The 227,095-nt window shown below is 68.9% G+C and carries 208 protein-coding genes, 5 tRNA genes and 3 pseudogenes (2 of these 216 cut by a window edge); 97 read left to right on the top strand and 119 right to left on the bottom strand.

Translation table 11 applies throughout. From position 1 onward, the window contains the following. The 3 genes in view from ACUZ2Y_RS01380 to ACUZ2Y_RS01370 are tightly spaced (at most 10 nt apart) and all read right to left on the bottom strand, a layout consistent with a single transcriptional unit that may run on beyond the window. A protein-coding gene (locus tag ACUZ2Y_RS01380) for an ornithine carbamoyltransferase (RefSeq protein WP_476326103.1) crosses the window boundary here: on the bottom strand, positions 1-500 show its 5' portion. It extends 418 nt beyond the left edge of the window; 500 of the gene's 918 nt are visible here — the first part of the coding sequence; its start codon is at positions 498-500; the stop codon falls past the left edge of the window. Between the two features lie 10 nt (positions 501-510). Then, complete coding sequence (ectB, locus tag ACUZ2Y_RS01375; RefSeq protein WP_476326101.1) at positions 511-1,800, bottom strand: diaminobutyrate--2-oxoglutarate transaminase; 1,290 nt, start codon at positions 1,798-1,800, stop codon at positions 511-513. Next, positions 1,797-5,018 carry an amino acid adenylation domain-containing protein gene (locus ACUZ2Y_RS01370; RefSeq protein WP_476326099.1) on the bottom strand — a complete coding sequence of 1,074 codons (3,222 nt, stop codon included), beginning with the start codon at positions 5,016-5,018 and terminating at the stop codon, positions 1,797-1,799. The genes ectB and ACUZ2Y_RS01370 overlap by 4 nt, the downstream gene beginning before the upstream one ends. A gap of 183 nt (positions 5,019-5,201) precedes the next feature. On the opposite strand from ACUZ2Y_RS01370, the gene ACUZ2Y_RS01365 reads away from it, so the two are divergent. The 3 genes from ACUZ2Y_RS01365 to sbnB are packed head-to-tail and all read left to right on the top strand — an operon-like array spanning position 5,202 to position 7,436. Continuing rightward, the gene (locus tag ACUZ2Y_RS01365) at positions 5,202-5,417 is read left to right on the top strand and encodes an MbtH family protein (protein WP_476326097.1); all 216 of its coding nucleotides are present in this window, start codon (positions 5,202-5,204) and stop codon (positions 5,415-5,417) included. A gap of 4 nt (positions 5,418-5,421) precedes the next feature. Beyond that, positions 5,422-6,426, top strand: a complete 1,005-nt coding sequence (gene sbnA, locus ACUZ2Y_RS01360; RefSeq protein ID WP_476326095.1) for a 2,3-diaminopropionate biosynthesis protein SbnA — start codon at positions 5,422-5,424, stop codon at positions 6,424-6,426. Continuing rightward, a complete protein-coding gene (gene sbnB, locus ACUZ2Y_RS01355) occupies positions 6,420-7,436 on the top strand; it encodes a 2,3-diaminopropionate biosynthesis protein SbnB (protein ID WP_476326093.1) in 1,017 nt (338 codons plus the stop codon). The genes sbnA and sbnB overlap by 7 nt, the downstream gene beginning before the upstream one ends. Before the next feature lie 55 nt (positions 7,437-7,491). Here sbnB and ACUZ2Y_RS01350 read toward each other — a convergent pair whose 3' ends face one another. Both ACUZ2Y_RS01350 and ACUZ2Y_RS01345 read right to left on the bottom strand, forming a co-directional pair. Then, entirely contained in the window at positions 7,492-8,076 is a 585-nt protein-coding gene (locus ACUZ2Y_RS01350) for a response regulator transcription factor (protein WP_476326091.1), read from the bottom strand. Continuing rightward, the gene (locus ACUZ2Y_RS01345; protein WP_476326089.1) at positions 8,073-8,696 is read right to left on the bottom strand and encodes a response regulator transcription factor; all 624 of its coding nucleotides are present in this window, start codon (positions 8,694-8,696) and stop codon (positions 8,073-8,075) included. The genes ACUZ2Y_RS01350 and ACUZ2Y_RS01345 overlap by 4 nt, the downstream gene beginning before the upstream one ends. 231 nt (positions 8,697-8,927) lie before the next feature. Here ACUZ2Y_RS01345 and ACUZ2Y_RS01340 point away from each other — a divergent pair, with 231 nt between their 5' ends. From ACUZ2Y_RS01340 to ACUZ2Y_RS01325, 4 genes are all read left to right on the top strand, one after another. Further along, on the top strand, positions 8,928-11,948 hold the full coding sequence (locus tag ACUZ2Y_RS01340; RefSeq protein ID WP_476326087.1) for a type 2 lanthipeptide synthetase LanM family protein: 3,021 nt from the start codon (positions 8,928-8,930) through the stop codon (positions 11,946-11,948). Then, complete coding sequence (locus ACUZ2Y_RS01335) at positions 11,911-12,144, top strand: hypothetical protein (RefSeq protein ID WP_476326085.1); 234 nt, start codon at positions 11,911-11,913, stop codon at positions 12,142-12,144. Before ACUZ2Y_RS01340 ends, ACUZ2Y_RS01335 begins: the two co-directional genes overlap by 38 nt. Before the next feature lie 87 nt (positions 12,145-12,231). Beyond that, positions 12,232-15,117 carry an ATP-binding protein gene (locus ACUZ2Y_RS01330; RefSeq protein ID WP_476326083.1) on the top strand — a complete coding sequence of 962 codons (2,886 nt, stop codon included), beginning with the start codon at positions 12,232-12,234 and terminating at the stop codon, positions 15,115-15,117. Between the two features lie 417 nt (positions 15,118-15,534). Next, the gene (locus tag ACUZ2Y_RS01325) at positions 15,535-18,759 is read left to right on the top strand and encodes a S8 family serine peptidase (protein WP_476326081.1); all 3,225 of its coding nucleotides are present in this window, start codon (positions 15,535-15,537) and stop codon (positions 18,757-18,759) included. Positions 18,760-18,786: 27 nt separating this feature from the next. Here ACUZ2Y_RS01325 and ACUZ2Y_RS01320 read toward each other — a convergent pair whose 3' ends face one another. Both ACUZ2Y_RS01320 and ACUZ2Y_RS01315 read right to left on the bottom strand, forming a co-directional pair. Further along, the gene (locus tag ACUZ2Y_RS01320) at positions 18,787-19,320 is read right to left on the bottom strand and encodes a DUF1990 family protein (protein ID WP_476326079.1); all 534 of its coding nucleotides are present in this window, start codon (positions 19,318-19,320) and stop codon (positions 18,787-18,789) included. A 37-nt stretch (positions 19,321-19,357) separates the two neighbouring features. Beyond that, a complete protein-coding gene (locus ACUZ2Y_RS01315) occupies positions 19,358-19,819 on the bottom strand; it encodes a DoxX family protein (RefSeq protein WP_476326077.1) in 462 nt (153 codons plus the stop codon). Between the two features lie 85 nt (positions 19,820-19,904). Here ACUZ2Y_RS01315 and ACUZ2Y_RS01310 point away from each other — a divergent pair, with 85 nt between their 5' ends. Beyond that, a complete protein-coding gene (locus ACUZ2Y_RS01310; RefSeq protein ID WP_476326075.1) occupies positions 19,905-20,474 on the top strand; it encodes a TetR/AcrR family transcriptional regulator in 570 nt (189 codons plus the stop codon). A 106-nt stretch (positions 20,475-20,580) separates the two neighbouring features. Here the strand turns inward: ACUZ2Y_RS01310 and ACUZ2Y_RS01305 are convergent, their stop codons facing one another. Then, on the bottom strand, positions 20,581-22,308 hold the full coding sequence (locus ACUZ2Y_RS01305) for a carbohydrate-binding module family 20 domain-containing protein (protein ID WP_476326073.1): 1,728 nt from the start codon (positions 22,306-22,308) through the stop codon (positions 20,581-20,583). 218 nt (positions 22,309-22,526) lie between these two features. Between ACUZ2Y_RS01305 and ACUZ2Y_RS01300 the strand changes: the two genes are divergently transcribed. Next, on the top strand, positions 22,527-24,146 hold the full coding sequence (locus ACUZ2Y_RS01300; protein ID WP_476326071.1) for a glycoside hydrolase family 13 protein: 1,620 nt from the start codon (positions 22,527-22,529) through the stop codon (positions 24,144-24,146). A gap of 1 nt (position 24,147) precedes the next feature. Then, positions 24,148-25,194, top strand: coding sequence for a LacI family DNA-binding transcriptional regulator (locus tag ACUZ2Y_RS01295; RefSeq protein WP_476326069.1), 1,047 nt, complete (start codon positions 24,148-24,150; stop codon positions 25,192-25,194). 37 nt (positions 25,195-25,231) lie between these two features. Here ACUZ2Y_RS01295 and ACUZ2Y_RS01290 read toward each other — a convergent pair whose 3' ends face one another. Continuing rightward, positions 25,232-26,329, bottom strand: a complete 1,098-nt coding sequence (locus tag ACUZ2Y_RS01290) for an ABC transporter ATP-binding protein (protein WP_476326067.1) — start codon at positions 26,327-26,329, stop codon at positions 25,232-25,234. A 238-nt stretch (positions 26,330-26,567) separates the two neighbouring features. Between ACUZ2Y_RS01290 and ACUZ2Y_RS01285 the strand changes: the two genes are divergently transcribed. The 4 genes from ACUZ2Y_RS01285 (at position 26,568) to pulA (ending at position 35,554) form a co-directional block, all read left to right on the top strand. Further along, complete coding sequence (locus ACUZ2Y_RS01285) at positions 26,568-27,869, top strand: ABC transporter substrate-binding protein (RefSeq protein ID WP_476326065.1); 1,302 nt, start codon at positions 26,568-26,570, stop codon at positions 27,867-27,869. A 107-nt stretch (positions 27,870-27,976) separates the two neighbouring features. Next, positions 27,977-28,948, top strand: a complete 972-nt coding sequence (locus ACUZ2Y_RS01280) for a carbohydrate ABC transporter permease (RefSeq protein WP_476326063.1) — start codon at positions 27,977-27,979, stop codon at positions 28,946-28,948. Then, a complete protein-coding gene (locus ACUZ2Y_RS01275) occupies positions 28,945-29,802 on the top strand; it encodes a carbohydrate ABC transporter permease (RefSeq protein WP_476326061.1) in 858 nt (285 codons plus the stop codon). The genes ACUZ2Y_RS01280 and ACUZ2Y_RS01275 overlap by 4 nt, the downstream gene beginning before the upstream one ends. Positions 29,803-29,839: 37 nt before the next feature. Then, entirely contained in the window at positions 29,840-35,554 is a 5,715-nt protein-coding gene (gene pulA / locus ACUZ2Y_RS01270; RefSeq protein WP_476326059.1) for a pullulanase-type alpha-1,6-glucosidase, read from the top strand. 175 nt (positions 35,555-35,729) lie between these two features. On the opposite strand, the gene ACUZ2Y_RS01265 is transcribed toward pulA, so the two are convergent. From ACUZ2Y_RS01265 to ACUZ2Y_RS01255, 3 genes are read right to left on the bottom strand one after another with little or no spacing between them, the layout of a single operon-like run. Beyond that, complete coding sequence (locus ACUZ2Y_RS01265; RefSeq protein ID WP_476326057.1) at positions 35,730-36,146, bottom strand: MmcQ/YjbR family DNA-binding protein; 417 nt, start codon at positions 36,144-36,146, stop codon at positions 35,730-35,732. A 52-nt stretch (positions 36,147-36,198) separates the two neighbouring features. Further along, on the bottom strand, positions 36,199-36,900 hold the full coding sequence (locus ACUZ2Y_RS01260; RefSeq protein WP_476326055.1) for a hypothetical protein: 702 nt from the start codon (positions 36,898-36,900) through the stop codon (positions 36,199-36,201). Continuing rightward, entirely contained in the window at positions 36,897-37,817 is a 921-nt protein-coding gene (locus tag ACUZ2Y_RS01255) for an ABC transporter ATP-binding protein (RefSeq protein WP_476326053.1), read from the bottom strand. The genes ACUZ2Y_RS01260 and ACUZ2Y_RS01255 overlap by 4 nt, the downstream gene beginning before the upstream one ends. Positions 37,818-37,962: 145 nt before the next feature. Here ACUZ2Y_RS01255 and ACUZ2Y_RS01250 point away from each other — a divergent pair, with 145 nt between their 5' ends. Further along, positions 37,963-39,087, top strand: coding sequence for a sensor histidine kinase (locus ACUZ2Y_RS01250; protein WP_476326051.1), 1,125 nt, complete (start codon positions 37,963-37,965; stop codon positions 39,085-39,087). Continuing rightward, entirely contained in the window at positions 39,084-39,680 is a 597-nt protein-coding gene (locus ACUZ2Y_RS01245; protein WP_476326049.1) for a response regulator transcription factor, read from the top strand. The genes ACUZ2Y_RS01250 and ACUZ2Y_RS01245 overlap by 4 nt, the downstream gene beginning before the upstream one ends. On the opposite strand, the pseudogene ACUZ2Y_RS01240 reads toward ACUZ2Y_RS01245, so the two are convergent. From ACUZ2Y_RS01240 to ACUZ2Y_RS01225, 4 genes and pseudogenes are all read right to left on the bottom strand, one after another. Then, positions 39,677-39,763: pseudogene (locus tag ACUZ2Y_RS01240) on the bottom strand (helix-turn-helix domain-containing protein); the annotation flags it as partial. The gene ACUZ2Y_RS01245 and the pseudogene ACUZ2Y_RS01240 overlap by 4 nt on opposite strands. Positions 39,764-39,954: 191 nt before the next feature. Next, on the bottom strand, positions 39,955-41,085 hold the full coding sequence (locus ACUZ2Y_RS01235; protein WP_476326047.1) for a lipase family protein: 1,131 nt from the start codon (positions 41,083-41,085) through the stop codon (positions 39,955-39,957). Between the two features lie 464 nt (positions 41,086-41,549). Continuing rightward, the gene (locus tag ACUZ2Y_RS01230; protein WP_476326046.1) at positions 41,550-42,224 is read right to left on the bottom strand and encodes an ABC transporter ATP-binding protein; all 675 of its coding nucleotides are present in this window, start codon (positions 42,222-42,224) and stop codon (positions 41,550-41,552) included. Then, entirely contained in the window at positions 42,221-43,243 is a 1,023-nt protein-coding gene (locus ACUZ2Y_RS01225) for an ABC transporter permease (RefSeq protein WP_476326044.1), read from the bottom strand. The genes ACUZ2Y_RS01230 and ACUZ2Y_RS01225 overlap by 4 nt, the downstream gene beginning before the upstream one ends. Before the next feature lie 134 nt (positions 43,244-43,377). On the opposite strand from ACUZ2Y_RS01225, the gene ACUZ2Y_RS01220 reads away from it, so the two are divergent. Then, positions 43,378-44,502: a sensor histidine kinase gene (locus ACUZ2Y_RS01220; RefSeq protein ID WP_476326042.1), complete on the top strand. Its 1,125-nt coding sequence runs from the start codon at positions 43,378-43,380 to the stop codon at positions 44,500-44,502. Positions 44,503-44,704: 202 nt separating this feature from the next. Beyond that, a complete protein-coding gene (locus tag ACUZ2Y_RS01215; protein ID WP_476326040.1) occupies positions 44,705-45,325 on the top strand; it encodes a response regulator in 621 nt (206 codons plus the stop codon). A gap of 163 nt (positions 45,326-45,488) precedes the next feature. Here ACUZ2Y_RS01215 and ACUZ2Y_RS01210 read toward each other — a convergent pair whose 3' ends face one another. Then, a complete protein-coding gene (locus tag ACUZ2Y_RS01210; protein ID WP_476326038.1) occupies positions 45,489-46,430 on the bottom strand; it encodes a LysR family transcriptional regulator in 942 nt (313 codons plus the stop codon). A gap of 171 nt (positions 46,431-46,601) precedes the next feature. Between ACUZ2Y_RS01210 and ACUZ2Y_RS01205 the strand changes: the two genes are divergently transcribed. After that, the gene (locus ACUZ2Y_RS01205; RefSeq protein ID WP_476326036.1) at positions 46,602-47,822 is read left to right on the top strand and encodes a M64 family metallopeptidase; all 1,221 of its coding nucleotides are present in this window, start codon (positions 46,602-46,604) and stop codon (positions 47,820-47,822) included. Positions 47,823-47,889: 67 nt separating this feature from the next. Here ACUZ2Y_RS01205 and ACUZ2Y_RS01200 read toward each other — a convergent pair whose 3' ends face one another. From ACUZ2Y_RS01200 to ACUZ2Y_RS01145, 12 genes are read right to left on the bottom strand one after another with little or no spacing between them, the layout of a single operon-like run. Beyond that, complete coding sequence (locus tag ACUZ2Y_RS01200) at positions 47,890-50,001, bottom strand: right-handed parallel beta-helix repeat-containing protein (RefSeq protein WP_476326034.1); 2,112 nt, start codon at positions 49,999-50,001, stop codon at positions 47,890-47,892. A 2-nt stretch (positions 50,002-50,003) separates the two neighbouring features. Then, positions 50,004-50,645, bottom strand: a complete 642-nt coding sequence (locus tag ACUZ2Y_RS01195; RefSeq protein WP_476326032.1) for a bifunctional 4-hydroxy-2-oxoglutarate aldolase/2-dehydro-3-deoxy-phosphogluconate aldolase — start codon at positions 50,643-50,645, stop codon at positions 50,004-50,006. Continuing rightward, a complete protein-coding gene (locus tag ACUZ2Y_RS01190; RefSeq protein ID WP_476326030.1) occupies positions 50,642-51,586 on the bottom strand; it encodes a sugar kinase in 945 nt (314 codons plus the stop codon). The genes ACUZ2Y_RS01195 and ACUZ2Y_RS01190 overlap by 4 nt, the downstream gene beginning before the upstream one ends. Positions 51,587-51,589: 3 nt before the next feature. Then, positions 51,590-52,423, bottom strand: a complete 834-nt coding sequence (locus ACUZ2Y_RS01185; protein WP_476326028.1) for an SMP-30/gluconolactonase/LRE family protein — start codon at positions 52,421-52,423, stop codon at positions 51,590-51,592. Next, positions 52,423-53,568, bottom strand: a complete 1,146-nt coding sequence (gene dgoD / locus ACUZ2Y_RS01180) for a galactonate dehydratase (RefSeq protein WP_476326026.1) — start codon at positions 53,566-53,568, stop codon at positions 52,423-52,425. Before dgoD ends, ACUZ2Y_RS01185 begins: the two co-directional genes overlap by 1 nt. A 13-nt stretch (positions 53,569-53,581) precedes the next feature. Further along, positions 53,582-54,298, bottom strand: coding sequence for an SDR family NAD(P)-dependent oxidoreductase (locus ACUZ2Y_RS01175; protein WP_476326024.1), 717 nt, complete (start codon positions 54,296-54,298; stop codon positions 53,582-53,584). Beyond that, entirely contained in the window at positions 54,295-55,143 is an 849-nt protein-coding gene (locus tag ACUZ2Y_RS01170; RefSeq protein WP_476326022.1) for a carbohydrate ABC transporter permease, read from the bottom strand. The genes ACUZ2Y_RS01175 and ACUZ2Y_RS01170 overlap by 4 nt, the downstream gene beginning before the upstream one ends. A gap of 14 nt (positions 55,144-55,157) precedes the next feature. Further along, entirely contained in the window at positions 55,158-56,129 is a 972-nt protein-coding gene (locus ACUZ2Y_RS01165) for a carbohydrate ABC transporter permease (protein ID WP_476326020.1), read from the bottom strand. Further along, positions 56,129-57,436: an ABC transporter substrate-binding protein gene (locus tag ACUZ2Y_RS01160; RefSeq protein WP_476326018.1), complete on the bottom strand. Its 1,308-nt coding sequence runs from the start codon at positions 57,434-57,436 to the stop codon at positions 56,129-56,131. The genes ACUZ2Y_RS01165 and ACUZ2Y_RS01160 overlap by 1 nt, the downstream gene beginning before the upstream one ends. Positions 57,437-57,439: 3 nt before the next feature. Then, a complete protein-coding gene (locus tag ACUZ2Y_RS01155) occupies positions 57,440-58,657 on the bottom strand; it encodes a hypothetical protein (protein WP_476326016.1) in 1,218 nt (405 codons plus the stop codon). 4 nt (positions 58,658-58,661) lie between these two features. Next, on the bottom strand, positions 58,662-59,924 hold the full coding sequence (locus tag ACUZ2Y_RS01150; RefSeq protein WP_476326014.1) for a glucarate dehydratase family protein: 1,263 nt from the start codon (positions 59,922-59,924) through the stop codon (positions 58,662-58,664). Further along, positions 59,921-60,868, bottom strand: a complete 948-nt coding sequence (locus ACUZ2Y_RS01145) for a 5-dehydro-4-deoxyglucarate dehydratase (RefSeq protein WP_476326012.1) — start codon at positions 60,866-60,868, stop codon at positions 59,921-59,923. The genes ACUZ2Y_RS01150 and ACUZ2Y_RS01145 overlap by 4 nt, the downstream gene beginning before the upstream one ends. Positions 60,869-60,986: 118 nt before the next feature. On the opposite strand from ACUZ2Y_RS01145, the gene ACUZ2Y_RS01140 reads away from it, so the two are divergent. From ACUZ2Y_RS01140 to ACUZ2Y_RS01125, 4 genes are read left to right on the top strand one after another with little or no spacing between them, the layout of a single operon-like run. Then, positions 60,987-61,775, top strand: a complete 789-nt coding sequence (locus tag ACUZ2Y_RS01140) for an IclR family transcriptional regulator (protein ID WP_476326010.1) — start codon at positions 60,987-60,989, stop codon at positions 61,773-61,775. Next, positions 61,772-62,554, top strand: coding sequence for an NAD-dependent epimerase/dehydratase family protein (locus ACUZ2Y_RS01135; RefSeq protein ID WP_476326008.1), 783 nt, complete (start codon positions 61,772-61,774; stop codon positions 62,552-62,554). The genes ACUZ2Y_RS01140 and ACUZ2Y_RS01135 overlap by 4 nt, the downstream gene beginning before the upstream one ends. Beyond that, complete coding sequence (locus ACUZ2Y_RS01130; RefSeq protein WP_476326006.1) at positions 62,551-63,993, top strand: aldehyde dehydrogenase (NADP(+)); 1,443 nt, start codon at positions 62,551-62,553, stop codon at positions 63,991-63,993. Before ACUZ2Y_RS01135 ends, ACUZ2Y_RS01130 begins: the two co-directional genes overlap by 4 nt. Before the next feature lie 10 nt (positions 63,994-64,003). Next, on the top strand, positions 64,004-65,083 hold the full coding sequence (locus ACUZ2Y_RS01125) for an ABC transporter ATP-binding protein (RefSeq protein ID WP_476326004.1): 1,080 nt from the start codon (positions 64,004-64,006) through the stop codon (positions 65,081-65,083). Between the two features lie 271 nt (positions 65,084-65,354). On the opposite strand, the gene ACUZ2Y_RS01120 is transcribed toward ACUZ2Y_RS01125, so the two are convergent. From ACUZ2Y_RS01120 to ACUZ2Y_RS01095, 6 genes are all read right to left on the bottom strand, one after another. Further along, positions 65,355-65,427, bottom strand: a tRNA-Gln gene (locus tag ACUZ2Y_RS01120). Positions 65,428-65,434: 7 nt separating this feature from the next. Continuing rightward, positions 65,435-65,505, bottom strand: a tRNA-Gln gene (locus ACUZ2Y_RS01115). Position 65,506: 1 nt separating this feature from the next. Then, a tRNA-Leu gene (locus tag ACUZ2Y_RS01110) sits at positions 65,507-65,582 on the bottom strand. A 22-nt stretch (positions 65,583-65,604) separates the two neighbouring features. Next, positions 65,605-65,681: transfer RNA gene (locus ACUZ2Y_RS01105), tRNA-Leu, on the bottom strand. A gap of 8 nt (positions 65,682-65,689) precedes the next feature. Beyond that, positions 65,690-65,761: transfer RNA gene (locus ACUZ2Y_RS01100), tRNA-Glu, on the bottom strand. 895 nt (positions 65,762-66,656) lie between these two features. Continuing rightward, positions 66,657-67,382: a DUF6923 family protein gene (locus ACUZ2Y_RS01095; protein WP_476326002.1), complete on the bottom strand. Its 726-nt coding sequence runs from the start codon at positions 67,380-67,382 to the stop codon at positions 66,657-66,659. Between the two features lie 161 nt (positions 67,383-67,543). Here ACUZ2Y_RS01095 and ACUZ2Y_RS01090 point away from each other — a divergent pair, with 161 nt between their 5' ends. Continuing rightward, positions 67,544-68,512: a DUF3048 domain-containing protein gene (locus tag ACUZ2Y_RS01090; protein WP_476326000.1), complete on the top strand. Its 969-nt coding sequence runs from the start codon at positions 67,544-67,546 to the stop codon at positions 68,510-68,512. On the opposite strand, the gene ACUZ2Y_RS01085 is transcribed toward ACUZ2Y_RS01090, so the two are convergent. The 4 genes from ACUZ2Y_RS01085 to ACUZ2Y_RS01070 form a co-directional block, all read right to left on the bottom strand. Continuing rightward, positions 68,476-69,531, bottom strand: coding sequence for an AI-2E family transporter (locus tag ACUZ2Y_RS01085; protein ID WP_476325998.1), 1,056 nt, complete (start codon positions 69,529-69,531; stop codon positions 68,476-68,478). The genes ACUZ2Y_RS01090 and ACUZ2Y_RS01085 overlap by 37 nt on opposite strands. 132 nt (positions 69,532-69,663) lie before the next feature. Next, positions 69,664-70,914 carry a hypothetical protein gene (locus ACUZ2Y_RS01080; protein ID WP_476325996.1) on the bottom strand — a complete coding sequence of 417 codons (1,251 nt, stop codon included), beginning with the start codon at positions 70,912-70,914 and terminating at the stop codon, positions 69,664-69,666. Between the two features lie 63 nt (positions 70,915-70,977). Then, positions 70,978-71,412, bottom strand: a complete 435-nt coding sequence (locus ACUZ2Y_RS01075) for a cupredoxin domain-containing protein (RefSeq protein WP_476325994.1) — start codon at positions 71,410-71,412, stop codon at positions 70,978-70,980. A gap of 100 nt (positions 71,413-71,512) precedes the next feature. Then, a complete protein-coding gene (locus ACUZ2Y_RS01070) occupies positions 71,513-72,067 on the bottom strand; it encodes a DUF6529 family protein (protein WP_476325992.1) in 555 nt (184 codons plus the stop codon). Between the two features lie 131 nt (positions 72,068-72,198). Here ACUZ2Y_RS01070 and ACUZ2Y_RS01065 point away from each other — a divergent pair, with 131 nt between their 5' ends. From ACUZ2Y_RS01065 to ACUZ2Y_RS01055, 3 genes are all read left to right on the top strand, one after another. Continuing rightward, positions 72,199-72,924, top strand: a complete 726-nt coding sequence (locus ACUZ2Y_RS01065) for an anti-sigma factor (RefSeq protein WP_476325990.1) — start codon at positions 72,199-72,201, stop codon at positions 72,922-72,924. Positions 72,925-73,280: 356 nt separating this feature from the next. Beyond that, complete coding sequence (locus ACUZ2Y_RS01060) at positions 73,281-73,415, top strand: hypothetical protein (protein ID WP_476325988.1); 135 nt, start codon at positions 73,281-73,283, stop codon at positions 73,413-73,415. After that, a complete protein-coding gene (locus ACUZ2Y_RS01055; protein ID WP_476325986.1) occupies positions 73,416-73,706 on the top strand; it encodes a DUF1761 domain-containing protein in 291 nt (96 codons plus the stop codon). It abuts the gene before it with no gap. 3 nt (positions 73,707-73,709) lie between these two features. Here ACUZ2Y_RS01055 and ACUZ2Y_RS01050 read toward each other — a convergent pair whose 3' ends face one another. The 4 genes from ACUZ2Y_RS01050 to ACUZ2Y_RS01035 are packed head-to-tail and all read right to left on the bottom strand — an operon-like array spanning position 73,710 to position 77,554. After that, positions 73,710-74,270: a GTP-binding protein gene (locus tag ACUZ2Y_RS01050; RefSeq protein ID WP_476325985.1), complete on the bottom strand. Its 561-nt coding sequence runs from the start codon at positions 74,268-74,270 to the stop codon at positions 73,710-73,712. Next, the gene (locus tag ACUZ2Y_RS01045; protein ID WP_476325983.1) at positions 74,251-74,619 is read right to left on the bottom strand and encodes a DUF742 domain-containing protein; all 369 of its coding nucleotides are present in this window, start codon (positions 74,617-74,619) and stop codon (positions 74,251-74,253) included. The genes ACUZ2Y_RS01050 and ACUZ2Y_RS01045 overlap by 20 nt, the downstream gene beginning before the upstream one ends. After that, complete coding sequence (locus ACUZ2Y_RS01040) at positions 74,616-75,044, bottom strand: roadblock/LC7 domain-containing protein (protein ID WP_476325982.1); 429 nt, start codon at positions 75,042-75,044, stop codon at positions 74,616-74,618. The genes ACUZ2Y_RS01045 and ACUZ2Y_RS01040 overlap by 4 nt, the downstream gene beginning before the upstream one ends. After that, positions 75,041-77,554 (bottom strand): sensor histidine kinase, encoded by a 2,514-nt coding sequence (locus ACUZ2Y_RS01035; protein ID WP_476325980.1) that lies wholly within the window; start codon positions 77,552-77,554, stop codon positions 75,041-75,043. The genes ACUZ2Y_RS01040 and ACUZ2Y_RS01035 overlap by 4 nt, the downstream gene beginning before the upstream one ends. A gap of 672 nt (positions 77,555-78,226) precedes the next feature. On the opposite strand from ACUZ2Y_RS01035, the gene ACUZ2Y_RS01030 reads away from it, so the two are divergent. From ACUZ2Y_RS01030 to ACUZ2Y_RS01015, 4 genes are all read left to right on the top strand, one after another. Beyond that, on the top strand, positions 78,227-80,428 hold the full coding sequence (locus ACUZ2Y_RS01030; RefSeq protein ID WP_476325978.1) for a xanthine dehydrogenase family protein molybdopterin-binding subunit: 2,202 nt from the start codon (positions 78,227-78,229) through the stop codon (positions 80,426-80,428). A gap of 11 nt (positions 80,429-80,439) precedes the next feature. Then, positions 80,440-80,895 carry a (2Fe-2S)-binding protein gene (locus ACUZ2Y_RS01025; protein ID WP_476325976.1) on the top strand — a complete coding sequence of 152 codons (456 nt, stop codon included), beginning with the start codon at positions 80,440-80,442 and terminating at the stop codon, positions 80,893-80,895. Between the two features lie 225 nt (positions 80,896-81,120). Further along, positions 81,121-81,717, top strand: coding sequence for a superoxide dismutase family protein (locus ACUZ2Y_RS01020; RefSeq protein WP_476325974.1), 597 nt, complete (start codon positions 81,121-81,123; stop codon positions 81,715-81,717). 142 nt (positions 81,718-81,859) lie between these two features. Next, entirely contained in the window at positions 81,860-82,201 is a 342-nt protein-coding gene (locus tag ACUZ2Y_RS01015; RefSeq protein ID WP_476325972.1) for an MmcQ/YjbR family DNA-binding protein, read from the top strand. A gap of 8 nt (positions 82,202-82,209) precedes the next feature. On the opposite strand, the gene ACUZ2Y_RS01010 is transcribed toward ACUZ2Y_RS01015, so the two are convergent. Further along, positions 82,210-82,671 (bottom strand): SRPBCC family protein, encoded by a 462-nt coding sequence (locus tag ACUZ2Y_RS01010; RefSeq protein WP_476325970.1) that lies wholly within the window; start codon positions 82,669-82,671, stop codon positions 82,210-82,212. 123 nt (positions 82,672-82,794) lie between these two features. Here ACUZ2Y_RS01010 and ACUZ2Y_RS01005 point away from each other — a divergent pair, with 123 nt between their 5' ends. Beyond that, on the top strand, positions 82,795-83,112 hold the full coding sequence (locus ACUZ2Y_RS01005) for a hypothetical protein (protein WP_476325969.1): 318 nt from the start codon (positions 82,795-82,797) through the stop codon (positions 83,110-83,112). Between the two features lie 60 nt (positions 83,113-83,172). Here the strand turns inward: ACUZ2Y_RS01005 and ACUZ2Y_RS01000 are convergent, their stop codons facing one another. Further along, positions 83,173-84,300, bottom strand: coding sequence for a serine hydrolase domain-containing protein (locus ACUZ2Y_RS01000; protein ID WP_476325967.1), 1,128 nt, complete (start codon positions 84,298-84,300; stop codon positions 83,173-83,175). A gap of 193 nt (positions 84,301-84,493) precedes the next feature. Here ACUZ2Y_RS01000 and ACUZ2Y_RS00995 point away from each other — a divergent pair, with 193 nt between their 5' ends. Continuing rightward, entirely contained in the window at positions 84,494-85,273 is a 780-nt protein-coding gene (locus ACUZ2Y_RS00995; protein ID WP_476325965.1) for a chymotrypsin family serine protease, read from the top strand. A gap of 42 nt (positions 85,274-85,315) precedes the next feature. Here ACUZ2Y_RS00995 and ACUZ2Y_RS00990 read toward each other — a convergent pair whose 3' ends face one another. Next, positions 85,316-86,272 (bottom strand): helix-turn-helix transcriptional regulator, encoded by a 957-nt coding sequence (locus ACUZ2Y_RS00990; RefSeq protein WP_476325963.1) that lies wholly within the window; start codon positions 86,270-86,272, stop codon positions 85,316-85,318. Positions 86,273-86,610: 338 nt separating this feature from the next. Beyond that, a complete protein-coding gene (locus tag ACUZ2Y_RS00985) occupies positions 86,611-87,723 on the bottom strand; it encodes a serine hydrolase domain-containing protein (RefSeq protein WP_476325961.1) in 1,113 nt (370 codons plus the stop codon). 169 nt (positions 87,724-87,892) lie between these two features. On the opposite strand from ACUZ2Y_RS00985, the gene ACUZ2Y_RS00980 reads away from it, so the two are divergent. Beyond that, positions 87,893-88,546 (top strand): TetR/AcrR family transcriptional regulator, encoded by a 654-nt coding sequence (locus ACUZ2Y_RS00980; protein ID WP_476325959.1) that lies wholly within the window; start codon positions 87,893-87,895, stop codon positions 88,544-88,546. On the opposite strand, the gene ACUZ2Y_RS00975 is transcribed toward ACUZ2Y_RS00980, so the two are convergent. The 6 genes from ACUZ2Y_RS00975 to ACUZ2Y_RS00950 form a co-directional block, all read right to left on the bottom strand. Beyond that, positions 88,481-88,822 (bottom strand): DoxX family protein, encoded by a 342-nt coding sequence (locus tag ACUZ2Y_RS00975; RefSeq protein ID WP_476325957.1) that lies wholly within the window; start codon positions 88,820-88,822, stop codon positions 88,481-88,483. The genes ACUZ2Y_RS00980 and ACUZ2Y_RS00975 overlap by 66 nt on opposite strands. An 11-nt stretch (positions 88,823-88,833) precedes the next feature. Further along, positions 88,834-89,049 carry a hypothetical protein gene (locus ACUZ2Y_RS00970; protein ID WP_476325956.1) on the bottom strand — a complete coding sequence of 72 codons (216 nt, stop codon included), beginning with the start codon at positions 89,047-89,049 and terminating at the stop codon, positions 88,834-88,836. 61 nt (positions 89,050-89,110) lie between these two features. Beyond that, the gene (locus ACUZ2Y_RS00965) at positions 89,111-89,695 is read right to left on the bottom strand and encodes a carboxymuconolactone decarboxylase family protein (RefSeq protein ID WP_476325954.1); all 585 of its coding nucleotides are present in this window, start codon (positions 89,693-89,695) and stop codon (positions 89,111-89,113) included. Next, positions 89,692-89,997 (bottom strand): carboxymuconolactone decarboxylase family protein, encoded by a 306-nt coding sequence (locus tag ACUZ2Y_RS00960; protein WP_476325952.1) that lies wholly within the window; start codon positions 89,995-89,997, stop codon positions 89,692-89,694. The genes ACUZ2Y_RS00965 and ACUZ2Y_RS00960 overlap by 4 nt, the downstream gene beginning before the upstream one ends. Before the next feature lie 150 nt (positions 89,998-90,147). Beyond that, a complete protein-coding gene (locus ACUZ2Y_RS00955; protein WP_476325950.1) occupies positions 90,148-90,813 on the bottom strand; it encodes a DUF4386 domain-containing protein in 666 nt (221 codons plus the stop codon). A gap of 146 nt (positions 90,814-90,959) precedes the next feature. After that, a complete protein-coding gene (locus ACUZ2Y_RS00950; protein WP_476325948.1) occupies positions 90,960-92,483 on the bottom strand; it encodes an ArnT family glycosyltransferase in 1,524 nt (507 codons plus the stop codon). 204 nt (positions 92,484-92,687) lie between these two features. Here ACUZ2Y_RS00950 and ACUZ2Y_RS00945 point away from each other — a divergent pair, with 204 nt between their 5' ends. Next, positions 92,688-93,536 (top strand): ABC transporter ATP-binding protein, encoded by an 849-nt coding sequence (locus ACUZ2Y_RS00945; RefSeq protein WP_476325946.1) that lies wholly within the window; start codon positions 92,688-92,690, stop codon positions 93,534-93,536. A 52-nt stretch (positions 93,537-93,588) separates the two neighbouring features. Continuing rightward, a complete protein-coding gene (locus ACUZ2Y_RS00940; protein ID WP_476325944.1) occupies positions 93,589-95,013 on the top strand; it encodes an acyl-CoA dehydrogenase family protein in 1,425 nt (474 codons plus the stop codon). 21 nt (positions 95,014-95,034) lie between these two features. Here ACUZ2Y_RS00940 and ACUZ2Y_RS00935 read toward each other — a convergent pair whose 3' ends face one another. Next, entirely contained in the window at positions 95,035-95,157 is a 123-nt protein-coding gene (locus tag ACUZ2Y_RS00935; protein ID WP_476325942.1) for a DUF397 domain-containing protein, read from the bottom strand. Positions 95,158-95,185: 28 nt separating this feature from the next. Further along, positions 95,186-96,085, bottom strand: a complete 900-nt coding sequence (locus ACUZ2Y_RS00930) for a helix-turn-helix domain-containing protein (protein WP_476325940.1) — start codon at positions 96,083-96,085, stop codon at positions 95,186-95,188. Positions 96,086-96,246: 161 nt separating this feature from the next. Here ACUZ2Y_RS00930 and ACUZ2Y_RS00925 point away from each other — a divergent pair, with 161 nt between their 5' ends. Beyond that, on the top strand, positions 96,247-97,467 hold the full coding sequence (locus ACUZ2Y_RS00925) for an HNH endonuclease signature motif containing protein (RefSeq protein WP_476325938.1): 1,221 nt from the start codon (positions 96,247-96,249) through the stop codon (positions 97,465-97,467). Positions 97,468-97,494: 27 nt separating this feature from the next. On the opposite strand, the pseudogene ACUZ2Y_RS00920 reads toward ACUZ2Y_RS00925, so the two are convergent. The 5 genes and pseudogenes from ACUZ2Y_RS00920 to ACUZ2Y_RS00900 all read right to left on the bottom strand — a co-directional run. Next, positions 97,495-97,952 (bottom strand): annotated as a pseudogene (locus ACUZ2Y_RS00920) (IS5 family transposase); the annotation flags it as partial. A gap of 224 nt (positions 97,953-98,176) precedes the next feature. Further along, positions 98,177-98,875, bottom strand: coding sequence for a helix-turn-helix transcriptional regulator (locus ACUZ2Y_RS00915; protein WP_476325936.1), 699 nt, complete (start codon positions 98,873-98,875; stop codon positions 98,177-98,179). A gap of 373 nt (positions 98,876-99,248) precedes the next feature. Then, the gene (locus ACUZ2Y_RS00910) at positions 99,249-100,511 is read right to left on the bottom strand and encodes a helix-turn-helix domain-containing protein (protein WP_476325934.1); all 1,263 of its coding nucleotides are present in this window, start codon (positions 100,509-100,511) and stop codon (positions 99,249-99,251) included. Between the two features lie 153 nt (positions 100,512-100,664). Then, positions 100,665-100,874: a hypothetical protein gene (locus ACUZ2Y_RS00905; RefSeq protein WP_476325932.1), complete on the bottom strand. Its 210-nt coding sequence runs from the start codon at positions 100,872-100,874 to the stop codon at positions 100,665-100,667. Positions 100,875-101,032: 158 nt separating this feature from the next. Further along, on the bottom strand, positions 101,033-102,325 hold the full coding sequence (locus ACUZ2Y_RS00900) for a Gfo/Idh/MocA family protein (RefSeq protein ID WP_476325930.1): 1,293 nt from the start codon (positions 102,323-102,325) through the stop codon (positions 101,033-101,035). Between the two features lie 999 nt (positions 102,326-103,324). Between ACUZ2Y_RS00900 and ACUZ2Y_RS00895 the strand changes: the two genes are divergently transcribed. From ACUZ2Y_RS00895 to ACUZ2Y_RS00865, 7 genes are all read left to right on the top strand, one after another. After that, positions 103,325-104,659, top strand: coding sequence for an O-antigen ligase family protein (locus tag ACUZ2Y_RS00895; RefSeq protein ID WP_476325928.1), 1,335 nt, complete (start codon positions 103,325-103,327; stop codon positions 104,657-104,659). A gap of 4 nt (positions 104,660-104,663) precedes the next feature. Continuing rightward, on the top strand, positions 104,664-105,107 hold the full coding sequence (locus tag ACUZ2Y_RS00890; RefSeq protein ID WP_476325926.1) for a hypothetical protein: 444 nt from the start codon (positions 104,664-104,666) through the stop codon (positions 105,105-105,107). A 188-nt stretch (positions 105,108-105,295) separates the two neighbouring features. Next, positions 105,296-106,222, top strand: coding sequence for an anti-sigma factor RsbA family regulatory protein (locus tag ACUZ2Y_RS00885; protein ID WP_476325924.1), 927 nt, complete (start codon positions 105,296-105,298; stop codon positions 106,220-106,222). A gap of 70 nt (positions 106,223-106,292) precedes the next feature. After that, the gene (locus tag ACUZ2Y_RS00880; protein ID WP_476325923.1) at positions 106,293-106,838 is read left to right on the top strand and encodes an aminotransferase class V-fold PLP-dependent enzyme; all 546 of its coding nucleotides are present in this window, start codon (positions 106,293-106,295) and stop codon (positions 106,836-106,838) included. Positions 106,839-106,993: 155 nt separating this feature from the next. Beyond that, complete coding sequence (locus tag ACUZ2Y_RS00875) at positions 106,994-107,413, top strand: YciI family protein (protein WP_476325921.1); 420 nt, start codon at positions 106,994-106,996, stop codon at positions 107,411-107,413. A gap of 42 nt (positions 107,414-107,455) precedes the next feature. Further along, a complete protein-coding gene (locus tag ACUZ2Y_RS00870; protein ID WP_476325919.1) occupies positions 107,456-108,700 on the top strand; it encodes an RNA polymerase sigma factor in 1,245 nt (414 codons plus the stop codon). A 70-nt stretch (positions 108,701-108,770) separates the two neighbouring features. Beyond that, positions 108,771-111,095, top strand: coding sequence for an ATP-binding protein (locus ACUZ2Y_RS00865; protein WP_476325917.1), 2,325 nt, complete (start codon positions 108,771-108,773; stop codon positions 111,093-111,095). A gap of 4 nt (positions 111,096-111,099) precedes the next feature. Here the strand turns inward: ACUZ2Y_RS00865 and ACUZ2Y_RS00860 are convergent, their stop codons facing one another. Then, the gene (locus tag ACUZ2Y_RS00860; protein WP_476325915.1) at positions 111,100-111,759 is read right to left on the bottom strand and encodes an MOSC domain-containing protein; all 660 of its coding nucleotides are present in this window, start codon (positions 111,757-111,759) and stop codon (positions 111,100-111,102) included. 124 nt (positions 111,760-111,883) lie between these two features. Here ACUZ2Y_RS00860 and eat point away from each other — a divergent pair, with 124 nt between their 5' ends. Continuing rightward, positions 111,884-113,347, top strand: a complete 1,464-nt coding sequence (gene eat, locus ACUZ2Y_RS00855) for an ethanolamine permease (RefSeq protein WP_476325913.1) — start codon at positions 111,884-111,886, stop codon at positions 113,345-113,347. 22 nt (positions 113,348-113,369) lie between these two features. Here eat and ACUZ2Y_RS00850 read toward each other — a convergent pair whose 3' ends face one another. Next, complete coding sequence (locus ACUZ2Y_RS00850; RefSeq protein ID WP_476325911.1) at positions 113,370-113,912, bottom strand: hypothetical protein; 543 nt, start codon at positions 113,910-113,912, stop codon at positions 113,370-113,372. 292 nt (positions 113,913-114,204) lie between these two features. Here ACUZ2Y_RS00850 and ACUZ2Y_RS00845 point away from each other — a divergent pair, with 292 nt between their 5' ends. The 3 genes from ACUZ2Y_RS00845 (at position 114,205) to ACUZ2Y_RS00835 (ending at position 116,282) form a co-directional block, all read left to right on the top strand. Then, entirely contained in the window at positions 114,205-114,927 is a 723-nt protein-coding gene (locus ACUZ2Y_RS00845; protein ID WP_476325909.1) for a carbonic anhydrase family protein, read from the top strand. Between the two features lie 83 nt (positions 114,928-115,010). Then, the gene (locus ACUZ2Y_RS00840; RefSeq protein ID WP_476325907.1) at positions 115,011-115,433 is read left to right on the top strand and encodes a VOC family protein; all 423 of its coding nucleotides are present in this window, start codon (positions 115,011-115,013) and stop codon (positions 115,431-115,433) included. A gap of 162 nt (positions 115,434-115,595) precedes the next feature. Further along, the gene (locus tag ACUZ2Y_RS00835) at positions 115,596-116,282 is read left to right on the top strand and encodes a hypothetical protein (protein WP_476325905.1); all 687 of its coding nucleotides are present in this window, start codon (positions 115,596-115,598) and stop codon (positions 116,280-116,282) included. A 4-nt stretch (positions 116,283-116,286) separates the two neighbouring features. On the opposite strand, the gene ACUZ2Y_RS00830 is transcribed toward ACUZ2Y_RS00835, so the two are convergent. Both ACUZ2Y_RS00830 and ACUZ2Y_RS00825 read right to left on the bottom strand, forming a co-directional pair. Beyond that, entirely contained in the window at positions 116,287-116,697 is a 411-nt protein-coding gene (locus ACUZ2Y_RS00830; RefSeq protein WP_476325903.1) for a nuclear transport factor 2 family protein, read from the bottom strand. A gap of 9 nt (positions 116,698-116,706) precedes the next feature. Beyond that, positions 116,707-117,732, bottom strand: a complete 1,026-nt coding sequence (locus tag ACUZ2Y_RS00825; RefSeq protein ID WP_476325901.1) for an AraC family transcriptional regulator — start codon at positions 117,730-117,732, stop codon at positions 116,707-116,709. Between the two features lie 44 nt (positions 117,733-117,776). On the opposite strand from ACUZ2Y_RS00825, the gene ACUZ2Y_RS00820 reads away from it, so the two are divergent. Continuing rightward, positions 117,777-118,031, top strand: a complete 255-nt coding sequence (locus ACUZ2Y_RS00820; protein ID WP_476325899.1) for a DUF4242 domain-containing protein — start codon at positions 117,777-117,779, stop codon at positions 118,029-118,031. 164 nt (positions 118,032-118,195) lie between these two features. Beyond that, positions 118,196-118,582 (top strand): DoxX family protein, encoded by a 387-nt coding sequence (locus tag ACUZ2Y_RS00815; protein ID WP_476325897.1) that lies wholly within the window; start codon positions 118,196-118,198, stop codon positions 118,580-118,582. Positions 118,583-118,585: 3 nt separating this feature from the next. Here ACUZ2Y_RS00815 and ACUZ2Y_RS00810 read toward each other — a convergent pair whose 3' ends face one another. Both ACUZ2Y_RS00810 and ACUZ2Y_RS00805 read right to left on the bottom strand, forming a co-directional pair. After that, positions 118,586-118,945, bottom strand: a complete 360-nt coding sequence (locus ACUZ2Y_RS00810; protein WP_476325896.1) for a carboxylesterase family protein — start codon at positions 118,943-118,945, stop codon at positions 118,586-118,588. A gap of 13 nt (positions 118,946-118,958) precedes the next feature. Continuing rightward, on the bottom strand, positions 118,959-119,564 hold the full coding sequence (locus ACUZ2Y_RS00805) for a TetR/AcrR family transcriptional regulator (protein WP_476325894.1): 606 nt from the start codon (positions 119,562-119,564) through the stop codon (positions 118,959-118,961). Positions 119,565-119,629: 65 nt separating this feature from the next. On the opposite strand from ACUZ2Y_RS00805, the gene ACUZ2Y_RS00800 reads away from it, so the two are divergent. From ACUZ2Y_RS00800 to ACUZ2Y_RS00790, 3 genes are all read left to right on the top strand, one after another. Further along, positions 119,630-120,112, top strand: a complete 483-nt coding sequence (locus tag ACUZ2Y_RS00800; protein ID WP_476325892.1) for a quercetin 2,3-dioxygenase — start codon at positions 119,630-119,632, stop codon at positions 120,110-120,112. A 28-nt stretch (positions 120,113-120,140) separates the two neighbouring features. Next, positions 120,141-120,338, top strand: coding sequence for a hypothetical protein (locus tag ACUZ2Y_RS00795; protein ID WP_476325890.1), 198 nt, complete (start codon positions 120,141-120,143; stop codon positions 120,336-120,338). Between the two features lie 113 nt (positions 120,339-120,451). Then, positions 120,452-120,745: a hypothetical protein gene (locus tag ACUZ2Y_RS00790; RefSeq protein ID WP_476325888.1), complete on the top strand. Its 294-nt coding sequence runs from the start codon at positions 120,452-120,454 to the stop codon at positions 120,743-120,745. 48 nt (positions 120,746-120,793) lie between these two features. On the opposite strand, the gene ACUZ2Y_RS00785 is transcribed toward ACUZ2Y_RS00790, so the two are convergent. From ACUZ2Y_RS00785 to ACUZ2Y_RS00765, 5 genes are all read right to left on the bottom strand, one after another. After that, positions 120,794-121,105 carry a hypothetical protein gene (locus ACUZ2Y_RS00785; protein ID WP_476325886.1) on the bottom strand — a complete coding sequence of 104 codons (312 nt, stop codon included), beginning with the start codon at positions 121,103-121,105 and terminating at the stop codon, positions 120,794-120,796. A gap of 124 nt (positions 121,106-121,229) precedes the next feature. After that, positions 121,230-121,496 (bottom strand): DUF1876 domain-containing protein, encoded by a 267-nt coding sequence (locus tag ACUZ2Y_RS00780; protein ID WP_476325884.1) that lies wholly within the window; start codon positions 121,494-121,496, stop codon positions 121,230-121,232. A gap of 201 nt (positions 121,497-121,697) precedes the next feature. After that, positions 121,698-122,801, bottom strand: a complete 1,104-nt coding sequence (locus ACUZ2Y_RS00775; RefSeq protein WP_476325882.1) for a serine hydrolase domain-containing protein — start codon at positions 122,799-122,801, stop codon at positions 121,698-121,700. Between the two features lie 188 nt (positions 122,802-122,989). Continuing rightward, positions 122,990-124,552, bottom strand: a complete 1,563-nt coding sequence (locus ACUZ2Y_RS00770; protein ID WP_476325880.1) for a patatin-like phospholipase family protein — start codon at positions 124,550-124,552, stop codon at positions 122,990-122,992. Beyond that, positions 124,503-124,811, bottom strand: a complete 309-nt coding sequence (locus ACUZ2Y_RS00765) for a hypothetical protein (protein WP_476331492.1) — start codon at positions 124,809-124,811, stop codon at positions 124,503-124,505. The genes ACUZ2Y_RS00770 and ACUZ2Y_RS00765 overlap by 50 nt, the downstream gene beginning before the upstream one ends. Here ACUZ2Y_RS00765 and ACUZ2Y_RS00760 point away from each other — a divergent pair. Continuing rightward, entirely contained in the window at positions 124,753-124,881 is a 129-nt protein-coding gene (locus ACUZ2Y_RS00760; protein ID WP_476332160.1) for a hypothetical protein, read from the top strand. The two genes, ACUZ2Y_RS00765 and ACUZ2Y_RS00760, sit on opposite strands and share 59 nt — an antisense overlap. Here the strand turns inward: ACUZ2Y_RS00760 and ACUZ2Y_RS00755 are convergent. Next, a complete protein-coding gene (locus ACUZ2Y_RS00755; protein WP_476325878.1) occupies positions 124,857-125,087 on the bottom strand; it encodes a hypothetical protein in 231 nt (76 codons plus the stop codon). The genes ACUZ2Y_RS00760 and ACUZ2Y_RS00755 overlap by 25 nt on opposite strands. 108 nt (positions 125,088-125,195) lie before the next feature. Between ACUZ2Y_RS00755 and ACUZ2Y_RS00750 the strand changes: the two genes are divergently transcribed. Beyond that, positions 125,196-126,629: a phospholipase D-like domain-containing protein gene (locus tag ACUZ2Y_RS00750; protein ID WP_476325876.1), complete on the top strand. Its 1,434-nt coding sequence runs from the start codon at positions 125,196-125,198 to the stop codon at positions 126,627-126,629. Between the two features lie 30 nt (positions 126,630-126,659). Here ACUZ2Y_RS00750 and ACUZ2Y_RS00745 read toward each other — a convergent pair whose 3' ends face one another. The 9 genes from ACUZ2Y_RS00745 to ACUZ2Y_RS00705 form a co-directional block, all read right to left on the bottom strand. Next, the gene (locus ACUZ2Y_RS00745; protein WP_476325874.1) at positions 126,660-126,977 is read right to left on the bottom strand and encodes a hypothetical protein; all 318 of its coding nucleotides are present in this window, start codon (positions 126,975-126,977) and stop codon (positions 126,660-126,662) included. An 8-nt stretch (positions 126,978-126,985) separates the two neighbouring features. Continuing rightward, positions 126,986-128,584, bottom strand: coding sequence for a High-affinity nickel-transporter (locus tag ACUZ2Y_RS00740; RefSeq protein WP_476325873.1), 1,599 nt, complete (start codon positions 128,582-128,584; stop codon positions 126,986-126,988). Next, complete coding sequence (locus ACUZ2Y_RS00735; protein WP_476325871.1) at positions 128,581-129,870, bottom strand: tetratricopeptide repeat protein; 1,290 nt, start codon at positions 129,868-129,870, stop codon at positions 128,581-128,583. The genes ACUZ2Y_RS00740 and ACUZ2Y_RS00735 overlap by 4 nt, the downstream gene beginning before the upstream one ends. 65 nt (positions 129,871-129,935) lie before the next feature. Then, complete coding sequence (locus ACUZ2Y_RS00730; protein WP_476325869.1) at positions 129,936-131,519, bottom strand: DUF4331 domain-containing protein; 1,584 nt, start codon at positions 131,517-131,519, stop codon at positions 129,936-129,938. A 130-nt stretch (positions 131,520-131,649) separates the two neighbouring features. Beyond that, the gene (locus ACUZ2Y_RS00725) at positions 131,650-133,095 is read right to left on the bottom strand and encodes a PP2C family protein-serine/threonine phosphatase (protein WP_476325867.1); all 1,446 of its coding nucleotides are present in this window, start codon (positions 133,093-133,095) and stop codon (positions 131,650-131,652) included. Further along, positions 133,092-133,559: an ATP-binding protein gene (locus tag ACUZ2Y_RS00720; protein ID WP_476325865.1), complete on the bottom strand. Its 468-nt coding sequence runs from the start codon at positions 133,557-133,559 to the stop codon at positions 133,092-133,094. Before ACUZ2Y_RS00720 ends, ACUZ2Y_RS00725 begins: the two co-directional genes overlap by 4 nt. After that, positions 133,556-133,984, bottom strand: a complete 429-nt coding sequence (locus ACUZ2Y_RS00715) for an ATP-binding protein (RefSeq protein WP_476325863.1) — start codon at positions 133,982-133,984, stop codon at positions 133,556-133,558. Before ACUZ2Y_RS00715 ends, ACUZ2Y_RS00720 begins: the two co-directional genes overlap by 4 nt. Continuing rightward, positions 133,975-134,361 carry an STAS domain-containing protein gene (locus ACUZ2Y_RS00710; RefSeq protein WP_476325861.1) on the bottom strand — a complete coding sequence of 129 codons (387 nt, stop codon included), beginning with the start codon at positions 134,359-134,361 and terminating at the stop codon, positions 133,975-133,977. The genes ACUZ2Y_RS00715 and ACUZ2Y_RS00710 overlap by 10 nt, the downstream gene beginning before the upstream one ends. 220 nt (positions 134,362-134,581) lie before the next feature. Next, entirely contained in the window at positions 134,582-135,040 is a 459-nt protein-coding gene (locus tag ACUZ2Y_RS00705) for a MarR family winged helix-turn-helix transcriptional regulator (protein WP_476325859.1), read from the bottom strand. A 136-nt stretch (positions 135,041-135,176) separates the two neighbouring features. Between ACUZ2Y_RS00705 and ACUZ2Y_RS00700 the strand changes: the two genes are divergently transcribed. Continuing rightward, a complete protein-coding gene (locus ACUZ2Y_RS00700; RefSeq protein WP_476325858.1) occupies positions 135,177-136,331 on the top strand; it encodes a PP2C family protein-serine/threonine phosphatase in 1,155 nt (384 codons plus the stop codon). A 13-nt stretch (positions 136,332-136,344) separates the two neighbouring features. On the opposite strand, the gene ACUZ2Y_RS00695 is transcribed toward ACUZ2Y_RS00700, so the two are convergent. Beyond that, positions 136,345-136,884, bottom strand: coding sequence for an SRPBCC family protein (locus ACUZ2Y_RS00695; protein ID WP_476325856.1), 540 nt, complete (start codon positions 136,882-136,884; stop codon positions 136,345-136,347). A gap of 220 nt (positions 136,885-137,104) precedes the next feature. On the opposite strand from ACUZ2Y_RS00695, the gene ACUZ2Y_RS00690 reads away from it, so the two are divergent. Continuing rightward, positions 137,105-138,031: an anti-sigma factor RsbA family regulatory protein gene (locus ACUZ2Y_RS00690; RefSeq protein WP_476325854.1), complete on the top strand. Its 927-nt coding sequence runs from the start codon at positions 137,105-137,107 to the stop codon at positions 138,029-138,031. A 117-nt stretch (positions 138,032-138,148) separates the two neighbouring features. Here the strand turns inward: ACUZ2Y_RS00690 and ACUZ2Y_RS00685 are convergent, their stop codons facing one another. Further along, complete coding sequence (locus ACUZ2Y_RS00685; RefSeq protein ID WP_476331489.1) at positions 138,149-139,033, bottom strand: NAD(P)-dependent oxidoreductase; 885 nt, start codon at positions 139,031-139,033, stop codon at positions 138,149-138,151. A gap of 49 nt (positions 139,034-139,082) precedes the next feature. Here ACUZ2Y_RS00685 and ACUZ2Y_RS00680 point away from each other — a divergent pair, with 49 nt between their 5' ends. Next, positions 139,083-139,490 (top strand): MerR family transcriptional regulator, encoded by a 408-nt coding sequence (locus tag ACUZ2Y_RS00680; protein WP_476325852.1) that lies wholly within the window; start codon positions 139,083-139,085, stop codon positions 139,488-139,490. A gap of 148 nt (positions 139,491-139,638) precedes the next feature. On the opposite strand, the gene ACUZ2Y_RS00675 is transcribed toward ACUZ2Y_RS00680, so the two are convergent. The 4 genes from ACUZ2Y_RS00675 to ACUZ2Y_RS00660 are packed head-to-tail and all read right to left on the bottom strand — an operon-like array spanning position 139,639 to position 143,413. Continuing rightward, positions 139,639-141,576, bottom strand: a complete 1,938-nt coding sequence (locus tag ACUZ2Y_RS00675) for a multicopper oxidase family protein (RefSeq protein ID WP_476325850.1) — start codon at positions 141,574-141,576, stop codon at positions 139,639-139,641. Beyond that, positions 141,573-142,085 carry a DUF6220 domain-containing protein gene (locus tag ACUZ2Y_RS00670; RefSeq protein WP_476325848.1) on the bottom strand — a complete coding sequence of 171 codons (513 nt, stop codon included), beginning with the start codon at positions 142,083-142,085 and terminating at the stop codon, positions 141,573-141,575. The genes ACUZ2Y_RS00675 and ACUZ2Y_RS00670 overlap by 4 nt, the downstream gene beginning before the upstream one ends. 21 nt (positions 142,086-142,106) lie before the next feature. Beyond that, the gene (locus ACUZ2Y_RS00665) at positions 142,107-142,823 is read right to left on the bottom strand and encodes a hypothetical protein (protein ID WP_476325846.1); all 717 of its coding nucleotides are present in this window, start codon (positions 142,821-142,823) and stop codon (positions 142,107-142,109) included. Next, positions 142,820-143,413 carry an ATP-binding cassette domain-containing protein gene (locus ACUZ2Y_RS00660; protein WP_476325844.1) on the bottom strand — a complete coding sequence of 198 codons (594 nt, stop codon included), beginning with the start codon at positions 143,411-143,413 and terminating at the stop codon, positions 142,820-142,822. Before ACUZ2Y_RS00660 ends, ACUZ2Y_RS00665 begins: the two co-directional genes overlap by 4 nt. A gap of 57 nt (positions 143,414-143,470) precedes the next feature. On the opposite strand from ACUZ2Y_RS00660, the gene ACUZ2Y_RS00655 reads away from it, so the two are divergent. Next, a complete protein-coding gene (locus ACUZ2Y_RS00655) occupies positions 143,471-145,609 on the top strand; it encodes a sensor histidine kinase (RefSeq protein ID WP_476325842.1) in 2,139 nt (712 codons plus the stop codon). Then, positions 145,606-146,271, top strand: a complete 666-nt coding sequence (locus ACUZ2Y_RS00650) for a response regulator (RefSeq protein ID WP_476325840.1) — start codon at positions 145,606-145,608, stop codon at positions 146,269-146,271. Before ACUZ2Y_RS00655 ends, ACUZ2Y_RS00650 begins: the two co-directional genes overlap by 4 nt. Positions 146,272-146,312: 41 nt before the next feature. On the opposite strand, the gene ACUZ2Y_RS00645 is transcribed toward ACUZ2Y_RS00650, so the two are convergent. From ACUZ2Y_RS00645 to ACUZ2Y_RS00615, 7 genes are all read right to left on the bottom strand, one after another. Beyond that, positions 146,313-146,438 carry a hypothetical protein gene (locus tag ACUZ2Y_RS00645; protein ID WP_476325839.1) on the bottom strand — a complete coding sequence of 42 codons (126 nt, stop codon included), beginning with the start codon at positions 146,436-146,438 and terminating at the stop codon, positions 146,313-146,315. Between the two features lie 132 nt (positions 146,439-146,570). Beyond that, positions 146,571-147,011 carry a hypothetical protein gene (locus ACUZ2Y_RS00640; RefSeq protein ID WP_476325837.1) on the bottom strand — a complete coding sequence of 147 codons (441 nt, stop codon included), beginning with the start codon at positions 147,009-147,011 and terminating at the stop codon, positions 146,571-146,573. 423 nt (positions 147,012-147,434) lie between these two features. Then, positions 147,435-147,794: a hypothetical protein gene (locus tag ACUZ2Y_RS00635; RefSeq protein ID WP_476325835.1), complete on the bottom strand. Its 360-nt coding sequence runs from the start codon at positions 147,792-147,794 to the stop codon at positions 147,435-147,437. Further along, on the bottom strand, positions 147,791-148,852 hold the full coding sequence (locus ACUZ2Y_RS00630; RefSeq protein ID WP_476325833.1) for a hypothetical protein: 1,062 nt from the start codon (positions 148,850-148,852) through the stop codon (positions 147,791-147,793). Before ACUZ2Y_RS00630 ends, ACUZ2Y_RS00635 begins: the two co-directional genes overlap by 4 nt. Before the next feature lie 103 nt (positions 148,853-148,955). Next, positions 148,956-149,204: a hypothetical protein gene (locus ACUZ2Y_RS00625; protein ID WP_476325831.1), complete on the bottom strand. Its 249-nt coding sequence runs from the start codon at positions 149,202-149,204 to the stop codon at positions 148,956-148,958. A 76-nt stretch (positions 149,205-149,280) separates the two neighbouring features. Next, complete coding sequence (locus tag ACUZ2Y_RS00620; RefSeq protein ID WP_476325829.1) at positions 149,281-149,775, bottom strand: hypothetical protein; 495 nt, start codon at positions 149,773-149,775, stop codon at positions 149,281-149,283. Between the two features lie 109 nt (positions 149,776-149,884). Beyond that, a complete protein-coding gene (locus ACUZ2Y_RS00615) occupies positions 149,885-150,457 on the bottom strand; it encodes a hypothetical protein (RefSeq protein WP_476325827.1) in 573 nt (190 codons plus the stop codon). A 534-nt stretch (positions 150,458-150,991) separates the two neighbouring features. Here ACUZ2Y_RS00615 and ACUZ2Y_RS00610 point away from each other — a divergent pair. From ACUZ2Y_RS00610 to ACUZ2Y_RS00600, 3 genes are all read left to right on the top strand, one after another. Further along, the gene (locus ACUZ2Y_RS00610; protein WP_476325825.1) at positions 150,992-151,522 is read left to right on the top strand and encodes an AMIN-like domain-containing (lipo)protein; all 531 of its coding nucleotides are present in this window, start codon (positions 150,992-150,994) and stop codon (positions 151,520-151,522) included. A gap of 600 nt (positions 151,523-152,122) precedes the next feature. Continuing rightward, positions 152,123-153,049, top strand: a complete 927-nt coding sequence (locus ACUZ2Y_RS00605; RefSeq protein WP_476325823.1) for a 3-hydroxyacyl-CoA dehydrogenase family protein — start codon at positions 152,123-152,125, stop codon at positions 153,047-153,049. 39 nt (positions 153,050-153,088) lie between these two features. Beyond that, positions 153,089-155,023, top strand: coding sequence for a helix-turn-helix domain-containing protein (locus ACUZ2Y_RS00600; RefSeq protein ID WP_476325822.1), 1,935 nt, complete (start codon positions 153,089-153,091; stop codon positions 155,021-155,023). A 75-nt stretch (positions 155,024-155,098) separates the two neighbouring features. Here the strand turns inward: ACUZ2Y_RS00600 and ACUZ2Y_RS00595 are convergent, their stop codons facing one another. Together ACUZ2Y_RS00595 and ACUZ2Y_RS00590 are read right to left on the bottom strand one after the other, a co-directional pair. Beyond that, positions 155,099-155,554 carry a tannase/feruloyl esterase family alpha/beta hydrolase gene (locus ACUZ2Y_RS00595; RefSeq protein ID WP_476331487.1) on the bottom strand — a complete coding sequence of 152 codons (456 nt, stop codon included), beginning with the start codon at positions 155,552-155,554 and terminating at the stop codon, positions 155,099-155,101. Positions 155,555-155,814: 260 nt separating this feature from the next. Continuing rightward, the gene (locus ACUZ2Y_RS00590) at positions 155,815-158,565 is read right to left on the bottom strand and encodes an NEW3 domain-containing protein (RefSeq protein ID WP_476325820.1); all 2,751 of its coding nucleotides are present in this window, start codon (positions 158,563-158,565) and stop codon (positions 155,815-155,817) included. A 139-nt stretch (positions 158,566-158,704) separates the two neighbouring features. Here ACUZ2Y_RS00590 and ACUZ2Y_RS00585 point away from each other — a divergent pair, with 139 nt between their 5' ends. After that, positions 158,705-158,869: an NAD(P)-binding domain-containing protein gene (locus ACUZ2Y_RS00585; RefSeq protein ID WP_476331484.1), complete on the top strand. Its 165-nt coding sequence runs from the start codon at positions 158,705-158,707 to the stop codon at positions 158,867-158,869. A gap of 217 nt (positions 158,870-159,086) precedes the next feature. Here ACUZ2Y_RS00585 and ACUZ2Y_RS00580 read toward each other — a convergent pair whose 3' ends face one another. Continuing rightward, the gene (locus tag ACUZ2Y_RS00580) at positions 159,087-161,054 is read right to left on the bottom strand and encodes a YncE family protein (protein ID WP_476325818.1); all 1,968 of its coding nucleotides are present in this window, start codon (positions 161,052-161,054) and stop codon (positions 159,087-159,089) included. A 120-nt stretch (positions 161,055-161,174) separates the two neighbouring features. Next, positions 161,175-161,852, bottom strand: a complete 678-nt coding sequence (locus ACUZ2Y_RS00575) for a TetR/AcrR family transcriptional regulator (protein ID WP_476325816.1) — start codon at positions 161,850-161,852, stop codon at positions 161,175-161,177. Positions 161,853-161,939: 87 nt separating this feature from the next. Here ACUZ2Y_RS00575 and ACUZ2Y_RS00570 point away from each other — a divergent pair, with 87 nt between their 5' ends. Next, on the top strand, positions 161,940-162,488 hold the full coding sequence (locus ACUZ2Y_RS00570; protein ID WP_476325814.1) for a dihydrofolate reductase family protein: 549 nt from the start codon (positions 161,940-161,942) through the stop codon (positions 162,486-162,488). Between the two features lie 134 nt (positions 162,489-162,622). Here the strand turns inward: ACUZ2Y_RS00570 and ACUZ2Y_RS00565 are convergent, their stop codons facing one another. Next, the gene (locus ACUZ2Y_RS00565; RefSeq protein ID WP_476325812.1) at positions 162,623-163,279 is read right to left on the bottom strand and encodes a response regulator; all 657 of its coding nucleotides are present in this window, start codon (positions 163,277-163,279) and stop codon (positions 162,623-162,625) included. Between the two features lie 219 nt (positions 163,280-163,498). Here ACUZ2Y_RS00565 and ACUZ2Y_RS00560 point away from each other — a divergent pair, with 219 nt between their 5' ends. From ACUZ2Y_RS00560 to ACUZ2Y_RS00525, 8 genes are all read left to right on the top strand, one after another. After that, on the top strand, positions 163,499-164,125 hold the full coding sequence (locus ACUZ2Y_RS00560; protein WP_476325810.1) for a hypothetical protein: 627 nt from the start codon (positions 163,499-163,501) through the stop codon (positions 164,123-164,125). Positions 164,126-164,231: 106 nt separating this feature from the next. After that, entirely contained in the window at positions 164,232-165,380 is a 1,149-nt protein-coding gene (locus tag ACUZ2Y_RS00555; RefSeq protein ID WP_476325808.1) for a sensor histidine kinase, read from the top strand. Then, positions 165,373-166,473: a hypothetical protein gene (locus tag ACUZ2Y_RS00550; RefSeq protein ID WP_476325806.1), complete on the top strand. Its 1,101-nt coding sequence runs from the start codon at positions 165,373-165,375 to the stop codon at positions 166,471-166,473. The genes ACUZ2Y_RS00555 and ACUZ2Y_RS00550 overlap by 8 nt, the downstream gene beginning before the upstream one ends. Before the next feature lie 114 nt (positions 166,474-166,587). Beyond that, positions 166,588-167,388: a hypothetical protein gene (locus ACUZ2Y_RS00545; protein WP_476325805.1), complete on the top strand. Its 801-nt coding sequence runs from the start codon at positions 166,588-166,590 to the stop codon at positions 167,386-167,388. Positions 167,389-167,458: 70 nt separating this feature from the next. Next, positions 167,459-168,286, top strand: coding sequence for a T6SS immunity protein Tdi1 domain-containing protein (locus ACUZ2Y_RS00540; protein WP_476325803.1), 828 nt, complete (start codon positions 167,459-167,461; stop codon positions 168,284-168,286). A gap of 124 nt (positions 168,287-168,410) precedes the next feature. Further along, positions 168,411-168,653, top strand: coding sequence for a hypothetical protein (locus ACUZ2Y_RS00535; protein ID WP_476325801.1), 243 nt, complete (start codon positions 168,411-168,413; stop codon positions 168,651-168,653). A 213-nt stretch (positions 168,654-168,866) separates the two neighbouring features. After that, positions 168,867-170,065 (top strand): IS3 family transposase gene (locus ACUZ2Y_RS00530; protein ID WP_476325799.1). Its coding sequence is split into 2 segments (ribosomal slippage): positions 168,867-169,155 and positions 169,155-170,065, totalling 1,200 coding nucleotides; the frame shifts between segments, so codons are not numbered across the junction. 61 nt (positions 170,066-170,126) lie between these two features. Beyond that, on the top strand, positions 170,127-171,464 hold the full coding sequence (locus ACUZ2Y_RS00525) for a tetratricopeptide repeat protein (RefSeq protein WP_476325797.1): 1,338 nt from the start codon (positions 170,127-170,129) through the stop codon (positions 171,462-171,464). Here the strand turns inward: ACUZ2Y_RS00525 and ACUZ2Y_RS00520 are convergent. Further along, positions 171,451-172,200 carry a nucleoside hydrolase gene (locus ACUZ2Y_RS00520; protein ID WP_476325795.1) on the bottom strand — a complete coding sequence of 250 codons (750 nt, stop codon included), beginning with the start codon at positions 172,198-172,200 and terminating at the stop codon, positions 171,451-171,453. The genes ACUZ2Y_RS00525 and ACUZ2Y_RS00520 overlap by 14 nt on opposite strands. Before the next feature lie 19 nt (positions 172,201-172,219). Between ACUZ2Y_RS00520 and ACUZ2Y_RS00515 the strand changes: the two genes are divergently transcribed. After that, positions 172,220-172,942, top strand: a complete 723-nt coding sequence (locus ACUZ2Y_RS00515; RefSeq protein ID WP_476325793.1) for a hypothetical protein — start codon at positions 172,220-172,222, stop codon at positions 172,940-172,942. Between the two features lie 240 nt (positions 172,943-173,182). Beyond that, positions 173,183-173,440 (top strand): hypothetical protein, encoded by a 258-nt coding sequence (locus ACUZ2Y_RS00510; protein WP_476325791.1) that lies wholly within the window; start codon positions 173,183-173,185, stop codon positions 173,438-173,440. 11 nt (positions 173,441-173,451) lie between these two features. Here ACUZ2Y_RS00510 and ACUZ2Y_RS00505 read toward each other — a convergent pair whose 3' ends face one another. Then, positions 173,452-176,976, bottom strand: coding sequence for a glycosyltransferase (locus ACUZ2Y_RS00505; RefSeq protein WP_476325789.1), 3,525 nt, complete (start codon positions 176,974-176,976; stop codon positions 173,452-173,454). Positions 176,977-177,202: 226 nt separating this feature from the next. Here ACUZ2Y_RS00505 and ACUZ2Y_RS00500 point away from each other — a divergent pair, with 226 nt between their 5' ends. Continuing rightward, positions 177,203-178,633, top strand: coding sequence for a toll/interleukin-1 receptor domain-containing protein (locus ACUZ2Y_RS00500; RefSeq protein ID WP_476325787.1), 1,431 nt, complete (start codon positions 177,203-177,205; stop codon positions 178,631-178,633). Positions 178,634-179,663: 1,030 nt separating this feature from the next. On the opposite strand, the gene ACUZ2Y_RS00495 is transcribed toward ACUZ2Y_RS00500, so the two are convergent. The 7 genes from ACUZ2Y_RS00495 to ACUZ2Y_RS00465 all read right to left on the bottom strand — a co-directional run bounded on the left by ACUZ2Y_RS00495 (position 179,664) and on the right by ACUZ2Y_RS00465 (position 187,943). Beyond that, positions 179,664-180,422 carry a TatD family hydrolase gene (locus tag ACUZ2Y_RS00495; protein ID WP_476325785.1) on the bottom strand — a complete coding sequence of 253 codons (759 nt, stop codon included), beginning with the start codon at positions 180,420-180,422 and terminating at the stop codon, positions 179,664-179,666. Continuing rightward, positions 180,409-181,680: a hypothetical protein gene (locus tag ACUZ2Y_RS00490; RefSeq protein ID WP_476325783.1), complete on the bottom strand. Its 1,272-nt coding sequence runs from the start codon at positions 181,678-181,680 to the stop codon at positions 180,409-180,411. Before ACUZ2Y_RS00490 ends, ACUZ2Y_RS00495 begins: the two co-directional genes overlap by 14 nt. After that, positions 181,677-182,141, bottom strand: coding sequence for a hypothetical protein (locus ACUZ2Y_RS00485; RefSeq protein WP_476325781.1), 465 nt, complete (start codon positions 182,139-182,141; stop codon positions 181,677-181,679). The genes ACUZ2Y_RS00490 and ACUZ2Y_RS00485 overlap by 4 nt, the downstream gene beginning before the upstream one ends. 326 nt (positions 182,142-182,467) lie before the next feature. After that, positions 182,468-184,240: a KAP family P-loop NTPase fold protein gene (locus ACUZ2Y_RS00480; protein ID WP_476325779.1), complete on the bottom strand. Its 1,773-nt coding sequence runs from the start codon at positions 184,238-184,240 to the stop codon at positions 182,468-182,470. A 134-nt stretch (positions 184,241-184,374) separates the two neighbouring features. Beyond that, positions 184,375-184,812, bottom strand: coding sequence for a transposase (locus ACUZ2Y_RS00475; RefSeq protein WP_476325777.1), 438 nt, complete (start codon positions 184,810-184,812; stop codon positions 184,375-184,377). Positions 184,813-185,341: 529 nt separating this feature from the next. Next, the gene (locus ACUZ2Y_RS00470; protein WP_476325775.1) at positions 185,342-185,800 is read right to left on the bottom strand and encodes an ASCH domain-containing protein; all 459 of its coding nucleotides are present in this window, start codon (positions 185,798-185,800) and stop codon (positions 185,342-185,344) included. Between the two features lie 70 nt (positions 185,801-185,870). After that, complete coding sequence (locus ACUZ2Y_RS00465; protein ID WP_476325773.1) at positions 185,871-187,943, bottom strand: GNAT family N-acetyltransferase; 2,073 nt, start codon at positions 187,941-187,943, stop codon at positions 185,871-185,873. 364 nt (positions 187,944-188,307) lie between these two features. On the opposite strand from ACUZ2Y_RS00465, the gene ACUZ2Y_RS00460 reads away from it, so the two are divergent. After that, entirely contained in the window at positions 188,308-189,624 is a 1,317-nt protein-coding gene (locus ACUZ2Y_RS00460) for a hypothetical protein (RefSeq protein WP_476325771.1), read from the top strand. 248 nt (positions 189,625-189,872) lie between these two features. Here ACUZ2Y_RS00460 and ACUZ2Y_RS00455 read toward each other — a convergent pair whose 3' ends face one another. From ACUZ2Y_RS00455 to ACUZ2Y_RS00445, 3 genes are all read right to left on the bottom strand, one after another. Then, positions 189,873-191,888, bottom strand: a complete 2,016-nt coding sequence (locus ACUZ2Y_RS00455; RefSeq protein WP_476325770.1) for a recombinase family protein — start codon at positions 191,886-191,888, stop codon at positions 189,873-189,875. Next, positions 191,885-192,193 carry a hypothetical protein gene (locus tag ACUZ2Y_RS00450; RefSeq protein WP_476325768.1) on the bottom strand — a complete coding sequence of 103 codons (309 nt, stop codon included), beginning with the start codon at positions 192,191-192,193 and terminating at the stop codon, positions 191,885-191,887. Before ACUZ2Y_RS00450 ends, ACUZ2Y_RS00455 begins: the two co-directional genes overlap by 4 nt. A gap of 187 nt (positions 192,194-192,380) precedes the next feature. Further along, the gene (locus tag ACUZ2Y_RS00445) at positions 192,381-193,382 is read right to left on the bottom strand and encodes a replication-relaxation family protein (RefSeq protein WP_476325766.1); all 1,002 of its coding nucleotides are present in this window, start codon (positions 193,380-193,382) and stop codon (positions 192,381-192,383) included. Positions 193,383-194,129: 747 nt separating this feature from the next. Between ACUZ2Y_RS00445 and ACUZ2Y_RS00440 the strand changes: the two genes are divergently transcribed. The 4 genes from ACUZ2Y_RS00440 to ACUZ2Y_RS00425 all read left to right on the top strand — a co-directional run bounded on the left by ACUZ2Y_RS00440 (position 194,130) and on the right by ACUZ2Y_RS00425 (position 196,291). Further along, the gene (locus tag ACUZ2Y_RS00440; protein ID WP_476325764.1) at positions 194,130-194,252 is read left to right on the top strand and encodes a hypothetical protein; all 123 of its coding nucleotides are present in this window, start codon (positions 194,130-194,132) and stop codon (positions 194,250-194,252) included. 251 nt (positions 194,253-194,503) lie between these two features. Next, positions 194,504-195,589 (top strand): hypothetical protein, encoded by a 1,086-nt coding sequence (locus tag ACUZ2Y_RS00435; protein WP_476325762.1) that lies wholly within the window; start codon positions 194,504-194,506, stop codon positions 195,587-195,589. 2 nt (positions 195,590-195,591) lie between these two features. After that, positions 195,592-195,981, top strand: a complete 390-nt coding sequence (locus ACUZ2Y_RS00430) for a hypothetical protein (protein ID WP_476325760.1) — start codon at positions 195,592-195,594, stop codon at positions 195,979-195,981. Continuing rightward, positions 195,971-196,291 (top strand): hypothetical protein, encoded by a 321-nt coding sequence (locus ACUZ2Y_RS00425; RefSeq protein WP_476325758.1) that lies wholly within the window; start codon positions 195,971-195,973, stop codon positions 196,289-196,291. The genes ACUZ2Y_RS00430 and ACUZ2Y_RS00425 overlap by 11 nt, the downstream gene beginning before the upstream one ends. Positions 196,292-196,407: 116 nt before the next feature. Here ACUZ2Y_RS00425 and ACUZ2Y_RS00420 read toward each other — a convergent pair whose 3' ends face one another. The 7 genes from ACUZ2Y_RS00420 to ACUZ2Y_RS00390 all read right to left on the bottom strand — a co-directional run bounded on the left by ACUZ2Y_RS00420 (position 196,408) and on the right by ACUZ2Y_RS00390 (position 201,173). After that, entirely contained in the window at positions 196,408-197,799 is a 1,392-nt protein-coding gene (locus tag ACUZ2Y_RS00420; protein WP_476325756.1) for a hypothetical protein, read from the bottom strand. A 61-nt stretch (positions 197,800-197,860) separates the two neighbouring features. After that, positions 197,861-198,460 (bottom strand): DUF3558 family protein, encoded by a 600-nt coding sequence (locus tag ACUZ2Y_RS00415; protein WP_476325754.1) that lies wholly within the window; start codon positions 198,458-198,460, stop codon positions 197,861-197,863. Then, a complete protein-coding gene (locus ACUZ2Y_RS00410; RefSeq protein ID WP_476325752.1) occupies positions 198,457-198,846 on the bottom strand; it encodes a hypothetical protein in 390 nt (129 codons plus the stop codon). Before ACUZ2Y_RS00410 ends, ACUZ2Y_RS00415 begins: the two co-directional genes overlap by 4 nt. A 102-nt stretch (positions 198,847-198,948) precedes the next feature. After that, complete coding sequence (locus ACUZ2Y_RS00405) at positions 198,949-199,698, bottom strand: ESX secretion-associated protein EspG (RefSeq protein ID WP_476325750.1); 750 nt, start codon at positions 199,696-199,698, stop codon at positions 198,949-198,951. A gap of 313 nt (positions 199,699-200,011) precedes the next feature. Beyond that, on the bottom strand, positions 200,012-200,590 hold the full coding sequence (locus ACUZ2Y_RS00400) for an RNA polymerase sigma factor (protein ID WP_476325748.1): 579 nt from the start codon (positions 200,588-200,590) through the stop codon (positions 200,012-200,014). Then, positions 200,587-201,033, bottom strand: a complete 447-nt coding sequence (locus ACUZ2Y_RS00395) for a hypothetical protein (RefSeq protein WP_476325746.1) — start codon at positions 201,031-201,033, stop codon at positions 200,587-200,589. Before ACUZ2Y_RS00395 ends, ACUZ2Y_RS00400 begins: the two co-directional genes overlap by 4 nt. Continuing rightward, positions 201,030-201,173 (bottom strand): hypothetical protein, encoded by a 144-nt coding sequence (locus ACUZ2Y_RS00390; protein WP_476325744.1) that lies wholly within the window; start codon positions 201,171-201,173, stop codon positions 201,030-201,032. The genes ACUZ2Y_RS00395 and ACUZ2Y_RS00390 overlap by 4 nt, the downstream gene beginning before the upstream one ends. A gap of 236 nt (positions 201,174-201,409) precedes the next feature. Between ACUZ2Y_RS00390 and ACUZ2Y_RS00385 the strand changes: the two genes are divergently transcribed. From ACUZ2Y_RS00385 to ACUZ2Y_RS00345, 9 genes and pseudogenes are all read left to right on the top strand, one after another. Further along, on the top strand, positions 201,410-202,270 hold the full coding sequence (locus ACUZ2Y_RS00385; RefSeq protein WP_476325742.1) for a helix-turn-helix domain-containing protein: 861 nt from the start codon (positions 201,410-201,412) through the stop codon (positions 202,268-202,270). After that, positions 202,167-202,475 (top strand): DUF397 domain-containing protein, encoded by a 309-nt coding sequence (locus ACUZ2Y_RS00380; protein ID WP_476325740.1) that lies wholly within the window; start codon positions 202,167-202,169, stop codon positions 202,473-202,475. Before ACUZ2Y_RS00385 ends, ACUZ2Y_RS00380 begins: the two co-directional genes overlap by 104 nt. Positions 202,476-202,769: 294 nt before the next feature. After that, positions 202,770-203,909 carry a serine/threonine-protein kinase gene (locus ACUZ2Y_RS00375; protein ID WP_476325738.1) on the top strand — a complete coding sequence of 380 codons (1,140 nt, stop codon included), beginning with the start codon at positions 202,770-202,772 and terminating at the stop codon, positions 203,907-203,909. Continuing rightward, the gene (locus ACUZ2Y_RS00370) at positions 203,879-206,860 is read left to right on the top strand and encodes an SNF2-related protein (protein ID WP_476325736.1); all 2,982 of its coding nucleotides are present in this window, start codon (positions 203,879-203,881) and stop codon (positions 206,858-206,860) included. Before ACUZ2Y_RS00375 ends, ACUZ2Y_RS00370 begins: the two co-directional genes overlap by 31 nt. A gap of 395 nt (positions 206,861-207,255) precedes the next feature. Next, a complete protein-coding gene (locus ACUZ2Y_RS00365) occupies positions 207,256-212,157 on the top strand; it encodes a class I SAM-dependent DNA methyltransferase (protein WP_476325734.1) in 4,902 nt (1,633 codons plus the stop codon). Continuing rightward, on the top strand, positions 212,154-218,684 hold the full coding sequence (locus ACUZ2Y_RS00360) for a DEAD/DEAH box helicase (RefSeq protein WP_476325732.1): 6,531 nt from the start codon (positions 212,154-212,156) through the stop codon (positions 218,682-218,684). The genes ACUZ2Y_RS00365 and ACUZ2Y_RS00360 overlap by 4 nt, the downstream gene beginning before the upstream one ends. Positions 218,685-219,130: 446 nt before the next feature. Beyond that, the gene (locus tag ACUZ2Y_RS00355) at positions 219,131-220,924 is read left to right on the top strand and encodes a UvrD-helicase domain-containing protein (protein ID WP_476325730.1); all 1,794 of its coding nucleotides are present in this window, start codon (positions 219,131-219,133) and stop codon (positions 220,922-220,924) included. A 522-nt stretch (positions 220,925-221,446) separates the two neighbouring features. Next, a pseudogene (locus ACUZ2Y_RS00350) lies at positions 221,447-221,640 on the top strand (RNA polymerase subunit sigma-24); the annotation flags it as partial. A gap of 829 nt (positions 221,641-222,469) precedes the next feature. Further along, positions 222,470-223,180 (top strand): hypothetical protein, encoded by a 711-nt coding sequence (locus ACUZ2Y_RS00345; RefSeq protein WP_476325728.1) that lies wholly within the window; start codon positions 222,470-222,472, stop codon positions 223,178-223,180. A gap of 337 nt (positions 223,181-223,517) precedes the next feature. Here ACUZ2Y_RS00345 and ACUZ2Y_RS00340 read toward each other — a convergent pair whose 3' ends face one another. Next, positions 223,518-223,946, bottom strand: coding sequence for an NUDIX hydrolase (locus ACUZ2Y_RS00340; protein WP_476325726.1), 429 nt, complete (start codon positions 223,944-223,946; stop codon positions 223,518-223,520). A gap of 72 nt (positions 223,947-224,018) precedes the next feature. On the opposite strand from ACUZ2Y_RS00340, the gene ACUZ2Y_RS00335 reads away from it, so the two are divergent. The 7 genes from ACUZ2Y_RS00335 to ACUZ2Y_RS00305 all read left to right on the top strand — a co-directional run. Further along, positions 224,019-224,798, top strand: coding sequence for a GntR family transcriptional regulator (locus ACUZ2Y_RS00335; protein WP_476325724.1), 780 nt, complete (start codon positions 224,019-224,021; stop codon positions 224,796-224,798). Between the two features lie 101 nt (positions 224,799-224,899). After that, the gene (locus ACUZ2Y_RS00330) at positions 224,900-225,253 is read left to right on the top strand and encodes a hypothetical protein (protein ID WP_476325722.1); all 354 of its coding nucleotides are present in this window, start codon (positions 224,900-224,902) and stop codon (positions 225,251-225,253) included. 224 nt (positions 225,254-225,477) lie between these two features. Further along, entirely contained in the window at positions 225,478-225,642 is a 165-nt protein-coding gene (locus tag ACUZ2Y_RS00325; RefSeq protein ID WP_476325720.1) for a hypothetical protein, read from the top strand. Positions 225,643-225,654: 12 nt separating this feature from the next. Next, positions 225,655-225,843 (top strand): hypothetical protein, encoded by a 189-nt coding sequence (locus ACUZ2Y_RS00320; protein ID WP_476325718.1) that lies wholly within the window; start codon positions 225,655-225,657, stop codon positions 225,841-225,843. Continuing rightward, complete coding sequence (locus ACUZ2Y_RS00315; RefSeq protein ID WP_476325716.1) at positions 225,824-226,078, top strand: hypothetical protein; 255 nt, start codon at positions 225,824-225,826, stop codon at positions 226,076-226,078. The genes ACUZ2Y_RS00320 and ACUZ2Y_RS00315 overlap by 20 nt, the downstream gene beginning before the upstream one ends. A 1-nt stretch (position 226,079) precedes the next feature. Further along, positions 226,080-226,265 (top strand): hypothetical protein, encoded by a 186-nt coding sequence (locus ACUZ2Y_RS00310; protein ID WP_476325714.1) that lies wholly within the window; start codon positions 226,080-226,082, stop codon positions 226,263-226,265. Between the two features lie 87 nt (positions 226,266-226,352). Next, a protein-coding gene (locus ACUZ2Y_RS00305) for an FtsK/SpoIIIE domain-containing protein (protein ID WP_476331481.1) crosses the window boundary here: on the top strand, positions 226,353-227,095 show its 5' portion. 658 nt of this gene lie beyond the right edge of the window; 743 of the gene's 1,401 nt are visible here — the first part of the coding sequence; it begins with the start codon at positions 226,353-226,355; its stop codon lies off the right edge, out of view.

The raw sequence follows: 227,095 nt of genomic DNA, 5'->3' as shown, positions 1-227,095 counted from the left end.
AGGGTCAGGGCCGTGGCGGTGTTGTTGCCCTCGCCGACATAGAGCACGCGCAGCCCCTCGACGTCGCCGAAGTGGCGGACCATGGTGGTCAGGTCGGCGAGTGCCTGGGTCGGGTGCTCGACCGCGCTCATCGCGTTGATCACCGCCATCCGGCTCTGCGCGGCGAACGCCCGTAGCTCGGCCTCAGGTCCCGCCGTGCGCGCGACCAGCACGTCGAGCATCCGGGAGAGCACGGCGGCCGTGTCCTCGGCGGACTCCCCCGTGTTCTCCTGCAGGTCGCCCGGACCGTAGGTGATCAGGTTGGCGCCCAGCCGGAGCGCGCCCGCGGAGAACGCGGTGCGGGTGCGCGTCGAGGTCTTGCGGAACAGCACGCCGACGACGGCGTCGCGCAGCGGCCGGTCGGCCTCAGCGGTCCCGGCGGCGAACTCGACGCCCCGGGCGACGATCCAGCGCAGGTCGTCGTCGCCGAGGTCGTCGATGGAGATCAGGTGTCGGCGCATCGTGTACCCCTCAGCCTGCGCGCAGCGCGGCGCGCAGGACATCGAGCCCGACTTCGAGCCGGGTGATGTCGATGATCAGCGGCGGCAGGAGTTTGATGACCTCGTCGTGGCGTCCGCACAGCTCGACGATCACGCCGTGCTCGAAGGCGTAGCGCTGCACCCGCTGCGCGCGTTCGGGTCCGCCCGCGCCGCCGAGGTCGATGCCCAGCGCCATGCCGCGGCCGCGCACCTCGGCGGCGGGTTCGGCCGCGGCGATCTCCGCGCCGAACCGTTCGAGGCGCCGCGCCGCGACAGCGAGGTCGGTGCGGAACTTGGTCTGCTCCCACAGGTCGCACGCCGCGGTGGCGGCGACGAACGCGAGCTGGTTGCCGCGGAAGGTGCCGGTGTGCTCGGCGGGCTCCCACACGTCGAGTTCACGGCGGAACAGGGTCATCGACAGCGGAAGCCCGTAGCCGCCGATGGACTTGGAGACGGTGACGATGTCCGGGACGATCTCGGCGTGCTCGAAGCAGAAGAACTTGCCGGTGCGGCCGCAGCCCGCCTGGATCTCGTCGAGGATCAGCAGCACGCCGTGCCGCTCGGTCACCGCGCGCAGGGCCCGCAACCACTGCGCTGAAGCCGGGTACATCCCGCCTTCCATCTGCATCGGCTCGACGATCACCGCGGCCGGGATGTCCACTCCGGACGACGGGTCCGACAGCAGCCGCTCGATGAAGCCGATCGAGTCGAACGTCCCCTGTGGACCGTCCTCGTACGGCACGAACGTCACGTCCTGGCCGCTGACCCCGCCCGCGCGCCGGGCCCGGCGGCTGCCGGTGACGCCGAGCGAGCCGCGCGACATGCCGTGGTACGCGCCGGTGAACGCGATCAGACCGGTGCGGCCGGTGACCTTGCGGGCCAGTTTGAGCGCCGCCTCCACCGCGTCGGTCCCGGTCGGACCGCAGAACTGCACCTTGTAGTCCAGGCCGCGCGGGCGCAGCACGGTCTCGTTGAACGCGGTCAGGAACTCGCGCTTGGCCACGGTGTACATGTCGAGGCCGTGCACGACGCCGTCGGCGGCGAGGTAGTCGACGAGCCGCCGCTTGATGAAGTCGTTGTTGTGGCCGTAGTTCAGGGTTCCCGCGCCGCAGAAGAAGTCGATGTAGCGGCGGCCGTCCTCGGAGTACAGCTCGGCGCCCTTCGCCCGGTCGAACACGACCGGGAACTTGCGGCAGTAGCTGCGGACCTCGGACTCCAAGTCCTCGAACACAGCGGTCGTGCTGGCCCGGACGGGTTCCATCCGGTGCGGCGCGATCGTCATCGGGTGTCCTCTCTGCTGATCGTCGCGGCGGGCTGTGCGGCCCGCCGTCGTGGCGCCAGGGCGGGCATCGCGGGCAGGTCGGACATCCGCGGGTAGCCGGGCAGCGCCGCGGCGAGCGCCGCGACGGTGCCGTGGTCGAACAGGGCGCGCACCGGCACGTCGATCCCGAGCGCGGACCGCAGGCGTACCGAGACCCGGGTGGCGAGCAGGGAGTGCCCGCCCAGGTCGAAGAAGTTGTCGTGGGCGCCGACGGCGCCGACGCCGAGCACGTCGCCCCACACCCGCGCCACGGCCAGTTCGTCAGCCGTCCGGGGCGCGACAGTGTCCTCGGCCGCGCGGGCGGCGGGGACGGGGAGCGCTTTGCGGTCGACCTTCCCGGAGGCGGTCAACGGGAACGCGTCGAGCACGACGTAGGCGGCCGGGGCCATGTAGTCCGGGAGGGTCCGGGTCACGAACTCCCGCAGTTCGTCGGGGCCGGGCGCCTCGCCGTCGGTGCTGAGGTAGGCGGTGAGCTGGTACTCGCCGGTCGGAGTCGGTGTGGGGTGCACGACGGCGGAGCGGATTCGGTCGTGCGCCAGCAGGGCGGCCTCGATTTCGCCGGGCTCCATGCGGTGCCCGCGGATCTTCACCTGGTGGTCGGCACGGCCAAGGATCTCCACCGCGCCGACCGAAGTGCGGCGCGCGAGGTCGCCGGTTCGGTAGAGGCGGGCGCCGGGGACCGACCCGTGTGGGTCGGGCACGAACGCGGCGGCGGTGAGGGCGGGTCTGCCGTGGTAGCCGTGGGCCAGGCCTGCGCCGCCGATGTAGATCTCGCCGACTTCCCCCTCCCCCACCGGTTCCACGTCACCGTCGAGAAGGTGGATCACCGTGTTCGCCGCGGGCGTCCAGTCGAGGACGACGCCTTCGGCGTCGAGCCGGGCGGTGGTGGCCCAGACCGTGATCTCCGTGGGCCCATACAGGTCCCACACCCGGGCGCCGTCGGCGCTCAGGGCGCGGGCGAGTTCGGCGGGCAGCTTCTCGCCGCCGCTGAGGACCGTCAGGCCGGGCGCGGGCGTCCAGCCGGTCTCGACGAGCATGCGCAAGGTCGTCGGGGTGGCCTGCACCAGCGCGGGCCGCGTGTCGGCGATGAGCCGGACCATGCGTTCGGGGTCGCGGGCCTGCTCGGTATCGGCGATCACGACGTGCCCGCCGACCAGTAACGGCAGGTAGAGCTCCAGCACCGACGGGTCGAACGACATGGTGGTCAGCCCGACCACGGCGGCACCGCGTGCCAGGCCCGGACGGTCGGCCATGGACACCACGAAGTTCGTGAGTCCCCGGTGGTGGATCATCACACCCTTGGGCGTTCCGGTGGAGCCGGACGTGTAGATGATGTAGGCCAGGTCGGTCGGACCGCTCTTGTGGCCGAGCGCGGTGTCCGGGCTGCCCGCGATGGCGGCGCGGTCGCGGTCGACCAGCACCGTGGTCACGCCGGTGAACGCGCCTGCGGACGATTCCTGCGTGATGACCACCTCGGCGCCGGCGTCGGCGCGCATGAACTCCAGGCGCTGGGCCGGGAACATCGGATCGAGCGGCAGGTAGGCGCCGCCGGTCTTGAGCACCGCCAGGAATGCGACGAGCAGGTCGGCGCCGCGCTCCAGGTGGACCCCGACGAGCGTGCCGGGGCCGACGCCGAGGGCGCGCAGGTGGTGGGCGAGGCGGTTGGTGGCGGCGTCGAGTTCGGCGTAGGTCAGCTCGACAGAGCCCGAGCGCACGGCGATCGAGTCCGGTGTGGACAGTGCCTGGCGGGTGAGCAGCTCGGGCAGCGTCGCGTCGGGCAGTTCCCGTGCGGTGTCGTTGCCCAGGGCCAGCAGCCTGCGGCGCTCCTTGCCGGGCAACGGTTCCACGCACCTGGCCAGGTCCGACACGGCCGCTTCCGGCTCGGCGAGCACGGTCTCGAGCAACCGGACGTACCCGCCTGCCAGGCCGCGGACCGTGTCCTCGTCGAACAGGGCGGTGGCGTACTGCAGCCGGGCGCCGATGCCGCCGTCGGGCCGGACACGCAGGTCGAGCACGATGTCGAACGCGGAGGCGCCCAGCGGCGCGGGCACCAGCTCGACGTCGAGGCCGGGCAGCGCGATCTCCTCGGTTCCCGCGGGCAGCAACGAGAACGTCACCTGGAACAGCGGGTTGCGCGACATGTCCCGCTCCGGCGCGAGTTCGCCCACCACGCGCTCGAACGGCAGCTCGGCGTGGGTGAACGCGGTGAGCGCGGTGTCGCGCACCCGGTGCACCAGGTCACCGAAGGTGGCGGCGCCCGCGGTGTCGGTGCGCAGGACGACGGTGTTGACGAACAGGCCGATGAGGCCTTCGATATCGACCCGGCCCCGGCCCGCGACCGGGGTGCCGACGGCGATGTCGGTCTGCCCGGTGTAGCGGGCCAGCTGCGCCTTGAACGCGGCGAGCAGCACCATGAACCGGGTCGAGCCGTGGCCGCGGGCGAGCCGGTCGATGTCGGCGACGAGCGCCGCGGGCAGGTCGAACCGCAGGACGTCGCTCGCGCCGTCCCACTCCGCCGGGCGAGGCCGGTCGGCGGGCAGTCGCAGGGGTTTGAGACCGGCCAGCCTGCCGCGCCAGTAGTCGAGCGCGCGGGCCAGCCGGGGGCCCTCCAGCAGCTCACGCTGCCGGTCGGCGTAGTCGCCGTACTGCAGTGAAAGGGGCGCGAGATCCGCGGGCACACCGGTGGTTCGCGCGTGGTAGCCCGCGGCGAGCTCGCGGCCGAGGATGCCCCACGACCAGCCGTCGAAGGCGATGTGGTGCACCACGAACAGCAGCAGGTGGTCGTCGGCGGCGATCCGGCCCAGGGTCAGCCGCAACGGCGGGTCGGCCGCGAGGTCGAACGGCTTGGCCAGCTCGCGGTCGAACAGCGCCGGGATGTCCCGCTCCCCCGCCAAGTCCACGCGGTCGATGACGATGTCGACGTGGTCGTCGACCTCCTCGACCGGCACCCCGTCCATCGCCCGGTAGCGGGTGCGCAGCACCTCGTGCCGGTCGACGATCGCGGCGAACGCGCCGGTCAGCGCGTCGACGTCGAGACGGCCGCGGATGCGCAGCGCCATCGGCAGCTGGTAGTCCGACGAGCCGGGCCGCAACTGGTCGAGGAACCACAGCCGCTGCTGGGCGAACGACGCCGCCCTCGCGGTGCCGATCCCCCGCTCCGAACCGTTGTGCCAGTCCACAATCCACGCTCCCGCCGGTCACCAGTGGTGACCGAAAGCGTGCTCGGTCCAGGACACCTCCCGACAGAGAAGGAACCGCAGCCCCGCTCCGCCGGTGCCGCTGCGCGTTTGTCTCTACGGCCCAAGGGCTTGCGCGGGCACGCTCGGTGGCCAGAGGACCCTTGACAGCGCGGAGGATCAGCGATGGCCGACGACACCGATGACAGCACCTACCTGGTGGTGCTCAACGATGAGGAGCAGTACTCGATCTGGCGGGCCGATCGCGAACTGCCGCTCGGCTGGCACGCCGAAGGCACCCAGGGAACCCGGCAGCACTGCCTGGACCACATCGCCGTCGTGTGGACGGACATGCGCCCGCTGAGCCTGCGTCGCCAGATGGCGCAGTCGGCGCAGAACTGACGTCATGGGTGGCTATGGCGCCGAGGCCGGGGTGCTCTCCGCGGTCGGCTCGACTCCGCTGGTGGAACTGACGCGGCTGCTTCCGGGCAGCCCCTTCACCCTGCACGCGAAGCTGGAGGCGGCCAACCCCGGCGGCAGCATCAAGGACCGATCGGCCTACGTGATGCTGTCCGAAGCGATTCACACCGGCACGGTGATCCCGGGCCGGTCAACAGTGGTCGAATCCAGTTCCGGCAATCTCGGGATCGGGCTGGCCCAGGCGTGCCGCTATTTCGACGTGCGGTTCATCTGCGTCGTCGACCCCCGCACCAACCCGCAGAACATCGCGATCATGCGGGCCTACGGCGCGGAGGTGCACACCGTCACCGAGCGGGACCCGGCGACCGGGGAGTATCTGCCGACCCGGATCCGCCGGGTGCGGGAGCTGACGGCGACCCTGCCCGACGCCTACTGCCCCAACCAGTACGCGAACCCGCTCAACGCGTGGGCGCACCGCACCACCATGGGGGAGATCGTCGAGTCGCTCGGCAGGCCACCGGACTACCTGGTGTGCACGGTCAGCTCGTGCGGGACCCTGCGCGGCTGCGCGGAATACGTGCGCGAACACGACCTGCCGGTGCGGATCGTGGCGGTGGACGCGGAAAGCAGCGCGATCTTCCACGAACCGGTCGGCCGCAGGCTCATCCCCGGACACGGCGCCGCGGTGGCGCCCGCCCTGCTGCGCATGGACCTCGCCGACGAGGTCGTGCACGTCAACGACCTCGACGCGCTGGTTGGCTGCAGGCGGCTGGTCAACCGCGAGGCGATCCTCGCGGGCGGATCGTCGGGGGCGGTGGTCACGGCGGTGGCCCGGCTGGACATCCCGGCCGGGTCGACCGTCGCGATGATCCTGCCCGACAGCGGGGCCCGCTATCTCGACACGATCTACGACGACGCCTGGGTGGAGACCCATTTCGGCGACGTCGCCGACCTTTGGAAGGACGACGCCATGGAGGTGGCCCGTTGTTGATCGTCGGTAATGAGGCGGTCCGGCAGGTGCTCGACGGCAACGAGCGCGCCGTGCTGGACGCGGTGGGCTCGGCGTACCGCAACCACGAGCAGGGCCGCTCGGCCCTGCCGCACTCGGTGTTCCTCCGGTTCCCGGACGACGCCCGCAACCGCATCATCGGGCTGCCCGCCTACCTCGGCGGCGACGACGGCGGCGGCGGGGTCGCCGGGATGAAGTGGGTCGCGTCGTTCCCCGGCAACGTGGCCGCCGGGCTGCAGCGGGCGTCGGCGACGATCGTGTTGAACTCGATGGCCACCGGTCAGCCGGTGGCGTTCATCGAGGGCTCGACGATCTCGGCCCGGCGGACCGCGGCGAGCGCGGCGCTGGCCGCGGCCACCCTACGTCCGTCCACTGAGGACACCGGGGTGGCGGTCGTCGGCTGTGGCCTGATCAATTTCGAGGTGCTCCGGTTCCTCCGGGCGGTCTGCCCGTCGCTGCGCGAGGTGACGGTGTTCGACCTGGACCCGCGGCGCGCGGCCGAGTTCGCCCTGCGCTGCGACGCCGACCTCGACGTGCGGGTCGTGGACCGGATCACCGACGCCGTCGGGGCGCACCGCCTGGTGAGCCTCGCGACGACGGCGTCGACACCGCACCTGGAGCTGGGCTCGTTCGCGCCCGGAACCCTGGTGCTGCACGTCTCGCTGCGCGACATCACCATCGACGGCGTGCTGTCGGCGGTGAACATCGTCGACGACACCGACCACATCTGCCGGGCCGCCACCTCGCTGCACCTGGCCGAGCAGCATGTCGGGAACCGCGACTTCATCTCCTCGTCGCTGGGCGAACTGCTGCTCAGCGGCACCGAACACGCGCGCGACCCGGAGAAGGTCACGCTGTTCTCCCCGTTCGGGCTGGGCGTGCTCGACCTCGCCGTGGCCGACCTCGTGCTGCGCGAGGCCCGGGCGAAGGGCCTCGGCTTCGACCTGCCCGGCTTCCTCCCCCAGCCGGAGCCGGTCACCGCGAACCATTAGGCGGGCACGGGAAGAGGGCCGACTCGGCTGAGTCGGCCCTCTTCTTCGTTCGGTGTCAGATAAGGCCGGTGCGCACCGCGAGCGCGACGGCGTGTGCCCGGTTGCGCACGTGCAGCCGGGCCATCAGATCGTAGATCACGTTCTTCACGGTGTGCTCGGAACACGCCAGCGCCTTGGCGATCGCGGCGTTGCCGTGGCCCTCGGCCATCAGGGTCAGCACCGCGGTCTGGCGGGGTGTGAGCTGGGTGGGGATCCGGGGCCGGACCGGTGGCTCCGGGTTGCCGCCGAGCAGCCGGACCAGCACCTCGTGCGGCAGCCTGCCGTCGCCGTCGCGCGCGGAGTGCAGCGCGGCGACGAGCTGGTTGGTGCCCGCGTTCGACCGCACCATTGTCTTCACACCCGAACGCACCGCGCGCCGGGCGTCGTCGGCGGAGACACTGTCGGCGACGACGACCACCGGGCACTCACGCGAGGCCCACCCGGCGAGCGCCTCGTCCACCGTGCCCGCCGCGGAGACGACGACGGCGTCGGGTGAGGCGGCCGGGCTGACGGACACGCCGGCGTCGCGCAGGGCCGACAGCACACCCTCGCGCACGGCGGAGTCGGGGCCGTTGACGTGGACCAGCAGCGGCGCGGTCACAGCAGCCCCGCCCGGATGGCGTAGGCGACGGCGTGGGCGCGGTTGCGCAGCCGGAACCGGCGGGTGATGTCGTGCACGACGACCGCCACCGTCCGGGTCGAGTAGGACAGCTCCTTGGCGATCTCGCCGGTCTCGCGGCCCTCCGCGACCAGGGCGAGGACGGCCCGCTCACGCTCGCTGAGGCCGGAGCCACCGGACCGGGCGTGTGGGATGGCCGGGAGCCCTGAGCCGAGATCGGAGCTGAGGAGCCGGTCAAGCATGTCGGGCGGCACCGTGCAGTCCCCGGCCGCGGCCGCGAGCACCGTGCGGGCTAATCGGTTCGGGCCCGCCTCCCGGCGGCGCAGCAGGCCGCGGGCGCCCGCGGCGATGACGTGCAGCACCTCGGCGGGCGCCACGTCGGTGGCGACCAGCACCACCTCCGGCCGGTGCGCGGCGACCCTGGTGGCCCGCACCAGGTCCAATGCCTCGGAGTCGACGGCGTCGACGATCACGACCGTGACCTGGGCCGGATCACCGGTGGTCATGACCTCCACGTCCGGGCAGGAGTGCAGCGCGGCGACCGCACCCGCCTCCAGCATCGGATCCACCGCGACCACATCGACACGCACCGGTTCACCCATGGTGTTCTCCCCTCGGACGACCTGTAGGACATCTCGGGAGAAGCTTCGACGCGGGCGGGGCGCACCACATCGGGTCCACACCCCCACATTTGCCGCACGCGCCCGACCAGCGCGGGGACTGGGCTATCGGGCCGCCGCATCCCGGCAGGCCGACCCCTGGATCCGGGTCGGCCGAAATGTGGGTGGTCACCACGCATGACCTGACGGCGTCGGACTGGCACGGTGTGCACCGTGACATCGACGACGCCGACACCGCCGCCCGCCTCCTGGTGGGCGCCGGGTCTGGCGCTGCACGAGCGCGGTGCCCCGGATGCCGCGGACGCCACGTCGGAGCTTGCCGAGCCGTTCGCCTCGCGGGTCGCCGATCTCGGTCTCACCCCCGCGCGGCTGGCGGCCCTGCGGGCCGAGCCCGCCGACCGGCTCGCCGCGCGGGTCACCGCGCCCGAGTGGGCGCGGATCGCCGAGCGGGCCATGCTGGCCGAGCGGCCGAGCCCGGCGGACACCGAGCTCGACGGCACCTGGCGCGAGGCGTTCGGGCTGGTTGTCCGGCCGTTCGTCGACGACGCCCGGAACCGGATCATCGAGGCGGGCCAAGCGCTTTCCGCCAACCTGATCGACATCGCCCCGGTCGCCGACGGCGCGGCCAGGGTGCTGACCGACAAGCTGGTCGACCTCGCGGCCCGCGCCCTCGTGGCCGAGCTGCACCGGATGCGCGGCGCGGGCGAGTTGAGCGGGGACAGCAGCCGAACCCGGTTCCAGGGCTTCGTCCGATTGGTCGCCACCCGGCCGGGCCTGGCCGCCCTGCTCACCCGCTTCCCTGTCCTGGCAAGGGTTCTGGCGCAGGCGAGCAGCGCCGTGGCGGACTCGGCGGCCGAGGTCGTCGCCCGCTTCGAGCGCGACCGGGCCGACGTCGTGGCGGCCCTGCTCGACGGCGCCGACCCGGGCGCCGTGGTGGGACTGGCGCTCGGGCAAGGCGACCCGCACCGCGGCGGCCGGACCGTGGCGACCCTGGCCTTCGCCGACGGGCGCCGGGTCGTCTACAAGCCCCGCGACCTGACCTCCCAGGTGCGCTTCGGCGACTTCCTCAGCTGGCTCGAGTCCGCCGCGCCAGGCCTGGCACCCATGGCGGTGCGCACCGTCGCCCGCACCGGATACGGGTGGTGCGAACACATCGCGGACCAGCCCGCCGCCGATCGGGCCGCGGTGGAACGGTTCTACCGCAGGCTGGGCGCGCTGCTCGCGCTGCTGCACGCGATCCGCGCGACCGATGTGCACTTGGAGAACGTGATCGCGCACGGCGAGCACCCCGTGCTGGTCGACACCGAGACGCTGTTCCACCCCGACCTGGGCGCGGGCACCGGCGACCCGGCGGCCGACGCGCTCGCCGCCTCGGTGCACCGCACCGCGCTCCTGCCGCTGATCGTGGTCGGCGAAGCCGGGATCGCCGACGTGTCGGGACTCGGCGGCGGAACGCACGCGGCAGCAGGGACCGCGGTGGACTGGCTCGACCCCGGCACCGACCGGATGCGCCTGACCCGACTCCCGGTGTCGCACCAGGGCACGGGAAACCGCCCGATCCTCGACGGCCACCCGGTCGACCCGGGCGAGCACGAAGCCGCGATGGTCGCGGGGTTCCGGCAGGCCTACACCGCCATCAGGGCGGGCCACGCCGAGTTCGCGGAGCTCGCCGAGTCCTGCGCGGAGGTGCCGATCCGGGTCGTCACGCGACCCACCTGGGTGTACTCCACGCTACTGGACGAGACGACGCACCCCGACGTGCTCGGCGACGCGCTCGACCGGGACGAGGCGCTCGCGATCCTGGGCGCCGGGCGCGCGGGCGACCCGCTGTTCGGCCAGTTCCCCGCCGCCGAGATCGCGCAGCTGTGGGCAGGCGACATCCCGCTGTTCACCGGCACCGCCGGTGGGACCGCCCTGCGCGCCGCGCCAGGCCGTGCGCTCGCCGTCGGCGTCGCGCGCAGCGGCCTGCGGAGCGCGCTGGACACGGTGTCCCGCTTCGACACCGTGGACCGCAACGACCAGGAGTGGATCATCTCCGCGACCCTGGCCACCCGCCGCGCCGCGCCCGCGCACCCGCGCGCCGAAGCCCTGTCGGCGCCCCCGACCGGCGCGGCACCACACCCGGACGGGCTGCTGGCGGCCGCGTGCGCGGTCGCCGACCAGATCGTCGCGCGCGGCATCCCCGGCCACCGGCGGACCAACTGGCTGGGTCTGGAGTCCGTCGACGAGCGGCAGTGGCTGGTGCTGCCGATGGGGATCGGCCTCGGGCACGGCTACCTCGGCGTCGCCGTCTTCCTCGCCCAACTCGCCGCGACCAGCGGCATCGCCCGCTACGCCGAGCAGGCCCGCCGCGCGGTGTGCGAGGCGCCCGCGCTGGTCGACGCGCTGGTCGGTCGACCGGACGTCGCCGCGGCCATCGGCTGCGGCGGACTCAACGGTCTCGGCGGCATCGGCTACGGCTTGGGCAGGCTGGGCGCGCTGCTCGACGACCAGCGGCTGACCGACGCGGCGGCCCGGGTGTTCACCCTGGGCCTCGACACCGTCGCGGGCGCCGACCTGGGCTGGACGGACGGACTCGCGGGCTGGGTGGCCGCGCGGGCGGCCACCGGCGCCGCACTCGGGCTACCCGACGACGACGAAGACATGGCCGACCACCTCGCCACCCGGGCCGAAGCCGAGGCCCACACACTGCCCGCGACGTTCGCCCGCGGCCTGGCGGGCATCGCGTGGGCCCTGCGCGAGCACCCGGCCGGGGCGCGACTGGCCGAGTTGGCCGCGCGGACCGTTCCAGACGGGTCCGGCTGGTGCGAGGGGGCAGCGGGCTTGCTGCCCGCGTACGCCTGCCTGCCTGACGCTTCGAGCGCCGACCTGCTCGCCGCCGACCGGCCGCTGCGCCGCGACCTGTCGCTGTGCCACGGCGAACTCGGTGTCCTCGAATCCCTGTCCACGCTCGCCCAGGACCCCGACTCCCCCGCCACCCGGGTCCTGCGCAAGCGCAGCGGACTCGTGCTCGACGTGCTGCACCGGCACGGACCCCTATCGGGCACCCCTAATGAGGTCGGCACGCCCGGCCTGCTCACCGGACTCGCGGGGATCGGCTACGGCCTGCTGCGGCTCGCCGCGCCGCACAACATTCCCTCGATCCTGCTTCTGCAACCCACTGAATCCGGACGAATCACCACAAGAAGGAGAAACCGTGTCGCACGACCAGACCGCGCTCAGCAGCCAGGATGACCAGGTCGACGCGCCCGTCGGCAAGCTGCGCCTGTTCCCGTCGGTGAAATTCGGGGTCCGTGCCGCCGCCCTGTCCGGCATCGCACTGCCGATCGCCATGCTGGCGGCCGGGGTCGCCGCGGGTGACCCCGCGCAGCTCGCCGACGGCGGGGCCTGGGTGATGGGCACGACCTGCTGCCCACCGCTCACGAAGTGACCTTCTCCTGAAGTCGATGTGACCGATCAGCGCGGTGCCGCACGCGCGCTGGTCGGTCACATCCGGTGGTGAGTAGCATCGGTCGCCGTGCGCCACCGTTCGTCAGTCCTCGTGGGTCGCGAGTCCGAATTGCGAGCGGTCATCGATGCGTTGTTGGAGGCCGAGTCCGGCCGCGGCGCGGCGGTGTTCCTGGTGGGCGAGGCCGGAATCGGCAAGTCGCGCCTCGCCGCCGCCGCCATCGAATCGGCGTATACGGCGGGAATGGCGCTCATGCGGGGCCGCGCCAGCGCCATCGGTCCGATGGCGCCGTTCCGGCCGCTCACCGAGGCGATCTTCTCGCTGCTGCGGGCTGAGACGGTCGACCCGGCGGACCTGGGCCCCTACGGGCCGGTCCTGGGAAGGCTGGTGCCCGGGTGGGGCGAGGCGGCGGCCGCGCGGGACGGCGAGTCGCTCGTCGTGCTGGCCGAGGCGGTGCTGCGGCTGACCGGTGTCATCGGCCAGGGGCGCGGCACCCTGCTCGCGCTCGACGATCTACACGAGGCCGACCCGGAGACGCTGGCGGTACTGGAATATCTAGTCGACAACCTCGACTTGCAGCCGACGGTGCTGCTCGGGGCCATCCGCGACACCGATTGCGCGGCGCTGCGCATGGCCCGCGCGGCCGCCCAGCGCGGCCGCTGTGTGCTGATCGAGCTGGCCCCGCTGACCGGCCCCGGACTGCGGGAACTCGCGGCGGGGTGCCTGGAGGTCGATCCGGCGCTGGTGCCGGAGGCCGCGGTCGACCTGCTGTGGGCGGGCAGCGCCGGAATCCCGTTCATCGCCGAGGAACTCGTCACCACGATGGTCGACGAAGGCGTCCTCACCCGGGACGACACCGGGTGGTGCGTCACCGAGTCCGGGGCAGGCATGACCGCGGGGCTCGCCCTGCCGCTGTCGCGCCGGGTGGCGCAGCTCGGTCCGCGCACGCGCGAACTGCTGTCGGTGGCGGCCACGTTCGGCCTGCGGTTCCCGGTCACGGTGGTGCAGCGCGTCATCGGCCTCGGCGACCGCGACCTGTTCAGCCTGCTGCAGGACGATGTGGCCGGGCAGCTCGTCGCGCCGGACGAGCAGGCCCCCGACTGGTACGCCTTCCACCACCAACTCGGCCGCGACGCCGTGCTCACCCACCTGGACCAGGCCACGCGCGTGCGCCTGGCCCGTTCGGTCGCCGACGCCATCGAGGCGATCCACCCCGATCTCCCCGGCGAATGGTGCGAGGTGGCCGCGACGCTGCGCCTGGACGCGGGCGACCATCTCGCGGCGGGCAGGCTGTTCGCCGAGGTCGGCAGGCGCGCGCTGGAACTGGGGGCGGCCACGTCGGCGGTCGCGCTCCTCGACCGGGCGTGGGAACTGCTGGCCCGGGCCGACGCGGCCACCCGCGCGGCGACGCTGGAGCAGCTACTGCTCGCGTTGGCCGAGGCCGGGATGATGGAGCGCGCGCTGGCGTCGGTCAGCATCCTCGACCAGGTCGGCGGCCTGCTGCCGCGGCGACGGGCCGACCTGCACACCAAGCTGGCGTGGGCCGCCACCGTCGCGGGCCGCACGGCGGACGCCCTCGAACAGGTCGACGCCGCCCGGGCGCTGTTGGGCACCGACGCCGACGCGGACGCCGTCGCCTCGGTCGACGTCGTCGCCGCGCATCTGGCTTTGGACCTGCCCGGGCCCGACCAGCTCGCCACCGCCGAGGACCTGGCCCGCAAGGCGGCCACGGTCGCCGAAGCACTCCCCCTGCCCGCCGTCGCGTGCCAGGCTTGGCAGCTGCTCGGGGCGATCACCCGCCACCGCGACCCGGAGGAAGCCACCCGCTGCCTGGAGCGGGCACGATCGCTTGCCGTGCAACACAATCTGCCGATCTGGGAAATCCACGCCCTGATCCGACTGGGCAATGACGACGCCCTGCGCCACGCGGGCCTGCACCGCCTGGAACGGGCCCGCGACCAGGCATCGAAGGCAGGAGCCGTCACCGCCCGGTACCAGGCCGAGGCCAGCATCGCGCTGCACTCGATCCTGCGCGGCGAATTCGACACCGCCCGCGCGCTGATGGATCAGGTGGTGGAGGCCACGACCCGACTCAAGCTGCTGGAGACCACCCAGTACGTCCTGCTGCTCAGGGCCGTCCTCGCCGGCCACCGGGGCGACCGCGCCGACATGGAGACCGCGCTCAGCGAATTCCAGCGGTGGAACGGGGATCTCACCTTGCACGCCCCCCGCGTGTACGGATTGGCAAGCACGTTCTGCGCACTGCTGGAGGAAGACCGCCCGCGAGCGTTGAAGGACTTGGCGAGAGCCATGGACAGCGCGGACACCGGCGCAAGCGTCTTCGCCCTCTCCGGCCGCGACGGCTTGCGGGTTCTCCTCCAGGCGATGTCGGGGGAAACCTGCCTGCCCACTGGGAATTCGGCTACCGCCCTGCGGTGGGACCGCCAGTTCACCTTGTTCGCCCAAGCTGTTCTCCTTGGCCGACAAGGAAAGCAGGCACAGGCAACCACAGCCATGGAGGGCGCTCTCCGCACCGGCGAGCCCTACGCGATGAGCCGTCACCTGGGCTTGCGACTGGTCGGTGAAGCAGCCTTGGACGACGGGTGGGGCGACCCGGTGCAGTGGCTCCGCACCGCCGAGGAATACTTCCACCGCAGCGAGATCCCGGCGGTAGCGGGAGCTTGCCGAGGCCTACTGCGGCGCGCGGGCGCAAAGGTTCCACAGCGGCGCACCGGAACCGAGGAGATCCCCACCGACCTGAGACAGGCGGGAATCACGGTACGCGAGTTCGAGGTGCTGTCACTTTTGGTGCGACGATTGGGAAATCGTGAGATCGCCGACCTGTTACACCTCTCGCCGCGCACCGTGGAACGACATGTATCAAGCTTGATCACCAAAACCGGCTTACCCAACCGACTCGCACTAGGCGAACACGCCGCGACCCTGCTGCCGTAGCTCCTCTCCCCGCCAACCCGGACGAGAGAATCTCCAGGGATAGCTCTTCGTCCCTGCACCTCCTTCGGGGTCACCTTCAGGGACGCCCTTGTTCTCGCACCTCCGGACGGGACACCTTCAGGGACGCCCTTGTCCTCTGCGCCCCGGCTGTGGGTGGTGGAGATGGGACGGGCAGGTGGGCCGGCCGGCGCGCACGCCAGGAACGGCGATGTGCGGCTGTCTCACCTTTGCGACTCGGGAGTGAAGAGGTGAGGGTTGGTTCCCAACTGTGTGGGGTGGACCTCGATCAATCTCGAACTCCCCTCGGCGTTCGGGTGAAACACTCCCGCTCTCCCGGGCGATGAGGTGTCTGCGAGCGACTTCCGACGAGCCGCCGGTCCCGTTCGCCCAGCGAACGACGCACCCCTTGGGGCCACAATGGACTCAGCTCGCCGCCGTCGACCCGCATTCCGGGCGGTCGCCACCTCCCTGCTCACCGCCGCCGTCGTCGCCGCGCTCACGCCTGGACTGGCTAGCGCCGCGCCGGGCGGGACCGGTGAGCCGCCGGGTTCCGGGCTGGGCCGCCACGACCGCCAGCTGCTCGCCGAAGCGCGGGCCAACGGCCAGTCGGCGGTCACCATGCTGATCGCGGCGAACCTCGGCGCGAGCGGTGACGTCAGCCGCGGGGTCCAGGCCCTGGGTGGCCGGGTCGACTACCAGGACCAGGCGCTGGGCTACCTGCGCGCCTCCGTCCCGATCGACCGGGCCGAGCAGGCCGCCAAGGTCAGCGGTGTGCAGGCCGCCGACCTCGACGAGACCATCGCCCTCGACGACCCGCGGCCGGAGGGCCAGACCAACCCGACGCCCTTCCCCCCGCCGGACGCGACCACGCCGCGAGCAAACCCGTACATGCCGATCGCCGACATGGGCGCGGACGCCTTCACCAGCGCCCACGCCACCTGGGACGGCCGCGGTGTCACCGTCGGCGTGCTCGACACCGGCGTCACCCTTGACCACCCGGCGCTGGCCACGACCACGACCGGCGTGCCGAAGGTCGTCGACTGGGTGACCTACACCCACCCGCTGACCGACGGCGACCCGACGTGGGTGACCACTTCCCCCGTCACCGGCCCGGCCTTCACCGCGGGCGGCGTCGCCTACACCGCCCCCGCGGGCTCGTTCCGCTTCGGCGTGTTCGACGAGCGGCACCCCAACCTCGGCGGCGAGGTCGGCAGCGACGTCAACCGCGACGGGAACCCGGCGGGCTCCAGCGGCCGGTTCGGCGTCCTGTGGGACGGCGCGTCCGGTGTCCGGGTCGACGTCGACCAGGACCGCGACTTCACCGACGAGCCGGTCATGACCGACTACAAGGTCAACCGCGACGTGCGCTACTTCGGCACCGACAACCCGGCCACCGCCGTGGCCGAGCGCATGCCGTTCGTCGTGCAGACCGACGGCGCGACCAAGACCGTCAACATCGGCATCGTCTCCGGCGCCCACGGCAGCCACGTCGCGGGCATCATCGCGGCCAACGGCATGTTCGGCGGCGCGATGAGCGGCGCCGCGCCGGGCGCGCAGCTGGTGTCGGTGCGGGTCTGCCTGTTCGTCGCGGGCTGCACCGCGCACGCCCTGATCGAAGGCATGATCTACGCCGCGAAGCAGGCGAACGTCGACGTCATCAACATGTCGATCGGCGGCCTGCCCGCGCTCAACGACGCGAACAACACCCGCGCCGTGCTTTATGACCGGCTCATCGATCAGGAGAACGTCCAGATGTACATCTCCGCGGGCAACAGCGGCCCCGGTGAGAACACGGTCGGCGACCCCTCGGTGGCGACCAAGGTCATGAGCGTCGGCACGACCATCACGGACGCGACGTGGGCGGCCAACTACGGCTCGACCGCACCCGCGCCGGGCACCGACAACCAGCACCCGTTCAGCTCGCGCGGACCGCGTGAGGACGGCGGGTTCAAGCCCAACATCACCGCGCCGGGCGCGGCGATCTCCACCACCCCGGTGTGGCAGAACGGCGGCCCGGTCGCGGGCGTGCACGTGCTGCCGCCCGGCTACTCGATGTTCAACGGCACCTCCATGGCCTCGCCGCAGGCGGCGGGCGCCGGAGCGCTGCTGGTGAGCGGAGCCAAGCAGGCCGGTGTGCAGCACCAGCCCGCGCAGCTGCGCAAGGCGCTGAACTCGTCGGCACGGTTCTTCCCCGAGTACGGCGCGTACGAGCAGGGCAACGGCTTGGTCCAGGTGCCCGCCGCGTGGTCGCTGCTGTCCGCCAACCTCAAGACCGTCGACATCAGCTCGGCCGTCCCGGTGGACACCGCGCTGGAGCAGTTCCTGGCCAGGCCGGGCATCGGCGTCGGCATCCACGACCGGGAGAACGTGACCCTCGGGCAGCCTTACACCCGCACGTACACGTTCAACCGCACCTCGGGCCCTGGCGGCGCCCCCACCTACAACCTGACGCTGGTCGGCAACGACGGCACCTTCTCCCTCGGGGCCACGTCGATCTCCCTGCCGAAGAACCAGCCCCGGACGCTGACCGTGTCGATCAACCCGACCAGCTACGGCGCGCACTCGGCGATCCTCAACCTCGACGACCCGGGCAGCCCGGGGATCGAGTACCAGACCCTCAACACGGTCGTGGTCGCGCGCGACTTCGCGGGGCCGGACTACTCGCACACCATCACCGGCACGGTGGCACGCAACCAGGCGCTGAGCTACTTCTTCGAGGTGGCGCCCGGCGTGCCCGCGTTCAAGGTCGACTTCACCGGTCCGAGCGCGACCCCGGGCACCGGTCAGGCGCGGTTCCTGCGGTTCCACCCGTACGGCGTCCCGATCGACAGCAACTCCAGCCTGTCGTGCTACTCGCCTATCGTGATCCCGGGCGGCAGCTGCGCGGGCGACCCGAACAGCCGCACAGTGTCCAACCCGACGCCCGGCGTCTGGGAGGTCACCGTCGAGGCACGGCGGACCTCCGATCTGCAGTTCACCCCGTTCACCCTGACCGCCTCCGTGCTCGGCGCGACGGTCAGCCCGAACCCGGACATCATCCCGTCCGCCACGATCGGGGTGCCGGTCGCGCGCTCGTACACCGCGACCAACCTGTTCGGCGCCTTCACCGGCCGGATGGTGGGCACCACGCTGGGCAGCGCGTTCATCGACCGGCCGACGATCGCCAACCTCGCCCAGCAGCAGCGCCTGGTCGTGGTCACAGCGGGCACGACGTCGCTGCGGGCCACCATCGGCAACCCGTCTGACCCGGCGGCGGACCTCGACCTGTTTGTGTTCAACTGCACGAGCGGGTCATGTGTCCTGGCCGGTCAGGCCGCGGACGGGGACTCGGAGGAGTCGGTGACCATCGCCAACCCGGCGGTGGGCAACTGGGTCGTGCTGGTCGACGGCTTCGCGGTGCCCGCGGGCTCCACGCAGTACGACTACGTCGACGTGTTCACCAACCCGGCGTTCGGCTCGGTGTCGGTCACCGACGCCAACGCCCTGCGCCCGGCGGGTGCGGTGTGGACGGTGCCGGGCACGGTCACGGCCAACGCGGCCCCGGCGGCGGGCAGGCAGCTACTCGGCCAGGTCCAGGTCCGCACGGACAGCGACGTGCTGGTCGGCTCCGGGAACGTGATCGTCCAGAGCGTCGTCACCTGATCGACTGGCACTGGCCATGACGACGCGCTACCGGCGGAACGTTCGCAGGTAGCGCGTCGTCATCGCGTTCTGGAACAGGCCGCCGACCGGACCCGCGAGCTTGGCGAGAAACGAGGCCGGGCGGGAGAAGGCGACGACGGTGAAGGTGGTCTTCCCGTCGTCGTGGCGGTCGAGAATGAACGCCTCCTCACCGCTTTCCGGATGGCCCGGCAAGGTGCCGTAGGCGAAGCCCTGACAGTCGGACTCATCGATGACATAGACGACCCGACACGGGATCGGCAGCGCCACCCGCCCGATGCCCAAGCCGAGGACGGCCACCGATCCCGGCTCGATCCGCGATTCCGAAGCGGCGACCCGAAGACCAGCCGACCGCTGCACTCCCCACGTGAGAAGGGTGTCGGCGGCGGACTCGAAGGTGACGTGCGGCGAGACGGCGACCGTCCGGCGGAAGGTCTTGTAGCCCGCCGGAAGCTCGCCCCTGGTCTGCCCCACTTCGGGGTAGGTCCACGGTCGAGCGCGCAACTCCGCCGCCCGGTCGGCACTGAGCGGTTCGACGTCCACGGCGTCGATCATGCCGGGCGGGGGGCGGAGCCGCTCGTCACTTCGCCACCGCGACCCGGTCCCGGGCGTCGCGGCGGTAGTACAGGACCACCGACACCGTCGCGGCCAGGAAGACCACCTGCATCAGACCGCGCGGCACCAGCTGGTCGTCCCACGGCACGTTCTCGCCGAGTGCCTTCTGAACGTTGGCCGGGAACATCGCGAGCAGCAGCACGGTGAGACCGGCCGCGGCCCACGGCGCGGTCCGACGCCACAGCAAGCCGACTACCGCAGCGAGTTCGAGCACACCGGTGATCGTGACCAGCAGGCCAGGCGCGGGCAGCCCTGGCGGGACCATGCTGATCAGCTCTTCGCGCATTCCGATGAAATGCGCGCCGCCGGTGAGCGTGAACATGGCCGCCAGACCACCGCGCACGGCGACCACCCATGGCCAGGACCGCAGCCGCCCCACGCCGAGAAGCACCAGCGTGACGACGACCAGAGCGACGAGCGGAACCATCTGGGGCTCCTTCCTGAGAGGAACTTGACAGTGACTAGATTGCCCTCGGGATGCCATCTTGTCAATGACTAGATACGCTCACGCCATGACGCCCCGCTCGTACCACCACGGCGACCTCCGCCGAGCCGTCCTGGACGCGGCGGCGGCCGCGATCACCGAGCACGGTCCGGCCGGGATCAGCCTGCGCGACCTGGCCCGCCGCGCCGGGGTGTCGCATGCCGCGCCCGGCCACCACTTCGGCGACAAGGCGGGCGTGCTCACCGCACTGGCCGCCGAGGGCTACGACCTGCTGGCCGACGCGTTGCGCGCCGCCCAGGAATCCACCGGGGAGTTCGTCGAACTGGGCGTCGCCTACGTGCGGTTCGCCGTGGAGCACCGGGCGCATTTCGAGGTGATGTTCCGCCCGGACCTCTACCACGCGGACGACCCGGGCGTGGTGGCCGCGCGTGGCCGCGCGGGCGACTTGCTCATCGGCGGGGTCGGGTCGGTCGACCGGGGCGGGGCCGACGCCGAGGTCGCGAAGGTGGCGGCGTGGTCGATCGTGCACGGATTCGCGACGCTCTGGCTCACGGGAGCACTGCCCGAAGGGTCCGGCGACGACCCGGAGGAAGCGGCCCGAGCCGTCGCCGGAATGCTCTTCTCGAAAGAGGCGTAAGTCAGCCGACCGTCAGCACGTCCGCCGACGCGTCACCGACCTGCCGCCAAACAGAGCGGGAGCCTGTCACCTCGGCCGACACCGCGCTCCGCCAGTCCGCACATGGTCAGCGGCGGAACCAGCCGCCGTCGATCAGTGTGGTGCCACTGCCGGGAGTGGTGACGACGCGGTTGGCGCCCGTCTCCCAGATGACCGGTTTGCCGTCTTCCCGGATGATGAACTTGTACTCGATCCGGGTGTCGGCGGGCAGCGAACTCGACCCCCGCCAGCGCGGATACGTGCTCGAATCCGTGGTCAGCGGCACGGCGTTCGCCGGGTTCCAGCTGCCGAGCGCGGGCACGCTGCCGACGATGGACACGTTCTGCCCCCACGTCGTCTGTGCCTGAACCGTGTAGCTGCCGGTGACCGCCGCGGGGGTGGAACCGTTGGTGTGGAACGCGACCGCGCTCTTGGCCGGGACGGTGACCGTGGCCCGACCGCCGCTGACCGCCACCCGGGACGCGCAGTTGGTGATCACGTCGCAGTAGGAGCCGTCCGGCAGACCCGTCGTGTACTGCCAGGTGTGGGCGCCGCCGCTGTTGTTGATCGCGACGAAACCCGCGCTCCCCCGCCCGAAGCCGATGACGTTCGCGGCCGGGGACTGCCAGTTTGCGACATCAGCCGAACCCACTTTGTTGTGCCAGCCCACCATCCCGACGACGGCCGGGTCGCGGTTGAGGCAGTGCCAGCCCGACGCACAGTTCGTGTCGGTGACGAAACCGTTGGAACTCGGCGGTGACTGGTCGTTGGTGCTGTATTCGAAACCGGCGTACACCGTCGGCGTGGTGTGCTTCCAAGCGAGCTGGAAGACGTTGGCCAGCTTGGCGATCGCCCCGTCCTTATAGGACAGATGACGCCGCTCGCGTTCGGTGTCGTGGTTGGTGACGAAGGAGACCGAGTTGGCCGCGGGCAGAATGCCCCAGCTCGTGCCGAAGGACGACAGGCTCGCGATATCGCCCTGGAAGGCGCTCTTCATCTTGTCGGCGTAGGTGAAATCCAGCACCCGGCCGGAGCTGTAGTAGTCGCTCGGCGCAGGCGGCTGACCGGGAAACACCTCATGGAAGATGAACGGCCGGGCCCCGGAAGTCGTGTTGTTGAGCTGACCGACGATGGCTGAGAGATCGGTGTTCGGGATGTGCTTGGCGGCATCGACCCGGAATCCGTCCACACCCAGTGCGATCTGCGAGTTCAGGTAGCCCGCGATCTTGGACCGGACCGAGGAACTGCCGGTCTTGAGGTCAGGCAGGTCGAGCAGCTCACAGTTCTGGACCTCCCACAGGTCGCTCCAGTTGCTGATGCCGCGCGGGCAGACGTCGACGTTGTAGTCGACCCGGTCGTACATCGGCGGGTCGTACTTGTTCGCCAGCGTGGTGCCCGCGTAGCCGACGCCGGTCTGCGCGGCGCTGTGGTTGATCACCGCGTCGGTGTAGACCTTGATTCCCGCGCCGTGACAGGCGTTGATCATGGCGCTGAACTCGGCTTGGGTGCCGAACCGGCTCGCGAGCTGGTAGCTGTAGGGCTGGTAGACCTCCCACCAGACACCGTCGGGCCGCTTCAGCGACTCGGATGGCGGGGCCACCCACACGGCGCCGTACCCGGCCGGGTCCAGCACGTTCACGCACTCGGTGGCGACCGAGCGCCAGTTCCACGACCACAGGTTGGCGATCACGTCGCCGTTCGCGACTCCGGTGTCGGCGGCCGCCGCGGGCGGCGGGCTCACCCCGGTCATCACGACGGTGGAGGACACGACCACGGCGGCGGCGAGCAGGGCGGTTTTGCGGGATTTCGGGCGCACTCTGGTTCTCCTGACTATCGGAAAGGATCAGGGAGGAGCGGTTGCGCAAGTCCTTGCAGAGTAAATTCCGGGTAACCGGCAAGTCAACGCCCTGTTCACGCGGTCCTGGCCGATACACGGGTCAGATGACCGACGGATGTTCTGCAAACTCTTTCGGCAATCCTGCAAGCGCTGCTAGCGTCGGTGGCACACGACCGGCCACGACAGGGAGGGTCGCCATGACCCGGGACGACAGCCAGCCGCGCGACGACCGGCACTGGTGGCGTGATGCCGTCATCTACCAGGTGTACGTCCGCAGCTTCGCCGACAGCGACGGCGACGGGATCGGCGACCTGCCCGGTGTCCGCGCCCGCCTGCCCTATCTCGCCGACCTCGGCGTCGACGCCGTGTGGATCACGCCGTTCTACCCGTCGCCGATGGCCGACGGCGGCTACGACGTCGCCGACTACCGCGACGTCGACCCGATGTTCGGCACGCTGGACGACGCCGCCGGGCTCATCGCCGACGCGCACGGCCTCGGCATCAAGGTGGTCGTGGACCTCGTGCCGAACCACACTTCGTCCGCCCACGCCTGGTTCCAGGCGGCACTGGCCGCGGGCCCGGGTTCGCCGGAGCGCAACCGCTACGTCTTCCGCCCCGGCCGCGGCGAGTCCGGCGAACTGCCGCCCAACGACTGGGAGTCCATCTTCGGCGGCGGCGCCTGGACCCGGCTGCCCGACGGCGACTGGTACCTGCACCTGTTCGACGCCGCCCAGCCGGACCTGAACTGGGACAACCCGCTCGTGCACGAGGACTTCCTCGGCATCCTGCGGTTCTGGCTCGACCTCGGGGTCGACGGCTTCCGCATCGACGTGGCCCACGGGATGATCAAGGCGGACGGACTGCCCGACGTCGGCGCCACCGAGCAGCGCAAACTCTTCGACGCCCGCCCGATGCCGTACTTCGACCAGGAGGGCGTGCACGAGATCTACCGCGAGTGGCGCAAGGTCCTCGACACCTACCAGCCACCGCGCATCGGAGTCGCCGAGGCGTGGACGCACGGCACTGGCCGGACAGCGCGCTACGTGCGACCCGATGAGCTGCACCAGGCGTTCAACTTCCATTACCTGACAGCCGAATGGGCGGCGCCCGCGCTGCGCGAGGTGATCACCGAGTCGCTGGCCGCGATGGCGCCGGTCGACGCGCCCACCACCTGGGTGCTGTCCAACCACGACGTGCACCGCCACGTCACCCGCTACGGCGACGGCGAGGACGGCCTGCGCCGGGCCCGGGCGGCGGCCCTGCTGACCCTGGCGCTGCCGGGATCGGTGTACGTCTACCAGGGCGAGGAACTGGGCCTGCCCGAGGTGTTGGACCTGCCCGACGACGCGCTGCGCGACCCGATGTGGGAGCGGTCGCTGCGCACTGAGCGTGGTCGCGACGGCTGCCGCGTGCCGATCCCATGGACCACCGAGGGCAGTTCGCTCGGCTTCGGCCCGGACGGCTCGACGCCGTGGCTGCCGCAGCCGGAGCACTGGGCGGATATGTCGGTCGAGGCCCAGGTCGGGGCCGCGGAGTCGATGCTGGAGCTCTACCGCGAGGCCCTGCGGCTGCGGCGCGAGCACCCCGCGCTCGGCGAGCGGCCCACGCTCGAATGGCACGACGGCGACGACACGCTGCTGCGCTTCGCCCGCGTCGACTCTTTCACCGGGCGCCGGTTACACTGCGCAATCAACTTCGGTGCCACCCCGGCGAGCGTTCCGGTGGCGGGCGCCGTGCTGCTGGCCTCGGGGCGGCTCGGGTCGGACAGCGGCCACGTGCTGCTGCCGCCGGACACCGCGGTGTGGTGGGAGGACTGATATGGCCCAGGCATCGGCCGCGAGTGGGACCGCCCGGCTCAGCGACATCGCCACCCAGGCCGGGGTGAGCGAGGCGACGGTCAGCCGGGTGCTCAACGGGAAGCCGGGTGTGTCCACCACGACCCGGCAGACCGTCCTCGCGGCGCTGGACCTGCTCGGCTACGAACGCCCCGCGCGGCTGCAGGAGCGCAGCGCGGGCCTGATCGGGCTGATCACCCCGGAGCTGAGCAACCCGATTTTCCCCGCGTTCGCCCAGGTCATCGAACAGGTGCTGACCCGTGACGGGTACACGCCGGTGCTGTGCACGCAGAGTCCCGGCGGGTCCACAGAGGACGAACTGACCAACACGCTGGTCGAGCGCGGGGTCAACGGGATCATCTACGTCTCGGGTTTACACGCTGATTCCACGGCGAACATGGACCGCTACGTCAAGCTCGCCGGGCAGGGCGTGCCGTTCGTGATGATCAACGGCTACACCGAGCACGTGTCGGCGCCGTTCGTCTCCACCGACGACCGCTCCGCCATGCGGCTCGCGGTGCAGCACCTGGTGGCGCAGGGACACACGCGCATCGGCCTGGCCGTGGGGCCGCGCCGGTTCGTGCCGGTGGTGCGCAAGATCCAGGGTTTCGTGGAGCACATGCGCACCGCGCTGCCCATGTCGGCGGAGGAAGCCGAACAGCTCGTGCAGCACTCCCTGTTCACCGTCGAGGGCGGCCAGGCGGCCGCGAACGCCTTGATAGAGAAGGGATGCACCGGGATCATCTGCGGCAGCGACCTGATGGCGTTCGGCGCGATCCGGGCGGCCCGCCAGCGCGGCCTGCAGGTCCCCCGAGACGTCTCGGTGATCGGCTTCGACGACTCGCCGCTGATCGTGTTCTCCGACCCGCCGCTGACCACACTGCGGCAGCCGGTGGAGGCGATGGGTCAGGCGGCGGTCAACGCGCTGCTGGAGGAAGTCACGGGAACCCCGGCGCCGCACGCGGAGTACGTGTTCATGCCGGAACTGGTCGTCCGCGGCTCGACGGCGGCGGCCCCACCCAAGTCCTGACACGGAAAAGGGGCCCGCGCGGGCCCCTTTTCCGTCACTACACCAGGCGTTCGCCGGTCTCGGGGTGGAACAGGTGCAGTTCCTCGGGATCGCGCACGCTCACGGTGACCTCCTGGCCCAGCGACGGTGGCGTGCGCCCGTCGACCCGGATCACCAGCCGGTCGCCGTTCTCCCCCGCCACATGTCCGTGCACGAGCGCGTCCGCGCCGAGTTCCTCCACCAGGTCCACCACGACGCCAAAGGCGTCAGTGGTGCCCGAGGAGACCACGGTCAGCGACTCGGGCCGCACGCCGACGGTGACCGTGCTCAGCTGCTGCTCGCGGATCGCGGCCACCGTGTCGCGCGGGAGTGCGATGTCGAGGCCGCCTAGGCGGACCGCGTCACCAGCGACGGTTCCAGCGTGCAGGTTCATGGCGGGTGAGCCGATGAAGCCTGCGACGAACGCGTTGGCGGGGCGGTCGTAGAGGGCGCGCGGGGTGTCGCACTGCTGCAGGAGTCCGTCTTTGAGCACCGCGACGCGGTGGCCCATGGTCATGGCTTCGACCTGGTCGTGGGTCACATAGATAGTCGTGGTGCCGAGGCGTCGTTGGAGGGCGGCGATGTTGGCGCGGGTCTCGACCCGGAGTTTGGCGTCCAGGTTGGACAGTGGTTCGTCCATGAGGAACACCGCCGGGTCGCGCACGATCGCTCGGCCCATGGCGACGCGCTGGCGCTGGCCGCCGGAGAGTGCCTTGGGCTTGCGGTCGAGGTACTTCTCCAGGTCGAGCAGCTTGGCCGCCTCGCCGACCTTCTCCGAGATCACCGACTTCGACAAACCCTGCAGCTTCAGCGCGAAGCCCATGTTCTGCGCGACGGTCATGTGCGGGTACAGCGCATACGACTGGAACACCATCGCGATGTCGCGACCCTTCGGCGGCACATGGGTGACATCCCGGTCGCCGATGCGGATGGTGCCCTCGTCGACGTCCTCCAGCCCGGCGAGCATCCGCAGCGCCGTGGACTTGCCCGATCCCGATGGGCCCACCAGGACCAGGAACTCGCCATCCTCCACGGAGAGGTCGAGCTGATCCACCGCCCGCACCGGCGGCGACCCCGCGTAAACCCGGGAAGCGCTGTCGTAACTGACCTGGGCCATGCCACATCCTTTGCGTCCGCTGGACGGTCGAGCCGCCAGGATGCCGCATCCCTACCGTGAACACCAGGGTCTTGCAAGACTTTCTGCAACTTCATGAAGGAACTATCGTGATTTCGGTCTCGAAACGATAACGGATGCGGGATCGACGTTCCCTTGTTCGCAACCTCCGTGGAAAGTCCGCTTAACAACGAGCAGGCCAGTGCCAGGCCGATCGCTCTGAATCAATTCTGGAGGCGTCGTGGTTACACAAGGTCGCGCCCTGCGCGGTGCCGCGCTCGCGGCAGCCCTGATCTTGGGCGTCAGCGCGTGCGGATCGTCGGACTCAGGTGGTGGCGGCGGGACGAGCACCGCTCCCACCGCGTTAGAGGGGGTCGGGCCGATCACGCTGGTGACCGGCAAGGACACCTCCGGGAACCTGCAGAACCAGGTCGACGGCTGGAACAGCGGACACCCGGACCAGAAGGTCACGGTCATCGAGCTGCCCGAGGACGCCGACGCCCAGCGTCAGCAGATGGTGCAGAACGCGCAGACCAAGTCCGACGCCTACACCGTCCTCAACCTCGACGTCGTGTGGACGGCCGAGTTCGCGGCCAACCAGTGGGTGGCCCAGCTGCCCGAGAGCGAATTCCCGCTCGACAAGCTGCTGCCCGCGACCGTGGAGACGGGCAAGTACTTCAAGAAGCTCTACGCCGTGCCGACCACCAGCGACGGCGGCCTCCTCTACTACCGCAAGGACCTGCTCGACGCGGCCGGTGTCACGGCGCCCAAGACGTGGGCCGAGATGAACGCCGCCTGCGACAAGGTGATCGCCGCGAACCCCGGTCTGTCCTGCTACGCCGGTCAGTTCGAGAAGTACGAGGGCCTCACGGTCAACTTCAGCGAAGCGGTGAACTCCGCGGGCGGTGACGTCGTCGGCGACGACGGCAAGCCCAACGTCAACACCGACAAGGCCAAGGCGGGTCTGGACTTCCTCGTCGACGGCGTCAAGTCCGGCAAGATCGCCGCCAAGGCCCGGACGTTCAAGGAAGAGGAAGGCCGCCGCGCCTTCCAGGCCGGTGAACTCATCTTCCACCGCCAGTGGCCCTACCAGTACGCCAAGGCCAACGCCGCCGACGGCTCGTCCACGGTCGCGGGCAAGTTCGCCGTCGCGCCGCTGCCCGGCCTCGACGGCCCCGGCTCGTCCACCCTGGGCGGGCACAACTACGCGATCAGCTCGTTCGCCAAGAACAAGAAGACCGCACTCGACTTCATCAAGTACATGGTCGACGAGAAGCAGCAGCGGGAGAACCTGGAGAAGACCAGCCTCGCGCCGACCTGGGCCGCTCTCTACGACGAGCCGGCGCTGGTCGAGAAGTTCCCGTACCTGACCGAGTTGAAGAAGTCGATCGAGAAGGCGAAGAAGCGCCCCGCGGTCGTCAAGTACCAGGAAGTCTCCTCCGCCATCCAGGAAGCGGCATACTCAGCGATGAGCGGCCAGGCCACCAGCGCCGACGCGCTCGCCGCGCTGCAGACGAAGCTGGAAAGCCTGACCAAGGGCTGATGTAGGACCGCCAGGGATCCGGTGCCCCGGATCCCTGGCTCCCTCCTGACACCAAGGCGCCGCGCGCGCCCGACCGTCCCTTTCCCGCCGCTGCCTGGAGATCCGCCATGGCCACGCTCGTCGACGCCCCACCCCGCCCCGAGTCGCCCGCTCCCCCGAAGACGCACCGGAACGCGGGGGTGAACCGCCTGGCGGCGATGCTGGTGTCGCCGACCCTGCTCGTGCTCGGCCTGGTGGTCGCCTACCCGATCATCTCCGCGCTGCGGCTGGCGTTCTACCAGCGCAACGACGGCATCGACCCCGAGACCGGGGTGCTGCAGACCGGCGACAAGTTCGTCGGCATCGACAACTTCACCGACATGTTCACCGGCGCCACCGCCGACCGGTTCCTCAACGCGCTGTGGAACACCACGACGTTCACCGTCGTCGCGGTCACCCTCGAAGTGGTGCTCGGCGTGCTCATGGCCCTGGTGATGCACAAGGCTTTCAAGGGTCGGGCCCTGGTCCGCGCCAGCATCCTGGTGCCGTGGGCGGTGCCCACCGCGATCGCCGGTCTGTTGTGGCGCTGGATCTTCCAGGCCGACGGCGTGGCGAACGACCTGCTGCCCGGCGAGGCGGTCCTGTGGACCACCGACGGCATCCAGGCGTGGTTCGCGGTCGTCATCGCCGACACGTGGAAGACCGCGCCGTTCATCGGACTGCTTGTCCTGGCGGGGTTGCAGGTCATCTCCAACGAGGTCTACGAGGCCGCGAAACTCGACGGCGCGTCGCCGTGGAAGACGTTCTGGGCCATCACTTTGCCGCTGGTGCGGCCGACCCTGCTGGTCGCGGTGCTGTTCCGCATCCTCGACACGCTGCGGATGTTCGACCTGCCGTACACGCTGATCGGGCCGGGGAAGAACTCCACCGACACGGTCACGATCCTGGCGTTCGAGGAAGCGGTGAAGTTCGGCAAGTACGGGCCCGCCTCGGCCTACGCGGTGTTCCTGTTCCTCTACGTGGCGGCTGTGGCCTTCGCGTTCGTCAAACTGCTCGGCGCCGACGTCATCGGGGCCCGGACCGGAAGGAAGAGCCGATGACCGCCACCCTGGAACGCACCCCCATCCGGCACCGGAGCCGCTTCTGGTGGGCGCCGTACCTCGGCATCGCCGCCATCGTCGTGTACTGCCTCTCGCCGTTCTACTGGATGCTGGTGTCCAGCCTGCGGCGCACCAACGACATCTTCGACTCCTCCCCCGTGCCCGCTCCCCTGTCGCTGGACTCCTATGAGGCGGCGTTCGCGGCGAACAACGGGTTCGTCCGCGCCCTGGGCAACAGCTTCCTGGTCGCGGGGATCACCACGGTCCTGGTGCTGCTGATCGGCACGCTGACCGCGTACGCGTTGGCCCGCTTGGACTTCCGGTTCAAGAACCTGGTGCTGGCGATCATCATCACCACCAGCATGTTCCCCGGGATCTCGCTGCTGGTGCCGCTGTTGGAGCTGTTCAGCGGGATCGGCTGGATCAACACCTACCAGGCGATGATCGTCCCGAGCATGAGCTTCGCCCTGCCGCTCGCGGTCTGGAACCTCACCGCGTTCTTCCGCCAGATGCCGATCGAGCTTGAGGAAGCCGCCCAGATCGACGGCTGCACGCCCGCGCAGGCGTTCCGCAAAGTCATCCTGCCGCTCGCCGCCCCCGGTGTCTTCACCACCGCGATCATCACCTTCATCGCCGCGTGGAACGAGTTCATCATCGCGCTGTCCGTGGTCAACAAGAAGGACCTCAAGACGGCTCCGGTCATCACCAGTCAGTTCACCGGCACCACCCAGTTCGACGCCCCCTTCGGCACCCAGATGGCCGCGGGCGTCATCGTGACCATCCCCCTGGTCATCCTCGTGCTGCTCTTCCAGCGCCGGATCGTCGCGGGTCTCACCGCGGGCGGGGTCAAGTAGCTCAGCGACGCGATTCCTCTACCACTAGGAGGTTGTGATGGGTCGACGCGCGAAATCCGTTCTGGCCATCATTTTGGGCGCGGCCCTGGCCGTTCCCCTGCTGCCGCAGCTCATGCCCGAGGCGGCGGCCGAACCGAGCGGCCGCCTCGCGGTCGGCGAGGTCATCGACATCGCCCCAGGCGTGCGGTCCGGTGACAAGAAGCTGGCGAAGGACGCGCTGCGCGACGACCTGTCGGGCGAGCGGTTCTACTTCGTCATGCCGGACCGGTTCGCCAACGGCGACCCCGGCAACGACCGCGGCGGATCGGCCGAGACCGACCGGCTGAAAACCGGGTTCGACCCGGCGGACAAAGGCTTCTACCACGGCGGCGACTTACCGGGTCTGCGGTCCAAACTGGACTACCTCAAGGGCATGGGGATCACGGCGATCTGGATGACGCCGATGTTCGCCAACCGGTGGGTCCAGGGCAGCGGGGACGACATCTCCGCCGGATATCACGGTTATTGGACCACCGACTTCACCCGGCTCGACCCGCACTTCGGCACCACCGCCGACATGCGGGCGGTCATCGGCGACGCGCACGCCAAGGGCATGAAGGTCTTCTTCGACATCGTCGCGAACCACACCGCCGACGTGATCGACTACGCCGAGGGCAAGTACGAGTACCTGAGCACCGGCGCGCAGCCGTATCTCGACGCCCAGGGCAACGTCGTCGACATCTTGGCCGCCGCGGGCAAGCCGGACTTCCCGGCGCTGGACCCGAAATCGTCGTTCCCGTACACGCCGGTCTTCCGCTCCCCGGGCGACGCGAACGCCAAGACCCCGGCCTGGCTCAACGATCCCGCGCTCTACCACAACCGCGGCGACTCGACGTTCAGCGGCGAGTCCAACGAGTACGGCGACTTCTTCGGCCTCGACGACCTGATGACGGAGAACCCCAAGGTCGTCGAGGGCATGCAGAAGATCTTCACCACGTGGATCGACACGCTCGGCATCGACGGGTACCGCGTGGACACGGTCAAGCACGTGAACATGGAGTTCTGGCAGGCCCTCGCCCCGCACGTGAAGGCTTACGCGGCGGCCAAGGGCAAGAAGGACTTCTTCGTCTTCGGCGAGGTGTTCAGCTCCGACACGTCCCTGACGTCGTCCTACACCACGACGGGCCGGATGCAGGCCACATTGGACTTCCCGTTCCAGAGCGGCGCGCTGGACTACCTGTCCGGCAAGGGTTCCGACCGGCTCGCCGAGGTGCTGCTCGCCGACGACCAGTACACCGACGCCGACTCCAACGCCGCGTCGCTGCCGACGTTCCTGGGCAACCACGACATGGGCCGGATGGCCTGGATGCTGCGTCAGGAACGCCCAGGCGTCACCGAGGACGAGCTGCTGAAGCGGCTCAAGCTGGGCAACACGCTGATGTACCTGTGGCGCGGCAACCCCGTCGTCTACTACGGCGACGAGCAGGGGTTCGCGGGCGGTGGCGGCGACAAGCTGGCCCGGCAGGACATGTTCGCCAGCAAGACTCCGGAGTTCACCGCCGAGAAGTTCGTCGGCAGCGACCGCACGGGCGCTCAGGACAACTTCGTGACCACGCATCCGCTGTACCGCCAGCTCGCCGACCTCGCGTCCTTTGTGGACCGCGACCCGGTGTGGGCGGACGGCAACCAGGTGCTGCGACTGGCTGAGGGCGACACCTTGGCGTTCAGCCGGATCACCCAGCGGGACCAGCGCGAATACGTGGTCGTGGCCAACGCGGGCGCGGCCCCCAGCACGGTCGACGTGCCGGTCGGCGCTCCCGGCCGCAAGTTCCGCACCGAGTTGCCGACGCGCGGCGAGGGTCCGACCAGCGGCCAGGACGGCAAGGTCCGGGTGAGCGTGCCCGCGTTCTCCGCGGTGGTGCTGGCCTCGACCGAGCGACTGCCTGTCGCGGCGCCGAAGCCGGCACTGGTGGCTCCGGCAGTCGGCACGGTGCTTGACGACCGGGTGGAGGTGCGCGCTGACGGCATCACCTCACCGTTCGCGCAGGCCACGTTCGCCGCGCGGGTCGAGGGGACGAGCGACTGGACCGTGCTCGGCACCGACGACTCCGCGCCGTACCGGGTGTTCGCCGACGTGTCCAAGCTCGGCGGCGCGGCGGTCGGCAAGAAGGTCGAATTCCGGGTCGTCGCCAAGGACGGCGCTGGGACGCTTGGCGCGGATGGCGCGGCCATCAAGCTCGCCGCCGCTCCCCCGCCGCCCGGTGGGCCTGGTGGGCAGAGCCCGGACTGGCTGGTCGTGCACTACAACCGGCCCGCCGGTGACTACGCGGGCTGGGGCCTGCACGTGTGGGGCGACGTCGAGACGCCGACCGACTGGAGCACCCCGCTGCCCTTCGCCGGTGAGACGCCGTATGGCCGGTTCGCCTGGGTCAAGCTCAAGCCGGGGGCGACGCAGGTCGGGTTCATCACGCACAAGGGCGACGAGAAGGACGGCGGCGACCGGTTCGCCGCGCCCGCCGCGACCCCGCAGGTGTGGCTCAAGCAGGGGCAGGACACGCAGTACCCGAGTGAGGTGGCGGCGACCGGCAAGGCGACGGTGCACTTCCAGCGTCCGTCCGGCGACTACACCGGGTTCGCGGTGCGGGTGCCGGGCCAGGCCGACATTCCGCTGTCCGGGCGCGACGCGTTCGGGGCGGTCGCCGAGATCCCGACTACGGCGACACCGCTCGACTTCGCCGTGGTGAACGGGTCGAGCACGGTCATGTCCGGCAAGCTCACGGGTGCGGCGGGGTGGGTGCGCGAGGGGTCATCCACCGTGCATCCGAGCCTGGCCGCCGCCGAGAACCGGGCGGTGATCCACTACTCGCGGCCCGACGGCGACTACACCGACTGGGTGCTCTACCACTGGACCGGTTCGCTGGAGCCGAGTCCGGGCTGGACCCAGTCACGGCCCGCGGACGGGCGCGACGGGTTCGGGATCTACTGGTCGGTGCCGCTCGCGCCGGGCGCGGCCGGGCTGAGCCACATCATCCACAAGGGCGACACGAAGGACCCGGGCAGCGACCAGTTCCTCGACGTCGGCGGGACCGGGCACGAGGTCTGGTTCCTCTCCGGTTCCGCGCGGGCCGACGGCTCCGCGAACTACGTGCTGCCGCCGTCGACCGCCCCGGCCGCCGACGTGGACCTGGCCAAGGCGAAGGCGATCTGGGTCAGCCGCGACAAGCTGGTCTGGGACGTCCCGGCCGTCGCCACCGACGGCTACCAGGTGCGCTACGACGCGGACGGCCGGATCACGGTGGTCGATGGGCAGGTGCGGGGCGGCAAGGTGCTGCGGCTGCAGCCGAGCGGCGCGTTGGCCGGTGACCTCGCGGCCAAGTTCCCGCACCTCGCGGGAAAGCCGACGTTCCAGGTCCGCGCGGCCGACGCCGGCCGTATCGATGAGGCTCTGCGGGCGCAGCAGGCGGCCGTCCATGTCGACGCGAGCGGTGCCCTTCGGCACGCCACGGGCACCCAGATCGCCGGTGCGCTGGACGACCGGTATGGCTCAGAGGCGACCCAGCAGAGTTACCGGCCGGGTTTCTCCGGTGACCAGGTTTCGACGCGGCTGTGGGCGCCGACCGCGCGGTCGGTGAAGCTGCGGCTGTTCGGCACCACGGCGCCCGCGCGCGACGCCCAGCCCGCACAGGTCGTCGACCTGGTCCGCGACGACGCGACCGGCTCGTGGTCGGGCAGTGGGGCTTGGCGGGACCGGTACTACCAGTTCGAAGTGACCGGCTGGTCGGCACCGGAGAACAAGTTCCGGACCATCGTGGTCACCGACCCGTACTCGGTGGCGCTGTCGGTGGACTCGACGCACTCGCAGTTCGCCGACCTCGGCGGCGGCAGCGCCAAGCCCGCGGGCTGGGACCAGCAGGTGGCGCGCGGGCTCGGCGGCGACCCGACCGAGCACGGCATCACCGAGCTGCACGTGCGCGACTTCTCGATCGCCGACGACACGGTTCCGGAGGGCGAGCGCGGCACGTACCGCGCGTTCACCCATCGGGATTCGGTCGGGATGAAGCACCTGAAGTCGTTGGCGGAGGCCGGGATGGACACCGTGCACCTGCTGCCGACGTTCGACATCGCCAGCATCCCGGAGCGCCGGACCGACCAGCAGCGACCGGCGTGCGACCTGGCGTCGATGCCCGCCGACTCACCCCGACAGCAGGAGTGCACCAGCGCCGCCGCGGCCCGCGACGGGTTCAACTGGGGCTACGACCCGCTGCACTACGACGTCCCGGAGGGCTCCTACGCCACCGACGACGCCCAGTCCGGCCCGGCGCGCGCCCGGCAGTACCGCGAGATGGTGCAGTCGCTGCACGGCAACGGGAACCGCGTGGTGGTGGACGTGGTCTACAACCACACCACCGCCTCCGGCGACGCGGCGAACTCGGTCCTCGACAAGGTCGTCCCCGGCTACTACCAGCGGCTCGGCCTCGACGGTGCGGTCGCGAACTCCACCTGCTGCGCCAACACCGCGACCGAGAACGCCATGATGGGCAAGCTCGTCGTCGACTCGGTCGTACACTGGGCGCGGGCGTACAAGGTGGACGGTTTCCGGTTCGACCTGATGGGCCACCACCCCAAGGCGAACATCCTCGCGGCCCGGGCGGCACTGGACGCCCTGACCGTCGAACGGGACGGTGTGGACGGCCGCGACATCCGGATCTACGGAGAGGGCTGGGACTTCGGCGAGGTCGCGGGCAACGCCCGGTTCGTCCAGGCCACCCAGCCCAACATGGCGGGCACCGGCATCGCCACGTTCAGCGACCGCCAACGCGACGCCATGCGCGGCGGCGGCCCGTTCGACGCGGACCCGCGGGTGCAGGGCCTGGCTTCCGGCCTGGCAGGCGACTCCAACGGCTCCCCCGCCAACGGCGACACCGCGGCTCGACTGGTGAACTACACGGACCTCGCGAAGCTCGGCATGGCAGGCAACATGGCCGACTTCCGCTTCCGCTCCACGGCGGGCCCTGAGGTCCGCGGCCGCGATGTCTCCTACAACGGTTCCCCCGCCGGCTACACCGCCACCCCGGGTGAAGTCATCACGTACTCCGACGCCCACGACAACGAGACGCTCTTCGACGCGTTGGCGTTGAAGCTGCCGATCGGGACGCCGATGGCCGACCGGGTCCGGATGCAGAAGATCGCCCACGCTCCGGTGCTGCTCGGCCAGGGCCAGCCGTTCATGCTGGCGGGCAGCGAGTTCCTCCGCTCGAAGTCGTTGGACCGCAACAGCTACGACTCCGGGGACTGGTTCAACCTGTACGACCCGTCACTGGGGTCCAACGGCTTCGGCCGCGGCTTGCCACCGGCAGCCGACAACCAGGCGAAGTGGCCGTACATGGGCCCGGTCCTGGCCACGGCGACCGTCAAGCCGACGTCGGCGGACATGCGTCGGGCGGTGGACGACACGCTGGAGCTGCTGCGAATCCGGCAGTCGTCTCCGCTGTTCACCCTGGCGGACGCCGGTGCGGTGCAGGACAAGCTGTCGTTCCCGACCGCTGAGGCCGGGCTGATCGTGGCGTACCTGGACGACACCGTGGGAGTGGCTGTCGACCCTGGGCGGCGTGGTCTACTGGTGGTGGTGAATCCCTTCCCTGGTGAGAAGACGGTGTCGGCGCCCGGAAGTGGGTGGACGGCACATCCGCTGAGCACGGATGCCTCGCGGGCACTGGTCGGCGATGGGTCGGTGACCGTGCCGGGTCGCTCCGTCGTGGTGCTGTCCCGCTAGCCCCTCAAGCGGCACCAGCCCCACAGCACCGAGAGTGCTGTGGGGCTGGTGCGACCAACCGGGACTGACCCGAGTTCGCGGTTGGGGTCAAGCACCGAAGCCCATGGCCGACTCCCCCGAGCCGCGACAGGCGTTCGTCGAATCGACGCAAGCGCCCATCCGATCCGCAACACGATCAACCAGTCGCGGGCCGCTCCACCCGGGCCACCAGCATCTTCGGCGCCATGATGCAGAAGCTCTCCGTCACGAGCTCCCCGACCTCGCCCCAGTCCGTATCCGCCGACAGCACCATCCCGAGAACATTCCCGCCCCACTCCGGCTTGAAGAACGGCTGCCCCATCGCGCACAGCGCATCGATCTCCGGGAGCGGGGCACGCAACGTCATCACCGTCACCGGGCCGCCATCGGCCGCCGCCCGGGCATAGGCGGGCGGGTGCCCCGACGCGATCGTGAGCACGTGGGCGAATGTCCGCTTGCGCACCCTCCACCGCGTCCCCGCCCACGCCGGCTCCTCATACGCGTCGGGCAGCGCGAGACACACCGCCCTGAGTTCGGCGAGGATCGCCTTCGGCACGTCGGCATAGTCGGGCATACCCGGAAACTACCGCCGTCCACCGACATTTCCGCCCTGCCGCTGCCCTCGGCTACACCCGGGGCTCCCACCGGAAGTACCGCCGCCCCACCGCGATCGCCGCCACCGTCCACACAGCCATCGCGCCCACCGGCCCCCAGATGGGCCCGCCCTCCACACCAGCCTTCACCAGCGCCGCGGTCGCACCACCGGGAGCGGCCAGCATCAACGGGGTCACGGTCGGCGAGGACAGCGTCCACATGGCGCCCGCGAAGGTCGCCGCGAACAGGGGCGTCGTGGTGATCTGGGCGGTCTCGGCGGTCGCGGTGAACGACGCCGTGGCCAGCGCCGCGCCCGCCGCCACCACGGTCCCACCGACGATCGCGGCCGCCAAGGCCACCGGATCCCGTGGCATCGGGGCGTCCGCGATCACGGCGATCGTGGGCAGCAGCACGGCCTGGACCAGCCCCAGCACGACCATCGGCGCCATCACCCCCGCCAGGATCACCGGCTCGGGCGCCTCACCGCTGCGCAGCCGCTTGAGCGAGAGGTCCTGGCGGCGGGCGACCAGCGCGGTGGTCGCGCTGACATAGACGGTGAGACCGTGCACGACCAGCAGCTGCATCGTGATCGATCCGGCCCAGTCGCCACCGCCGCGCGTCAGCGCGAAGCCCACGCCGATCGCCAGCGGCATCGCCAACCCGAGCGCGGCGGCGGTCTTGTTGCGCAGCAGGAGGACCAGTTCGACCCTGGCCAGCGCGACGACGCGGTTCATGCCGCCACCGCCGCGTGGTGCGAGACGCCGTGGAAGACGTCGGCCAGTGAGGCGTGGTGGGCACGCAGTCGGCCGAGCTGGATGTCGTGGTCGGCGGCCCAGCGCAGCACCACCGCCAAGTCGTCCTGCAGCACGCGGGTGCGGATCTCGACCCGGCCCTTGAGGAACGCGTCCGGGTCGACCCGGCCCTTGACGCCGGGCAGGTCCGGGAACGCGACACCGTCGGGGCGGGTGAAGGAGATCCGCGACGCCTCCCGTTCCAACACGTCGGCCAGCGAGCCGCACACCTCGATGCGGCCCTCATGCATGATCGCGATGCGGTGGGCCAAATTCTCCGCCTCCTCCAGGTAGTGCGTGGTGAGGACGATCGACGTGCCGTGGGCGAGCAGGTCCCGCAGGATGCGCCAGGTGCGCAGGCGGGACTCCGGGTCGAGGCCGGTGGTCGGCTCGTCGAGGAATAGCACGTCCGGCCGACCGAGGGTGGCCAGGGCGAGGTCGAGCCGCCTGCGCTCGCCGCCGGAGAGTGCCTTGACCCGCACGTCCCGGCGGTGGGCCAAGTCGACCATGGCCACCGCCTCGTCCACTTGGGACGGTCGGCTGGTGAGGCCGCGCCACAGCGTCACCGCCTCGCGGACCGTCAGGTCGCCCGGGAACCCCGACTCCTGCAGCATCACCCCGGTCCGTGGCCGCACCCGCGCCCGGTCCGCGGCGGGGTCGAGACCGAGCACGCGCACGCTGCCCGCACTCGGCGCGCGCAGGCCTTCGAGGACTTCCATGGTGGTGGTCTTGCCGGCGCCGTTGGTGCCGAGCAGGGCGAACAGCTCCCCCGGCTGGACGGCGAAGTCGATGCCGCGCACGGCCTCGAACCCGCCGTAGCGGCAGCGCAGGCCGACCACTTCGATGACTGGCTTGTTCATGGGTCAAGCGTCGCGACCCGGTGGCCGGGCCGGTAGGCGCGAAGATCACCCGCGGGCGGCGAGAACGCCGGTTCTCCCGTGACAAATGTCAGGTTCCTGACCGGTGCCGGCGCTGGGCGGGTCGTGGCCGCCGTACATTCAGCTGGTGAGGACACCACTGGAGCGGATGCGCAAATACACCTTCTGGACGCTGGTGAGCGCCGCGGGGATCATCGGGCTCCTCCTCGCCGCCGAAGTACAGTTCCGCAGCCCGTGGTTGCTGGTGTGCGTGGCGGTCGTCATTCCGCAGTACGTGCGGATCAGCGCGATCGCGATGCCTGGGCTGGGTATCCCTGTCGCGCGGCCGTGGGAGATCCCGGCCACCGCCGTCGTCGCCATTGGCGCGTGGTGGGCGAGCCTCACGACCCTGCCGCTCGGCTTTGGGTGGGCGATGCTGCCCGCGAGCATCCTGGCCGCGGTCGCCGCCTGCCACACGGGTGGCGCCCGGTGGGCGATCACGGTCCTGGGGAGCGCGTTCATCGGGTTGTCCGGCCTGGCCGCGGCGGAGCTTGCGGGCACGATGACGGCCGATCTCGTGCCGTGGACGCTGGGCATCTCGGTGCTCAGCGTGGTGTTCGTGCTGAGCAACCTGCTGCAGGTGTGGCTGTGGTCGGTGATCCGCCAGCTCGACGACGCCCGGGTGCTCGCGGCCGACCTGGCGGTGGCCGAGGAACGCCTGCGCTTCGCCGCCGAACTGCACGACGTGCAGGGGCATCATCTGCAGGCCATCGCGCTGAAGGGCGAGCTGACCGAACGCCTCATCGGCCACGACGACGACGCCGCCCGGGTCCAAGCCGCCGCGGTCAGCGAACTCGCGCGACAGGCTCTGCGCGAGACCCGCGGTGTCGTGCACGGTTACCGCCGCACCAGCCTGTCCACCGAGATCGGCAACGCCGTCGACATCCTGCGCGCGGCGGGCATCGCCGCGGCGGTCGACGGCGACGCCACCGCCGTGCCACCCGCCCTGCAGCCGCTGTTCGGCGCGCTGGTCCGCGAAGGGACCACCAACATCCTGCGGCACACCGCCGCGGGCGTGTGCGACCTGGTGGTGTCGGTGGCCGACGGGCGGGCGCGGGTCCGGCTGAGCAACGACGGTGTCGGACCGAGGACCGCCGCCCCGGGCAGCGGCATCGACAGTCTGCGCGAACGGTTCGCCGCCATCGGCGGGCAGCTGCGCACCGAGGACGCGGACGGCCGGTTCGCGCTGGTCGGCGAGGCGGCCGTCGGATGATCCGGGTGGTGCTGGCCGACGACGAGGACCTCATCCGCGGCGCGCTCGCGGCGCTGCTGGAGCTGGAGCCCGACATCACCGTGGTGGCCGAGGTGAGCGACGGCGACGCCGCTGTCGCCGCCGTCGAGCGGCTCTCCCCGGACATCGCCGTGCTGGACCTGGAGATGCCCCGGCGCGACGGTGTCGCTGCGGCCGAGGCGATCGGACACCGCGCGGCCGTGGTGATCGTGACCCGGCACGCGCGTCCGGGTGTGCTCAAGCGGGCGCTGGCGGCGGGGGTCCGGGGGTTCGTGCCGAAGACGACCCCGGCGTCGCGGCTGGCGACGATCCTGCGTGACGTGCACGCGGGCGGGCGCTACGTCGACTCGGAGATCGCCGCCACCGCGCTGACCGAGGACACCTGCCCGCTGACGGCCCGGGAACTGGAGGTGCTGCGCCACACCCGGCGCGGCGGGTCGGTCCAGGACATCGCCCGGACCGTTCACCTCGCCCACGGCACCGTCCGCAACTATCTGTCCTCGGCGATGGCCAAGCTCGGCGTCTCATCCCGCCACGACGCCGCCCGGGTGGCGTGGGACGAAGGCTGGATCTAGGGCCGCTCCTCGTCGACCCACTCGAGCAGGTCGCCGGGCTGGCAGTCGAGCACCCGGCACCTGGCTTCCAGGGTGCTGAACCGCCGTGGTCAACGGCGACAGTTGCTGGACCTATGCCGAACCCGCGCGGAAGGTGGGCGGCCTGGCCGCTCGGCTGACCGCCCCCGCCCGTGTCCCCGGTGCGCAGACATCCAGGCCTACCCCGCATCCGAGTGGCACTCCCCATGAAGCGGGGTCCCCGCCACGCCTGGGCGCCCGGCGTGGCGGGGTTCGCTCAGCAGTTGCCCGACGCGGAGGCGCCTGCGAGACGGTCGGCCACCCATTGGGTGACCAGTGGGCTTAAGTACGCCGCGGTTTCGGAGTGCGCCCCGGTGTCGACCTGCCAGTAGGTGAGCTTGGCGCCCTTGCCGCACCACTGCGGCCGCAGCGCGGCGCTCACGGCGACCGGGATGATCTCGTCGCCCGTCGAGTGGTACATCAGCGTCGGGGCAGTGGGTGCGCGGGTACCCAGGTTCTGCTCAGCGAGCCGGGCGCTCCAATCGGGACGGTTGAGGATGTCCGTGGTCGTGTAGTCGGCGAGCCGGCGGTTGGCGTACTTGCCGAAGTCCGATGTGCAGTCGTCCCGGATGTCGGCGTAGGCGGCTTGACCGGCCGCGTTGAGGTAGTTGGTCAGCGCCAGTTCCGGGTAGGCGGCGTTGAGGCCGACACCGGCGGCGAGGACCAACCCGAAGTTCGCGCCACCGTCGTTGGCGTCGGCGACCCGCCGCAGATCCGACGGCGCCGCCCCGACGGCGAAGCCCTTGATGTTGAGCTCCGGGGCGTAGGTCGGGGCGATCTCCGCGGCCCACCCGGCGGTCTGCCCGCCCTGCGAGTACCCGACCACCGCGACCGGCGCCTTCGGCGACAACCCCGCGTCGGACAGCCGAGTGCTCGCCCGTACGACGTCCAACACGGCGTTGCCTTGCGCGCGTCCAGCCGTGTATGTGTGATCGCCGGGCGTGCCGAGCCCTTCGTAGTCGGTGACCGCGACAGCGAAACCCTTGCGGGCGTACTGGTGGATCAGGCCACCCTCGAACTCGTCGCCGCGCCGCAGTCCGACCGAGGGCGCGCACTGGTCGCCGAGACCGTGGGTGCCGGGCCCGTAACCGACGATGGCCCCAGTCCGGTCGTTGGGCACGATCACGGTGCCACTGACCACAGTGGACGCTCCAGTGGCGGAAGTCGAACGGTAGGTGATCTTCCAAACACGCGCGTACTCGAAACCCGGCGCCCAGATGGCGCGAGCGCTGACGATGTCGCCCGCCTTGGCCGTCGAGCCTGCGGGTTCGGCGGAAGCCGGGACGGCGAGGGTGGTGCCGACCAGGGCCAAGGCCAACAGCGGGACTACTTTGCGAAAACGGGTCATGCGCTCCTCCTTGAGCGTCGATCCGACGGTAAACATGAAAGCGTTTCGTCCTTACTCGCCAGTACCGCTGAACGGGCGAACCGGGCCCACCGGGTGGCGGGGTTCACCCAGCGGGCCACCACACCGCGACATCACCAACGTCAATGCCTCCTCCCTTCCAGAACGCCACCGGACCTCGCCGCGCCACAGCTGATCAATGACCCTCACCGACTCCGCGCCTCACATCGCCGCGTCACCGACCTCGCCGCCCTCATCGCGAAGGTCACCGACCTCGGCGCCCCCTTTCGCAGAGGTCACCGATCTCGGCGCCCCCTTTCGCAGAGGTCACCGATCTCGGCGCCGCCCATCGCGGACCTCTTCGACCCAGCGCCCTCATCGCGCCTGTCGCCGACCGGCTCGCTGATCGCCGACCGCGCGCTGACTCGTTCGCCGTGACGCGCCTCGACCCCTGCGTTGTCAGGACTTCACCGACGGCGACGGGGTTCGCTGGTTCGGCCATCGCGCATCGTCACGGTTTGGTCGGCGAGGTCCAGGTGTTCGACGTCGTGGGTGACCACGATGGTCGCCGTCGCCGACTCCCTTGTGATCTCCCGTAACAGGGTCATCACCTGCCTCCCCCGCTCCCGGTCGAGCGCCGACGTGGGCTCGTCGACGAGAAGCACCGCGGGCTCGCCCATGAGGGCACGGGCGACCCCGACCCGTTGGCGTTCGCCGCCCGACAGCTGATGAGGGCGACGGTGTTCCTTGCCGGTCAGCCCGACCCTGTCCAACAGCTCGTGCGCCCGGTCTCGGCGCGGCCGCCCGACGATGGTCCCGACCAGCAGGAGCTGGTCGAGCGCGGTCAGGGAAGCCAACAGGTTCGACTGCTGGAACACGAACCCGATCCGCTCCCGCCGGACCCGGTCGCGGGCGACCGCACTCAGGGCGCCCACGTCCTGGCCCGCGATCCGGACCGTGCCCGAGGCCGGTGTGACCAACAGCCCCGCGACGGCCAGCAGGCTCGACTTCCCCGAGCCGGACGGCCCGGTCACCGCGACCAACTCGCCTGCCTCCGCGGTGAGCGTGGCGTCATCGAGGGCGACCAGGTCGCGGTCGCCGTCGGGATAGAGCAGCCGGAGGGATTCCAGTCGCAAGGTCATCGGGAGGCTCCCAGCGCGGTCAGCGGGTCGACTGTGGTGACGCGGCGGACCGCTATCGCGGCGCCTGATAAACCGACGCCGATCATCAAGGCCAGGGGAATCAGGACGGTGCCGCTGTCGACGACGAACGGGACCGCCTCGCGTGCCAAGAGGCCTAATCCGGTCGCTGCCACCGCTCCGGTGACAGTGCCGAGGCCGAGCACCACGGCCGCCTGTCCCAAGGCATCACGCAGGAGGTAAGCGCGAGACGCGCCCATGGCGCGGACGACGGCGAGGTCGGGGGTGCGTTGCATGGTCCAGACGGTGAAGAAAGCGCCGACGACAAGGGCGGAGACGATGAGCAGCAGCACCCTGATCATGGTCAGTGAGCCCTGTTCCGCGGCGTATCCGCCGACGGCGTTGTACGCCTCCTCCCTGGTCAGCACCCGCGTCCCGGTGGCCGCTCCGATGGAGGCGGGATCACCTGTCAGGTCCAGCAGCACGCCGGTGAGGCTGTCGGTGCGGGCGATCTTGTGCCAGGTGCCGATGGCCGTGTGCACCACCGGTAGGTGGATGAACGACGTTTCGTCGCCCACCGCGGCGACGGTCAGCCGGTGCCCGCCGAGTTCGACCTCGGTTCCCGGGGCCAGACCAAGACTCTCGGGGACGCGCACTTGGTCGGGCGGGAGCGAGCTTTCGGTGCCGAACACGCTCACGGCGGCTGTCCTGTCCCCAGCGGTCAGCCTGCTCGTGCTGATACTCAGCGGGCGGGCCGCTCGGACGCCTGGCTGGGCGCCCAGGCGGTCGACAGTGTCGGCGGGCAGTGCGCTCAGGGCGAACTGAGGATCGCTCTGGCCGGGCGGCGCGGCGAGGGCGACATGGTCGGCGGGGAGCGCGGAGATGGCGGAGACGCTCGCGGCGCCCAACCCCGAGGTCAGCCCCGTGAGGAGGACGACCATCAGGGTCATCAGGCCGATGACCGCGCCGAGCAGCGCGAATCGGCCTCGGGCGAAGCGGAGGTCTCGCAGGGCGATGAACATGTCTCCACCGTGCCGTGGCGGGGGGCGTGGGGCATCGGTCGAGAGTTCAGGTTCGGGGCATCGAACGACGCAGGAGAATCTCAATCGAAAGTTGCAGGCGGCCCCGCCGACAGCCCATTAACGTTGAGTCCGACATGGACACCACGCCGAACTCCGCCATGACCGTGCTGCGCAAGGCCCAGCACGTGCTTTTCGCTGTCCTCGTGATCGTCGCGGCCGCGCGGACCGCACAGAGTGGCTCGCCGTGGGTGGGTGCGCTCGGCGGTGCCGGACTCATCGCCTGGTACGCCCTCGGCCCGCTGACGAAGGCGCGGATGTGGTGGCTCGGTGTGCTGGTCGCGGGCTGGGTCGCACTGAGCGTTTACGGCGCCGACTGGGTATGGGTGGCGTTTCCGCTGTTCTTCCTCTGTCTGCGCGTGCTGCCGACGCCGGTGGGCCAGGTGGCGGTGGGCGCGCTCACGTTGATCGCCGCGGCCGGGTTCATGTGGCACCGAGGCTCGCTCGACGTGGCCGCCCTGGTCGGGCCGGTGATCGGCGCGGCCGTCGCGATCGTCATGACCGCCGTGTACGACACGATGCGCGCCGACGCCGCCGCTCGGGCGGAATTGCTCAAGGAATTGCTTGCCGCACAAAAGCAACTGCGGGAGAGCGAGCGCCGAGCGGGCGCGATCGGCGAACGGGAGCGGCTGGCCCGGGAGATCCACGACACGATCACCCAGGGCTTGACGAGCATCGTGTTCCTCCTGCAGGCGGGCGGGCGCACTCATCTGACCACCGCCCTGAGCACCGCGCAGTCGAGTCTCGAGGAGTCCCGCCGGCTGATCAGCGCTCTTGCCCCCGCCGAGTTGAACGGCCGCCCGCTGGCCGACGCGCTGAAGCGAGTCACGGACGACTCGATGCGGGTTGGCCTGGACGCCGCCCTCGTGGTCGACGGCACCCCATACCGGCTGCCGACATCCACCGAGGTCGCGCTGCTGCGGGTCGCCCAAGGCGCACTCGCCAACGTCCGGGTCCACGCCCGGGCGCGCCAGGCGCGGGTCACCTTGACCTACCAGCCCGGCGAAGTCCGCCTCGACGTCGCCGACGACGGCCAGGGCTTCGACCCGCACGAACCTCCGGTGGGCAAGGGATCCGGGATCGGTCTGTCGTCGATGCGTGGCCGACTCGCCGAGGTCGGCGGCACCCTGATCGTCGAGTCGACCCCAGGTGAAGGCAGCGCGCTGAGCGCGATCGTCCCCGCCACGGAGATTCCCACATGACGCGGCTGCCGCTTGGCCGACGACGGCCCAGGCCCCAACCCGCTGTCCACAAGCGACACACGCGACCGGACCGCGACCACGGGCAACGGATCGAGCACTCGAGCTGGTCTGGCAGCCATCCCGGCAGATTCGGTGCGGTCGCGGGCATGCTGACCGTGGTGTCGATCCCAGAATCGGTCCAGGCGGTCGCGGGCGGGTGGTCATGATCCGGGTGGTGCTCGTCGATGACCATCCCATTGTTCGCACTGGGTTGCGGACCGCGCTCGATGGGGCTGACGGGGTCGAGTTGATCGCTGAGGCGGCCACCGGGGAAGAGGCCGTGGCCATGGTTGAACGGCTGCGGCCGGATGTGGTGCTGATGGACCTGCAGCTTGGGCCGGGCATCGACGGTGCTGAGGCGACGCGGCGGATTCGGGCGTTGCCTGATCCCGCACGGGTTCTTGTGCTCACCACCTACGACAGTGAGGCCGACATCCTCGCCGCGATCGAGGCCGGGGCGACCGGGTACCTGCTCAAGGACACCGACCCCGCCGCCTTGGTGCCCGCGATCCGCACCGCCGCGCGCGGCGAGACCGTGCTCGCGCCCCATGTGGCCTCTCGGCTGATAGCCCGGGTACAGGCCCCGGCGGTGTCGCTGACGCCTCGGGAAATCGCGGTGCTGCAACTGGTGGCGGACGGCCACAGCAACAAGTCCGCCGCCCGGGCGCTGTTCGTCACGGAGGCGACGGTGAAGTCGCACCTGGTGCAGGTCTTCATGAAACTCGAGGTGGACAGCCGCACGGCGGCGGTGTCGGCGGCCCGCATGCGCGGCCTCGTGCGCTGATCCGCGAAGCGAGCACGGCAAGACCGCCCGGGATTTCTCGCACTTGGTGGGCATGGATCGGACCGGGGGCACGTCCGGATCCAGCTCGCGGGTACGGCCGCGCTGTCCGTGTCGGAGGTCAAGGTCCACTGACGTCGCACCGGTCCGGGTGGGCCGGGGCGGCTCAGCGCAGCTGGGCGAGCCGCCACTCGCGGTAGGTGGGGCTGCGGGTGGCCGTTTCCTCGTACGAGTCGTGGGCCAGCTCGGCGAGTGTGTCGGCGTGGGCTGCGAGGGGGCCGTGGCTGTTCCAGGCCAGCACATGCCGGTACCACAGCGGGGTTCGGCTGATCGGACGCACCACTACGCCATCCGGCGGAACGCAAGTGGCCTGGCACAGCGACGCCACGCGCAGACTGCGGATCAGGTCGAAGACCAGGACGCCCTCCACCTGGTGGGCGATGCGGGGTTCGACGCCCGCCTCCCCGAAGACTTCCGTGTAGTACTCCCACACCCGGTCGTCGTCGTCCGGTGGCAGCGTCCACTCGATCGCGGCGAGGTCCGTCAAGTCCACTTCGGTCCGCTCGGTGAGCGGGTGATCCGCCGGGAGCAGGGCGAAGATCGGCTCGGTGTGCACTGGCAGCAGGGTCACCCCTGGTCGGGGGGCGATCTCGTAGCCGGGGCAGTCGCCGACCACGGCCACCTCGAGTCTGCCCTCGGCGACCAGTTCGATCAGCGGGGTGGCGCAGGACTGGGCCCGGGTGGTGAAGTCGGCCTCGGGGAACGTTCCCCGCAGCCGTCTGATCAGCGCCCCGGCGAACCCGGCGTTCACCGTGCCCACTCTCAGCACCGCCAGTGACTCGCCGGAACTGAGGGTGGCGGCGAGCTTGAGGTCGTCGAGGGCGGGAAGCACCGCCCGAGCGCGGGAAAGCACCAGGTTGCCAAGGGCGGTCGGGACGGCGCCACGTCGGTCGCGGGTGAACAGGGGGCCGCCGAGGACCCGTTCGACGCGCTGCAACTGGGCGGTGAGGCCGGGTTGGGCCATCCGCAGGGCCGCGGCCGCTCTGGTCAGGCTGCCGGTCTCCGCGATCGCACAGACGACACGGAGATGCCGGACCTCGAGTTCCATGACCCGCACGGTAATTCGTGGCCCGGCCGCTGACCAGACCGTACCGGTCAGCGCGGACCCGCGGAACCACAAGATCCATACGGTTCCTGGATGGAAATCTGAGAGTACCGACAGGCCCCTGGCGAATCCGATGGTTGGTCTCCCTGCGACTGAGCCATTGAAGGGGCAGCAATGCGCCGTAAATCGATACTCCTGGCCTTACTGGCCGCGGCCCTGATGGCCGTGAGCCTCCCGGACGTCCGGCAGGCGAGCGCCGCACCGGACGACGAGACCATCACCGAAGTGCGCGAGGTGTTCAGCCCCGACGGCTCGATCAGCCGCCGCCCGGTCACCCGGCGCGCGATCGAGCTGCCCGCGCAGGCCCAGGCGCTGGCGGCGGCCGAGGTGATCCCGATCGAGATCAACGGGCCCAGCGCCAGCCGGTTCGACCTGGTCTTCGTGGGTGACGGCTACACCAGCGCCCAGCTCGGCACCTATGGCGAGCACGTGCGGAGCAAGCTGGCGGAGCTGATGGCGGTGGAGCCGTTCAAGAGCTACCGCGGCCAGTTCAACGTCTGGCAGGTCAACGTGATCTCCCCGGAATCGGGCGTGGACAACGATCCCTCTTACGGCATTCGGCGTAACACCGCGCTGGACATGTACTTCTGGTGCGGCAACATCGAGCGGCTGCTGTGCGTCAACGAGACCAAGGCCCGGCAGTACGCCTCGGCGGCTGATGACGCCGATCAGGTGATCGCTCTGGCGAACACCACGAAGTACGGGGGCGCCGGCGGGAACGTGGCCACTTCGTCGGGTGGCAACGCGTTGGCGGGGCAGATCGTGGTGCACGAGCTGGGGCACTCGATTGGCGGGCTGGCTGATGAGTACACGTACGGCGGTGGTGACTGCTATCCGTACCGCGAGCCGCGTGAGATCAACTCTTCGCGGTACACGGCCGAGCAGATGCGGCAGTACCAGGCCAAGTGGTACCGCTGGCTGGGGCAGACCTCTCCTGATGGAGGAGTGGTCGACACGTATACCGGGTCGAGCTACTACACGCGGTGCGTTTATCGGCCTACGGACAACTCGCTGATGCGGTCGTTGGGCAGGGCGTTCAACCTGCCGGGGCGGGAGGCGATGATCGCCGCCTTCTACAAGGAGACTGGGGTTGTGGAGGCGGCGGCGCCGGACGAGAGTGAGTCGCCTTGGGTTCGGCCCGTTGGTGGGGCGACCGTCACCTGGACCGTCGACGGGGTCGCCGCGGGCAGTGGGAATGAGTTCGTGGGGTCGGGGCTCGCGCCTGGGCCGCACGTGGTGGTCGCGACTGTCACCGACTCGACCCCTGCGGTGCTCGACCCTGAGCTGCGCAAGCGCTACATGACTCGGAAAATCAGTTGGACTGTGGGCGAGTGAGGCCGGTGCCGGTGGGGCTCAGCCCCACCGGCACCGCCGGGGTAGTCCCGCTTCGCGCTTCGCGTGCTCAGGCGATCTTCATGGCGAACACGTGTAGGCCGGCGTTGGCCAGCGGTCCGCCCACGTTCGGCAGGGTGATCGCCGCCACGGTCTTGCCCGCCGTGATCGGGGCGCTGCCCTGGAACAGGGTCACGTCCTGCTCATCGCGGCCGGTGGCCGGGCTGTTGTACGTGGTGGGTTTCTTGTGGTGGTAGTCGGTGATCGCGGCCACCGAGGTGCCCGCGACCGGTGTGCTGGTCCACCAATCGGCGAAGGACAGCGTGTAGGCGGACGTGGTTCCGTCGGTGTAGTGCAGGGTGCCGGTGCCTGTCTGGGTTCCGTAGCCGGCGGAGCCGAGGATCGCCACCTTGGTGCCGGTGCCGGACAGGGTGATCTTCTGACCCGCGGCCTTCACGTTGTCCGGGAAACCGATGTACTGCTGCGTCCAGTCGAAAGTGACGCCGCCCGAGGTGACCAGGCCATAAGTGAAGCCCTTCGCGGCCAGCGCTTCGGCGGAGAAGCTGCGGCCGCTGAGCGAGTAGCCGCCGATCTGGGGGTTGGCGTCCCTGGTGATGCCGTGGTTGTTGAACGCCTCCTTGAGCGAGCTGAACGTCTTCGCGGCAACGCCGGAGCCGTTGTCAGCGCCGATGTTGACCGTGCCGCCCGCCTTCGGGACAGTCGCGCCCCAGAAGTCACGCGAACCCAAGGCCGTCAGCGGCGTTCCCGCGTTGAGGGCGGGTGAGGCGGTGGTGAGTTTGTAGCCGCCCACACTGGCGATTTCGACCGCGCCGCCGGGGTAGTTGAGCTTCGGGTCGGCGTTGACCGCGGTGGTGTCGGCCGTGGGTGCGGTGATGCCTCCGTAGTACAGATTGGTGCCGTAGGTGACACCCGTCCCGGTGGGGAACGTTCCGGACGCGGCGTAGAAGATGTTGTTGTAGATCTTCGTGTTCGTTGTCGGCAGCTCAAGGGTCAGCGGCTTGCTGGAACAGAAGAACGTGTTGTTGTAGAACTCGATGGGCGCCGTGGTGCTGGGGCCTTGGGCCACTCGACAGTCGTCCTGCGAGACGTTGAAGCGGATGATCTCCTTGGCGTTGTTGTTGCCCAGGTTCGTGCATGCCTGGCAGCCGAGGTGGAAGCCGCCCGCGTTGTTGGACGAGTAGTTGTACTGGAACGTGCAGGTGCCGACGATCGCGCCGTCGCAGTCCCACGCGGTGGAGTCGAAGATCGACGGGTAGCTGCGAGTCACCTCGTTGAACTGGAACACCGGGTTCTTCGAGTTGATCGGCCACATCCCGGCGAAGTTGCCCGCCACGAACGGGTAATTGCCACCGCCGAGGTTGTCCGCGCGGTTCTTCTCGACCAGGGCCGCGTCCGAGCCGTGCACGACGATGCCGTCGCCGCCCGCGCTGATGATCCGGTTCGATCCGATGTAGACGTTCGTGTGGTAGGTGCTGGGTTTGGTGGAGATCTTGATCCCACCACCGCCGGTGTCGTGCACGTGGTTGTTCACGATGCGCAAGCCGTCGAACGGTCCGGCCGTGGTCGAGGCGAGCACGATGATGCCTGCCGACCGGGAGAACCACGCCGCGTTGGTGCCGGTCTTGTCACCCCAACCGGCGACGTTGTCCACTTCGAGACCGTCAAGGACGATGCCCGCCTTGGCCGCGGCCGTGGTGGTCTCGACGCGGATGCCGTTGCGTTCGGCGCGGGTGGCGCTGGGGTTGGTCAGGCGCAGGTCCCTGACCGTCCAGTGGCTGAGGTCCTTGAGGTACATGGCATTGGCGGCGCCGCTGCCGTTGATCACCGCGCGGCCGGTCCCGGTCCCATACGCGCCAACGGTGATCGGGCTGCCCGCCGCGCCGGAGCCCTGGCCGACGAACTGGCCCGCGCAGGTCGTGCCGCGCTTGAACAACACCTGGTCACCGGGGCCGAACGTGGTGGCGTTGACCTGGCTCAGCGCGTTCCAGGGATTGGTCTGAGTTCCCTGCGGGGTCGCGGTGGATGAGCAGTCGACGTAGTACGTGGTGTCCGCCGCCACCGCCGGTGTGCCGGACAGGGCGATCGCCCCGCCCGCCCCCGCGGCGATGACGGCGCCTAAAGCGACCTGCCGAATACCTGCCTTGCGTGTTGGTGCCCTCACGATCAACCTCCTGATTGATCCATTCCATCGCCCAGACAGGCGAGGAAGTCGGTGACCCGGGACCGGATGGACTCCGGCGCACCCGACGTCAGTGATCCCCCGACCCCCACGGCCACCGCTCCCACGGCGAACCACTCCCCCGCGTTGTCCCCGGTTATCCCTCCGGTCGGCACGAACCCGATGTGCGGGAGCGCCGCCCGGACCGCCTTGAGATAGGCGGGGCCCAGTTCCCCGGCGGGGAACAGCTTCACCAGCGCGGCACCCAGTTCGGCCGCACGCACCGCCTCGGTCGGCGTCTGCGCGCCTGCCAGCACCGGGACGCCGTAGCGGTTCCCGCAGGCGATCACCTCCGGCACCACGGTGGGGCAGACCAGGAAAGCCGCCCCCGCGAGGATCGACAGGCGTGCACTCGCCTCGTCCAGGACGGTGCCCGCGCCGACCATTCGGCCGTCGTCGGCGCCTGCCAGGGCTCGGATGGCGTCGAGGGCGCCCGGGGTGACCAGGGAAACCTCGACGACTGACACCCCCGCCGAAACCAGGGCGTCGCCGGCCGCGACCGCGCTCTCCCCATCAGCGGAACGCAGGATGCCGACCACTCTTCCCGCGGCGATCGCGGCCGTGCGCTGCCAGAGGTACCCGCTCACCGGTCCACCTCCGAATCGGCTGCCAGCGCGGCGGCAAGGTCGGCTGGATAAGGCAAACCGTCGATGTCGCCCAGAGACTGGACGTTGAGCGCCCCCGCGGCCGCACCACGTCCGAGGCAGTCCACCATCGGCGCCGCGTCGAGCCAGCCCGAGAGGAAACCCGCGTCGAACGCGTCGCCCGCACCGACCGGGTCCACCACCGACGCCGGGAACGCGGGCACCGCCCACTCATCAGCGCCATCAGTCGCCCACGCACCAGCGGCGCCTGCCTTGATCACGACCACCCGTGCCCCCTGGTCCAGCAGCCACTTGACGGCCCGCGACCGGTCCTCCTGGCCAGTCACCACGAGCGCTTCCTCGTCGCTCGTGAGAACTATGTCCGCCCGGGTGACCAGGTCGCCGAGGACTTCCGCCGCCCGCTGCGCCGACCAGAGCCGCAGCCGCAGGTTCGGATCGAACGACACCACCACCCCGTGCTCATGGGCGATGTCGATCGCCGTCCGCACAGTGTCCACACAGGACGGTGACAGGGCGGGCGTGATCCCGGTGACGTGCAGCAGGCGCGCACCCGTGATATATGTCGGATCCACGTCCGCGGGACGCATCCGGCCTGCCGCCGAACCGGCTCGGTAGTACTGCACGCTGATCCGCCGCACGGCATGCGCGTCCCGCACCAGCAGGCCTGTCGGCGCGTCCGCGTCAAACCCGACACGGCTGACGTCGACCCCCTCGGCGCGCAGCACCCCCAGCGCGGCGTGGCCGAAGGGGTCGTCGCCGAGCCTGCCGAACCAGCCGGTCCGGTAGCCGAGCCGGGCCAGACCGATCGCGACCGTGGCCTCGGCCCCGGCGATGCCGCGCCGGAAGTCGCCTGCGTGCCGCAGCGGGTCGCCCGCGCGAGCCACCATCAGGCCCATGACCTCGCCGAAAGTCACCATATCCATGGGTCACCCACCGAACCTGTTGGCGGGCAAGCCTTGGACCCCGACGTCCACAGCGAACAGCGCCCCGGCGTGCGGCTCGTCGACGTTGACCGACGCCGAGGTGACATAGAGCGTGCCCAGGTCCGCGCCGCCGAAGACCGGGCAGGTGGGGCGCGACACCGGGAATTCGACAATCCGGTCCAGCCGCCCGTCCGGGGTGTACCGGTGCACAGCCGACCCGCCCCACAGCGCCACCCACAGGCAGCCGTCCGCGTCGAGCGTGAGCCCGTCCGGCGAGCCCCCGGCCACCTCGGCCAGAGGCCGACGACCGGAGAGCACTCCGGCGTCCACGTCGAAGACGTCGATCCGGCCGGTGGGCGTGTCGATGTAGTACAGGGTGCGGCCGTCCGGCGTGAAGTCCAGCCCGTTGGACACCGTCACCCCGGACAGGACCGGCCGCACGCTGTGGTCGGCGTCGAGCCGGTAGACGATCCCGGCCCCGGGTTCCTGGTCGTAAGGCATGGTCCCGGCCCAGAACGAGCCGGAAGGATCACATTTTCCGTCGTTGAACCGCGCGGGTGGCCCAGGGTGCTCGACGGCGGCGATGTCGGCCGACTCGGCGAAGTCGAAGGTGCGGAAGCCGTCGGCCACGGCGAGCACCAGTCCGCCCTGTTCGCGCACCGCCAGCGCCCCCACGTGGGTGCCGACATCGAAGACCTGGTCGGCGAGACCGGACGGGTCGTGGACGTGAACCGACCGGCCGAGGATGTCGACCCAGTAGAGCTTCTGCTCGCGCACGTCCCACACCGGGCCCTCACCGAGCCGGGCGCCCGCGTCGACAACGATCTCCGGGGTCATCACCAGCTCCCCAGGGAGCCGTCGGAGTGGTGCCACACCGGGTTGCGCCACCGGTGCGGTTTGGCCGCCGCCGCGCGGACCGCGTCCTCATCGATCTCGATGCCGAGACCCGGCCCGAGCGGCCGGTCGATGTAGCCGTCTGTCGAGGCGAACACCGAGTCGTCGGCGAGGTAGCCGAGCTTCTCGCTGTCGGGGTGGTAGCCGAGGCCGAGACTCTGTTCCTGGATCAGGAAATTCGGCACCGCGAAGTCGAGTTGCAGCGACGCCGCGAACGCGATCGGCCCGAGTGGACAGTGTGGGGCCACCAGCACGTCGTGGGTTTCGGCGGCGGCGGCGATGCGGCGGCACTCGGAGATGCCGCCCGCGTGCGACAGGTCCGGCTGGGCGACCGCGATACCGGACCGCAGCACCGGGTCGAAGTCCCAGCGGGAGTAGAGCCGCTCCCCCGTGGCGATGGGGATGCTGGTCGACGCGGTGATCCGGCCCAAGTCCGAGCTGTACTCCGGCAGCACTGGTTCTTCGACGAACATCGGCAGCAGCGGCTCCAGCGGCGGCAGCACCCGCCGGGTCATGGCGCCGGTGAAGCGGCCGTGGAAGTCCAGCGCGAAGTCCCGGCCATCGCCGATCGCCTCGCGCACGGCGGCTGCCCGGTCCACGATCTCGTGCACCCGCGCCGCGGTGTCCAAACCGGACACCAGTCCCCACGGGTTCATCTTGACCGCGGTCAGGCCGACGCTCACCTGGGCCTGCGCGGACTCGACCAGTTCGGCTGTGGTGTCACCGCGCAGCCACCCGTAGATGCGGACCTTGTCACGCACCGGGCCGCCGAGCAGTTCGTGCACCGGCAGGCCCAGCGCTTTGCCCTTGATGTCCCACAGAGCCTGGTCGATGCCCGCCAGCGCACTGGAGAGCACCGGGCCGCCGCGGTAGAAACCGGCCTTGGCCATGGTCTGCCAGTGGTGCTCGATCCGCATCGGGTCGGCGCCGAGCAGGTAGTCGAACAACTCGCTCACCGCGGCGGTCACCGTCTCGGCGCGGCCCTCCACGATCGGCTCGCCCCAGCCGGAAACACCCTCGTCGGTGTCGACCCGCAGGAACAGCCAGCGCGGCGGCACCCGGAACAGCTCAAAGCCGGTGATCTTCACCGAGTCTCCTTCTCTACAGGCCGTTGACGTGCCAGCCGCCGTCGACCGGAATGGTCGCGCCGGTGATGTAGGAGGCGTCCGCCGAAGCCAGGAACGCGACCACCGCGGCCACCTCCTCCGGGGTTCCGGCCCGCCGGGCGACCGTGCGCGCGATGTGCTCGGCGCCCGTCCAGTCACCCCACGCCGGGGTGCGGATCGGTCCCGGCGCGACGGCGTTGACCCGGATCTCGGGCCCGTACTCCACCGCCAACTGCTGGACCATGGCGTGCAGCCCACCCTTGGCCGCGGCGTACGCCGTCGCCCCCGAGAGCCCTACCAAGCCGTGGATGCTGCCGGTGGCCACCACGCAGCCGCCCCGCTCGCGCAGCGCGGGCACCATGGCGCGGACACCGAGGAAGGCGCTGCGCAGCGTCGTGGACTGCACCTCGTCCCAGGCCTCGACCGCAATCTCGTGCGGCTGCGCCCGGTCCGGCGGGTTGCGCCCGACATTGAGGTGCAGCACGTCGAGCGCGGGCACGACCGCCGCGACCGCCGCCCAGTCCGACGAAAGCGTCGCGTCCAGCCGCAGGTACCGGCCGTCGATCTCGAGCGCGATCGCCTGACCGCGGTCGTCGTCGATGTCGGTCACCACCACGGACGCGGCCTCGGCGGCGAGCCTGCGGGCGGTGGCCGCGCCGATCCCGGAGGCGGCACCGGTCACCAGGGCGGTCTTCCCGCCGAACCGGCTCACTTGCCCAGTCCTGCCGTGAGGCCTTCGGTGATCCGCCTGCCCAGCCACAGGTAGAGCAGTAGCATCGGCAGGATCGTGATCGACACCCCGGCGAACAGGGCGCCGTAGTCCGCGCCGTTGTACTGCTGCTGCTGAATGAACCCGATCAGCGCGAGCGAGAGCGTGTAGTTCTCGTTGCTCTGGATGAACATCAGGCCCAGCAGCGTCTCGTTCCACAGGCCGATCGCATTGAGCAGCAGCGCGGTCACCAGGCCGCCGCGGGCCAGCGGCAGCATGATCCGGAAGAACGTGCCGCTCGCCGACACCCCGTCCAGCGCCGCCGCTTCCTCCAGTTCGTTGGGCAGCGAGCGGAAGAACCCGGTCAGCAGGAACACGGTGAACGGCAAGTGGGTGGCGACATAGACGAGGAACAGCCCGAACAGGCTGTCGATCAGCCCGAACTCGGCGAGCACCGAGTACAGCGGCAACACGATGATCTGCAGCGGGATGCCGAGGCCCAGCGCGAAGAACATGGTCAGCCCGGCCGACAGCCCGCCTCGGCGCCTGCTCAGCGCGTAGGCGGCGGGCGCGGAGACCCCGACGACGACCACCGACGCGGTCACCACCAGCACCAGCGTGTTCACCGCGGCGGCGCCGAACCCGCTGTCCACCCACGCCCGGCTCCAGTTGCCGAAGTCCGGCGCGGCGGGCAGCGACCACGGGGTGTTGAGGATCTCGCTGCTGCTCTTGACCGAGCTGATCAGCATGAACAGGAACGCGAACAGGCAGAACGAGACGAACAGCCACACCGCGGTGGTGCCGATCGGCCGCAATACGCCAGTACGCGGGGTGGAACGTGGTGTCACGGTGGACCTCCGGGCTAGAACTGGACCGCGTCGCGGCGCATGGCCCGACGCAGGAGCGCGACCATGCCGGTGACCAGCAGCAGCATCACCAGCGCCGAGGCGCAGGCGTAGCCGAAGCGGTACTGCGGGGTGGCGCCGCCGAACGTGACGCCGTAGACGAACACCGCGGCGTTCCACTCGTAGGCGGGCGGCATCTGCCCCTGACTGGCGCCGAAGGCGTAGATGAACTCGAACACCTTGACCGAGCTGATCGTCCACAGCACCGCGGCCACACCGATGACGTCCCAGGACAGCGGAAGCGTGATGTGGCGCAGCTTCTGCCACGCCGACGCGCCCGCGAGCGAGGCGTCCTCGTAGAAGTAGCCGGGGATGCGGTCCACGCCCGCCATCAGGATCGCGACGTAGAAGCCGGTGCTGATCCACACCATCGCGATCATGATCATCAGGAAGGCGCTGTCCGGCCCGATCCACGCCACCGGCTCGCCGCCGAACTTGACGATCAGCGCGTTGAGCAGCCCGTCGTGCCGGAGCAGGAAGCCCCAGAAGATCGCGAGCACGATCGGCGAGACGATGTGCGGCAGGAAGATCACCCCGCGCACGAAGCCACGGCCCTTCATGTCCCGCAGCAGCAGCATGAAGCTGAACGCGAGCACGAAGATGCCGAGGCCGACCACGACCAGGATCAGCAGCGTGTTCCAAAAGGACTCCAGGAACAGCGGGTCGTCGAACAGCGCGGTGAAGTTGTCGGTGCCACGCCAGGTCGGGGTGTTGACGCCGTCCCAGTTGGTGAAGGCGGCGTACACCGAGTACAGCGTCGGCCCGATGAACAGGACCAGGTACAGCACCAGCGGGATGGCCAGGAACGGGCCGAAGATCCGCCGCTGCCTGCGGGCCAGTGGCGACTGCCCGCCGCGCACGGGGCGTGGCCCCGCGGGCCGCCGGGACTCCCGGCGGCTCGCGGACCTCTGCTCGAGGGTCACGGACATCAGCCCTGCGTCTTCCAGAACTCGACCGACTTCGCCTTGACCTGGCTGACGAAGTCCGCGGCGCTGGTCTTGCCCTGCACCAGGGACTGGGCGACCGGTTGGAACGCGGTGGACTCCCAGCCGCCGAACTTCAGGCCGAGCGCGGCGCCCGAGGGGTAGACCGCCTTGTCCTGGAACGACTTGCTCAGGCTCTCCAGCGCGGCCGGGGCGGGGATGTCGGCGCGCGGGGTGATGTTGTCGGCCTTGGTGCTGATGCCCTCCAGCCGCGACTTGTTCAGGAAGTACGCGATGAACTTGCCCGCCGCGGCACCGTTTTCGGCGGTCTTGGGGATGCCGAAGCCGAAGAAGTTGACGCCGACCGCGTCGGTGCCGCCGTCGATGCGCGGCAGTTGCACGGAGCTGTACTCGAAGCCCGGCGCGGCATAGGTCTTGGTCTCGCTGGTCACCCACGAGCCCTGCAGGATGTAGGCGGCCTTGTTCTGCGCCCACAGGTTCTGCTGCGCCGGGTACTGGCCGGAGTTGTAGCCGGGGGCGAAGTAGCCGCCCTTGACCAGCTTCTCGACCTTGGTCACCGCGTCGAGGACTTTCGGGTCGTCCCAGGCCGCGCCGGTGCGGTCGGCGGCGAGCTTCTGCATCCCCTCCGGGCCGACGGCGCGGATCAGGGTGAGCAGCGGCCAGTACTTGGCCACGCCGGTGTTGTCGGCGTCGAGGGCCAGCGGGGACACGCCCTTGGCCTTGGCGGCGTCGAGCAGCTTGACCAGGTCGTCCCAGGTCTGCGGCGGCTCGGTGGGGAGCTGCTTGGCGTTGAACCACAGGCCTTCGCCGGTCACCTCGTAGGGCACCATGAACGGCTTGCCCTCTTTGTCCTTGAGGTAGTCGACGTACTTGGCCGGGATGACGTCGGAGACCTTCTTGCCCTCGCCGGGCACCTCGAGGTCGTAGACCGAGGTCAGGTCCGCGGCCTGGCCGGTGTTGGACAAGCCGTTGCCGAGCTGGTTCATCGACTGGTCGACGAGGTCCGCGGCGGCCTTGGTGCGCAGCGACGGGGTGAGCTTCTTCATCACCTCGCGGCCATGCCACTGGACGTCGACCTTGACGCCGGTGTCCTTGGTGAAGGAGTCGATGGCCGCCTTGATGACCTGGGCCTGCGGTTCCTTCTCCTGCCACATCGACCAGTAAGTGAACTCGCCGGAGCCGCCGGAGCCACCCGCGTCGCTCGGCGACCCGCAGGCCGACACCGCGAGCAGGGCGCTGAGGCCGAGTGCGGCGAAACTGATGGAACGGCGCAGCCGTCCGGTTCGGGTCATGATCTACAGACCACCTATCTGGGACTCGTTCGCGCGGGTGGCCCCGGCGCGTGGGGGGTGAGGGAGTTTGGCCGCGGCGACAAGCGCGCGCAGCACGGCCGAAGCCGGTCGGGGCACCAGCCCCAAGTGATAGAGGTGCAGCTCGCTCAGACCGGCGGCGGCGAACTCGTCCGCCCAGTCCTCAAGAGACGGTCCCTCCGGCGGTCGGACGGTGTCCGGCCGGAAATATCCCCCGACCGCGATGTCGTCGCCGACAGCCGCGGACATCTCCAGCAGCCGGGCGACGGCGGCGTCTCCGCCCGCCCAGCAGTTCGCCACCACACTGTCCACATCGGAACCGAGTGGTCCCCCGATGGCGGTGAAGGCGCCCGTGGCCCAGCGGTCGGCCGCGCCGTGCAGGGTCACCGGCAGGTCCGGGCGGGTGGCCCGGACGCTCTCGACAACCTGTCGGCGGATCGTCACCGTCGTGTCGGCCAGGACTTTCGCGAGAGTCTCGGCCAGCTCGGCGCCGAGCGCCAGTTCCACCGAGTCAGGCGTGGCACCATCGTTGTCCACACAGGATCGCACCTGGGCGGACAGTCGGCGTGCGTCGATGCCGGCATCGGCGTAAAGTCGGTGACAAGCGGCGCAGAAGCAGAGCGATAGCAGCCGCTTCTGCGTCGCCGTCCACTGCGCGAAGTCCACTTTGTCGTGGTGTCCGCCGTGGTCGATCCCGAGCCTGCCGCACGCTTCGAGGATCACGCCGTCCGGCTCGCCGGTCTCGACGATCTCACCTGCGAGAGTCGCGCAGTAGTCGACAACCTCTTCGGCGCTCGGGCACAGCGCGTACTCGTAGGGCTCGCCGAAAGCGTTGCACACCACCAGGTCCGGGTTCGCCGAACCGAGCACGCTGCTGTGGGTGAACACCATCCAGGCGTACACGCCCAGCCCCTGGCCACGGATCGCCCGGGCCGCTTCGCCGAACGGGTCGGCCTGGCCGAGCCAGTCGGCGAAGCGCGGGGTCAGTCGCCTGCCCTGCCAGGCGTTCGACCGGACCGGCAGGTAGCACGCCGCGTGCGGCGTGGTCATGAGCCGTCGCGTCGGGTGTTGCGGGGTGGGGACTCTGGTCGTGTGGTACGAGGCGGCCAGGGCCACCACGTCGACACCGACCTCGGCCGCCCGCGCGGGCGCGTCCGGATCGCCTGCGAAGTCCCAGGGGTAGGCGTAGCCGACCGTTTTCATGACGTCACCACCTCGGCTTACGCAGCTCGTAGGACGGGTCGATCCGGCGCATGTAGCCGGTGTCGTCGCGGTCGCGGATGCCGCAGGCCAGGTACTGCTCGTGCAACCTGGCGAGCGCGTCACGGTCGAGTTCGACGCCGAGGCCGGGAGTGGTCGGCACCCGCACCGAGCCTTCCACAAAGGACAAGACGCCCGGTTCGATCACGTCCTCGGACTTCCACGGCCAGTGCGTGTCGCAGGCGTAGGTGAGGTTCGGAGTGGCGGCGGCCAGGTGCACCATCGCGGCGAGGCTTACGCCGAGGTGGGAGTTGGAGTGCATGGACAGGCCCATGTCGAAGGTGTCACAGATGCCGGAGAGCAGCGCGGAGCGACGCAGTCCGCCCCAGTAGTGATGGTCGGAGAGGATCACGCCGACCGCGTCGGCGAGCACCGAGGGCTTGAGGTGGTCGAAGGAGACGACACACATGTTGGTGGCCAACGGCATCGGCACCGCGCGAGCGACCTCGGCCATGCCCTCGATCCCGACGGTCGGGTCCTCCAGGTACTCCAGGACGCCGTCGAGATCCGCGCCGACCTTGATCGAGGTCTCCGGCGTCCACGCGGCGTTCGGGTCCAGGCGCAGCGGCAGGTCGGGGAACTCCGCGCGCAGGGCGTGGATCGCGGCGACCTCCTCGTCCGGTGGGAAGACGCCGCCCTTGAGCTTGAGCGCGGTGAACCCGTACTCGTCGACCATCTTGCGTGCCTGCGCGACGATGCCCGCCGGCTCGAGCGCCGCACCCCAGGAGTCGGGCTCGCCGCCGGGGTGCGCGGCCCACTTGTAGAAGAGGTACGCGCTGAATGGGACGGCCTCGCGGACCGCGCCGCCGAGCAGGTCCGACACCGGGCGGCCGAGCAGCTTGCCTTGCACATCAAGGCAGGCGACCTCGAATGGGGAGTACACCCGGTCGACGGTGCCGCTGGTGGTGATCATCCCGGTGAGCCCATGGCCGTCGGCCCCGGTGTTTCCGGAGAGGACGCGCGCGGCGGTGGCGAACATCGCGTTGAGGGCGAAGACATCGTGGCCGATGATCGCGTCGGCCACCGCGCGCAACCGGTTCAGGTGGCCGGTGTCAGCGTAGGTCTCGCCGAGTCCAGTCACGCCGTCGGCGGTGTGCACCTCGATGATCGTGCGGATCGCGTACGGCTCGTGCACCCCGACCGCGTTGAGCAGCGCCGGGTCGGCGAAGGCGACCGGCGTGAGGGTGACGCCGGTGATGGGGACGCTCATCCGGCCACCGCCGCGGCGGTGAGGGCGAGCCCGGCGGCGATGATCCGCTCCAACTCGTCGACGTGGTCGGGGGACGGCTCCACCAGCGGTGGGCGCACAGTGCCGACGTCGAGGCCGCGCAGCCGCACGGCGGTCTTGACCAGAGAGACCGCGTAGCCGGGGACCTTGTTGCGCAGCTCGACCAGCGGGTGGAAGAAGTCGACGAGGAAGCGGTCGATCAGCACGTCGTCGCCGGTCGCGGCCGCCTTGAAGAAGGCCAGCGAGATGTCCGGCGCGAAGCAGAACACCGCCGACGAGTAGAGGGTGACGCCGATTCCCCGGTAGGCCGGGACGGTCACCTCGGCGGTCGGCATGCCGTTGAAGAACTGGAACGGCTTGCCGCTGCCATTGAGGGCGCCGCGCACGGCCAGCACGATCCGGCCGAGCAGGTCGAGGTCGCCGCGGCCGTCCTTGAAGCCCATCACGTTGGGGATGGTGGCGACCTCGGCGGCGGTCTCCGGGTCGAATACCGCGTTGCCCCGGCTGTAGACGATGACCGGCAGGTCTGACGCGGCGGCGACCTCGCGGGTGTAGGCGACCATCCCGCTCGGCGGCGCGGCCACCAGGTACGGCGGCAGCATGAGCAGTCCGTTGGCGCCCACGCCCTGGGCGGCGCGGCTGAACTGCTTGGCCAGCGGGAGTGAGCCGCCGGTTCCCGCGTAGACGGGGACGGCGCCTGCGGTGACCTCGACCGCGCGGCGCACGAGCGCCTCGTATTCGACCGGTTCCAGCGCGTGGAACTCGCCGGTCCCGCAGGCGACGAAGACGCCGCCGGGTCCGGCGGCCAGCCCTTGCTCCAGGTGCGTGGTGAACATGTCCAAGTCGACCGCACCCGCGGCGTCGAACGGCGTTACGGGGAAGAACAACACCCGGTCGAGCATCTGCACCGGAACTCCAGGGTTCATGTATGTGAACGTCGGTCATACTTGCGAACTGTGGGGCGGAACCGTAAGACTGCCCACACCCGGTGTCAAGCGGGGGTGTCCGCCGGGTTTCGCGAAGAAAACGGAACGAGGAGAACCGATGACAGTCAGTGAGGCGAGCGGGGGGCCGCGCCCGGACTCGGTCAAGTCGGCGGCCAGGACGATCGACATCCTGGAACTGCTGGCCGGGTCCGAACGGAGACTCACCCTCAGCGAACTGCAGCGCAAACTCGACGTGCCCAAGTCCAGCCTGCACGGCCTGCTGCGCACCCTGGTCGCGCGCGGCTGGGTGGAGACCGACGAACGCGGAACCGGCTACAGCGTCGGCCTGAGCGCCCTGCGGGCGGGCGCGACGTTCCTCGACCGCGACCCGGTGGTGCAGGTGGCGAGCGCGGTGCTGGCCCGGCTGCGCCGCCAACTCGACGAGACCGTCCACCTGGCACGGCTCGACGGGCCGGACATGGTCTACCTGGCCAGCCGCGAGTCCCAGCACCACCTTCGGGTCACCTCGCGCATCGGCAGGCGGCTGCCCGCGCACGCCACCTCGCTCGGCAAGGCCGTGCTGTCGACCATCGACGAGGTCGAGGTCGCCACGATCCTGCCCGCGAAGCTGATCGCGCTGACCCCGGACACGGTCACCGACCACGACGAACTGCGCGCCGAGTTGGCCACGGCCAGGGTGCGCGGCTGGGCGTTCGAGCAGGGGCAGAACACCCCGGGCCTGACCTGCTACGCGACCGCCATCCCCAACATGCCCGCGGTGGACGCAATCAGCTGCTCCATCCCGCAGTCACGGATCACCGATGACCACGAACGAGAGGTGGTGGAGGCGCTCATGGCCGCCGCCGACGAGATCGCCCAACTGTGCCGGGCGAGGTCTCCCCGATGAACCTGCTGATCACCGGCGCCGCGGGTGGCGTAGCCACCCTGCTGCGACCCCGGCTGGCCCGCCCGGACCGGGTGCTGCGCCTACTCGACATCGCCCCTGTCACGCCTGGTGCGGGCGAGGAGGCGGTGACCGCGTCGGTCACCGATCTCGACGCGATGACCGAGGCCTGCCGGGGCATGGACGCGGTGCTGCACCTTGGTGGGCTGAGCACCGAACACGCATGGGACGACATCGCCGCGGTCAACATCGACGGCACGTACCGCGTGTTCGAGGCGGCCCGCCGGGCTGGGGTGCCGCGCGTGGTCTTCGCCAGCAGCAACCACGCCGTTGGCTTCCACCCGAACGACGGTGCCGAGGCCCCCGACTACGGCTCTCCCCGGCCGGACACGTTCTACGGCGTCAGCAAGGTCGCCGGGGAGGCGCTCGGGAGCCTGTACCACGACCGCTACGGGCTCGACGTGGTCTGTCTGCGGATCGGCTCGTGTTTCGAGCGGCCGACCACGGACCGGATGCTCGCCACCTGGCTCTCCCCCGACGACTGCGCGCGGCTGGTCGAAGCGGCTTTCAGCGCGCCCGACCCCGGATTCCGGGTGGTGTGGGGGATTTCCGCCAACACCCGGGCGTGGTGGTCGCTGTCGGAGGCCCGCGCCTTGGGGTATGAGCCGCGCGACAACGCCGAGGACTACGCGGGCGAGGTCACCGTGGAGGCCGACGAGTTCGACAAGTACCTGGGCGGGGCGTTCTGCTCGCCCAAGCTGGATCAGGGAGGACGCTCATGAGCACCGTGCAGGGCTACGACCCGCGCACCGCCGCACCTGTCGGGGAGCCCGTGCCCGCGACGACCGCCGCCGAGGTCGACACCATCGTCGCGGGCCTGAGCCGGACGTGGGGCACGACCTCCCCGGCCGCGCGGGCCGACGCACTCGAGGCGGTGGCCGACGCGCTCGACGCCGACACCGCACGGCTGGTGGAGATCGCCGACGGGGAGACCGCCTTGGGGCCAGTCAGGCTGACCGGTGAGGTCGCCCGCACGACCGGGCAGCTGCGCATGTTCGCCGCCCAGTTGCGCACAGGGTCGCACCTGGGGGTCGTCCTCTCCCCCGCGGTTCCGGGCCGTCCCGACGTGCGGCGCACCCGGCAGGCCATCGGGCCGGTCGCGGTGTTCTCCGCGAGCAACTTCCCGTTCGCCTTCTCCGTCGCGGGCGGCGACACCGCCTCCGCGCTCGCGGCGGGCTGCCCGGTGGTGGTCAAGGCGCATGAGGCGCACCCCCACACGTCCCTGGCTGTTGCCGAGATCCTGCGCCGGACGCTGCCGGATGGCGTGTTCGCGCTGGTCACTGGCCGTTCGGCGGGCACCGCGCTCGTCCGGCACCCAGGCATCCGCGCGGTCGGTTTCACCGGCTCGCCCGCCGGTGGGCGTGCCCTGTTCGACCTCGCCACCGGGCGGCCCGACCCGATCCCCTTCTACGGCGAACTGGGCAGCGTGAACCCGGTGGTCGTGCTGCCCGGTGCGGCCGCGGAGGCTGTCGCCGAGGGGTACGCCGCCTCGCTCACCTTGGGGGCGGGCCAGTTCTGCACGAACCCCGGCCTGCTGTTCGTGCCCGACGACGCCCGACTCCTCGACCTGCTGGCCGACGCGGTCGGCGGCACCAGCGGCGGCCCGCTGCTCAGCCCCGGCATCCATCGGTCCTATGTGGATCGCCTGGCGGCCGGGCCCGCACGGGTGCTGGCCACCGGCTCGGCGGGCGAGGGCGCGTGGTCGGTGACCCCGGTTGTCTACGCGACCGACGCGGCGGACTTCACCGCCCGGGCCGGGTCACTCACCGAGGAGACCTTCGGGCCGAGCGGAATCGTGGTCACCTACCGCGATCTCGACGCTCTTCGCCCCGCGCTGGAAGCGTTGCCCGGCAGCCTGACCGGCTCCGTGCACGCGGGCGCCTCCGACGACGCTGCCGCCACCGAGGTCGCGGCGATCCTGCGGACCCGCGTCGGCAGGCTCATCTACAACGGCTGGCCCACCGGCGTCGCCGTCTGCTGGGCGATGCATCACGGCGGGCCGTGGCCCGCGAGCACCGCACCCGCCCACACGTCCGTCGGCACGGCCGCCATCGACCGCTGGCTCGTGCCGATCGCTTACCAGGACTGGCCGGAGCACCTGCTGCCGGCGGAACTGCGCACCGCCAACCCCCTCGACTTTCCCCGAACCGTTCAAGGATAAGGAAACCACCATGGCCACAGTCGAGTACCGGGCCGCCACCCGGCTCTACCCGGGCACCGAAACCCCCGCCGTGCAAGACCTCGACCTGAACATCCGCGACGGCGAGTTCATGGTGCTGGTCGGCCCATCCGGCTCGGGCAAGTCCACCGCACTGCGCATGTTGGCAGGCCTCGAAGCCGTCGACGGCGGCGAGATCCACATCGGCGACAAGGATGTGACGCACGCGCAGCCCAAGGACCGCGACATCGCGATGGTGTTCCAGAACTACGCGCTCTACCCGCACATGACCGTGCGGCAGAACATCGGGTTCCACCTCAAGATCGCCAAGGTCGGCCGGGAAGAGATCAACCGCAAGGTCGACGAGGCCGCCCGGCTGTTGGACTTGGAGCCATACCTGGACCGCAAGCCCGCGAAGCTGTCCGGCGGCCAGCGTCAGCGCGTCGCCATGGGCCGCGCGATCGTGCGTGAGCCACGGGTGTTCTGCATGGACGAACCACTGTCCAATTTGGACGCCAAACTGCGGGTGCAGACCCGCACCCAGATCGCGTCACTGCAGCGCAGGCTCGGCGTCACGACGATTTACGTGACCCACGACCAGGTCGAGGCGATGACGATGGGCGATCGGGTGGCGATCCTCAAGGACGGCAAGCTGCAACAGTGCGACACGCCGCGCAACGTCTTCGACCGGCCGCGGAACCTGTTCGTCGCCGGGTTCATGGGTTCACCCGCGATGAACCTGATCCCACGGCACGCGCACGACTGGACGGTTGAGTTCGCGGGAACGCGCATCGACCTGACCCCGGCCCAGCGGGTGGCAGCCACCAGCCGGGACATCACCGTCGGGGTACGGCCTGAGGGGCTGCGCATCGCGGGCGCCCGGGAAGGGCAGCAGGTGATGGTGGAGATGGTGGAGGAACTGGGCAGCGACAGCTACCTGTACACCACGACCAACGGCGACACGGCACACCCGATCGTGGTTCGCGCGGGGGCGCGGGATGTGCCCATGCGCGGGTCGACGATCGGGCTGCGGGTCCAGCGTTCGGACGTGCACCTGTTCGACACGGCCACTGGGGAACGGTTGCCGGACTGAGGGTCGGCGGCGGTCCTGCCTCGGCGGGATCGCCGCAGCCTGCTTACGCTGTGGGTGCCTGCTTGCGGGAGCTGCTCGACCAGGGTCACCCCTCGCGGCGGCCGCCCGCATCGTGGTCCTGCAGAACGACTTGGCCGCGGCCAACGCCGAGATCAGCGACCCGCGCGACCAGCTCCGCGAACGCGAAGACGATCAGCGGTGACCCGGCAACGAGTCAGCGCCGTGGTCCACGCAGTGCCGCAGGCTTGTCCGCACTGACGTCGCTGTCGAGCTGCCCGTCGAGGGTTCGAACCTCGGTCTCCGCGGTCAGAACGCGGTGTCCATGCCGACTGGACCAACGGGCACTGTCTGCTCCCGGCTCAGGGTTCGAACCTGACCTCGCGGTGTCAAAGACCGCCGTGCTTCCACTACACCAGCCGGGACTGGTGCCCTTGGCAGGATTCGAACCTGCACTGGCCGCGTTCTGAGCGCGGTGCCTCTCCCGTTGGGCTACAAGGGCTTTCTCCCGCTGGGGCGGGACGTGGTGCGGTCGCGGGGAGTCGAACCCCGACTGGCCTGGCCCTCGACCAGGTGCCTCTGCCGGTTGGGCTACGACCGCGTGAAACGTGACGCGTACCGGGATCGAACCGGTGTCTCCGGCGTGAGAAGCCGGTGTCCATTCCGCTGGACCAACGCGCCTGGCCTGCTGTTGACGGGTGCCCGCGAGTCGAACGCGGTGTCTTCCGCTCCCAAGGCGGATGGGTTGCCGTCTCCCTCGCACCCGTGGCGAACCGCCCTCAGGCCGGGCGGGTCGGTCAAGATCCGCGGCCCAGGCGCGGACCGCGGTGAGGTGGTCGGGCCGCAGCCCGTGTCTCGGATCGACGTGACACAGCAGGGTCGGCGTCGATGCCCGGGCCTGGCCGAAAGCCGCTCGGGCCGGACAGAACGCCTTGTCGTCGTCCAGGCCAGCGGCGTACGCCGCGACCGTGGGCCACTTCGGTTTGGACGCGAAGAGGTTCGTGGCCCGTCCCACGTCGATCAACAGGCTCGCCCCTACCTTCTCCTCCTCGATGGCCATCACTCTGTCCACTGAGCTACAGGGCAGTGCGTGGTGAAGCGTGGAGTCGAACCACCTGTGCCTTCGCGGGCGCCTGGTTTGCTGCGGGGTCGGGCTCCGAGCCCGTTTCCACCGTGGTGTGGCGGCACCCCGCAGGTCGAAATGGCACCAGGTCGGATATGTCTGCTCCGCTGTGGAATTGTCAAAAGGCGCACGCACACCAGCCATGACAAAGCTGGTGAATTCGCATCCAAAATGGGAGCGCGAAATAAAGAAAGCCGCCTATCGGTTTCCCGATGGCGGCTCCCTGAGCATGACGGCGTCACGTCATGGTGGGGAGCCTGCGCTGCCAAGTTGCTGCTCAAGCAGCGGTAGGCCAACGACGGGAAGCTGAAGCGGACAAGCGGCAGCGACGCCAGAGCGCCGTTCCTGCATCCGCATGCTCGTCATCACAAACTCCCTCGTCGTTGTTCTTCGCAATGATGACCCAGCCCGACGCCGGGAGTCAATCATTTAATTCGGCTCCGTGAATTGCCGTCAGCGACGCGTGCGGCGAACCGCTCCGGCCCCTCCCGCGAGAACGAGCACAAGCACCGCCAAGCCCCAGCGGCGCTTCTCCTCGGTTCGGTCGAGCCGGTTGTCGACCCGCGGGACCGTAGTGGCCGTCTTGTACCGCTTGCGACTGGGCGCCGGGCTCGTGGGCGGCGCCACCACCGGCGCGCTGCCCGCGGGTGGCGCCGGAACCGACTGGGTCGCCGGGATCACGGCCGTGGGCGTCGGCCGCGGCGCGGGCCGGGGTGGCACGGCGGGTGCGGGCGGCACGGGCGCCACCCCGGAGCGCAAACAGCCCGCCGCGTCGGTGTGGTCCATCGGCGTGGGGCTCACGATCGTCTCGACCGAGGACGGGGACCGCAGCGAGACCCGGAACCACGCGCTGCTTCCGCGCACGTGTTCGCCCAGGACGTAGAGCATCCCGTCCGGCCCCGTGACCGCCGCGCCATAGCCGCGCCCGCCGCCGAGGTTCGCGGACTCGATCTCCCGAACGTCGCCGTCGGCCGGGTTGATGGTGACGAGCCTGCCCCGGGCGGCCACGCCGTGCAGCAGTCCGTCGGGTCCCAGGTCGAAGTCGTCGACGGTCTGCGCCAGTCCCGGCGAACGCAGCGACACCGTCGACACGACCGTGAGATATGTGCGGCTCGCGGGGTCCACATCGACCACCGACAGCGTCCGACCGGACCGCAGGTACCAGCGGGTTTCCGACACCGCGCCCGCAGTCGCGCCGAGCCGAACCGAGTCGGTGACCCGCTCGCGGCTGCGGCGATCTTGTCACCGTCGGCACGCCACGACGGAGCAGGGTCGGAGTTCCGGTGGCGCGCGGGCGCGGCGCGGGCGCACCCTGGAGGTGTCGCATTCTGGAGGCTGCCGTGCGTGGTGGGCGCCCGCGTGGCGAACGGTCCAGGCGGACCGTCCTGTTCGGCGCGCTCGTCGTGATCGCCTTGGCCGTCGCGGCGGTGTTCGCGGTGCGGGACAGGTTCGGCGATGTCCCGGCGAACCGTCCTCCGCCGGAGACGCCCACCCCAGGGGTCGCCGCGCTCGCCGTGAAGATCGACAACGTCGCGGAGGCCCGGCCGCACACCGGGTTGGGCGCGGCCGACGTGGTGTACGTCGAGCCAGTCGAGGGCGGCCTGACCCGGCTCCTCGCCCTCTACCAAGGCGCTCCGCCCGATGTCGTGGGGCCGGTGCGAAGCGCGCGGCGCAGCGACGTGGATCTGCTTGCCCAGTACGGCGAACCGGTGTTCGCCTACTCCGGTGCCGCACCGGAGCTGCTGCCCGCGCTGCGCGAGGCGCGGCTAATCGACGCCTCGCCACAAGAGGCGGCGCCCGCCTACTTCCGCGACAGCGGCAGGCGGGCTCCGCACGACCTCTACGTGCGTCCCTCGTCGCTACCGGACACCGCCCGTCCGCCCGCGGCCCGACCCCTCGAGTTCGGTCCCACCTCCGTCGCGGGCACACCGACCGACGCCCACCGCGTCGAGTACGTCGCGGCGGCGTACTCGTTCGCCTGGTCGGCGCAAACCCGGCGCTGGGCGGTCGCACTGGACGGCACGCCGCTGACGTCGACCGAATCCGGCCAGGTCACCGCGGCCACCGTGATCGAGCAGCGGGTGTCCGTGACGGAAGACGAGGCCATCGAGGATGCCACCGGAGCCCGCTCGCCCGTGGTGACGAGCGTGGGCACGGGCTCAGCCACCGTGCTGCGCGACGGACAGCGACACGAGGCGACATGGTCGCGTCCAGATCCGTCCGCGCCGACCCGGTTCCACACACCTGCCGGTGCTCCGCTGCCGCTCTCGGCCTACCCGGTCTGGGTGTTGCTCGTGCCCGGGAACTGACGCAGGATCGCGCGCACCACAAGGACGACCGGGACCGCGAGCAGCGCGCCCACGATCCCCGCGAGCACGACGCCTGCCGCGACCGACACCACCACCAGAAGCGGGTGCACTCGCACCATGCGGCCGAGCAGGAACGGTTGCAGCACTTCGCCTTCCAGCGTCTGGACGAGCACGCTCAGGCCGAGGACGAGCAGCGCCGTGACCGGTCCGCCGGACACCAGGCCCACGAGCACGGCGACGAACCCGGCGATGAACGCGCCCACGTACGGCACGAACGCGGCAAGGAACACCAGTGACGCCAAGGGAATCACCATCGGCACACCGATGATCGCCAGCCCCACGCCGATCACGACGGCGTCCACGACGGCCACGGCGACGGTCGCCCTGGAATACGAACCCAGCGCGGTGAACGCGTCGCGCCCGGCGTCGTCGAACCGGGTGTGAACCGAAGCGGGAAGCGGGGCGAGCAGGCGGGCCCAGATCCGCTCTCCTTCGTAGAGCAGGAAGAACAGGACGAACACGGCGAGCACGAGACCGGCGAGGAACGCGCCCACGGCGGCCGCCGTGGCCGTCGCCCCGCCGACGATCCGCTCCGCTTGGTCTCCCATGAACGCCACGAGGTTGTCGACCGCGGCCCCGACCTGCGGTTCACTCAGGTGCAGCGGTCCCCGCACCAGCCAGTCCCGCACCGTGCCCACCCCGTCGCGCAAGGCGTCGGCGAGTTCGCCCCCACCGCGCACCAGCGCGTCCACCGTGATCACCAGCAGCACCCCGAGGGCCGCGAGCGGGCCGATGACCATCACCGCCGCCGCGAGCACCCTCGGCCATTTGCGCCGGACCAGTCCGCGCACCGCGGGCCGAAGCGCGGCGGCGATCAGGACGGCCACGGCGACCGGGACGAGCACCGGGGCCAGCACGCCCACCACCCGCAACCCCAGATACGCCACGGCCGCCCAGACGAGGACGGCCACACCCACCCACGCCAGTCTCTTGACCGTCGCCTCACTCGAAGGGGTCATGCCCGAACGGTATCGAGCCGGACGACCCGCAGCAGTGTGAACGCGAGCCACCATCACGGCGAAACGATCTCGGCCGGAGCCCGATGCGGGCTCCGGCCGAGATCACTGACTGGTGAGATCACTGACTGGGAATCAGGTGAGCTTCTTGTTCTCCGCGATGCCACCGGCGAGGGTCGCCGCCGTCATCGGCATGTGGTGCGCGGCCTCGGCGAGCTTGGTGAAGACCTGCCCGTCACCGGCGACCAGCGAGTCGATGGTGGCGAACACGCTTTCGGTGTGCGGCTTGAGCTCCTGGGCGACGGCGTCGGCCGGGAGTTCGGGGACCACGGAGTTGATCAGCTGGCCGAACGAGGTGCGGTAGCCGTCGAGATCGGTCTTGGCCTTGTCGACCTTGGCCTGGTCCTTGGTGGCCTTGCCGAGGGTGTACTCGACGAAGAAGCCGATGTGCTGGCGCCACGACTCCAGGAACGGTGCCTCGGCGGCCGGGTAGGCGGCGCCAACGGCCTTCGAGAGAGCGACCGAGTTGGCGTCGACCGCGGCGACGGCGGCCTTGACGCTGGGCTCGTTCAGGTCGCCGCCCTTGGCGACGGCCTGCGCCAGAGCGATCCCGGCCAGGTCGACGTGGGAGGTCAGCAGGTAGGTCAGGCCCGAGCGGAGTTCGGCGCCCTTGGAAGTGACGTCGCCTTCGAGGCCCTTGTTCTTGGCGATGCCGCCCGCCAGCGTGGCCGCGGTCATCGGCATGTGGTCCGCCGCTTCGATGAGCTTGGCGAAGACCTGCCCGTCACCGGCGACCAGCGAGTCGATGGTGGCGAATATGCTTTCGGTGTGCGGCTTGAGCTCCTGGGCGACGGCGTCGGCCGGGAGTTCGGGGACCACGGAGTTGATCAGCTGGCCGAACGAGGTGCGGTAGCCGTCGAGATCGGTCTTGGCCTTGTCGACCTTGGCCTGGTCCTTGGTGGCCTTGCCGAGGGTGTAGTCGACGAAGAAGCCGATGTGCTGGCGCCACGACTCCAGGAACGGTGCCTCGGCGGCCGGGTACGCGCCACCGATCGCCTTGGACAGCGCGACGGAGTTGGCGTCCAGGTTGGCCACCGCGGCCTTCACACCCGGGTCGTCCATCTTGCCGCCCGCGTCGACCGCGGTCTTCAGCGCGATGGCCGCGGTGTAGACGTGCTCGGTCAGCAACTGGGTCAGGTCGGCGCGCAGCTTGGCGGCGGGGGTCTCGACGGACGCCTTGCCGCCGGCGGCAGCCGCCGGCGCCGACGTCGCCGGGGCGTTGATGGAGGACGAGGGCGGGGCCGCCTGCTCACCAGAGGAACACGCGGTCACGGTCAGCGCGGCTGCGGCGACCATGCTGAGAACGGAAATGGCACGGACAGACATGGCTTTCCTTTCGGGTACGGGAATTCGAGGCGCTGCTAATTCGGCGCGAAAGCGTGTGAGCGCTCAGCCGGTGACTTCGACCGAGCCGTTCATTCCCTTGTGGATCGAGCAGTAGTAGGAGTACGTGCCGGGCTCGGTGAAGGTGAAGGACACCTCACCGCCTTTGGCGAGCGGCATGTCGATCTTTCCGTCAGGCTGCTCGGAACTGCGCAGACCGTCGCCACCCAGCATGAAGGTGCCGGTGGTCACGGTGTGGCCGATGCCGCCGTCGACTTTCCACACGACGGTGGTCCCGGATTTGACGGTGATTTTCTCCGGGGCGAAGTCAAGCAGCTTCGTCGTCACCGTGGTCGCGTTCGCCGCCGCGGAGGAACCGTGTCCGCCATGGCCCGAACTGGGGATGGAGATCGGGTTTCCCTGATCCTGTCCGGATGTCCCGCACGCGGTCAGCACACCGCCGAACAGGGCGATCAGCAGAAACCGCCGGAACCGGTGCATGGGAACCTCCATTCAGCGAGATCGTCCGCCGGGGCGCTTCGGTATCTCTTATCTGGCATTCGGGGCACAAGTACGGGCGGATTGGAACGGATTTCTCCGATCACCAATCGAAACCTGCCGCGTCGAACCACCACAGCGCGCTCAGCGCCCACAGCACGACGAACAGGGTGAAAACCGTGCCGCCAAGAATCGCGATACCCCAACCTGGAAGCCTGCGGGATCGAATGCCGATCATCTTGGCCGTGAACGCGCCGTAGAACAAACAGCCCGCCACCGAATGCGCCAAGGTGCGCGGGGTCGACGTGTCGAACCCGAATCCGTAGAGACAGTAGAACGCGAGCGGCAGACTCAGCAGGAACGCCACCCTCCCGGTGAGCCGGTGGACCGGCGGGACCCAATGCGGGGCCGTCCGGGCGCCGGGGATTCGGCCGAACATCCACAGCGCGGTCGCGAGTTGCGCGAGCACCAAGACCAGGACGACCGTGGCCGACCAGGCCTTCAGTGATTGGACACTGGAGAACCAGGCCACCGGCAACTCGCGGGGAGCGCCGCCGACGGATCCGACGACCCCCAGCGTGATCGCCACCGCGGCTCCCGCCAACACCATCATGGTGAGCGAGACGCGTGGGCGCGGCTTCGGCTCGACACGGGTCATGAGGCGCTCCACAAGAGAATCGACGGACTCTTGGGAGGGATTCGATTCACCGGACCGACCCGGATTGGACTCATCCAAGACGGTGCCTGCTCCGAATGTCGAAGTGTGGGCCGCAGCGAAAGGAATCCTCCATGCCGCGAAAACGGGTGAATCCGGAGATCCACTCGCTGACCGGCGCTTACGCCCTGGACGCGCTGACCGCGCGGGAGCGAGCCGAGTTCGACGAGCACCTGAGCCGATGCGACGCGTGCGCCGTCGAGATCGCCGAGTTGAGCGAGACCGCCGGAAAGCTGGGAATCGCCGTCTCGGTGCTCCCGCCCCCGGACTTGAAACACCGCGTCGTGCCGTTGATCCGGCATGAGCGCCAACTCCCGCCGCTGGTGGCTGCGACCGAACCCGCGCGCCGGGACCGGCGGCGGTGGGCCCCGATGCTCGCCGTCGCCGCGAGCGTGGTGGCGGCGACCGCGATAGGGGCGCAGGCAATGACCCTGCAGACCGAACTGGACCGGACCAGGCAGGCGTCGCAGGCACAAATCCAAGCCATCAGCCGGGTGCTGACCGCGCCGGACGTCCAACTGAGCCTGGGGCACGGCGCCACCGCCGCCCTCTCCCGCGAGCTCGACAGCGTCATCGTGCTCGCCAGGGGCCTGCCCGAGCCGCCACCGGACCACGTGTACCAGGCGTGGCTGATCGGCCCGGGTGGTCCTCGGTCGGCGGGTCTGCTCCAAGTCGGACCGGACGCCGCGCCGGTACTGGCCGACGGCACCGCGGGCGCCACCCAGATCGGCATCACCGTCGAACCCGCCGGCGGCTCACCGCGGCCGACAACCAGCGTTGTCGCACTGCTGACGCTGTGACATGGCGCTGTGACATGGCGCTGTGACATGGCGCCGGCTCCGCCGGCGCGGCTCGGTCGCCTTGATGGTGACGTTTCGGGGGTCCCGCACGAACACTGCCAACTTCGATGGCGTGTTCGTGCGAGACCCCCGAAACGTCACCGCGACCGAGCCACGTGGCCGGTCACCGGTGACCGGTGACTGGTGACCGGTGGCCGGTGACCGGTGACCGGTGACCGGTGACCGGTGGCCGGTGACCGGTGGAGAACGAATCGCCGGGGGTGGCGAAACAGGGGTTGCGTGTGGACAGGGCGATTACCGGGGGCGATCATTCGGGACGTGCGGTGGGGGACGTCAGGCACACTCCGGGAGGTTTCATGAGTTTGTCGGTGTTGGCAGATCTCAACTGGCTTGCGGTGATCGTCGCCACGGTCGCGTTCTTTGCCCTCGGTGGGCTCTGGTACTCGAATGTGCTGTTCGGCAAGATCTGGAGCCGCGCCGTCGGGTGGTAGATGGACGGCGACGAGAAGCCGCCGGTCACGATCTACCTGATGCCCCTGCTCACGTGCTTCGTCACCAGCGTCGCGGTAGCGATGCTCGCTGTGGCCACCGGGACCGACACGGTGGGCGAGGCGATCGCGCTCGGCATCGTCACGGGGCTGGGGCCGGCGGCCATGGCGCTGCTGGTGACCGGGTTCTTCGACCCGAAGAAGCCGCAGCCGATGGCGTGGGTGGCCATCACCGCCGGGTACCACCTGATCGGCATCCTCGCCGTGTCGGTGATCGTCGCCCTCTGGCGGTGACGGTCAGCGGGTGGCCGCGGGCACCGACCGCGCCGCGGCCATGAGGGACTCCACCAGGGCGATCAGCAACTGCTTGGTGGATTCCCGCCGCGACGCGTCGCAGAGGCGGACCGGGACGTCGGGGCCCAGGCCGAGTGTGGCGCGCACCTCGTCCACCTCGGGCAGCCTGGTTCCCTCGAGGTAGTCGACGCCGACCACGAACGGGATCGCGCGGCCGCGGAAGAAGTCGACGGCGGCCGCGGAGTCCTCAAGCGCGCGGGCATCAGCGAGCACGATCGCGCCGAGCGCGCCCGTGGACAGTTCGTCCCACAGGAACCAGGAGCGGTCCTCCGTTGGGGTGCCGAACAGGTAGAGCATCAGCTCCGGGCTGATGGTGATCCGGCCCAGGTCGACCCCGACCGACGCCAGGTCGGCCACGCCGCCGACGACGAAGAACTCCTCGACGTGCAGCAGCGGGATCTCGCTGACGGAGTCGACCAGTGCCGGTGTGTCGGCACCTGCCCCGCCCGCCACCAGCACCTTCACCGCGGTGACAGTCTTCGGTTCAGAGCCTGCGGATTCCATCCAGCACCTTCTGCATCATCTCGAGGTCCGGCTCGGCCGCGGTCTGGCGCGACCGCACCATCAGGCAGTTCCGGTCGATCAGGTCGCTGATCAGCACCTTCACCACGCCGAGCGCGAGCCCGACCTTGGCCGCGACTTCGGCCACCGACTGCTGCTCCACGCACACCGCGAGCACACTGTCGTGCTCTGGCCCCAACTGTTGCGCCTGAAGCCCGGTCGCGGCAACCAAAGTGATCAAGTCGAGTTGGGTGCTCCCGGTTTTGGTCCGGCCGCGGGTGACCGCGTACGCCCGGACCAGCGGGCCCGCGTCCTCGTCGAACCAGGCCTCGTCGTCGTCGTTGTCGATCATGACGCCGACGGCGCCGCCGGACCTGCGACCGCGGACCGCGGCGCGGAGGTGAGATAGCCCCCAACTCTCGTCACCATGCGGTTGACCTCGTAGGCGATGATCCCCAGGTCCGAGTCCTGCGCGGCGAGGACGGCGATGCACGCGCCGGTCCCGGCCGCGGTGACCATCATGAACGCGTGTTGCATCTCCACCACGGTCTGGTAGACGTCACCGCCGCCGAAGTGCCGTCCGGCGCCGGTCGCCAGGCTCTGGAACGCCGACGCGACCGCGGCGAGGTGCTCGGCGTCGGCCTGCGCCAGGCTTCTGGACTTCCCGATCATGAGCCCGTCCGCCGACAGCAGCACCGCTCTGTCGACGTCGCCGACACGCTGCACCAAGTCGTCGAGCAGCCAGTCCAGGTTCTTGTTCGTCGACATGCCCGTCATGCTTCCTCCCCTGGCCTGCCTGGTCGTCCCGTGTCCGGTTCACCCGCGCGCGCCCGCCGCGTGCCGCGTTGGAACGCCGACATGCTCGCACGAGAACGCTCGGGCGTGGGAACGGAAGCGGGCGGCACCGGGTCGCCGGGTGTCTGACCAGGCTCTTTGCGCAGCTGCGCGGCGAGATTGGCCCGCGGCGTCCGCCGGGCGAGCGGCGTCGTGGGCCTGCTCGGCGCGGCACCGTTGGGCCGCGGCGACTCGACCGGTGGCGTCGCGTGCTTGCTCGCCGCGGACCCATTGGTCCGCGACGGTTCGACGGCGGGCGTCGGCGGGATGCGCTGCGTGGGCGCACCACCCGCCGAATCCAGCTTGCCCCCGATGGACGGCTGGGACTTGGCTCTGCCGCCGTTTCCGTTCGAACCGTTCGACGTGGGCACCTGCTCGTCGGCGGGCGTCATCCACGTCGAGAAGCCGTTGCTCTCCCGTGCGGCTGGGGTCTCGCCGGGTCTGCCGATCGGGAGCTGCCCGGACGTGCGGCGGTGCAGCGGTTCCGACCGCGTCGGCTCCGAGGCGACCGGCTCCGGCGTCGGGTCGGGCTCACCAGGCCGCCCGGGCTCACGGACGACGACGCTGTTGGGCACCAGCACGACCGCCCGCACCCCGCCGTAGATCGATTCGCGCAGCGCGACCTTGATGCCGTGCTGAGTGGCCAGCCGCCCGACCACGAACAGGCCGATCCGCGACTCACCGGACAGCGCCATCACACCGAAGTCGGGCGGGCTCTGCAGCCTGCGGTTGAAGTCCTCGATCTGGTCCTCTTCGATGCCCAGGCCCTGGTCTTCGATCTCGATCACCACACCGCGGCCGACCAGGGTGCCGACCACGTCGACGTGCGTCTCCGGCGGGGAGAACGACGTCGCGTTGTCGATCAGCTCGGCGAGCAGGTGGATGAGGTCGGCGACGACCGCGCCCTGCAGCGACACCTCGGGCAGCTTGCCGGCGTTGACCCGTTCGTAGTCCTCGGTCTCGGCGACCGCGCTGCGCACGACGTCGAGCAGCGCGACCGGGTTGCGCCACCGCCGACCGGGCTGCTTGCCGCCGAGGATGATCAGGCTCTCGGCGTTGCGCCTGCTTCGGGTGGCCAGGTGGTCGAGCTGGAAGAGCAGGGCGAGCTGGTCCGGATCGTCTTCGGACCGCTCCGCCTTGTCGAGCACCTTGAGCTGGCGGTGCACCATCACCTGGCTGCGGTGGGCGATGTTGAGGAACACCGAGCGGACGCCCTGGCGGATCTCGGCCTCCTTCGCCGTCGCCGCGACGGCGGTGCGCTGGGCCTTGCCGAACGCGTTCGCGACCTGGCCGATCTCGTCGTCGCCGTGGTCGAACAGCGGCAGCTCGGCCTCGACGTCGACCCGCTCGCCGCGGCCGAGCCGGTCGATCACGTCGGGCAGCTTGCGCTCGGCGACGTCGAGGGTCTCCACGCGCAGCCGGGTGAGCCTGCGGATGAGGCCGCGGGAGAGCCTCAGCGCGATCAGCATGGCGGTGATGGCGACGAGAAGAATCGTCAGACCGGCGGCAAGGGACGTCGCCAGCACGCGGCTGCCGCTGTCGGTGCCGAGGTCGGCCGCGTAGGACGAGTGCGACTTGTACAGCTCGACCAGGCCCGCGGAGACGTTGCGGTTGGCGTCCTCCCAGGCGGCCACGTCGAACGGGACCGCGTGCTTGCCGGGGCCCTTGGCCATGATGGCGTCGTCGCCCGCGACCAGGGTCTTCCAGTTCGGCGTCGCCTTGAGCGCGGTGTACTGCTTGCGCTCCTGCTCGGTCAGCCGCGGCACGATCGTCTCGATCAACTCGTGGTAGGTGCCCATCTGGTGGGCGAGCTCGTGGAACTCCTTGGTGTCGAGGCCGTTGGCCATGGCCCGCTCGACGAGCACGTGCGAACGCGCCTGCGCCTCGACCGAGCGGAACAGCTCGGAGCTGATCATCTGCTCGAAGCCGACCTCGGCGTCGGTCGCCGAGCGCGCGATGCCCTGCACGCCCTCGCCGACGTAGTCGACGAGTTCGCCGTAGAAGTCATAGACCTGCTGCACGGTCGCCGTGCCGCTGTCCACCAGCTGACGGGTGGCGGGCAGGTCGCGGGCGGTCTCGTTGAGCTGCTCCAGCGGGCGGCTGAGCTCGTCCGGGGCGTCCGCGGCCAGCGCCTCGGTCGTCGCGGCGAGTTCCTTCACCGCCGCGTCCACCTCGCGGCGCTGCCGGTCGAGCGCGCCGGGGTCGCCACCGGCGCCGGTGACCTGCAGCGTGGTCAGGCGCCGTTCCTCCTGGACCGCGACGATCACCCGCGAGCTGGGGCCGAGCGCGCCGCGCACGTTGTCCGCGAAGGACTGCGTGCTCACGCCCTGGTACGCCAGGTAGACGGAAAGGGCGACACCCACGACCAGGATCGCGATCGACGGGATCAAGGCGATGGCCAGCACCCGCGACTGGATCGTGCCCGACCCCCGTAGCCGGTTCAGTCTCTGCATGGACGTCGCCCAGAACCTTCCATGATCATCGTCCGGGTCGGGCGAACCTGCCGTTCGACCGATCCGGACGCGTCGCCATCGCCGTTGTGATCTTTGCCGTCCCAGCCGTAACGATCGAGTCGACCGATCGTTGCGCGGCTATGAATGGAAACACACCGTAGGGACGAATCGGTATGACGTCAAACAATGCGACGGGCACGGCGATAGACGAGCGGGCACCCGCATTAGGGGAGCGCGCCGGGGCCGGGATTGCCGGCGCCCGCGGGCTGCGGGCCGGTATTTCGTGCAAGCTCGAAGAGGTTGTCCGAGAACTTATAGCAGATCACCCGTACGGGTGCTACCCCAGGGTAGCGTCACCGGATGGCCTAGTCAGAATTACTCCAAACGGGGGATCGAACTTCTCGTGCGGGCGTACGTAGAGTGTCGGTCGACCACCGACCGCAAGGTGCTGATCACGTCACGCATCGTGTTGTCGGTTATTCGTGCCGCCCGCGAAATAGCAAGAGGTTTCTTTCTCGCCACGCCGATACCGCTTTAGCCACGGTAATTCAGATGTGCTAAAAACTAGACTACCGCGCGTCCGGAAAGCTCACGGATCGCGCGTTTTCGCAGTTGAACCAGCGTGCGGAGCGGGATTAACGCTCCTGCCGCGCATTCCCGGAAGGAGTTCGGATGGCAGGCCCCGGCGAGCCGACTGCCCGCACGGAGGAAACCCCGGACGCCAAGCCGAGAGTCGGCAGGCGCAAGTTCCTCACATTTTTGGTCGCCGCCCCGACTCTCACCGTCGCCGCCAAGTTCACCTTCGACCCGGTCGCCGACGCCCTGCCGAGTCTCCCCGCGCCCTCCGAACTCCTCGACCTCGGCGACGTCATCACCCTGGCGACCAAGCCGACGGCATGGTCGATGGTGCTGCGGGTCGAGGACGACGGCCGGGTCCGGTTCGAGCTCCCGCGCGCCGAGTCCGGCCAGGGCATCACCACGACCGCGGCGATGATCATCGCCGAGGAACTCGGCGCCCGGCTCTCGGATGTCGCGGTGGAGCTGTCCGACGCCAAGCCCGAGTTCCTGTGGAACCAGTTCACCGCGGGATCGACCGGGGTGCGGACGCTGTGGGGCCCGCTGCGCGGGATCGCCGCGACCGCCCGCGCGCGGCTGATCACCGCCGCGGCGAAGCGCCTAGGTGTCGAGGCGGGCACGCTGACCACGCGGGACTCCGCCGTGTGGGCGCCGGACGGGCGCAGCGCGAGCTTCGGCTCGCTGGCCTCGGCCGCCGCGTCGACCACCAGCACCGCGGTGTCCACCGCGCCGAAGGACGCCTCGGGCTACACCCTGATCGGCAAGCCGACCGGCCGGATGGACGCCCGTGACATTGTCACCGGCAAGGCCGAGTACGCCATGGACATGACCATCGATGGCGCCCTCGCGACCGTGGTCGCGCGGCCGCCGACGATCAAGGGCACGGTCGCCTCGTTCGACGCCGCGCCCGCCATGGCGATTGCGGGCGTAGTCGCGGTGACCCAGATCCCAAGCGGTGTCGCGGTCAGCGCCGAGACGATCGACCTCGCGCTCAAAGGCCGCGACGCGCTCGTGATCACCTGGAAGGACGGGCCCGCGGTCGGCCTGTCCGACGCCGACATCCGGACAAAGCTGCGGTCCTCGACCGCGCCGCTCGCGGTCCCCCCGCTGCTGAGCAACCACCTGGACGCGAGCTTCGACTTCGGTTTCGTCAGCCACGCGCCGATGGAGGTGCACAGCGCCATCGCCGACGTCCGCGAGGACAGCGCGGAGGTGTGGGTGGCCTGCCAGTCGCCGATCATGGCGCAGAACGACGTGGCCAGCAGCATCGGACTGCCGACGTCGAAGGTGAAGCTGCACGTCCTGCGGGCGGGCGGCTCGTTCGGCCGCAGGCTGTTCTGGGAGCCCGCCGTCGAGGCGGCGCAGGTCTCCAAGAAGATCGGCAAGCCGGTCCGGCTGATGTGGACCCGCACCGACGACGTGCGCCACGGCAGGCTGCGGCCCGCGTCGCACCACAAGATCCGGGCCACCTACCTGCTCGGCGAGGTGCTGTCCTTCGAGCACCGGATGGCCTCGGTCGAGACCGACCTCAAGCACGGTTTCGGCGAGCTGGTCACGGCCAGCGGCGCGGCCGTCTCCGGCCCCGGCGACGGGCTGCTGTTCTTCCACCTCTCGGCGTCCAACCCGTACCACTTCGGACTGGTCACGCAGCTGCTGACCGAGGTTCCCGTTCCGGTGCACACCGGCAGCTGGCGCTCGGTGTACTCGGCGGGCCTGCGCACGGCCGAGGAAGTGGTCGTCGACGAACTCGCCAAGAAGCTGGGCAAGGACCCGGTCCAGTTCCGGATGTCGGTGCTGAAGTCCAAGCGGGCCAAGGACGTGCTGGCCAAGGTCGCCAAGGAAGGCCAGTGGGGCAAGGCGATGCCGAGCGGCTGGGCGCAGGGTGTCGCGGTGCACGAGGAGTACCGGTCGGTCACCGCGTGCCTGGTGGAGATCAACGCCACCAACCCGAAGGCGCCCAGGGTGACCCGGGCGACCATCGCCGTCGACGTGGGCCGGGCGATCAACCCGACCGGCCTCAAGGCCCAGATGATGGGCGGGCTGATGGACGCGATCTCGACCGTCCTGCAGGCGGGCGTGCACATCGACGCGGGCAAGGTCCGGGAGAAGAGCTACGCCGACTTCCGCTACGCGAGGCAGAAGGACGCGCCGATCAGGCTCGACGTGTTCGTGATGCCGCCGACCGGCGAACCCGGTGGCGCGGGCGAACTCGGCGTGCCCGCGGCGGCGGGGGCGGTGGCCAACGCCTACGCCAGGGCGACCGGAACCAAGCCGCGCAGCTTCCCGATCAACTTCTGAGGAGTACGTCCGTGCCCACGTACAGGTTCAACGTCAACGGCAAGTCGGTCGCGGTCGACGCGCCCGCGGACACGCCGCTGCTCTGGGTGCTGCGCGAGCGGCTCGGCCTCACCGGGCCGAAGTACGGCTGCGGGGTCGGGGCGTGCCGGGCGTGCACCAGCCACCTCGACGGGGCCGAGTTCCAGCCGTGCACGGTGGCGGTGTCGGAGTGCCATGGCCGCAAGATCACCACGATCGAGGGCTTGGCCGACGGCGACGGGCTGCACCCGGTCCAGCAGGCCTGGCTCGACGAGGACGTCGCGCAGTGCGGGTTCTGCCAGCCCGGTCAGATCATGGCCGCGGCCGCCCTGCTGAAGAAGACCAAGACGCCGACCGACGCCGACATCGACGCGATCGAGAACGTCTGCCGGTGCGGCACGTACTGCCGCATCCGCGACGCCATCAAGCGCGCGTCCGCGGCCATGTAAGCGGTCGTCCATAGTGGACAGCCCGGCGGGTCTCGATGACCGCCGGGCATCGTCTGTTGCGCGAAACCGTTGGTATCACTGGATGTGCGGCCAATCGGCCCAAGTCTCTCTTGGACTATTCGGAGTACCCCGGAGAAACTTCTACTCACCAGTAGGCTAATCTCGGAGCCCTATCGGATCCCCCTCGGAGCGCGGTGAACGGCTCCGGCCGATCAAGGAGGCTCTATGCCCGCCCGCACACTGTCCATTCTGGCCACCGGCCTACTGCTCGCCGGATGCGGTCAGACCGACACGCCGCCCGCGACTGAGTCCCCGTCGTCCCAGTCGTCGAGCGCCCCAGCCCCCGCCCCTGCCCTGCGCGGCGGCGGCACCTTCGCCGCCTTCGCACCCGACGGCGCGGCGACCGTGTACAACGCGGAACTGCTGCCCGCCGGATCCGCCGCGCAAGCCGTGGTCACCGCCTCGGACAGCGGGGTGCGCACCGAACTCAAGGTCACCGGCCTGCTCCCCAACCGCGCCTACGGCGCCCACGCCCACGTGAAGCCCTGCGGCGAGAAGGGCGACGCCGCCGGCCCGCACTTCCAGGACAAGGCCGACCCGGTGACCCCGTCGGTCGACCCCAGCTACGCCAACGCCAAGAACGAGATCTGGCTGGACTTCACCACCGACGCGACCGGCAGCGCGACCGCCGCATCCACAGTGGACTGGAAGCTCACCGACCGCAAGCCCGCCTCCGTGGTGATCCACGAGAAGGCGACGCACACCGACCCGGGCCACGCGGGCACCGCGGGCGCACGCCTGGGCTGCATCACCCTGAAGTGACTGGGCTTGCCGGATAGGGCGACTCGCGAGTCGCCCTATCCGAGCACCAGCAGCAAATACGCCGCGAGCAAGAGCCCGCTCCCGGAAGCCAGCGTGCTCACCTGGTCCCGAACCGTCGGTGGCATGCGTGAGAATGACCGGCATGGGTGTGTCGAGTGTTCAGTTCGCGCGGATGTTGGACAAGCTCGCCGAGGTCGAGCGGGCGCAGGCGCGGGACTACACGTCGTTCAGTGTGCGCGGCAAGCGGTTCGGGTACCACTGGCCGCGGACCAAGACCGTCGGGTTGAAGCAGACGCTCTCGGAGCAGCTCGCGCTGGTCGCCGAGCGGCCGGACGTGTTCGAGGTGCAGTTCACCGCGGGCGGATTCGGCTGGGTCGTGGTGCACCTGACGAAGATCGACGCCGACGAGCTGTCCGAGCTGCTCTACGAGGCGTGGCGGCTCTCAGCCCCCGAGCTCCTCGTCGACGACAACCCGCTCACCTGATCCACCTGTCACTCCACGGTGCGGGCGAGGATGCCGAGGGTCGCCCGCAGCGCGGCCTCGGGGATGACCGGGAAGATGTTCTTGTCCCGGTACCGCTCCTCGATCTCGCTCCAGTCGTAGTAGGACGTCACCAGGGTCCCGATCTCGCTCGGCTCGAGCCGGTAGCCGTAGAGGTGCCTGATCGGGGGCTGGATCTGTCCCGAGATCGTCCACTCGATGGCGGCCTCCGGCTCGAACCGGGTGATGATCACGGTGACCTTGTACTTGCCCATCGGGTAGTCGTTGAGCGCCTCGCGGTCCATGTGCACGACGAACTCGTCGCCCACCTGCCGCACCTGGTCACCTTCGGCGGACTGGAGCATGCCGGAACTGTCGATCGCCACGTGCCCCCGCGGGTCGCACAGCAGGGCGAACACCTTCGCCGGCGGTGCGGCGATCTGTCGTTGTACTTCGAAACGCTCTTCGGTCATGACTCACTTTCCCATGACGGACCGACAGCGTGGTCAGCGCGCACGATGGAGGATCCCCCGATCAAGCTGCTGCCGCCGACTACGACTCCGTGTTGGTCGGTGCCCTCGGGCATGCTTACCGGCATGAACGCTCCCACCGACACACCGCTGGAGATGCTGGTCCGCGTCGCGGAGGCCGAGCGGGCCCGGTTCGAGGGACGCAACCTGCGGGTGCGCCGATCCGCCATCGTGCACGCGGTCCGGTGGGCGCCGTGGCTGGCGAGCCTGACGCTGCCCGCGCCCGCGTGCGGGCAGGGCTGGTCGGGCACCGGTGTGGGCGAGTTGCACGCGGTGGCCGAGACCGTCACCTGCTCGAACTGCCTGGCCTCATCGACGGCCCGCGCGGGCGCCGCTCCCGTCGACTCGGCGCACCAGATCGCCTTGCCGCTGCAGCTGCACTGAACCACCCAATGACAACGAGCCCGCGCACGCGAGGAAGGCGCGCGCGGGCTCGTGAGCCGGTCAGTCCCGATCGCAGAGGGCGGTGCCCAGGGCGACCGTGCGGTCGACGCCCGCGCCGCTGATGGCGTCGACGGCGGGCAGGACGTTGAGCACGACGAAAGCCGCCCGACCGTCAGTCGTCGCGGCGGCGACCGACTGGTAGCCGGGCCAGACGCCGGGGTGGCCGTAGGCCTCGCCACCGCAGGGAAGCGGGTACCGGATCAGGCCGAGGCCGTAGTCCACACCCGGGCCGGGGATGCCGGTGACCTTGAGCATCTCCGCGAGCTGCGCGGCGGGGACGACCTTGCCGGTGATCAGGGCCTGGAAGAACTTCGTCGCGTCGGCGCCGCTGGTCACGATGCCGCCGCTGGACTGCCCGACGCTCGGCTCGACGACCTGGGTGAAGTCGGCGTACACCACTCGGCCGACGTAGCCGCGGACGTGGCCGGGCGGCAGTGCCTTGTAGCCCGGGGCGGGGATGTAGGTGTTCGTCAGGCCGAGCGGGGCGATGATCCTGGAGTCCAGTTCCTGCTCGTAGGTCCGCCCGGTGACCTTCTCGATGATCATGCCGGCGAGCAGGAAGTTGGTGCCGGAGTACTGGTGTGAGGTCCCCGGCGCGAAATACGGCGCGACCGACAGGGCCCAGCCCACCATCTCGGCCTTCGTGTGGGTGAACAGGTGAACGAACGGGTTGAGGGTGAAGGGGACGACGTAGTCGGCGATTCCGCTGGTGTGGTTCAGCAACTGGCGCACGGTGATCTTGGTGCCGTCATAGCCGTTTCCCTTGACCACACCGGGAAGGTAGGTCTCCACGGTGCCGTCGAGGTCGAGCTTTCCCTCGGCGACCAGCTGCAGCGTGATCGCGGAGGTGAACGACTTGGTCAGGCTGCCGCCGCGAACCTTGTAATCGGGGCCGAACGGCAGATTCTGGCCCAGGGCCCGGGTTCCGCTGGTCAGGTCCCACTGGGCGTCGCCGTCGCGGACCACCACGCCCGCCCCCGGCGAGACGTTGGTGGTCTTGAGTGTGTCGATGGCGGCCTGCGTGGCGGCGTGCGGCTCCGCCGCCGACGCCGCGGGCGCGATGCCCACCGACGCGGCGACGACCACCCCGGCCAGCACCCAGCTCGTCCCCCTGGTTTTCGTGCGCATTCGTTTCCTCTCCTGGAAAAATCACACCGACGCCCGCAATTCTCTCGGCCGGATGGGCCGAACAAGGCCGAATGCCGTGGCCCACCTGCGCCATTGCCCACACGGGTCGCGCCAGGACCGCCTTCGCGCGACGCCGGAAATGTAGGTTCGCCTTTGTCCAGACCACGTCCCACATATCAGGGGGAAGCCACAGATGTCTCGGGGAATCCGATCCAAACCAAGGCGCGCGGCCTGGGGGCTCGCCCTCGTTGGTCTTACCGCGGGCCTGCTGGGCGTCGCGGGTCCGACCTCGACCGCGGCCACCGCGGTCACGCTCGGCGGCGGCAGCGGAATCGCTTTCGACAAAGGGGTTCCGGGTGACGTCACGCAGGCGACCGCGGTCGGCTGCACCCTCACGGCCGTGGGGTACGACCGGACCGGGAACCTGGTCGGGCTGACCAACGCCCACTGCTTCGTCCAGGCCGACGGCACCAAGCTCGTCGGCGAGCCGATCTACAAGAACATCGCACCAGCGGGCACCTCCCTCAACGCGGCCAAGGTGATCACGCCCGACACGGAGACCGGCGTCATCGGCACCGTCACCCACGTCAGCACCCCGAACAACCTGCTGTCCGACGGCCCCGACGGCCTGGACTACGCGGTGATCGACCTGGACGAAACCAAGGTCACGCCCACCACCACCGTCGGCGCGGTGACGATCACCTCGGTCGGCGCGGTCCCGGGGGCGGGTGTCCGGATGTGCAAGCACGGCCAGACGACCGGCGTCACCTGCGGCCTGAAGCTGGGCGACCGCGGGATCTGGTTCGCCCACACGATCTGGACCTGGGCGGGTGACTCGGGCGCCCCCGTCGTCGTGGGCCAGACCCTGGTGGGCAACGCCTGGGGACTGCAGCACGGCAGCCCGATCCTGAGCATCATCGCCGACATGGACGCCAATGGCGGTGTCGGCGCGGGATTCCGGGTCGCGACTTAGGAATCCGGGGTCGGGCGGATTCGCCCGACCCCGGTTTCGCCGTCAAAGCCAACCGCGGCGGGAGGCCTGCACGCCCGCCTGGAACCTTGTCGTGGCGCCCAGCCGGTCGAACAGGGCGGCGGTGCGCCGCACCACCGTGCGGCGCGACAGGTTCAGCCGCCGGGCGATCGCGTCGTCGGTCGCCCCGCTGGCCATCAGCGAGATGATCTGCCGGTCCCGGTCGTCGACGAAGCCCTCGATGCGCGACGCCGACACCGGGACCGAGAGCTTCCACAGGGTCTCGAACACCCCCGACAGGACGTCGAGCAGCCCGGACGGCCGGACGAACAGCGACACCACGCCGTGCGCGCCCTCCGCCTCCAGGGTGAGCACGGCGGAGTCGTAGTCGGCCAGCAGCAGCTTGATCGGGGGATCCTCCATCGTGCGGGCCTGCTCCCCCGCGGCCATCATCCGCGCCATGTTGGGCCCGATCAGCGGGTCGTCGAAGGCGGACTCGAAGTAGATGGTCCGGTAGACCACGCCGGCGTCCATCCGTTCGCGCTGCATGACTTCCTGGTTGACGTAGTACTCGTCGGGCGCGAAGTACGGCGGCCGGTCGACCACGCGGAACTGCTCCTTCGCGGCGCGCTGCATCTGCTGCGCCGTCCATGAGATGCGCGCGGTGTCGTCGATGACCTCCAGCGCGCCGTAGTGGCCACTCTCCCGCCGGACGAAGCGGAACAGCTGTTCCAGCTCCAGCCCGTTGCGCCGCAGCCCGGCTTGGCGCTCGGCGTCGCGGCGCAGGAGTTCCTCGGTGACCTCCGCGGGCGAGTGCGCTTCCCACGCTCCCCCGAGCTCGGACACCGCCCCGTCGTCGAGCAGGTCGCGCAGCGTGGTCTCCACGACTTCAACGGAGAGGCCCGTCCGCTCGACGATGCCCGGCACCCGCGTCCGCGGTTGGCCGACGAGGGCCCGGTACACCCGGCCGTGATCCGTTTCGACGTCCAGCACGTCGCCCATGCCACCCCCAGGCCGATTCGATACACAAGAGTATCGAGTCGTCCGGGGTGCCATGGGGTCAACTCCATGAAATTTGACATCCTCCCCCGCATGAATACTGGGGATTCCAACTGCACTCACCCCGCGAGGCTTCGGGCACCACGGCGAACGCCACGTGCCAGCGACCCACCCGGTCACGGGTGACCCGGTAGGACTTCACACCATCGGCAACCGCACGCGACCAGCGGAACCGCACCCCACCCCACCTTGGGCACCCGCACCTCACCGACGGGAGAACCTGTGATGTGACATGCGGCGGCGGCCCCTGGAGACCAGGAACCGCCGCCGTGTGGCGCTGATCAGGCACAGAGCGCGATTTCCACTGCCTCGTGCATGGGCGTCGTGTGGGGCTGGCTGGGACCGATGTTGGCGTTGGTGGTCGCGACCCCCTGCTTGCCGTCCGCCGTGGCGAAGGCGACGGAGACGAAGCCCGGCACCACGCCGTTGTGCCCGTAGGCGGTCACGCCGCAGGACAGGCGCCAGACGATGAGGCCGAGTCCGTAGGCGTACGGCTCGTCGGTGAAGGTCTTGACCATCTCCGCCTGCTGCGCGGGCGCGAGCAGCTTGCCCTCGGCGAGCAGCGCGTAGAACTTGCCCACGTCGCGCCCGGTGGAGACCACCGCGCCCGACGCCCAGGCCAGGGTCGGCGAGTAGTGCGTCGTGTCGATCTTCAGGGTGGGCAGCAGGTGGGTGTAGCCGAAGGGGAACGGCTCGGGCAGCCGGTGCTTGGCGGCGGGCGGCAGCTCGGTCTCGGTGAGGCCGTGCGGCGCGGTGATCCGGTCGTGGATCTCCTGCGAGAGCGAGTGCGCGGTGATCTTCTCCACCATCATGCCCAGGATGATGTAGTTGGTGTTGGAGTAGAGGAACACCGCGCCCGGAGCGCCGTTCGAGCCCTTGGCCAGGCCGTTGCGAGCGAGCGCGGCGGGGTCGTGGGTGGCCCAGAGGTTGAGCGGGTTGATGACCATCGTGCCCAGGTAGTCCCGGATGCCGCTGGTGTGCTGCAGCAGGTGCCGGACCGTGATCTTCGTGCCGTCGTGGCCGTTGCCCGCCACCAGACCGGGAAGGTACTGCTCGATCGGACTGTCGAGGGCGACCTTGCCCTCGGCGACAAGCTGGAGCACGACCGTCGAGACGAACGACTTGGTCAGGCTGCCGATGCGGATGTGGTCGTTTTCCGTGATCGGCCGGTTCTCGAAGCCGGACACCTTGCCCGCCTGGACCGTCCAGCTCTGGTCGCCGCCGTAGCGAAACGCCGATGCGCCCATCGCGCGGAAGTCGGTCACCACCTTGTCGATCTTGACCTGCGCCTCGGCCCTGGCGTCGCGCTGCGCCGCCGACGCGCTCATCGCGCCGGTCGCGGTCACGACCACCGCGGCCACGAGCAGGCCGCCGACCAGTCTCTTGAGTGCCATGGGGGTTTCGCCGCACCTTTCGTCACCCGGCCGGAGTGTCCGGCCATTGCTGGGAATCATTGCCTGGGGTGACAGTCGTTTGGTGCGGTTTCGTTGGCCCACATGGGAATCTGTCCCAGATGCGCCATCGCGGGCGAGAGTCCTCCTGGCCGGCGGTAGCGTGACCCGGGTGAAGTCGACCGCCCCCACTCCCCGCGTCCGGCGCCTCGATGTCCGCCGCCGCATCCTGGCCGCCGCGGCCGAGCAGTTCGCCGAACGCGGGATCCACGCGACCCGGTTGGAGGATGTCGCGGCCGCGGCGGGATTCACCCGCGGCGCGGTGTACTCGAACTTCGCCGGCAAGGACGACCTCGTCGCCGCGGTGATCGCCGACCGGGTCGCGGGGATGACCGGCAAGGGCCTGGAGTTGACCCTGGGGGCGGGGGCCGGCCTGCCCGCCCTGGCCGCGGCGTACCTCGCGGCCCAGGTCAAGGCCGACACGACCGGACACCGCCTGGCCCTGGAGACCCTGCTCTACGCCGCCCGCGACGATGACCTTCGGGAGCGGATCCTCGGCTCGCGGAAAGTCTTGCGGGCGGCGGTGGCCGACTGGCTCCGGGCCTACGCCAAGCAGTCGGGCGTCGACCTGCCGCTGCCGCCCGACGTGCTCGCGCTGACCCTCGTCGCCCTGGTGAACGGGATCGCCTCGGAGTACCTGGCCGACCCGACCTCGGCGCCATTGGACGCGTTGGCACAGGCCATCGTCCACCTCGTCCCGTCACCCCCTGAGGGCGAGGGACGCGACGACGGGGGCCATATAGATCAGCGGGAAGGCGAGGTGTGAGTACCAGCGGGCCCGGGCCACGGTGACCACGGCGCCGGTGAAGTAGAGGATCAGGCCGATCGCCGCGAGGAACCCGATGATCGGCACGAACAGGCCGATCACCATGCCCGCCGCGCCCGCGGCCTTGGCCGCGCCGAGCCACGGCCACCACGCGCGGGGCACGCGGTAGTCGGCCAGCGGCTCCACGACCCACTTGGCGTGGAAGAAGACCGAACCGGCCGAGAACGCCGCCATGGCGGCTCCGACGATGGTGACAACGGTGTAGGTGGTGGACATCTGCTGCTCCTCTATTCGGGTCTCTTGCTCACATGACCCGGGGCGTCAGCCGAATGTGACAGCACCGCCGAAACTTTTTCCGGAGCTTGGAACAGGGCGGTCCAGAGGAAAGGTTCACCGAAGCGCGGGGACTCGGGCGGCTCGGCGAATACCTTCTCGACCGCGGCCTGGTTGTCGTCGGCCGCCTCGGGCTTCGTCGCGTAACGCACCACGAACATCGTGCTCATCTGTTGACTCCCGTATCCGTATGGGTCCTCTGCCTATACAGATCCTGGAGGTTCCCGAAACTCATCGCATGACGATGCCGGGAAGTCGGTAGCGGAAGCGTTTGATGGCCTTCGCCGCCACCTGGACATGGGATTCGGAGTCCCAACTCCAGTCGAAGGCGTTGGCCAGCCGGTTGACAAGGTTGAAGATGACGTTGACGTGCAACGCTTCCACGATCGCGGAGTCCGGAACGCCCGCCGCCCGCAGCGGCGCGACGTCGGCGGCGGTGACCTCATCCGGAGTGCGGGTGAGCCGCCGCAGGAACTCGGCGGTGGCGGCGAGTTCCGGGCGCATGGCGGCGGTGTCGACGTCCACTTCGCCCGTGGATTCCAGGCGGGTGGTCTCCGTGTGGATCCGTTGGCAGAACGGGCATTCGTTCGCCGCCGAGGTGACCATGCCCAGGTACTCACGTTCGGCGGCCGTCCAGTACGACGGCCCACGCATGACTTCGGGGCCGTAGGTGAGGAACTGCCTGCCGAAGAACTCCGGCCGGTGCATGGCCGTCTTGGCGACATCGTCCATCTCCTCGCCGAAAGCCAGCGCCGCGATCCGCTGGAACAGCCGGGCCGGCAGGCGGTGGCCGTGTTCGAGCACGTCGAGCCTCATGGCGTTCCCTCCCGGACCGCGCGCAGACCGACATCCAGGCGACTCAGTGCCGCACCGAGCGCGGTGGCCACGGTCAGCTCGAAGATCTGCTCCTCGCCGAAGCCCGCCGCGCGCAGGCCGACGATGTCCTCGTCGCCGACCCGGTAGGACTGCTCGCGCACCTTCGCGACATAAGCGCCCAGCGGGTCCGGGAGTGGACCGCCCGAGGCCGCCGCGGAACGCGTGGCGTGGTCGGTGGCGGCGGGGCCGTCGAGCACCGCCGACCGGAGCGCTTCCAGAGCAGCGGCATGCGGATCGTCCATTTCCGAAATATGCGCCGGGTCGTGGCGCACCGCGCCCTGCCGACATGGTCATCGGACGAGGTCGCGTGGCAGAGTGCGCCAGTCCGGTTCGGAACACCTGAGGGTGGCTGCGCCGTCCGGTGTTCGCTGCGCTGCCGGCGGTGCTGCTGGTCAGTGCGGCAGTGTGGCCGTGGGCGCCTCTCGCCGGAACCCCTTGATGATGAGGTACAAGGCGAAGCTGACCTCCCAGGCGAACACGGGAAGCGCCGCGAGCGCGCCGACCGGGGAGAGCTGCTCGTAGAGCCCGAACAGCACGGCGGTCGCCGACACGCAGATGAGCGGACCGCCGATGAGCCCCAGCACGGCGATGGCGCGCGGCACCAGCCGCGAGCGGTACATCAGGGCGGCGAGCATGAGGCTGTTCGCGCCCAGGACGAAGTTGGGGCCGAGCAGGAACGCCCACTCGTGAAAGGCAAGGAGGGTCCTGCCCGCGAGGTTGTCGGCGCCGGCGACGTCCTGTCGCAGCGTCACGACCGCGAGCACACTGATGGTCCCGACGACGATGATGGCGGCTTCGAGCAGCCGGGCGCAGACGTAGCCCAGGGCTAAGCCGTGGTTCTGTCTCTTGACGACCGGATAGAGCGTGACCGCCGACCCGATCACGGCGGCGACCAGGAGGAGTTCGAGCAGCCCACCCAGCAGCACACGACCGTCACCGTCGGGGTGGTTCAGGTCGTTGAGGACCGGCTGGTACAGCACCATTCCCGCGATCGCGGTGACCTCCGTGATCAGGAAGAACACACCCGCGGTCACCGCTGTCGTCCTCGTCAAGCTCATTGCCGACCTCTTTCCGCGCCGAGGTGTACGACGTACACCAATACGCCGGAACAGTAGGCGTACGCCGTACACCTCGTCAAGCGGCGGTCGTCACTCCGGGACCGGGCGCACTCTCTCGCGTTCGCGGGATGGCCCCGGACCAACGATCAGTAGTAATGCCGCAGGGAAGGCCACACGCTCGACCACGTCCCCGCAGGGCCCGCGCAGAGCTGGACAACAGTCCCCTGCTCGTCGTTCTCCAGGCCATAGCCGTTGTCCACGCGGGCCACCGGCGAGCAGTCGCGGAAGTACCTGGCGATAGACCGGTTGCTCGGATAGTGCACCAAGATCACCGGCCCATCCGACGACTCCGCGGGCGGTCCCCAGTCGGCATAGCTCATGTGGCCGGAGTAGGCGGGCGGCAGGCCATGCGACCGCCCGTATAGATCAATAGCTCCGGCTTCGCCGTAGTTCTGCGTGAAGATCACCGCCCGATCCCGTTGGTCTGCCGGGATTTGCTCCCACACGGAAGCAACAGTCGACACGAGCGAAGGCCAGCCGACCTGTTCGCCCTGTTCCTTGTTCATCGCGTTGACCACGCCCACCACACCCGGCGGCAGCAGGGGCAGGGTCGCCACCGCGTTGACCAGCGCCGAGACCGCGATGACCGCCGCGAGGATCGTCCGACGTCGAGCCGAATGGGCCCAGCGGACAGCGGGTTCGGCACCCGCGGCGAGGATCACGATCAGCAGCGGCAAGACGTAGTACGGCTTGCCGCCGATCGCCAGCACCACCACGGCCAACAACGGGTACGCCACGGCGAACGCCCGGGCCCAGCGGATCTCCGGGGCACGCCACAGCCGCAGCAGACCCGCCACCAGGATCGGGACGAACGGCGGCGACACGTAGACCAGCTGCAGCGGGACGAACATCAGCCGGTTCTCCAGCCCGTCCTTCGAGCTGATCCCCCCGGCCACCGTCAGCTGCGGCCACCCATGCGCCACCTGCCACCACAGGTTCGGCAGCGCCAGCAGCACCGCGATCCCCACACCGGCGGCCAACCACGGCGTGACGAGCACCCGGCGCGGTCCGACGAGCAGGACCGAGGCCAGCAAGCCGAACACCAGCAGCAGGATCAAGTACTTGTTCTGCATCCCGACACCGACCGCCGCGCCGATCGGCAGGTACCAGCGGCCGTCGCCGGTTCGCAGGAGCCGCAGGACGAACCAGCTCACCAGCAGCCAGATGAGCATGTCGAACGTCGCGGTCGAGACCATGTGGCCGATCACCAGGACGATGCCGGACACCGCGCCGCACACCGCCGCGACCGTTTGCGCGCGGCGGTCGGCGCCCAGTTCGCGGGCGATCATGGCGACCACGATGACGATGGCCACGTACGCCAGGATGGCGACGGCCCGGAGGCCGACGAGCGTGTCACCGAACAGTTCGGTGCTCGCCCGCGCCAGCAGCGGAGTCAGCGGCGGCTGGTCGATGTACCCCGCCGCGGGGTGGTCACCCGCCACCAGGAAGTACAGCTCGTCGCGGTGGAAGCCGTAGCGGCCCGACAATGCCAACTGCACCGCCCCCAGCACCGCGGCGACAGCCGCGACCGGGCCCGTGGCGAAAGCTGGGAGGGTGGTTCGACCGACGCCCGCGTCGGTCGCCGTCAGGCCTGCTTGGCTGGAGGGCACCCCGCGATCATGCCATCGCCGCGCCCCCCGGGCGCCGCCGCACGCGACACGTCCGGGTCACGCGGTGGCAGTTAGCTGCCGACAGTGATTCCCCTCTGGCCGGGCGTCTCCACGCCGTTCGATAGTGGGCGTCGAGCATGACAACCCCACCTGAGCCCGGGCTCAACGACCCTCTCGGGTCCATTCACGTTCAGAGGTGACCCATTGCTGGAAGCAATCGACCTCACCAAGCGCTACGGTCCGGTCCAGGCTCTCGACGGCTTCAGCTTGCGGGTCGAAGCAGGCGAGATCGTCGGGTTGGTCGGGCACAACGGCGCGGGTAAGACGACGTTCATCGAGATGGCGGCGAGCCTCGCCCGCCCCGACACCGGCACGGTCACCGTCGACGGCCAAGACCCCGGCCGGGTCCGCGGCAAGATCGGCATCGCGCCGCAGCACATCGCGCTCTACCGCTCCATCACCGTCCGCGAGCACATGGCGCTGTTCGGTGGCCTCGCCGGACTGCGCCGCGCGGAACTCACGAGTGCGATCGACGAACTCGCCGTCGCGCTGCACCTCACCGACTTCATCGACCGACGCGCGGGTCTGCTCTCCGGCGGCCAACAGCGCCGAACCCAGGCCGCCGCGGCCCTGATCCACCGGCCCTCGGTCCTGCTGCTCGACGAACCCACGGCGGGCGCCGACCCGGAGACCCGGGGTGCGCTGCTAGACGTGGTGAAGCAGCGGGCGGGCGAGGGTGCGGCGATCATCTACACCACCCACTACCTGCCCGAACTCGTCGAACTCCAGGCCACGATCGCGGTCGCCCGGGCCGGGCGGATCATCGCGCGCGGCACGAGCGAGGATCTCCTCTCCCAGCTGCCCGGCGAAGTGCTGGTCACCCTCGACGACGAGGAAATCCGGGTCACCACAACCGATCCCGGCGCCACGCTGATCGACCTCCTCAAGCGCGACGACCGCAACGTCACCGCGGTCGAGTTGCGCAAACCCTCCCTTGACGACCTTTATCGGTCGCTGGCGGTCAACTCTCTGGCGGTCAACGATGTCTCTTGATTCCGCGACAACCCACACCACACCGTCGGCTACCGGTCCCCGGCGGTCCAAGATGTCTCTTGATTCGGCCCACCGCGTCGGTGTGCTGGTGCGGCACAACACCGTGATGCGGCTGCGCGACCCCGGTCAGATGATCAGCTACATCGTGCTGCCGATGGTGATCATGCTGATGTTCAAGCCCATCTACGAGCGGGCGTTCAACACCGGCACCATCCAGGTCGTCACCGGGCCGCTGATCATGTTCTCGGTCTTCACGCTGTCCATCATCGGCAACTCGATCCTGGTCGAGCGCGAGTGGCGTACCTGGGACCGGCTGCGTACCAGCCCGGCGACGGCATTCGAGCTGCTGCTGGGCAAAACCGTGCCGGTCTTCGCGATTCTCATGGTGCAGCAGACAGTTCTGCTGGTCTACGGGTGCTTGATCATCGGTCTGCCGATCCCGCGCACGATGGGGTTGGTCCTGCTGGCGATCGTCATGTGGGGTCTGACGCTGCTGGCGATCGGTGCGGCGCTCGCCACGATCATGCGCAGCCACGCCGAACTGGGCATGGTGGCCGACCTCGGCGCGATCACGCTCAGCGCCATCGGCGGCGCGCTGGTGCCGGTCGCCCTGATGCCGGGCTGGGCGCAGGTGATCGCCCACTTCTCCCCCGGCTACTGGGCGCTGGAGATGCTGCAGGCCTCGATCCGCGGCGACGAACTGGGCACACTGAAGCCCGCCGGGATCCTGCTGGGCGTCACGGTCGTCGCGGGTGGTTTCGCCATTCGGCGGATCGCGCGCGGCTGGGGCCGCAGCGTCGTCGTGGTCGCCCGCACGGAGGACAACGGGTACATGTCGGTCCTGGTGCCGCGGGACACGCCGGGGCTGCGGGTCGACAAGCGGTGGGACGTCATCGGCATACGATCGTCGGCGACCTACGAAGTCACCCTGGCCGACTGCCGCGTCCCGGCGGGCAACGCTCTACAGGGCAACGGTTTACGACTGCTGGAAGTCGGCCTCAACGCCAGCCGCACCTTGATCGCCACCACCGCCCTGGGCGTTGCCCGACGGGTCCGGGACGTGTGCATGGATTACGCCAAGACCAAACAGGTCAAGGGCGCACCACTGGTCACCAACGCTGTCTTCGCGAGCCGACTCGGCCAGTTCGACATGCAGATCGAGGTCATGTCCAACCAGCTCCTCGCCGCGGCAAGGGAGTACGACGCGATTTCGGCTCGGCCGGACGCGAATGAGGAGTTCGTTCGGCAGGGGACGTTGAAGTCTTCGCTGACCACCAAGATGTTCTGCGGCCAAACCGGCTGGCAAATCGCCTCGACCGCCACGGAGATGTTCGGCGGCCTGGGATACACCCACGAATCGGTCATCGGAAAACTGCTGCGCGACGTCCGCTACGTCTCGATTGTCGAGGGTGGGGATGACGTGCTGCGGGACATGGTGTTCAACCGGTTCGTGATCCCCGTGGCGAAGCGGGCCTGACCTCGGTAGCGCCTCGGCGGCCTACTCGATCCGGCCCGCCGCCGAGGCGACGAACATCGACCAAGTGTCGGCGTCGACCGCGAGGAAAGGGCCTGGCGCGTTCTTGGAGTCCCGAATGCGCGCGCGGTCCGCGGTGAGCGCCACCTCGACACAATCGGTTTGGCCACCTGAGCTATAGCTGCTCTTGCGCCACCCGCCCTCGGTCATCCCAGCCGCCTTCCGCCCGGTCGTACTCGTCGGCCAGGGTGGCGACGAGCTTCCGGGATTCTTCCTCATCGAGGGCGACGGTGGCTATCTGCCGAAGGACTGACAGGTACTTGGCGACGTGCCGCTGGTCTTCCAAGAACAACCCGGCGACGCGGCAATCGAGGTACACGAGCGATCCGAACCTCGGGTAACCGAAACACCGGAACGACCCACCGAACAGTGCGGTTTCGCGAGCCGCCGCGGGCAGCACGCGGATCGTGATGTTCCACTGGTCGGCGAAGAACACCATGGCGAGTAGCTGCTCGGCCATGACTCGGTAATCGCCGACCTCCAGCCGCAGTGCGCGCTCGTGTAGGAAGAACGTGAATTTGGCGGGGTTGTTGCGGAAGAGGATCCGCTGCCGTTCCGTGCGTGCCTGAACCAATGCCGCGCGCTCCTCGTCCATGAAGTCCTGGCGAGCGAGCAGGGCACGGATGTAGGGCTCCGTTTGCAGGAGCCCGGGAATCACTTCCGGTTCGTAGCTCTCGGACCGGTCGGCCGTCGTCTCGTGGAAGATCAGCGACCGCAGCGAGTCCGACATCCAGTCACCGTGCTCGCACAGCCAATAACCCCGATCGTCACCGGCGTCTCGGCACATGCCGACGAGCCGTTGCACGTCCTGGTAACTCGCTCCGCAGGTCGCCAGGTATTGCACGACCTCGGTTTCCGATGTCGTCCCCCGTTCTCCCGTCTCGATCCGGTGCAGGTGCGCGATCGAACACCCCAGCTTCGGCGCGAGCTGCCGCAACGTCAGCCCCGCCGCGTCCCGGTGCACCCGCAGCAGATCACCCAGTTCCCGCCCGCAGGCCCGGTTTCTCGCTCCCATTGCCCACACGTTAGGGATCTGATCACCGGCACGGACAGGATCGCAGGCGAATCCACCCCATCGCGCTAGCTGTGCCCATCCTCGTAACAACCGACTCCACGATCGGGTGATCATGGCCTGAGCTGTGGAAATACGGCTGTTCGACCGGTAAAGTCGAACATGTGTTCAGTGCCGATGCGGTCGCGGAGATGAGCGACGTCGAGGTGTTGGACCTGCTGCGCGATCTGGAGCGTGAGCAGGCCGCCCTCGACGCCGTGAAAGTCCGCGCGCTGGCACGGATGGCCGAACTGCGCCCCGATCGCGACTCCGGTGGGCACCGGTTCGCCGGTGCCGAGGTCGGGGCGGCGTTGGCGTGGACGCCTGCGCAGGCGGCAACCCAGGTCGCGCTCGCCGCGCGTCTGAACACCGTATTCCCGTCCACTGTGGATGCTTTGGCCGATGGTCGGATCGACCTGGCGCGGGCGCACGCCCTGGCCGAGATCACCAGGACCCTGGTCGACGAGCACGCCCACGAGGTGGAGGCGTGGATACTCGCCCGCGCCGAACACAAGACCATCGCCGGGTGGCGGCAAGCGCTGCGGGCGAAGAAAGACCGGATCGACCCCGATGGAGCCGACCGTCGCCGCGAACAACGGCGTCGGGAGCGTCGGGTCGAGCTGTATGCCACCGAGGACGGCATGGCGCACCTCGACATCTACGACACCGGGGAACGGTTGCGCGCGGTCTACCTGGTGATCGACAAGATCGCCCGCACCATGCGTGCGGGCGGTGCCGCCGAATCACTCGACACCCTGCGCGCGGACGCCCTCTACGACATTGTCGTCAACGGCGGTGGGCGTGGTGTGACCGTGGAGTTGCAGGTCGCCGTGCCGTACACGGTGCTGCTCGGGGCGAATCTGGGCGGCACCCTCGACGGGTACGGCAGTGTGCCGAACGTTGCGATCAAGGAGCTGGTCACCGACTACGAGACGATGTGGCGGCGGATCATCACCGACCCGGTCGGGAAAGTCCTCGAAGTCAGCACCCGCCGCCACCCCGGCGCCGACCTCACCCGCCACATCCGGCTACGCGACCAAACCTGCCGATTCCCCGGGTGTCATCGGGCGGCCGCGTCCTGCGAACTCGACCACACCACCCCGCACAGCCATGGGGGTTCCACCAGCGCGCCGAACCTCGGCTGCCTGTGCAAGCTGCACCACAAACTCAAAGACCAACCCGGCTGGCGGCTCAGGCAAACCCGACCCGGACTGTTCGTCTGGACCACACCCACAGGGGACAACCACGCCGTCGACCAAGAACCAATTGTCGACTACGACATTCCCGCACCCAGACCGGCCGAACCGTCGCCCCGCGGCGCCATCACCGAACCGGCGCCGTTCTGAAAGGTGTATGGCGCCTAAGACCGCGTCTCATGTGGGGAGTTTCCTGAAGGCGACCAGTGCTGCGGCGAGGGTGAGGAACGCGGCGAAGTTGTTGGCGTGGCGTTCGTATCGGATGGTGAGCCTGCGGTAGTTGAACAGCCAGGACACGGTTCGTTCGATGACCCAACGGTGTTGGCCGAGTTTGTCGCTGGTCTCGATGCCTTTGCGGGCGATCCGCGATGATGTTCTGGTCGCGGACCCAGGCGCGCAGGTCGCGGATGTCGTAGGCCTTCCTCGGCGTGGAGCTTGCCGGGTTTGCGGCGCCGTGGGCCTCTGCGGGACTTGATCGCCGGGATGGCCATCACCAACGGTTTGAGCGCGAAGTGGTCGTTGGTGATGGCCGCGGACACCGCCACCGATAGCGGGATACCTGCCCTGTCGGACAGGACGTGGATCTTCGATCCGGTCTTGCCTCGGTCGACCGGGCTTGGACCGGTCAGAGATCCCCTAATGAGTGCTACGGGCCGGTCGTGAGGCAGGCTCGGTTCGGTAGCTGCCGGTGGGTGAGCACTCCTGCCCCCAGACCTGCGAGGTCTGAAAAAGATCGTGCCCCCGCTAATGAGTGCTGCCCGGAAGGTGTCCGGGTCGGTCACGGCGGCGGCGTGGACGACGCCGTCGAGGGTGCCGTCGTCGACCAGGAGGTCGGCGATCACGGCCCGCATGCCGCGCGCTACACGAGTCCGAGTTGGACGGCGCGTACGCCTGCCTGAAACCGGCTGCGGGCACGCAGCCCGACCATTGCCCCGGCCACATCGTTGCGCACCGTGCGCACACTGACCCCGAGCCGGCGCGCGATGGCGTCGTCGGTCAACCCCTCGGCCAACAGCCGCAACACCATCTTCTTCCGCGCGTCACACGAGCTCTCACCCGCTTGCGCCCCACCGAATTGCGACTCGATCCCGTTGCGCCACAACCGGTCCCCGATCAGGCTCAGCGAGCCCAGCATCCGGTTGAGCTGGATCAGCCCGGCCCGGCCGTCGTCATCGTGGACGATCGCGGCGGCACGGTCCACAAGGGTCGCCCGAATCGGCACATGGTCGACCACCCGCGGCGCGGACCGTCGAACCGCGAGCCACTTCGCGTGCGCGGCCGCGGCGGGCTCTTCGAGGACCTTGGAACTCCACACCGCCCGCAGCTTCGCACCGCGGCGGAGCACCGCGTCGGCGACCAGGCGGGAGAATTCGAACGATCCGGCCGTGAAGACCGGAACCAGCTGCATGACCTCACCCTCGACGGTGGCCGCCATCTGCTCGACGAACGCCGCCGCGTCCTCACACCCGTCGAACCGGGTGCGCTCGGCAGGCGTCCCGCTCGCCGTCCGGTAAAGCAAGTCCCCGCTCGCCTCAAGGCCGAAGGTGGTCTCGGTCATCCCGCCCCACCACACTTGCGACCCGTTCTTAACTCTGGGCAATCACTCATCTCAGCCCCTCCGCCCCGACCTGTGACCCCGGTCACTTTATTACGCCCGTCATCAAGACTATGATTGTCTGAGTCATGGTGTCAATGACTGGGTGAAAGTGCATCCTAAGGTCACCTACCAGTGACTTGACCGTCATTTGGACCCCCGCGCAGACGGTCGCCGCAGTAATAGGGGTTCACGGGCTCGACTGTGGTGACTCCGAGGCCAGTAAACCAGCCACCCGCGTCTTTCAGGTTGCTTGACAGGGGTAATTAACGCGCTCCACGCCCGGGCGTCCTCACGGGTTCACGGGTGGTCCATCTCGGACACTTGGGCGGTGCGATCAGGCCGAGCGCAGCTCGTCGATCTCCCGCCACACCTCGGCGGCGACCCGGTAGGCGGCGAGTTCCTCCCCCAGGCGCGCGGCTGAGCGCAGCGCCTCGACGGCTTCCTCAATGCGGCCCAGGCGGTGCAGGGCGCGGCCGCGGGTGCGCCGCAACCGCAGGAGGTCCGCGGCCGAGAGACCGTCCGGTTCGTCCTCGGACAGCTCCAGTGCCCGCTCGGACTCCCCGCGCGCGAGCGCGTACCGGGCCTCGATGCTGATCAGTTTCGCCTGGTCGCCGGGAGAATCGGCCAGTTCCAGCGCCGACCGCATCCAGTTCACATACTGCTCCACTTCGGACAGCTCGGCGTCGGCGTCGAGCAGCACCGACGCGGCGGCGCTGGCGAAGCGGCCCCACTCGCGGATCGAGGTGCCCGGCTGGGCCAGCATGTCCTTGGCCTGCCGCACATGCCGCTCGGCGCGCTCGCCGACACCGAGCCGGGCGAAGGCGACCGACGCGGCCCAGTGGGCCCGGCCGAGGACCGTGCGGCTGCCGAGCGTCTCCGCGCAGGCCAGCATCCGGTCGACCAGGGCCGGGATCTCGCCGGTGTCCCCGGAGTCGACCTTGACCGAGATCAGGACGCCGAGCGCGCGGACGTTCTCGCCGGTGTTGGCCAGTTCGGTGTCCGGCAGCGCTTCCATGGCGCAGGACGCGAGGACCATCGCCTCGGCCATGCGCCCGCAGTCGCGCGCGGCCGCGGCCTTGTCCAGCCGCAGCTTCACCATCAGTTCGGGCATGCCGAGCTGGTCCGCGACCGTGACCAGGTCGTCGAGCAGCGCATAGCGCGCCTGGTGGTCCGCGCGCAGGATCAGCACATCCTGCAGGGCGATGCCGCGTTCGACCACAGACGACGGCACGCCGTCGCGCACGGCCGAGTCATAGGCGCTCTGGTACCGGTCGCCCGCGTCGTCGAGGTCGCCGAAGTCGAGCGCGCTGCGAGCGAGGATGTCGAGCACCAGCGTGCGGTTGGCCTCCGGGCCCGACTCGGCTTCCTTGATCGGCAGGACCGCGTCGGCCACCAGGGCCTCGAGGTGCACGTCGAGCGCCCGGGCTATCCGCAGGACCACCTCGAGGGTGGGCACCCTGGCGCCGGTCTCCAACAGCGAGATATAGCTCGGATTCACGACATCGCCTGCCACGTCCCGCTGCGACAGCCCGCGCTCCTGACGCAACTGGCGCAACCGGCGACCGAACTCCGGCTGCTGGACCCCGACGATGCTCACACGCCCCGACCTCGAGTCTCGTGACTGATACGCCAGTCAATTACCTATCTAGAGTCAATTACCTTGCTGGATAGTCAACGTAGCATAACTTTGATCGACCTCTTGTGCGGGCGCGGTGCCCGCCAGTCCAGATGTCGGACAACCGCGAGCGGCCTACGCCGCCCGCCACGGCCAGTCGTCCGGCCCACCCGCGAGACGACCCGGGGAAGCGTCGTGTGCGGCCATGATGTTCGGCGTCTCACCACCCGTTACAGGTGGGGCCGCCCCTGCCACGGCCACCGCTAACATCCCGACCAGCAGGGCGGTGAAGAGCTTGCTTCCGGCGGAGTCATTGCCTGCGGCGATCTTGTTTACTCTCGTCATGACTCAGGTCTAACGTAGTCGGTGTGAGCCACACAACAGCGGTGCAGGATCAGGCAGCGCCGAACCCGGAATGACCCGCGGTTCCCGTTTGGTGTGATACACCCCGGGGGCAGGCGGTCCGAGCCGGACCACCGCCACGGGCGCGTCGAGCCCGCGCCCTAACCGAGTTCGACGACGGTGCCGGTCCGCCGCGCGCGCTCGGCGGCGAAGACCAGGCGGTGACTGGCCAGGGTGGCGTCGATCCCCGACTCGATGAGGTCCTCGCGGCCCTCGTACAGGGCGTCGACGAAGGCGGTCACCAGCCCGGCGTCGCCGCCGCCGTGCCCCTCGGCCGCGGACGCGCCGCCTGCCAGGGTGTCGATGACCTTGCGCTCCTCGGTGAGGAAGTCGTAGACCTCGATGAACCGGCCGTCACCGGTGAGCTGGCCCCGCGAGCCGAACAGGCGGGTGTGCCGGTTCTCCAACGGGGTGAAAGCCGCGAGGGTGAACGACGCCGTCACGCCGCCCTCGAACTCGATGGACACGACCTGGTGGTCGGCCACGTCGTTGTCGCAGGCGTAGACGCAGCGGCCGTAGGGCCCCGTGGCGAGCGCCTCGGTGACGGCCTCCTCGGTCAGCGCGTCGGCCATGATCCGGGTGAAGTACGCCTTGGCGCCGCCGTCGCGCAGGCCCTGCCGGTACATCCGGACCGCGGAGAACGGGCAGGCCGCCTCCACCGAGCAGTCCAGGCAGCGGTCGGCGGCACCCGCGGGCTGGTTCTCCCGGCGGAAGTGGGTGAGCCCGCCGAAGGAGGACACCCGCTTCGCGGGCCTGCCGACGACGTCGCTGAGCCAGTCGATGTCGTGGCATGACTTGGTCATCAGGATGAACGACGTCTCGTCCTCCCGCCGCCAGTTGCCCCGGACGAACGAGTGCGCGAAGTGGTAGGAGCCAATCGGTTCGAGGTGCTCGACGCTGATGACGTCGCCGATGGTCCCGGCGGCGATCTCGGTCTTCAGTGCCCGCGTGTAGTGCGTGTAGCGCATGACGTGGCAGACGGCGAGCACGACGCCCGCCTCCCGCGCCGCCTCGGCGATGCGCAGGCAGCCCTCCTCGCTGGTGGCCATCGGCTTCTCCAGCAGGATGTCGTAGCCCAGGGCGATGAAGGCGAGCGCGGCGGGAACGTGTTCCTCGTCCAGCACCGCGATCACGACCGCGTCCGCCAGCCGTTCCCGCTCGGCCAGGTCACGCCAGTCCGCGAAGACGGCGTCGTCACCCAGCCCATGAGTTCGCGCGAACTCCGTCCGCCGCCCCACATGCGGCTCGGCGACCGCGACCACGGCGGCCCGCTCAGCCCGCTCCCCCGCAAGCCGCGCGTACGCGGCACCGCGTGCGCCGGCGCCCGCGAACGCCAGGGTCACCGGCCGATTTCCCGTTCCCGCGCGCACGGGCGCCGGCGCTGTCGATGTCATGTCGCCCTCCTGGGCAACGCACGATAGCCGCCGACTGCTGAGAGGTGTCAGGACGGGACTTGAGGCAGGCCGCACCCGGTCCAGGTTGCGCCGGTCCGACTCCGCCGCTCGCGGCGTGTCTTGACGAATGCTACTCCAAAGTAACAAGCTGCCGGTGCGTCACTTCTTCGCCACATCCAAGCTGGTCAACTCAGAGACGAACGGCCAGAGAGGCCGGTGTCCATGCGATTGCGCGCTCTGACCGCCGCCCTTTCGGTGGCCCTGCTCCCCTTCGTCGCCACCACGGTTCCAGCCGCGCGGCATCCCGCTGGAGTGCCGGTGTTTGTCAGCGACCGGGTCACCTATGGGGTGGATGGTGGCCGGTTGTGGTCGACCTGGCGACGATTCTCGGGGACGCGATGGAGGTCAGGGCCGAGCGTGCGGCTACCGGGCTTTCGTTGCGGTGGACGAGCAACGTCGGGCAGGGATGATCGGCGCGGAACAAGGCGACGCGGAGGATTCGTGACATCGTTGACGCGCTCATTCGGAAACCCGGTGAGCTTCGGGAGCCGCCACGGTCGTCGTGTGGTTGTCGACGGTGTCGTACGTGACGTTGGTATTGCCTTGCGCTGATCGACACGATTCGCGGGCTGTCGTCGCATTCGGCTGAGAATATGGCGGTCGCGACGATGGCCAATGTCGCACTGTTCGCTCCCCTGGGCGCGGTCGTGGCACTGCTCGCCGTGGCGCGGACGGGGCGCCGCCTCTCGGGTGATCGCCAACACCTTGGGTGCGGTGTCGGGCTGTCTCGTGGTGCGGGTCGGCACGCCCATCGCGGTCGCTCGGCATGAGCCCGCGTGAAGTCGGAAACAGCCCAACCACGCACTTGGCCAGGAATCTTCAAACCATGGCGAATTCGCGACCATTCTCGCCGGTGAACATCACGCGTAATTGATTGTCGGGCACATCCCGCTGTGCGAAGATCGCTCCGACGTAACGGGTGACGACTGGGGGATACCCGTGAACGCGGTGGGGGAAGCGCGCGCTAAAAACGGGCTGCTCGGGGTCGAGCCGTCCGTTGCTGTCGTCGTGTCCGGGCTCGCGTTGGCGATGTACCTCCAAGGCGGCTACCGCGGGTGGGCTCCGCTGGTGGTGGGCGTGGTGCTGTTCAGTGCGCTGCTCCTCCTTCCCACAGCACCCCGAGTCGGCCGGGGCGATCTGCCGATCGTGCTGGGCGCCGCCGGTCTGGCGGGTTGGGCGGCCGTGGACGGGGTGTTGGCAGGCCGAGCGGCGGATGGCGCCCGTTACGCGGCTCTCATCGTCGGCGCGCTCATCCTGGCGGGTGTCTGCCGCGAGTTCCGCGACACCGCGCGGGCCCAACTGGTGAACGGGCTGCTGCTGACGTGTTGCGTGGTCGCCGCGCTCGGCTGGGTCGGAGTGCTCGCCCACCACCGGACCTGGGGGTTCGAGAGCCCCGGCCTGTGGCGCGCGTCGTCCACACTGACCTATCCGAACGCGACCGCGGCCGTGCTCGCCATGGCGGCCCTGGTCTGCCTGGCCATCCGCACGAAGCACATCCACTCGCGCGGACTCGGGGTCGCCGCGACGGCGCTGGTCACCGGGCTGGTCGCGACGCTGAGCCGGGCTGGTCTGCTCGGGTTCGGCATCGGCCTCGTGGTGCTCCTGCTGACGGTCGGCCGCCCGGTGCCGCGTGCCGCGGCAGCTCCCCTGCTCGGGGCCGCGATCGCGACGGCCGGGCTGATGCCGTCGATCACGGCGGACACCCCGACGGCGATCACGGTCGCGGTAGCCGTGGCGGCGGCCGTCCTCGGTCTGGCCGTCGGCGGTCTGCGCGCCGACAAACCGCTCCGGCTCGCCCCCGTCCTCGTCGTGACCGGTGTGGTCGCGGCGGTGTTCACCCCCGGCCTGGCGAACTTCGGGTCGAGGTTCTCCGTCGACTCACCGGACCGCTGGGACTCGATCCGCGCCGCCTGGCAGGTGTTCGCCGCGCACCCGGTGATCGGCGTCGGCCCCGGCCTCGACCGGCTCGACGTGGCCCGCGCGCACGGCGGTGTCGGCGTCTACCGGTACGCCCACAACGAGTACCTGCAGATGTTGGCCGAACTCGGCGTGATCGGTGGCGTGCTGCTCGCGGCGCTCCTGGTCGTCGTCGTCCGCCGACTCCACCGGGGCAGACGGACGGCCATCGGCGCGGGCGTGCTCGCCGCGTTCGCCGCGCTGATCGTCCACGCCTGCTTCGACTTCATCTGGCACATCCCGGCGCTCCCGCTGTTCGCGGCGGCCCTGCTGGGCACCACAGACCCCTTTCCATCCGATGGGGAAGACGAAAGGTAGACACATGATTCGAACACGAGCCAAGGCCGTCCTGGCCGCGACCACCATCGCGGGCGGCATCACCTGCGCGCTGCTGGTTCCCGGCGGTGCGGCGGTGGCCGACGAGTCGGGCGGCCTCGTCCTCGACGTGTCGGTGTCGTCGTCGGCCACCCTGGTGGCCCGCGGCGCCGCTGTCGAGATCGGCGTCGACTACACCTGCAACACGTCGCACTACACCAACCTGTCGGTCAGCGTGACCCAGCGGGTCGGCAGCGAGATCGCCAACGGCGGGGGCCAGGTCCAGGTCACCTGCGACGGAACGTCCCAGCACGCCACGGTCACCGTCCTCGCCTCCGACGGCAAGGCGTTCCGCCGGGGTGAGGCCGTGGCCACCGGCTACATCAACGGCTGCGGCTCGTACGGCTGCGGTAGCGACAACGCGAACGCGACCATCAACATCGATCGCTGAGTGACGCCTGGGCCCGGTCGCACGAGCGGCCGGGCCCAGGCGGGCTTGACCGTGCCCGACCCGATTGGTTGGACAACTCCACACGTTTACGTGGCCATCGCGGCGGGTACATTTCGGACCATGGCCTGCACGCTGGTGGACTCGGTTCCCGACAGCGGCGGTCGAGCGATGGAGGTCAGACGAGGTCGATGACCGCTTCCGAGCGTTTTGCGCATCCCGCACTGTTCTACCGGGGCGCCGACGAGTACCTCGACGGGACGCTGCCGTTCATCCAGGCGGCGCGGGCCGCGGGCGAACCGGTGGCCGTGGCGGTGCCCGGCCCCAACCTGAAGCTCCTCCGCGACGCGCTGGGCGCGGACGCCGACGAGGTGCGGATGCTCGACATGACCGAGGCGGGCCGCAACCCCGGCCGCATCATCGCGACCGTGCTGCGGGGCTTCGCCGACAGCCACCCCGACCGGCCGGTGCGGATCATCGGCGAACCGATCTGGGCGGGTCGCTCCGACCTCGAATACCCGGCCTGCGCCCAGCACGAAGCGCTGATCAACCTGGCCTTCACCGGCCGGGACGCGACCATCCTGTGCCCTTACGACACCGAAGAGCTGGCCCCGTCGGTGATCACCGACGCCGAGGCCACCCACCCGGTCCTGATCGACGCGGCAGGCACCCGGGCGAGCACGCGATACGCGCCCCTGGACATCGTCGACCGGTACAACCAGGCGCTGCCCGATCTCGACCGGCATGTCGAAATCCTCGTCGAGGGCCCGGACCTGACCGGCGCCCGCCTCCTCGCCCGCGAGCACGCCGACCGCGCCGGTGTGGTCACCGAACGCCTCCCCGACATCGAACTCGTCGTCACCGAACTGGCCACGAACAGCCTCGTCCACGGCGGCGGCGCCGCCCGCATCCGGCTCGGCACCACGGACCGCCTCTTCGTCTGCGAAGTCCGTGACAGCGGCAGGCTCACCGACCCGCTCGCGGGCAGGCAGCCGTCATCGCCGGAGCAGACAGGCGGCCGCGGGCTCCTGCTCGTCCACCACGTCAGCGACCTCGTCCGCACCCACACCGACCTCGGGTCGACCACCATCCGGGCGCACTTCCGCGTCGGCGCCTGAGCGTTGCCGCCGACGAGGGGACATACTCTCTACCCGATCAAGCGCCGGAGCCCGCCCGAGGCTGACCGGGTTGGGTGATGCCCATGGACACGACCGACCACCTGTTCTCGTCGTCGGCGGCCAGAAGTGGTTGCGCGCGGGGTGGGGAACGGGGTTCGCGGTGCTGTCGGATCGGGCGCTTGACCGGCTGGAGCCGTTGGTGTCGAGCTGGACCGGGGCTCAGGAGCCGGTGCTGTTCGACGATCTCGTTCACTCACCCGCCGACGGTGCGGCGCGCTGGAACATCACCAACCTGAGCCCGGTTACCTCGGGGGCGCTCGCGCGTGCGCTTGAATTGGTGGAAAGTGTTGGGATTGCGGCTATCGAGGCTCGGATCACCTCGCGTGTCGAGGCACTTGCCGAGGCGGTTCGGTCGGCGGGTGGGCGCGTTGGTGCTCAGGGGCCCAACATTGTGACGTTTGAGCCGGTGGATGGTCAGGGCGCTGGGGCTGCTCTGCGCCGCGCCGGGATCGCTGCGACTGTTCGTGGAGATCATGTTCGGCTGTCGCCGCATGCTTCCACGAGTGTCGACACAGTTTCGGCTGTTCGTGATGCGCTCGCTTCTGCTTCGCGCTGACCCTGCCGGGTGATGTTCGCCGACACCCCGGTCGACACCGGTCACGAAGAGCCGCGAAAAAACTTTGAGCGCGTGTCGATCCGGGGGCAGGCTCGATCGTCGCTTCAGTAGAGGCCAGGATGGACCCGGCCGACAGACCCGAAACGGAGACGACGATGCGTTTCATGGTGATCGTGAAGGCGACAGCGGAATCCGAAGCAGGCGTGCAGCCGAGCGACGAGATGCTGCGCGAGATGATGGAATTCAACGACGAGCTGGTCAAGGCCGGTGTGATGCTCGCCGGTGAGGGGCTGCACCCGAGTGCCAAGGGCGCCAGGGTCCACTTCTCCGGGGACAAGCGCACCGTGGTGGACGGCCCGTTCGCCGAGACCAAGGAACTGATCGCCGGGTTCTGGCTGCTGGAGGTCAAGTCGCTGGAGGAAGCGGTCGAGTGGGTCAAGCGGGTGCCGAACACGACCGGCGGCGAGTCGCAGATCGAGATTCGCCAGGTGTTCACCGTCGAGGACTTCGAGAACGCCTCGCCGGAGGTCAAGGCGCACGAACAGGAGTTGCGGGCGGCCGTCGAGAAGGGCTGACCTGCCTTGGCCGCGCGCATCGGTAGCTGATTTGATCCCGGAGTGACGGCTACCGACGCGCGGCGGGCAGTGGAAGCGGTGTGGCGGATCGAATCGGCCCGCCTGATCGCCGGGTTGGCGCGGCTGGTTCGCGACATCGGGCTGGCCGAGGAACTCGCCCAGGACGCCCTGGTCACCGCGCTGGAGAAGTGGCCGGAGACGGGAATCCCACGCAATCCCGGCGCGTGGCTGATGACCACGGCCAAGAACCGCGCGGTCGACCTGAACCGGCGCGACCAGAACTACCGGCGCAAGCTCGAACAGATCGGCCGCGACACCGAGAGCGACCACACGCCCGACGCGAGCACCGGTGTCGGCGACATCGACGACGACCTGCTGCGCCTGGTGTTCACCGCCTGTCACCCGGTGCTGACCACCGAGGCGCAGGTCGCGTTGACGCTGCGGATGCTCGGCGGGCTCACCACCGACGAGATCGCCCGGGCGTTCCTGGTCGCCGAGTCGACCATCGCCCAGCGGATCGTGCGGGCCAAGAAGACCCTCGCCAAGGCGGGTGTCCCGTTCGAAGTCCCGGCCGAGGACGAACGCGACGCCCGCCTGGCGGCCGTCCTCGGGGTGATCTACCTGATCTTCAACGAGGGGTACGCCGCCACCGCGGGCCAGGACCTGATGCGGCCCGCCCTCTGCGAGGACGCGCTTCGCCTGGCCCGGGTCCTCGCCGGTCTCATGCCGCGCGAGCCCGAGGTGCACGGGCTGGTGGCGCTGCTGGAGATCCAGGCGTCGCGCGCCAGGTCCCGGATCGGCCCCGGCGGGGAGCCCGTGCTGCTGCTGGCGCAGGACCGTGCCCGGTGGGACCAGCTGCTGATCCGGCGCGGCCTCGCCGCGCTGAAGACGGCCGAAACCCTCGGCGGCCTGGGCCGCCCGTACACGCTGCAGGCGTCGATCGCCGCCTGCCACGCCAACGCCCGCACCCCCGAGGCCACGAACTGGCTGCGGATCGCCGGCCTCTACGAAGCGTTGGCCCTGGTCGCGCCGTCGCCGATCGTGGAGCTCAACCACGCCGTCGCGATCGGCATGGCCTTCGGCCCGGCCGTCGGGCTGGAACTGCTCGACGAACTCCGCGACGAGCCCACCCTCAGGGACTACCACCTGCTCCCCAGCACCCGCGGCGACCTGCTGGCGAAACTCGGCCGCGCCGAGGAGGCCCGCGCCGAATTCGAACGCGCCGCCCAGCTCACCCGCAACGAACGGGAGCGCGCGCTCCTGCTCAGCCGGATCGCCGCGCACTGACCGTGGGCGCCGCCCGTGACCTGGGTTACACTGCGTGACTCTCGTCTAGTCGACGGACCACGGTGGAACCTTGAGCGAAGCGATGGTGGTTGAGGGCGTCCCGGCGGACAGACCCGTCGACGTCACGAGCTATATCGGCAGGCGGCACGAGATCGCCGAGGCACGCCGGCTGCTGGGAACGGTCCGGCTGGTCACGCTCACCGGACCGGGCGGGGTGGGCAAGACCCGACTGGCGGGCCGGATCGCCGCGGGCGCCCAGAAACAGTTCCGCGACGGGGTCACCTTCGTCGAGCTGGCCGAGCTGCGCGACACCGCACTGCTGGCCAACCTGGTCGCCGACAAGCTCGGCCTGCGCGACCAGTCGGCGCGGGCGGCGACCGACACCCTCATCGAGCACCTGCGCACCCGGTCGGCGCTGCTGGTGCTGGACAACTGCGAACACCTGGTGGGGGCCTGCGCCGACCTGGTCGACCGGCTGATCGTGACCTGCCCGAAGCTGGTGATCCTGGCGACCAGCAGGCAGTCGCTCAGCGTCGAGGGCGAGCACCTGCTGATGGTGCCGCCGCTCTCGGTGCCGCGCAGCGAGGACGCGGGCTCCCCCGCCGAGCTGGCGAACTACGACGCCGTGCGGCTCTTCGTCGACCGGGCGACCGCGGTGCTGCCGTCGTTCGCGGTCACCGACGAGAACTGCGCCGACCTCGCGCGGCTATGCGAGCGCCTAGAGGGCCTGCCGCTGGCTATCGAGCTGGCCGCCGTGCGGTGCCGGTCGATGTCGGTGCGGCAGATGGTCGAGCGCCTGTCGAAGCGCCTCTCACTGCTCACGGTGGGCACGCGCACGGCGCCGCTCCGCCAGCAGACGCTGCGCGCCATGATCGACTGGAGCTACTCGCTCTGCTCGCGCCCCGAGCAACTGGTGTGGGAGCGCGCTTCGGTGTTCTCCGGGACCTTCGACCTCGAAGCGGCCGAAGCCGTGTGCGGTGGCCCGGGAGTCGAGCCGACGCAGGTGCTCGACCTGGTCGACGCGCTGCTGGACAAGTCGGTGCTGGTCCGCGAGGAGCACGACGGGGTCGCCCGCTTCCGGATGCTGGAAACACTGCGGGAGTACGCCCAGGACTGCCTCGACCGCGCGGGCGACAAGGCGCGGGTGTCGCGGCTGCACCGCGACTGGTACGCCGCTCTGACCGCGAGGTTCGAGGCCGAGTGGCATAGCGCGCGGCAGGTGGCCTGGGTGGACCGGCTGCGCCAGGACCACGCGAACCTGCGCGTGGCGCTCGACTTCTGCGTCAACGACCCCGCCGACGCGGTGGTGGGCCTGCGCATGGCCACCCGCGTCGACGACTACTGGGGCATCCGCGGCTTCCACACCGAGGCACGCCTGTGGCTCGACCGCGCGCTGGCCGCGGCGGCCCCCGACGCGCCGGAACGCGTCGCGGCGCTTCGGATGTCCGGCTGGTTCGCGCTGCTGCAGGGCGACATCCCGGCCGGGGTCGACCGGCTGACGCAGGCGGGCGACCTCGTGGCGGCCACCGGCGACCCGGTCCAGGAGGCGTACCTGGCCCACGCGTGGGGCATGGCGGCGCTGTTCAGCGGCGACCTGGCCAAGGCGGCCGAGGCGTTCGCGCGGGTGCTGCCCACTTTCCGCGAACACGGCGAACTGCGCGGTGAGCTGTTCACCTTGTTCATCTACGGGTACACGCTCGGCCTCGGTGGCGACCCGGCCGCGGGTCGGACGATGCTCCAGGAGGCCATCGACACCAGCGCGGCGATCGGGGAGAAATTCTGGCGGGCCTGGGCGCTGTGGGGTCTGTCGCAGGTCGAGATCACCTACGGCGATGTGGAGGCGGCGGACCAGTCGGCCAAGGAGGCGTTGCGGCTGGAACGGGAGTTCGGCAACCGCCTCGGCGAGGCGTTCAGCACCGACCTGCTCGCCTGGGTCGCGCAGCGGCAGGGCAGGCACGTGCGGGCCGCGATGCTGCTGGGCGCGGCGAGCGCGATCTGGTCGGCGATCGGCAGTTCACCGAGCATGTCCACGGTGTTCGACCAGCCCCACCGCGAGTACCTGGAGCTGAACCGGCAGTGCCTCGGCGCACCCGCGTTCCAGAAGGCGTTCGCCGAGGGGCGCGCGCTGCCCAGTGATCTCGCGATGCACTACGCGCTGGAGGAGGACACCGCCGAGCCCGCGGTCGACTCGGACCGGCTGGGCCTGTTGACCAAGCGCGAGTTCGAGATCGCCCGGCTGGTCGCGGAAGGCCTGACCAACCGGGAGATCGCCGCGCGGCTCACCATCGCCCAGCGCACCGCCGAATCGCACGTCGCGCATATCCTGACCAAGCTGGAGTTCACCACCCGCACCCAGATCGCCGTGTGGGTCGCGAGCGGCCCGCCGGTCGGCTGAGAGTTCACACCCGTTCGAGCGGGAGGTGCGGCGGCGGGGGCGGCTCGGCCCGGATCGGGTCACCCGCTTCGATCCGGCCGCCGTGCCGCACGATGCCCATGATCCCGGATTTGCGCACCAGGTGACCGTCGGCGGCCAGGTGGGCGACCTGCTTGAGCAGTCCGGGCTGGAAGGCGTTGATCTGGGCGCACGGGTTGCGCAGCCCGGTCACCTCGACGACGGCGTCGGCGCCGAGCCGCAGGATGGTGTGCCGGGGCAGCGTCAGCAGGTCGATCCCACGCGTGGTGACGTTCTCGCCGAGCTGTCCGGGGGCGACCCGAAAACCGTTGCGGGCCAACTCTTCGAACAGTTCCTCATGGATGAGGTGGACCTGGCGCAGGTTGGGCTGGGTCGGATCGACCGCGACCCGCGACCGGTGTTGAACGGTCACTCCCGCGTGCGCGTCGCCCTCGACCCCGAGCCCGGCGAGCAGGGTGATCGACGGGGTGACGGGTTTGCCGAAGCGGTGCCCGCCGTCCCGACAGACAGCGACTACCGTGCCGAGGTCAGACACCAGCGTGGTTCCTTTGATCGCTTCACCGCAGACCTTCAGGATGCCCGACTCGACGACCCGGTCGCCCACGAACGCCCAGCGGGCGAGACGAGTCGGGATGGACCCCGCCATTCGATGCCCTGTGCGCCACTAGGCCATCCGGGTCGGAACTCCCTCGTGACACCGACACCCCCGGCGACCCTCCAGCACACTTCAAGGACTGCCCACGGCCCATGAACCCAGTTCGGGAGGCACCGTGTCCGTGCAACGGAAGCGCGCTCACGTCGAATACAGCGAGGTCGACGCGGACTATCTGCGGCAGCGGCAGCTCAAGCGGGGTGCCGCGGGGTGGCTGTTGCTGGCCGGACTCGGGGTCTCCTATGTCATCTCCGGCGACTTCGCGGGTTGGAATTTCGGTCTGGCCAAGGGCGGCTGGGGTGGGCTGCTCATCGCGACCGTGCTGATGGCGGTCATGTACGGCTGCATGGTGTTCGGGCTCGCGGAGATGTCCTCCGCCCTGCCCGTCGCGGGCGCGGGCTACGGCTTCGCGCGGCGGGCGCTCGGCCCGCTCGGCGGGTTCGCCACCGGTGTGGCCATCCTGATCGAGTACTCGATCGCCCCGGCCGCGATCGCGGTGTTCATCGGCGGCTACGTCGAGGCACTCGGACTGTTCGGGCTGACCAACAGCTGGCCGGTCTACCTGGCCTGCTACCTGATCTTCATCGGCATCCACCTGCGCGGGGTCGGCGAGGCGCTGCGGGTGATGTTCGCGATCACCGCGGTGGCGGTCGTGGCGCTGGTGGCCTTCGTGGTCGGCATGGTGCCGAAGTTCGACGCCGGGAAGCTGCTCGACATCCCCGCGACCGACGCGGTCGGCGCCAGCGCGTTCCTGCCGTTCGGCGTCACCGGCGTGCTCGCGGCGCTCGTCTACGGAATCTGGTTCTTCCTCGCCGTGGAAGGGGTTCCGCTCGCCGCGGAGGAGGCACGCGACCCGAAGCGGGACATGCCGCGCGGCATCATCGCCGCGATGGGCGCGCTGACCGTGTTCGCCGCGCTGATCCTGCTGGTCGCCCCCGGCGGCTCCGGCTCGGCCGCGATCGCCAACTCGAACAACCCATTGGTGGACTCGGTGAAGCTCGCCTACGGCGGGCAGAACGCGCTGAGCCAGATCATCAACTACGTCGGCCTCGCCGGCCTGGTAGCCAGCTTCTTCTCCATCATCTACGCGTACTCGCGCCAGCTGTTCGCGCTGTCCCGGGCCGGTTACGTGCCACGCTGGCTGTCGAAGACCGGCTCGCGTAAGACACCGGTCCTCGCGCTGATCGTCCCCGGCACCATCGGCTTCGTCCTGGCCACCGTCCTGGCCGCGAAGGACCCGGCGGCCGCGGGCGCGCTGCTCATCAACATCGCCGTCTTCGGCGCCACGGTGTCCTATGTCCTGCTGAACCTGTCCCACATCGTCCTGCGCAAGCGCGAACCGGACCTGGAGCGCCCGTACCGCACCCCGGGCGGCACCATCACCACCGGCGTGGCCTTGGTGCTCGCGGTGGCCGCGGTGATCGCCACCTTCCTGGTCGACCTTGTCGCCGCCGCGATCACCGGCGCCATCTTTCTCGCCGCCCTGGCCTACTTCTGGTTCTACAGCCGACACCACCTAGTGGCGAACGCCCCAGAAGAAGAGTTCGCCGCAATCAAACGCGCCGAAGCCGAACTCAGCTGACCGCGCCCTCCATGTCACGGCGTCAGCAGACCGGGGGCAGCCAGCCCGGCTCGGTGACGACCTCGTTCGGTGCCACCGTCATGACGTTCGGGTCCTGGGGCGATCCAACGCCGAAGCTGAAACCGACCAGGGCGCCGCCGCACGTGCGCACCGCGCCCGGTCCGCCGTCGGTCATCGCGCCCCGCCACGAGAGCGGGTCGACGCCGACCCGCCACACCTTCCAGTACGGCCCGCCGTCGAAGTGCCCGGCGCACGGGTCGGACGTCGGCAGCCCGTCGATGCGGCAGACATAGTCGCGGTCCTGGTACGCGCCGAGGTGGTGACCGGCGTGCACCGGGAATCCCGCGCGTTCGAGTGCGGTCCGCGCGTCGCCGTGGTCGCCGTGAGCGCAGCGGACGACGACGTCCGGGCGGCCCGCCCCGGTGAGATCGACCGCGACGGTGACGCCCTCGCTCCCGCCGCACGGTCCCGGTGTCCACACCGGACCCGCCGTCGCCGCCGGCGTCATCGAGGCGACCGCGGACGCGGCTAGGGCGAGGGCGACAAGGTGGTTCCGTAGGGACACGGTCCGAACGTATGGGCATTGCCCCCGTGGCGCAGGCCCAGCGGCGGGATTGACCGAAAAGTAGTCCAAATCACCTTATCTAGCGCTGTGAATTCAGCCCGTTTGCCGGATTCTCCCGCTTATGCCCGTTTCCCGGAACTTGCGAATGGGTCAACAGAGGGTCAAAGATCAGGCTCATTCTCTTGTGCGTCATCCACCTGGGTGATCACTCCGGACGAACGTATCGACGTCCGTCCAGGACCCGAAAGGTTCTGAGCCCGTGGCACGTCGTGGCCTCATCATTGTTCCTCTCGTGCTTGCCGCAGCGATGGTCACCGCCACCGGCGGGGCCGCGCAGTCGCGGGAGCCCGCGCAAAGCCCGATCGACGTCACTTTCGACGCGATCAGATTCGACCCCGCCCAGCCAAAGCTCTCGATCTCCTATGGGCGCACGGATGTGGAGCTGGAGTACGTCCGCAAGGACCTGTCCAGCCCGGCCGGATGCGTCACGCGCCACGCGGAGGAGACCGAGGAGGCCGCGGTCGAACCGGGCTCCGGACACGTGATGCTGGCGGGCGTGCGCTACGACCTGGTCCAGTTCCACTTCCACACGCCCGCGGAGCACCGGTTCGGCGGTCGGGCGGACCCGCTGGAGATGCACTTGGTCCACCGCGCCGCCGACGGCAGGCTCCTGGTGATCGGCGTGCCGCTGCGCCCGGGCACTCGATCCGCTGGGTCCATTGTGTCCACTGTGGACACAGTGTTGTCCAGGCTGGCTCCCGAATGCGGCGAACCGGTCGATGTGCCCGACATCAATCTCGCGACCCTGCTGCCCGCCAACCGCCTCATGCTCGGCTACACCGGTTCGCTCACCACCGCGCCGTTCACCGAAGGGGTGCGGTGGTACCTGACGACGGGCCTGACCGTGTCGCCGTCGACGATCGCGCGCTTCCAGGGGATGTTCACCAGTGGCAACGCCCGGGCGGTCCAACCGCTCAACGGCCGGACCCTGGTGCTGAATCCGTGGAACGGCTGAGCGGCAGCGCCGATATCGGGGCGACCGGAGCGCGGGTGCCGGCCTATGGTCCGCGCAGGTTGTCCGCCGAACCAGGAGATCCAGTGACATCAGTCGTCCGCCACATCACCTTTGACTGCGCTGTTCCGCACGAGCCGTACGCGCTGGCCGAGTTCTGGGGCCAGGTGCTCGGCTTCCCGGTCGACCCGGAGGACGCGCCCGGTGACGACGAGGTGGGCCTGGCGGTGCCCGCCGGCCAGCCGACGCTGCTGTTCGTGCGGGTGCCGGAGACGAAGTCGCTGAAGAACCGGGTCCACCTCGACCTCGAGCCCGACCAGCCGCGAGACGAGGAAGTCGAACGGATCGCGGCGCTGGGGGCCAAGGTGGTCGACGACCGGCGCAAGCCGAACGGGCGGGGCTGGATGGTGTTCGCCGACCCGGCGGGCAACGAGTTCTGCGTCGAGGCGAGCGGTGCCGAGCGCGCGGTGCTGGAACGCGAGTACCGGGAGGCGCAAGCGAACGGCTGACTTGGCCGTTTCGCCGACGCGGTCCGCGTTCGGCCGATAGGCTCGCGTCCGCGTCGCTGCCGCTATGTCGGCCGCTGGGGATGACACGCGCGTGACCCGACAGCTGGGGTGTCTCCGTTGTCCGATCACCTGATTGGAGCTGTTCGTGGGTTTCCTCGATCCGTGTTGTCCCTGGCCGTGATCGCCTCGACGGTGCTGGCGGCGGGCTGCCAGAGCGGCGGCGACGCCGGGTCGAGCGCCCCGGGGGCCACGTCGGAGCGGCCCGCCGGGCAGTCCACCGAGAAATCCGCGGACATCGAGGTCGTCGAGACGGGCGCGGCGACCGGCCGGATGTTCGCCGTCGTGCGCAACAACGAGTCCCGTGTGGTCGTGGCCAGGATCGAGTTCCACCCGGTGGACGCGGCGGGGGCTCCAGTGTCCGCGATCGGGGATTCCGCGGTCGTGGTGCTGCCCGCGTCGAGCACGATCCCGGTCGCCATGGATGTCGGCACGAAGATGCCCGCCAAGGTCACCGTCGACCTCAAGCCGACCGACGCGAAGGTGAAGCCGGCCGGAGACGGCGATTTCACGGGCAAGAAGGCGACGCTCGGCGGCGACGGCACCCGGACACCATGGCAGGTGAAGACCTCGTTCACGAACAGCTACGGCGAAGCCATCGAGAACCACTTCTCCGTGCTGATCTGCCGAAACGCCGCGAGCAAAGTGGTCGCGGCGTCGACCTGGGGCTTTTCCGCTGCCCCAGGTGAAACGGTCACCAAGGACCACGACTTCCAGCACGGCGTGTTCGAAATCGAGGGGACACCCACGAAATGCGAGGTGTTCCCCCGGCTCGCGGCCGACTTCGAGTAACACCTCAGGTTGTTTGCCGGGGTGTCTCGAGCGCGTCGCCGTGTCGGTGCACGACTTTCCATTCGCCGTCTTCTCGGCGGTAGATCTGCGTGGCGCGAAGCGTGTATTTGCTGGGCTCGCCATCGGTGAGGCATTCGATGTGCTCGTACCCGACGGTGTACGCCATGTCGCCGACCACATCGGCGGCGAGCAGCTCGAACTCATACGACCGGGTTTCCGAGAAGCGCTCGGCGAGCCAGTCGAACGTGGCGTCCACCTCCGGGCGACCAACGGCCACCCGCATGGCCCCGAGGATGGTGACCGGCTCCCGGCGCGACCAGATCTCGCGCCGGGGTCGCGCGTCGCCGCTGTGCAGGGCGCTCTCAGCGGCGCGCAGTCGCGTGTTCACCCAGGTGAGGAAATCCGGATCGTCCATTGAGGCCTCTCAGGTGGTCTCGGTCTGATCGCCCGCCCGCCACACGCTGGGGGCGTGGCCATGCCTGCGTTTGAAGGCGCGGCTGAACGCCTCCTCCGACTCGTACCCGACGCGCCGGGCGATCGCCGCGATCCCGAGGTCGGGCCTGGCGAGCAGGTCCTCGGCGACGTGCATCCGCCAGCCGGTGAGGTACCGGATCGGCGCGATGCCGAGGACCTCGCGGAACCGCTCGTCGAGCACGGTGGCCGACACGCGGGCGACATGGGCCAGGTCGGCGACCGTCCACTTGAGCTCGGGCGACTCGTGGATCGCGGCCAGCGGCGGCGCGAGCACCGGGTCGCCCAGTGCCGCCATCCAGCCGGTCGGCGCCGCGGGCGCACCCGCGAGGTGCAGTTTCAGCACCTCGCGCAACAACACTTCCGGCAACTCCTGCGGCGCCGCTATGCGGTGCGTGGTGACCGGGGAGGTCTGGTCGGCGGCGTACTCGATGCTCGCGCGCACCCAGTCTCGCGCCCGCCCGTCCGGCGGCCGGACCACGAACACCGGCGGGAACGCGCGCAGCCGCGGGTCGAAGAGCGGGTCGTCGCACGCTAGATACCCGCACACCAGGTCGGTGCGCTCACCGCCGCGCCCGTGCCGGATCACCGGCATGCTCGCCCACGGCGGCGGCTCGATCAGGGTGAGCACCGAGACCGGCTCGGCCTCGGTGGCCCCGCCCATCCGGTGCGCGTCGCCGTAGGGCAGCACGATCACGTCGCCCGCCTCGGCCCAGTGCCGGTCCTGCCCGGTCTCGATCCAGCACCGCCCGCGGGCGACGACGTGGAACAGGATCACCCGCGGACTCCCCGGGTGCAGCAGCGACGCGGCGTCGCGGGCGGGCAGCGACTCGTAGCTCCAGCCCTCGGTGTACTCCCCGCGCAGGAAGATCGCGCCCCGCAGCCGCAGCCGCGCGAGCGCGTCGGCCGAAGCCACTACCGCGGCGTCCCGGTCAGGTACGGCGGGCGCGCGGTCATGGGTCTGGGTGCGACCCCGCATGAGACTGATGGTGACAGAACCGCATCCCGACGCAAGGAGGAGAAATGCCCCTCTTCATGGACGTCCACGACCAGCTCCCCGACGGCGCCTCCGCGGCCGACGTGGCGGGCGCGCACAAGGCCGATCTCGACACCCAGGCCCAGTACGGCGTCAACTACAAGAGCTACTGGGTCGACGAGGTGAACGGCAAGGTGTTCTGCCTCGTCGAGGCGCCGGACGCGGAATCCGCGGTCCGGGTGCACCGTGAGGCCCACGGCCTGGTGGCCGACCACATTTACGAAGTGGTCGAGGGCAGCTGACCCGCCCGCCACGACAGCGGCGGCCCGCGAGCGCCCGGGCCCGCCACTGCCGCGCGGCGGCTTCACTCAAATCGGTCCAGTTCGGCCGTGGCATCGCGGGTCAGCGATGATGATGCCGCCGACCCGCGCGGGTGCGCGCGAACCTCGATCTTGGAGTGACTCCCATGCACGACGATGAGTCCGCTCGACCCGCCGCCGCGCTGGCGCTGTTCCTCGGGATCGCCGGGATGGCGCACTTTCTTCAGCCGCGCTTCTTCGACAACATGGTCCCGCGCGAACTGCCCGGCGAGCCGCGGCTGTGGACCTACGGGTCCGGCGCCGCCGAACTGGGGGTCGCGGCCGCCGTCGCCATGCCGCGCACCCGGCGGCTCGGCGGCCTGCTCGCCGCGCTGCTGTTCGTCGCGGTGCTGCCCGGCAACGTCAAGATGGCGCTCGACTACCACCGTGCGGGCAAGCCGCTCCTCATGCGGGTCGGCGCGGTTCTGCGGCTGCCCGCACAGCTGCCGCTGATCGCCTGGGCCCTGCGCGTGCGGCGCGCGCATCGCGACTGAGCCTCAGGCCGCGTAGTCCACACCGCCGATGGCTTCCGGGGCCAGGGACCGCACGTGGTCGCCCCGCGTGAAGTCGGGCCAGGCGGGCAGGCCGGAGCCGTTCGGGTCGCCGTGGCGGGCGAAGTTGGCCCAGTAGTCGATCATCTGGTCGGACAGGGTGCGCTGGGCCGGTGTCAGCTTCGCGGTGAACTCGTTGTCCGGGAACAGGTAGCCGATGTCGGAGCTGTGCGCGGCGCCGGGCGGCAGGGTCGGCGGGTACTCGGTGTCGGCGGCGCGTCGCAGCCGGTTCTCGAATTGATTCAGCCCCTGGTACTCGCGAAGGCGCTGGTGAGTTGATCGAGGAGGCCGGGTCGGCGACCGCAAGCGAAGTGGACGCTCACCAGGTCCCGTTGGCCAGGGCGTGTGTGAGCAGGCCCTGAGCCGACCACCGCATGAGCTCGGCCGCGTCCTCGCGGGGCAGCCGGGCGACGTCGGTGAGCCAGACCAGCGACTCGATGCCGACCGCCGCGCGGATCGCGACGGCCAGCCGGTGCACGCCCCGCTCGGTCAGCTCCGGCCGCAGCGGGGCGAGCGCGTCCTCGATCCACGCGATCGCGCGGCCTTTGCGCAGCGGCAGCTCGTGCGCGGTGGTGTCGGGTTCCAGCGACAGTCGCAGCATGGTCCGCTGCTGCGGCTCCGACTCGACGATCAGCGAGATGAGCGACGTGACGACGACCCGAAGCCGCTCCTCCACGTCGTCGCCCACATCCGGCGGCAGCAGCGTGGTGGCCTCGGTCTCGGGATGGGCGGCGACGAGAAGCGCCTTCTGGTTGGGGAAGTACCGGTAGGCGGTCGTGCGGGAGATCGACGCCGCGGCCGCCGCCTCCTCGACCGTGGGCACCGCGCCGCCCTGGGCCACCAGCTCGCGGGCCGCGGCGATCAGCTCGTTGCGGGTGCGCATCTTCTGGCGGGTGCGGCCGGCGAGCTCGTACGGCTTTGACATGCCATTCACGGTACCGTACGTTCATCATGGGACTCAAGTCCCATAAACTTGGAAGCAGGCCCACCATGAAGACACTCAACGCGACAGTGCGAGCGAGCGGCGAGGGTGAGCGGCGGTGGTTCTGCGGTGGCGGGCTGATGACGTGGAAGGCGACCCCCGCGGAGACCGGCGGGGCCTTCCTGCTGTTCGAGGACGAGATGAAACAGGGCAAGGTCACCCCGCTGCACCTGCACCCCGAGGTGGACGAGACGTTCTACCTGCTCGACGGCGAGATCTCGCTGTACCTCGACGGGGAACACCGGACACTGCGCCCGGGCGACGTCGCCGTGATGCCGCGCGGCGTCCCGCACGCGTTCAAGGTCATCTCGCCGACGACCCGCCTGCTGTGCCTGCACACCCCCGGCGGCGACGAGGAGTTCTACCGCCTGGCCAGCGAGCCCGCGCCGGAGGGCAGCCCCGCGATCCCGGTCGACTTCGGCCGCATCGGGGAGGCGGCGCGCGCCACCGGCGCGATCCAGATTCTCGGACCACCCCCGTTCGACGCCTGATCACCCGACTGGCAATGGAAGCCACCTGATGATCACTGTGACCTTCCCGCCTGGGCCGCCCGTGCGCACCGCGTCGCTTCAACCGGTGTTCAAGCTGCTCCCGCCTGGCCCACCGACGCGTCCGCCGTCACCGATCCGCTTCGACGTGACCGCCCACTACGGCGAGACCGGCCGCGTCACCAGCGTCGACATCCACCCCGAGGGTTCGTTCGGCGCCATCGACTGAGATCGACTCCGCACCCCCGTGCTCGGCGGCGCGGAACCGAAATGGACACGTTCGGCTCTCGACAGGCGTGAACGCGTCGTTTCGGGGTACTGCCCGATTCTCGGAGGTGTCGGGTGGGACCACATCGGCAAACGCGCGCTCGGTTCATCGTCTGCGGGCGACGGCCCCGGTCCCGAGCGCCCACCCGGCGCCGCGTCCTCGCCCAACTGCAGGTGATCGTCTCCGAACGATGGTCCGCCACGATCCTCACCGTCTACGTCCTGTCCCCCGACCTGGTCCTCCTCAGCCTCGACATCGCCGTCGACCTGGCCTGCCCGGTCTGCGGCGCGGACCGGGAAGCCACCCTGCTCGCGATCCGCCACCGGGTCCCGATCTGCGTCGCGTGCGCCCGCACCGTGGGCAGCTAGCGACCACGGTCGTAAAGCGGTTCACGTCGAGAACGACACCTGTGGCACTTAGCTTGTCGCGGCCTTGAGGACCAGTGACCTAGGGGGCACCAGCGTCAGTCCACACAGGATCAGCGCCAGCCCGCACGTGCCGACCACGATGGCGGCCAGCGGCACGATCACCTGTGCGTCGAAGGGAACTTCCCCGCCCTGGACGGTGATGGCGACGACGCCGGTGGCCAGGACCGCCAGCGCGGTGGGCAGGGCCGAGACCACGGCGGCGACCTGGCGGCCGAGGATGAGCGCGGCCAAGGGCAGCGGGGTCAGGTAGGTCTGTTCCAGCACCCCGGACTGGATGTCGCCCAGGTAGCTCCAGAACACCCGGTTGACCTGCTGTACGGCCTGCTCAGCCCCGAGTTGTACCTGCTGCTCGTCCGCGAGCGCGGCTGGTCACGCGAGCGCTGGGAACGCTGAGCGAGCGAGACCTTGCGCGGCCAGCTGAGCGTCAGCGAGTGAGATGGGCCGGGAGATGAGTGATGCCCTCGATGTCGGAGGCGGACTTCTCAAGCAGCTGGTGCGCCAGATCGGCCAACGCCCGGGAAACCGCGAGTTCGTCACCGATCTCGGGGACATTCGTGTCGTCCGGACTGAGCCGGGCCAGCCCGAGCCCGACCAGCGTCGTCTCGGGGGTGGTGAGCCGGGCTTTGGCCCGAGTCCGTTCGGTGTGCTCGTCGATGACGATCTCGATGTGCCAGAGCTTGACCTCGGTCATCGCGCACCTCTCCGCGAATAGTTCCAGCTTGGCTGTCTCCACACAGTTGCCCACATCCACCGCACGGCCTACCCGACTTTCCAGTATCCGCCCGTCGCGCCGTGCACGCAGGTCAGCCCGTCGTTGCCGTCGGTGCGTCACCGCACCTCACCAGCGGCGCCCGAGACCGGGGTCGGCGCGGGCGCCGACCCCGGCATCTGGTTACGGGCAGAACACCTCGTCGAGCACCTCGTCGACCCCGGAGAACTCACCGGCGACCGGTCCGGTGGTGATCGAGAGTTCCAGCCGGGTCTTGGTGTCCTTGGTGCTCACCGCGACGCTGGCGTAGCCGGGAATGCCGCCGTTATGGCCGAACACGGTCACTCCGCATGGCAGCGAGATCTCCGCGATGCCAAGGCCGTACCCCTCGGTGAACGGCAGGCTCCTGGTCAGCTCGGCGAACTGCGCGGGCGCGAGCAGTTCGCCTTGCAGCAGCGCGGAAATGAACCGGTCCAGATCCGCGGTGGTGGAGATCATGTCGCCCGCGGCCCATCCCCAGGACGGGTTGAGCGCGGTGACGTCCACCGGCGGGCTGGTCGGCTGCGAGTAACCGTGCGCGTGCGGCTGGGGCATGGAAACCCGGTCGCCGGGCAGACTGGTGTGCGAAAGGTGCAACGGGCGCAGGATCCGGTCCCGCACCGCCTGCTCGTACGGCGTGCCTGTGACCTTCTCGATCAGCAGGCCGATCACGATGTAGTTGGTGTTGGAGTAACTCCACTTGGTGCCCGGTGGGAACTCCAGCGGGCGCGAAGTGGCCATCGCGACCAGTTCGCGCGGCTCGTAGTGCTTGAACCGGATGGTCTCGAAACCGGCAGGATCCAGTGGCATCGCGTCCGTGTAGTTGTAGAGCCCACTGGTGTGCTGCAACAGGTTTCGCACCGTGATGACGTCGCCGTCGGGCAGCAGACCGGGCAGGTAAGTGGACGCCGGTTCGTCCAGTCCGACCTTGCCCTCACCGACCAGTTGCAGAGTCACCGTCGAGACGAAGGTCTTGGTGATGCTGCCGATCCGGAAGTGCCCGTTGGTCGGCACCGGCCGGTGCCGACCAACCTCGGCCACCCCGCCCCGGGCGGTAAAGGACTCCCCGCGGTCGGTGATCCGAGCCTGCACCCCCGCGGCACCGTCCGCCGCGATCTTGTCCAGCCCAGCCTGCACCACACCCCGGTCGACCCCCGACACCTGCGCGGTCGCACCCGCCGCGCTGGTGACCGCGAGCGCCATCACAGCCGCCAGCACCCCGGCGGACCGCATTCCCCTGATCGTCATCTGTTTCCTCCCGAAACCGTCACTGACAGCTCGAGTCTCCCCAAGATCCTTTGAGCGCACCTCATCCTCAGGTAGGGCTGGGATCACTCCTTGGGCGTAGGTCGCCCCCTAGGGGTCTTGGCGGGACCAACCCGGCAAAACCCCTCCGCCGTCGAGTCGCCGGGGCGCGAAACAGTCGCCGGCCAGAATCAGGAGGACGGAACGGCGCCGGGCGTTGGCTGCGGTGGTGCTGCGATCTCCTCGGTGACGGATTGCCACCATTCGCCCAGTCGGACGTCGGGACCCAGCAGCTGTGCCAAGTCCCGGATCCCTTGCTCCGCCCGGTCGAACGCGAGTGGGCCGTGGGCGTTGAGGCAGGCATTGAGGAATCCGCCGGCAACCACGCGAGCCGCCACGTCGGGCCGGATGCTGAACAGCCCGGTCTTGACCTCCGCCGCGGCGGACCGTGCGATGTAGCAAGCCCTCATGAGGTCGGACATCCCCAGCTCCCGTTGGAACGCTGGGTTGGCGAGTTGCTCCATGTTGGCGAGGACCTTGCCGGCGACGGCCATGCGTTCCATGGAGCTGGTCGAGGTGCTCAGCGGCCAGTTCTTGGTGGCGACTCTTCTGATCATCTGGTCGGTGCGCACGACTCCGACGAGCGCGTCGCCTGCGTTCGCCTGGTCGTCGATGAGCGATGACTCGTACATGACCTGCAAGCTGCGGCCGAGATAGGCAGGCCACCCCAGGACGGGGATGCCGAGCAGGGCGTCAATCGTCCGCGAAGGCCTCGGACTCAGCCCGGAACAATCGACCACGTAAGTCTCGGCGCGGCACGCGCAGCACTGCCACACCACCTGCGGCTCGTGTCGCGGACAGGTGTACCGCGCCGCGTCCCACTGGCCGCGCATCGTCTTGGCCATGGCGTGCTCGAGCAGGGCGACGTTGTCGGGGGCGAACGCGGAGTCCAACTGCACTCCGAGATTGCCCGTGACCCCGCCGTCGGTCAGCCACGCCTTCACCGTGACCGTGCTGGCTGATTCCCACAGGTAGGGCCGGTCCGCGATCGGGGAGTCCCGTTTGGCCGGAGTCGGCCGGATGCGTACCCGTGGCGGCGGAGCCACTGGCGGAAGCGCGGCGGTCGCCCGTAGCACCGTGATGAACCTGATGTCCCGGCCGTCCAGGTAACCCCGTCGCAGGGAGCACACCTGCGGCTGGATCGGGTTCGTCACGAAGAAGACAGATCCGTGGTCACTCAGGTCGGTGGCCGCGAAAACATGCTCCACGGTCCAGTCGGTCCCGCCCAGGTCGTCGAGCCGTGCCGTGCCGACCATCCCGCGAAACAGCAGGTGGAGCCAGAAGCGGACGAAGAACGACAACAGGATCGCGAACACGGACAAGGCGATGATGATCACCGCTGCCGGCGGGAGTCCGGTAGCCAGCCAGGTGGCACCGACCAGTATGACGAGGAACGGCGCCACAGCGATGGCAAGGGTCTGCAGGGTCCTCCGCCGGGAGGTCAGGCGGTTGAACAGGTCGACCAAACCCGGAGCCACCTCGGCCTCCGCGGGCCGGTGAAGGGCCAGGTGCGCGTTGACGATGCCCCCGCCGCTCACCGACACGATTCTCCGCACAGCCTGCCATCGGCCTTCGTGCCACAAGAACAGGAAGACGCCGATGGCGCCGAGCGCCGCCCGGTACCCGCCTCCGGACAGGTACACGTCAACACGCTCGGGTGATTCGGATTCGGCGTGCCAAGGGTTCGCACTCATGGCTGATCCCTCCCCCGGGCCAATTGCCCCTTTGGAGATGGGTCGGCAGGCGACGTGGCCGCGTTACCCGCCTTTCACGCCCGCGGGGACGGCGGAGTGCGGCTGCGCGGCGGTGAAGATGAGCAGCGGGCCGAACAGCAGGACCATGAAGGAGAACAAGTGTCAGCAGGGTCGCGCCGACCGCGATGAAGATGGCGCGCATGACGAAGGCCGGCACGATCCTCAAGGTCAGCACCTTGTGCTGGTGCTCCTCCGGCACGGTGAACGTCGTCATGATGATCACGGAGACGAACAGGTTGTCGACCTACAGGCTCTTCTCCACGATGTAGCCGGCGAAATACTGGCCGCCGAACTCACCGCCGTATGCGATCCCGAACCACACTCCGAACGCCGGCGCGGCCGCGATGTAGAACACCGACCACGCGACCGCCTCACGAACCCCCACCCGGTGCGGGCGGGGGACGGCGGCGAGCAGGTCGACAGCGGTGATCAGCCCGACGGTGAGGATCCAGGTGAGTACGCCGATGTCGAGCAAAGGCCTCCTGTCGATTCCGCTACCGCGCTATGTCATCGGGATGGGTGTGTCTCTTCGGCGATCACGGCGGATTTGTAGTGCGATGAGGTGGTGAACCCTCTTCGAAGGTTGATCGACAAGGTGGATGAGCGGCTCGGTGATGGTGTGGAGCACCTGTTGTGCGCCCATCACCAGCGGCGGCTGCGTGGGCTGGGCTGGTCGGAGGTGTTCAACCCGGGCTCACGGGGCCGGTTCAGCGAGCGGGCGCCGGTGCGCTCGGGCAACCGGATCGAGGTGCTGATCGACGGCCAGGACGCCCTCGCCGGGATCCAGGACGCGATCGAGCAGGCGGGCTCGCACGTGCACATCGCGAACTGGCACGCCAGCCCCGAGTTCCGGCTGACCCGATCCCCCGGCGCCCACACCCTTCGCGAACTGCTCACCGCAACGGCGCAGCGGGTGGACGTGCGGATGCTGCTCTGGGCCGGGCCCCCGGTGCCCCTGTTCCAACCGACCCGCACCATCGTGCGCGACGCACACGAGCAGTTCACCCGAGGCTCAACCGTGCGGTGCGTGCTCGACTCCCGTGAGCGGACCATGCACTGCCACCACGAGAAAATCGTCATCATCGACGACGAGACCGCCTTCGTCGGCGGCCTGGACTTCACCGCCCTGCAAGGCGACCGACACGACAGCAACGCCCACCCCGCCGACCGCCCCATCGGCTGGCACGACCTGGTCATACGGGTCCAAGGACCAGTCGTGGCCGACGTCGCCGAACACTTCCGACGACGATGGACCGAAGTCGCGGGGGAAAACCTGCCCGCACCGCGGGTCAGCGCCCCGGCCGGGAACAGCACCGCGCAGATGCTGCGCACCATCCCCGACAAAACCTACGACTTCATCCCGCAAGGCGACTTCACCGTCCTCGACGGCTACCTGCGGGCCCTACGCTCCGCACACAACCTGATATATCTGGAGAACCAGTTCCTCTGGTCACCGGAAATCGCCGACGTCCTCATCGACAAACTGCGCGACCCACCACACGACGACTTCCGCATCGTGCTCCTGCTCCCCCGCAAACCCAGCAACGGCGCCGACACCACCCGCGGGCAACTCGGCAGACTCCTCGACGCCGACGACGGCAACCACCGCCTCCTCGCCACCACCATCACCGCCCACCACGGCGAGCAGTCCGCACCGGTCTACGTCCACGCGAAACTCGCCATCATCGACGATGAGTGGATGACCATCGGATCCGCCAACCTCAACGAGCACTCACTGTTCAACGACACCGAAGTCAACATCGCCACCGACGACACCAAACTCATCAAGGACACCCGGCTGCGCCTATGGTCCGAACACCTACAACGCCCACCACACGACCTTGCCGGTGACCCCACCCACGTGATCGACCACATCTGGCGCCCCACAGCCCGCGAACAAGCCGACCGAGAAACACAAGGCCTACCACGAACCCACCGCCTCACACTGCTCCCCGGCGTGTCCCGCCGATCCGGCAGACTGCAAGGCCCACTGCGCGGCCTGTTGGTGGACGGGTGAGTGAAGTGCTCACGGCCGAACTCCTCGGACTCATCCCGCCAATGGTGCGACGTTGGTCCGGTCCGCGCCGAGTCGGACGTAGAGCCGCGCCCAGGCCCGGTCGGTCTCGGTGGCGGGCGCGGCGTCGCAGAAGGGTTTCTTGCCGTTGGCCGTGTAGTACTTGAGCAGCGCGAGGCTGTCCTCGGTGCGCCGGAGGGCGTCGTCGGTGTAGCGGGGGCCGGGAGCGGCGGGTTGGTGCTTCATGCAGGTGAGTTGGACTTGGCCCTCGTCGTCGAATCTCGGGCCGGGGTCCGGGGGCGACGAGCAGGCCGACAAGGCCAACAGGAGGGCGATCAGGGGCTTGCGCATGGTTCGTCCTATCCGAGTCCGGCCGCCGCGCGCACGGCCAGGCCGATGCCGACGATCAGTACGAGGGTGGCGGTGAGCACGGGAATCAGGGCGGTGAACCGCGAAGCCCGGTGGCGCAGCCGTTCCAAGCTTTGTAGGCGGTCGCGCATCCGGACGAGCAGGACGCCGACGAGGGTCAGGGTGCCCGCCATCCCGAGGCCGTAGCCGAGCACGAGCAGCACGCCGAACCAGGTGCGGCCGAGGGCGACCGCGCCGAGGAGCACGACAAGAGCCGACGGGCTGGGCACCAGCCCACCCGCGACCCCCATGCCGATCAAACCGGCCCGCCCGACTCCGTGGCCATGCCCATGACCGTGCCCATGGCCGTGCTCATGACCGTGACCGTGCTTGAGCCCCTGGCCGTGGCCGACTTCGTGGCCGTGGCCGTGCCCGTGACCGTGCTTGAGCCCCTGGCCGTGGCCGTGCTCGGGCCCCTGGCTGTGGCCGACTTCGTGGCCGTGGCCGTGGCCGTGGCTGTCGCCTTCTGGTTGGCCTGGCATACCGGCAGTTCCCGCGGGGACCGACGCACCGACCAACGCGGGCACCGCCACTGGCTGGGTGACCGCCGCCCGACTGTGCCGCAGAGCCGAGCGCAACAGCGCCGCGCCGATCCCGGCGACCAACAGACCGCTGATCACGCCGAGCACGGCGAGCACGCCCTCCCCCGCGACCGCGCTGGACGCGCTGATCACCAGTCCCAGGACGAGCACCCCGGCGGTGTGCGTGATGGTGACCGTCGCGCCGACCAGCACCGCGTCGCGCGTGGTTCCCTGCCGTCCGGCGAGGTAGGCGGCGATCACCGTCTTCCCATGCCCGGGCAGCGCCGCGTGCGAAGCGCCGAGGACCAGCGAGAGCAGCACGGCAAGCAGGCCCACCAGCGGCGTGAGTTCCTTGGTTCCCACGACATCGGTGAACCAGCCGGTCATACCCGCCATCGCCGAGCCGAACCACCCGGAGCCTGCCACCACTCCCGTCACGCCCGGACCACCCGCACCGGGTTGCACCCGCAGTGTCGCCGCGCGCACGTCCAGCGGGTCGGCGAGCAGGTCGTCCGGGTAGGCCCGCAACTCGTCGCTCACGGTCGTGGCAGGCACCGGGGGATCAAGCAGCGCAACACCTTCGCCGCGCGCGGTCAGCTCGTGCCAGCCGACGCGGTCGTCACGGAACGTGTCACGGAAGTCCAGTGTGGCCCGCCCGCGCAGGTCGGCGGCGGCGCTGAGCTCGCACGTCAGCCTGGTCGTGGCCAGTCCCGCCTCGCCGGGCGGGAACTCCAACGACGCCCGGGGCGCTCCCCAGGAGACCGCGGCCCCGTCCACCGAGAGCGCGATGCTGTCCCGCACCGCGGCGCACTGTTCGCCCGCGTAGCCCTCGGAGATCTCGGGGCGTTCCTGCACGGTCGGGATCTCGGCCAGGTCGACCACGGCGCGCAGGTCGATCCGGTCGGGATACAGCGTCAGCCCGTTGTAGTGGTTGACCGTGAAGTTGCCCAGCGGGTGCGCGGCCGCGGTTCCCGGCGCGGCGACGAGGACGCCGAGACCGACGGCGATGGCCATCGCGAGGCGTTTCACTTCGCCGCCCGGATGGTCTCGAGGGTCTGCCGTGCGGTCGCGGCGTCGGCGAAGTGCGGGTTGGTCGCGAGCGCCTGTTCCAGTGCCGTCGCGGCCTCGGTCGGGCGGCCCAGGCTGTGCAGGATCATCCCGCGGTGGAAGGCGAGGCCCGCGTTGCGCCAGCCCAGCGCGCCCGCCCGGTCGGCGAAAGTCAGGGCCTCGGCGTCGCGGCCGTTGAGGTGCAGGGCCCACGCCATCGCGTCGGCGACGAGGACCGGTTGCCGCCTGCCCCATTCGGCTTGCGCCAGCCGCAGCGCGGTGGCCGGGTCGCCGCGGTCCGCGGCGATCACGGAGCCGTCGAGGTCGTCGGTGGCGCCCGCCGCCTCGGCGAGCTCGCGCTGCGTGTCGAGGACGGTGAACTGGGTGGCGGCTTCCTCATGCCGGCCCACGGCGGCCAGCAGCAGGGCGTAGTCGTGGAGGTGTTCGGGCAGCGGCGCGCGGGTGACCACGTCGCGGTAGTCGGCGAGCGCGTCGTCGGTCTGACCGCGGGCGGCGGCGACCTTCGCCCGGCCACGCAGCGACGAGACGTCGCGCGGGTCGGCTCGGAGTCCGTCCGCGTAGTGCCGGGCGGCGCCGTCGAGGTCGCCGGTGTCGAAGGCCAACTCGCCGAGCAGGTAGTCGCAGAACACGCCGCACCCGGCGGCTTGGGCGCGCTCGAGAGCCGCGCGGGCCTCGTCGACGCGGCCGTGGAGTTCGAGGTCGTAGGCGGCGCGGGTGAACGCGGGAACGCCGGGCTTGAGGTCGAGCATCCGCTGGACGGCGTCGGTGGCGGCGTCGGCGGCGCCGAGTTGGGTGTAGGCGTCGGCCAGCACGCCGTAGACCTCGGCGGTGTCCGGCGCGACGGCTTTCGCCTGCTCGCCCCAGCCGCGGGCGGCGGCGAAGTCGTGGCGGGCGTTGGCCAGCGCGCCCATGCCGACCAGCGCGTCCGCGTTGCCCTCCGGACGCAGCTTCAGCGACTTCTCCAGGGCGCCCTGCGCTTTGGGGTAGTAGTTCGGGTCGGCACGCACCCGGGCCTGCTCGACGTAGGCGATGCCGAGCTGGGCCCAGGTGGCGGAGTCGTCAGGAAGGCGCCGCAGCTTGGCCTGGGCGGCGTCGACGGTGCGGTCGAGCGCGGACTGGCTCGGCGCCGACGCGGTGGGCACTCCGGGGCGGGAGAACAGGGTCGAGGCGCTCGCGGCGAGCACCGCGACCCCGGCGACGATCACCGCCACGGCGACGATCCGCCTGCGTCGGGGGGTGGCAGACATGCGGGATACCTCCGAGGGAACGCGGGACCCCGGGCGCACGCGGGCGTGCGCCCGGGGTGTCTCGACTAGGCGAACGCGGGCACGGACTCGGGGCGGCGCCGGTACAGCGCGACGCCCGAGCCGATGAGCACGGCCGCGAGCAGGCCGCCCAGCAGGGGCTGGATCGGCAGGTTCGACCAGAACGGCGGCGGCACCATGGAGGAGCCACCGGACGAGGTCTGGTTCACCGAGGTGTTGCCCGGCAAGGCGACATACGGGAACGAGGTGCCGAACGGCTTGTCGTTCGCGTTGACCTTGTCGCCCGCCGCGAGCGCCGGGACGATCCCGGACACCGCTGCGCCCTCCATCGCCTGCACGGCGATGTCGACGACGTCGTCGGTGAGCCTGCGGCCGTTCGGGAAGCCCTGGAAGTCGCCCGCGAGCACACCTAGGCGGTCAGGGTTGGCCGCCGGTGCGATCGCCACGTTGAGCCGGAGCTGCTCGGACGGGACGAACTTGTTCGGGTCGACGTCGGCGTTGTTCAACTGGGAGTTGAGGTCGGCCTGGATCGGCCCGCCCGCCTTCGTGGTGATCCCGGTCAGGAAGATCTCCACCAAGTCGTTGCGCGGGGTGGGCGGTGCGGGAATCCCGTAGATCGCCTCGATGAGCTGGGGCAGCTCAGGGTGGGTGACCTTCTCCACGAGGGCCGGGGTCTTGGCGTCGCGGTCCGGGGTCAGCGAGTTGAACTTGTCCTTGAGCCCGGCGGGCACGACGACCTCGTTGACCAGTGGGTTGCCCAGTCGGGAGACCTGGACGTAGGGGCCGATCGCCTTCGCCTCGCCGGGCTTGAGCAGCATCGACCTGCGCTCGGTGTCGCTCCAGACGCCGATGACCGGGTTGCGGCCCGCGTCGCCCTTGAGCACCACGGCCGACTTGGGGACCTGCAGCGCGATGGTGTTCACGCTGAAGCCCGCCAGGGTGTCCTGCCCGACCTCGGACAGGTTGCCGCCGTAGAGCAGGTCGAAGACCCGCAGGTCGAGGAAGAACGAGTCGTCGGCCTGCCCGACGTAGCTCTTGCCCCCGCCCGGCACGTCCACGGTCGCCTGATCCCGCAGCGTGCCGTAGTTCGGCATGGAGGCGGCGCCGGTGTTGGACGGCGCGACCTTGCCGTTCTTGATCAGGGTCTTGCCGCGGCCGTACTTGTCGATGACCTCCAGCGTGTAGGTCTGGCGGAACAACAGGTTCTCGTCGTCGAGCGAGGTGACGGGCCCGTTGTTGTAGAGGAACGTGGACGTGCCGCGCCGGTCGTCGGTGCGGAAGGTCCACCGGTAGGTCAGGTCGGCTTTGGCGTCGCCGTCGTTGTCGATGTTGATGTCGTGGCGGGCGTCGGTCGCCCACGGGTAGAAGTTCGGACCGCCGTTGGGCTCCTGGAACGGGTACCAGTTGGCGATCAGGGTGACGGTGTCCGGGTTGTCCGGGCTGACGAAGGCGTAGACGTCGGTGTTGTCCGCCGGCGGATCAGCCGCGATCAGCGGGGCCTCCCGGTGACTCGACGCGACGGCCGGACCGGGCGCGAGCCCGACCAGGGCGCCGGTGAGCACCGTGCTGCCCGCCGCGATCAACGCGACACCCACCCGTCGTCGACGACGGGCGGTGGGGGGTGCTGACATGCTTCATCCCTTCTTCGAATTGCGTCCCGCTTCGCGCGCCGCGCGAACGGGACCAATGCAATTCGGAGCCGAGCGTGATCGAGTTCACTACCCGATGGAATGAATCGCTATTGCCTTATGGTCGCAATAGTCAGTCGCCTGATTGGCGCCGATAACCAGATCGAGGGTGGTGAGAACATTCGACGGCTTGTCGATCTCCTCCGGCAGGCGAACGGTGGCAGAGGAGGAGGCAGACGTCGTCGGGGTTGTCCTTGGTGTCCAAGGCAAGGCTCAACAGCTCGGCGGCGATCGCGTCGGTGGCGCCGTTGGGGAGGTTCGGCCATCGGTCCTCAAGCATGGCCAGGCCGGTGTCGAGGTGCCACTGCCTGCGCTCGATGAGGCCGTCGGTGTAGAGCAGCAGCGTCGCCTCGGGGTCGAGTCGGGTGGTGTGCTCGGGTATCCGCGCGGCCATGGGCACGCCGAGCATGAGCCCGCGCTCGGGTGGTTCCAGCCGGGTCACCCCGCCCGCGGCGTCGCGGATCATCGGGGGCATGTGTCCTGCGTTGGCCCAGCGCAGGACACCGGTTTCCGGGTCGAGTTCGGCGAGTACGGCGGTGGCGAACAGGGTGGTGTGTTCCTGGCGAAGGAGTTCGTGGACCAGCGTCAGCGCCGCGGCGGGCCCGTGTCCCTCCATTGTGTACGCGCGCAACACGTTGCGCAGCCGTCCCATGAGGACGGCCGCGTCGAGGCCGTGGCCGGTGACGTCGCCGACGGTCAGGATCAAGGTGCCGCGCGGGGTGCGGAACGAGTCGTACCAGTCGCCGCCGACGTTGCGGCCTTGCGAGGCGGGGCGGTAGACGGCGGCGAGATCGATTCCGGGGACCTGGGCCAGTTCCGGCAGCATTTCCTGCTGCAGGGTCTGGGCGAGGTCGCGTTCCCGCTCGTATTCGTAGGCGTTGCGCAGGGCGGTCGCGGCGCGGGTGGCGATATGGCCCGCGAGGTCGCGTTCGGCTTCGTCGAACGCCCCGGCACGGCGGGTGAGCTGCATGACGCCGACGGGTTGGGTGCCGACCCGCATCGCCATCAGGGTGTGGCCGCCGTCGTGGTGGTCACGGCCTCGCTCGTAGGCGCGTCGCACGGCACGGTCGGGTGCGGCGGACTTCGCGCCGACCTGCGTGAGGGTGCCGGTGGCGGCGTCGGGCAGCCAGATGGCGACGTCGTCGGCGACATCGTGTTCGCGCAACAGGTCAGTCAGCCGCGCCACGAGGTGTCCGGTGTCGAGGAAGCTGCTCAGGCTGCGGTTGATCTCGTCGAGCAGCGCCATCTGTCGCTGCCGGGTCTCCAACTGGGCGTGCAGCGCGAGCAGTCCGCTGTTGGTCTGCTCCAGCTCGATCTGGTGCAGGCGCAGGGCTTCGTTTTTCTCGGCGAGGACTTCGACCAGGGCGGTCAGCAGGCCTTCACCGCCTGCCGAGACGGGCAGCCGCGAGACGATCTCGTCGGCCAGCTCCGCGGGCCCGCCGAGTCGCTCGACCAGCAGGGACACGGCTCTGCGCGGGTCGGGAACGATCACCTGATCGCGCTCGTCGACCTCGGTCATGGCTGTCCCCCGTTCACCACGAGAACGCACGCGTCGTCCCGGCGCCGGCTCGCCTGCCACAGCGGCCAGGCCGCGCAGATCGTGGTGTCATGCGCGCGCAGACCGGGCCAGGCGCGCAGCGACCAGCGGGAATGCACGCCGTCGGTATGCGTCAGCAGCGTGCTGCCGGGCACACCGCCCAGGCCGCCGACGGTGGAGTAACCGTCGCGCATGCCGTCCGCCCCGGCCACGATGCCAGGACCCGCGTCCACCGCGACAACCTCGAACCCGCGAACGCCGTTCTCGACCATCACGACTCCTTCCCGCGCGTGCCGCAGCAGATTGCCTGCGAGTTCGGTGGTCGCCAACGCGACCTTGGCGACCGTGTCATCGGACAGGCCCGCGGTCCGGGCACAGTGCGTCGCCGGCACGCGCGCCTGGCCGACGTGGCCGGACTCGCGCACGTGCACGTCGCGGCGGATCACCGGATCCCCCGACCCGGGCCGGAGCTGATCGTGACCGTGGTTCCGGCGCCGGGCACCGATTCGACGCTGAACGCCTCGACCAGCCTGCGGGCGCCGCCCAGACCCAGACCGCGGCCGTCGCCGGTGGTGAACCCGTCGGTCAGCGCTCGGTCGAGGTCGGCGATACCGGGCCCGCTGTCGGCGAACACGATCCGCACGATCGGCTTGCCGTTCTCGGTGGCGGTCGAGATCACCGCTTCGCCCCCACCGCCGTACACCCAGGTGTTGCGGGCCAGTTCGCTGGCGGCGGTGACCAGCTTGGTCTGATCGATCAGGGAGAACCCGTGCGCCACAGCGTGTTCACGGACCCGGTGGCGGACCCGGACGATGTCGGCCTCGACCCGGATCGGCACCGCGGTGCGCCCGGCGAGCCTGTTCACAAGCATCTCGCGGTCGAATCGGCTCGCTCCCGGGCGAGCAGGTCAAGCGCCGAGCGCAGGTCGCGAGCGATGCGCAGACCGGGCAAGGTCAGTCCCATCTCCACCAGGGTCACCGCGACCGCGGGCTGGATGCCCGCCACCACAGTGCGCGCCGCCAGGACCGCGGTCGTGGCCGCGATCTTGTGCAGGATCCGGGCGAGGAAGGAGTCCACGATCCGCACCGCGGACAAGTCGATCACGATGCCGCGCACTCCCCCGGCCGCCACCCGGCAAGCGAGGTCCTGCTCCAGATGCGGGGCGATCTCGTCGCGCAAGTCGACCTGAATGCCGACGACCAGCACATCGCCGACCGGCAGAATGGGGATCGCGCCACCCTTGTGCATCTACTCCTGCTTCCCGCTCGTGACTAACAGGCCGACCCGGCTCAGCGCGTCGGCCTGCTCGCGGAAGAAGTCCACCGCGATCCGGCGGTCGGTCTGGTCGAAGGCCATGAGCGGGCTCCCGAGTGGCTGCGTGTTTGACGAGCGACAACATTTGCCGCATGACAAACATAGGCCTGTTCCGACTCGATCTCAACCCGTCTCGCCGAGGCGCACCCGTCCGCTAGGGGGTCGGCGTGGGCTCCGCGGACTCCTGACCAGGGGTGATGGCGGTATCGCGCCGGGCGATTTCGTGAAACTCACGCAAACCCGTGAGTAGCTCCGCCCGTCCCGACGGAGTCATTTCCTCGAGAACCTCGCGCAGCCTGCCGCGCCGGACCTGGCGCACGTCTTCGACCAGCGCCCGCCCGGCGGAGGTCAGCTCGAGACGGACTTCGCGGCGGTTCCTGCCCGCGCCGCGGACCAGCAGCCCGGCGGCCTCCAGCCGGTCGCAGAGCCTGCTCGCCGACGACGGGATGGCGCCAAGTTCCTCGGCCAATTCGGTCAAGCGGGTGTTCCCGCGGCGCTCGAGGATCAGCAGCACGGTCAGCTGCGGCGGCGACACCCTGGGGTAGACCAGTGCCGCGCTGTCATTCCACAGCGCGGCAAGCGATTCGGCGGCCAAGTCGACGTCAGCGGCCAAATCGGGGTGACTATGTTCCCGGGGTTGCTGCAGCGCGATACTCCCTCAGGCATCCTTCTGGCACTCTTAACCGGCACGTCGGTGGCTTGGGGACCACTCGCCCACTCACCTGGATGAATTTGTGACCGGAGGATCGGTGGATCTCAACTCCCGGCTCGTCGAGGCCGAGCGCGCCATCCTCGATGCCGCCCCACTCCAACTCACCGAGGCCCTGCGAGGCGCCCTCACCGCCTATCACGCCATCGATTTCGAACTGTGGCTCGCAGACTACCGGGCGACGGTCCTCGAACCAGTGGTCAACGACGAGGCCAAGGCGATCCAGCTGCTGGGGACCCCGCAGGGCGACGCCTTCGTCAACCAGCGGCTGGTGCACCGACAGCAGGACGGGGACACGCTGTACTGCGCGCCCACCAGCGTCCACGGGGAACGCAAAGGCGTCCTCGCGGTGATCCTGCCGGGGGCGCCGGAGACCGACATCGCCGACGAGATCACCGAACTCGGCACCGCGGTCGCGCGTGCGATCGCCCTCGCCGAGCGGGTCACCGACGAGTACAACCTCGCCCGAAGATCCAGACGGCTCACCCTCGCCGCGGAGATCCAGTGGCAGCTGCTCCCCGGATGCACCGTGACCTGCGACGACTTCACGCTCGCCGGGCAGCTGGAACCGGCCTACGCGGTCCGCGGCGACAACTTCGACTGGACCACCGACCCGACGCACATCACCGTCGCGGTCACCAACGGCATGGGCGAGGGCGTGACCGCGGCCTTGCTCACCAGCCTGGCCATCAACGCGCTGCGCAACGCCCGCCGCGCCGGACTCGGCCTGGCCGACCAAGCGGTGCTGGCCGACCAGGCGGTCTGGGCGCAGTTCGGCGGCGAGCAGCACGTCTCCACCCTGCTCATGCGGATCGACCGGTCCAACGGCGAGGTCGAGGTGGTCAACGCCGGATCGCCATCGCTCTGGCTCATGGACGGCGTCGACGCCGCGCGCGTCGACCTGGAGCACCAGCTCCCGCTCGGCATGTTCGACAGCAGCGTCTACACCGAGCAGAAATTCACCATCGAGCCCGGCTCGCGGCTGTTCATCCTCAGCGACGGCGTCAGCGAGGCCATGCACGAGCACACCCGCTACGGCGACGCGGCACTCAAGCGGATCTTCACCGCCATCGAAGGCTTCTCCACCGCCGAGGCGGTGCGGACGCTGCTGGCCGACGTGATCGTCTTCCGCGGCGACCGCGAACTCGAGGACGACGCCGTCGCCGTGTGCGTTGACTGGACAGGCCCCGCCTGAAACCCCGGGCTGTTCATTCGACAACGGGCCGCTCCGGGGGATCACGCCGCTCCATCCCCGGCTGCGGCGGCACCGGCGCGTGCGCGTTGGCGGGCGCGTGGGCCGGGATCTGCAGCCGTCCCGGCCGCGGATCGGCCGTCTCCGGGCCGGCGACGAAGTCCGCGAATGCCCGCAGGTCGCCCCGGATCCGCTGATCCAGCAGGCCCAGCCAGTCCGTCGTCTTCTCCACTGCCCCGGCCGGCTCGAACCGCACGGACACGGTCACCCGGGTGCGGTCCTCACCCAACGGGTGAAACAGCACGGTGCCCGAGTTCTTCGGCCCGTCGGTGGCGGCCCAGGAGATCTGCGTGTCGGGCACCTGCTCGACCGTCTCGGCGTGGAAGGTGCGGGTGGTCCCGCCGACGTTCACCGTCCAGCTGCTGTGAGTCGCGTCGTCCCTGGTCACCTCGCGCACACCCCGGCAGAACCGGGGAAAGGCGTCGAAGTCCGCCCACTGCGCGTAGACCTCCGAAACCGGTGCCTCGACCTCGACCACGTACTCCAGCGCTTCCACCGGGCTCCTCCCCGTCCAAGGTATGAACGATCTTCTCCCCAGGGAGGTACCCGAATTCGCGTGGACCACACCCGAAGCCGTTTACCCGGATGTCACGGCGGGTACAAGGTGGACCATGGCCACCGCGCTGGATGTGTCCTACAGACCCCACGGCGATCGACTGGATGTGTCCCACAGACCCCACGGCGTTCGAGTGAGCGAAGGAGGTCGCACGAAGCCCATGACCACTTCCCAGTGCTTGGCACATCCGGCCCTGTTCTACCGCGGTGACGACGAATACCTCGACGGCACGGTGCCGTTTGTCCGCACCGCCCAGGCCGCGGGCGAACCGGTCGCCGTCGCCGTGCCGGGAACCAACCTTCGGCTCCTGCGCGGGGCCTTGGGCGCCGACGCGGCCTCGGTGCGGATGTTGGACATGACCCAGGCGGGCCGCAACCCCGGACGCATTATCGCCACCGTCCTGCGCGCCTTCGCCGACAACAACCCTGACCGCCCGGTGCGGATCATCGCCGAAGCGATCTGGGCCGGGCGCTCCGACCTCGAATACCCCGCCTGCGCCCAGCACGAGGCACTGACCAACCTCGCGTTCACCGGCCGGGACGCGACCATCCTGTGCCCGTACAGCACCGACCAGCTGTCGTCCGCGGTGCTCACCGACGCCGAGGCCACCCACCCCGTCCTCATCGACGCCGACGGCACCCGCGACAGCGCGGCCTACAACCCACACAAGATCATCGACACCTACAACCAACGGCTGCCCCCGCTCGCCCAACCCGCGGAGCTCCTCGTCACCGACCGCGACCTGAGCGGCGCCCGACGCCTGGTGCGTGAGCACGCCCAGCGCGTCGGACTCGACGCGGACCGGGTCCCGGACGTCGAACTGGTGCTGACCGAACTGGTCACCAACAGCCTCCTGCACGGCGGCGGCGCCGCCCGGATCCGGCTCGGCACCGCGGGCGGGCACTTCGTCTGCGAGGTCCACGACCGCGGCAGGCTCACCGACCCACTCGCGGGCAGGCGGCCCGCCGCGCCGACCCAGATCGGCGGACGGGGGCTGCTGATGGTCCACCACGTAAGCGACCTCGTCCGCACCCACACCGACATCGCGTCGACCACCGTGCGGGCCCACTTCCAGCTCGCCGGATGACGTGGCACCCGTTGATCCCAAGGCGCACCGGTCACGCGGTGAAACGGTGGGTGTTCGCCGTTTCGGCCCATCCCGCCGAGCCTGATGGCAGACGCAAATCCGGGATCGCGGGGCCGGTCAGTCGTTGCGGGATTTGCCGAACTCCTCGATCAGCACGGGATACTGCTCCCCTCCGTGTCCGGCGGCGATCGAACGGTCGGCCATCGCCTTGAACAACTTCGGCAGTTCGGCGTTGACACCGAGCGCCTCGCTCTCCTCGATCAGGTGTGCCATCGCCCGCGCGTCGGTCTCCAGGGCCGACACCTCGGCCGGGAAGGAGCCGCTGTCGATCTGCGTGGCGTACCCGGGTAGCCATTCGGCCACGACGCGAGCGATCTGCTGCGCGAACGGCGCATACGCCGCGGCGTCGACACCGGCCGTCCTGAGCAGGGCAGTGCCCTGGAGCCAGGCATTCAGAACGCTCCACATCATGGCCAGACCCGCCACGTCGTACAGGGACGCCAGCCCGTGGTCCGCCCCAAGGTGGGTGACGGTGCCGAGCGCCGCGAGGGTTGACTCGTGTGCCTCAAAGTCCGACCGCGGCCCGCTGTGCAGAATCATCGCCTCGGCGGTCCCGATCGCCGGTGGGACGGCCATGATGGCGCCGTCCAGATAGTGGGCGCCGCGCTGATCGGCCCAGTGGGCGGCTTTCCGGGCTTGGGCCGAGTCGCCCGAGGTCAGGTTGACCAACATCGTCCCGTCGAGATCGATATCGGTCGCGTCGAGCAGCTCGTACACGGCCTGGTAGTCGGTGACGCAGATGATCGCCAGGGAACCCGCCTTGAGCGCGTCACCGACCGTTGGGGCCAGCAGTGCGCCCTCAGCTACCAGCTGGTCGGCCTTGGCGGCCGTACGGTTCCACACGGTTGTGGGATGTCCGGCTTTCAGGAATGCGCCCGCGAGTGCCTGGCCCATCAGTCCGAGGCCGATGACTGCCACGGGTGCGGTGGTTTCGTTGTTCATGGCACCATCGTCAACGTTGATACCGGTGTGAAGGTCAAGCGAGGTTTCGATGTTGATCGGGGAACTGCGGCGTCGGACGGGCGTCAACACCCACCAGTTGCGCTACTACGAGGCCCAGGGCCTGCTGGAAGCAGACCGCGGCGCGAACGGTTACCGTGAGTACGGCGAGAGCGCCGTGCTGCGGGTGAAGCAGATCCGGCACCTACTTGGTGCCGGTCTGTCCTCCGAGGACATCGCGTACCTGTTGCCCTGCGCGGTCGGAGAAGCCCCGCAGCTGCAGGGGTGTCCCGAGTTGCTGGCCGCGATGCGGTCACGGCTGCAACGACTGGACGAGCAGATGGCCAGGCTCGCGCAATCCCGCCACGCGCTCGCCGACTACATTGATGCAGCCGAGCGAATGAGCAGCGAAAGCTATCCCCTCTTTGACGGTGCTGAGCCGGAGCCCGTCCCCGCCTGAGCAGCCGGGGTTGCGGCTACGGTCAGGGCGCAGGCGGCCGGCGGCAACGCCGTCCAGGTTGGCCGGAACGCGCGCCCAAGAAACGTCCGGCGAACCAGCAGTTTCCCCTGTTTTCGTGAGGCTCGCGGAGTGCGCTCAATCGCGGCGCTTATTCGGGGTGGTTGGCGGTCGGGCCGCCGGGGCCGAACGGGGTCGTCACGGAACGGTAGTTCAGGTGGATCACCATGCCGCCGGTGGCGTGCGCGAAGTTGTGACAATGCGCCATCCAGATCCCAGGATTGTCGGCGTGCAGCGCGACCTCCCAAACCTCCCCCGGCAGCACATCGAACGAATCGAGCCACAATGGACTACCGGACGCCGGTATCCCGTTACGGGACAAGACGAGCACGTGATGCCCGTGCGGGTGCATCGGGTGCGGTTCAGCCCCTCGGTTGACCACGGTCAGCTTCACGAGGTCGCCCTCGGCCACCTCGATCGGCCGGACATTCGGATACACCGCACCGTCCACTGTGTACACCGTCGCCGGCACGCCTGCGCGGAACCGCACCAGCCGATCCAGCACCAATGTCCGATCGACATCCGCCGCCGCGGCCCGTGTCCGCGCCACCGTGCTGGTCCCGCCGACGGTCGAGGTGCCGTAGCTCAGCAGGTCCAGATCGTCAGCGGCGAAGTCAGGTGCTCCGCCCGCGGCGACGCCCGGCGGCGATAGGGACATCCGCGCTCGGGGCGCGCCTTCCACAGCGACCGTGACCGGTCCCGCGGGCATCGTCAGCGCCACGTCGACGCGTCCACCCGCCGGGAGCCGGATCGGTTGCCCGGTCACCGGAGTCGGGCCCGCCACGTCCCGTCCGTCCACCGCGACCACCCGGTACGCGCTGCCCGCCACCACAAACCGGTTCGGAACGTCGTCGGTGTTGACCAGCCGAAGCCGCACGGCGCTCCCTGCCGGGGCCGTGGTCTGGGCGGGTTGGTCACTTTCGCCCAGCAGCACCGACTTCCCGACTGTGTGCACCGGAAGAACCAGGTCCATCTCCGCGGACGCGTCCCGCGGGACGACGATCAGCGATCCATACAGGCCGCGTGGGACGGTGACCGATGACCGCTGATGGCTGTGATACCAATAGGTTCCCACGTCGTCAGCTCGCAGCCGGTAGGTGAACGACGACCCGGGAGGCACCGCGTCCTGGGTCACTCCCGCCACCCCGTCCTCGCCGTTGGGCACGTCGTAGCCGTGCCAATGCAGTGTCACCCCTTCGGCGACATCCCTGTTGCGCAATGAAATCTCGATTAGATCGCCCTGGGTCACCCTGATCTCCGGGCCGGGCAGTGACCCGAACGTCAGGCCGTCGACGACCGCACCCGATGGCAGCGTCACGGACTGCCGCCGCGCGACCAGCTCGAATCGGCGGACCGGGCCCGCGCCAGGCGGGGTACGCAATTGCGCCACCGAGACTTGGTGCGCGGCAACGGGTCCCGACGCGCCGTGGGTATGTGTGTGCCCGCCGTTCGGCGACTCACTGGCAAAAGAACCGCTGAACGCGAGCAGTGTGGGCGACAGCAACGACACCGCGCCCAGCACCGCCAACGCGGGCAGCGGGCGCCGGGGACGCTCGGTGGCGACCAGGACGGCGATCGCGGCAACCACGGCTACCACCACCGCCCACGACGCCCGGTCCACCCAGCCGACCGGGTACCCGACCACCAGGGCCACCGCGACACCGGCGACTCCCGCCGCGACCGCTGTCACCGACGCCGGGACCGCCTGCCGGAACCGTTGCCCGTCAAGCGGTTCGCGGGCGAAGAGGGCGGGAGCGATGACCAAGGCCGCCCACAGGGCGGGCAGCGTGACCAGGGGCAGTGCCAGGGTCAGCTTCTCCTGGGCGAACGCCCACGACCGCCCGGCCAGCACCAGCGCCACGGCGACCCGCCCGGCGACCACCAGCAGACCGACCGCGAGCAGTGCCCCCACCCCGACCCGGCCGCCGCCACGACTCCTGGTCCTGCCGACTGCCACCGAAACAGCGGCCCAGACCAGCGGAGTCAGCAGGGCCAGGAGCAGGTCGACGGCGAGCAGACGGGCGGTCACCGCGCTCGCGTCTTCGGCAGCAGCGGGTAGTGGCCGCGGGCGAACTGGCGGCCCTTGTGCACCAGCATCATGGTCAGCGCCAGCACGAGCACACCGTTCACCGGATGCAGGCCCAGTATCAGCGACCCGGCGACGTTGGTCTTTTCCGGTGTCGAGCCGGTCAGCAGCCCGGTGAGGATGAACAGCACGGTCTGGAAGGCGATCCCCGCGAGCGGGAGGAACGCGAACCCAATCAGCCGTTTCGGTGCCTTCGCCACCACGGCGGCCACGCCGGCGAGAATGGCGAGCAGCGGCAGCACGATCCGGCCGTTCATGGCGTGCGGCCCCCATTCGGTGCGGTCCACAGTGGTCGGTGCGGTGAACACCGCGTACCCGGCGAAGAACAGCTGCGCGACCACGTCCACCGCGAGCACGGTGGCCAGGATGACGAAAACCTTCGCGGCACCGGCATTTCGCGGCTTCGCCGTCGCGGTGGCGGTGTCCGTCTGGGTCTGCGTTTGGCTGGTCATGAATTCTCCTTGGGATTGCGGTCAGACGTTGACACCGCGCTTGGTTGTTCGTGCCGCGATGACGGATCCGCGCACCGACAGGCTCAGGCGCCGCCGCCAGGCGAGGATCGCGATGGCGAGCAGGGCCGCGGCCCAGGCGAGGGAGTGCAGTACCGGCGGCAGGATCGAACCGCCGCCGGTGGCGCGGACGAGCAGTTCCTGCGGCCCGTACAACGGGATGTAGGCGCCTGCGGCCGACGTGGGCGGGATGCCCATCTGAATCCCGGTGAACATGATCACGAGCAGGATTCCCTCCATCTCGCGCGGCAGCAGCGCGGCGATGGCAAGGCCCGCCGTCACCGACACCACCGCGGCCGTGCCGATCGACGCGGCCAGCGCCCAGGGATGCCTAGGCGCCCACATCGCCAGCATCAACACCAGGAACCCGCCGCCGATGACCGCCGCGACGACAGCGAGCAGGAGCAGCCTGCCCAGGATCAGCTGGGTCGGGCGCCAGCCTGCGAGGACCAGGCGCGGGTCGATCGGCCTGCCCGCGACCATGCAGAAGAACGCGGCACCGCACACCGCGAACCCCATGCCGATCGCCCCGGAGACGGCGGACCACAACTGGTCGTCGACCTCCTCGGCGCCCGCCGAGGTCAGGTAGAACGTCAGCGGCATCCCCGTCAGCAGCGCGAGCGCGAGCCTGCGTCGCAGCAGTTCGCGGCCTTGCAGTCGCATCAGGACGATCGCGTTCACCGCGCTGCTCCTTCCCGCACTCGCACCGGAAGATCCACAATGGAATCCACAGTGGCCTGGTCGGCGAGCAGGTGAGTCACCACCAGCACGCCGCGGCCCTCCTGCCGCCATCGGCCCACGTGCTCCCAGAAGTCGACATAGCTGCCGTGGTCGAATCCCTGATACGGCTCGTCCAGCAGTAACAATTGCGGCGATCCGAGCAAGGCGATCGTCAGATTGAGCTTCTGCCGCTGCCCGCCGGACAGCTCCTTCGCCACCGTTCGGCTGCCTACCGGGAAGCCGAACTCCGCGAGCAGCTCCCGGCCTTGGGGCCGCGCGCCGAACAGGTCGAGATGGTCGTCGGCGGTGAGGTGGTCGAACAAACCCGGGTCCTGCGGGCAGTACCCGATGGCCCCGTTCACCTCGACCGCACCGGAATCGGCCGCCAGCAGCCCGGCGCAGATCCGCAGGAGAGTCGTTTTGCCGCAACCGTTCTCCCCCACGACAGCGACCACTTCGCCGGGGCTCACGGTGACGCGGGCGTCCGCGAGAACTTCTCGACGGCGGAAGGACTTGCCGATGCCTTCCGCCCGCAGGATGGGTGTGGTCATGCGAGGACGCTACGAGCGGACCCGGCCTACCCGGAACGCGGAGAACACCGCCCGCGGGTGGCGGTTTTCCCCGGTTCGGTGGTGGGGTTCGCCCTCTGGACAGGCGGCGGCCACCAGCGGACGATCGTGGACGTGACGGTCAGGCGGGCGGCGTGGAACAGGGCGTTCGTCGTCCTGGGCGGGATCGCGCTGCCGGTCCTGGCCGCGATTCTGATCTGGGCGCCCGAGGCGGTCGGCGGCAAGGTCACCGGTTCGGTGGCCTGGATCGTCCTGGGCATCCTGCCGATCTTCCTGGTCGGCGCCTACGTCGCGCACCGCAGCCCGGAACACCCCCAGGCGCTGCGGCTGGTGCTGGCCGGTTCGTCGCTGGCCGTTGGCGAGGTGATGGCCTACACGCTGACGCTGGGCATCGCCGACCCGCTGCCATGGTGGTGGGTGCCGCTGGACGTGCTGGCCCAGTGGGTCGGCATGGTGACGGTGGCGGCGATCGGCGCGATGATGGCCCTGTATCCACACGGGACCGGCGAGCAGCCGTGGCACGGCAGGACCGTCCGGGCGATGTGGTGGACCGCCGCGCTGCTCCCGATCCTCCTGCTGCTCACCAACGACCGGATCGTCGTCTCCGCCTGGCTGTCCGCCGACGAGATCAAGCCCGTCAACCCGCTCGCGCCCGCGTGGCTGTCGTGGGCAGGCGGACCACTTGAGGCGCTGTTCCAATCCAGCGTGCTCGTGCTGGTCGGCCTGGTGGTGCTTGCGGCCCGCTACGTCCGGGCGGGCCACGACCTGCGCAGGCAGATGCGGCTGCTGGCCTTCGCCATGGCCATCGCGGTAATCGGCTTGTTCGTCGACATCGCGTTCCAGATAGCGGGCGTGGAGTCGCCCTCGATCATCATGGTCTGGTACATGCTCGCGTCGTTGATGATTCCGGCGAGCGTCATGATCGGGATCGTGCAGTTCCGGTTGTTCGACATCGACCTCGTGGTCCGGCGCTCGGTGGTCTACGCCCTGCTCTCCCTGGGCATCGCCGCCGTGTATGTCGTTCTCGCGGTCGCCCCAGGGCTGGCGTTCGGCAGGCGGGTCCCAGTCGAGCTCGCTGTGCTGCTCACCATCGCCGCGGCCCTGCTCTTCCAGCCCGTCCGGAAATGGCTCGACGCGAAGGCGGACCGGTGGGTCTTCGGCGAGCGGGTCAACCGCTATCGCCTGCTCACCGATTTCGGCGCGGACCTCGACCGCGGCGTGCACCTGGACGATCTCCTGCCGACACTGGCGAGCGCCGTCGCGCGCGGACTGGATGCCGCCTGGGTGCGGGTCCGCCTGCGGGGCGACGACCGCTGGCTCACCGACCCGGTTGGCCTCGCGGGCGATCCATCCGGCCCCGCGGAACTCGTGCAGATGCTCGACCGGGCCGGTGAGACCGTCGGCCGCATCGAATGCGGGCCCGCTCCCGAGCCCTACACCGACGCCGACCGGGAACTGCTGGCCACGCTGGCGGGCCAGGCCGCCACCGCGATCTCCAACGCCCGGCTGACCGCGCAGTCGGCGGACCGGCTCGTCGAGTTGGGACGATCCCGGGCACGCATCGTCAGCGCGCAGGACGCCGAGCGCAGGCGTATCGAGCGCGACATCCACGACGGTGTGCAACAGGATGTGGTCGCCCTGATCTTGAAGATGGGACTCGCGCGCAGCCAGGTGGCCCGCGCGGAGACCGCGCCCGCCGCGGCGTTCGACGAGTTGCAGGCGGACGCGCGAGAACTGCTGGGCGACCTGCGGGAGCTGTCCCAGGGCATCCGGCCCGCCGTGCTCTCCGACCGGGGACTGGTCGCCGCGGTCGAGGCGCGGGTCGCGAAACTCCCGCTGGCGGTCCACCTTCGAGCCGACCGGGAGTTGCGGTCGCGGCGCTACGGGGCCGACATCGAAGCGGCCGCGTTCTTCCTGGTGTGCGAGGCGGTGACCAACGCGGCCAAGCACTCGGCGGCCAATTCCGTGCGGGTGGAACTGTCCGAGAACGACCACACGCTGACCGTGAGCGTGCACGACGACGGTGCCGGGTTCGCACCGGTGGACGGAGCGGGTATGGGACTGGTCAATCTGCGCGACCGCGTGGAAGCGCTTGGCGGGACCCTCGCCGTGACCGGGCGGGCGGGCGCCGGGACCGATGTCCTGGCCCGTCTCCCCCTCCCCGGGGCGGCGTCGTGACGGCGTTGCGAGTGGTCATCGCCGAGGACCACTACCTGGTGCGCGAGGGCACCCGACGGCTGCTGGCGGACTCCGGTGAGGTCGAGGTGCTGGCCGCGGTCAGTGACTCGGCGGAGTTGCTGGCCGCTGTGCGCGAGCACGGCCCCGACGCGGTGCTGACCGATATCCGGATGCCGCCCGGGCACCACATGGAGGGCATAGCGGCCGCCCACGAGATCCGTCGCACAGATCCCCGCGTCGGAGTGGTGGTGCTGTCGCAGCACGCGGACGCGAGTTATGCGATGGACCTGTTGCGGTACGGCACCAGCGGCCTGGCCTACCTGCTCAAGGACCGGCTCGGCGACATCGACCAGTTGCTGACCGCGCTGCGCACGGTGTGCGCGGGCGGGTCGGTGATCGACCCGATGGTGGTGGACTCACTCGTCGCCCTGCGGGCCAGGGACACCGGTTCCGCGCTGGCCGCACTGTCCCCTCGGGAACTGGACGTGCTGCGGGAGATGGCCCAGGGCAAGACGAACGCGGGCATCGAACAGGCCCTGTTCCTGTCCGCGTCCACTGTGGAGAAGCACGTGAATGCCATCTTCGGCAAACTCGGCCTGGCCGAGGAGCCGCTGGTCAACCGGCGGGTGACAGCCGTGCTCACCTACTTGCAGAACTGCTGAGCAAAGACACGTGCGCGGAGCGGTCCGGGAGAGCCCGCCCCTCACGCGTCGCCGACCCGCACCAGACCGGATTCGTACGCCCACACAGCGATCTGCACGCGGTCCCGCAACCCGTGGCGGGTGCGATCGCGCGGGCGTCGCGGTGTGTTGTCGAACACCGGTTTCACGCAGTCACGGTCTTGAGGGCAGTGCGGGCGGGGCCGGTGCCCGCGGTCGACCAGCAAGCCCGTGATGGCCGGCGGCGCGGTGCGGACGACGTGGCCGACGGTTCGACTCGCCGCGTGTGTGCGGTGATCCGGTCAGCGCCTGCCGGCGGCCAGAATGACGAGGAACTGGCCGCCACCCGCCTCGACGTTCGCGGTCACCGGCAGCCCAGGTACCAGTCGGGAGAACCGGTCCACCAGCCAATCCGCCGCCTCATGCGCGTCCTGCTTGGTCGGACAGCGGGCGACCATCTCGCGGCCCCCCTTGCGCTCCAGCCGCCCGGCGACGGTGATCAGCGGCGCGGGCTCGACCACGTGCAGGCGGTCCGGCCAGGCGATGACCACCTTCACCGCGCCCTTGCGGGTGTTGCACCCGCGGTGCGCGAGCCGCTCCGCGACCTTGGCCTTCCGGTCGGCGGTCCGGCTGTCGACGCTGGGCCCCCGCGGATCATTCACCGACATGTCGGCGTCGACACGCTCATCGCACACCCAGCACCGCCAGCCATCGCGCTCGGCCACTTCATCGAGGAGACTCACCCAAGCAAACTAGCCTGCTCGGCCGCCGTCCCACTCACCGCGCCCGGGTGCGCCACCAATCCCCGTATCACCAGGAGACCACACCCTCGTCGTCAAAGCCGCCGCGCGCGCCGCCATCAGTCAGCAGACCGCCGACAGCCGCACTCAGGTGAGCAGCTCGCTCGTCTCCCAGACGAGCACGCCAGGTCGACCGGCTCCCGCACCGATAGCTCGACGGCGAGAGTCTGGTGATGTGGCGGCGCAGCCGCGCAGGCGCTCGGTGTTGGCGCACCCGGATCGGGCTTGCGGTACAACCGAACTTCGCGGCGACCTGCTCCCGGCGGCACCGGGAAAGCGTGATCAGCAACGCGAGGCAGGCCTCCTGCGCGATGTCCTCCGCGGTGAGGGCTGTCGGTGCCAGGTGGCAACCGCACGTTACCGCTGCTACCAGGTGTCGCGGAGAATTGCGCTCGGACCCGGCTCATCATCGTCGGCTTCCGGGTCCGGGGCGTCCAGTTCGCGTGCGATCGCGTCGATCCGGCGTTCCGCGTCCTCGGCGAGCCTTGCCCGCTCTTCGTCGGACAGCGCCGCGAAGACACCCAGGTTCGACAGCACCGCCTTTCCGCCTGCCGTCTGCTCGGTGAGGGGAGCCAGGTAATCCCGAGTGGTGATCTTGCCGTCGCGAAGATCGATCAGCCGCCTGCGCAGCGCCGGGTCGTCGACCGCGGAGACCGCTTGATCGAGCATTCGCCGCCGCAGTTCGCGTTCCGCGCGTGATCGGATGCCGTCGCCCGTCGCGCTCATCGGATCATTCCGGGGAAATCGTAGGGCTCGTCCGGCAGGGGCGGCAGGTGTTGGGTGTAGTAGATGTCCATGGCGAGGATCTCGGTGGCGGCCTGGATTCCGGTGACGACGTCCTTTAGGTCGTTGTAGAGGTCATAGATTTTTCTGGCGTTGTCGATGACCCGGTAGGTCTTGTACCCGCCCCAGATGGCGGCCGCGGCGTTGACGCCGGGGATCTCCAGCAAGGTCGCGGACAGAACTGCTTCCACTGCGGCGTCGATGAGGTCGGACCAGAGCCCGGACACCACCGTGTAGAAGTCGAAGGCGTGCTGGGACAAGGCACAGAACTTCACATAGAGGTTCTGGCCGGTGGTGTTCTGACTCTCGATTCCCGCGGCCAACGCCCCGAGGTAGGCGTGCGCGCCGTCGGCGGCGTTCCCGGACCAGTCCGATGTCGACTGGACCCAGCCCGCGTCGATGTTCCCGCCGACCTCCAGGCAACACTGTCCGATCGCGCGGCACCGGTCGGCGGTCCGCCGCACCTCGCGCCAGTCCCCGGAGGCCACGCTGAACAGCGACTCGAAGATGTCGACGCCGGACAGCATCCGGATCGTCTCGCGGATCAACGAGGTCACGCTGAGCAGGTCGCTCTCCAGCGACGCGCGCCATTCCATCTCGTCATAGCCCGGCGGGTCGACCAGGTGCCGCTGCGGCTCGACGAAGTCGGCGTACCCGTTGGCATCGGGCCGCGTGGGGTCGTCCGGCAGGGACGGCGCAACGACTTCGACGTCCTGTACCAGGAGGATGTCGACCCCCTCGTAGGACGACGATGCCGTCGTCAGCGCGGCCGACGTCGCGGTAGCCAGATCGACCGCCCGCGCCAACTCCACGACCAACGCGTCGACCACGGTCTCCACACTTGGCTGCACCAGCGTCAGCAAGCCGGTGAACGGGCCCGCCGTATTGATGCCACCCGCGAAACGCCGCGCCGCCACCAGGTCGTCGGCGCCGCGCCCAACGACGTCGGCCAGCTTGGCGAGCGCCGATGGATCGACCCGGAATCCGTCCTGCACGGACATCTCACGCACCTCCGTCGCCCGCGACCACTCCAGCCCATCAGACCCGCCTACCCGCGACGGGGTTCCCCAGCGCGGAAACTATGTGCTGGCGCAAAGGGCGACATCAGACCCTACCCGCGGTGGCTGGAGCGCCCGCCGATCGCGTCCGCAAGGAGCGCCGAGCGCGGCGGTCACCCGCGTCCCCGTAGCCGGTCATTTCTTGCGGCAGAAGAGGATCTGCTTCGGCGAGGTGACGGTGAACGGCTCGCAGCCACGCGAACCCGTAGGTCGGGCAGGCGACGTAGCCGCTGCCCGGGTGTTGGCCGTCGCGGATCACCTTGATGCCGGCGGCGAAGTCCCCGACGGCATCCACGTTGCATTCCTCACCATCGGCTGCGGGCAGCATCGCCTGGCGCCGATTCGAGACCCACTCGTAGTGTTGCGAGTCCTTAGCGAACAGCCTCGAACTGGGCTGTCCACGTCGTGTGGAAGGTCATTGCCTGGCAACGGATGTCCGTGTCGGCCCTCAGCGTCACAGCGTCGGTCAACTTGAACGGGTAGTTCGCTTCGCTCACGGCGAGGGTCGGGAAGAGGGGATCCGCGCCGAGCGCCGACAGTTCGATCTGGTCGTGGCAGTAGACCGCGTCCGCGCTGTCGATGACGGTGTCGATGACGACCTCACCCGCGGTGATGGACGTCAATCTGGCCTTCACGTTGCTGTTCGGGTTGGTGAGGGTGAGGGTGACGTACGCGCTTTCGCCGGGCAGCAGCACCCCGGTCTGCGCGCCGGTGACGGTGACGGCGGAGAAGGACTCGGATGAACCCGCGACGGGGTCCGCGGTGCTGCTCTGGACATAGGTGGCGATCGCGAAGCCGGTGACGCCCATCAGCGTGCCGACGGCGGCGATGACGAGCATGGGCTTGACTAGCGAGTTGGTACGCATGGGCATTCTCCTGACATCGGTGGAACCGCGCGGCGAAATGCCGCGAGCTTGAGGACGTCGTGCTGGTTGGTGAGCCTGGCGGCGCGGTGACCCGCGAACGCCTGGTTGTTCAGGAACGAGGCGTCGGTTCCGGCTCGTTCGCGCTCGACATCCCGTCGACGGGCGGCGTGCCGGTCTCGGTGGGCGTGACCGTCTCGGGCGCGGCCGGTGTGGTCGGGACGACCGCCTGCTCCGGTGTCGTGGTGGTGGTTGGCGCCGTCGCCGGGTCGGCGGCCACGGACGCCGTCGGCGCCGCGGCGGAGGGTTCAGCGGGTGTCCACCGGCCGGTCGCGCCGTCGATGGACACGGTGATTGCTGTGGTCAGACCGGCGGGAGCCGCCGCCACGCCGACAGCGAGTCCCATGCCACCGACTTGGACGGCGACCATCAGGGCGACGACCGTGACGCGTCGGGCGGTCCGCAGGCCGACGATGCTCCTCAGAGCGTGGCTTCCGAAGACTTCTGTCATCGGGGGATCGGGCAGTGAGGGCTCGGCGTCATAGGCGGTTTCAATGTTCATAATTACGCCGTTGGATATCGCGTCCCGCGCGTTGCCAGCGAGGTCCGATTCGCTATTGATGTGCATCCCGATGACCAGTTGCGGGATCCCCGCGAGATCGGAGATTTCTGCGTTGAAATCCACGACTTTCACTCTTTGTCGCGGCAATCTGCTCAGCGACAAAGGCATCAAACTGGTGGTCACAGCCACTGTGGCCCTACGGAAGGGCTCCACTTGGCCAGCATTTCATAAGCCGTGGTACGGATGCACCATAACATCACCAAATCCGCCACGGGAAGTGATCAGATGATCGCCTGACGCCCAGGACGCTACGCTGAAGGCTATACCGAGAAATAGTTCGTCGATGCCGTCAAAGGAGTGAAAACCGTCCCACAAATTGTGCTCAATTCTTGTGGCGCGATCAGACCGTCCGCGTGAACGAGCGGGCCGAAGGGTCGCGCACCTGATAGCCCACATCGCTGACCCGAGCGCCCGTGAATCGCGCGGTGGCCGCCCAATGCGCCCTAGGGCCTTCTGGCGCCCGACCGCACCCGGGGCCCTGCACTCAGTGCGACCGGCAACCCTCGCCGGGCCGACTCGGCTGTCACGCGTCGCCGGGCAACCGGATACCGCGTTAGGCGTCCTTAAGGGCAGCACTATCCGTGTCAGGAGGTCGTGATGAGGCGTTCCCTTGTGGTCCTGGTGGCGATGGTCTTCGGCGTGCTGCTGGGGGTGCCCGCCACGGCGGGAGCGAGTACGCCGTACTGCGGCATCACATGGGGCTCCCTGCCGAAGGAAGCGAGCCCCGGCTCCACCGACGAGCTCTACGCCATCCGCACCGGCCGCCACGCCTGCTACGACCGGATGGTCCTCGACGTGGACGGGGACGTGCGCGGCTACTCGGTGCGCTATGTCGACGAGATCCGCAAGGACGGCTCAGGCGAACTCGTCCCCGTGCGGGGCGGCGCGCGCCTGGAGGTCGTGGCCAAGGTCCCGACCACCCCGACCGACGCGATCTTCCTGCCGAACGGTGAACTCGCCGCCGTCACCGGTTACGACACCTTCCGCCACGTCGCGTGGGCCGGGCAGTTCGAGGGGCAGACGACGATCGGGCTGGGTGTGCGTGCCCGGCTGCCGTTCCGGGTGCTGCTGCTCGACGGCCCCGGCACCTGGTCCCGCATGGTCGTCGACGTCGCCCACCGCTGGTAGCGGCGGACGAATCTTGGATTCCGACGGCAGAAGCTCGACCAGACTGGAGGTCGACTGGCTTCGGGGCACTCCGGCGTACGGAGGCGGGCCATGATTCGGTCGTAGGAGCCCCCCGCCGGTCCCCCTTGGGGTCAAGTGGATCGACGGCGGCTGTTCCCTGCCGGTGCGAATCGGTAGGTCTTGTGCACCGGCGGGCGGCGTCAAACCCGCCAATCAGCCCGGCCAAGGCGCCCGGCAATCTCACCTGGATGGCAGGCATATCCACGACAACCCGTTGAGATGCGGAGTGTGCCGGACGATCCGGATCCGGCCGTGGTTTGCTGGTGTCGATGTCGTGGCTTACCACAATGCCGGGCCTACAGTGTTGCGTCGACATGTGCCTCGCTCATAGCGTGAGGCGGTGGCCTGTGTGCCAGTTCCACAGTAGTCGGCCGTCGATCGCGTTTCGGGTTGCGGTGGAGGCTCGGTGGCCGTGCAATGTGTCCTCAGGGCACATGCGGGACCGGGATGCCGTGTGCCGGGGCACATGGATGACCTGGTGGAAGGCGCTTACCGTGAGCCGCCGAAGAGGTTGTTCACCGATGCGGCGAGCGGAGTGCCATGTCCACGATGCGGTTCGGGATTGTCGGCGCGGGATTGATGGGACACGGGATCGCGGTCGAGTTGGCGCGCGGCGGTCACAGCGTCGCGTTGCACGACGCTGACCCGGCCGTGCTGGGGACACTGGACGAGCGGGTGGAACGGGCGTTGGCCGCGTCTGGTGTGACCGGTGAGCAGTGCCTGCAGGCCACGGCGCGGATCACCGTGGCGGCCGACCTGGCCGAGGCGGCGGGAACCGCCGACGTCGTGGTGGAGGCGGTCGCGGAGCGGATGGCGGTCAAGCACGCGGTGATCGCGGCCGTGGAGGCCGTGGCCGCGACGAGCACTCCGATCTGGTCGAACACGTCGGTCCTGTCGGTCACCGGGATCGCGAGCGCGATGGCGCATCCCGAGCGGCTGGTCGGCGTGCACTGGTGGAACCCGCCCTACGTCATCCCGCTGGTCGAGATCGCGCCGGGCGAGAACACCGACACCCGGTTCGTACAACAGGCCGAGGATGTCCTGGCGGACCTGGGCAAGACGACCGTGCGGCTGGCGCGCGACGTGCCCGGGTTCATCGGCAACCGTCTCCAGTTCGCGCTGGTCCGCGAGGCCCTGCACCTGCTGGAGGCGGGGGTGTGTGACGCGGTCACCATCGACACCGTGGTGCGGTCGGGGTTCGGGCTGCGGCTGGCGGCGGTCGGTCCGATGGAGAACGCCGACTACATCGGGCTGGACCTGACCCGGTCGATCCTGGGCAGCCTGGCGCCACACCTGTCCACCGCGAGCGAGTCCTTTCCCGTGCTGGACAAGCTGCTGGTCGACGGTCACCGTGGTCTCGCGTCCGGCGGCGGACTGCTGCCGTGGGCGGACGGCCGGGGCGAGGAGGTGGCGCGGCGGCTGGACCAGGGCATCCGCCGCAACCTGGCTGAGCACAGCACCGGCTGAGCGCAATCGATGCCGGCGTCGACGTTGGGGAGGAAGTCCATGACGGTGGGGATCGCTTCATACCTGGAACTGCTGTTGGCGTCGGATACCGGCGTCGGCGACTTCGACGAGCTCTTGGTCCGCGTACGTGCGGAGGGTGCGCCACCGGACCGGTTGGCGGAGTTGGAACGGGAACGCGCGCTGGCGCTGCGGGTCCGCGAGATCCTCATCGGGCACCGGCACCACCAGGCCGAGTTGCAGCTGCTCAACGACACCGCCAACGACCTGGCGGCGCTGCACGACCTGGACGCGATCCTGCAGGCCATCTCCGACCGGGCCCGCCGCCTGCTGGACTGCGACCTGGCCTACATCAGCCTCAGCGACCAGGACCGCGGCGACAGCTACATCAAGGCCGCGTCGGGCAACATCTCCGGACTGCTGCGGGAACTCCGGCTGCCCAGCGGCACCGGGGTCGGTGGCATGGTGGCCCGCACCAGCGCGCCCTACAGCGTGCTGTCCTACGACGAGGACAAGTCGATCATCCACACCCCGGAGATCGACCGCACCGTGTCCGCGGAGAAGGTGTGTTCGCTGCTCGGGGTGCCGGTGGTGCTCGGCAGGCAGGTGATCGGCGTGCTCATGGCCGCGCACCGAGAACAGCGCACGTTCAGCGGCGCGGACGTCAACGCCCTGTCGATGCTGGCCGCGCACGCGGCGGTGGCGATCGACAACAGCCGACTGCTGGGTGAGGCGCGGGCCGCGGCCGACGACCTGCGCGTGGCCAACGCGACCGTCCGCTCCCACGCCGAAGACCTGGAACGCAGCGCGGCGGTGCACGAACGCCTCACCCGTCTGGTCCTGGACGGCAAGGGCGTCGACGACGTGGTCCAGGCCGCGGCGCAGTCGGTCGGCGAGGGCGGTGTGGCGCTGGTGAACCGGGACGGCGTTTTAGTGACGTGTGCGGGTGATCGCGCCGCCGTGGAGGCCTGCGATCTGGTCGCGGTCGCTCGTGCCGCACGCGACGCCGGACACACGGTCGTCGGCGACACCACGTGCGCGGTGCCGATGATCACCGAGTCGGACTACCTGGGCACCATGATCCTCATCGGTGCCACCGCGATCGGCGACATCGACCGGCGCACCTTGGAAGCGACGGCGCTGGTGGCCTCCCTGGTGCTGGTGACGCGGCAACGCATGGCCGAGACCGAAGCCCAGGTGCGCGGCGAACTGCTCGAAGACCTGCTCTCCCCGTCGCCGCCCCGGGACGACCTGCTGCGCCACCGCGCCTCACTGTTGGGCGTCGACCTCGACGCCCAACACGTCGTGGTGGTGGCTCGGGTCGACGAGCGCGCACGCGGAACCGCTCCCGCGTCGCCTGCCCGGGTCGACGAGCGCGGACGCGACCGCCACCACGCCGCCGCCGCGTCGCTGGCCCGCCGTTGCGGTGGTCTGGCGACCTGCCGCAAGGACGAGGTTGTCCTCCTGCTGCCGGGCACCGATCCCGGAGAGCAGGCACGGGCCGTGGCCCGCGACCTGTCGACCGCGCCACGACCGGTGACCGCTGGGGCGACGGCGGCGGAGAGCATCGATCGTGTCGCCGAGGCCTATCGGGAGGCGGCGGACTGCGCACAGGCCATGCTCGCGCTGGGCCGCACCGGCGAAGGGGCCGACGTGGCCGCACTGGGCGCTGTGGGCGTGCTGTTCGGCAGCAAGCGCGACCTCGGTTCGTTCATCGACGCCGTGCTTGGCTGCCTCATCAAGTACGACGAAGCACGCGGCACGGATCTGGTGCGCACCCTCGGCGCCTTCTGCGCGACCGGCCAGAACATGTCCAACACCGCGCAGGAACTGCACCTCCACGCCAACACCATCGCCCAGCGGCTGGCCCGGATCGGGCACCTGCTGGGAGAGTCGTGGCGTGCGCCCGACCGCCTGCTGGAGGTCCAGATAGCGTTGCGGCTGCTCAGGATCAGCAGGCCGGAGCTGCTGCGGTGACCGGGCACGGCGTGCGGTCCCGCTGTCGGACGCGGGGCCGCACGCCGGGTCGAAGCCTCCGACCGGCTGGAACGGCTACCTGGTGCAGACGTAGCCGCGCGCGGAGTCCGGATCGCCCACCCCGATGTAGCGCGGCCACGTCGGGTACTGGCACAGCGGTCGGGTGCGTCCGGCGGCGGAGGGGTTCTTGTCGGTCACGATCTGTTTGGCGGGTGGCCGGTGGAACTCCACCCAGTTCTCCAGCGTGGTCAGCGAGTCCCAGCCGGCGGCGAAGGCCGCGTCGACGTTGACATGGTTGGCGCCGGGTGCCAGGTAGAGGCGGGCGAACCGTTGTGTCGCACCCTTGCCCATGGTCTTCTCGACCCGCTGGAAGTAGTCCACTGTGGATCGGTGGCTGACCAGTTCGTCGGCGGTGCCGTGCACCAGCAGCAACTTGCCTCCCCCGTGGGCGAACCGCCGCAGATCGGGGTCGTTGACGTCCTGCAGCCGCGACAGTTCGCTGATGTGCTGCTGCCACGCCCCGGGCCGCAGTGGATCGAGTGACAGCGAGTCGTGACCCGGGTCGCGGGTGACCTTGCGTGCGGGTGCCGACGCTGGCTGGGACGTTCTCTTCCAGTGGCCGGTCGCGGGCGTCGTAGCGGATGCAGGTCCACGCCCCGCCGCCGGAAGATTCGGCGAGCACCCGCCCGGAGGCGTCGTAGATCTGTTCGTCGGCCCTGGCCGGTCGCGGCCCTGCGCACCCCGGCCTGACGAGACGCGCCGGGGATCCCGCCGCGCCGTCGTCGACTGTGTCAGCGGGGTGTGCTGAGTCGGACGAACAGGTTGCCCGTCTGCGCGACGACCTCGCCGGAGATGTACTGCACCGGCGTCGTGATACCGCTGATGTTGACCGAGAACCGGTCGTGGATGCCCGCGCCGTTCCCGTTGTCCACGACCTTCCCGCGGATCACGGCGGGCACGCCGTTGATGGTGCCGGTCGCTTGGAAGAGGGCGGTTTGCCCGACGACGACCAGCCACTGTGGCCGGTCGCTGCTGAAGCGCCGGGTGCCGGTGTCGACCCTGACGGAGCCGAGGGCCGTCGTGCCCTGGTACACGATCGAGGTGGACAGCCTCACCGCCGCCCCGGCTGAGTCCGAGCCCCTCTCCGACCCGTATACCTCCCCGCCCGGGTTGAACAGGACCAGCTCGCCCGAGACGGTGGGGGCGGTGAAGTGGAACCCGGTGACATCGATCTTCATCGACCAGACGTCGACGGTCCCGGTGAGGGGCACCACCGCGTTCCCATCAGCGTCGAACGTCGCCGAATAGGTCTGCGTGGAACTCGTCAGCGTCGGCGTCAACTCGATGGCCGCGCCCGCCTTGGTCCGGTCGGCCGGATACCCGTCCGGCTCATCGACGGCCCTGAGCACCAGCTGCGGACTCCCCGTCGCCGACTGGACCAAGGCGTTCGTCACGCTGATGGTCAGGTTCTCGCGCTCCACGTCGAACGGCACGTTCGTGGACGTCCCCGCGTGGAGCGCGTCCTCCGCCACCGTGACTCGCACGTCCCAGAACCCCGGTATCGCGTCGGCCACCCACTGGGCGCTCGCGACCCCGTCGGAGCCCGTCGTCGCGGTGAACGTCTGGCCGGCGACCGTGAACGTGACGCTCTTCCCGCTGATCGGCGCGCCGGACGACCCGTCCCGGACGACCGCCGAGAGCGTGGCCAGGTCGGAGTAGTCGACCGAGGAGTCGCCGGTGTAGGCGATCGTGGCCGACCGCTTCACGACGTCGACCAAGAAGTCGTAGTCGGTCCGCACCGCCGAGTCCGTGATGCTCTGGCCGCGCACGAACATCCGGTGGGCGTGGACACCCGCGTTCTGCGGAACCGTGACCTTGACGGTGGCCGTGGCCCGCTGGCCCGCACCGAGCGTCATCCGCTGCGTGGTCGCCGTCCATCCGTTCGGCAACAGCGCGGAGAAGTCGAAGGTGTCCGCGGCCTCGCCGGTGTTCATCACCTCGACCCGGACGTCGAACGAGTCGCCCAGGGCGACCGTGGGCCGAGGCGCGTTGCCCCGGCTGTCCGCCGGGTCGACCAGGATGCCCGGGCCCGCGACGTCGAGGTACGCCATCTGCCACTGCCGGTCGGCGGGGTCGTCGAAGAACGGCCGCCCGATCGCCCGGACCGCCACCTTCGCCGGGGTGCCATCCGCCCACGGGGCGGCCATCGTCCGCTGCGGCGTCGCCGCGTCCGTCGGGTCCCAAGCATCCATGTTGCCGCCGCCTGAGCAGTCGGGGTCGTCGGGCTCAGGGCCGTCCTCGTCGACGCGGCCGTCGCCGTCGTTGTCCGAGCCGTCGGCCGGGTCCTCGTTGGTGCGCCCGTCGTTGTCGTTGTCCTTCTGGCCGTCGGGGCCGTCCTCGTCGATGCGGCCGTCGCCGTCGTTGTCGACGCCGTCCGGTGGATCCTCGTTCTGCTGTCCGTCGACGTCCTCATCGATGCACCCGGGCGCGCGTTGGCCGTCCGGACGCATCAGCTCGACCCCGCGGATGTGCTCGGCGCCGCTGCGCACGTTGCGCTCGTCGATGCGCCAGATGACGACGCCGGTGTCCGGCACGTTCTGGTCGTAGGTCCCCACGCGCGGTGTACGCGCCTCGACCAGGAAGTAGTCGTTGGTCCCGCGAACCGGGTCGTAGAGCAGGTACGTCTGGCGGATCCTGCCGTCGTTGGAGATGACGACGTACCGGTCGCTGGTCACGACCTGGGGCTTCTCACTGCCCAGGTGCATCTTGTGCCACGGGTTCAGGACGAACCACTGGTTCGGCGAGCCGCAGGTCGGTCCGGCGATGTCCCAGGAGCCGACGCCGTAGCCGTAGTGGTCGAACAGGTCGTAGATCTGGTGGCCGAGTTCGTGGGCGAACGTGATCTCGTTCGTCGCCGTGCCGCCGTCGCCGGTGCGGAACGCGATCGTCTTGCCGTCCAGTTGGCCGCCCGCGGCCACTCCTCGCGTCTGCCCGCAGTTGTCCGTCCCCGGACGCGAGGTGAAGATCGTGGCCACCGCCAGCTCGGTGTCCCGCACCGCGCCGTCCTTGTCGGTGTCGTAGCGGGCGAAGTCGACGAACGGGTCGGCGAGTTCGAGCATCTTGCGCCGCCGCTGCGCCGTGTCCATGGCGAGCGCGTCGGCGGACTTGCCGAGGTCGACGACGATGACGCCGTTGTCCGCGATGCCGAACGACTCGACGACCGGAACCAGCACGGCGAGGGCGTTGTCCAGGTAGTAGTCGGCGACCGTCCCGAACTCGAAGATGGAGAAAAACTTGTCGTGCACCACCGTCTCGGTGACGTTCGTCTGGTCGGTGAACGTGCCGTAGACGACCAGCAGCGGGGTCAGCCCTTCCCGCGGCTTGAACAGCGGCGCGTGCGGTGTCGCCGGGTGGCTGAAGTCGGGCAGCGGGAACGGGTAGGGCGAGGGCGCGGCGTGAGCCGGTGTCGCGATGGCGGTGGCCATCCCGGCCGCCAACGTCAGAGCCGTCGCCATCGCCGACCAGCGGGTGCGTGCGCCCATGAGGTCACCTGTCCTCACCGAGTGTGAGCGCCCGGCCGCCGATCCGCTGACGTATGACGCCCATCAGAGTGCTTCGCTCGCGGACACCGGCCCGTTACCGGTTCGGGATCTTGACCTCTACTTTGCTTGAGGTTGCAAGATCGGCCTATGGAGAGCAACAAAGCGGATCGCAGTGGTGGGTGTCGGCGCGATCGGCGCCGCCGTGGCGCGCAGACTACTGGCCGACGGGCACGACGTCGTGGTGTGGAACCGGACCCCAGAGTGCGCCGCGGCGCTGGTTGAGGCGGGAGCGCGGGTGGCGTAAGCGCTGACCGACGCGGTCCTGGCGGCAGAGTTGGTGCTACTCACCGTCACCGACCAGGACGCCGCGGGGCACTGTTCGACGGTCTATACCCATGCTGCCACCCCAGCGGCTGGCGCGTCAGGGAACCGATCAACGACGAACTCGCGGGCCGTCCGGACAGCATCCATTCACACAGCATCCTCCACGAGGGTGCCGGTCGTCACCGAAATTCGCCCTGCTAACACTTCTCGGTGGTGAGTGCCGCGGACATGTCGCGCTTCGGCCACGGTCCGGGCGGTCCGGTGCTCCACTTGACCCTGCCGAGCTTGCCCCAGATCCCCCGGTATCCGTACCAGGGCTGATCTTTGACGTTCAGCAACGTAACCGACGTGTCCCAGGCGAAGCCCTTGCCGGTGTGGTCGGTTCCTTGGTACCACGAGAGGTGGTGGTCGTCCGCGGTCGGATAGGACCCGTGCGAGCCTTTCGCGCTGTACACCTCGGCGCGGCCGTCGGTCATCCCCATGTCCTCCCACGGCTTGAAGCACACCGGGCCGCCGTGCTTCGCGAAGGTGACCCCGACCGGCCGGTCACCGTCGAGCTGGACCGCGACCCGTTCCCAGTCACCTTCGTGGTCGAGGGTGAAGTCGTTGTAGGGATAGAAGAACCAGTACAGGTACGCGCTGAGCCCGCCGTCCTTCGGCGGGACGTACTCCCAGTACACCGGCGCGTTCACCCGCTTGTCGGCGCCAGGGGTGTTGCCGGGCCTGACCTCCTCGGGCGAGTCGAGGTAGAAGCCCTTTCCACCGTTCTCGCCCTGATTCGCCGGCGCGTTGGAGTGGAAGGTCCGGCCGTCGTCGAGATGCTTGCAGGGGTTGCGGATCCCTGAACGAACCGCTTCCTTGTGCGCGTAACCCTCGCCCCGGCCGAGTCTGGTCTCGTCGAGGTCGGTGGCGACCGGCTCGTCGCCCTCTTCGCAGATGTCGCCGTGGTCGAACCGCAGCACCGACGCGCGGATGTAATCGGAGGCGCTGCCCGGGAAGTTCTTCTCCTCCGGATGCAGCCACACCGTCGGCGCGAAGCGGAGCGCCAGCTCCTGCGTGCCAGGCGGGCTCGCCGGTGGTGTGCCAAGCTGCGGCGGAGTCCACAAGTGACGGACGTGGGCGCTGAGCTCGGTCCGCTTCTCCCCTTCCACCAACGCCAATGGCTTGGTTTCCTCGCCCCGGCCGAGTTCGAGACTGGCCCCGGCGCCGATGTCGAGCACGCTGTCGAAGTCGCGTTCGTCGGTCCGTGCCCATTCGGCTCCGTCGTAACGCCACTGGTTGTGCGCGGACTTCTCACCGCACTGCGGTCCGTTCAGTCCGCCGTAGGTGCAGGACCAGGTCCACGCGGCTGTTCGCAGGGTTCCGTCGGCCGCCCACCAGAGGTGGTCGCGGCCGCTGTTCCAGTCGTCGTCGGCGACCCGCGGTGTCGTCTGCCGCAACTCCTGGTCGCTGGTGCGCACCTGCTCGGCCGGACTGGTGGGGTCGAGCCAGAACACCTGGGCCACAGCGGTCGACGCGCCTGTGGATCCCGTGGTGGCGTAGGCGAACAGTGGCCCGCCCCACCAGCCGCGCGGGGTGAACGCGGTATCCGCCACCTGGCCGACCTTGCCCACGTTCGTCGTCTTGCCGGTGGCCGGTTCGATGATGATCAGTTCACTCTCGTCGCGCGCACCGGTCTCGGTGATCTGGAACGTCACCAGCCGATCACCGGCGCCGGCGATCGACGAGGCGCCCTTGTCCAGTCTCAGCGGACCATCGGCCTTGAGGGTGGCGAGGTCGAACACTTTCAGTTCAGCCTCGCCGTAACCCGTCGAGGCGTAGACCTTCCCGCCGGCGACCGCGACGTCGTAGCACGTGCAAGCGGCTTTGGCGATCGCGCCGGTCCGGGCGTCGATCGAGACCAGCTGCTCGCCCGCGATGGCCACGAACCGCGAACCGTCCGGGGCCCATTCCGCTTGCTCGCCGATCTCGGCGGCGAGTTCGGCGACCTTGTCGCCCGCGCGCATCAGTCGGAGCTTGCCCTTCTCGGCGTAGGCGAAGGAGGGGACACCGGTCTCCGCGGGGTCGCTGTCCACGGACTTCGCCGGAGGCGGTGCGACCGGGTCGCAGGCGGCCACCAACGCCAGCGCCAGCGTCAGGACAAGGAAACGCGTGATCCACCCCATGGCCTGGCAGCCTAGGCGATCGGACGCCGCCACCACGCGGGTTTCGCGTAGTGGCAGCACCCGATCGGGTAATGGTCCGTTGTGACCCAACCAGGACACGCGCGGGAACGGTCGAGTCCGCTACTTCCGGATCGCCTCGAAGCCGCGGATGACCGCGTCCAACCGGCGTTCGAACGCCTTCGCGCGCTCCGCGCGGGTGGGATAGGAGTCGTAGTCGGTCGCCGCGATCCGCGGAAACCGCTCGGGGTCGACATCGCGCAGTGACGCCACAATGTCGGCGTACCGTTCCTCGTCGGTCCGCCCGGAGATCTCGTTCACGTGGTCGAGCGCGGCCTGCTGAAGCCCCCACGAGATCGACATCGCCTCGAGGGTGGCTTCAAGGTCGCGCTTGCGCGCACCACCGAAGCCGCCTGCCTCGTAGAGCGCGGACAAACTGTCCACGAAGGCGAGGAACTCCGGTGAGGTCGGCGCCGCGCCGAAGTAGGCGCCCTCAAGGCCGGGGTGGCGGCTGAACAGAGCCGCCTGCCGGAAATACACCCCCACCAGCTGGCGCCGCCACCGGCGCCGGTCCGGGCGGGGCACCTCGAGCCCGCTCCACAACCGCGTGAGCACGAGTTGGTGCAGCTCGAGCTTGTTCCGCACGTGGGCGTAGAGCGACGAGGGTCCGGTGTCCAGGCGAGCGGCGACCGAACGCATGCTCAGCGCCCGGAAACCGTCGGCGGCGATGACGGCCAGTGCCGCGTCGACGATGCGTTCGGCGGTGATGGCGGGCTTGGCGCTCCCAGCGGTGCGTGGCACGTCTCCCCCTCTTGACTCGAACACTGTTCGTTCCTATCCTCGCATAACGAACGGTGTTCGTAACTGACCTAATCGAGGGGGCTGGTCATGAGGAAGCTTGTCGAGTCGACGTTCGTGACGTTGGACGGTGTGATCGGGGATCCGCAGGTGTGGGGCGTGCCGTATTGGGACGCGCAGCACCAGGAGTACGCCACCCACCTGATTTCCACCGCGGACGCCCTGGTGCTCGGACGCCAGACGTACGAGGGCTTCGCCGAGGCGTGGCCGCAGCGCTCGGGAGACCCCTACAGCGACAAGATCAACGCGATGCCCAAGCACGTGGCGACGCGCACGCTCACCGAGTTCAAGTGGAACGCCTGCCGCCTGGAGGGGGACGCGGCCGCGGCGATCGCCGCGCTCAAGGAGCAGCCGGGGGGCGACCTGCTGAAGTTCGGCACCGGCAAGCTCGACCAAGCCCTGCTGGAGAGCGGACTGCTCGACGAGCTGCACCTGTGGGTCTTCCCGGTGGTCGCGGGCAAGGGCGATCGGCTGCTCGAGGGCGTGGTCGAGACGACGCACATGCGGCTCGTCGACACGCACCGCCTCGACAGCGGGATCGTGGTGCAGGTGCTGGCCCCGGGAACTCCTGGCGAGTGAGATCAGGCCTGCACCGGTACAGAACTCCCGCGCCGGTGCCGGACCAGGTCGAGTACCACCTCTTGTCGCCGCCGCCTTCCGTGCGGTCCGTCCATCATGGACAGCGGCGGCGGCTTGGGGACCGTGGGTGATGATCAGAGATCGTCGATGTCGACCAAGCCGTCTTGGATCGCGCGGGCCACCAAGGCGGCCTTGGTGGGGGCTTCCCGGCCGCGCAGGGCGTATTTGATCCGGATGCGCTCGAGATACGAGTTGACGGTGCTGGTCGAGATGCCCAGGTGTCGGGCGACGAAGTCCTTGGACTCCGATTGGAACCACATGACCAGCACCTCGGTTTCCCGGGCGGACAGCGTCGGGCGGTGGTCCCGGCTGTCACTGGCCAAGGCGCCCGCCAGCGACGGCGGGGTGTAGGCGCGGGCGACGGCCGCGGCCCGCGTGGCCTGCAGCAGGTGGTCGGCGCCCTCGGCTTTGGTGAGGTAGGACAGGGCGCCCAGTTCCAGGCACTGCAGCGCTATGTCGTCTTCGGCGCGCATCGAGTACACCACCACGCGCCTTCCCGCCTGGGTGAGCCTGCGCAGGTCGCCGAGGACTGGGACCGGCTTGGACAGGTGCAGGTCCAGGATGACCACGTCTGCCTCGGCGCCCGGGCCGACCCAGGCCGCGCTGAGGTCCTCGCCCGAGGCCACCACCTGGATCGGCGGCGTGCCGGACGAGAGCCAGTGGGCCACGCCCGCGCGAACCGCCGGGTGGTCGTCGATGACGACCGCGGTCAACTCCTCCAGCGTCGCCACCTTGTCTCCCTCCGCTGGTCGGACGTGCGCGCATCCTCGTTCGGCCCACAGCCTGACCTGTCCCGGCGGGCCGCCGGTGACGGGGGTGGGTGTGGTGCGAACGACCGGCACCGCGAGCCTTGGGCCGCGGTTAGCGTGCGGGAAACCCGACGCCGTGCCGGCGCGCGGGGCTTCCACGCGTGGTGACCGGACCCGCGGGGCAGAACAAGGAGATCCATCGTGACCCACACCCCCAAATCGCTGCTCGCCGCGGGCGCGGTGATCCTGTCGCTGACTGCGTGCGGGGCCGAGACCGGGGAGCCGGTCGCCGCGCCCTCTTCCGCTTCGGAGGTGGCCACCACCAAGCCGGCTCCGTCGTCCTCGGCGGACCCTTCCCCGTCGACCCGGCCTGCCGGTGACGTGACCGCGCCTGGCTCGGAGCTCAAGATCGGCGAACGGGCTGTCGTGCCGTTCAAGTCCGGCACCGAAAAGGAGGGGACGATCGCGATCACCGTGACGGCGATCGAGCAGGGCGCCAACGCCGACCTCGCCAGTTTCGGCGACAAGGCGAAGGGCATGACCCCGTACTACATCCGGGTTCTGGTGGAGAACGTCGACGGAACCGACCTGGCCCACAGCTCGGTGCGGCTGCGTGGGCTCGGCCCGGACGGCAAGTCGACCGGTGTGATCATCACCGGCGAGACGGCCAAGTGCCAGTCCGAGTCGGCGGGCCGTGACTTCACCACCGCGGGCGCGAAGTACGAGACCTGCGTGCTGCAGGCGGCCCGCGAGGGCGGCGAGGTGGCGGCGGCGAGTTTCGACAAGGGCGACGCCTACCTCAAGTCGCCGGTGACCTGGGGGAAGTGATCCGGTTTCCGCCGAACACCCCCAGGCGCGTCGAGCCGACCGACGCCGGAGCGGCCGGCCGGCCGCGACGGTCCAAGTGGGACGAGGGCTTTGGTAGCGTCCGGTGGTGTTCGGACTCACGACCGATGACCCCGAGCGGCGGGCTCTCGGCGCGATTGGTCCGTGCGAGCGCCACCTCCAACTGGCGGTGGCGCGCAACGCTCCCCTGCTGCGCGCGGCCGTAGCCGGTCTCTGCGGCCTGTTCGCGACGCTGGTGGCCCCCGGTGGCCTCAGCCCGGTTGCCTTGGTCGTGCTCGCCGCGGTCATCGCCGTGCCGTGTGCGCAGAGCAGGTGGCACGGGCGGGCCCCGGTCGCCTTCATGCTCGCCAACGTGGCGCTCGTGGTCGCCGTGGGGCTCAGCCAGATTTCCTTGGGCGCCCAGCCCATGAGCGGCTGGTTGTTCGCGACGGTGTCCATCACGACGGTGACGTGCTACTTCGAGTGGCCGGAGCGCCGTGTCGCCGCGCACGCGCTGGTCGGGTCGGCCATCCTCGCGCACGGCGCGGGCTGCCTGCTCGCCGGTGCGGCCATCGATCCCGCCGCCGTCTGGCGGTTGCTGGTGCAGGCCGGGCTGTCGTGTCTCGGACTGCTGCTCGGCAGGCACGCGGCACGGTTGTGCGACGAGCTGGTGCGCAGGGCGGAGCGACGTCGCGTCACGGCGGCCGCCGCGCGGGCCCAGCGGTCCGCCGACCGGGCCTACCGGGCGATGCTGCACGACACGGCGAGCACGACGCTGCTCATGGTGTCCACCGACACCACGGGCGACTTCGACTGGCTCGCCGCCGAAGCGCGCCGCGACCTCGAGGTGTTGACCGCCCACCCGCCGGGCACCGACCAGGACGTCGACCTCGCCGGGCTGCTGGGGTCGCTGACCGACTACCCGGGTCTCGCCGTGCGGGCCGACATCCAGCCACGTCTGTCGCTGCCCGCGCGGCAGGCGTTCGCCATCTATCACGGGGTGCGAGCGGCGCTGAGCAACGTCCGCGGACATTCCGGGGACACCACTGCCTCGCTCACCGCGAGCGACCGCGACGGCCTGGTGGTGGTGCGGGTGACCGACCGCGGCCGGGGATTCGATCCGAACCAGGTAGGGGCGCACCGGCGGGGCGTATCCGAGTCGATCGAGGCGCGGATGGCCGCGGCGGGCGGCCGGGCCGCGGTGCGGTCGGCCCCCGGCAGCGGCACCTTGGTGGAGTGGACGTGGTCGCATGACTGACCTCGCGCCGACCCGGTCGACGCACGTCGAGCGGAGATTGCTGGCCACCACCACGGTCATCCTGCTCACGGTCGCCTTGACCGTCCAGTTCGGACTCAACGGTCGGATGCCGCTGAGCGGGGCGTCGCGCACCGAGATCGTCGTGTATTGCGTCCTGGCGGGAATCGGCCTGGGTTCCGTGGTGGTGCTGATCGCGCGCGGCGGGCTCCCGACGGTGGCGCGGTGGGGTGGCGTCGCCGTGCTGCTCGCCTGTTCGGTGGCGGTCTCGGGTGTGCTCCCACCGCAGGGCGCTGCCCGCGCGGAGCACTGGTCCATCGGCCTGATCGGCTGGTACGGCCTCATGCTGCTGTGCGAGGTGGCCGTCGGGTGGGCGGTGGCGTTCCTCGGCGCGCACGTCGCCGCGACGGTCTGGCGCGTGGTGGAGGCCGGGTCGGACGCCGCGGGATTCGCGACCATGGCGGTCGCCCTCACGTCGGTGATCGGGTTCCAGGTCGGGGTGGCGCTCAGCGCGGGACTCGTCCGGTCCGTGGCCCGCTCGGCGATCCGCTCCGCCCGCGCCGAGGAGCGGATCCGGGTGTTGGAGGAGGAAGCGCTAGCCGCGGAGCGCGAGCACGAACGGCGGCAGGCGGACCTGAGCCGCACCACCATCCCGCTGCTCGCGGGTTTCGCCGACGGCGCGCTCGACCCCGGAGACGCCGCCGTGCGCAGGCGCTGCGCCGTCGAGGCCGCCAGGATCCGCAGGCTCCTCGGTGAAGGCGAGGACGTGACCGACCGGCTCGTCCACGAGCTCGGGGCGGTCATCGACATCGCCGAGCGGCATGGCGGTTCCGTGCGGCTGTCGGTATCCGGGATCCCGTACGAGCTGCCCGACGACGTGCGCCGCGCCCTGCTCGCCCCGATCTCCGAGGTGCTCGTGTCGACCACGTCCGACGCCCGCGTCACCGTGCTGTACACCCCGGACCGAACCCGGGTCAGCGTCCAGTGCGCCGCTCCCGTCCCACCGGTCGGCAAGCCGGACGGCACCGAGGTGTCTTTCGCCGATTCGGTCAGCGACGGCAGGCTCTGGTTGGAGGTGTCCTGGCGGGCCCCGTGACCGCGCGGCGGCGCTGTGGGTCGTTCGCCCGACACCACGTCCTCGGCATCTTGCCTACGGTGATCGCGCGGACCGGTCGAGTCCGCGCGTCGCTCGAATGATGGTGTGAGGAACATGTCCGCTTCGCCCTATGTCCAGAAGTACTGCGCCCAACGGCTCCGGCGGGCCGTTGTCTTCCTGTTGTGCTGGTTGGTTTTCGCCGGTTTCACGGTTTTCCTCGCGAGCTCGGTGGTGCGGACCCTGTCCGACGACCGCGCGGAGGTGATGGCCACCGCCACGGCGGAGACCACCACGTCGCAGACCGTCGGGTCGCGGCGGAACCGGCGGATCGAGGAAGTCCGGGCCTTGCGAGTCGAGTACGACCACCGCGGTGAGCGGCAGGAAGCCACGGTCGTGGCTGACGAGCGACAGGTGGGCGACACGTTCCCGTTGTACGTAAGGGAAAGCGACCGGCGCGTGGATACCGAGCGACCGACTGTCAGCACCATGGAGTGGGTGATCCTCATCGCCCTGGTGCTTCTGGTAGTCCCGTGGGCGTGGTTCAGCGTCCGCGGAATCGTCCACACCGTCCGCATCCGCGGGTTCGACCCGCGGCAGGCGACCGAGCGGTTCACGGTGACCGTCCACGGCGTCGCGCCGCGCACGTCGGGCAAGATCACCTACCTGCGGGCCACCGGCGTGGTGACCGCGGGCAACGCCGCCGACGACAAGCTCGGCGCGGGCAGGCCGGTGACGCTGGAGTCGTACGCCACCGCGATGCCGCCCGCACAGCGGTTCCCGGCCCAACTCGACGCCTACCTCATGCCCGGCGGCGGGCTCACGTACACGGCCTTCGTCCACTCGAGCGGGACCGGCGACTGGTGGGTGGCGTCGGTGCTCGCCGACGTCGCCGACCAGCAGGCCGCCGCGCGCTGACCTCACTACCCGAACTGGGGCGGTCCGGCGAGGGGTCGGACCGCCCCAGGACTCCACAAAGGACACACGGATGAGAGTCGCCACCATCGCCCCCGTCAGCGAGGACACCATCGCCCGCTTCGCCGGGCGGGTGCCGCCCGACTGCGCCGAGTTCTGGCGCTCGCACGGTGCGGGATTCCTCGGGAACGACGGCTATTTCCGGGCCGTCGACCCCGGACGGGCCGACACCATGCTCCGCGGGGTCCTACGGCTACCCGAGGACGCCGTGGTGCTGTTCACGACCGCGCTCGGCGACGTCGTCGCGCAGGTTCGAGGAGTACACCTGGTGGTCAAGCCACGCTTCGGCGCGATCAATGTCCTGGGCAACGCCTCGTTCGCCGACCTGCTGGCGCTGATGGCCGACCCAGCCGAACGAGAGGTCGCGTGGGAGTGGCAGCCCTACCCCGCCGCACGGGAGCGCGCCGGGGTACCCGCGTTCGAACAGTGCTTCGGCTACGTCCCACTGCTCGCGCTCGGCGGATCACCCGCGGCCGCGAACCTGCACCTGTGCGGCCTCTACGAACACCTCGCCGTGATCACCCAGTTCGCCGGCCAACCCCAAGTCCGCTCGCCACTGCGCCGCGCGGCCACACCGACCGACCGCCTCATCGCGTTCGGTCGCGCGCTGTTCGCCACGCTCACCGACAGGCCGGACCTGAAAGTCATCGACCTGCCCGACGGCCTGGGCGTCTGCCTCGTCCACACCGCCCGGGGCGGCGGAAAGATCTACGTGGCCCCCGATGAGACCGCCTTGTTCGCGGCCTCATCGATGGACTTCGCCACCGGCCTCGACGCCTTCCGCGCCGGAGTGCGCACCCCGGCGGAGAAGTTCCCGAAGCGCCACCCCGACCCGGTGTGAACGTGATCCCCAACGCGCCGGACGGCCGACCCATAACCGGGCGGCATGCGCGGATGGCCTGAGATTTCCTTGGCCCGCCGCCACAGAGTCAGCGCGAAGGGATTCGACGGCACAAGGAGATCACATGCGTGCGGCCAGGGTACTCGTCCTCGGCGCGGCCGCGGTCGTCACCGCGGCGCCCGCGATGTCGCAGTCACAGACGACCGAGGTGTCTACGGCGTGCACCCTGCCCGCCTGGCGATCGGACCTCGGTTACCACCAGGGCGCTCGGGTCAGTCACCTCGGGCGCAACTGGGTGGCCCGCATGGCGACCTGGGGTGGCGAACCCGGCCGCGGCGGCCTGTGGGGCGATCTCGGTTCCTGCTGAGCGTCCGGACAGGCGGCGCTGAGCGGGTCACCGGGACGCTCAGCGCCGCTGCCCGTCCGCGACCAGCCGTGCGAGCTCAGGATGGGTGGCCAGCCAGTCCAGGTAGGTCCGCGAACGGGAAATCGCCACGCGGTACACGGGCCTTGACCCCGGATGTTGGACACCAGACACACTTGGATCCTGACGGTCCGGGTGGACAGGAGTCCCGCACAGATGGTGATGAAGCACTATCCGCCGGAGTTCAAGGCCGAGGCGGTCGCGTTGTACCGGTCTCGGCCGGGCGCGACGATCAAGTCCGTGGCCGAGGACCTCGGGATCAACCACGAGACGCTGCGCAGCTGGATTCGGCTCGATGACGGGCAGCGCACCGGAGCACCGGCGACGGCGACGGTGTCGCCGTCGAGTTCGGCGGACAACGAGAACACCTTGCTGCGCAAGCGGATCCGCGAACTGGAGGAGGAACGCGACATCCTGCGCAAGGCGGCCAAGTATTTCGCCGGGGAGACGCGCTGGTGAACCGCTTCCAGTTCGTCGCCGACCATCAGCGCCTTTACGGCGTGAAGCGGTTATGTCAGGTCATCGGGATCGCCCGGTCCAGCTATTACCACTGGAAAGCCACCGCGCCCGACCGCGCGGCCCGCGCCACCGCCGACGATCGGTTGGCCGCGCGCATCCGCACGATTCACCGTGACTCGGCGGGCACCTACGGTGTCCCCCGGGTCACCGCCGAGTTGCGCGAGGCAGGGCACCAGGTCAACCACAAGCGGGTCGCCCGGGTCATGCGCGGTATCGGCCTGGCCGGTCTGCGGCTGCGCCGCCGACATCGCACCACCATCGGCGACCCCGCCGTGGCCAAGGCGCCGGACCTGCTCGGACGGGACTTCACCGCCGAAACGCCGAACACCAGGTACGTCGGCGACATCACCTACCTACCGATCGCCGACGGCACGTTCTGCTACCTGGCGACCGTGATGGACCTGTGCTCGCGCAGGCTGGCCGGGTGGGCCATCGCCGATCACATGCGCACCGAGCTGGTCATCGACGCACTACGGGCGGCCCAGCGCACCCGGGGCAGCCTGGCCGGGGCGATCTTCCACGCCGACCACGGAGCCCAATACACCTCTCGGGCCTTCGCCGAGGCCTGCCATCAGGCCGGGGTGATCCAGTCCATGGGCGCGGTCGGCAGCTCGGCGGACAACGCCGCCGCGGAAAGCCTCAACGCCTCGTTCAAACGCGAAACCCTGCAAGGCGCACAGAACTGGGCCAGCGAACGCGATGCGCGGCTGGCCGCCTTCGGCTGGCTGCACCGCTACAACACCCGACGACGCCACTCCCACCTCGGACAGATGTCCCCGATCGACTACGAGAACAGCCGCCACCCGACACCGGCTACGCTGAATCAAGCCGCATAACCCCGTGTCCAACATCCGGGGTCAAGCCCCGGTCACGGACGACTCACATGCCATTCGCACGGTGTTCTTCTGGTCCTATCGAGACCTCAGTGGGGAAGCGGCCCGGCTCTTCCGCCTCCTGGGCTTGCATCTTGGGCCGCGCATCAGTGTCGGTGCGGCGGCTGCGCTGGCCGACGTTCCCATGGCCGTGGCCCGGCGGGTGCTGGACCGGCTCGTATCGGTGCATCTGGTGGACGGAGCCCCCGGCGATCAGTACTCCATGCACGACTTGCTGCGCGTATACGCATCCGAACGCGCCACGGCCGAAGAACCTGCCACCGAACGCGACTTGGCGGCACAACGAGTGCTGGAGTGGTACCTACGCAGTGCGTACGAGGCCAACCACGTTCTCGCACCGCAGCGCCCCAACCCGCCGCTGCCCGATCCGAGGTTCGCGCTGGTACTGCCGGAGTTTCCCCGCTACGAGGACGCATTGGATTGGTGCGAGCGAGAACTGCCAAACCTCGTCGCCGCGACCCGTATGGCCGTCGACCTGGCCGAGTACGAGACCGCATGGAAGCTGCCCGCCGGGTTGTGGAACTTCCTGTTCCTGCGTAAGCGGTGGAGTGCCTGGATCACGTCCCATGAGGTGGGACTGGTGGGTGCCCGTCGGGGCCGGGATCGGCTCGGTGAGGCGTGGCTGCTGAACAACGTGGCCTTGGCCTATCGCGAGCTGCGCCGCTTCGACGAAGCCCGAGTGCACCTGGAACATGCCCTTGCGATGCGTCGAGACATCGGTGACCGAGTGGGCGAGGCGTGGACTCTGACCGCCTTGGGGTTCCTCGACACCGACTTGGGCCGCTTCGACTCGGCGGCTCACCGGTTTCAGGGCACTCTCGACCTGCGCGACGAGATCGCCCAGACCGACGGCGACGACGTCACAGCCCGTGTGGGCAACCTGCACCTCAAGAGCATCGCCTTGGCAAACCTCGGGGTGGTCTTCCGCGAACTGCGCCGCTTCAACGACGCACTCGACCATCTCCGGCGAGCCCTGGACATCGCGAAGGAGATCCACGACCCCCACGGGGAGAGCTACACCCTGATCAAACTCAGCGACACCTACCGCGAGCTGGGCCGGACCGAGGACGCCCTCGCGGCCTCCGCGGAAGCACTCGATATCCGCCGCGACATCGGCGATCGCTGGGGTGAGGCCGAAGTGCTGCACAACCGCGGGCACACCCTTCGCGACAACGGGCAGCACGGAGAAGCCGCGCGGTCGTGGCATCAGGCGGCGGGCATCTTCGACGAGCTCGGCGATCCCCGCGCCCAAGACGTGAAGGCCGCGCTCGCCCAGCTCGCCGACGTACGTGCGGGAACTCCCTTTGACGAAACGGGCGCTCACATGTCTAGGCCGGACTGATCAGGGCCTTCAGGAGTCGATCGAGGAACGCATCAGCGTTCACGGTGGTGACAACCGACACCGGGCTGCGACCTGCCGCAAAGCCATTGGCGATGTGCGCGTCGCTGGACAGCAGCCGCAAGTCGGTCAATGTCTGGCCGCGGGTGTGGACGCCGCCGAGTTCCACCCCGACGATCATCTGCTCGTAGGTCGCGAGGCCAGGATCCACCGTGATCGCGGCGGCCAACGGGTCGTGCAACGTGGCGACGCGCAGACCGAACATGTTCGTGTAGAAGTCCACGTAATGCGCCAGCACCGCCGCGGCGAACTGCGCGCGCGGCTCCGAGGACTCACTCAACGCATCGAGCCACGCGCCGTCGGCGCGGGCGGCTTCCGTGGCGTTGAGCCCCACCAGGGTGAGCGTGAATCCGCCACCAAGAACCAGGTCGGCCGCTTCCGGGTCATGAAAGGCGTTCGCATCCGCGTAAGGCGTCAGGTTGCCCGGGACGCCGACGGCCCCGACCAACACGACGACATTGCGTAGCAGGTGGGGCAGATCAGGTTCCAACAGCAAGGCCAGGGCGACGTTCGTCAACGGCCCCAAGGCCAGCAACGTCAGCTCCCCCGGGTGCGCCCGCGCCAATCGCACCAGCTGCTCCGCGGCGGACTCCCCGCCCACGGTCAGGCGGCCTGCCTGACCGTCGCCGGTAGTGGTCGGCGCGCAGCGCGACGAAAATCCCGTGGCCGATCCGCCCACTCGGATCTACGCTCTTGCCGTGAGTGAGCTGGACGAATCTGGACCAAGCACGGACGCGCTGATCGAACAGATGTTCACGTTCTGGATCCTGCCGCATATCGAGGCGAGCAACCTCGACATCACGCGTGACCAGGTAGTGCGGGCCCTTGTGGTGCTGCATCCGCACGGCGCACCCGAGGTGAAGCTGAACGAACAGGTAAAGCTCCTCGCCACGGTTCAGGTGCATGACGCAGTCGCCTCGGGCGAACCGGTGACCGCAGAGAATGTCGAGCATGTGTCGGGCATACGCCCAGCCGAGATCGAGCCCGACGCCGGGTGGATCGCGTTCACGTTCCTCCCTGGTGGCGGGGGCGCGGTGGCCTCCGACTTCCGCTACAACCGAGACCGCGCGTTCGAACTCCTCAAGCGGGCATCGGAATTCATGATGACCGCCAGAGAGGCACTGGCTGCCGGGCGGCCCGGTCCTGCGGTGGAAACCGCATTGGCCGCAGGTGAACTCGCGGTGACGGCCATGACTTCGCTGCAAAACATCGCCCACAAAGGGCGGAACACCCACGGTTCACGCCAAGCCTGGCTGAACAGGTACACGCACCTCGGGAACGCCCCACAGGATTGGTACAAGGGCGATGAAGGGGCTACTGGAAGCCCAACCATTCGCCCGTTACGGCGATCCGGAAGGAAGCCCTCTACCGTCCGAAAGCGAGCTAGCCGATTACCTCAACCACGTCGAGCGCCTGATTGAACACGCTTCCCAGTACGCCGCAGATCATGATGTCCCCGCCTCATAAACCCCATTCTCGACCCTGAACTGAGAGCATCAGGTGATGAACGACGAGGTACCCAGCTGGGACGCGCTTCGACAACGGCTCACCTGAGCGCCGTACAGTCCGCAAGGCGTCGCAGCCGTTGAGCTGGCTATCGACGAGGCAGAGCGGACGCTCCGCCCGTCGTGGCCAGGTCGTCAGTTCGAGCGCAAGGGCTGGTGGCCCGGCGAGTTCAACCTGTTGACGGCACCCCGCTGGACAGAAGGCAGTGGGACCAGCGCTTCCAGCGCCCCGACGCGGACATCGAGGCCGCCCTGGCGAGACCGGGCGCGATGATCGACTTTCTGTGGGCGGTCAGTCCCCACGTCCACCCCGGCCTGCGGGACTTCGTGAACAGCATGCGCGAGACGTTCCACAGTGCCGCACAGAACTTCGGCGACGAGCTTCCCGCCGACATGTGGAGCACGAAGCGCTGACGACCGGCGGATCAGTGCTTCCGCACGAGAGAGTGCAACTCCGCCAACAGTTCTCCGGCCGCCATCGCCCAAGTCCGCCGGGCGGCCATCTCCTCGCGGAGCACCCGCGCCGCCGCGAACGCCGGCTTCGGGTTGTTCAGCAGAGCCGCCAGCGCGTCACCCCACCTCAGGGAGTCGACCTTCTCCTCGTCGGTCACGGGGATCAGGCGGTTCGTCAGCTCGACGGAGAGGTCGTTCCGTTCCTCCTCCAGCAACGCGCCGAGACCACTGCGCTTGCTCACCAGCGTCGGCACTCCGAGGGCGATCGCCTCCAGCCCGACGAGGCCGAAGCCTTCCGCGCGTGAGGGCATGGCGACGACCGTCGACTGGTGGAGATCCTGCACCAGGGTCGCCGCGTCGGCGGAGTACGGGCGGGCCACGACGCGGAGCGGCACCGCACCCGCCAGTTTCCGAACCTGCTCGACCAGGGCGGTGCCGTCGCCGTCCAGCACACCGCGCAGGACGAGTTCGACTTCGGGATCGTGCGCCCCCCGGTGCGCCAGCGCGTGCCCGAGCGCGCGAGCGAGCAGATCCACGCCCTTGACCCCGGCCTCGCGGACGCTGAGCCGGCCGACGAGCAGGACGCGGACCGTGTCGCTGGGCGGTGGCGGCTCCGCGGCCCGTCCACGGGTGTCGAACCCCGGATCGAGTCGATGCGGCGCCCTGCCGGTCGTGCCCAGCAGCCGGTCACGCAGGTGGTGGTGCAGCACGGGGCCGACACCGATGGCGAGCTCGGCACGTTCCGCGATGACGAGTTCGGCCCTCCACCGCTGCTCGGCCTTCGCCACCCAGTCCTCGTCGCCGGCGTGCTCCTTCACTTGCTCGACGCGGTCCGAGATCACGTGGCAGAAGTGCACGAGTTTGGCCTCGCGGAAGTGGTCATCCACGAGCCACATGGCCGGTTCGCCCGTCTGGCGGCCGTGCCCGATCACCACGTCCGGCACGACGCCGTCGGGCAACCGCGGCGGACGGGACAACGCGCTTTCCGGCGACCCCAGCGCGGGCGGCGGGTGGACCAGGTGCACGCCGAGGGACTCGGCGTGCACGCGTTCGGCTTCCGTCGCGGCCGGAACGGAGCAGTAGACGTCGGCCCCCTGGTCGGCGAGGGCGGCGCAGAGCTCCCGGTTCAGCGTGCTCAGACCGCCGTTCCTCGACGCCCACTCGGTGTTGACGGTCAGCAGCGTCAGCCGCCGTGGCGAGACGCTCGCCTTGTGCAGTGTGGCGCTGACCGCGGGCATCGGCTCCGGTGTCCCCGCGGTGGCGGCGCCGGCACGCAGGCGTGCGGCGTCCTCCATGGCACCTACCTCCTCGTACAGCGCGATGGCGGCGGCCCGGTGGGCGCTCGAGTCGACGGGGTTGCGCGCCGCCGCGGCCGCGTCGCTCATGCCTTCGAACGCCACGGCCTCCTCCCTCGGTGCCTTGCCGTCCCGAGCCCGCTGGATCGCCTGGTAGAAGGTCTCCGTCGCCGCGTCCGGCCGTCGTCGGGCGAGCTGCACCCGCCCGAGCTGGGAGAGCAGCTGGGCGATGTCCCCATCGCGGAAGTCCAGTTCCACGAAGAAGTCGAGCGCCTGCAGGAAACGCTCTTCGGCCTCTTTCCACATGCCGAGCCGGAACTTGCACCGGGCGATGAGGTCCAGTGCGATCGCGGCGTTAAACCGCTGCTCGTGACGCACGTAGAAGTCCCACGCCATCATGCTGTGGCCCAGGGCCATCTCGAAGTTCCCGCTGTCGTACGCGAGCCACGACTGGTTCGCGACGACGTTGTGCTCGCCGAAGGCGTCGTCCGCGGCGACGAACTCCGCCCGCGCACGCGTGTACAACCGCATCGCCTCTTCGTGCTCGTTCAGCTGGCTGCGCGCGAGACCCAGTCCGTTCAGCGTCACGCCGGTGGCCTGGTGGCTCCCGACCCGCTGGGCGGAGTCCAGCGCGATCGCCGAGCAGCCCGCCATGAGTTCCCACTGTTTGCTGGCGTAGAAGTACTCGCGCAGCTGGAAGGCGAACTGCCAGCACTCCTCGTGGTGCTCCCGCGCGTTCATGTCCACCACCAGCGGCAGGAAGTTGTCGACCTCCAGGTCCATCCACAGCTTGGTGGACAGCGCGTCCGGGAACGGCGGGCTGGACACGGCGGTCGCCGGTGGGCTCAGCGGGAGCCGGTAGCGGTTCTCGTTCGCCCTGGCGTTCGCCGCGGCGGCGGTGTGCAGGACGTAGTCGTACAGCCGCCTCCTCCCGGCGGCGGCCTCGGCGGCAGAGATGAACCCGCCCGACGGGCTGCGCAGGTGATCACGCAGCATGTCGTGCAGCCGGTAGGCGTTGTGCGAGTGCCGTTCGAGCATGCCCGACCGGATCAGGTCGTCGAGCACGTCCTCCGCGAGGGCGGGGCTGATGCCCGCGAGCGCGCCGGCCGCGTAGGCGTCCACCCTCGGTCCGGGGTGCAGCGCGAGCAGCGACAGCATCGCCTGGTGCGACTCCGACAGGGTCGCGCAGGACGCCGCGAACACGGCCGCCACGCTGCGTTCGCCGTCGTCGAGTTCGCGGAGCCGGGCGGACTGGTCGGTCAGTCGCAGCACCACGTCCTCCAGGCGCCGGACGGGGTTGTCGCGGAACCGGGAGGCGACGATGCACACGGCGAGCGGCAGTTCGTAGCAGAGCCTGGTGATCTCGGTGATCTGCGCGGGATCGCCGCGGTCCTCCGAACCCGGTGCCATCTCGGCCACCAGGCGGAACAACTCCCCCGCATCCGCCGGTGCGAGCTCCCGCACGTGACAGGTGAGCGTGGAACCCAGGGAACTGAGCGGTTTCCGGCTCGTCACGATCACGGCGGAGCCACCGTTCGACGGCAGCAGGTGGATCACCTGTTCGACCAGGCTCACGTTGTCCAAGATCAGCAGCACTCTGCGGGTGGCGAGCTGCTGCCTCAGCAGCGCCGCGCGTTCGCCGGTGCTCTTGGACACCAGCAGCTCACCGGGCACCCCCAGCCTGCGCAACACCCTGGACAGCGCCTCGTCCTGCGTGACGGGCTGGTTGTCGCGGTGGTAGCCCTGCAGGTCGACGTAGAGCTGACCGTCCGGGTAGTCCTCCCGCATCAGTGCCGCGACCGACAACGCAATCGCCGTCTTCCCCACGCCGGGCAGGCCGAGCAACAGGCACACCCGCGCGGTGTGCGTGTCGTGGTGGCGGAGGTGCCGCATCATCGCGCCCACCTCGGCCTCCCTGCCGATCAACCTTCGCGGGGCGCCGGGCAGGTCGGAGACGAACACGCGCTCGGCCCGCCTGGCGCTGACCGCGCGCACCGCGGCGGCCTGGGCGAGCTCGTCGCCCGTGCCGAACACCCGGTCGCACGCCGCCGCGAACGCGGTGGTGGGCGGTGAATGTCCTTGTTCCACCCTGCTGACCTGAGCCTTGCTGTAGTGGATCAGATCGCCGAACGCCTTCGTGGAGAGGTGACGGGCCATGCGCAGTTCACGCACTCTGGCGCCGAAGTTCTTCGAGTCGTCCACAGCGCCCCTCCTCACGAACGTTCGTCTGCCGCGCCACCAGCAATGATCGGGCACGAACACCCGGTGTGAGCGGCCGGCTACGTTCCAGCCCGTCTCCAATCCGGTTTGTAACGGTGTGGAACGCTGTAGAGGCACCGTCCACGTTGGACTGCTGCTACCAATGGGGACCCTCAACCGCGACAGTGCCAGAGAAGGCGTCGCCGTCATTCGGAGAGGATCCACAGACTTGCGTGACCCAATGTACGACGTGTTCCTGTCGTTCTCCGGCGTGGACCGGTCATCCGGCCGCGAACTGGCCAGGGAACTCCGCGTCACTCACGGCCTGCGGGTCTTCTTCGACGAGGACACCGTCGAGAACTTCTCCGGCATCAACGACACCATCCTCGACGGCCTGCGGGACTCCCGATGTCTGGTCGCCTACTACTCGAAGAGCTACGCGGCCCGCTCTGCGTGCATGCAGGAGCTGATGGCGGCGTTCCTCGCAGGTCAGCGCGAAGGTGACAGCTGCGGGCGGATCATGGTCATCAACCCCGAGCAGACCTACGACCACCTGCGTCCGGTCGAACTCGCCAACGCGAAGTACGTGCGTCCAGGACCCGACGTGCACGCGCTGGCACAGCTGGTGGCCAAGCGCGCCGCCTCCCTCGAAGGCACCACCGGCGCGACCGCGCCGAGTTTCCCCGGCAACTGGCCGGAGGATAGATCGGGGCACCTGAAGAGGTTCGTCGGGCGCTACCGCGAACTCTGGGACCTGCACAGCGCACTGCACGCGACCGGCTTCCCGTTGCTGGCCGAAACCAGGGGCGGCCCGGTCGCCGCCGTGTCCGGTCTCTCGGGCGCGGGCAAGACGGCACTGGCGACCACCTACGCCTGGCGGTTCGCCGCGGCGTTTCCGGGCGGCGTCGAATGGGTGAGCCTGGCGGGGGCGCCGGGCGTCGCTCTCCACGAGCGCTACCTGGGCGAACTCCGTCGCATCGCACGAGCCCGGAAACTGCGCGACGTACCCGACGGGGACCTGGTCGAACGCCTCTGCGACCAGGCCCGGAGCACTCTGTGGATCATCGACGACATCCCCCCGGACGCCGACGTGACGAAGGTCCTGCAGTTGCCGTCCGGCGGCCACACCCGAACGATCCTGATCAGCGAGGCCGATCAGTTCCGCGACACCCTGACGGTGGTGAAGGTGGGCCCGCTGCCGACGCAGGACGCGATCGCGCTGCTCGACGGATACCGAGCACCCGACGACGACCAGGACCGCGTCGCGCGCGACCACCTGATCGGCTGGCTGGGACACAACGCGGGAGCCCTCACCACCGTGGGCGACCACCTGCGTGACCGGCAGGGCCTGTCGTCCTACCTGACCTTCGAGGACGAACTAGCCGCGGTGCCGGAGGTAGCGGAGGCCGTGTTCGCGTATGCGCGCCCGGTCCTGGACCGGATGACGCCGATCGAATCGTTGCTGCTGAAGGTCGCCGACCGAACCGAGCCGACCCTGCCGGCGTCCGCGCTGAGGCGGGAACTCCCGGACGTCAGCCCCACGGATCTGGGCACCGCGCTGAAGTCGTTGCTGCACTGGTCCGCGGCCTCCCGGGAGGGCACCGAGTGGCGGCTGGACCCGTACGTCGTGCACGCCGCGAGCACCTCGAAGGCCGGCTAGCGGCACAACGGTGCGGGCATCTCAGCCCTGGTCCGCCGCGATCCACTCGTTCGCGGCGGTCGCACACCGCTTGAGCGCCGACCGTTCACCCAGATAGCTGTTCGCGATGCCGCCGAGCCCCGGAAGCCTGCCCACCATCGCGAGGCGGACGCGTGTCCGCCGTGCTCAACAGTCCGAACGACCTTTCAGGCGAGCTGGCGGGTTTCGGCGGTCAGCCGTTCACGTTCGACCATCGCGGTTTTCTCTCGACCTGACACCTGCGAAACCGAAGCGATTTCCGCAGGCGCGGCGAAGGCCCTCTCACGACTTCCGCACCGGCGTTCCCCGCTGGTGCGCCTCCGCCTTCGAATGGCAGCCGATCCGAACGTCCAACGGCGTGTTGGCCGTGGTGCCCGAAACCGGTCTGCGCGCCATCAGACCTCCAACGACGCACGCCCCTAAGCTCACCATCGATTCACGCCCCTGAGCGCATGACCGCCAAACCGGCCTTGTTCGCCGCCTCGACCACATCCGCTCGTGCGTTCCCCTTGCCCGCTGCCTGTTCCAGCAACTCGGCCTGCGCCTGGAAGCTCATCTGTCCCCCGTCAGACCTCGATTCGGCGCACTTGACGAACGGGCATGTGCGTTGCCGTCTGTTGCACAGCCTCCCAAGGCTTACTCCTTCAGGCCGATCAGCACTATGCGCAGACGCCAACGCTGGTGTCGCGATCCTCGCCGAACGTGGACGCCCAGCGCTGTCAGGTCGACGAGTTCGAGCCGTAGCTCGGCCGACAGGTTGCGATCCTCGCTGGACGCGGGCGCCCAGCGCTGCACGCTCTCCGCGTCGGCACCGATGCACAGGTCGACGTTGCGATCCTCGCTGAGCGCGGACGCCCAGCGCTGCTTTCCGCGGTGAGGCGAACCTGCTCGGTCACGAAGTTGAGATCCTCACCGAGTCCAGACGCTAACAGGTCCGGTCGCCCGCTCCTTGCAAGGCAAGAAATCTGTCGCTCTCTCGCGGCTTGACTGACGGACGCGCTGAGGTCCAGGATTATTTGCCTACAAGGAGTTCGCGGAGAGTGGCTGGCAGCCGTGTGATGACCCCGGCCTGGTTCGTCAGCGCCGCGAGGTTGCGGTACCAAAGCTCACGGATGCTAGGTGTTGGTTGGTTCAGCAATGTGGACATGCGTTCTTCGAGGAAGCTGATGTCGCCTGGGACGCGAGCTTTCGTCGTGCGGCGGCTGCTGGGAAAGTCGGTCTCGGGCAGCAAGCGATCGTGCGGGATCCATGCGAGGCGTTCGTCAGTCATGGCTGCGTTGACGGAGAAGTAGCATCCCAGAGCGGTTGCGCGTTCGATGTCGTCGCGAGTGCCGTTGAACCAGTGGAGAATCGCCCCAGGATGTGGCTGGCGGGCAAGTACCTCAAGCAGTTCGCTCGTACGGCCGGTGCTATGCAGGGAGAGCAAGAGTGGGCGTCCTGCACAGTGATCGAGGATGAGCTCGAGCGTGGCCAGTTGCGGCGCGAGTGCCGTTTTGCGGTCCAGGCCGATCTCGCCGATGACGACGTGTTGCTCGACTGCGCGTTGCAGGCTGCTTTCCGTTACTGCGGCGACGGAAGAGGGAACGCCTGGGTGTGCGCCATAGCCCCACAGGATGGTGGCGTCAGTGCGGCGGGCCGCTGCGGCGGCTTCCGCTGGGCTGCGGGTCATCGCGAAGATGATCGCGCCGTTGAGCGCCCTGATCTGGGGACCGGTGACATCGGGTGCGATGTGAGCGTGACAGTCCAGCGGCGGCAGGTCAGATGCTGACACGAGCGAGTTCCTCCAGCCCTCGGTCACAGAGTGCGAGCACTGCGTCGAAGTCGGTGCGGGGTGGCCAAAGTCCGGAGGCGATGACGCGGTATTCGTCAAAGCCTGCCGCGGTGGCGTAGGTCCAAGCGGCGATGTCGTGACGACGCAGGTGCAGGAGCCGTTCTCGACTCGTATCAGGAAGTGTGTCGACTAGATACTTAGTTTGGTCAGGTCGCTGCCCGGCGATGAAGGCGCCTCGACGAACGAGGCACGCGATGCAGAGGCCGCAGTTGAGGTTGGCGTTGCCACCGGGTAGGCGACCCGCGTTGGGCTTGGCACAGGACAGGGTGGCGGAGGCCAGGTGCAAATCATCGGTTGAGTCGAGACGCAAGGCCGCAGCGACGAGATCCCCCTTGGTCTGCGTGGCATGGGGATTGGTGATGGTCAGGGTGCCGAGCGGCAGTGCGTTGAGCAACTGTTGCAGGGTGTAAAAGGTCCAGGGATGGGTGGATCGAGTGGTCAGCGGTCCGCCGCGCGAAGGCTCCAATGGTGGGTTGACACTGGTGAAGCCGTTCTCCGGGACTAGAACGCTGGTGGCGCGGTGACCAGATGCCAGAGCGGTGGCCATAGCCATGAACAACAAGGAACGGGTACGAGGGGTCGACTCACGGCGTGTGGTGACCGGCATGAGCTCGTACCAGAGATAGGTGGTGTCCGGTTGACGCTGCAGCAGGGCTGTCTTGATGAAGTTCTGCGCCTTGCGAACTGCCTTGGAGCTGTCACGGTGTGCGAGAAAGATGGTGCTGGCCGCCTTGTCGAGTTGGAGCAACGCACCGCACAGCGAGTCGAGGCCGCCAGAGAGCAGGCTCACCGTGTCGGCAGGTGCTGCGGGGATTTCAGGGCGCTGGTGCTCAGCCGCAGGTTCTGCGGCAACAATGCTGATACGCCATGTGTCCCCGGACAGCCAGTGCAGCAGGTCAGCCAACAGATCCAGGATCTCGTGCGTCCAGACATCCGGATGCTCGACGTGGACGACGATGTGCAAGTCGCGACACATGCCCAACTGCGGACGCGCGACGGTTCGGTCTGCCAGGTAGGCGGCTGCGACGAGTCTCAGGAGATCCTTGGCCACTGGCACGGCCGCCCCAAGCTCAGTCATCGACCAGCCGATGGTCGCGCGCAGCGCCTCCGTCTGGCCAGGCTCAGAGGGCCACAGGTAGACGGAGGCATCGGGGTTCGTGGCCGATGAGCCGGCTGGCAGCAGTTCGAGGATGTTCATCGCGTGCCTCGCATCCGGAAGACGGTGAACACCTTGTGTGCGAGCGCGGCTGCGGAGGACACAAAAGACTGGACGGTCAGCTTCGCCTTCTGTGGCAGTTTCAACTCCTTCACGCTGGCCCGCAGGTACTTCTTGGCCTTGTCCTCGATCTCTTTCGCACGCTGCGGCGTGATCGTGTCGTTGCGACGTTGCGACGTCAGCTCGACGAGCACTTGCTCATAGGCGAGATGCTGGAGGAACACCTCCATTTGCTGCCCGGTGTTCAGAGGCTCCTTGGCCTTCTGGATCTCCACCATCGTGCGCAACGTCGCCGCACGCAGCGCCACCTCGTCTGGATGGCTTGGAGCTCCGAGCAATGTGTCAACGATGTAGGCGCACTTGACCCGCACCGTGGACAAACTGTCCAGATGGCTCAGATCGAGGCCGAGTTCGGCCAGCGCCGCTCGGTCGCCAGCGCGCAAGGCCGAGCCTCCGGCAACCGCAGCGGCACCCCGGGCGGTCTGCCTGCCGAGGTTGCGACCTCCACCTCCGCCAGCCGAGCTGCTAGAACCCCCGCCGCCTCCCGCACCGCCGGCTCGGTGAGGTCGCAGGGAGGCCAACGAATACGACGATACTCCGGGTGCTGGACCTGCGGTCTTCGCCAGGGCCTGCATGAAGGTGTTGACGAATTCTTGAACCTGCGCGTCGGACGAGCTCGCCCCGCCTCCTGCGGCCGCGCCGTTGTACGCGTCGTGAGCATCGTCCCAAGATTGTGAGCCGCTGCCTCCGTACGCACCGGAAGTGCCCACTACAGCCGTACCTCATTCAGTTCGACACGCGCCGCTTCCACCACATCGGGAGTCAGCCCTGGGGTGTCGACGATCGCGCGCAATACGGCAGGGAAGCTGGCGAGGTACACGACGTGATGGGGTTCCAGCCTCCCGAGAACCGCGGGTCGATTCAGAATCCGGATCGCTACGTCGGCAAGGTGCGAGTCGGCTTGACCGATCACGGACAGCGATGAGATCACCGGCTCCAGGTCGGTCAGCCGGGTCAGCTGTTCGCCCAGGCCTTGCACCACGACCTCACGGTCGGCCGGCTCCAGGTCGTTCAGCTCCTGCTGCGCGGCGGCCCGGGTCGCATCGGAAGCGTTGGCCAGTCCTTCGATGATCCGCATGAGCGCACTGGTGACACCGCCACCGAAACGAACATCGCTCAGCAACGTGGCCGCGACGCTGAGATAACGCTCGACCTGCACCTCATGGCTCGTCAACGACGGCTGACTAGCCGCCCACGTCTTGGTCTCCTCACGCACGTTCTCCGGCTGGTCACCGTCGCCGCAGGCCCACTGTTCCCATCCAGTGATCAACACAGCGCGTTCGGCAGCCGGTTTCTGGCTCAGCAGCCGGAACTCCTCCAAGTACCGGATCTCCAACAAGTAGAGCTTGAGCAGCACTTCGAGCTCCAGCTCAGCGCCGCCGGCACGGGCGAGGTGCTCACGCACCGCGAGCGCGTTGAGGAAGCGCTTGATCGCCCGAGGGCTGCGCCACACGTCAGCGCCGAGTCCGGTGGCGATCCGTGCCGCCAAAAGGAGGTGCTCGCCCTGCGGACCGGGAGATCCGTCTTCACTGGCGAGAACGTAAGGTGCTCGGCCTTGCAGGCGGCGTTCGCGCGCCGCGTCGATGACGTGGCGGAACTCCTCCACCGTGAACTGCTCAGCGCTCTTGCACAGCAGCAAGGCGATGTAGGCCTCTGCTTGTTCCACCGAAAGCATCGGCAGCGAGATCGGAAGCTGGATGATCTTTTCAGTGTACAGCTTGGCGAAGCCACCGCGAGCGGCACCTTCCAGCTGGACTCCGATCGCTTCTCGGATGAGATCCTCGTCGGCGGCCAGAACGAACGCCATCCGCCGCACTGACAGAAACAGTTTGATGGCCTCAAGTGTCGCCATGATCGTCGGAGGAAGACAGCGGTCAAGATCGTCTACCAGCACCACCACCTTGTCGATGCTTTCCACTTCCTGCATCAACGTCTCGAACGCTGCCCGGAAGCCGGCCATGCCCTGGACACCGGTGTCGCCGGAATCCTCGTCCTTCGGCTTGGGCGTCAGAGCCTCGACAAGTCCTTTGATGTCAGGCGAGAAGGTCACAGCGCTCGTCACGAGCACCTGCGCCACACGCCCCCAGGCGATCCGCCGACGAAGCTCCCCGAGTCGCTCAACCAACCGTTCACGCTTCGACAGTTCCAAGTCCGTCGATACGACACGACTCTGCAGTTCGTCGAGCACTCGGGCGATCAGTGTGCCGCGCAGGTCGTCGGCATTCTCAAACTCCCACGGATCGATCCTCACGACGACCACGCGGCCGTCATTTGAGAACCGATCAGCAAGAAGATTCAACGCGGTCGACTTCCCACCGCCCCAGGCGCTGTGGATCCCCACCGTTACCGGGTCCAGACCACCCGTCGTGACCACTGCAGCCACAGCCTCAGCCACCGCGTCGAACCCGAGCAGATCGAGGAACGCCGGGTTGTCGTCGAACAGAGGTGTGGCGAATACCGCCTGCGATCCAGCGTTCGTCACCGGCAACTCCAATGATTACTACCGCACCGACGGGGTTCAGGACTCTAGACGCCGTACCGCTGCTCCGTGTTGAACCAACATCCAACAACGTGGGTTCACGCAGGTCGACGCTCGTCCGACACCGTTCAGCAAGTTCACCCGTTCGTGGCGGCGGCCCTGTGAGGGCTCCCACAGCGCTCATCCCACGCCCAAGTCGAGCCCGACACTTCACCCGTTGCGGAGAATCCAAGATCCACACGTGTGCCTTCCAGACGCGGCGCTGCGATCCGGCGAGGTCTGTTTCGTACCGGGTTTGATGGAGACTGCAGCCACGCGGTCAACGTCTCGGCGGTGCGGTCGGTGAGCACGTCGATCGGGCGGCCGGACTCGATGTCGACCAGTACCGTGCCGTAGATATGCCCGCGCCGCAGGGCGAAGTCGTCGACGCCCAGCACCCTCGGGGTAGTGGCCGGCGGATCCGGCAGCGCCCGCACCAGCCGCAACAGCGTCATCCGGTTCACGGCGACGGCCACGTGGGCGGTCAGCCGTGCACCGGCCCGGCCGCCGAGTGCCAACGCGATGCGCTGCAACACCAGGCCCAGGCCGACACTGCGACGGCCGTGCTTGGTGGTCAGGGCGCCGCGCTCACGGGGTCACCCGGTTCATTACACCTGGTCGATCACCCATCGAGCTCAGGAGACTTTCAAGCATGGTCCGAGAGGACCTGCAGGGAGTCTTTCCCATGGCAGCACCCTAAGCACCCTGACGAGTTACAGGCTCGTCCGGTCGTCGCAATGTGCACAACGGGCTGACGAGTGCCCGCCGAGTCGCATGATGTTGGGCGGCCACTGTCACCCGAGCGGCCCAGCACAATCGACTGCGGCCGGAGTGTGGCGAGCCGGGGCGAACAGGCGAGTCGGCAGTCAGGACTGCCCGAGCGCTGTCACCGCCGCGGCAGGTCACGGTGAAGCCCTGGTCGTCAGTCACCAGGTGGTCGCTGTCCAGCGCGGGCGTCCCCGCCCCGCCCCGCCCCGCTGACCACTCAGAGGGTCGATGCGTTGCCTCGCCGGAGGTTTCCGGCCGAGCCACCGCCCAGGCCCTTGGTCCCTCATGTCCTGCCCACTAGGCCATGGACGCGACGAGATCGTGCAGAGGAGCCGGATCGCGTTGAGCCAGGTAGCGGTAGCTCTGCGGTGGCTGGAAATGGGCGTGTCCGCGCAGCCAGGTCAGTGGGTAAGGGTCCGGCAGTTCCCGTGGTGCACTGATGGTCAGACAGGTTGCCGTCTCGGCGCCGGTAAGGTAGGCATCGAACTCAGCGCGGGTAATGCCAAGGGCGCGGCGGTGCCTCCGCCACAACGTGCTTGGGCGCGCTGTGTCGACCGCGGCGAGGGTAGCGAGTCCAACGACCGACATCACTGGCGCGCTGGCATAGATGATGACAAGCGTGCCCGGCAGTGCGGCGACGCGAGTGCGTCGGAGTTCGACCGTCTTCGTGCCTTCGAGGATGGCCTTGGCGAACCTCGGACGAAGTGACATGAGCAACGGACGGTCGTCAGTACGTTCGTCGGCGGGCTTCGTCACGCGCGGTGACATTACCCTCCTAGCCCTGCCGTCTCGATCATCGGGTCCGGCCGTGTCCATAATTCGAACACTAGTTCAGCCCGTCCGGCTTGTCACGATCAAGCTTGCGGCGTGTCCCCTCAAGGTAAATCGCCGCGAAGAGCTCCGGAGATATCTTCTTCGCACTGAAGAACGCGGTGGGGCCGTCCAGCCTGGCGCGATGCTTCTCGTAGCCCCTGCGAGAGACCGGCGTTGTGAACAGCTCCGTATTGGAGAGACGCAGAGCCTCGGCCGTGTCGTTGCCTCTCGCAGCGGCCGTGATGGCATTCAGGTCGAACACACCGTAGTAGGAAAGGGCGGCAAAGAGCCTCTGCGGTGTGTCGATCACCAAACTGTCCAGTGTGGACACTCCGAAGAAGTGTGCGGTTCCCTGGTGGTTTCCGGTAGCCAGCCACACGATCCGGGCCGGCGCGGTAAGGATGCTTCGCCGCGAGCTGTGATAGTAGGCGTGCCCACGTCCCAGCGAGAGTTGTGTGTCCCGCGCCGTGAGTGCGCCAGGGTATCCGAACAGCTCTTGGGCAAACGGGACCTGGATCGGAATCGCATAGCACGGCAGATCGCTGTCGAGGATCTTCGCCGGCCACCATGCCAGTTCAAGTCGGGTGGCGAGGTGACGAGAGAGTCCCTGAGACAGTAGCGGCGCGGCACTGAGTCCGGAGCGTCGCAATGTGGCGTTGGCGGCTTCGGTCACCTGCGCCGCATCTCCGCACACGTGCACGACGGGTGCGTACCACTGATCACCAGAACGGATCATTGACTCGAAGTCCGCGGCCTGGCAAAGCCTGGGCGTCAGATGAGGTTCGGTGATCTGCACCATCCGTGCGCCAGTTTCTCTGCCGTGGCGACGGAACATCCACAGTAGGTGACGTGCGAGCGTGTCAGCCATCCGGTGATCGGCCAAGCGCAACAGAGGCACTCGTAGCACCCCGTCCTCAATCAGAGCACAGAAGAGAGCCGCAGGACCGTCGTCATCATCGACGAGTTCGACGACGTGCCCTTGCTGAGACAGCCCACGCACCCGCGCCTTGAGATCACGGCGGCGTTCGCCCGCCGACTGCGCCAGGAACATGTCGAGGATGGTCTCGACGTCGCCGTCCACCCGGGTGCGACGGAAGCCGCTGCCGTCCATGCTCGTTCCCAAGAAGGCTTCCTCGTCGGACAGTCGGTCGAGGTGGACGACGACGTATTCCGGTGCCATCACTTTCATGCCGGTGATCTCGGCCATGATCGGCCCCAACTTGGCGATCAGACCGTCGTCCCATGTAAGAAACACCCGCAACCCCGCGGCAGCGGCATGGACGATCTGCACGACGTCGCTGAGATCCTGTGGTGTACGTGGGAACTGCGGCACCGCGAGCCGCATTTCCGCGAGGACTCGGTCCTGCAATGCCGCTGCCTCAGCGGAGTCGGCGTTCACGACAGGAAAGGGATCAGCTGCCAGGAGAAGCGAGCGTCGTCGGTCAGCCGACAGGCCTGCGATCTCAGCGTGCATGCCCGAGGTCACCATCAACTGCAGGCGCCCATTGAGAGCGTCCGCGAGAAGGAAGTCCGACCGATGCTTTCGGCCTACAGGATCGGCGAGATCGCACAAGATGTTCAGGTCGATCGCGGCCCGCAGTTCGACCGGTTGCTCGTACTCGGAGAAGAGGTCCGTATGGCTATGGTCTTTCCACCACACCGTCATGGCGGCACGGTCTGCGCCACGCCCGACAGCACCGGCCCGCGCGCGGAAACCCAACCTCAACCAAGTTCGATTCAGGCCATAATCATCCCGGCACTTCGCCCTGATCCCCAGCCGCGCCTTGTGCCGTTCGCTGATCGCGTCCACAAGCGCCTGGGAGATGGATCCACCCCGCACCTCTTGGGCAACACAGAGATGGGTCAACGAAACTTCGTCGCGAGGTAGCCGGAAGAGCGCATAACCGACAACGTCCTCGCCGGACAACGCGACCAGAAGCCGCTGCTCGTGAGCAGCCTCCCGGTACACAGCGTGCGGAAGATGCCCCAGCCGACCACGATTCTTATCACCAAGCGCGATAACCGCGGCGAGGTCCTCATGCCTGGCCGCCGGAACAAGTTCAATCCGCACGGTGGAGTTGCTCATGGGTACAGCATGGCGGACCAGAAACAAGTGGCGCAGACGCATTAGCACCCGCCACCCGGATGGCAGAGCAGGATGCTCCTCGAGGTGAGCCGTTGGCGCATGGGGACTGTCCGGATGGCTCGGCGTGGTGTCGGTTGGGGTCGTGGGCACGGCTCCCGGCAAAAGTCGGGTAGGGCCTGGTTCAGCCAGGCGAAAGGCTGGTAACCGCCGTTGCGGCAATCTGCCAGCCGAGCCCGTACTGCCTGATCAACTCTGTCGGTCCCGCCAGCTAACCTCGTCAACCATGCGCTACTGGCTCCTTCGTTGTTGGCGGTCATCGAGTACAGCAAGCTCCTCGACGTGTCTGAGTTGGCCCGCGCATGAGGTGAAATCCAGCCTCGCGGAGGCGTTCGGTCGCTCAAGCACCAACGACACGGGCGACGAAGCGCCTGCGCTCAAGCCGGACGCTGGTGACCGCGTGGTCTTGTTGCGCACCACTGGCCGTCCATCGATGATCGGCCTTGGAACAGTCGGACACCTTCATGATCTCCAGCGGTACGACAGGGCTCGTTTCATGCGGATCGCCTTCGATGAGCTGTTCCTCGATGACCCGGTTCCGATCGAGTACATCCGATCTCAGGTCAAACTGGGATCGCTTGGGCGCGCGGTCTACGCGGCCGATGGCGCCGACCTACCAACTGAGCTTCCGGGGCGGCAATGGGAAGCCATCGTGTCAGTCTGTAGGCAGCCTGACCGTGCGGTGCCCGTCGGGATGCGCTGGAGCATCGAGCCCGGCGAAGTCGTTGACCGGGGTGATCTGCATGACCTGCTTGGAGGTGCCCGGCAGAGCGGTGTTGCACCCTCGGCCTCCAAGCCGCACGTCTTCGTCTTTGTCGGCGCTCGGGGGACGCGAGCGTTCCCAGTCGTGGGCAGCGACAGTTCGATGACCATCGAGGTCAAGGACAAAGACGCGAGTTCCGTATACGGGCATGTTCGTGAAGGGCGTGCACTGCGTGTTTTCCAAGCGGCTGACGGGGCAGGCAAGAAGGTCCGATACCTCGGCCAGTACGCCGTGGCGTCGGACAACCCGGGAGTCAGCTCGGAGATTGGACGCGCGCCGTACAAGTTCCGTCGTGACGTGACTCGCCCAGTCGTGGTGCATGCGATCACTATTGTCCGTCGAGAAGATGGTCCCGAGCTCGAGCCTGAGGGCGACTTGGTTGGCCAGCCCTTCCGGCAGCAGGACGATCAGGTCGTCGTACGCGAGGGGGCCGGGAGTAAGCCATCGGCTGAGCTGCACACGGAGGCGAACCGTACGCACCGCAGAGTCCAGAACTCGCTTGCCAGTCAGGTGTCATGTGCCGGGTACGAGCCGCTATCCCCGGGGTCAGAAGACATGCCGTTCGACTTGGCGTTCTTGGCCGCGGGCAAGCTGGTCATTGTCGAGGTGAAGAGCACGTCCGAACTGAACACCTCCGAGCAGATCCGCTCCGGCTTCGGGCAGGTGTGCGAGTACGCCGAGCACTACCTTGCACGGGGCCTTGAGGTGGTACCAGTCCTCTACGTGTCTGAGCAGCCTAAGAACCACCTGCTCATCGACATGGCTGCCCGAAGGGGCGTCAGGATCGAGTGGCCGGGCAGGGGCGACTGGATCGCCGCGATCGCGACGCGCCACACGGTTGCGCAGGCGAAGCTCGTGTAGCAGTCGTTGAGGTCGGCTGCCCGCCGTGGCGTCGTTCCCACGGAGTGCTGACAGACGGGTGCTCGACGACCAGTCTGCCCGCCAAGAAACCTCTGGTCGGAGCTGTTCCATCGGTTGTGTGCTCCGGGGATGGCTCGAACCTGCGGTCGCACCCCCCGGAGCGCCCGACCGGCGCGGGCGCACACACACCTAGTCGACGTCGGCGATTGCTTTCCGCCGCTCCATCACGAGGGGAACATGCGCCACGATTACCAGTGGCTTCCGTGTTGACGAGGTGCAACCTGAGCGAGCCACTCCCCCGTGCTGGACCAGCCGGTCATCGGTGTGCATCCTGATGGAGCCTGCCCGGGGGCACGTACAGCATCTACACAAACAGCGTCTGCCGTCTGAGCAGGCGCTTCTTGTGTTTTGATCATGTTTTCGGTGATCCTTTCCGCCGTTTCGGCGATGTCGGGTAGTTGGTCTGCGGGTAGCCGGATGGCGATGTCGACGTGGTCGCCGTCGTCGCGCAGCCGCACGCTGAGTTGGGTGATCTCGAACAGTCGTCGCAGCAGCGGTTCGGGTGCGTCGGCGAGATTGAGCACCAGGTAGGGCAGCGCGTCGAGTAGCGCGATGTCCGCCGCGCCGGGGCGGCTGGGTTCGGCGTCGTCGGCGGCGTCGAGTTGGGTGATGGCGGCGAGGGTGGCGGTCCGTTCGGCTTCGAGGTCGTTGTAGGTGCCGCGCAGGGCCTTGGTGAAGGGGTCGTCGGGGTCGCCGTCTTGGGCTTGGCGCATGATCGAGTTTTGGCGTCGGGTGAGGTCGGCGAGAGCGCGTTGGAGGCGTGCGCGTTCGGTGTGGCGTTCCTGGGTGGCGCGGTCGTCGAGTCCGGCGATGTCGGCGGCGAGGATTGCGTGACGTTGGAGCCCGAAGACGCGGTCGGCGAAGAAGCGGGTGATGGCGTCGAGGATGGCGTCCTCGCGCAGGTACACGGCTTTGGGATGACCTGCGTAGGTGTCGGGGCGGCCACGGTTGTTGTTGCGCGGCCAGCACATGTAGTAGGCGCGTTCGTGGCGGTGGTTGCCGAACATGCGCCGACCGCACGCGCAGAACACCATGCTGCGCAGCAGGTAGGTGCGGCGGGTTTCGGGGTGGGTGTTGAAGCCGTTGCCGTCGCGGGAGCCGCGTTTGGCGGCTCGGCGGGCGTTGAACTCGTCGTACATCCACTTCGGGATCAGCGGCTCATGCGCCGGCTCGGTCGACCACACCCATTTGATCGGGTCGTTGACCTTCCCGTTGCGGGAGCGGGAAGCGCGCCGGTTGAACACCTGGTAGCCGGTGTACTTGGGGTTGCGCAGAATCTCGTAGACGCTCGTCTTGCCCCACGCACCCCGCGCCCGTGTCTTGCCCGGCGGCTCCGGTGGCGGATACCGAGTCGGATCGGCGTTGAGGCGTTCGGCGATGGTGTCGTAGCCGAGATGCTCGTGAAACCGCCACAACGCGATCTGGGTGACCGTCTCCGCGCGGACACCGTCGGGTTCGAGCCGGGTCTTGGTCTGTCCCTTGGCGGCCTTGCTCGGGTTGGGGTGCCTGATCGTCTTGGCCTTGTACCCGTAGCAGGGTTTGCCGATGTTCCAGCCCTCGCGCACGTGCGTGCACAGCCCACCCCAGGACTGTTCAAGGGTGTTGAGGACTTCGTACTCGGCCACCGACTGGTTGATCCGCCGCTGCAAGATCCGCTGCGCCCTGCTGCCGGACACGGCGATCGGCTCGTTCGCCGCGAACAACGGCACCTCGGCCCGCTCCAATTCACGTTCGATCGACAGACCCTCATAGGCGCGGCGGGCAACGCGGGAGATGGACTCACAGATAACCACGTCAAACCGACGCCCCGGGTGGGCGGCTTCGGCAAGTAGATCGGCGATGCCGCCGTCGCGGGCGATCGGGATGTCGAACCGTTCGTAGTCGGTGCCCTGCCCACGCACTTTCAGTTCCATGCGCCCGGACTCAACGTCGTAGAAGTGGGCGACGATCACCCATGACGCCGGGATCGCGGTCTTGCAGTTCCCGAGTTGACGCACCGCGGACTGACGCGGGTCCTGTTGGTCCTCTGTGGAGGTTCGTCCGAGGAACGCCACCCGCACCTCGTCGCGCAGCAACGCCACCGGCATTCCCAACGGTGAGACGGCGTAGTCCGACAGTCCGGACGGGCCGGACACCGGCACGCCCGCACGGCGGGTCACTGCCGGTGCGGGCGGGTTGCCGGTCAGGTCATCGGGTGCACTCACGCCGCTTCACCATCCTCGCTCACCTTGTCTGATTGGCTGCCGGATTGTCGGGCCACCCATTCGAGAAGTTCCCGAACCACCTCGGCGAGTTCATTTCTGACCCGTTCGGACTCCGGCCCGCTGATGCGGTTGATTCGACCGGAATACCTCCGCTTATCGCCGCGAATTCGGTTCTGAATATACCACCATGCCGGCTGGTCAGGTCCGGTTTCGGGCAGGCACTCCGGGTGATTATCCGGCGGGTTTCGCGGGAACGGAATGACGACCGCTTCTGGTTCGCTACCGGAATCGTTCGGCATGTTCATCGCGCACCCCAAGTCGCAGGCGACGGCCGCTTATCGGCGGGCGAGATCGCCAATACCGGCGCGAGAGTTGCCGCGAGACTGGCGAGACCGGGGCGTGCCTGCCGGTTCTCGCGGCCGATCCCCACGGTCGCGGTCGTCTCGGCGGCGGGTCGGCGCGGAACCTCTCCGATGTGGTCGACGGCGGCCGTCATCGGGATCGCCAGCCTCGCAGCCAGTCCGCCGCCGTCGCCTGGTCCCGGCCGACGACGGGCGCGTCGCCGGGGCCGTCCTGGTCTTCATCGTCGTACTCGGCGAGGTCATCCTCGTCGTCGTGCTCAATGTCGGGCTCGGGCAGCCGGGTCAACGCGGTCGGCTTGCCGTCCGGCTCTGTGCCGCCGATGGCCCCCGCGAGGTCGCCGATGCGCCGGCGCCGCCCACCCGGCTCACCATCGGGCAGCAGCGACCAGACCTCGCCCGCCGGGCCGTCCGGATCGCCGTAATCCCGTGCCGCCGTGGCGATCGGAACGGGGCAGGACTTGGCGGCCAGGGCACGGCGCAGGTTGCGCTCGCGTCGCGCGCTGGCCACCCAGAACAGCACCATCCCGCGCAGCAGGCGCGCGGTGCTCAATCGGTCGCCGTAACGGCCGGTTTCACGAGCACCGGTGTAGCGGTCGAGCTTGTCGGCCACGATCCGAAGGGACTCGCTGCCGGTGTCGTGTTCCAGGTAGAACCCCAGCAACGCGCCGTGCTGCCGCCACACGCCGAACCCGTCCGGCTGAACGGCCACGTTGTGGTGCTCACGCACCCACGCCTCGCTGTGCCAAGCCCGCAGCCCTTCGCCGCCCGGCAGCGGCATCAGGCCCGCACGAAGTCCCCGGGCGTAGCCGGTGAGGTCGGCGAAGAACTGGTTGGCCCCCAACAAGTGCCGCAGCATCGGCGACTCCAGCACTCGGGTGATCCGCTGCGCATGCACCGCCGGACGCGGCACCGAGCTGCCCTGCCGCGCCGCCAGCAGCTCCGCCCCCCGATAGCCGAGTAGGTAATGGAACGGCGTCGAGCCGCCCGCGGCGCGGTGCGGCTGGGTCCGGAACAGCACGCCCAGCTCGGTCAGCTCCCGCAGGCGGCGCTGCGCCCGCGCCTCCGAGGGGAACGCCAGCGCCAGCAACTGCCACGTCGTCAGCACCCGATGCTCGGCCACCAAGTCGAGCACCAACCGATCCCTGGGCGTCAGACGCGACCACAACGCGCCGTCCGGCTCCCCCTGCCGGACACGGCCCCGCCGACTGCCCCCACCGACGGGAAGATGTTGACTACGTCCACCAAGTCGGGGACGCGCCACCTGCCTACCAGCACCGTCCTGACCAGCGGGTTTAGTGGAAATGGGGTGTGCGGATGCCCCTGCTGCTCTGGGAAACACCCCCGCCGCACCCGCAACCGAACGGCCGGACACACCCCTACCGGCATGAATGCCGTCGCTGTCAACCATGAGCCACCACCATCGTCGTCTCGACGCACAGATTCCCTATGCGTCTCTCGACTCCGGATTTCGCCCCTATTTTCCAGGCCCGCGACCGAACCGTTACAAAGATTCCTAGTCGCAGCGACCGGCAAGGACCCCGCTCGGCTGCACTGTCGGCACGCGCCCCGTTCTCTGTCATTGTCCCATCGCCATGCCGTTATCCGGAACCCAGCTCGCTCGCCTTTGAACTCCGGATTTCGGGACCGTTTGGACACGCACCCGACATCGCGCAAAGGAATCGTGGCCGCATGAGGCCATTGATTAGAGACACGGAATACCAGCAGCGCCCTGTGGACAAGATCGAGCGCTACTCGAAGATGACCACCGGCAAGTATGGACTTGCGCCTCCCGGCTTGCATTCCGCCTCAAAGATGCTCCCCCGGGCCCTCGACAGCTATAGCGCTTCGGGAGACTGCCCAATCGTGGTCGCGACGGCGAGTGCCGACCACGGCGACCCAGACCGGCCCCACCGGCGCGGCCTGGGCTGTGTACAACGACTTGTACGACACCATCGAGGACGATGACCCCCCGATCGTGCGCAGCCGCGCGGGCGGCACGTGACCGCACACTCACCGGTCTACCGGCGGCGAAGCCGCTGGGTGGGCGGACAGCACGTGCCTTGGCCGCGGCGCGTGGTCCGTCCGATTCGATGCCACTGCCGCTCGCGACGATGGCGCGTTGCCACCATGACTTGTCGCGCTGAGTGATAGGTCACTGCCTGTCCGGAGTGAAAGCGACCACGCCAAGTGCTCGCGCCCGGTACGTTCTGGACTGCACCCCGAACACGCGGGCGTGTCGCACGGGGGTGTGGGATGACGTTCAAGGTCGATTCGTTTCAGCTGGGCATGTACGCGGGAATTGTGCGCAACCATCATGAGGATGCGGTAGCCGCGAAGGAGTTCGCCGAGAAGAACCTGCACATCGGGAGTCAGCCAGGCGTGCTTGTCTCCCTGGTCGGCAGCCACGAGGAGGCCCGGCGTGACGTCATCTCCGCACTGACGGCGCTCGTTGAGGTGTGTGGAGCCGCGGCAACCGAGTTGGATCGCACGTGGCGGATGTATGACAGTGTCGATAGGGCCGAGGCGGAGCGGTTGGACGGAACTTACCCGCAATCGGAGGGTAGGCCGGAGGTGCCTCCGCTGCCGGGTCAGTCCGGCGAGCCGATGCCAATGGCGATCACACAGCACTACATTCCCGCCGGGCGGTTGAGCGAGCCGAAACCTCTGCAGGGCTTCACCAATCCCATGCAGCCCATCAACGACATCGGCAACCTGATCAGCGTGGGATTCTGGGCGCAGAAGTTCCTTGAGGCGACTATTCGGGTCAACCCTGTGCAGGAGGCCTCCCAGTGGGTTGCCGGGGACTGGGAGCAGTTCGCCAAAGCAGCGTCGACGTTGCACTCCCTGTCGTGGTTCTGCACCGATGTCGCCGAGGACCAGCGGGTCAATATCAATGCGCTGTTGGATCACTGGACTGGCAACGCGGCCAATAGCGCGTTCCAGTACTTCAACAACCTCGGTCACCGGGTCGGTGACTATAGCGCCGCCCTGGCGACGCTGCGCGACAAGTACATGGAAGCCGCGAGGGGCGCTTGGGAAGCCGCCGAGGCGCTCAGCGATATCATCCAGGGGATCTTCGACAACATCTTCTGGGCTTCGGCTGCCGCGATCGCAGGAGGCGTCCTGGCTGAGACCGTGGTCGGTCCTGCCATTCTGTGGAGCTTCGCGGCTCTGGAATGCAAGAACATGGTCGAACTCTGGCAGGACGCCACCCGGCTAATCATGGCGATCCAGAATACGATCCGAGGCATTCACGGCAGCGTTCTCGAGCTCGTCGGCACCAACGGCGCCTTCCAGACACACCCGTTGCCCGCCGGCTATGACCATCCCGGAGCTTGATCATGACCGACGACACTCCGCGCTTTTCCGACGACCCTGTGCAGAACCGCGCCCGGACTGAACTCCTGAGCCGACTGGCCGCCAACACTCGCGATCCTGCGGCGGCTGAACTCGCTCGTGAGCTACTCGCAGGCAACATCACTCCCCGCGGCGTGCTCGAGTCCGGAACTTACGACGAGGTTCTCAACCGTGGCACCGAGAAGTTCGTCAACTGGTACTCCGAGCTGTCCGAAAAGGACAAGGACGACGCCGTCGCCCGAGGCGAACAAGCAGCACGCGAGTTGGCCCAAGATCCGGAACCCTCACCAACTTCGCGTCCCGTTCGCCGTCGCGGCTCCAGCGAGGACGACGGCGAAGATTTTTCCGAACGGAGCTGGATTCGTGGTCGATAGCAACCGAAACAACCGGCCGGACGACAGTCCGATCCCGTTGGTATGGCAGGACGGTCTCGTCAAGACCGGCAGCCTCAACGCGATAATCCTGGGGGTGTTCATCGCCGCTTTCACGGTGGTCGGACTGGTCGTCGCACCGCACTGGTTTTGGGCGGCGCCGCTCGCCTGCACCGCGGCCGCACTCGGGGTCAACCACCGAATGCGACAAGCGACTCGCTACAGCCAAGTCGCCGTCCTCGGCGCGATCACCCTCGCATTGCTGATCGGTGCAGGCACGCTTCTGGTCCTCATCGCCCAGGCGATGCGCTGACTTCCTGGCACTGACATCCCTGGCACGCAGAATGCGGAGGGACGTCCGTCCGGACGATCCCTCCGCGTTCGGTGTCGTTTCTTAGTGCCAGGTAATCGTGGGGCAAGACGCAGTGGTTACAGGCCGATCACCGGGGGCGCGGTGATCTCGTCGGTGCCGAACAAACCTTCCGGGTCGGCCTCTACCAGGTAGTCGGGGCTCTGGTGCTCGATGTCGTCGTCACCGGACCCACGGCCACCCGCACCCATAGCGCCACCCATCCCGGCCGTGCCCGCTCGACCGGCCCCGCGACCCGCCGAGTTCCCGCCGGCGGCCGTGCCGCCAAACGGGGACGCGCCGGCGCGACCACCCGCTCCAGGCCCACCTGAGCCGGGTCCACCGCCAGTGCCTCTGCCGCCGAGCCCACCCGCCGAGCCGCCCGAGCCGCCTCGTCCGACACCGCCGCCACCCGGGCCGGGGCCAATACCGCCCTGCCCGAGTCCCCATTGCGGAGTGTCGGGTCGTGGCCCAATACCTGGTTGGCCGCCCGGATTCAGGCCCGGTCCACCACCGGGAGCGACGATCGGCCCGGCACCCGACGTGCTGGTCTGGCCCGGAACCCCGGAACCACCCGCGCCGGTTTGTCCACCGGACAGACCGGACCCACTACCGAGCCCTCCAAGCCCGCCTGACGAACCATCGCCGCCCGAGCCACGCCCGCCCGAGCCTCCGCCAGACTGATCGCCTGAACCGCTTTTCCAGTCGGTTCCGCTGGTGTCGCGCCCATCGCCGGGTTTCGCGGCGGCTGGCGCCGGAGCGAACGCGGGCGCAGCCGATGCCGTCGCGGTCAGGGTCTGGTCGTAGGTCCGCACAGCCTGCGCGGCCTGCCGGTGCGCCTCCTGCTGCGCCGCGGCCTGCTGCTGATTCTGCTGGGCCTGTTGCGCGTAGGCGACAGGATCGGTGATCGTCTGCAACTGCTGCGCCGCGGCACGTGGGTCATACGGTGGGTTCGGTGGCGGCGGCACCGTGTTCTTCGCCGTAGCCAGGGCTTGGGCTTGCTGGGTGCCTACCGTCCCGGCGAGCTGCGAGGCCCTTCCGGCCTCCCCGGACCTGTTGGCGACTCGGGCCATCGCCTGCCGGGCCCCTTCTGCGGCGATGCCCGTCCATGTGGTCTCGCTGCTGCCGATTGCGTTGGCGACCAAGTCCCCGAACCCGGTCAGCCTGTTTCCGACCTTGATCCACGCCTCGCCCACCGAGCCGACCGCACCCGGATCGACCCCGTCATTCACCGCGTCCCACAACTGCTGATGCGGAATGCCTTCGTAATGCACCCCGGGCGCGCCCGGCGCCGACCGGGTCAACGTACCCTCCCGAAGTTGTTGGGCTTGGGCGTCGAGCTTGTCGTCGGTGTGGCTCAGCGCGTCGAGCATCCCCATCAGCGGCCCCAGGAACGGCCCGTACCGCGCACGCCCTTCGGCTGCGATCTGTTCCCGTACCTCGTCCACCGTTGGAGCACGGTCGTATTCCACGATCCCGTACTCCGACGCCACATCAGACGGCGGTCTCTCCCCACCCATCGCCCAACACCCCCTACGACTCCGGCAAGTTCGGCTCGATCAACTTCGCAGCCCGCAACGCCAAATCACACGCCACGTCCTGGTCACCACGCAGCTCACTCGCTTGGACATCTACCCGCGACGACGGCGTGACACCGATGAACACAAAACAACCGCCGGTGTTGGTTCGCATCTGCTTCGCCTGACGGGAACCGATCTCAACGTCCGCTATTGGCCCGTTTACCACGACCCCATCGAGGCCGACGTTGGTCCGAATCCCTGGGGTCAGGTTGCTGTCGGGAAGCCGCAATCGGCAGATTCGCGCGGTGCCAGAACCCTCAGATCCCAAGGTTTCCGTAACACCGAGGGCCGATTTGTCGGCGTCTGTGAGCAACTCGCACGGGTCGACGTCGGCCAGTGAATCGACCTTCGTCGCAGAACTGGTCGCTGTCGCGCTCGTCTTGGTCTCGGACTTCCCTGTCGTCGTGGTCGTGACCGGCACAGGAGTGCCAGGCGACGATGCGTCAGCGCAGGCAGTCAGCCCCAAACCGCCCATGGCTAACGCCGCCGCGACAGCGATGTTCCAGACGGTCGTACCGGTAGTCGATATCACGTTGCTGATGTTCCTGTTCATGATCCCGCAGCGGTGATGCCGCTCGCGCCGGTCTGGTCGCTGTCCTGGTAGCTGGTCATGGATTTGCGCAGAGACGCCTCGATATCGGCCAGATCCTTTTGCAGGCCCTTCATGAACGGGATGAAGCCCTGGACCGGGTCGGTGGCGATGGTGGCCATGAACGGCTTGTACACCTGCGCCGACGGCGTCTGCCCGAGCGCGGGTTCCTGCGCGAACCGGTCCGCGCTGTCGAGTGCATCACTGACGTCGCGCAACATCTCGACGACCGCGTCGATCATGACTTGGACGCCTGGCCCGGACACGGTGAAGCCCTCATTGGCTGCGACTTTGAGCTGCTGCGCGGCGTCGTGGATGCCGCCGAAGCTGTCCCAGAACCCGATGGTCACTCCCCACACCTCCCCTGTCTACCCAGAGTGAACGGTAGCAGCCGGCGCCGCCCAGCATGCCCGGTTCAGACGAGCCGCTGACCCCGCATGGTTCCGCCCTGATCAGGTGAACTTGGCGACCAGTCGGTGGATGTGGTGCTCGATCCTGACGAGGTCGGCGGGTAGGTAGGTCACGTGCGGTCGGCCGTCGGGACCAGGCGTCGTGGTCACCGCGTAGCGGCCTGCGTCGGTGTCGATCCAGGAGAGGGTCTCGCAGGGGCCGGGCCGACCGGCCCTGGCGGGTGTGCCGATCAGAAATGAGCCCCCGCCGCGGCGGGGTCGGGCCAGGATCCGTTGTGCCGCTTGGTGGTCCGCCCCAGCGTGGGTACTGCGTGGGTGTGCCCGTTGAAGGATCGCGGCGGGCGCGGGCGTTGCTGAGGTTGGCCGACTGGTCACGGTGACCGAACTGCCCGGCCCCTGTCGCAGCGGCGGCAGGGTGGCGACCACGGCGCGGATCAGACTCTCGGCAGGCAGCAGCCGGAAGGCGATGTGTTCTTCCCGCAGTGTGGCGAGCACGCCGACGCGGGTGCCGGGGACGGCGAGAGCGGTGAGCTGCGTCCGGTCGACCATCCCGTTGACCGCGATGGACACCGGCCCTGTGGCGTAGACACGGAGGATCCGTTCGAGGTCCGGGTCGAATCGGTCGCCTTGTACGAGCCCGCGCTCGGTCAGGGTGGTGTTGACCGCGGCGAACAATTCGGCCCTGCCGACCCCGCCGAAGCGCGGGGTGGCGAATGGGAACCGCCACACCGGCAGGTCCAGTGCCGCGCCAAGCGCATCCAGTTCAGCGAACGAGCATTCCACCCTGGCCATGCGCGGCATCGTGGCACACACCGATCGGGCGCGTGGTCGATCAGACGATCATGAGATTCGCCCGATCGTGTCGTTCAGGGTTGATGGTCGGGTGGCGGGCCCTCGACCAGTACCGCCAGGCAACGGGCACACATCCTGATATGTGGCGAGTCGATGGGACCGTCGACGTCATCGACCAGCCACGCGCCGCACACCGCCGACCCGACTCGCTGCCCCGCGATGTCGCGGGCCACGACGGTCCCGCCCTCGGTTGCCCGGAGGTGAGCAAGGGAGGAACCGAGGGCACTGCGGCCCCAGCGGTGGCTGGCGTCGTTCACCTGCGGGCGACCCGGTGGGGAGTGCTGATACCAATCGCAGCGCGTAACGCTTTTCTTGCGCGGTAGGCCAGCGCGGACGCTGCGTTCGGCGTCAGGGCGAACATCTCGCCGATCTCGATGGCGGATCGGCCCTGCACGGCGCTGGCCCACAGGACGTCTCGCCACCGCCGGGGCAGTGCGGCGAACGCCCGCCGTACGGGATTTGCCGCGAGCCTGTCCACTACGGCGTCGGCATGATCGGCAACCACCGGCATCGCTTGGACCGGCTTGTCGGTGTCGATCTCCGCTGGTTGGCACCGGGCGTTGCGCCGCGCCGCCCCGTGGGCGGCTGACCGCACTGCGGTCAGCAGGTAGGCGGGGAAAGCCAGCGGGCGGGAGCCGGAGCGGATCGCGTTGAGCACCCGCATGAACGCGTCGGCTACGAGGTCGTCGCGCTGCGATGAATCCCTGGTGAACTGGGTCGCGTACCAGTACGCGACCACGCGGTGGCGCGCGTACAGCTCGCCGTAGGCGTTGAGATCACCGGTGCCGACACGGTCGACCAGGTCGAGAGCTGAGTCTGGGGCCGTGATCACGGTGTCCCGCCGGGGGTGTTCACCTGGAGCGCGTGGCTGTTCGACGTGGGGCGGAAGGTGAACGGCCGACGCTGCTCCGCCGGGATACGGCAGCACTCCGGGGCGGTCATCAGGTGCTGCGGCGCGTTCGGCGAACCAGGGTCGGCCAGCGTGAGCATCGCGCGCAGCGTCAACACGGCCGTGTGCTGGTAGATCCAGTTCACCCACTCCGAGTCGAGCACGTCCATGTCCCGGCCGTTCGGGGTCGGCGTGCGGAACGCGGTCGCATCGTCCTCCGACCGAAGGATCACCACATCCGCGCAGTAAGGCCAGTGCCACACCGCCGCGATCAGCTCGGGCCGAATCCGGTCGCGGCCGAAGAAGTACAGCGACCAGTTCCGGCGACGCAGCTCATGCAGCCAGAAATCCACCGTGCTCGGGTCGCTCGGATATGCGCCCGTCATCGCCGATCCCGCAGGTCGCGAACGATGTCTCGCACCGTCAACCCGAAGGTCACCGCCGCGACAGCTCCGAGGAGCGCCACCACCCAGTCGTCGCCGCCTGCGCCTACCAGGGTTTCCGCGACGCTCAACGTGTTGGTCATTGCCGCCTCCCATGTGGTCTCCACCGGTGGCCGCCGAATTTGGGCAGCCCTTGGTGACGGATGCGGTCGGTATGGCTACTCCCAGTGCCGACCATGTGGTGCAATGATGCGCCTGCACTGCCACAAACGCAACCTATGCATTTTCAATAACGGCGTTTGCTGTTGAGCTTGATGACCATCCAGATCACAGCCACACTTACGTGGCTCCGCAGAGGAGTTGAGGAAGGATGCTCGACGTGGCGACCAAGAAGCAGACACCAACGGTGCGGTTGCGCCGCTTGGCTGCCGAGCTACGCCGCCTGCGTGCGGCAGCGGAGTTGAGTCGGGAGGAGGTCACCGAACGCACCGGGATCAACACCGCCACGCTGTATCGGATCGAGACCGCCAAGACGCGCCCGCAAGCCCGAACGCTGAAGGCGCTGCTGGACCTCTACGACGCCGACGACGAACAGCGTCAGCACCTGGTGACCTTGTCCAAGGAGGCTACGAAGCAAGGCTGGCTGCGGCCTTACCACAGCGACCTGCCCGAGGAATACACCGCGTACATCAGCTTCGAGGCCGAGGCCAGCAGCGTCCGCAACTACGAGTCGCTATTCATCCCGGGCCTGCTCCAGACCGAGGCCTATGCCCGCGCGGTGATCGCGGGCGTGTTGCCTAACGCCACTCGTCAGGACATCGAGGATCGAGTCCAGGCCCGGATCGAGCGCCAGCAACTCCTGAGCCAGGACAATCCGCTCAAGCTGTGGGCGATCGTGGACGAGGCGGCCTTGCGTCGAGCCGTCGGAGGCCCATCGGTGATGCGCGCGCAACTCGCCCACCTCGCCGACATCGCGACCCTGCCGCACGTCACCCTGCAGGTGATCACCTTTGAGTCCGGCGCCCACCCAGGCATGCCAGGATCGTTCGTGCTGATGGACTTTCCTGACCCATTGGACACCGACCTGATCTACATCGACAGCATGGCCGGCGACCTGTTCCTGGAAGCAGAGGCAGATGTGCGGCGGTTCAGCTCGATCTTCGACAACCTACGGGCGACAGCGGCCAGTCCCGATGACTCGGCCAAACTCATGTTACGACTCGCAAACGACCGAGAGTGAGGAGGCAGGAACCAGCATGCAGACCAGTGACCTCTCGCACGCCGTGTGGCGAAAGAGTTCTCGCAGCAGCGGAAACGGCCAATGCGTAGAGGTAGCTCTTATCGGGCCCGGCACCGCGGTACGCGACTCCAAGAACCCTGCCGGGCACGTTCTCGTCGTCGGCGCTCATGCGTGGGACGCGCTCCTGCTGCAGGCAACCCGGTAAACGTCAGTCATCCGCAACTGTCACATTCGAGCCCGCGCGCGGCGACCAGAGATGCGGGAGATCACCAGCACGAGCCGTCGCTGTGACCCTATTGCCTCAGCAGACGGCGATCCGGGCCACGCACCGTCGACACCCAAGCCGGTGCCCGGCAGCAAGACCGCGAGGTCCAGGGCCCTGGCAGGTTGTCGACACGGAATGACGTTGGCAGTGGCGTTGAGCTGTCTTGGATATGGTTGCCCTGGAGCGTCGTTGGCCAGGTGTAACGACCGGCGGGGATGGGGGCATTGGATAGCTATGGATCAGTTGCCCTCGATGATTGATCGGTACGTGGTGGAGCGGGAGCTCGGCCGCGGCGGCATGGGGCGCGTCTATCTTGCGTGGTCGGAGGCCGGGGAGCCGGTTGCGGTGAAGGTGATTCGGCAGGACAAGATCGAAGAGGAGACACGGCGACGGTTCGAGCGGGAAGCGTTGATCGCCCAGACGGTGATCGGGACCAGCCAAGTCCCGCGGGTTCTCAATGCCGACCCATTCGCCGATGAACCGTGGCTGGCGATGGAGTACGTGGCCGGAGCGACCCTGCGGGATTTCGTGGACCAGCATGGTCCGTTGCCGGGACCGCTGGTAGTCGGCCTTGGAGTGGTGCTCGTCGACGGGTTGCGTGGGGTACACGGTGCCGATCTGGTGCATCGAGACATGAAGCCGCAAAACGTCATTCTCAGTAGCCGTGGTCCGGTGCTGATCGACTTTGGTCTTGGCGCGTTCGTCGACCGTGCCGGGGAGAGCATCTCCTCGGGTGGCCGGTTGATCGGCACCGTTTCCTTCATGGCTCCAGAGCAGGTAGACGGGGTTTCGAAGATCACCTCGAAGGCGGATATGCATGCGTTGGGCGCAGTGCTGTTGTACGCGGCCACCGGGAAACTTCCGTACGGCAATGACGGCGCTGTAACGCTGAACAGGATTTCGAATCCCGCGATGTTGCCGGATCTCGATGGCCTACCTGTCGTGCTGGTCCCGCTCGTCAGCTCGTTGCTCGCACATGATCCGGACGACCGCCCATCGCTGGCCACTGTGCTGGAGACCTGCGCCGAGTTGCTTACCGCGGCCGGAACCACGGTGAAAGACGTGCGCCGCATGCTGGTGTCCGAGACGTTTCGCGAGAAGCCGGAGACTCCTCGGCAGTCGCCGTCGTTCGCGGAGCGGCTGGCCGGGCTGGCTGCGAAGTTCGCCGAACTCCCTGGGGAGGGTGGTGGGCTTGATCGCGCTGTCGGCCTGGGAGGCGCGATCGTCGCCCTCACCGAGCCCGAACCGGAGGCACCGGCCTCGGTGAGGGCGGCTGGGCCGGTGACGGCGCGCCGGCGAGTGGCTGATCAGTTGCGGGAGCAGTACAGCAGGCAGTTGCAGCTGTGGTCGAGTTCGTCAAGGCGGCCCGCGTGACCGGCGACGTCGAGCGGCCGGTGCGGTACGCACCAGGGGCGCAGGTGCGGGTGCGTGACGAGCAGTGGCTGGTGCGCAAGGTGGTCAACACCCGGGACGGGTGGATGATCGAGGTGACCGGAGTGTCGCCGTTCGTTCGGGGCACCGACGCGGTGTTCTACGAGGACATCGAGGGCATCGACAAGATCGACGTACTCGACCCGAGACGGACTCGGCTGGTGGCCGACGACTCGCCGAACCACCGGCGTGCACGCCTGTACATGGAGGCGGTTCTGCGCAAGACCGCGTTGCCGCAGACGGAACACGGACTCGCGTTGGCCGACGGGTTCCTGATGGACTACCAGACCCACCAATTGCGGCCTGCCGAGCTGGCACTGTCGATGCGCAACCTGCGGCCACGTGTGCTCATCGCGGACGTGGTCGGGCTCGGCAAGACCCTGGAAATCGGGATCCTCCTCGCCGAGCTGATTCGTCGCGGTCGCGGTGAACGCATACTCGTGGTCTCGCCCGCGCACGTGCTTGAGCAGTTCCAACGTGAGCTGTGGACTCGGTTCGCGATTCCGCTTGTCCGGCTTGACTCGACTGGTATCCAGCGCGTTCAGCAGGAGATTCCGGCCGGGCGCAACCCGTTCGCCTATTTCAAGCGCGTGATCATTTCCGTGGACACGTTAAAAGGCAAGAATTACCAACATCACCTGGACAACACCGACTGGGACGCGGTGGTCATCGATGAGTCGCACAACCTGATCAACCGAGGCACCCAGAACAACGACCTGGCTCGCCAGCTGGCCGGCAAGACCGACGCCCTGATTCTGGCCTCCGCCACCCCGCACAACGGAGACGCCAGGTCCTTCGCCGAGTTGATCAGTTTGCTGGACGAGGCGGCGATCGCCGACCCCACCGACTACGACCCGAAGGATCTCGAGCATCTGTTCATCCGACGTACCAAGACCGCGCCCGAGGTGCGAGATGGTCTACGGGGGGAATGGGCCGACCGAGGGGCGTCCACTCCAGTCCAGGTCTCCGCCACCGATCGGGAACGGGCGGTCCTTGCCGAGCTGGCCGCTCGCTGGCTGCCTGGTGACGGTGGACCGGCGGTGGCCGAGCCGCTGATCGGGTACCAGCTGCTCAAGTCGTTCCTGTCCTCACACCGGGCGCTACTGGCGACCATCGCCACCAGGTTGTCCACGGTGGAGAAAGCGGGCCGGGAAACCGAGCGACTGGCGTTGCTCGACCTGAGGAGCCTGGCCGAGGCGATCACCGACGAAGACGTCGCGAAACTCGCCGCGCTGGTGGACGTGTTGACCGGACTCGGGGTCGGGCACGGGTCATCGACCCGGGTGGTGGTGTTCTCCGAACGCATCCCGACGTTGCGCTGGCTGGCCGAGACGGTGCCAGCCAGACTCGGATTTCGTAAGACGAGCAAGGCGGATAAGAACAAGCCATGGCTGGCCTACGGCGGTGTGGTCACGGTGATGCACGGCGATGCGACCACAGATGACGAGCAGAAGCGCATCGTGGAGTCTTTTGGGCTGCGAACGGATCCGGTGCGGCTGCTGTTCACCGGCGACATCGCGTCCGAAGGAGTGAACCTGCACCAGGAGTGCAGTCAACTGATCCACTACGACCTGCCGTGGTCACTCATTCGTATCGAGCAGCGCAACGGCCGGATCGACCGGTATGGGCAGGCCACCCCGCCGGAGTTCCGCGCAATGGTTCTGACCAGCGAGGTCGAGTGGCGGCGCGACGAGCAGGGCGCGCCCCTACCGTTGGATGACCGGTTGGTCGGCGCGAAATTGCTGGCCCGCGAGGCGGAGGCGCATCGCATCGAGGGCACCGCGGAGGCGGTCACCGGACTGTACCGCCCGCAGGACGAGGAGAACCGGCTGGTCAAGGATCTCATCGCGGGGCGGAGCCTCGAACGGTCGCATGCGGCGTCCCGGCAAGAGAGCGGGGACTTTCTCGCGGATCTGCTCGGCAACATCGGCGCGACGCCGAAGGTCGTCGAGGTGGCCATGGCCCAGGTGCCGACAGTGTTCGCCACCGCTAAGGACTACTTCGAGGAGGCGCTGCGCCAGATCTGCCCGACCGGTCCGGAGGACGAGTTGGCGCTCCGCCGCGACCGGGACGGCACCATCGCGTTCGAGCCGCCTGCCGATCTGCTCCACCGGCTCAAGGCGCTGCCGAAATCCTATCTCGACGAGCAGGGAATCATGCCGAGTCCTGGCTCTCCCGCCCGGCTGCGCATCACCTTCGACAAGGGTCTCGCGGACAAGCGTCTCACCGCGGCCCGTAAGACGAGCGGCACCCAGTGGCCCAACGTCAGCTATGTCACCGACATCCATCCGGTGCTGGACTGGGTGACCGACAAAGCGCTTGCGGCCGCCCGCCATGATGAGGCGTTCGTGCTCGCCTACGTGCCCGATTCGCAGCGCGCGGCAGCGATCGACGCGGGGCTCGTGGACGACCTGGCCAGGCCGGTGTTCTTGGTACAGGGCAGCTACGCCAACGCGCTTGGCCGGCCGACGGTGGTGGAGTGGATGGCCGTGGTCGGCCTGCCCGACCGGCCGCGGGTCCTACCGATGGACGCGGATTTCCTTGCCGCTTGTGGGGTTTCGCCGACTATGCCGGGCCGGACCACCCCAAACCTGCACGCACTGCGGGACCTGGTTCCGACCGTCATCGAGTGCGCGCGCGCCTATCTGACCGAGCGGGAGAACGAGTACGCGGAGCGGGTCAAGAGTGCGCTCGCGCCAGCTGAGGACCGGGCTGAACGGTGGGAACAGCTGGCCTTGGACATCGCGAGCACCGCTGGCTCAAAAGCGCGGATCGACCAGACCGCCCGTCGCCAGAAGGAACTGGTCGCCGCGATGAAGACCGAAGGCGCACCGATGCTGCGGCTGCTCGCGGTGCTCGACCCGCTGCACGCGGACGGAGAGCACCAAGCATGAGCGCCGTTTTCGACTCGATCACCAACCGCGGAGAGTACCTTGCCGCGCACTACTTCGCCGAAGAGCTGCCGGACGCGCTCAAGAAGCAGCCGCTGGCCGAGTGGACAATTATCGAGAAGGATCCGCACGACGAGCGGAAGACTCCGCGCCAACTGGTGCGGGCGCTGCGCGGCTGCTACTTCACCGCGGAGGCCCGCGAGTACTTCGCCGACGCGACCGATTCGAACACCGATGTCTCGCCAACACCCGATCCGGACCTGATCAAGCGGCTCGCCGACTGGCATAAGGAAGTCCTAACCGCACTCGGATTTTCCGGCGAGCAGACCGGCTCACTGACCGTGCATCGGTCCGGTCGTGACCACGAGATCCCCGTGGCCTGGCACGGCGCCGGGGTCGTGGCGCTGGACTGCGGCTGGGCCAAGATCGTCGACGACGCGGTGGCCGACACCGGCGCCGGGCGGCTGCTGTACCCGGTGGTACTCAGTGCCGCTGAACGCTACGAGACGGGACAGCGGCTGGCCGCGTGGCTGTTCGGCTGTGAGCTCGGAAAGCCAGGTGGCCCCCGGCCTCGGTTCGTGCTGCTGCTGTGCGGCGGCGTGATCGTGCTGGCCGACCGGCAGACGTGGGCGGAGGGTCGGTTCCTCGCCGCCAACCTGGACCTTGCGCTGGAACGCAACGACACCAGGCAGACCGGCGAGTTGGCCACCATCTCCGCGTTGTTCTCGCACCAGATGCTCACCGCGACTGGTGAGCGCACTGACGTCCCGATGGACGAGCTGCTCGGCGCGTCGACGAACAACGCGGTCGGCGTGAACAAGGACCTGCGTGCCGGGTTGCAGCGCTCGGTGGAGATCATCGCGAACGAGGTGCTCGACCGGCTGCGCACGGCCGGGGTGGCGCCGGAGGAGATCGAAGGCAAGGTCCCGTTCGCCAGGCAGCTGACCCGGGAGACACTGCGCTACCTGTATCGAATTCTCTTCCTGCTCTACGCCGAGTCCCGCCCGGAGCTGCACATCCTTCCCGCCGACGACGGCAGCTACGAGGCAGGCTACTCGATGGCCCGGCTACGTGAGCTGGTGGCACGGGACGAGGTGCTCGTCGAGGAGGAGGCCAAGAACGGGTTCCACCTGTGCGCCTCGCTCGACCTGCTGTTCACCAAGGTCAACGAAGGGCACCGGCCCTACGGCAGCGAACCGGACGACGTGCTGCCCGGCGACGACGAAGCCACTGTCGTGGCCAAGAACGATCGCCGCAGCGAGGATCGCGGCCTGCGTTTCGAGCCGCTGCGCAGCGAGCTGTTCGACCGGAACGCGGTGACGCTCATCGGGCAGCACCCGTACCACAACGGGGTGCTGGACCTGCGGCCGCGCAACGCGGCACTCCACGAGGTGCTGCGGCTGTTGACCATGAAACGAGCTGGCCGACTCGGCAGCCGCGGCGGGTTCATCTCCTACCGCAACCTCGGCATCAACCAGCTCGGCGCGGTGTACGAGGGGCTAATGTCCTACACCGGCATCATCGCAGGCGAAGAACTGTGCGAGGTCGCGAAGAAAGGCAAACCGGAAGACGGCTCCTGGCTGATCCCGGCGCACCGGCAGACCGACTACCCGGCGGACACGCTGGTCCACTACGACGAGCACGACGAGGCACACGGGCGGCGCGGGGTGAAGCGCTACCCGACCGGCACGTTCGTCTACCGGCTCGCGGGCCGGGAGCGAGAGACCACCGCGTCCTACTACACCCCGGAGTCACTGACCAGGGTCACCGTCGAGCTGGCGTTGCGGCACCTGCTAGACCAGGACGGACAACAAACTCCTGCGTCACGGTTGCTGTCACTGAAGATCTGTGAGCCTGCGCTGGGTTCCGGGGCGTTCCTCAACGAGGCGATCAACCAGGTAGCCGAGGAGTACCTACGCCGTCGCCAAGAGGAGCTCGGAATCTCGGTACCGACCGAACAGACACTGGCCGAGAAGCAAAAGGTGAAGGCGTACATCGCGCTGCACAACGCTTACGGCGTCGACCTGAATGCCACCGGGGTGGAGCTGGCGGAGGTGTCACTCTGGCTGAACACCATGCACCCCGGCATGCGTGCCCCGTGGTTCGGCCTGCACCTGCGCCGGGGCAACTCTCTGATCGGGGCGCGCCGCGCGGTGTACGCGGCCGAGGATGTACGTGGTGGGGAGTGGGCGCGCGATAAGGAGCCACTCGGCCCGACCCCATTGCCGTTCCTGGCCGACGGCGCCAGGCAGGTGCTGCCGGACGACGCGGTGCACCAGTTCCTGCTGCCCAACCCCGGCTGGGGTGCGGCGACCGGTTCCGATGAGGCCAAAAGGCTAGCGGCGAAGAACGTCACTCGACTGCGGGCCTGGCGTCGGGCCGTGGTCAGGGCACCGAAGAAGTCGAAAGCGAAACGCAACCAGTTCACCCGGCTCCGCGACGTCGCACGCCGCGTGGAGTTCCTGTGGGAACTGGTGGTCAAACGGATGGAGATTTCCGAGCAGGCGATCGCCAGGCGTATCGACGTGTGGGGCGCCGATCCGGGCGCGCCGGAGTTCGCGTTCATGCGTCAACCGGAGCACCCGACCCCTAAGGAGAAGGTGCTCGCAGACCTGTTCGACGCGGTGGACACGCCGTACTGGCGGCTACGAACTGTGATGGACGCCTGGTGCGCGCTCTGGTTCTGGCCGGTGGATGGCGTCGGCCTCGTGGATGGCACCGACCCGGTGTACGCGGAGACCGACGAGGCGGAGACCGACTTGGCTGACCTCGTCGGCACTCTCACGCCCGTGCCGACGATCATTCGGCAGGGCGAGTTGTTCGCCGTCGCCGGACAACAAGGCGACATGTTCGAGGCCGATCACGGCGATACCGACGAGTTTGGTTCGGTGCACACCATCGAAGTGAAGCCGGCCACGAGAAACCTGCCGCCCAAGGCGCGGCCGCCTGAGCGTCGCCATGTTCCGCTGGCGAACCTGGACGACTGGCTCGACTTCCTGGAGGCCATGCTCGGCACCGAGGACGTCCCGGACGGTTCGCTGTTCCGCGAGATCACCGACCTCGACCAGCTCAAAGAATACGAAGATGCCCTGCCTGATCACATGGGCATGTACCGGGGCGATCCGGAAGCCCGCTTCCCCTGGCTGCACACCGTCCGGGAGCTGGCCACCGAGCAAGGTTTCCTCCACTGGGAACTGGAGTTCGCCCTCGTCTTCGCCAAAAGTGGCGGCTTCGACCTTCAAGTGGGCAACCCACCCTGGGTTCGGCCTCGGTGGAACGAGTCCGCGGTTCTTGCCGAGTACGATCCGTGGTGGGAACTGACTGAGAAGCCGTCCACAGAGGACAAGATCGCCAACCGGACCAAGCTGCTGGACAATCCCATCGTCCACGACTACGTGCTGTGCGAGTCGACCAACGTCGCCGCGCAGGTCGCGTTGTTTAGCTCACCCTACGTATATCCGCTGATCACCGGTACCCAACCAGATCTGTATCGGGCGTTCATGACTCAGATCTGGGCACACGCCGCGGCCACCGGGACAGCGGGCATGATCCATCCGGACACCCACTTCGTCGGCGAGAAGGAAGGTAAGCTCCGCGCCGCCGCATACCACCGCCTGCGCATCCACGGCGACTTTGTCAACCAGCATCACAGGTTCTTCCCCAAGCCAGTCGGTGAAAACAGCCATTTCGGTGTGCATGTCTACGGTCCGGTGCAGGAAATCTCGTTCGACCACTTGTCTTGGTTGGTCTCGACGGACGCGTTGCGGCTCTCCAGAAACCACGATGATTCGGCGGAGTTGCCCGAGTACCGAACGGCCGCCGGGAATCTCGACGAGCGGCCACACCCCTCCAGGGTGATCGAGGTCAACGCCGCGCTACTGGCCACCTGGCGACATCTGCTCGGCAGTGAGGACCACCCGCTTGCCGAAACCCGGCTGCTGTTCCCGGTAAGCACGGCCGAGTTGCCCGCCATCGACGCACTGGCAAAATACCCGTACCGACTTGGCATGCTGTCCCCCCGGATCAGTCGTGGGTACGACGAAAGCGGAGCAAAGAAAGACAAACTCATCGAATACAACCGGGTGAATGCCGCGGTAGGGAGCGAATATCAGCCGGACACCTGGTGGCGAGTCGTACTCAAGGGGGTTCAGCTCGGCGTAGCTACACCGGTGTTCAAACGGTACGACGCCAACTCCAACGACCCGCATGGTGTCAACCTGGCCGAGCTTCCCGACGACTTCGTCCCGGACACCGAATACATCCGAGTGTCGGGCCGAACACAGCAGTACCTCGCCCAACAGGATCGCTGGATCAACCACCAGGCACTGGCCAAACTGCGGGGGAGCGACCGTGCCGTCGCGCGTGCCCGCGCCGAGGTCGCACTGACGCACGGCATCGCGGAAGACGACGTGTCACCGAGCGCGATGGACGCGGTTCTGATGCGTAGGTCCCGACGCAGGTACACCACGTTCCACCGGCTCGCGTGGCGTCGACAGATCGCACCCAATACGGAGCGAGTGCTTTTCGGTGCGCTCATACCGCCCGGTGTCGCGCACGTAGATAACGTGCACAGCCTTGCGCTGGCGAAGCCAATTGAGACATGTCTTGTTGCTGGTTTCTTCTCCGCTATCCCATTGGAATACTTCATCCGTATCACCAATCTGTCCGACCTCCGGCCGGGTAGTGCACGGGCGTTGCTGGCGCCCCAGGTCGAACACCCGCTGGCATCAGCATTGTTGTTGCGGACTTTGCGGCTGAACTGCCTGACAACGGCGTACCAGCGTCTGTGGCGGGAGGCGTATGACCCGGCCTGGCAGCAGGACGGCTGGGTGGTCGACTGGCCGGGCCTTCTACCGTTGGGGGACGTCAGGTCGCAATGGACACCTGACACTCCACTTCGGACAGAGCAGGCGCGTCGGAGTGCACTGGTAGAGATCGACGCGTTGGTCGCGGTGTGGCTCGGCATGGACGCCGACACCCTGATCGCCGCATACCGTGGCCGATTCCCGGTGCTGCGGAAGTACGAGGCGGTCACCTACTTCGACGCTGCAGGGTCGAAGCTGACGGGGAACGCCCGCGCTTACGGCCAGCGCCAGACCAAGGAGTCCTGGAAAGAACTCCAGGAACACCTAGCCGACCCAGCGCACATTCGGCCGCCGGACGGATATGTCGCGCCGATCCACAAGGCAGATCGGGAAGCAGAGATGCGGGGGGCGCACGCTGTGTTCCAAGCACGGTTGGATGCCGCCGTGGCGCGACGCGAGTGGGATCCGGTGCGACAGGAGGTGCCAGGGGAATGAGGCCTACGTTGCAGGCGCGGGAGTTGAAGGAAAGCCTGCTGCAGTACCTGTCCACCACCTACGCGCTCGCGGACGAGGGGGCGCGGGCCGCGTTGCACGAGTTCCTCGGCAACGAGACGACTGGCATGTTCCGCGGGCCGTTCCTGCGCGTACGTACTCCCTTCACGCCAGCCGCGCCCGGCTGGGAAGAGTTGCTCGACTGGCGGCCGGAGGTCGCGTGGATGCCGTACGCGCATCAGGCCGCCGCGTTCGCCCGACTGTCCACGAAAAACGGTCGGGAACCCTTGCCCACTGTGTTGACCACCGGCACCGGTTCCGGCAAGACCGAGGCGTTCCTGTACCCGGTGCTCGACCACTGCGCGCGGGAGCGGGCCGCCGGCCGGGCCGGGATCAAGGCGGTCCTGCTGTACCCGATGAACGCGCTGGCCACCGACCAGGCCGAGCGGATCAACGGGCTGCTGCTCACCAATCCGGCGCTGCACCGAGTACGCGCCGGTCTCTACATCGGGGATAAGCCAGCCACGCCGTACGACCGGGTCGACACCCGCCGCGCGGACATGTGGGCGTCGGCGCCCGACATCCTGATCACCAACTACAAGATGCTCGACCTGCTGCTGCAACGGGAGCGGGACGTGCCGCTGTGGGCCGACGCGGACCCCAGGTTCGTTGTGGTGGACGAGTTCCATACCTATGACGGCGCCCAGGGAACCGATGTGGCCATGCTGCTGCGCAGGCTGGCCGCAGTGCTCGACATGGCAGAGCCAGGCCGTCCGCTCGGCCGGATCTGCCCGGTCGCCACGTCCGCCACCCTCGGCGCGGCCGATGACGCAGCGCGATCCGATGTTCGGCGTGTGGCCGCCACGGTGTTCGGCATCGAGTTCGACGCCGACGCCGTGATCGGCGAGCACAGACAGACGGTCGACGAGTTCCTGCCGCCAGAGAAGTTCGAGCCATTGCTGCCGCAGCCCCGGCCGGAAGAACTGGCAGCGCTGCCCGACCCGGCCCACAGCGAAGACGCACTGGCCGATCTGGCCCACGCGGTCACCGGCAGCCGGGACCTCGACCCGGTCACGCTCGGAGCGACGCTGAAGAAGCACCCACTGACCGCGGCAGTGCTGCACGCGAGCGGCGGAACCGTCCAGACCAGCGACGAACTGCTGAACATCATGTGGCGGGTGCGCGCCACGTCGTGGTCACGCGCGGTGGCCCACCAACCCGAGATCGCGGCGACCGCGCTGGCCCGGTTCGTAGCCCTGCTGTCTGTCGCCCGATCCGCGACGCCCGCCGGGGAGCGGCCTTTCGTGCACGTCGAAGTTCACCAGTGGGTGCGGTCGGTGTCCCGGCTGATGCGCGGCGTGCTGTCCTGGCCACGCGCGGAGTTCCGTTGGGACACGCCGGGAACTGGATACTTGGCGGCGCACAACGCCCCGGTGGCCACGATGACCGCTACCGGCGCCGCGACCGTGTTCCTGCCTGCGATCTACTGCCGGGCCTGTGGCCGGTCCGGGTGGGCGGTGTTCTCGCCGGAAAGCGATGACCGCACTGTCGAGTTGGACAGCATCATCATCCGCCGCGCGTCCACCAGCCGGGACAAGGTCAGGGTGCGGAACCTGATCGCGGCAACCGACGCGGAGGCGAGCGCCGGACGCGAGGACGGATCGGTTCAAGTGCTGGACAGCGACGCGGGCAAGCTGCGCTTACCGGTCGACGCGGACTACACCGCAACAGGTGAGCCCCATCTCTCCACAAGGGACTCCGCGTTCGTCCGGGTGCATTTGGGCAAGACGGCCAACACGGCGGCCGAGGAAGACTGGTGTCCCGCTTGCGAGGAGCGCAACGCGATCCGCTACCTCGGCACCGGGCCTGCCGCGCTCGCCGCCGCGGCGATCACCCAACTGTTCACCGGCGGCGAGTTGGACGCCGAGCAGCACGAGGATAAGGCGTTGATGTTCAACGACTCGGTCCAGGACGCGGCACATCGTGCGGGATTCGTCGCCTCCCGCTCATTCACCTTCTCATTGCGTGCGCTGCTGAACCGGTACCTGTCCGAGGACCGACCGACCGCTCTGCACGAGCTGATGGCGTCGGTGATCGCGGCGACGAGCGACCCCGGGACGCTCGCCGCGGTCGTGCCGGCCGACCTGCACGACCTGCGCGGGGTGAGCAGGCTGCTGGCAGGGCGGGGGCGCGGGGACCGGCGGACGTGGGAGCTGATCGGGCAGCGGCTGGCGTTCGACGCCGTGTCCGAGTTCGGCTTCCGCTCTCGCAACGGCCGCACGCTTGAACTGACCCGCACCGCGGCCGCGCATGTGCACATCTCCGACCCGGCCGAGGTGGTGGCGCTGGCCAGGGCCGCGCACGAGTCAGCGGCCGCCGGTCAGTTCGAACCGTCCGCCATGGACGACGCACGGTATCTGGCACTGGTGCGCGTGTTCCTCGAACGGCTGCGCACCCGGGGCGCGGTGAGCCACCAGTGGCTGACGGCCTACCTGCGGGAGGCCGGCACCAGCCGCTATCCGGTGTGGGGCGGCAGACCGGTCGGGATGCGCGCGTTCCCGAGAGGCGTTGCCGCGCCACGGTTTCTGCTCGCGGCGCCCAAGGATCGCAGCGAATTCGACGTCGCGACCGGTCGGCTGAGCTGGTACGAGCTTTGGGCGCAGCGCTGCCTGGAACTGCCCAAGGCCGCAGTGCCCACGTTCTGGCAGACATTGCTGCCCGAGCTGACCGGCGCTGGGTTGCTGTCGGTCGGCACGCCGAAGGACAGCTCGGTACGGATCTACGGTCTGCAACCCGGCAACATCGCCATCCAGCGGCTCACCGACGAGGAAGTGAACACCGCGTTCGTCCGATGCCCGCGGTGTTTCTGGGAACAGACCGTGCACCCGCGCCTTCTGACGCAGTGGCACGGCCAACCGTGCCCGGCCTACCGGTGTGCCGGCGAACTGGTGGCGGGCGACCGGCGCGAAACGTTCGGCGTACATCACCGGGAACGGGACTTCCGAAACGACTACTACCGCAGGCTCTACCGGGAAGCCGGGACCTACCAAGTGATCACCGCGGAGCACACCGGGATGCTTTCGCGGGCCGAACGGGAGAAGGTTGAGCAGGCATTCAAGGGCGACGGGTTCAACGATCCGAACGTGCTGTCCTGCACACCGACCCTGGAGCTGGGTATCGACGTCGGTGACCTCTCCGCAGTGGTCCTAGCGGCGTTGCCTCGACGCCCGGCCAACTACGCGCAGCAGGTCGGCCGGGCCGGACGCCGGACCGGCAACGCCTACCTGCTGACCATTCCCGACCGCAGTCGGCGCGACCTGTACTTCCTCGATCAGCCGAAGGAAATGATCGCCGGGCAGATCCTTCCGCCCGGAGCGCACCTGTCCGCCATCGAAATCCTGCGTCGCCAGTACCTCGCGCACCTGCTCGACCTAGCCGCGCACGGCAGGCTGACACGACCCGACGGCGTCACTCTGCGTGCCTTGCCCACCCAAGCGCCCATGTTGTTCGGCGAATCCGGCTACCTAGTCGATCTGGTCGACACCGCGCTCGCGGATGGCGAGGCACTGGTCGAACGGTTTCTCGCGTTGTTTCCGGCCCAGGACGGGGAGGAGCAGGTCAACGCGGACGCACGTGCTGACCTGCTCCACTTCGCCACCGTAGGGCTGCAGGGCGTCGTCGAGCGGGCGGAGCGGGAATGGCGGGCCGGTGAGACCGTGCTGCGCTCTCGATTGCGCATGATCAACGAGACCAGGGACGAGTTGCACGACAACGACCCGGAAGCGGCGGAGCTGAAAGCCGAGTTGGACGCGGAGCGACGCACGATCGGGAGACGGCTGGCCGACTTGGGTACCACGCCGGCGCAGGAGGCGTTGTGCACGCTGGGTCTGCTGCCCAACTACGCCCTGCTGGACGCGACGACCACGCTCAACGCGACGTTGTACTGGTCTGAGGAAGGACCCACCGGACGTTTTTTTCAAGCCAAACTGCGCAGCTATGAGCGGCCGCAACGCTACGCACTGTCCGAGCTCGCTCCCGGTAACACGTTCTACGTCAACGGCTATCAGCACGAGGTCACCGGGATCGACCCGGCACCTGGAGTGATGCGGCAGTGGCGGTTCTGCCAAGACTGCGGCTACGTGCGCACCGAGAACGCCGCCACCGACCGGTCCCCGTGTCCAAGCTGCCGCAGTACCCGCATCGCCGACGACGGTTCCTGCCTGCACGACGTGGTCCAGCCGCTGGTGGTCACCTCCCGGGACAAGCGGGACGACGCGCGAATCGGCGACGACCGGGACGAACGGCAGCACCGCTTCTACACGGTGATCGACGCGGTCGACATCCCGACCGAGCAGATCCGGCCGAACACGTCCTGGCGACACGCCAGGGAGACCTTCGGCGTCGACTTCTGTCGCACCGCGGTGATCCGCCGGATCAACGTCGGTCCGGCTCGGTTCGACCGACACCCGCAAGACGATCTGGCCGGGCAGACCGTGCGGCTTTCCCCGTTCCACGTCTGCTCCGCCTGCGGGGCGGCCACCGCGGACGGCAAGCCGGTCTTCGACCGCCCCCTCGACGGCATCACCTCGTCGGCCGCGCGCCGCCCCGAGGTCAAGCACCACCAGCCGTGGTGCCCCCTGCGTCGCGGGAAGCGTGCGGCCGACGTGCCGCAGCGGCCGGTCCTCCTGGCACACGAGCTGCGGACCGAAGCGTTGCGGATCCTGCTGCCTGCGGCAACGGTGCTGGTTGCGGAAAAGGTCTACTCGTTCCGGGCCGCGTTGCGACTGGGGATCGACCGGCACTTCGGCGGCGATCCTCAGCACCTGGACACCACGTTCGCGGTGGTACCTGACGGCCCGACCGGCACGCGCAGGCATTACCTAGTGGTGTTCGACCAGCTGCCAGGTGGTACTGGGTACCTGCACCGGCTCACTGACCACAAAAAGTTCCGGGACACGCTGCGCGACGCCCGCCGCGTATTGCTGTCCTGCCCTTGCCGGGAGGAAGGGCGCCGTGCTTGTCACCGGTGCCTGCACCGCTACACCGAAGAGCGCTACCAGGACATCGTCTCCCGGCACGAGGCACTGGAGATCTTGGCCGACCTTCTCGGCACTGTCGACGACTCCGGCGAGACCGTGCTCGACACCTGGCAGACCACGAACCTGCCCAACACCAACCTGATCGGGCTGGACAAGCAGGTCGAGTCCGACCTGGAGGCCCGATTCCTGGCTGCGCTACGTGCCTGGGTGTCCGGTGACGCGACCGTCGCGCTCGATGAGGACAGCCGCAGCAGCGCGGCCTTGCGCTTCATGGACCGGGCGGACGTGGTGCGCTGGCGGTTCACCGCCCAACGGCACCACGACCGTACCCGTACCGACTTCACCTTCGAGCGCGTCGATGGCCCGCCGCGCACCGTCACGGTCTACCTGGACGGTCACCGCTTCCACGCGACCCGCGAGCACAACAAGATCGCTGACGACGCCGCCATCCGGGCCAGGCTGCGCGCCGGTGGGCACGTGGTGTTCAGCGTGACCTGGGCCGACATCGACCTGTTCACCGGCGCGGCCACCGAGGCGAAACCCGTATGGCCGCCCTATTCCGGCAGCGCCCAGGACAAGGCGCGGGGCGTTTACGAAGACCTTGGCGGCAAGCGGGCAGAGCTGGCAGGCACGGTGTTCACCAACCCCGTCCAAACCCTGCTCGCCTACCTTCGTGACCCCGACCAGGCGGTGTGGGCGCGTCGGGCGACCGCGCTGGTCTCCGGGCTGACGGCTGCGCCGGACCCGATCGTCATGAACGCCGATCCGGCAGAAGTTCGCACGGCACTGCAGGTCGAGCTGGCTGGCCGGACGTTCACCGCCCATGCGGGTGGCGATGGCGGACTGGCTGTCCTGCGCGCGCGGGACGTGAACGGCTTGCCATTGCGATATGTGCTGGACAGTCGCACCGGCACGGCAGTCAATCAGGTGCGGTGGAGTGCGTTCGCATTGCTCGATGATGACAACGCCGCGCTCGAGACCGACGAGCACAAGATGCGCTGGCGTGCCTGGCACTACTGGTCGAATCTGATCCAGTTCCTTGCGCTCGCCGGCGGGGACGGGATCGCGCTCGCCACCAGCACCGCACCCGACTGTCCCGTGGAAGCGCTCGCCGTGTGCGGTGAGGTCGCCGCCGACGCCACGCTAGAGCGGCCGATCGATGAACCGAGAGATCCAGCATGGACGGAGATTCTGGAGTTGCTGGACGAGGACGCGCCGGACTCGGTGTTGACCGCATTAGCGCACCGGCTGGCCGAGGTGGGAAAGGCCGCCCCCGTGTACGGGTACGAACTCGGCACCGGCCGGTGGCAGGTCGATTTCGCCTGGCCGGGACAGCGGCTCGGGATCGTTCTCGACGACGAGGGCAGCGACGCGTTGCGCAGGCACACCATTTACGTCGCCGAGGGCTGGACCGTGCGCACCGTCGCGGACTCGCTCCATGAGCTGAACGCGTTGCTCGACGTCGTTCCCGATGCGGGAGGTGCCCGATGACCGCTCGGCTCAGCGTCCACCACAAGGCCGACCGCGAGATCTACCGGCTGGAGCGGAAGGAAAAAGCTGGCTTCTACGACTTCAGTCACCTGTTCCGGCAGAACCCGGACCACCCCAGCCTCGACCTTAAGCCCCTGAAAGGTAACGGCCGGATTTATCGCGCCAAGCTCAACGACTCCTACCGCGTACTGCTGGCCAGGCTCGGGGTCGACGCGCAGGGCGTGGCGAACTGGCTGGTGATCGCGGTCCGCCACCGCAAGGACGTATACGAGGAACTAACGGTCGCGGTCAATCGTGTCACCGGAGAGATCGAGTTCGCCGACCTTTCCGTCGTCGGGGACAGCACGCTGCGCAAGGCGGGCCTCACCCTCACCCCGACCGAGCCGGAAGCATCGGAAGTCGTTCCGTCACAACCGGAGTCGGCCGAACAGCCATCCGCTGTGCCGTTGCTGGCCGGGGTCGGCGCGGATGACCTGCGCGAACTCGGCGTCAGCGAGCCGCTGATCGACCTGGCGCTCGCGGTGACCGGCAGCGCCGAACTCGACCAGCTGGTCTCCGGCGCGCCGGGCCTGTCCGCCGACGTGCTTTACGGGCTGGCCGCAGGCATGAGCATCGACGAGGTTCGTCGCGAGATCACCGACGAGGTGGCGGTCGAGCTGACTGCCGACTATGCCGACGACCTGTCCGCCGCGCTCGCCCGCACCCCGGTCACGACGGCGGACGACATGATCGCCGCAGCGCTCGAGGAAGGTGACTTTCGGGCCTGGAAGATCTTCCTGCATCCCACCCAGGCCAAGGCGGCCCGGCGTACCTACAGTGGCCCGGCCCGGGTGTCCGGCGGGCCGGGAACCGGTAAGACGGTCGTCGCGCTTCATCGGGTAAAACACCTGGTCGAAGCGTTGTCGCCCGGTACGGACACTCCGATCCTGCTCACCACGTTCACCAAGAACCTCACCGCTGACCTGCGGGCCAGGCTCGCCTCGCTGCTCGAACCGGAACAGCTGGTTCGGGTGGAGATCATCAACATCGACCAGCTGGCCGCGCGGGTCGTCACCGAAAGCGGGACCGGCCGCAGGCGCCGGGTCAGCGACGCCGCCGCGACCGACCGGCTCGGCACGCTGCTGGCGGAGCTGGACGAGCGCCGCTTCGACGCGCGGTTCCTATTCGAGGAATGGGACCAGGTCATTCTCGGTCAAGCATTGACAAGCCGAAAGGACTACTTCGACGCCCGTAGGGCAGGCCGTGGCCGGGCGCTGACCCGGCTCGACCGAGCCGCGGTATGGAAAATCGTCGAGCAATTCACTGTCCGAATGGACAAGGACGAGGTGGAAACCTGGGGCCAGTTCGCCGACCGCGCCGCCCGCCTCGAACTCGCCCGTTCGACCAAGGTAGTCGCTCGCGCCGGGCACACCGACCCGGCCGACGCCGTCGCCGATGACAGCGCCGGCACCCACTACCTGCGCCATCGTTACCAGCACGCGGTCATCGACGAAGCGCAGGACCTGCGTGCCGCACACTGGACCATGCTGCGTGCCATGGTCGCCCCGGGCCAGAACGATCTGTTCATCGCCGGCGACACCTACCAGCGGGTCTATCAGCACCAGGTCGCACTCGGAGCGCTCGGGATCAACATCCGCGGACGATCAACCCGGCTGACCCTCAGCTACCGCTCCACCAAACAGATTCTGGCCAAGGCGATCCAGATCATCGCGCCTGCCGCGGTCGGCTATGACGACCTCGACGACGGCACCGATACCATCGACGGGTACCGCTCCGTGCTGCGCGGCCCCGTCCCGGAGATCATCCGTTATCCGACGTGGCGGGACGAGTTGGCCGGCCTGGTGACCACATTGACCGCCTGGCGCGCCGATATCGGTGACCCGCGTGGCACCATCGCTGTTTGCGCGGCTGACCACGACCACGTGGATCAGATCGTCAACGCTCTAGTGGCCGCCGACATCAGCTACGCCGAGCTGACGAAGGATGGCCCCAAAGGTGATGGCGACATTCATGTCGGCACTATGCACCGAATGAAAGGCTTGGAGTACGAACGCGTCATTTTGGTGGCAATCACCAATGGCGTCATCCCCAAGAGAGCCGTTCCGACGGTCGACCCGGTCAGCGCTGCTCGCCGCGAACGACAGGAGCGCTCTCTGCTGTTCGTCGCGGCTACCCGAGCCCGCGATACCCTGCGCATCACCACCCACTTCCCAGCGAGCCCTTACTTGCCTTCGGCGTAGTGGACGGAGCGATTCATTTGCCGGTTTTGCAGTAGGCAACGTGGCGCGCGTGCTGCGGCGGGCACGGGCGAGCGGCCTGAGCCGCACGGAAGCCCATCACGGGGCTTCAACACCCCTGACCGCGCCGACGGCGGACAATCCCGACGGTGGCGGAAACAAGCAGTTCACGGCGGGTGCGGTTTCGTGTAGATGCTGTACGAGCCGCGCCGGGGATTCGAACGCACACAGCCACGCCTGGGAGCAGGCACTGGGAGCAGATTGGGAGCCGCCGGGCGCGTTCTACCGCACCCAACGGCTCCCAAGCGCGCCGAACTGCTCCCACGCGACCTGCAGGAGTTGTGTTTTCGCAGGTCATGTTGCTTTTCGATCTACGTTGCCACGGTAGGGGGCGTCAGTGCCGCAAGGAACTGACTCAACAGCACTGACCTGCAGGTCAGTGCACTGAACCGCTCAACCGTGAACTACGGGACGGTAGTGGTCACATGCTGCACCGCGTCCGGCACCAGCCTGACCGCGCCCGACCCCCTCGCCGAGCAGGACCGGTGGCCCGGTGGGACACAGAGTCGGTCGCCGAGGGCGGCGAGATCCTGCAGGCGGTTATCGCTCACGACGGTTTGGGCGAGTTCCCCGCCCAGGCTGCCATCGCGGGACTTCACGGTGACGCACCCACCGCCGAGAAAGCCGGCTGGGTGCAGACCGTCGAGTGGTGCAACGAACGCAACGAGCGGCCACTCCTCCGAACAGGCACCGACGGCCGCGAACTGACGCACCCAGCACTCAAACGCGACCAACCACCGCCAACCCCACGCAACCAGATCCGGTACGCGCCCGACCAGCGCAAATCGGGCCCGCTAGGGGCAGTTCGCGAACTTCACCCGATCGGGAAGATCGACTACGACCCCTTGACCAGATCGACAAGCCGCAGGAGCTGTCGATCTCCAGTTTCGCTCCTTACCAGCCGGTAGAACGATCACACCGTCCACAAACGACGATCAACAACAGATCCACTTCATGACACAAAAAAGCCCGCCGACCTGGACATTCATCCAGATCGGCGGGTGATTCAACGACCGTCGGGCTGACAGGATTCGAACCTGCGACCCCTTGTTCTAATTCGGGTCCAATCTGACCTGCGGATTCTCCACCCAAACGCGCTCTGACCTCGGGAAACGTTGCCGACCGTTGTGGTCGTTTTACGCCCTCTGCTGGTGGCATGTTGTGCAAATGTTGAACCGGCCGGTCCTTTGTGGACATCCACAAGGAGGGGGCTTCCTGCCATCCCGTCGACCTGGCTTCAGCCCGATCACGTCGTGTCAAGGGGGCGCTTGCCGACAAGAGTGAGGTTACCGCGGACTGCCCCCTTGACACGGCGTGATAGCCCCTTGGGAGGTCGATGGGATGGCAGGCAGTCACCGACGAACCGCAAGCTCCCCAGCACTTCGGACCATCCTGGAGACCTGCCGCGCGGCGAGCGCTCTTGGGACATGTTGGCGACGGACATGAGCCCGGCTTGATGTGATCGAGCGAGGAGTATCCTCGCTCGTCATGGCGCTCCAGAAGATCACCCCCACCGTTCATCAAGAAAATCTTCCTGTCGTTCGTATGTGGCGCGATGATCTCAAGGAGATCGAGATTCTCATCCGCGAGGTGGTTGGCGAAGGCGACAGTCTACAAATTCAAGCACACGATGGCGTGGACGCCTATACGCTCGCAGACGTCGATGACCTTGAAGAGCTGACTCTACCTCGGATCAAATACATCCGAATGGTCGCCAACGAGGCGAGTTTCTCTTTGTCGCTTGGCGGTTGGCCTACCGTAATCAAGGTCGAAAACCCAAACATTCAGATGCGTGGACTCATTCCCGAAGTCGCCAAGATGGTGCGGAGCAGGAAGCGTAGGGTCGCCTCGATACTGAACTGGCGCAAAGCACACCCTGGCTTGATGGTGCTCCTATGGTTCTCTCTCGTAGCCGCCTCCGTCCTTGCCATCGTGCACGGAAGTCAGCGCAACCCGGAAGGATTCGATACGAAGAGCGCGATAGTCGGCAGTGCGCTCGGAGCCTTGCTAGTCTTGGGCTCTACAGCACTAGGGCGCTTTTTTCGTTTCGACCGCTCTACGCTCTACGTGAAATCACGCATGGAGGCCCCGACGTTTTGGATCAGAAACAAGGACAATGTACTGATCACGACGGCAGCGAGTATCGCGTCTCTAATACTGGGCGGATTTATCGGATATTGGATCAATAGCATCAGCTAGGGCCGACTCGTCTGAACACCTTGCTGTTTCGGGGTCGATCTAGCTGTATTGAGTAGTGGCGGGTCCAATCTCATCACTCGAGTTGTTTCGCGACGGGTGCGCGATTGGGTGGGGCGACTCATGACCTCGGGTGAGCGGAGTGGCATGAAGGTCGCCAGATTAGGCGCCGCACGCCTTCGGTCCGCCGCCCGCGTGGGGCCGGTCCGGAGGACCCAGGCCCCGCGCTTGGGCGTGCGGTAGAGGATCAGCGTGCCTGCGGGCGCCCGAAGGGCGTCCGCCTTGAACAAGTAAAGAAACTCTGCACGCACCGGCTATAGCAGGTCGGCAGGCCGCCGGACTAGGCAGAGATCAAGTCGAAGCCGTCGTGAGCGCGCACGGACGGGTAAGGCTCGAAGGCGTCGAGGACGCGGATCGCGAATGCTGGGGACATTAGGTCGCGTACTTCGTCGCGAGTGAGCCAACGGACTTCATGGGCTTCATCCGTTGCGCGGGCGGAGCCTTCGCCTGGCGTGCAGCGGAAAACTAGGGCGACGATGCCACGCGGCATGTTCTTGTAGACACCGCTGAGGGATCCAACATGGACACTCATGCCGGTTTCCTCTTCGATCTCGCGCCGGACACCCTCCTCGAAGGACTCCCCCAGTTCGAGGATGCCGCCAGGCGCTTCCCAGTGGCCGTTGTCGCGGCGACGGATGGCCAGGATCCGTTGGTCAGCGTCGATGACTACGCCCGCCACGCTCACTGAGTGCTTGGGTGCTTCGCCCATGACGCTCTCCTAACGATGCCAATCCACCTATGACAGACTAGTGCACCTCTAGAGGTGTTGCGAGGAGTGCCAATGATGCAACTTGGGTCCATTGACCGGTCGAGCGATCAGCCGCCGTACCGTCAGATCGCCACGCAGCTACGAGCTCTCATCCTCACGAGCAAGCTTTCGCACGGCGAAAAGTTGCCCTCGGAAGCGCAGTTGATCGAACACTTCGGCGTGGCTCGAATGACTGTCCGCCAAGCGATCCAGGAACTTCGCGGAGAAGGCCTGGTCGTTGCCGAACACGGCCGTGGCGTGTACGTCCGCCCCATGCCGCCCGTCAGGCGGCTCGCATCCGACCGTTTCGCGCGTAAGCACCGGGAGGCGGGCAAGGCGGCGTTCATCGCCGAGGCCGAGACCGTCGGTTACGTGCCAAGTGTCGACCGAATCACGGTTGGACGCTCCGAGGTGCCCGCGGCTGTGGCGTCCAAGCTTCACCTGGAGCCGGGCAGCGAGGTCGTAGTCCGATACCGCCGCTACCTGGCCAACGGGCGGCCGGTCGAGACAGCGACGTCCTACATTCCCGCCGAGTTCGCGACAGGAACCGCGATCGAGTCGCAGGACACCGGCCCCGGAGGGCTGTACGCACGCCTTGAAGAGGCTGGGCACACGCTTGCCCGCTTCACCGAGGAAGTCGGCGCAAGAATGCCACTCGCCGACGAACGCACCGAGCTTGAGATCGGACCGGGCATCCCGGTGCTGACGGTCGTCCGTACCGCGTTCGACACCGCCGACGTGCCTGTAGAGGTCTGCGACACCGTGAAGGTCGCACCCTCCTACCTGCTGCAATACGACTTCGAAGCTCGGTAGCCGTTCGCTTTCGCAACCAACCACTCCCCTTTGATTGCACTCCTCTAGACGTCTAGGTAACTTGGACTTGTCTAGAGGAGTACCAACCACTGGAGGCGGAAGTGCTGAAGAACATCCCGGTCGAGCTGAGCGGTCACAAGGTTCAGGTGACGGAGGCTCCGACGATGAAGATGTACGAGGACGACGCGACGGGTAAGCAGACGGTCGCCAAGTCGTTCTCCGGGGACACGTTGTACGTGGTGAGCGTGTTCTTGAAGCCGCTGCCGGACGCGAACGGCCGCACGGGCAAGGGCGCCGAGGTGAAGGTGACCCTGGAGACGGACCCCGGCGAGATCGCGGAGGGTTCCCGCGTGGAGCTGATCCACCCGCGTGTGTCGCACTGGGAGCGCACGAGTGACGGCCGCACGATGTCCGGCCTGTCCTGGAAGGCGTTGGGCCTGAAGCCTGCGGCCTGATCGCTGCTTCTGGGGCTGGGGTTCCGCGCGATTGTCGCGCCGGATGAATCGCAATTCTTTAAGCCGGTTTTGTGGGCTGCTTGTTGTTTGAGAATTCCATAGTGGGCCGATCTATGCCTTTTTCCGGCGCGTGTTCGTTGCGTGTCGGACGGAGACAGTGACCCCCGGCCGAGGTTTGTCCGGGGGTTCTCTGTGTCCGAGGAAAAGGGATGGAGGGAGTGACAGTGACGCGACGGGTGGATCCGGCACGACTGCGCCGCCGATTGATGGTGCGGGTTGAGCGGGCCGGGCAGGAGATCCCGCCATGGGCGGACATGGGTTCGCCGGAGTGGCAGGCGGGTTTCGCTGAGGGGCTGCGGATCGCGCGGCAGACGATCAGGAGGGGCTGAGAAGTGGAAGCGTTGCGCGAGTTGATAACCGGGATCGACGCGGCGGCCAGGGCGCTGCCGGATGAGTCGGAGAACCGGCGATGCCCGGTGCGGGCGGCGAAGTTCGAGGTGGCCGCGCTGCTGGGGCGGCTGGCTCGGATCGACTGGGAAGCAACCAACATCGACGGACAGGACGGTGGCCATGGCCGCGACGAAGGCTGAAACCGAGCAGGCGCGCTATCTGGCGCTGGTGTCGGCGCTCGACGATGTTCAGGAATCGTTGGACGACCTCGACAAGCTGATCAAACGCTACACGCCGGTATCGGCGAATTGGCGCATGCGGGACAAGCGGGAACTGCAGGGGTTGCGCCGGAAAGCGCAGGACAAGCTCGACGACATGCGCGACACCGCGAAGAAATACGAGGCGGTCATGATCGCCAAGGAATGGAGGGCCTGACATGTCGCAGCAGGTGTTGAACGCATTGGACGCGGTGGATGAGTCGATGCGGAAGCTGAACACGGCGTATGACGCGATCAAGATCCGCCGCGAGTTCTTCGCGGTGACCTACCGGCAGCTCACCAAGGCGGTGGCGACTTTGGGAGTGGAGGTCGCCGACAACGCGGCTGCGTTCGACCAGCGCTGACCGAACACACATCCTGCGACCGGCCCCGCTCCCTGATTTCGAGGGTGGTGGGGCCGGTCGCTGTCTGAGGGAAAGGGAGTGACCGCGATGGGCGCGGAAGGCAAGACGAGCAAGCGCAAGCCAGGCAGGGAAGTCAAAGCGATCAAGTGGGCGGTTCGGCACCCCGGCGTCCTCGCGGTGCCCGGTGTGCCCGCTGCGGCGACCAGCACGCTCGGTGTGGACGCGGTCCTTGTCTCTGGTGGCTGGGTGGCCGGTGGTGTCGGGATCGCCTGTGTGGCTTGGTACCGGGGTCACCCGGACACCTTCGACCGGTTCGCCGCCCCGGTCATGCGGGCCTGGCGGCGCCGGTGGGTCACCTACATCGGGTTGCGGTGGAAGCGGGCCATGGAGGACTGCCACCTGTTCACCACCGACCGCCGCACCGGGGAGGACCGGTTCCCGCGGCTGCTTCGAGTCCGCTCCTACTCGCCGACCATCGACACCCTGTTCGTGAAGATGGCGCGCGGTCAGGCCCTGTCCCACTTCGAGGCCCGGATCGATGAGCTGACGGTGGCGCTGAAGGCTGAGCGGGTCGCGATCGAGAAGATCAAGCCCAGGGTGATCGGGCTGATCGTGCAACGCTGCGAGCCGTTCACCGAGATCATCCCGGCCCCGGACATGCCCGGCGACGTCGACGCGGTCGACCTGTCGGCCGTCTACATCGGTGACACCGAGGACGACACCGATTGCCGGATCTCGGTCGCCGGTGATCATGTGTTCATCGCCGGTGCCACCGGGGCGGGAAAGAACAGCATCCCGCTCTCGGCGTTGCGGGCGATCGCCCCGATGAT

The organism is Actinokineospora sp. UV203 (genome assembly GCF_056323665.1).
This window is presented reverse-complemented; position numbering and strand designations above follow the sequence as displayed.

Coding starts and splice junctions, on each gene's coding strand:
- ectB (WP_476326101.1), bottom strand. CDS start 1,800: ATGACGATCGCGCCGCACCGGATGGAACCCGTCCGGGCCAGCACGACC.
- ACUZ2Y_RS01365 (WP_476326097.1), top strand. CDS start 5,202: ATGGCCGACGACACCGATGACAGCACCTACCTGGTGGTGCTCAACGAT.
- sbnA (WP_476326095.1), top strand. CDS start 5,422: ATGGGTGGCTATGGCGCCGAGGCCGGGGTGCTCTCCGCGGTCGGCTCG.
- ACUZ2Y_RS01345 (WP_476326089.1), bottom strand. CDS start 8,696: ATGGGTGAACCGGTGCGTGTCGATGTGGTCGCGGTGGATCCGATGCTG.
- ACUZ2Y_RS01325 (WP_476326081.1), top strand. CDS start 15,535: ATGGACTCAGCTCGCCGCCGTCGACCCGCATTCCGGGCGGTCGCCACC.
- ACUZ2Y_RS01315 (WP_476326077.1), bottom strand. CDS start 19,819: ATGGTTCCGCTCGTCGCTCTGGTCGTCGTCACGCTGGTGCTTCTCGGC.
- ACUZ2Y_RS01310 (WP_476326075.1), top strand. CDS start 19,905: ATGACGCCCCGCTCGTACCACCACGGCGACCTCCGCCGAGCCGTCCTG.
- ACUZ2Y_RS01300 (WP_476326071.1), top strand. CDS start 22,527: ATGACCCGGGACGACAGCCAGCCGCGCGACGACCGGCACTGGTGGCGT.
- ACUZ2Y_RS01295 (WP_476326069.1), top strand. CDS start 24,148: ATGGCCCAGGCATCGGCCGCGAGTGGGACCGCCCGGCTCAGCGACATC.
- ACUZ2Y_RS01290 (WP_476326067.1), bottom strand. CDS start 26,329: ATGGCCCAGGTCAGTTACGACAGCGCTTCCCGGGTTTACGCGGGGTCG.
- ACUZ2Y_RS01280 (WP_476326063.1), top strand. CDS start 27,977: ATGGCCACGCTCGTCGACGCCCCACCCCGCCCCGAGTCGCCCGCTCCC.
- ACUZ2Y_RS01275 (WP_476326061.1), top strand. CDS start 28,945: ATGACCGCCACCCTGGAACGCACCCCCATCCGGCACCGGAGCCGCTTC.
- pulA (WP_476326059.1), top strand. CDS start 29,840: ATGGGTCGACGCGCGAAATCCGTTCTGGCCATCATTTTGGGCGCGGCC.
- ACUZ2Y_RS01265 (WP_476326057.1), bottom strand. CDS start 36,146: ATGCCCGACTATGCCGACGTGCCGAAGGCGATCCTCGCCGAACTCAGG.
- ACUZ2Y_RS01260 (WP_476326055.1), bottom strand. CDS start 36,900: ATGAACCGCGTCGTCGCGCTGGCCAGGGTCGAACTGGTCCTCCTGCTG.
- ACUZ2Y_RS01255 (WP_476326053.1), bottom strand. CDS start 37,817: ATGAACAAGCCAGTCATCGAAGTGGTCGGCCTGCGCTGCCGCTACGGC.
- ACUZ2Y_RS01245 (WP_476326049.1), top strand. CDS start 39,084: ATGATCCGGGTGGTGCTGGCCGACGACGAGGACCTCATCCGCGGCGCG.
- ACUZ2Y_RS01235 (WP_476326047.1), bottom strand. CDS start 41,085: ATGACCCGTTTTCGCAAAGTAGTCCCGCTGTTGGCCTTGGCCCTGGTC.
- ACUZ2Y_RS01230 (WP_476326046.1), bottom strand. CDS start 42,224: ATGACCTTGCGACTGGAATCCCTCCGGCTGCTCTATCCCGACGGCGAC.
- ACUZ2Y_RS01225 (WP_476326044.1), bottom strand. CDS start 43,243: ATGTTCATCGCCCTGCGAGACCTCCGCTTCGCCCGAGGCCGATTCGCG.
- ACUZ2Y_RS01220 (WP_476326042.1), top strand. CDS start 43,378: ATGGACACCACGCCGAACTCCGCCATGACCGTGCTGCGCAAGGCCCAG.
- ACUZ2Y_RS01215 (WP_476326040.1), top strand. CDS start 44,705: ATGATCCGGGTGGTGCTCGTCGATGACCATCCCATTGTTCGCACTGGG.
- ACUZ2Y_RS01210 (WP_476326038.1), bottom strand. CDS start 46,430: ATGGAACTCGAGGTCCGGCATCTCCGTGTCGTCTGTGCGATCGCGGAG.
- ACUZ2Y_RS01205 (WP_476326036.1), top strand. CDS start 46,602: ATGCGCCGTAAATCGATACTCCTGGCCTTACTGGCCGCGGCCCTGATG.
- ACUZ2Y_RS01190 (WP_476326030.1), bottom strand. CDS start 51,586: ATGGATATGGTGACTTTCGGCGAGGTCATGGGCCTGATGGTGGCTCGC.
- ACUZ2Y_RS01185 (WP_476326028.1), bottom strand. CDS start 52,423: ATGACCCCGGAGATCGTTGTCGACGCGGGCGCCCGGCTCGGTGAGGGC.
- ACUZ2Y_RS01165 (WP_476326020.1), bottom strand. CDS start 56,129: ATGTCCGTGACCCTCGAGCAGAGGTCCGCGAGCCGCCGGGAGTCCCGG.
- ACUZ2Y_RS01160 (WP_476326018.1), bottom strand. CDS start 57,436: ATGACCCGAACCGGACGGCTGCGCCGTTCCATCAGTTTCGCCGCACTC.
- ACUZ2Y_RS01155 (WP_476326016.1), bottom strand. CDS start 58,657: ATGAAAACGGTCGGCTACGCCTACCCCTGGGACTTCGCAGGCGATCCG.
- ACUZ2Y_RS01150 (WP_476326014.1), bottom strand. CDS start 59,924: ATGAGCGTCCCCATCACCGGCGTCACCCTCACGCCGGTCGCCTTCGCC.
- ACUZ2Y_RS01145 (WP_476326012.1), bottom strand. CDS start 60,868: ATGAACCCTGGAGTTCCGGTGCAGATGCTCGACCGGGTGTTGTTCTTC.
- ACUZ2Y_RS01140 (WP_476326010.1), top strand. CDS start 60,987: ATGACAGTCAGTGAGGCGAGCGGGGGGCCGCGCCCGGACTCGGTCAAG.
- ACUZ2Y_RS01135 (WP_476326008.1), top strand. CDS start 61,772: ATGAACCTGCTGATCACCGGCGCCGCGGGTGGCGTAGCCACCCTGCTG.
- ACUZ2Y_RS01130 (WP_476326006.1), top strand. CDS start 62,551: ATGAGCACCGTGCAGGGCTACGACCCGCGCACCGCCGCACCTGTCGGG.
- ACUZ2Y_RS01125 (WP_476326004.1), top strand. CDS start 64,004: ATGGCCACAGTCGAGTACCGGGCCGCCACCCGGCTCTACCCGGGCACC.
- ACUZ2Y_RS01085 (WP_476325998.1), bottom strand. CDS start 69,531: ATGACCCCTTCGAGTGAGGCGACGGTCAAGAGACTGGCGTGGGTGGGT.
- ACUZ2Y_RS01080 (WP_476325996.1), bottom strand. CDS start 70,914: ATGTCTGTCCGTGCCATTTCCGTTCTCAGCATGGTCGCCGCAGCCGCG.
- ACUZ2Y_RS01075 (WP_476325994.1), bottom strand. CDS start 71,412: ATGCACCGGTTCCGGCGGTTTCTGCTGATCGCCCTGTTCGGCGGTGTG.
- ACUZ2Y_RS01070 (WP_476325992.1), bottom strand. CDS start 72,067: ATGACCCGTGTCGAGCCGAAGCCGCGCCCACGCGTCTCGCTCACCATG.
- ACUZ2Y_RS01065 (WP_476325990.1), top strand. CDS start 72,199: ATGCCGCGAAAACGGGTGAATCCGGAGATCCACTCGCTGACCGGCGCT.
- ACUZ2Y_RS01060 (WP_476325988.1), top strand. CDS start 73,281: ATGAGTTTGTCGGTGTTGGCAGATCTCAACTGGCTTGCGGTGATCGTC.
- ACUZ2Y_RS01055 (WP_476325986.1), top strand. CDS start 73,416: ATGGACGGCGACGAGAAGCCGCCGGTCACGATCTACCTGATGCCCCTG.
- ACUZ2Y_RS01050 (WP_476325985.1), bottom strand. CDS start 74,270: ATGGAATCCGCAGGCTCTGAACCGAAGACTGTCACCGCGGTGAAGGTG.
- ACUZ2Y_RS01045 (WP_476325983.1), bottom strand. CDS start 74,619: ATGATCGACAACGACGACGACGAGGCCTGGTTCGACGAGGACGCGGGC.
- ACUZ2Y_RS01040 (WP_476325982.1), bottom strand. CDS start 75,044: ATGACGGGCATGTCGACGAACAAGAACCTGGACTGGCTGCTCGACGAC.
- ACUZ2Y_RS01035 (WP_476325980.1), bottom strand. CDS start 77,554: ATGCAGAGACTGAACCGGCTACGGGGGTCGGGCACGATCCAGTCGCGG.
- ACUZ2Y_RS01030 (WP_476325978.1), top strand. CDS start 78,227: ATGGCAGGCCCCGGCGAGCCGACTGCCCGCACGGAGGAAACCCCGGAC.
- ACUZ2Y_RS01020 (WP_476325974.1), top strand. CDS start 81,121: ATGCCCGCCCGCACACTGTCCATTCTGGCCACCGGCCTACTGCTCGCC.
- ACUZ2Y_RS01015 (WP_476325972.1), top strand. CDS start 81,860: ATGGGTGTGTCGAGTGTTCAGTTCGCGCGGATGTTGGACAAGCTCGCC.
- ACUZ2Y_RS01010 (WP_476325970.1), bottom strand. CDS start 82,671: ATGACCGAAGAGCGTTTCGAAGTACAACGACAGATCGCCGCACCGCCG.
- ACUZ2Y_RS01005 (WP_476325969.1), top strand. CDS start 82,795: ATGAACGCTCCCACCGACACACCGCTGGAGATGCTGGTCCGCGTCGCG.
- ACUZ2Y_RS01000 (WP_476325967.1), bottom strand. CDS start 84,300: ATGCGCACGAAAACCAGGGGGACGAGCTGGGTGCTGGCCGGGGTGGTC.
- ACUZ2Y_RS00995 (WP_476325965.1), top strand. CDS start 84,494: ATGTCTCGGGGAATCCGATCCAAACCAAGGCGCGCGGCCTGGGGGCTC.
- ACUZ2Y_RS00990 (WP_476325963.1), bottom strand. CDS start 86,272: ATGGGCGACGTGCTGGACGTCGAAACGGATCACGGCCGGGTGTACCGG.
- ACUZ2Y_RS00985 (WP_476325961.1), bottom strand. CDS start 87,723: ATGGCACTCAAGAGACTGGTCGGCGGCCTGCTCGTGGCCGCGGTGGTC.
- ACUZ2Y_RS00975 (WP_476325957.1), bottom strand. CDS start 88,822: ATGTCCACCACCTACACCGTTGTCACCATCGTCGGAGCCGCCATGGCG.
- ACUZ2Y_RS00970 (WP_476325956.1), bottom strand. CDS start 89,049: ATGAGCACGATGTTCGTGGTGCGTTACGCGACGAAGCCCGAGGCGGCC.
- ACUZ2Y_RS00965 (WP_476325954.1), bottom strand. CDS start 89,695: ATGAGGCTCGACGTGCTCGAACACGGCCACCGCCTGCCGGCCCGGCTG.
- ACUZ2Y_RS00960 (WP_476325952.1), bottom strand. CDS start 89,997: ATGGACGATCCGCATGCCGCTGCTCTGGAAGCGCTCCGGTCGGCGGTG.
- ACUZ2Y_RS00955 (WP_476325950.1), bottom strand. CDS start 90,813: ATGAGCTTGACGAGGACGACAGCGGTGACCGCGGGTGTGTTCTTCCTG.
- ACUZ2Y_RS00940 (WP_476325944.1), top strand. CDS start 93,589: ATGTCTCTTGATTCGGCCCACCGCGTCGGTGTGCTGGTGCGGCACAAC.
- ACUZ2Y_RS00930 (WP_476325940.1), bottom strand. CDS start 96,085: ATGGGAGCGAGAAACCGGGCCTGCGGGCGGGAACTGGGTGATCTGCTG.
- ACUZ2Y_RS00915 (WP_476325936.1), bottom strand. CDS start 98,875: ATGACCGAGACCACCTTCGGCCTTGAGGCGAGCGGGGACTTGCTTTAC.
- ACUZ2Y_RS00905 (WP_476325932.1), bottom strand. CDS start 100,874: ATGACGAGAGTAAACAAGATCGCCGCAGGCAATGACTCCGCCGGAAGC.
- ACUZ2Y_RS00900 (WP_476325930.1), bottom strand. CDS start 102,325: ATGACATCGACAGCGCCGGCGCCCGTGCGCGCGGGAACGGGAAATCGG.
- ACUZ2Y_RS00890 (WP_476325926.1), top strand. CDS start 104,664: ATGATTCGAACACGAGCCAAGGCCGTCCTGGCCGCGACCACCATCGCG.
- ACUZ2Y_RS00885 (WP_476325924.1), top strand. CDS start 105,296: ATGACCGCTTCCGAGCGTTTTGCGCATCCCGCACTGTTCTACCGGGGC.
- ACUZ2Y_RS00875 (WP_476325921.1), top strand. CDS start 106,994: ATGCGTTTCATGGTGATCGTGAAGGCGACAGCGGAATCCGAAGCAGGC.
- ACUZ2Y_RS00860 (WP_476325915.1), bottom strand. CDS start 111,759: ATGGCGGGGTCCATCCCGACTCGTCTCGCCCGCTGGGCGTTCGTGGGC.
- ACUZ2Y_RS00830 (WP_476325903.1), bottom strand. CDS start 116,697: ATGGACGATCCGGATTTCCTCACCTGGGTGAACACGCGACTGCGCGCC.
- ACUZ2Y_RS00825 (WP_476325901.1), bottom strand. CDS start 117,732: ATGCGGGGTCGCACCCAGACCCATGACCGCGCGCCCGCCGTACCTGAC.
- ACUZ2Y_RS00820 (WP_476325899.1), top strand. CDS start 117,777: ATGCCCCTCTTCATGGACGTCCACGACCAGCTCCCCGACGGCGCCTCC.
- ACUZ2Y_RS00815 (WP_476325897.1), top strand. CDS start 118,196: ATGCACGACGATGAGTCCGCTCGACCCGCCGCCGCGCTGGCGCTGTTC.
- ACUZ2Y_RS00805 (WP_476325894.1), bottom strand. CDS start 119,564: ATGTCAAAGCCGTACGAGCTCGCCGGCCGCACCCGCCAGAAGATGCGC.
- ACUZ2Y_RS00800 (WP_476325892.1), top strand. CDS start 119,630: ATGAAGACACTCAACGCGACAGTGCGAGCGAGCGGCGAGGGTGAGCGG.
- ACUZ2Y_RS00795 (WP_476325890.1), top strand. CDS start 120,141: ATGATCACTGTGACCTTCCCGCCTGGGCCGCCCGTGCGCACCGCGTCG.
- ACUZ2Y_RS00780 (WP_476325884.1), bottom strand. CDS start 121,496: ATGACCGAGGTCAAGCTCTGGCACATCGAGATCGTCATCGACGAGCAC.
- ACUZ2Y_RS00775 (WP_476325882.1), bottom strand. CDS start 122,801: ATGACGATCAGGGGAATGCGGTCCGCCGGGGTGCTGGCGGCTGTGATG.
- ACUZ2Y_RS00770 (WP_476325880.1), bottom strand. CDS start 124,552: ATGAGTGCGAACCCTTGGCACGCCGAATCCGAATCACCCGAGCGTGTT.
- ACUZ2Y_RS00760 (WP_476332160.1), top strand. CDS start 124,753: ATGACGAAGGCCGGCACGATCCTCAAGGTCAGCACCTTGTGCTGGTGC.
- ACUZ2Y_RS00745 (WP_476325874.1), bottom strand. CDS start 126,977: ATGCGCAAGCCCCTGATCGCCCTCCTGTTGGCCTTGTCGGCCTGCTCG.
- ACUZ2Y_RS00735 (WP_476325871.1), bottom strand. CDS start 129,870: ATGTCTGCCACCCCCCGACGCAGGCGGATCGTCGCCGTGGCGGTGATC.
- ACUZ2Y_RS00730 (WP_476325869.1), bottom strand. CDS start 131,519: ATGTCAGCACCCCCCACCGCCCGTCGTCGACGACGGGTGGGTGTCGCG.
- ACUZ2Y_RS00725 (WP_476325867.1), bottom strand. CDS start 133,095: ATGACCGAGGTCGACGAGCGCGATCAGGTGATCGTTCCCGACCCGCGC.
- ACUZ2Y_RS00715 (WP_476325863.1), bottom strand. CDS start 133,984: ATGCTTGTGAACAGGCTCGCCGGGCGCACCGCGGTGCCGATCCGGGTC.
- ACUZ2Y_RS00710 (WP_476325861.1), bottom strand. CDS start 134,361: ATGCACAAGGGTGGCGCGATCCCCATTCTGCCGGTCGGCGATGTGCTG.
- ACUZ2Y_RS00690 (WP_476325854.1), top strand. CDS start 137,105: ATGACCACTTCCCAGTGCTTGGCACATCCGGCCCTGTTCTACCGCGGT.
- ACUZ2Y_RS00685 (WP_476331489.1), bottom strand. CDS start 139,033: ATGAACAACGAAACCACCGCACCCGTGGCAGTCATCGGCCTCGGACTG.
- ACUZ2Y_RS00680 (WP_476325852.1), top strand. CDS start 139,083: ATGTTGATCGGGGAACTGCGGCGTCGGACGGGCGTCAACACCCACCAG.
- ACUZ2Y_RS00670 (WP_476325848.1), bottom strand. CDS start 142,085: ATGACCAGCCAAACGCAGACCCAGACGGACACCGCCACCGCGACGGCG.
- ACUZ2Y_RS00660 (WP_476325844.1), bottom strand. CDS start 143,413: ATGACCACACCCATCCTGCGGGCGGAAGGCATCGGCAAGTCCTTCCGC.
- ACUZ2Y_RS00635 (WP_476325835.1), bottom strand. CDS start 147,794: ATGAGCGCGACGGGCGACGGCATCCGATCACGCGCGGAACGCGAACTG.
- ACUZ2Y_RS00630 (WP_476325833.1), bottom strand. CDS start 148,852: ATGTCCGTGCAGGACGGATTCCGGGTCGATCCATCGGCGCTCGCCAAG.
- ACUZ2Y_RS00620 (WP_476325829.1), bottom strand. CDS start 149,775: ATGCGTACCAACTCGCTAGTCAAGCCCATGCTCGTCATCGCCGCCGTC.
- ACUZ2Y_RS00610 (WP_476325825.1), top strand. CDS start 150,992: ATGAGGCGTTCCCTTGTGGTCCTGGTGGCGATGGTCTTCGGCGTGCTG.
- ACUZ2Y_RS00605 (WP_476325823.1), top strand. CDS start 152,123: ATGTCCACGATGCGGTTCGGGATTGTCGGCGCGGGATTGATGGGACAC.
- ACUZ2Y_RS00600 (WP_476325822.1), top strand. CDS start 153,089: ATGACGGTGGGGATCGCTTCATACCTGGAACTGCTGTTGGCGTCGGAT.
- ACUZ2Y_RS00590 (WP_476325820.1), bottom strand. CDS start 158,565: ATGGGCGCACGCACCCGCTGGTCGGCGATGGCGACGGCTCTGACGTTG.
- ACUZ2Y_RS00580 (WP_476325818.1), bottom strand. CDS start 161,054: ATGGGGTGGATCACGCGTTTCCTTGTCCTGACGCTGGCGCTGGCGTTG.
- ACUZ2Y_RS00570 (WP_476325814.1), top strand. CDS start 161,940: ATGAGGAAGCTTGTCGAGTCGACGTTCGTGACGTTGGACGGTGTGATC.
- ACUZ2Y_RS00550 (WP_476325806.1), top strand. CDS start 165,373: ATGACTGACCTCGCGCCGACCCGGTCGACGCACGTCGAGCGGAGATTG.
- ACUZ2Y_RS00545 (WP_476325805.1), top strand. CDS start 166,588: ATGTCCGCTTCGCCCTATGTCCAGAAGTACTGCGCCCAACGGCTCCGG.
- ACUZ2Y_RS00540 (WP_476325803.1), top strand. CDS start 167,459: ATGAGAGTCGCCACCATCGCCCCCGTCAGCGAGGACACCATCGCCCGC.
- ACUZ2Y_RS00535 (WP_476325801.1), top strand. CDS start 168,411: ATGCGTGCGGCCAGGGTACTCGTCCTCGGCGCGGCCGCGGTCGTCACC.
- ACUZ2Y_RS00490 (WP_476325783.1), bottom strand. CDS start 181,680: ATGAACATCCTCGAACTGCTGCCAGCCGGCTCATCGGCCACGAACCCC.
- ACUZ2Y_RS00465 (WP_476325773.1), bottom strand. CDS start 187,943: ATGAGCAACTCCACCGTGCGGATTGAACTTGTTCCGGCGGCCAGGCAT.
- ACUZ2Y_RS00450 (WP_476325768.1), bottom strand. CDS start 192,193: ATGAACATGCCGAACGATTCCGGTAGCGAACCAGAAGCGGTCGTCATT.
- ACUZ2Y_RS00435 (WP_476325762.1), top strand. CDS start 194,504: ATGACGTTCAAGGTCGATTCGTTTCAGCTGGGCATGTACGCGGGAATT.
- ACUZ2Y_RS00430 (WP_476325760.1), top strand. CDS start 195,592: ATGACCGACGACACTCCGCGCTTTTCCGACGACCCTGTGCAGAACCGC.
- ACUZ2Y_RS00415 (WP_476325754.1), bottom strand. CDS start 198,460: ATGAACAGGAACATCAGCAACGTGATATCGACTACCGGTACGACCGTC.
- ACUZ2Y_RS00405 (WP_476325750.1), bottom strand. CDS start 199,698: ATGGCCAGGGTGGAATGCTCGTTCGCTGAACTGGATGCGCTTGGCGCG.
- ACUZ2Y_RS00395 (WP_476325746.1), bottom strand. CDS start 201,033: ATGACGGGCGCATATCCGAGCGACCCGAGCACGGTGGATTTCTGGCTG.
- ACUZ2Y_RS00390 (WP_476325744.1), bottom strand. CDS start 201,173: ATGACCAACACGTTGAGCGTCGCGGAAACCCTGGTAGGCGCAGGCGGC.
- ACUZ2Y_RS00380 (WP_476325740.1), top strand. CDS start 202,167: ATGTGCGGCGGTTCAGCTCGATCTTCGACAACCTACGGGCGACAGCGG.
- ACUZ2Y_RS00375 (WP_476325738.1), top strand. CDS start 202,770: ATGGATCAGTTGCCCTCGATGATTGATCGGTACGTGGTGGAGCGGGAG.
- ACUZ2Y_RS00360 (WP_476325732.1), top strand. CDS start 212,154: ATGAGGCCTACGTTGCAGGCGCGGGAGTTGAAGGAAAGCCTGCTGCAG.
- ACUZ2Y_RS00345 (WP_476325728.1), top strand. CDS start 222,470: ATGGCGCTCCAGAAGATCACCCCCACCGTTCATCAAGAAAATCTTCCT.
- ACUZ2Y_RS00340 (WP_476325726.1), bottom strand. CDS start 223,946: ATGGGCGAAGCACCCAAGCACTCAGTGAGCGTGGCGGGCGTAGTCATC.
- ACUZ2Y_RS00335 (WP_476325724.1), top strand. CDS start 224,019: ATGATGCAACTTGGGTCCATTGACCGGTCGAGCGATCAGCCGCCGTAC.
- ACUZ2Y_RS00315 (WP_476325716.1), top strand. CDS start 225,824: ATGGCCGCGACGAAGGCTGAAACCGAGCAGGCGCGCTATCTGGCGCTG.
- ACUZ2Y_RS00310 (WP_476325714.1), top strand. CDS start 226,080: ATGTCGCAGCAGGTGTTGAACGCATTGGACGCGGTGGATGAGTCGATG.